Genomic DNA, 206,746 nt, shown 5'->3' with positions numbered 1-206,746 from the left:
CCCCCCCATCTTGCGCATGTCCTGCTCGTGGTGCAGCGCGATGATCACCGAGCCGGCCGCCAGGAACAGCAGCGCCTTGAAGAAGGCGTGGGTCATCAGGTGGAACAGGGCCGGGCTGTAGGCCGACACGCCCAGTGCCGCGGTCATGAAGCCGAGCTGCGAGAGCGTCGAATAGGCGATCACGCGCTTGATGTCGTGCTGGACGATACCCAGCAGGCCCATGAAGATCGCGGTCACGGCACCGATCACCAGGATGAACGACAGCGCGGCGTCGGACAGCTCGAACAGCGGCGAGAAGCGCGCCACCATGAAGATACCCGCGGTCACCATGGTCGCTGCGTGGATCAGCGCCGAGATCGGCGTCGGGCCTTCCATGGAGTCCGGCAGCCACACATGCAGCGGCACCTGCGCCGATTTGCCCATCGCGCCGATGAACAGCAGGATCGCGATCACGCTGATCAGCGACCACTCGACGCCCGGCCAATACTCGACCGTGATGTCGGCCAGCTCGGGCAGCCGCTCGAACACGGTGGCGTAGTGCAGCGAGTCGGTATAGGCGAGGATCGCGGCGATACCGAGCAGAAAGCCGAAGTCCCCCACCCGGTTAACGAGGAAGGCCTTGAGGTTGGCGAAGATCGCCGACTCGCGCTTGTACCAGAAGCCGATCAGCAGATAGGAGACCAGGCCGACCGCTTCCCAGCCGAAGAACAACTGCAGCAGGTTGTTCGACATCACCAGCATCAGCATCGAGAAGGTGAACAACGAGATGTAGCTGAAGAAGCGCTGGTAGCCGGGGTCATCGTGCATGTAGCCGATGGTGTAGATGTGCACCATCAGCGAGACGGCGGTAACCACCACCATCATCATCACGGTGAGGTTGTCGACCAGGAAACCGATGTTGAACTCGAACAGGTCGGAGGCCATCCAGGTGTAGACGGTCCCGTCGAAGGTCGCCAGCCCGCCGAAGACGTGCATGTAGAAGGCGTACAGGGACGCGGCCAGCGCGATCGCCACGCCGATGATGGTGACCCAGTGCGCGCCCGACCGACCGATCTGTCGTCCGAACAGGCCCGCGATGATCGAGGCGATCAGCGGGGCAAGTACGACGGCAAGATAAACCTTTTCCATTGAATCAGCCCTTCATCTCGGTCAGGTCTTCGACGTTGATCGTGCGTCGATTGCGGAACAGCGTCACCAGGATGGCGAGACCGATCGCCGCCTCGGCGGCGGCCACGGTCAGGACGAAGAACACGAACGCCTGTCCGTCGATATCGCCGGAGAAGTGCGAGAACGCCACGAAGTTCACGTTGACCGCGAGCAGCATCAGCTCGATGGCCATCAGCAGCACGAGCACGTTCTTGCGGTTGAGGAAGATGCCGGCGACGCTGATCGAGAACAGCAGACCGCCGAAGATCAGGAACTCGGACAGGCTGATCATGACGTTTCCTTATCCTGGTTGGCTTTGGAGTCGCCCGCGACATCGCCACGGCGCGTCTTGTCGGCATCCAGCTCGGCAATGCGGACGCGATCCTCGGCACGCACGCGCACCTGCGCATCGATGTCCTGATAATGGACCCCCGGCCGACGGCGGTGCGCCAGCGCGATCGCCGCGACGATGGCGACCAGCAGGATGAACGCCGCGATCTCGAACGGGTAGACGAACTTGGTGTAAAGCACCTGCCCGATGGCGAGCGTGTTGCCCGCATCGGCCGGCGCGGGCTCCGGTGACGGGTAGAGTTCCAGGCCGAAGCTTGCCGGGCCGAGGATCAATGCCAGCTCGATAATCATCACCAGCGCGACGAACACGCCCACCGGCAGGTTCTTGATGAAGCCTTCACGCAGCGGGGCGATGTTCACGTCGAGCATCATCACCACGAACAGGAACAGCACCATGACCGCGCCGACGTAGACGAGCAGGAGGACGATGCCGAGGAACTCCGCCTCCATCAGGATCCAGATCAGCGCGGTGGAGAAGAACGTCAGCACCAGGAACAGTGCCGCGTGCACCGGGTTCTTGACCGTCACCACCCGAATCGCGGCGACGACCGCGACCGAGGCGAACACGTAAAAAAGGATCTGATAGAGCGACATGACTATCCTTCTGCTGGGAGCGGGCGCCCGCCCCTGAACCGGTTGACCGTTGTTCCGTTCGTTGTTCGAGGCCGGGGGCCCTGGCCGGTGCGCGACGTTACCACGACCACCGACCCGCGCGCCCGTTGCCTTGATGCCTTATCGGTACGCGGCGTCCGCCAGGCGGTCGGCCGCGATCTGCGATTCGAGGCGATCACCGATTTCCAGGAGCTTGTCCTTGGTCATGATGTTCTCGCCACGATTCTCGAAGTGGTACTCGTAAACCCTTGTCTCGACGATGGAATCGACCGGGCAGGCTTCTTCGCAGAAGCCGCAGTAGATGCACTTGAACAGGTCGATGTCATAGCGCGTGGTGCGGCGGGTGCCGTCCTCGCGCTGCTCGGATTCGATCGTGATCGCCAGTGCCGGGCAGACCGCCTCGCACAGCTTGCAGGCAATGCAGCGCTCCTCGCCGTTGGCGTAGCGGCGCAGCGCGTGCAGGCCACGGAAGCGCGGCGACTGGGGGGTCTTCTCCTCGGGGTACTGCACGGTGTACTTGTGACCGAAGAAGTACTTGCCGGTCACCGACATGCCAAGGAACAGTTCCCACAGGAACCACGTCTTGAAGAAATGCTTGATCGCGTTCATCGCAGGAACCTCTTAGAACCAGGGACCGACTTCGAAGTAGAAGAACGCGCCTTCCACCGCGATCCAGAGGATCGTCACCGGAATGAAGACCTTCCAGCCGAGACGCATGATCTGGTCGTAGCGGAAACGCGGGAACGTCGCGCGGAACCAGATGAAGACGAACAGCAGGAACGAAATCTTGAGCAGGAACCAGACGATACCCGGCACGAAGGCGAACACCGGCTCGAGGAACGTGCCCTGGAAGGGTGACAGCCAGCCGCCCAGGAACATGACCGCGGTCAGCGCCGAGATCAGGATCATGCTGGCGTACTCGGCGAGCATGAACAGCGCGAAGGCGATGCCCGAATACTCGACGTGGAAGCCGGCGACGATCTCGGATTCCCCCTCGGAGATATCGAACGGCGCGCGGTTGGTCTCGGCCACGCCGGAGACGAAGTAGACCACGAACATCGGCAGCAACGGCAGCCAGTACCAGTGCAGGATGCTGCCCTCCTGGCCACGCACGATCTCGGACAGGTTGAGGCTGCCGGAAACCATCAGCACGCCGACCAGGGCAAAGCCCATCGCCAGTTCGTAGGCGACCTTGTGAGCCGCCGAGCGCATGCCGCCGAGCAGCGCGTACTTGGAGTTGGATGCCCAGCCGGCCAGGATCACGCCGTAAACGCCGGCCGCCCCGATCGCCAGCACGTAGAGCAGACCCGCGTTGATGTCGGCCAGTACCCAGCCGTCATCGAACGGGATGACCGCCCAGGCGACCAGCGCGGCGACCAGGATCAGGACCGGCGCGAGGTAGAAGATGAACTTGTTGGCGACCGTCGGGGTGATCACCTCCTTGAACATCAGCTTGAACACGTCCGCGAACGGCTGGAACAGCCCGCGCGGGCCGACGCGGTTCGGGCCGATGCGCACGTGCATGTAACCGATGACCTTACGCTCGGCGAGCGTCAGGTAGGCAACCGCCACCACGATCGGCATCACGATCACCAGCGTCAGCAGCACGTGCACCACGAAGTACTGCCACGACGGAGACATCCAGCCGATGACCGGGGAAAGCCATTCGGTGATCATGCGGCGACCTCCACCTGAATTGCGACCGAACCGGCGCGCGGCGCCAGTTCCCCGGCGTGCATGCCGCTGAACACGATCACGCTACCCGGCGTGACGCGCGGGTCGACGCGAATCGGCAGCTCGACGCGCACGCCGTCCTGCTCGATCGCCGCGGTCATGTCGTCTTCCCAGCCCTCGCGTTCGGCGTCGGTCGGATTGACCAGCACGTGACGCTGCAGCTCGGCCTTCTCGGTGCCTTGCAACGGCGTGGCACGACGGATGACCGGGTCGATGCCGTACATGGCGACCGGCGCGATGCGCTGGTAGGCGCCCGGCTCGGCCTTGGCGGGCAGCTCGAAGCGTGCCTCGGCAAGCGCGGCGGTCTTGTTCTCGAGCGCGACCTCCTGGCAGTGCGTCTGCACCTCGCGGCGCACCTCGGTGACGGCCATGTAGTCAAAGCCGTTGAGGTCCAGGAGGTTGCCCAGTACGCGCAGGATCTTCCAGGCCGGACGCGACTCGCCCAGCGAGCGCACGGCACCGTTGACCGACTGCCAACGACCCTCGCCATTGACCCAGGTCCCGGCCGTCTCGACGGCCGTGCCCATCGGCAGCAGCACGTCGGCGTAGCGCTTCATCGCCGGGGTGACGAAACTTGTGATCGCGACCACGCAGCCGGCGCGCTCGAGGCGCTCGATGGCCGCCTCGCCGGCCGCGGAATCGTGCTCGGGCTCGACCCCCTGCAGGATCATCGCCTCGCAGGGCTCGGCCAGCATGTCGGCGGCGTGACGGCCCAGTCCGACGGCATCGGCCCCACCGGCGGCCCGGTGCGGTACGGCACCGGCCAGCCACGCACCGGCGGCGTTGCCGCCCTGGGCGACGATGCCGAGTTGCGTGCCGGTCAGGCGGGCCAGTTCGGCGGCCACCGCACGAATCGCGGCGAAGTCCGGCGCATTCTGCGCCACCGCACCGAGGAAGATCGCGCCGTTCTCGGCGGTCTTCAGCTCCTCGACGATGGTGGCGGCGTCATCGACCGTCGCTACCGGGTGGTCGGCCAGACTCGCCGGGATCTCGCCGCCGGCGGCCTTGAGCAGTGCCAGCAAACTGCCGAGCTCTCCCCCTTCGGCCACGCGGCTCGGGGCCTGGCGCGCCGGGAAGGTGAGATCCTGTTGGTACGGGTGGATCAGCGTGATCCGTGCCTGGTTGTTCAGGGCCGTCTGGCGCAGGCGGTGGCCGAACAGCGGCACCTCCTCGCGCACCGCCATGCCGACGGTCAGGGCGGCGTTGAGTTCGGCGATCGCCGGGATGTCCATGCCCAGCCACGGCATGACCGGGTCGTCGGCGTCACCGGAGAAGTCGGTCTGCCGCAGGCGGTGGTCGATGTTGTTCGAGCCCATGCCGCGGACGATGCGCGCGGTGAGGTACTGCTCCTCGAGGCTCGCGTTCGGCGAGACCAGCGCGCCCAGCGCGGTCGGGCCCTGCTCGTTGACGATCCGCTGGATTCCCTGGGCCGCGGCCTCCAGGGCCTCCTCCCAGCTGGTGGTTACCCACTCGCCGTCGCGCTTGACCATCGGACGGGTCAGGCGATCGTCGGTGAACAGGCCGGTGTAGGCGTAGCGGTCGCGGTCGGCAATCCAGGTCTCGTTGACCGCGTCGTTGTCGCGCGGAACGGTCCGCATCACCCGCCCTTCGCGGGTGTGGATGTAGAGGTTCGAGCCGAACGCGTCATGCGTGGAGAGGTGCTTGTGCTGGACCAGCTCCCACGGACGGTGCGTGTAGCGCGACGGCTTGGCGGTCAGTGCGCCAACCGGGCACAGGTCGATGACGTTGCCCGAGAGCTCGGAGGTCACGCTCTTGGAGATGTAGGTGCCGATCTCCATCTGGTCGGATCGACCGGTGGCGCCCAGCTCCTTGAGGCCGGCGATTTCCTCGCCGAAGCGCACGCAGCGGGTGCAGTGGATGCAGCGCGTCATGTCGGTCGCGATCAGCGGGCCGATGTCCTTGTCCTTGACCACGCGCTTGGCCTCGGAGTACTGGCCCACGCCCTCGCCGTAGCCCATGGCCACGTCCTGGAGCTCGCACTCGCCGCCCTGGTCGCAGATCGGGCAGTCGAGCGGGTGGTTGATCAGCAGGAACTCCATGGTCGAGCGCTGGGCGGAAATCGCCTTGGGGCTGCGCGTGGAGACCTTCATGCCCTCGGAAATGGGGGTCGAACAGGCCGGCAGCGGCTTGGGCGCACGCTCGACTTCCACCAGGCACATGCGGCAGTTGGCCGCGATCGACAGCTTGCGGTGATAACAGAAGCGCGGGATGTTGATCCCCGCCTTGTCCGTCACCTCGATCAGCATGTCCCCCGGGTTGCCCTGGAGGGTCATGCCGTCGACTTCAAAGGTAATCTGCTCGTCACTCATACCTGGAAACCTGATTGCACGGCCGGCCTTAGGCCGCCTGGGATGCGCGGTCGACCATGCTGTGGCCGTGCTTGATGTAGTACTCGAATTCCGGACGGAAGTGCTTGATGAAGCTCCGTACCGGCGTGGCCGCCGCGTCGCCGAAGGCGCAAATGGTGCGGCCCTCGATCTTGCTGGCGACATCGTCGAGGCGGTCGAGATCCTCGAGCGTGCCCTTGCCGTCGATGATGCGATTGAGCATGCGATACAGCCAGCCGGTACCTTCGCGGCACGGCGTGCACTGCCCGCAGGATTCCTTGTAGTAGAACTGAGCGACACGCCGCAGGGCCTTGACCATGCAGGTGTCCTCGTCCATGACGATCAGCCCGCCCGAGCCGAGGAACGTGCCCGACTTGGCGATCGAGTCGTAGTCCATGTTGGTCTCGAGCATGATCTCGCCCGGGATCACCGGGGAGGACGTGCCGCCCGGGATCACGGCCTTGCACTTCTTGCCGCCGCGCATGCCGCCGGCCATTTCGAGCAGATCGGCGAACGGCGTCCCCATCGGGATCTCGAACACGCCCGGCTTGTTGACGTGGCCGGAGACCGACCAGATCTTCACGCCACCGCTGTTGGGCACGCCCAGATCGGCGAACCACTGGCCGCCGTTGCGCATGATCGCCGGCACGGAGGACAGCGTCTCAGTGTTGTTGACCGTGGTCGGCCGACCGTACAGGCCGAAGTTGGCCGGGAACGGCGGCTTGAAGCGCGGCTGGCCCTTCTTGCCCTCGAGCGATTCGAGCAGCGCGGTTTCCTCGCCGCAGATGTAGGCCCCGGCACCGAGCGAACCGTAGAGGTCGAAGTCGATGCCCGAACCCTGGATGTTCTCGCCGAGCACGCCGTACTCGTAGGCCTCGCGCACGGCCTGCTCGAAGCGCTGGAACACCAGGTCCGAGAACTCGCCGCGCATGTAGTTGTAGCCCTTGGTCGCGCCGATCGCGTAGCCGGCGATCGCCATGCCCTCGACCAGGGCGTGCGGGTTGTTCATCAGGATCTGGCGATCCTTGAACGTGCCCGGCTCGGACTCGTCCGAGTTGCAGACGATGTATTTCTGCCCCGGGGCGTTACGCGGCATGAACGACCACTTGAGCCCCGTCGGGAAGCCGGCGCCGCCACGGCCGCGCAGGTTCGAGGTCTTGACCTCCTCGATGATCAGCGCCGGGTCGGTCTTCTCCTCGAGGATCTTTTTCCAGGCCTGGTAGCCGCCGGAGGCGAGGTAGGCCTCGAGCGACCAGGGCTGCTCGTGTTCGAGCGTGGCAAAGCAGACCGCGGTGGAGCTGACGTAGTTGAAACTCATGGCGTCAATCCAGCTTGTCGAGAATCTCGTCGACCTTTTCAGGCGTCAGATTCTCGTAGTAGACGTGATCGACCTGCATCATCGGACCGCCGCCGCAGGCCGCGAGGCACTCTTCTTCCTTCTTGAGCAGGATCCGGCCGTCGGGCGTCGACTCGCCGGTCTTGATCCCGAGCTTCTTCTCGCAGTGCTCGACGATCTCGTCCGAGCCCATCAGCGAACAGGCGATGTTGGTGCAGACCGAAACGTGATGACGGCCGCAGGGCTTGGTCTCGATCATCGAGTAGAACGAGGCCACCTCGTAGACCGAGATCGGCTCCATCTCGAGGTACTCGGCGATCGCGTCCATCAGATCGACCGTCACGTGACCGTCGTTCTGGTGCTGGACGATCCGCAACGCGGCCAACGAGGCCGACTGCTTCTGGTCCTCGGGGTAGCGCGCCAGCCAGCCGTCGATTTCCTCGCGGCTGTGGTCGGTCAGCAGGTGGAGTTTGCTCTCGGTCATCAGCGGTCGACCTCTCCGAATACGATGTCCTGGGTGCCGATGATCGCCACGACGTCGGCCAACATGTGGCCGCGCGACATCTCGTCGAGCCCCGACAGGTGGGCAAAGCCCGGCGCACGGATCTTCAGGCGGTACGGCTTGTTGGCCCCGTCGGAGACCAGGTAGATACCGAACTCGCCCTTGGGGTGTTCCACGGCCGCGTAGGCCTCGCCCTTGGGCAGGGTGTAGCCCTCGGTGAACAGCTTGAAGTGGTGGATCAGCGACTCCATGTCCGCCTTCACCTCTTCGCGGCGCGGCGGCGCGACCTTGTGGTCGTCGACCATCACCGGCCCGGGATTCTTGCGCAGCCAGTCGATGCACTGGCGGATGATGCGGTTCGACTGGCGCATCTCCTCGACGCGCACCAGGTACCGGTCATAGCAGTCGCCGTTCTTGCCCACCGGGATGTCGAAGTCGAGCTGGTCGTAGACCGCGTACGGCTGGTGCTTGCGCAGGTCCCATTCGACGCCGGAGCCCCGCAGCATCGGGCCGGTAAAGCCCATCTGCAGCGCTCGCTCCTTGGAGACGACGCCGATGTCGACGGTGCGCTGCTTCCAGATGCGGTTGTCGGTCAGCAGGGTCTCGTACTCGTCGACGTACTTCGGGAAGCGGTCGGTGAAGTCTTCGAGGAAGTCGAGCAGCGAACCCTGGCGCGCCTCGTTCATGCGATTGACTTCGCGCTCGCTGTGCCACTTCGAGGCCTGGTACTTGGGCATCGAGTCCGGCAGGTCGCGCGCCACACCGCCCGGGCGGTAGTAGGTCGCGTGCAGGCGGGCACCCGACACCGCCTCGTAGCAGTCCATCAGGTCCTCGCGCTCGCGGAAGGCGTACAGGAACACCGCCATGGCGCCGATGTCGAGCGCGTGCGCACCGAGCCACAGCAGGTGGTTCAGGATCCGGGTGATCTCGTCGAACATCACCCGGATGTACTGGGCGCGCTCGGGGATCTCGAGATCCAGCAGCTGTTCGATGGCACGCACGTAGGCGTGCTCGTTGCACATCATCGAGACGTAGTCGAGGCGGTCCATGTAACCGATCGACTGGTTGTAGGGCTTGCTCTCGGCGAGCTTCTCGGTCGCGCGGTGCAGCAGGCCGATGTGCGGATCGGCACGCACGACGGTCTCGCCGTCCATCTCGAGCACCAGGCGCAGTACGCCGTGGGCCGACGGGTGCTGGGGACCGAAATTCAGGGTGTAGTTGGCGATTTCCGGCATCTATCAGCCCTCGTCGAGGTCAATGTAGCGGCTGTCGTCACGGTGCACCTTCGGCACCAGCACGCGCGGCTCGATCGAGACCGGCTCGTAGACCACGCGCTGCTTCTCGTCGTCGTAGCGCACCTCGACGTGGCCGATCAACGGGAAGTCCTTGCGGAACGGATGACCGACGAAACCGTAGTCGGTCAGGATACGACGCAGGTCCGGATGATCGTCGAACAGGATGCCGAACAGGTCGAATGCCTCGCGCTCGAACCAGTTCACGCCGGCCCAGACGGACACGACCGACGGCACGACCGGGGCCTGGTCGTCCGGGCAGTAGACCCGGACGCGCAGGCGCCAGTTGTGGGTGTAGGACAGCAAATGGGCGATCACGGCGAAACGCGGACGCCCCAGGTCGCCGACGTCCGGCTCGTCGCCGAACTTGAGCCAGCCGCTGGTGTTGGGCTCGACGCCACGACTGTAACCGGTGTAGGAAACCGTCTCTTCGCCGGCCCACTCGTCGCGGCCGTACTCGAGGTAATCGATGCCACAGATATCGACGCACTGCTCGAAACGCGTGGCCTCGCTCGACTCGAGTCGCTGGGCGACCTCGCGCCAGTGCTTGGCCTCGACCTCGATGGTCAGCTCACCGCGATCGAAGGTCTGATCGACGATGTAATCGCCGATGGTTTCCTTGAGGGCCGTTTGCAGGTTCATGTGATCAGGCTACCCCTGTGCTTGCCGGTACCCGTCAGGCACGCGCGATGGTGTTGGTGCGACGGATCTTGTTCTGCAACTGGATGATCCCGTACAAGAGCGCTTCCGCCGTCGGCGGGCACCCGGGCACGTAGATGTCGACCGGCACGATCCGGTCGCAGCCGCGCACCACCGAGTAGGAATAGTGATAGTAGCCGCCGCCGTTGGCGCAGGAACCCATCGAGATCACCCAGCGCGGCTCGGCCATCTGGTCGTAGACCTTGCGCAGCGCCGGCGCCATCTTGTTGACCAGGGTGCCGGCCACGATCATCACGTCGGATTGACGCGGACTGGGGCGGAACACCACGCCGAAACGGTCGAGGTCGTAACGGGCCGCACCGGCGTGCATCATCTCGACGGCGCAACAGGCCAGGCCGAAGGTCATCGGCCAGAGCGAGCCGGTGCGCGCCCAGTTGATCAGCTTGTCGGCCGAGGTGGTGACAAAGCCCTTCTCCAGAACGCCTTCTACTCCCATTCCAGCGCCCCCTTCTTCCACTCGTAAATGAAGCCGATCACGAGCACGCCCAGAAAGATGGCCATGGCCGCGAGCCCGAAGCCGCCGATGTCCTCGAGCGCGACGGCCCAGGGGAACAGGAAGGCGATCTCCAGGTCGAAGATGATGAACAGGATGGCGACCAGGTAGTAGCGGATGTCGAACTTCATGCGCGCGTCTTCAAAAGGCGCGAAACCGCACTCGTACGCATCCAGCTTGGCCGCATCCGGCCGATTGGGTGCCAGCACCTGGCCGACGACCAGGAGACCCAGGGAGAACAGGGTGGCCACACCGAAGAAGATCAGGATGGGAATGTAGCCTTCAAGCATCTGACACCCTCTTGCTCGAAACCCGGCCGGTCGATCCCGACCGGTTTTTTCTGCGCGTTCGACTGCCTTGCGCGCGCCGGGAGAAATCACCACGGCAACGTACAAGAATAACGAATCGAACCGGAAAAGTGTGTTTGGTGCGGACGGTGGGACTCGAACCCACACGGCTTTCGCCACTACCCCCTCAAGATAGCGTGTCTACCAGTTCCACCACGTCCGCTTTGGTTGTCACCGGATCATCGCTTGATCCGGCCGCAACGGCGATTGCTCGCCGTTACTGTCCGGGCACGTCCGACGGCGATTGGGTGCTGCCGTCTTCCTGCCCAGAGGGTGCCGCCGAGTTCGAGGATGGGACGTCGGTCGGCGTGCCTGCCGGCTTGTCGGACGGGGTGCGTCCGTCTTGCTCTGGCGCGTTCCCGCTCTCGGAAACGGGTGCAGAATCTACCACGCTCGAGGGCTCCTGGGAAGTGTTAATCACGTAGGCAAGCAACAAACTCGTGCCGAAAAAGGCCACGACCATCCAGCCGGTGACCTTCTGCAGGGTGTTTGCCGGCCCACGGGCCCCGTGAACGGTGCCAGACGCGCCCGAACCGAAGGCGGCGCCGGCATCCGCGCCCTTGCCATGCTGGATGAGCACCAGCCCGATCAGGGCCAGCCCCAGCAGCACGTGGATGATGATTACGAATGTGGTCATTAGTTACCTACCGTGTCCGCCGCGGCGCGGCAGATTCCCAGAAAATCCTCGGCCTTGAGCGATGCCCCGCCGATCAGGCCGCCGTCGATGTCCGGCTGCGCGAGCAGGTCCGCGGCGTTGCCGGGCTTCATCGATCCGCCGTACTGAATACGTACCGATTGGGCGATGCCCGCGTCGTGATCGGCCAACTGACCGCGGATGAACGCGTGCACGGCCTGGGCCTGCTCCGGGGAGGCCGTCCGGCCCGTGCCGATTGCCCAGACCGGCTCGTAGGCGATCACGATGCGATCGAAGGCCTGGATACCGTTGCCGCTGATCACGGCCGCCAGCTGACGACGCACCACCGCTTCGGTCTCGTCGGCCTCGCGCTCCTCGAGCGTCTCGCCGACGCACAGGATCGGGGTGAGTCCCGCGGCGAGTGCGGCCTTGACCTTCTCGCTGACGATCTCGTCGGTCTCGCCATACATGGCACGACGCTCGGAGTGACCCAAGATCACGTAGCGGGCACCGACGTCGGCGAGCATCGGCGCGGCCACCTCGCCGGTGAACGCCCCATTCTCGTGCTCGGAACAGTTCTGTGCGCCGACGTCCAGCGCGGTCGATTCCGCGAGCCGGGCGACCTGCGGCAGATAGACGAACGGGGGGCAGACGGCCACGTCGATGCCCTCGAGCGCCGGCATGCCGTCGAGCACGCCCAGCACCAGCGATTCGTTGTCGGCCAATGCGCCGTTGAGCTTCCAGTTTCCTGCGACGATCGGTTTACGCATCCGATGGTTCCACTTGAAATGTTCGAGAGCTAGATTCGAGAGTTCGGTTATCGAAATCGTATCGATATCGATTGCCCCGGGACACAGCGACGCGAGTTGCGTACCCCGCCCCCGGAAACGGGCGACAAGCCTACTTGGCCGCCCCCCATAAATCAATCCGCCTACGGGTGGCGAGCGAGCATCGCGACCGCCTCGGCGGCGATGCCCTCGCCCCGCCCGGTAAAGCCGAGTTTCTCTGAGGTGGTCGCCTTGACGTTGACCTGAGCGACCGTCCAGCCGGCCGCCGCCGCGATGGTCTCGCGCATCGGTTCGATCCAGGGTGCGAGCGTCGGTGCCTGGGCGATCACGGTGGCATCCACGTTGACGAGCTGCCACCCCTGCTCACCGAGCAACCCGACCACGCGCCGCAGCAAATCGCGACTGTCCGCCCCCTCCCATGTCGGATCGGTATCGGGGAAGTGCCGGCCGATGTCGCCCAGCGCCGCGGCGCCCAGCAGGGCATCGCAGATCGCGTGCAGCAGCACGTCGCCGTCCGAGTGCGCGCGAAAGCCACGATCGAACGGGATCCGGCGGCCACCGATCCAGAGGTGATCCCCCGGCTCGAAGGCGTGCACGTCGAAGCCGTGCCCAATCCGCAACGCAAACGGGTCAGTCATCCAGCACTCCCTGTCGCCGGAGGATCGAGCGCGCGATGCCGAGATCCTCCGGGTGCGTAATCTTGAGATTGTCGGTGGCACTGTCCACGACCCTTGGGGCCAGGCCCAGCCGTTCGACCGCGGATGCCTCGTCGGTGATCTCCGCCCCCGCGACCAGCCCCTGCTCGATCGCCTCGAGCAGCACCCCGACCGGGAACATCTGCGGCGTGAGCGCGTGGCGCAGGATACGACGATCGACCGTTCCGGTGACCCGCCCGTCGGCATCGACACGCTTGATGGTGTCGCGCACCGGCGCGGTCAGCAGGGCGCCCTCCGGGTAACGTGCGGCGTCGAGCAGTCGCTCGAGATCGCCGGGCGCCACGCAGGGCCGCGCGGCGTCGTGCACCATCACCCACTCGCCCAGACCATCGGTCAGGCCGTCGCCCTGCCCCGGCGACAGGCCTGCCCAGCGATCACGGAAGACGGCCAAGCCGTTGCGTACGCTCAACGCCCGGCTCGCCCCCCCCGTCGACACGGTGGATGGGCACGCCGACCACGTCGGACGACGGCATCAGGTCCTCGGGCAGCGATTCACTGGTGACCAATACCACGCCGGCCAGCCCCGGCAGCCCGGCAAATCGTGACAGGGTGATCTCGAGCACCGGTCGCCCGCCCAGTCTCAGGTACTGCTTGGGCGTCTCTCCCCCCATGCGGCGACCAAAACCGGCGGCCGGCACCAGCAGCCACCAGCGCCCTGCCTCGCTCGGGCTGACCGCCGCCGGCGGCAGCGGCGCGGCCGCAGCGCTCATCGCGCCCCCGTGCCGGGCATCTTGACGGCGGCTGAGGAGAGTGCGAAAAGCAACGGGCTCATGCGGGCAACGGGTACGCGAGAATCACACATGACTCAGTCGGCGATGGCCGGATGGGTCACGCGTGCCGGATCGACCGCAGGCGGCGTGATGGTATCGGGGCGCACGGCCTCGACCACCTGATAGAAGTGCTCGTTCTCTCGGACCAGGCCGAGGGTCAACCGGGCCTGCGCTTCGACCGCGTCGACCCCTTCGCGCAGGCTGTCGACCTCGGCCACCAGGGTCTCGTTGCGCCGCTCGAGACGCGTCTGCTCGGCCTGCAAGACGGCAAGACGCTCCTGCTTGGCATTCACCTCACCCACGGACGCCTCGCTGAACCAGACCCGCCATTGCAGGCCGGCCACCATCAACACGAGGATGACGGTCAGCAGGCGCACAGGACGCTCGGCGAGTCCGTCGACGGCACCGCATACACCACAATCCGGCAGGATTCGCGTTGTGGCATCGATGATGTCAGGAGCATGGAGTCAGTGCGTCCCGAAGGCCTGGACCGAGACCTTACTGGCCAAAGGCCGCGCGGCCCGGGAAGCGGGCCTTGTCGCCCAGACGCTCCTCGATGCGCAGCAACTGGTTGTACTTGGCGATCCGATCGGAACGCGACAGCGAACCGGTCTTGATCTGGCCGGCGTTGGTCGCCACGGCCAGATCGGCGATGGTGGTGTCCTCGGTCTCGCCCGAACGGTGGGAGACGACGTTGGTGTAGCCGTTCTCCTGCGCCAGGCGCATGGCGGACAGGGTCTCGGTCAGGGTGCCGATCTGGTTGACCTTGACCAGCATCGAGTTGGCGATCTTGCGCTCGATGCCTTCGCGCAGGATCTTCTCGTTGGTGACGAACAGGTCGTCACCGACCAGCTGGCACTTGTCGCCCAATCGCTCGGTCAGCAGCGCCCAACCATCCCAGTCGTCCTCGGCCATGCCGTCCTCGATCGAGAGGATCGGGTACTTCTCGACCCACTCGGCCAGGAGATCGACCATGCCGGCGGCATCCAGGGTCCGGTTCTCGCCGGTCAGGACGTACTTGCCGTCCTTGACGTACTCGGAGCTCGCCGCGTCCAGGCCCAGGAACACGTCCTTGCCCGGGGTGTAACCGGCCTTCTCGATCGCTTCCATGATCGCCTCGATCGCCGCCTCGTTGGACGGCAGGTCGGGGGCGAAGCCGCCCTCGTCGCCGACGGCGGTGGACAGGCCGCGTGCGGCCAGCACCTGCTTCAACGCGTGGAAGACCTCGACGCCGTAGCGCAGTGCCTCGGAGAAGCTCGGCGCGCCGGCCGGGATGATCATGAACTCCTGCATGTCGATGGAGTTGTCGGCGTGCTCGCCGCCGTTGATGATGTTCATCATCGGTACCGGCAGGGTCACGGCCGCGTCGCCGCCGAGGTAGGAGAACAGCGGCTCGCCGCGCTCGAGCGCGCCGGCCTGGGCGGCGGCCAACGAGACGGCGAGAATGGCGTTCGCGCCCAGGCGCGACTTGTTCTCGGTGCCGTCGAGCTCGATCATCGTGTTGTCGATGTCGGCCAGCGAGTGGACGTTCATGCCCTTGACGGCGTCATTGATCTCGCCGTTGACGTTGGCCACCGCACGGGTCACGCCCTTGCCGAGAAAGCGGTTCTTGTCGCCGTCACGCAGCTCGATCGCCTCGCGGGCGCCGGTGGAGGCGCCGGAGGGCACGATCGCCCGGCCCACGATGCCGCCGGCCAGGTGGACCTCGGCCTCGACGGTGGGGTTGCCGCGTGAATCGATCACTTCGCGTGCGTGCACTCGCTCGATGGCTGCCATGCAGTGTTCTCCTGATCTTGATGTTCGGTTGAAATGGGGTGGCGAGCCGGCACCTGGCCGGCCCGCTCAACAATTATCTTGTGGCAACGGCCGGTTCAGTCCGGCAGGCCCAGCCGCGCGTTCTCCGGGAAGCCCGAGGCCTTGACCGTGCGATCGAGCGTGGTCAGCGTCAGCAGCAGGTCGGCCATCTCGTCGAGCGGCCAGGCGTTGGGCCCGTCGGACAGCGCCTTGTCCGGATCCGGGTGGGTCTCCATGAACAGCCCGGACACGCCGGCCGCGACCGCGGCGCGCGCCAGCACCGGCACGAACTCGCGCTGACCGCCCGAGGCCTTGCCCTGCCCGCCCGGCTGCTGGACCGAGTGGGTGGCATCGAAGACCACCGGCGCACCGGTCTGGCGCATGATCGCCAGGCCGCGCATGTCGGAGACCAGCGTGTTGTAGCCGAAGGACACGCCGCGCTCGCAGACCATCACCTGGTCATTGCCGACCGCGCGGGCCTTTTCGACCACGTTGGCCATGTCCCAGGGCGCGAGGAACTGGCCCTTCTTGATATTGACCGGCTTGCCCTGACGGGCGACGTTCTGGATGAAGTTGGTCTGGCGGCAGAGGAAGGCCGGCGTCTGCAGCACGTCGACCACCGAGGCGACCTCCTCGAGCGGCGTGTCCTCGTGAACGTCCGTGAGCACGGGCAGGTCGAACTCGCGCTTGACGTCCTCGAGGATCGCCAGCCCCTTCTCCAGACCCGGGCCGCGGAAGCTTTCCGTGGACGACCGGTTCGCCTTGTCGAAGGAACTCTTGTAGATCAGCCGAATACCGGCGGTTTCTGCCATTTCCTTCAAACGGCCAGCCGTTTCCTGCGCGAGACCCGCCGACTCGATCACGCAGGGACCGGCGATCAAAAACAGCGGCCGGTCCAGTCCGACCTCGAAATCCAGGAGCTTCATCGTCATGCGTCGTCCAGGGCCTCGGCCTTGCCCACTCGCTGGGCATGGGCCGCGTTGACAAAGGCGACGAACAGCGGATGGCCGTCGCGCGGCGTGGAACGGAATTCCGGGTGGAACTGGCAAGCGAAGAAGAACGGGTGACCCGGCAATTCGACCGTCTCGACCAGCTCGTTCTCCGACGACCAGCCGGCGAACACCAGCCCGGCCTCGGAGAGCGCCTTCTGATAGCCGTTGTTGAACTCGTAGCGGTGACGGTGACGTTCGCTGATCTCGTCCTGGTCGTAGATGCGGTGCGCCAGCGTGCCCGGCTCGATGCGGCAGCGTTGCGCGCCCAGGCGCATGGTGCCGCCCATGTCGACGTCCTCGCTGCGCTCGATCAGGTTGCCCTCCTCGTCGCGCCACTCGGTGATCAGCGCGATCACCGGGTGTTCCGTCTCACGGTCGAACTCGGTCGAGTGCGCCCCCTCGAGGCCGGCGACGTGACGGGCGTACTCGATCACGGCCACCTGCATGCCCAGGCAGATACCCAGGTAGGGCTTGCCGGACTCGCGCGCATACTTCACGGCCGCGATCTTGCCCTCGACCCCGCGCGAGCCGAAGCCGCCCGGGACCAGGATCGCGTCCATGCCCTCGAGCCGGGCAATGCCGTCATGCTCGAAGGACTCGGAGTCGAAGTAATGGATATTGACCCGCGTGCGGGTCTGGATGCCCGCGTGCAGCAGCGCCTCGTTGACCGACTTGTAGGCATCGACGAGATCGACGTACTTGCCCACCATCGCGATGTCGACGATCCGGTCGGGCTTGGTCTGCGCCTCGACCACGCGGTCCCACTCGGACAGATCGGCCGGGCCGGCGCTCAAGTGCAGCTTTCTCAGCACGGTCTCGTCGAGCTTCTGCGCGTGCAGCAGGCGCGGGATGCGGTAAATGGTGTCCGCGTCGATCGAGGAAATGACCGCGTCGTGCTCGACGTTGGTGAACAGCGCGATCTTGCGGCGCTCTTCCTCCGGCAACGGCACCTCGGCGCGACAGACCAGCACGTCCGGCTGGATCCCGATCGAACGCAACTCCTTGACCGAGTGCTGGGTCGGCTTGGTCTTGACCTCGCCGGCCGCCTTGATGAACGGCACCAGGGTCAGGTGCATGAAGATGGCGCGATCGCGCCCCATCTCCACGCCCAGCTGGCGAATCGCCTCGAGGAACGGCAGGGACTCGATGTCACCCACCGTGCCGCCGATCTCGATCAGGGCCACGTCATAGCCCTTCGATCCCTCGACCACACGGCGCTTGATCTCGTCGGTCACGTGCGGAATGACCTGAACGGTACCGCCGAGATAGTCCCCGCGACGTTCGCGGCGAATGACTGTCTCGTAGACCCGACCGGTGGTGAAATTGTTGCGTCGGCCGACCGGCGAGCGCACGAATCGCTCGTAGTGACCGAGGTCCAGGTCCGTCTCCGCGCCGTCGTCGGTCACGAACACCTCGCCATGCTGGAAGGGGCTCATCGTGCCGGGGTCGACGTTGATGTAGGGATCGAGCTTCATCAGCGTCACGCGCAGCCCACGCGATTCGAGCAGCGCCCCCAGCGAGGCGGCGGCGATTCCCTTGCCCAGTGACGAGACGACCCCACCGGTAACGAAGACGAACTTGGTCATTAACGAACCATTTCCAGACGAAGTAAGAGGCGGGCCGACGGGCCCCGTTTCAAGGGCCGGATGGTACCGCAAACGCCCTGGGCCGGCAATTGGCGCCACCGTGTCATGGCCGCCCCACCCCATCCGCCGAACCCGCCCCCAAGCCGGGTGCGCCCGACGGCTTTTTTCTCAGCCCCGCGCCCGCCGGGATGGCGAAATCGGCCGAGTAATGCGACCATACGGATGTTTGATTCCCATGACAGCCGGCACCAGTCCATGACCCAATCTTCCGACCCGGTCCAGCAACGCGAAGACGAAATCACCCGCCTGGTTTTCGACGTCTCCAGGCTGTGGCGCGTGCAGGTCAATGAAACCCTGAGCGAGTTCGACCTGACCGCCTCGGCCTGGGCCGTGTTGCGCATCCTGCGCGACGAGGGCGAGGGACGCACGCAGAAGGAACTGGCCGGTGAGCTGGCCATCGAAGGCCCTACCCTGGTCAAGCTGCTCGACGGGCTGGAAAAGGGCAACTGGATCGAGCGGCGCATCTCGGAGGTCGATCGGCGCGCCAAGACCATTTGGCTCCGGCCCGAGGCGCACGCGCGCATCGAGGCCGCCGACAAGGCGCTCGCCCGTTTCCGCCACAAGGTGCTCGGCGAGCTGACCGACGAGGAAAAGCGCGATTACATGACCTTGAGCCGCAAGGTCCGCGACCTGCTCAAGAGCCTGTAATCCGGATTATCCAGGCCGTGGCCGACGGGCGAGGATGGCGGCGAAACCCGGCTAACGCCGGAATCACCGCCCCGCCCGCGCCACCGGCAAGCCGACGTTTGACGAGGCCCGAATGCCACGCAAGTTCTTTCGTCGCCTGACACCCAGCCGCCACCGGATCGTCAACCAGCCGTTCCTGCGGCCGGTGGCCCAGTTCCTCGGCGACCCCAACCTCTGGCACCTCAACCGCCGCTCGGTCTCCGGCGGGGTCGCCCTCGGCCTGTTCCTCGCCTTCATCCCCCTGCCCGGCCAAATGCTGATCGCCGCGGTCGGCGCCATCGCCATGCGCGTCAACATCGCGTTGGCCGTGGCCCTGGTCTGGACGACCAATCCCCTGACCATCCCGCCCCTGCTCTGGCTCGCCTACCAGGTGGGCGCGTTGCTGACTGGCGCCTCGCTCGATCCGCCCACCGGCGAACAGGGGGCCATGAGCATCGGCTACGCGATGAGCCAGCTGCCCGTGATCTGGCTGCCGCTCGGCGTAGGGCTGGTCACCCTGTCCTTCGTCAGCGCCCTGATCGGCTTTGCCACCATTCGCCTGCTGTGGCGACTGAATATCGCCGCCCACAAGCGCCGCCGGCAGGCCCAGCGTCGTCAACGGCTGCGACAGGCCCGCTCGAACCAGCGCCACTGACTCCCCGCATTGGCCTCGGGCCCCGCCCCCGCCTGCCCGAATGGCGTTATACTGCGGCGCTTTAAACGCCACTCACCCATCGTCCGGCGCCCGGCCTTAGTCGGCCCGCCGGACGGTCCAGGACGCCGCGTCGCCCATGACTTCGATCGACCGAGACCATCCCGTTTTCGACCAGCTTCGTGACCTGATGCGCCAGCGCATCCTGGTGCTCGACGGCGCCATGGGCACGATGATCCAGAATGCCAGGCTCGAGGAGGCCGACTTCCGCGGCGAGCGCTTCGCCGACTGGCCGGTGGACCTCAAAGGCAACAACGACCTGCTGGTGCTGACTCGCCCCGACGTGATCGAGGACATCCACCGCCAGTACCTGGGTGCCGGCGCGGACATCATCGAGGCCAACACCTTCTCGGCCACGCGCATCGCGATGGCCGACTACCAGATGGAGGAGCTCTCGCGGGAGATTAACGTCGTCGCCGCGCAGATCGCCCGCAAGGCCGCCGACGCCAAGACCGCCGAGACCCCGGACAAGCCGCGCTTCGTCGCCGGCATCCTCGGGCCGACTAACCGCACCGCCTCGATCTCGCCGGACGTCAACGATCCCGGTTACCGAAACACCAGCTTCGACGAGCTGGTCGAGGCGTACCGGGAGTCGGCCGAGGCCCTGATCGAGGGCGGCGTCGACATCTTCCTGATCGAGACCATCTTCGACACGCTCAACGCCAAGGCGGCGGTGTTCGCCCTCGAGGAGCTGTTCGTCGCGCACGGCCAGCGCTGGCCGGTGATGATCTCCGGCACCATTACCGACGCCTCAGGCCGCACCCTGTCGGGGCAGACCACCGAGGCCTTCTACAACAGCCTGCGTCACGCCCGGCCGCTGTCGATCGGTCTCAACTGCGCGCTGGGCCCGGATCTCTTGCGCCAGTACGTCGCCGAACTCTCACGGGTCAGCGAGTACTTCGTCTCCGCCCACCCCAACGCCGGGCTGCCCAACGAGCTGGGCGAATACGATCTGGAGGCCGACCCGATGGCCGCCTCGATCGGCGAGTGGGCCGAGGCGGGGTTGCTGAACATCATCGGCGGCTGCTGCGGCACCACCCCGGCGCACACCGCCGAGATGGCCCGGCGCGTCGAGGGCGTCGCCCCGCGCAAACCCGTCAAGCCGGAGGTCGCCTGCCGCCTGTCGGGCCTCGAGCCGTTCAACATCACCCCCGACTCGCTGTTCGTGAACATCGGCGAGCGCACCAACGTCACCGGCTCGGCGCGCTTCCGCCGCCTGATCAAGGAAGGCGACTACGACACCGCACTGGACGTGGCGCGCCAGCAGGTCGAGAACGGCGCGCAGATGATCGACGTCAACATGGACGAGGGCCTGATCGACGGCGTCGAGGCGATGCAGCGCTTCCTCAACCTGGTCGCCGCCGAACCGGACATCTCGCGGGTGCCGATCATGATCGACTCCTCGAAGTTCGAGGTGATCGAGGCGGGCCTGAAGTGCGTCCAGGGCAAGGCCGTGGTCAACTCGATCTCGCTCAAGGAGGGTGAGGAGTCCTTCCTCGAGCAGGCGCGCACGGTGCAGCGCTACGGCGCGGCCGCGGTGGTGATGGGCTTTGACGAGGACGGCCAGGCCGACAGCCTCGAGCGGCGCCGCGAGATCGCCCAGCGGGCCTACGATCTCCTGACCGGCATCGGCTTCCCGCCCGAGGACATCATCTTCGACCCGAACATCTTCGCGATCGCCACCGGTATCGAGGAGCACAACAACTACGCGGTCGACTTCATCGAGGGCACCCGCTGGATCAAGGAACACCTGCCGCACGCGCTGGTCTCCGGCGGCGTCTCGAACGTCTCGTTCTCCTTCCGCGGCAACGAGCCGGTCCGCGAGGCGATCCACAGCGTGTTCCTCTACCACGCCACCCGCGCGGGCATGGACATGGGCATCGTCAACGCCGGCCAGCTCACCGTGGTCGACGAGATCCCCGACGAACTCCGCGAGGCGGTCGAGGACATCGTCCTCAATCGGCGAGACGACGCCACCGACCGCATGCTGGAGATCGCCGACCGTTACCGTGACTCCGGCGGGGAGAAATCCTCCGGCCCGGATCTCGCCTGGCGCGACTGGCCGGTGGAAAAGCGCCTCGAACACTCCCTGGTCAAGGGGATCGACGAGTACGTGGTCGAGGACACCGAGGAGGCCCGCTTGCGCGCCGAGCGCCCCCTGCACGTGATCGAGGGCCCGCTGATGGACGGCATGAACGTCGTCGGCGACCTGTTCGGCGCCGGCAAGATGTTCCTGCCGCAGGTGGTCAAGTCCGCGCGGGTGATGAAGAAGGCCGTCGCCCACCTGCTGCCGTTCATGGAGGAGGAGTCCTGCGAGGTCCAGTCGGCCGGCAAGGTGGTCATGGCCACGGTCAAAGGCGACGTCCACGACATCGGCAAGAACATCGTCGGCGTGGTCCTGCAGTGCAACGGCTTCGAGATCATCGATCTCGGCGTGATGGTCCCCGCGCAGAAGATCCTCGACACCGCCCGCGAGGAGAACGCCGACCTGATCGGCCTGTCCGGCCTGATCACCCCGTCGCTCGAGGAGATGACCAACGTCGCCAGCGAAATGCAGCGCCAGGGCTTCGACATCCCGCTGATGATCGGGGGGGCAACCACCTCCAAGCTCCACACCGCGCTGAAGATCAACCCGGTCTACGACCACCCGGTCATCCACGTGCTCGATGCCTCGCGCGCCGTGGGCGTGGCATCCAAGCTCCTGGGCAAGAACAAGCAGGCCTTCGTCGACGAGGTCGAGGGCGAGTACCACAAGGTGGTCGCCCGTCGCCAGGCGAACCAGAAGGAGGCCAAGCGCGTCTCCATCCAGCAGGCACGCGACAACCGCCAGAAGGTCGACTTCGAGGACTACACCCCGATCGCGCCGCGCGAGCCCGGCGTGCACATCCTGGAGGACTACCCGCTCGAGGAGATCGTAGAGCGCATCGACTGGACGCCGTTCTTCCAGAGCTGGCAGCTGTTCGGCAAGTTCCCGGCGATCCTCGAGGACGAGAAAGTGGGCACCGAGGCCCGCAAGCTCTACGAGGACGGCCAGGCCATGCTCAAGCAGATCGTCGAGGAGAAGTGGCTCACCGCCAACGCCGTCTACGGCTTCTGGCCGGCCGCCTCGATCGACGACGACATCCGCGTATTCACCGACGAGTCGCGCCAGGGCGTGAAGACGACCCTGCACCACATTCGCCAGCAGATGCCACGTTCCGGCGGCAAGCCCAACCAGTGCCTGGCCGACTTCGTCGCGCCGACCGGCAGCAAGGTCAAGGACTGGATCGGCGGGTTCGCCGTGACCACGGGGCTGGGCATCGAGCCGCACGTCAAGCGCTTCGAAGAGGCGAACGACGACTACCACGCGATCCTGCTGCAATCGCTGGCCGACCGGCTGGCCGAGGCCTTCGCGGAACGATTGCACGAGCGGGTGCGCAAGGAATTCTGGGGGTATGCCGCCGACGAGGACCTCTCCAACGACGAGCTGATCGCGGAGAAATACCAGGGCATCCGCCCCGCCCCGGGGTATCCCGCCTGCCCGGATCACACCGAAAAGGGCCTGCTCTGGGAACTCCTGACGCCCGAGCGAATCGGAATGGAATTGACCGACTCGTACGCCATGCATCCGGGTGCCGCCGTCTCCGGCTGGTATCTCGCCCATCCGGAAGCACGCTACTTCGGCGTGGGCCGCATCGGCCCGGACCAGGTGGACGACTACGCCAAGCGCAAGGGCTGGTCGCGCTCGGAGGCCGAGAAGTGGCTGGCGCCGATCCTGGGGTACGAGCCGGACTGACCGTCTCGCAGGCGGCCACGGGCCGCGAACGCTCGCGGGAGTTGAGTTATCCCGCAAGCAGGCCGAGAATGGCAAGGGAAACTTTGCACGAATGGCATACCGCTCTGCGCGCCTTGAGCCGGGCAGATGCAAGGCGGCCGTCCGACGCGGAAGGGTGATTCCCTTTCCGAGGACGGCAACACAGCAGATGTCCGGCTCAAGGCGCGCCCTGCGGGGCCTGTCGAGCCGCCCGTGCTCGGCGTTGCGCCGTCTTGGCGTGGCCACCGGCACGCCGGCGACGACGTGCCTTGATCACGAACGGCTCGACAGGCCAGAGCGGCATGGCATTCGTGCAAAGTTTCCCTAACGCGAGACGGCCGACACACCCTCGACCCGCATCGGCATCCAATGGATCGGAACGCACCTCTGAAAATCTACGAGCAACCGCTGAACGAACGGATCCGGGCCTGCCTGAGGCTCGACCACCTGTTCGCGCGCATCGACCATCACCTGACGAGCAACTCGCGAGACGACACGCTCTGCACGGTGCTCCTGCTGCTCGAGGCGGCCGATGTGCTCTCGCGCATCGACATCAAGCGCGAACTGATCAAGGAACTCGAGCGCCAGCAGGCCCGGCTGATGAACGTGCCGGACTCGCCCGGCGTCGACCGCGACAAGCTCAACGCCCTGCTTGACCAGCAGAACGGCCTGATCAAGGCCCTGCACGGCTACCACGCCCAGCCCGGCGCGCACCTGAAGAACCACGAGCTGCTCAACGCCGTGCGTCAGCGCGCCTCGATCCCCGGCGCGCTGTGCGAGTTCGACATCCCCGGCCTGCACTACTGGCTGGGCCTGCCGGAACACGAGCGCCGCGAGGACATCGACACCTGGCTCGAGCCCTTCGCCGACATACGCCAGGCCAACGAGCTGGTGATCAGCCTGATCCGCAACAGCGTCGACACCATGTCCGTGGTCGCCGACGAGGGATTCCTGCAGCAGAGCATCGAGAGCGCGACGCCCTACCAGCTGCTGCGCGTGATGATCGACGAGGACACCGATTCGTACCCCGAAATCAGCGCCGGCAAGCACCGCTTCACCGTGCGCTTCATGACGCTGGACCGGGAGAACGGCCACCCCCGACAGGTCCACGAGGACATCGAATTCCGACTGGCCCTCTGCCGCCTGTGACGGGGCGAGGACCGGTTAGCCAACCACCGTCAGGACGAGAACGACACCCTTCATGACCGCCACTACCCGCAAGGCCGCCAGGACGGGCGCCCCCGCCCTCGACATCGACCAGCGCTCGCTGACGCTCACCCACGTTCACCTGTATGAAACGCACCTGCTCAAGCTCACCCGCAGCCTGAGCGAACGCTTCGGCAACCCGGGCGTCGGCGACGAGCGCGAGCCCTGCGTGATCGATCTCGCGGCCATCGCCGACAGCGGCAAGTGGATCGACTTCCCGGCGCTGGTCAGCCTGCTGCGCAACTACCGCCTCGAACCGGTGGGCGTGGTCCACGGCAACGACCAGCAAAAGACCCAGGCGCGCGGCGCCGACCTGCCGGTCTTCGACGACCAGGCCGCGGCCGCCTCGCCGGCGACTCCAAAGGCGCCCCCGGCCGAGCCGGCCTCGCCGCCGGAACCCGAGCCAGTGGCCGACCCCACACCGGAGCCTGCTCCGGAACCGGCGGCCCCGAACGCCGAGGCTGCCCCGGCCGGCCCGGTCGCGCCGATGATCCTGCGCCACCCGGTACGCTCAGGGACCGAACTCTACGCCCAGGGCCAGGACATGGTGGTGATGAACACGGTCGGGGCCGGCGCGCGCGTGGTGGCCGACGGCTCGATCTACATCCACGGCGCGCTCAAGGGCACGGCCGCGGCCGGTGCCGGCAACCAGACGCAGGCGCGCATCTTCTGCGAGTCGTTCGAGCCGGAGATCATCGCCATCTGCGGCACCTTCCTCGACGGCGAGCAGTTGGCAAGGCACCCGGCCTGGGGCAAGCGCGTGGTGGTGGAACTGGTCGATGGCCAACTGGTGGTCCATCCGTTCGACTGAGTGCCACGCACTTTGGTGCGTAGGGAAGAATTTCGCGGTCGTTGGGAAAGGGCTCGCCTTTGTGGCACAGTCCGCCCCACCTGACGACCCCGCCCCTCGGGGCAGTATGACGTCAACAATCTTTCGCGATTAGGGAGACAATCCGTGTCCAAAGTCCTGGTGGTAACCTCCGGCAAGGGCGGCGTTGGTAAAACGACGACCAGCGCCGCCATTTCGAGCGGCCTGGCCATGGCCGGCAAGAAGACCGTGGTGATCGACTTCGACGTCGGCCTGCGCAACCTCGATCTGATCATGGGCGTCGAGCGCCGCGTGGTCTACGACATCGTCAACGTCATCCAGGGCGAGGCAGGCCTCAACCAGGCACTGATCCGCCACAAGGAGGTCGATAACCTCTACGTCCTGCCTGCCTCGCAGACCAAGGACAAGGACGCCCTGACCGAGGAAGGCGTCGGCAAGGTCCTCGACGACCTGCGCGCCGAGGGCTTCGACTACATCGTCTGCGACTCGCCCGCCGGCATCGAGCGCGGTGCGCAGCTGGCGATGTACTACGCCGACGAGGCCATCGTGGTCTCCAACCCCGAGATCTCCTCGGTGCGCGACTCCGACCGCATGCTGGGCATCCTGGCCAGCAAGTCGCGCCGGGCGAAGGATGGCGAGACGGCGATCAAGGAACACCTGTTGATCACCCGCTACGCCCCGGACCGCGTCGGCACCGGCGAGATGCTCTCGGTCGAGGACATGCTCGAGATCCTGGCCGTGCCGCTGCTGGGCGTGATCCCGGAATCCAACGCCGTACTGCAGGCCTCCAACGCCGGTCGCCCGGTGATTCTCGACGAGAACACCGACGCCGGCCAGGCCTACCAGGACGCCGTCGCCCGTCTGCTGGGCGAGGAACGCCCGATGCGATTCATCGAGACCGAGAAGAAGGGCTTTCTCGGTCGCCTGTTCGGTCGGAGTTAAGCCATGGGATTGCTGGATATCTTTCGTAACCGTTCCCAGGAGCCGTCGGCCAAGATGGCCAAGGAGCGCCTGCAGATCCTGATCGCGCACGAGCGCGGCCAGGGCCAGGAACGCACACCGCACTACCTGCCCGAAATGCAGAAGGAGATCCTCGAGGTGATCCGCAAGTACGTCCACGTCGAGGACGATGCGGTGAAATTCGAGGTCGAGCACAACGAGCAGTTCGAGCTGTTCGAGCTCAACATCACCCTGCCCGAAAAAGGCGAGGCCAGCGATCGCCCGGACTGACCGTCCCGACCGATCTTCCTGATGGATCGTCCCGGCTGACCGGACTCGATGCGAGCCCGACCCGACTGATTCACCCCCGGTTCACCGGGGGTGTTTGTCGTTATGGGCCGGTAAAAAACATCTGTTGGCGCGGATGGGCAAGGATCGCTACCGTAACGGGCTTTCTCAGACCACAAGCCAAGCCCCTGTCGCCAATGGAAATCGCAACCGTTATCGAGGCCCTCTTCTCGCCGCTATGGACGCCGGTGCTGGTCGGGGCGCTGATCGCCCTGCTCGCCTTCGCGCAACGCTGGCTGGCCGACCAGCCGCTCTCCTGCTCGACCGGCTTTGCCAACCTCGCCTCCTTTCTCCGCCCCGGCGTCAAACGCGACCGGGAGGCCGACTGGCGCATCGTGTTCCTGCTCGGGATCGTGCTCGGCGGCCTGCTTGCCGCGCTGACCGACGGCGCGCCCGGCTGGCAGGGCACGGCCGCGGAATTCGGCGTGTTCTACACCGCGCTGGTGCCGGAATCGAGCCTGGGTTCGGCCCTCTGGTGGCTGATCGGCGGACTGTTGATTGGCCTGGGCGCGCGACTGGCCGGGGGCTGCACCTCGGGCCACACGATTGCCGGCGTGGCGATGGGCGCACCGGCCAGCCTGGTCGCCTCGGCGGTGTTCTTCGCCGTCGCCGTGGGCAGCGCCCAGCTGGCCGCCTGGATGCTGGGGGTCTGAGCCGTGCTGAGTCGACGCAACCTGCTTTTCCTTGCCTTCGGTATCGGCTTTGGCTTTCTCCTGAGCCGCGCCGGGGCGACCAGCCCGGCGATCATCAGCGATCTGTTGCTGTTCGAGGACCTGCGCCTGCTGTGGGTGATCGCCACGGCGGTCGCCCTGGGCGGGGTGCTGACCTGGATGGCCGCGCGCTGGGGTTGGCGGGCGCGCAACACCGGGGAGCCGATCACGATCCAGCACAAGCCGTTCAAGCGCGGGCTGATCGTGGGCGCGGTGCTGTTCGGTCTGGGCTGGGCCGGAACCGGGGTCTGCCCGGGCACGGCACTGGCGATGATCGGCGAGGGCAAGGGGTTCGCCCTGTGGGTCGGGGCCGGCATCGTGCTGGGCGCCGGTGCCGGCAGCGCGATCAACCGCCGCCTCGAGCGAGGCTGAACGTCACGCCCAGTCGGATAGAGTTAGTCCGCGAGATACTGCTGCGCGTACCAGCCGTTCTGCTTTTTCAGCATCATCGGGAACAGGTCGTCGAAGCCCTCGGGCAGCGAGTCGCGGATCACCGGCTCGTCGGCCAGTCGTTCGCCCCAGCGCATCACCGTCGGGATCGCGTTCCAGTCGAGCAGGGATTCCGGCAGGGCGAACAGGCGCTGGAACAGCGGCGCGAACAAGGTGTCCACCAGCGACAGCGTCTTGCCGGCAAAGAACGGGGCCGGCGGCTGCTTGGCCAGGTGCTTTTCCAGGTGTCCGAACAGCTTGGCCAGCTCGGCGCGCTTGGCGGCACTGGCGGATTCCTCCGCGGCAGTGATCGCGCCGAACATCGCCATGATGCCCGCCGAGCCCAGCTCGATCCACGCCCGCTGCTGGGCGCGCTCGAGGGTATTGGCGGAGAGCATCCGCTCGCCGAAGGATTCGTCGAGGAATTCGTTGATCACCGCCGACTCGAACAGCACCTCGCCGTCGACCTTCAGCACCGGCACCTTGCCCAGTGGAGAGACCTCGTCGAACCAGGCCGGCGGGTCGTTGAGCTGGATGAAGGTGGTATCGAACGGCACGCCCTTGTGCTTGAGGGTGATCACCGAGCGCTGGACGAAGGGACAGAGCTTGAAGCTGATCAGTTCGAGTTGCATGATGCCTCCACATCGAAAAAACCGCGGACGACACGCGCACGTCGTCCGAAACAGACCCGAATCGTAGCCTACCGGCCGACGCTATTGCCGCAGTTACCGTGAAAAAATCCGCCAAGACAGGTCAATCCGCGTCCGCATCGACCGCCCAGGACAGCCAACGGCTCGATACCTGGCTGTGGGCCGCCCGTTTCTTCAAGACCCGCCAGCTCGCCTCGGCGGCGATCGACGGCGGCAAGATCGAGCTCAACGGCCAAGCCGTGACCAAGCGCGGCAAATCGGTGAAGCCCGGCGACCGGCTCACCATCGGCAAGGCGGGCATGCGGTTCGTCGTGGATGTCGAGGCACTCAATCCCAAACGCGGACCGGCCAGCGAGGCGGCGCTGCTCTACCGGGAGACACCGGAGAGCATCGAGAAGCGCCGGCTGGTCGCCGAGCAGCAGCGTGCCGAACGCGAACTCAACCCACACCACAAGCCAGCCAAACAGGCGCGTGCCCTGCTGCGCGCCTTGCGCGGCAAGTCATTCTGAACCGAACGCCCCCGCGCAAGCCCTCCGGCGAACCGCCGACTCGATGCCTATACTCCCGTACCCGAATCCACCGCACGAGGAGACTGCATGCGAGTCAGCGAGGCGATTGCAACCCGACGCGCCATCAAGCAATTCGACCCGGAACACCAATTATCCGAGGCCGACCAGGACCGGCTGATCGAACTGGCGATGCAGTCGCCCACCGCGTTCAACCTGCAGCACTGGCGGTTTGTCGTGGTCCGGGATCCTGCCCGTCGCCAGGCGATCCGGGAGGTGGCCTGGGATCAGGCCCAGGTGACCGACGCCTCGATGCTGGTGATCCTCACGGGCCGTCGTGACGTCTGGCAAAACGAGGCCGAACGCGTCTGGCGGGATGCCCCGGCCGAGGTGCGCGAAATGATGGCCGGGGCGATCGATGCCTATTACCGTGACAAGCCGCAGGTCGAGCGCGACGAGGTCATGCGCAGCTGCGGCATCGCCGGACAGAGCCTGATGCTGGCCGCCCGGGAAATGGGGCTCGATTCCTGCCCCATGGACGGCTTCGATTTCGAGGCCGTCGGTCGCCTGATCAACCTGCCCGACGATCACCTGATCTCGTTCATGGTCGCGATCGGCAAGAAGGCCGGCGATGTCTGGCCGCGTCCGGGTCAGCTTTCGATTGACGAGGTGCGCCGAGTCGACGGATTCTGAACTTGTCGACACGGAGCGCCTCAAAGGGGCCGGCAACCGAAACTGCCATTTGAATTTCCGAGTCCGACACTCATTTGCCGGCACCGACCGGCACGACATGGAGAGCAAACGATGAACGCACGCAATGCACTGATCGCGCTGATGATGGCACTGGGCCTTACCGTGGCCGGCTGCGCCGAGGAGCAAGGCCCGGCCGAAGAGGCCGGCGAGCAGATCGACCAGACCATGGAAGAGGCTGGTGACGAGGTCGAGGAAGCCACCGACGAGATGGGTGGCGAGGCCGAAGAGGCCGGCGACAAGATGGAAGAAGAGACCGACTACTGATTCCCGCCGTCTCGCGGACACCACCAGCCCCGGCAGCGCCCGGGGCTTTTTCGTGTCGGTACTCTCGCGCCGGTCTGTCCTTTTGGCCACTGTTCGACGGTGGAGCAACTCGCTACACTGCCCGCTTTATTAGTCGGCTAAGGAATACAGCTCACTCCTCTCCACAGGACACCGGATCCTCATGGCCATCACGATTGCGACCTTCATCTACCTGCTCTCGATCCCGCTCTGGCTGCTGGTCTGGTACAGCGCCACCGGCTTCAAGCTGATGCGTCACAACCCGCTGCTGATGATCCCGTTCTTCCTGAGCCTCGCGTATCTGGCCGGCAACGCCATCCTGCTCGAGGTATTCACCGAGACCAGCGGGGCCACCTACGAGGAATCGCGCATCAAGGCGATCACCGACCGGGCGATGATCGCCGCGCAGGCCATGGCCAGCGTACTGATCGTCGCCACCATCGTTTACGGCCTGTCGATCAAGCGGGTGCCGCTGCATTTCATCCGCTTCATGGTCTATTCGTTCATCGCCCTGCTCGGCGTGATGGCGCCCATCCTGTGGATCCCCGCCGAACAGGCCGGCCTGTTCTTCGTGCTGCGGCACTTCCAGGCCACGGCGCTGAACTTCGGCCTGTTTCTCTGCGTTGCCGGGATCATCATGCTGCTGCGCGACCTGATCACGCACGGCGATGCCCAGATCAGCCTCACCCCGGTCGACCCGATGATGCGTTGCCACGAGGAAAACCAGGCGGCCGATCGCCGTGCCGGTACCACATCACGTGAACCGGCAGCCGATCGCTGAGCGCCCCTTCCCCGCGGGTCAATCGGCCAGCGCCTGGCCGATCACGTCGCGGTAGTTGCGTATGCGCCGCACGTAGTGCACCGACTCGTAGCCGCGGGCGTAACCGTACTTGGTCTGCGGGTAGTAGCGCTTGTCGGCCTTGAGCGGCAGCACCTCGCGCATGTCGGCCCAGGAGTCCGGGTCGCGCCCCAGCTCGCGGGCGAGCCGGCGAGCGTCGAGCACATGGGCCCGACCGAGGTTGTAGCTCGCCAGGGCGAGATAGGTGCGATCGGGTTCGGGGATGTCCTCGGGCAGGCGGGCCCGTCGGTCGGCCAGGTAGCGGGCCCCGCCGAGGATGGACTGGCGAGGATCGAGCCGATCGTCCACGCCCAGGGACTCGGCCGTCGGCCGGGTGAGCATCATGATGCCGCGCACCCCGGTCGGCGAGGTCGCCTGCGGGTCCCAGTGCGACTCCTGGTAGGCCATCGCGGCCAGCAGGTCGACGGCCAGCCCGGTTTCCTCCGAGGCCTGGCGAAACTCGTCGAGGTAGCGCGGCAGCCGCTCGTCGAGCCGACGGTTGAGCGCCCGGAGGTCGACGAAATCGAACTCACCGATGTGGGCGTAATAGCGTTCGCGCATGGCGGCCACCGCCGCCTCACCGAGTTCGTCCTGTCGCCAGTGACGCGTGGCCTCGGCCAGCTCCGGTCGCGAACCGGCGGCGTACCAGCCGACCGACTCGGCCTCATCGAGGTTCATTGCCACCTCCAGGTGCGGCCAGTAACGGCGCACCAGGCGAACGATCGACGAATCGGCGACCGTGCATTCCACCTCCCGGGTCGCCACCTGGGTGAGGAGCACCTCGCTGCTGCGCGAGTCATCCGCGACGAACGCCAACCCCGGCACCGTCCGGGCCAGTGACTCGAGCCGGGCGACGTAGCTCGACTCGTCGGTGACCTGCAGGTCCACCCCGGCCAGTGCCTCGGGCGTGTCAGGCAACGGTCGGTCATCACGATGGCAGACCACCTGCTGGACCACCTCGCCGTGCACCAGGCCCGGCTCGAAATGCTCGTTGCGGGACGGCAGGTGCGTCAGCCCGGCCGCCGCCAGGTGGACCTGCCCGGTCTCCAGCGCATCGAGCACCCCCGCGGTCGACTCGAACTCCCGCCACTCCACCGTCCAGTCGCGGCTGTCGGCAAACGCCGTGACCAGGTCGTGTTCCGGACCGGTCGCCGCCCCGTCACGCCCCTGGTAACGGGCCGTCGGGCCGTTGCGCGTCGCCACGACCAGATGCTCGGTGTCGAAGGGCGAGGCCAGGGCGCCGGGCGCGCCACGATCGCCGCATCCGGACAGCAACAGGGCCGCGACGGAAAGGAATAGCAGGAAGGCTCGCATGCAGAGGGATTCCTCATCGGGGTCGTGTGTCGTGGGTTCGAACCCGCGACCAGCGTACCGCACCGGGCGCATCGACTCGTCTGCGGCCGCCCCCGACGCTTACACTTCGAGGCATGACGCACGAGAAGAACACCAGGGACGGCGAACCCCCCCAACCGGCGGGCCTCCCCGCCCCTCGACAACCCGTGCTCCAGCGTGAGCTCGGCCCAATACTGCTGACACTCTACGGGCTGGGCACCATCCTCGGGGCCGGCATCTACGTGGTGATCGGCGAGGTCGCCGGCGCGGCGGGGCTGCTCACGCCGTTCGCCTTTGTCATCGCCGCGCTGGTCGCCTCGCTCACGGCGCTCTCATTCAGCGAACTCACCGCGCGCATCCCGGAGGCCGGCGGGCCGATCGACTACGCCCGCCAGGCATTCGGTCGCCGCCGGCTGTGCATCGCGATCGGCTGGGGACTGGTAGCCACGGGCGTCGTCTCGGGGGCGACCATCCTGACCGGCTTCGAGCGCTACGCCTCACTGTTCATCGACCTGCCGCGCGCCGGGACGCTGATCCTCGTCACCCTGGCACTGGGCGGGATCGCCATCGCGGGCATGCGCGAGAGCGCCTGGTTCATGGCCGCCACCACCCTGCTCGGCATGGGCGGGCTGGCCTACGTGGTCTGGGTGGCCGCCCCGGCGATGGGGGATGCGCCGCTGCGACTGGCCGAATCGCTAGGCGGGCTCGAGTTCGGCATGGTCACGGGGCTGTTCCTGGGCGCCTTCCTCGCCTTCTACTCGTTCATCGGGTTCGAGGACATGTCGAACCTCGCCGAGGAGGTCCGTGACGTCAAGCGCACCATGCCGCGCGCGATCGTCGCCGCCGTGATTATCTCGCTCACCGTCTACGCGCTGGTGGCCATCGCGGCGACCAGCGTGCTCGCCCCGGCGGACCTGGCCGGCGCCCACGCCCCGCTGGTGGCGGTGGTCGAGGCCATGGGGCATCCCGGTGTACCGCTGGGCCTGATCAGCCTGTTCATCATCGTCAATGGCGCGCTGGGCCAGATCATCATGGCCACCCGCCTGCTGATGGACATGGGCCGCGACCGTTCCGGCGCTCCGATGATCCTCGGGCGCGTGCACCCACGCACGCACACCCCGGTGATCGCGACCCTGGCCGTGACCGCCACCACCCTCGTGCTGGCGCTGTTCCTGCCGCTGGCCACGCTCGCGAACCTCACCAGCGCGATCATGCTGGCCGTTTTCGTGACGGTAAACGCCTCGCTGATCGTGCTCAAGCGCCGTGGCCAACCCGAGGACGTGCCCGACGTGCCACGCTGGATCCCGTGGCTTGGCATGATCCTGAGCACCGCGGCGCTGCTCGCGCAGGCCGCCCTGCTGGCGATCGGTTGATGGATTGCCAGGGCATCACCGTGACGGGGCGACGGATGGGTCGGCTGCTCACGGTGATGCTATGCGCCACGCTGCTCAGCGCCTGCGCGAACACGACGCGCTTCGAGGCCGGACCCATCACGGCCTTCGGCGGCGAAATCGAGGCGACCGACGCCGAGCGCTTCTACCTGCTGCGCATCGACACCCGCGAGGTGGCCGCCGACGATCTGCCCGCGCTCGCCCTGCCCCTGCCAGGGGCCGAACGACCCGTGGCACTCGAGGCACTGACACCCGTCGAGGCAGCCCGCTACCTGCCGCGCTTCGAGCCACCACCGCAATGGCCGGAGACCTGGAAGGCGCGTGCCCGCGCCTACCCCAGCTTCGAGGGCGATGGCTACTTCATCGGTTTTGGCGAGATCGGGCTCGAATCTGTCAGCCTCTGCTCGCACTGCGCCGGACAACGTCAATCACCGTCGCTGTGCACGGCGGATGGCCGTGTCTGCCACCGGTTCCCGCTGACCCGCGACCAGCTCGTGGCGTTGGTCGGGCCACCCGGTCGGGAATACAAGGTGATCGAGGTGAGGTACTGAGCCGCCGGCCGCGGCCGGCCATGACGTTACGGGTCGGCCAGTGCCAGGCCATGAAAGTGGATCACCCGCTCGAGTTCGACGTCACCGAGCACCAGCTCGTGCTCGTCGCGCAGCCGGGCCAGGGCCTCGGCCCGCGTGATCGGTGCCGGGTCCATGTCACGCAGGAACTGACCGACGTCCTCGACCACCGCCCAGGGGTAGAGGATCCAGCGCCACTCCCGGATCGACTCGGCGACGAAGTCCGCCCGGCAGGCCGTCACCGCCTTCTCGTGCAGCACCGCCGGGCGCACCGCCGCCGGCTCGAGCTCGGCAAGGTAGTCGTGCAGGGCCTGCAAGGTTTCGCCGCTGTCGTTGACGTCGTCGATCACCAGGACCCGCTCGCCCTCGATGGGACCACCCAGCGGCACGGTCACGCGCGCCTCGGCCCCGGCGTGCGCACCGGCGGCGTAGTGCTGCACCTTGACGCTCATCAACCGCGAGACGCCAAGAAAGTCGCAGACAAACCGCGCCGGCATGAAGCCGCCACGCGCCACGGCGATCACGGTATCCGGCTGATAGCCGCTATCGCGCAGCATCCGGGCCAGACGATCGGCGCCCGCGACCACCTCGTCGAGCGAGATGGCGCGCACGGGCAGCGATTCACGTCGGGTCATGGGTTCCTCCCTAGGGCAACTCTGCTTCCTGCTGGCCAGTCGCCAGTCGATAACCAGACGTCGAACCGATCAGGCCTTCTTGACGAACTCGGACTTCAATTTCATCGGGCCGAAGCCCTCGATCTTGCAGTCGATGTCGTGGTCACCCTCGACGAGCCGGATATTCTTGACCTTGGTGCCCACCTTGACCACCCCGGAGCCGCCCTTGAGCTTGAGGTCCTTGATCACGGTCACCGTGTCGCCATCGGCCAGCGGGTTGCCGTGCGCATCGCGCGCCGCCGGCTCCTCCGCGGTCTCCGATTCTGCCGCGCCCGACCATTCATGGCCACACTCCGGGCAGACGAACAGCGTGCCGTCGTGGTAGGTGAAGGCCGAGCCGCACTCGGGGCAAGGGGGCATGTCACTCATGTCAGACTCCAACGCGCAAAGGACCGACAGGATACCCTGCCTCCCCCCGCATGGGCGCGACGCGCCGGATGCCCGAGCGGACGTCACGGCATCAATTCCACGCCGACATAGCGAGCCACGAAGGTAAACAGCCAGAACGACACGACCGTGATCGCGGCGCTTGCCAGCATGGTGGGCCAGAACCCGATCCGGCCCAGCAGGAAGGGAAAGGTCAGGAACATCGGCAGCGTCGGCACCACGTACCAGAAGGTGTACCAGGCGTGGTTGCTCACCTTCTCCGGCGAACCGGTCTCGATATGAAGCCAGATCAGCGCGAGGATCGTGACCAGCGGCAACGCGGCAATCAGCGCACCGAGCTTGTCGCTTCGCTTGGCCACCTCGGACACCAGCACCACGATTCCGGCCGTCGTCAGATACTTGAAAATCAACCAGGCCACGAAACCTCCTGTGGTTGCCACAACCGACCCGCCCTAAATACGGCGGGTTTCCAGGAACCGATAATGCCATGTCTATGGCCGTCCCACTCCAATCGACCAAGTGGAGGCATGCAAACCCACTCAACCTTGTTGAGGAGCATGCGAGCGAACACAAGGCCTCGGCGTTATTGCGGCCGGTCACGTATTGCCTTACAGTCTCAGCCGCTACGCTTGGCCAGATTGGCCGAACTCGACAGCTTCAGGACTGCCCTTGATCCATCGACTGCGACAACGTATTGCCCAAGCCCGGCTTCCCGTCGGGCTGCTGTGCGTGGCCGTCATGCTGCAAGGGCTTGTCTTCGGTGCCTGGCATATCCACGCCTCCGGTGACCACGCCACTCTCGCCACGCCGGCGCACATGGAACACGCCGAAGCCCATCAGTCCACCCATGCCGACGCGGTGGAGATCGAGTCGTTCGCGCTGCTGAAGTTCTTCGGCAGTGGCCTTGGCCTGTTGGTCCTGGTGGCATTGCTGCTCGTCCTGCCGCGCGCCCAAGCCATCCGCCCACCACTGGCCACCTCCGCGCCTGGCTCATCGCTACTCAGGCTGCGCCCACCGGAACGCGCCCCTCCCCTCGCCTGACAACTCCGCACCCTGATCGCACCACGCCGACCGTCGAGTGAATCGACGCGTGGTTTTCCGCCCCGTAGCGGGCATTGATCCAGAGGAGTTCGTCATGCCGTTGACGCCTCACCCGAGGTGGGTTCGCCGTACCCATCGCCCCTTGCTCGTGGGCAGCCTGTTCTTGCTGCTCCCGATGACGCTGCCGGCCGCCGACTGGACGCTCGAGCGCAGTGTCGAACGCGTGCTGAGCATCGCCCCCGAGCTTGACGCCGCCCGCGCCGAGCGCAATCGCCGTGCCGGCCTGGCCGACGAAGCCGGCCGCTGGCCCAACCCCACCCTCGAACTCGGCTTTTCCGACGAGCTCGGCATCGAAGACGGCTCGGGCGGCTGGTCGGTAAAGGAGTACGCGATAAGCCAGGCCCTGCCGATCGACGGACGCATCGGTTATCGCGCTGACGCCGCCGACAAGCGCATTGCGGCGGCCGAAGCCGAGCAGCGCCAGCGCGCACTGACCATGGAGCATCGTGCCGCGCTGGCCTTTCATCGCCTGCAATGGGCCGAGGCTCGCATCGAGCAAGCCCGGGAACAGCAGGAATGGACCCAGCGCTTTGCGCACATCGGTGACCGCCGCACCCGTGCCGGCGACCTGTCCGAGCGCGAACGCCTGCGATTGAACCTGCTCAATGCCGAGGCCCGGGCCGAACTCGACGAGGCGCAGCGGGAGCGCAAGGCGGCGCTGGCCAATTATCGTGGGTTGCTTGGCATCGATACGCAGGCTTCCGTGTCCGTACCCGAGCTGGAACGGCCGCCCATCCCGCCGACACTGGCCACCCTCCGCCAGCAGCTCGATCGTCATCCCCTGCTTCAGTCGGCCGCTCAGGAAGTGGCCGCCGCACAAGCCGAGGTGAAACAGGCCCGGGCCGAACGACTGCCGGACCTGGCCGTCCGCGTGGCTCGCGAACGTGCCTACATCAACGGCCGAGACGAAACCACCAACCACATCGGCCTCCAGGTCGAATTGCCGTTGTGGTCTCAGGGACGTGGCCGCGTCGATGCCAAGCAAAGCCAGGCCATCCGAGAGGATGCCGAGCGCCAGGTGACCATGCGTGACCTCGGCATCCGGCTGGAGCGCTCTCACACGCGCCTGACCGGCGCACTCGAGCGTATCGACGAACACCGCTCGGCCGTACTGGTGCCGGCCGATCAGGTCCTCGAGCAGACCCGCCGGGGATTCGAGCAGGGCGAGCTGAGCCTGACCGAACTGATCGATGCCGCCCAGGCCAATATCCGCGCGACGCGGCGGTATATCGACCTGCTGCTCGAGGCGCGAGAACTCGAATCCGATCTGCGTCTGGCCACCGGCCGGATGCTCACGACCGATTACCCGGAGCACGACCGATGAACCCGATTACCCTACCCCGCCGGCGCCTGTGGCTCGCGCTGGCGGCTGCCTTGAGCGTGCCGCTGTCCGGCTGTCTCGACGAGCTCGGCCACGAACACGACGAGCAGGGCGAGCATGTCGAGGCGAGTGCCGCCGACGCCACCCACGACGAGCCGCCGATGCGCGCGGTCACCACCTGGTCGCGTGAATTCGAGTTGTTCATGGAGTTTCCCGCGCCGACCGCGGGCGTGCCGGGCAAATACATCACGCACCTCACGCATCTCGAGGACTTCTCGCCGGTCATGTCCGGCCCGCTCCGGTATCGATTCGAGCGCGAGGACGGTCACGTCGAGGAACACGTCGCCGAGACGATCGCGCGCGACGGCATCTTCCTGCCCGAAATCCGTGTCGAGAAACCGGGGCACTACCAGCTCGACCTGATCCTCGGCACGGGCGACGGTGCGCTGACAATCGGCGCCGGGCACGTCACCGTCACGGCCCCGGGCGAGGCGCGTGCCAGTGACGACGATCACGGTCACGACCATGGTGACGAGGCTCACGAAGACAGTCATGGCGACGAGGCCGGCGATATCGCGTTCCTCAAGGAACAACAGTGGCGCATGGACTTCGCCGTCCAGCAGGCCTTCCAGGACTTCATCAGCGAGCGCCTGTCGGTGCCCGCACGCATCGAGCCGCGACCGGGCCAGAGCGCCGAGGCCGCCGCACCGGCCGGCGGTCGGCTGGTGCCGCCCGAAAGCGGCGAGTGGAAACGCCCCGGTGACCGCGTCGAGGCCGGTGACGTGCTGGCGCGCGTCCTGCCGCTCAGTGGCGCCGATGACGTCAGCCTGCTCGACCTCGACATGACCGAGGCACGCGAACGCGTCTCGCTGGCCCGCGCCGAGCGCGATCGCGTACAGGGCCTCTTTGACGATGGCGTGGTGTCGGAAAAACGACTCGACCAGGCGCAGTCCGAGTACCGCGTCGCGCAGCAGGCGCTGGTGCGGGCTTCTACCCGCCTCGAGCAGCTCGATGGCGAGCGCGACCAGGCGGGTGGTGCCATCACACTTCGCGCCCCGATCAGCGGGGTAATCACCGCCAGCCAACACGCGCCGGGCGAAATGGTCGCGGCCAACAAGACTGTGTTCTCCCTGCTCGACGACGGTCGCGTCTGGCTCAAGGCCATGGCCTACCCCGGCGACATGGCGCGGATCGAACGCCCCGACAACGTTCTCGCACGCCAGGCCGGCAGCCAGTGGCAGACGCTCGCCGGTGCGGAACTCGCCTACGTCGGCACCCAGACCGAGGAAAACGGCACCGTGCCGGTGGTCTTCGACGTCCCCAATCCCGACGGCGAGCTGATCCCGGGCACGGCCTGGTCGGCCGCCTTTTCGATCGGCGCCGGGCAGATGGCCGTGGTGGTACCGAAATCCGCGATTCTCGACGACGACGGCATCGCGGTGGTCATCGTCCAGCACGGCGGCGAGCGCTTCGAGCGCCGCCAGGTCGAGACCGGCATCCGCAGCGGCGAGCGCGTGGCGATCACCGCCGGGCTGCAACCGGGCGAGCGCGTGGTCACGCAAGGCGCCTACACCGTCCTGCTCGCCTCGCGCGGGGAACAGGACATCGGCCACGGCCACGCCCACTAAGGAGGCAATCCCATGCTGGACCGACTGATTGACTGGTCGCTGCAGAACCGCCTGCTGGTGGTGGCCGCCTCCGCCCTGCTGCTGGTGCTGGGCGTGGTGACGGCTCGCGACGCGCCCGTGGACGTGTTCCCCGACCTGACCGCCCCCACGGTGACGGTGATGACCGAGGCACCGGGCCTGGCCACCGAGGAGGTGGAGCAACAGGTCAGCTACCCCATCGAGATGGCCATGAACGGGGCGCAGGACGTGCGCCGCTTGCGTTCGCAGTCCGTGCCGGGGTTTTCCATCGTCTGGGTGGAATTCGAATGGGGCACGGACATCCTCGAATCGCGCCAGATCGTCACCGAGCGCCTCGACCAGGCGAGAGACGACCTGCCGCGAGCCGCCGGCGTGCCGCAGCTCGGCCCGATCACCTCGATCATGGGCGAGATCGAGTTCCTCGGCGTCAAGCCCAGCGGCGAGTCGAGCCTGATGCTCGCCCGCGAGGTCGCGGACTGGACGCTGGCCCCGCGACTGCTCTCCATCCCCGGGGTGGCCAACGTCACCGCGCTGGGCGGCGACATCCGCGAGTACCAGGTGCTGGTCTCGCCAGATCGACTCCAGGAGATGCAGATCGGGCTGGACCAGGTTCGTGACGCCGCCTCGCGGGCGAACCGCAACGCCGGTGGCGGCTGGATCAGCGAGGGTGGCCAGGACTACGTGCTGCGCTACCTCGGCCGCACGACCGATCCGGCCGATATCGCCGATGCGGTGATCACGGTGCGCGACGACGCCCCCGTGCGCATCCGCCACGTCGCCGAGGTGGTCGAGGGGCCCGGCATCCCGATCGGCGATGCCGGCATCAACGGCGACCCCGGCGTGATCATGGCCGTCTCCAAGCAGCCCGGTGCCGACACGCTCGAGCTCGACCAGCGCATCCAGGCGGCACTGGACGAGGTGCGCCCGGGGCTGCCGGCCGGCATCGAGGTCGTGCCGGGGCTGTTCCGCCAGGCCGACTTCATCAACCGGGCGGTCGACAACGTCGCCGTGGCCCTGCGTGACGGGGCGATCTTCGTCGTGGTGGTGCTGTTCGCCTTCCTGTTCAGCTTCCGCACCACCCTGATCTCGGTGCTCGCGATCCCGTTGTCGCTGGTGGTCGCGCTGATCGGGCTCACGTGGATGGGCATCGGCATCAACACCATGACCCTGGGTGGCATGACCATCGCCATCGGCGCGCTGGTGGACGATGCGATCATCTTCGTCGAGAACATCTATCGCCGGCTGCGCGAGAATCGTCACGCCGACCAGCCCGCCCCGGCCGCGCGCGTGGTGTATCGCGCCTGCGCGGAGGTGCGCCAGTCGGTGGTGTTCTCCACCGCGATCATCATGCTGGTGTTCGCCCCGCTGTTCTTTCTCGACGGGGTCGAGGGCCGCCTGCTCGAACCCCTGGGCCTGGCCTACCTGATCGCCATCGCCGCCTCCCTGCTGGTGGCGCTGACCCTGACCCCGGTGCTCAGCCTGGGGCTTCTGGCCAGCGATCGCGCCATGGGCGAGGAACGGGACCCGCCGGTCATCCGCTTTGCCAAGTGGCTGTATCGACCGATCCTGAATGCCAGCCTGCGCTTCGCCCCGGTGGTGCTGGGACTCTCGGTGGTGGCGGTGATCGTCACCCTGCTGGCGATCGGGCAATTCGGTCGCTCGTTCCTGCCGGAATTCAACGAGGGCAGTCTCACGATCAAGCTGACCGCGCCGCCGGGCACCTCGCTGGAAACCTCCGCGGGCATCGGCAGACAGGTCGAGGAGATCCTGCTCGATTTTGATGAGGTCGAGAGTGTCGCGCGCAAGACCGGGCGCGCGGCCCTGGATGCCCACACACAGGGCCCGAACGCCTCCGAGCTGGAGGTAATGCTGGGCGAGCTGCCGCAGGGCAAGGCGACCTTCCTGGCCGATCTCCGCGAGGAGCTTGGCTCGGTGAGCGGGGTGAACATCAATATCGGCCAACCGCTCTCGCATCGCATCGATCACATGCTCTCGGGCACGCGCGCGGCCATCGCCGTGAAAATCTTTGGCCCGTCGCTGGGCGAGCTTCGGAATCTGGGTTCCGAGCTGGAAACCACCATGAAGGGGGTCGACGGCCTGGTCGACGTGGCCATGGAGCCCCTGCAGGCCGTGCCGGAGCTGCGCCTGCGCGCCGATCGCGACGCCATCGCCCGGTACGGGATGACGGTGGCCGAGGTGGCCGACCTGGTGGAAACCGCCTACCGGGGACGGGTGGTCTCCGAGGTGTTCGAGGGCAATCGCCGCTTCGACCTGGTGGTGCGCTTTCCCGACGAGGCGCGGGACGATCGCTTCGCCGTGGGCGACACCCTGATCCAGACACCCATCGGCGACCTGGTGCCGTTGCGCGCCGTGGCCACCCCGTCGTTCGAACAGGGACCGGGCACCATCCTGCGCGAGGACACCGAGCGCCGGCTCGTGGTCAGTGCCAACGTCGCCGGACGGGACCTGCGCGGGGCCGTCGAGGCCATCCAGGCGCGCGTCGCCGAGCAAATGCGCCTGCCCGAGGGCTACCGGATCGAGTACGGCGGCCAGTTCGAGGCCGAGGCCGAGGCGACCCGCACTATCGGCTGGGTCTCGCTCGCGGTGCTCGCCGGCATCCTGCTGTTGCTGCAGATGGCGTTCCGCTCGCTGCGACTGGCCCTGCTGGTGATGGTGAATATCCCGCTGGCGCTGGTGGGTGGCGTGGCCGCGGTCTGGGCGATGGGAGGCGTGATCACGGTCGCGGCCCTGGTGGGCTTTATCACCCTGTTCGGCATCGCGATCCGCAACGGCATCCTGCTGATCAGCCGTTTCCAGGCCCTGGCGCGGGACGGCATGGCCGTCGATGAGGCCGTGGTGACCGGGTCGATGGAACGACTCGCCCCGATCCTGATGACCGCCCTGACCGCGGGCCTCGCCCTGATTCCGCTGGCGATGGGCCTGGGTCAGCCGGGCACCGAGATCCAGGCGCCGATGGCCGTGGTGATCCTCGGCGGGCTGGCCACCTCGACCCTGCTCAACATGGTGGTCCTGCCCGCGCTCTACCGGCTGGTGGCTAGCCGCGCCAACGCGGGCTGATCCAGCGGCCTGCCTCGGATTGACGGCGTCCCTTGTGCCGCCGGGGGTGATCCGGTGCGTTGCCACCCCCGGCACCGTCATGGTCCCTTCATGGAACCCCGGCACACTTCCGACCCCAATCGAGCCGGGTCAGAAGCCGGCCTGACGAGATTCCGGACAGCCGACGCCCATGCAAAACGAGCCCCCCTGCCAGCACTGTCACGACATCGCCGAGTCGGCCTGCCGAAAGATCGATGCCTTGACGCACGAGGCCAACGAGCTGCGCCGCCTCTTCCGCGAGCAGGACCTGACGACGCTGTTCCAGCCGGTGGTGGCCTGCGACAGTGGCCGGGTCGTGGGCTGGGAAGCCTTGCTACGTGGCCCGGAAGGCCCGTTGCATCGGCCACTGGACCTCTTTCATGCAGCCGAGCGACACGGGTGTCTGGTCGAGCTGGACGTCTTGTCGCATCGGCTGGCCATCCGCCGTTTCGCCAAGTCGGTCCCCGGCCCGGACAGCCGGCTGTTTCTCAATGTGATGATCGAGTCGGTCCAGTCAGGTGCCCACCTCAAAAGCCTGACCGGCAAGTGCGTGGAACGGCTCGGACTCGAGAGTCGTCGCATCGTGATGGAAATCAGCGAACTGCACCCGACCACGGATACCGACTCCCTTGCCCGTGCGGTCACCCACTTTCAGCGCGAGGGTTTCCAGGTCGCACTGGACGACGTGGGCGCCGGTTACAACGGCTTGCGCGTGTGGGCCGAGACCCGTCCGGACCTGATCAAGGTTGACCGGTACTTCGTCGACGGCATTCACGCCTCCGACGAGAAACGCCGTTTTCTCGAGACCATCGTGCGCCTGGCCCACTCGCTGGGCAGCCAGGTCGTCGGTGAAGGACTGGAGCACCCGGCCGACCTGGAGGTGCTCAACACCCTCAACGTGGAGATGGCCCAGGGCTACCTCTACGCCCACCCAGCGATCGAACCGCCCCTCATCGAGCGGGCGTCCACGCGGGAGGACAGCTTCGCTCGACAGGGCGGACCGACCGGCCAGACCGCCCGCAGCCTGGCCGCACCCCACGAGGCCCTGCTTCCGACCCGCCCGGTCGCCGACGTGGCCGACCTGTTCCTGCGCGTGCCGGAGATCGATTTCTACCCCGTGGTGGACGCCACCGGCCAGGTGCTCGGGATGGTATGGCGCCGCGAGTTCATGAACCGCCTGCTCTATCGCTTCGGCTACGACCTGTACCAGCGCAAGCCGATCAAACGGCTGATGGATCGCCATCCCGTCGTCGTGGACGTGCGTACGCCTCTCGAGACCGTCTCCCGACTGGTGACCGACTCCGAGTACGGTCACCGCAAGGAAGCGGTCATCGTGGTCGACAATGGCCGTTACGCGGGGGTGGGTTCGTTCACGAAGCTATTGCGCCTGATCACCGACATCAAGGTGCAGAGCGCGCACTACGCCAATCCGTTGTCGGGGTTGCCCGGCAATATCCCGATCCGCGCCGAACTCCAACGACTGATCGATGAGCGACGCGACTTCACGGCGCTCTATGTCGATCTCGATCACTTCAAGCCATACAACGACCATTACAGCTACGAAGACGGCGACAAGATCATCCGGCATGTCAGCCATCTTCTGCAGCGCGTCAGTGGCGGGGACTTCGTCGGCCACATCGGCGGGGACGATTTTGTCCTCGTCACCCACCTGGCCTCGCGCGGCGAGGCGATCGCGGCCAAGCTGGTGGCGGAATTTGCCTCGAGCATCGGCCGCTTCTACCGGGCGGCCGACCGAGCGGCCGGGGGCATCGAGGGGCGGGACCGGCAGGGCAATCGGCGACTGTTTCCGTTGATGACGCTGTCCATCGGGGCCGTGCGCGTGCCGGCGGAGAGCAGCACGCATCAACAGCATCTGTCGTCGTTGATGACGCAGGCAAAGAAGGCGGCCAAGGCGGCCGGCGGAAACACCTGGCGAACCCTGGAGGCGGGTGTCGCCACCGCCCGCCCCCAAGCTGACGACAGCGAGTCGGAAATCAGCGTCGTGAACGCGACTTGAGGGCCAGGGCGGCCTGGTTGCGCAGGGTGCGCAGGGTGCGCAGGCTGTTGAGGTTGCCTTCGGTGAAGGCCGCGGCCGGGCCTTCGAGATAGAAAAGCCCGAACGGGGCGCGGTTGACGTGCAACGGGTAGACCATCGCCACGTCGCCGTTCGCCCGGAACTGCCAGTCAAAGATGTCGTCGCTGGGCATCCGCGGGCGGTGGATGCTGCGATCCTCGCCCGACTGGAACACCTGCGCCAATCGGCTGGTCTCCGAAAGCGGCACGGTCATGCGCGGCTTGAACTCGGCGAACGAGGCGCCCTGGCCCAAGCGGGGCACCAGCTTCCAGGCCTTCCGTTCGAGCATGTAGAGCACGGCCAGGTCCAGGCCCAGTCCCGCGTGCATGGCCTCGAGCATGCGCGCGAAGATCTGACCGAGCGGTTCTTCCTCGGTCAACGCCTGGGTGGTCTGCTCGATGCAGGCAATCAGGCGCTCCGAGCGCTCCTCGGGTTGCGGGGCACTCGTAACGCTCTCCTCCACCGGCATCGGGGTGTCGTGGTCGGCCTCCATGCGCTGCAGGAAGGCCGGGCGTTCCGCCGAAGACAGGAGCTCCTCGTACTCGAGCATGTGGTCCCGGGCCGCGGCGCTCGCCTCTTCGAAGACGGACGTCTCCACCTCGCAGCGGTGGGCAAGGTCCAGGGTGTCGCGCCGGATCGCCTCGACCGATTCGCCACGCGCGATCACCTCGGCCGACGCCCGTGCCAGTTGCGCCAGTCGCAGCGCGCGTGCCTCCGGGGTCAGTCGGGTGATCTTGCCCGAGGCCCGCGCCGTGGTCAGGAACCGCCGCGCCGATTCCGGCAGGCCCCACTGGCGACAGACGTCACGCGCCAGGGCGACCGGCAGCACGCCGACCACCTTCTGGATCGCCGTGTCTTCGTCGAGCCCGTCCTCGCGGCGGGCCCGCTCGATCTCGGCCAAGTGCTCGGGGGCGTGACGGTAGACCAGCAACGCGCCGAAATCCTGGAACAGCGCGCAGAGGAACATCTCCTCGGTGGACAGACCGCCCAGCTCGCGGGCCAGCCCCTGGGCGAGGAAGGCCTGGTAGATCGCCTGCATGAAGCGGCTTTGCAGCAGTCGGCTATGCGCCTTGCTGTCGATCTGCTCGAACAGCGACAGCGCCAGCGCGGCGAGTCGCACTTCCTCGAAGCCCAGCACCGTCACCGCGCGGGTGACCGTGTTGATCTGTCCGCCCAGGTGGCGGTAATGCGCGGCATTGGCCAGGCGCAGGATGCGGTGGGTCAGCGCGGGGTCGCGCAGGATCAATGCGGAGAGATCGTTGGCCGAGGCCAGTTCGTCATCGGTGAGGCGATAGGCTTCCTGCACCGTGCGCGCGAACGCCGGAAAGTCCGGATTCTGCGCAATCCGTTTGATCAAGGTGGGGCGGAAGCTCTGTTTCACGTCTGGGGCAGAATCCCGGTGCTTGCCGAGTGGTTGGGATAAGGCGGCGAGACTTTACCACGACGACCGGGCCGACTGGTGGCGGCCGGCCACGTTTCGTCTTGTCCTTTTTCGGCGCCGCTCAGCCAATCTTGAGGTAATCGCCGCCGTGTTCCTTGAGAAAGGCCAGGAACTCGCGGGCGATGACCGACAGGGCCTTGCCGCGCGGGTAAACGATGTTCCAGTAGCGCTCCAGCGGGAAACCCTCGACGTCGAGCTTGACCAGCGGCCCGGCCTCGCTCTCCAGGTTCAGCGCGTGCTCGGAGACCACCGAGACGCCCAGTTGCCCGACCACGGCGTGCTTGATCGACTCGTTGCCCTCCAACACCAGCCGTTGGCGGAGCTTGAGCCCGTGCTGGGCGAAGTGCTCTTCGACCTTGTGCCGGATGCCTGAGCCCGGCTCGCGCATGATGAACGGCTCCTCGGCAATGCGCTCGATCGGGATGTTGCGCTCGCGGGCCAGCGGGTGGTCGCGGTGGGCGATCACCACCAGCGGGTTGGGCGCGAAGGGAATCAGCTCCAGGTCCAGCCCACTGTCGGGCACGTGGCCGATGATGTAGAGGTCCGAGAGATTGTCTTCGATGCGCTTGAGGAGCGTGTCGCGGTTGGAGACCTTGAGCTCCATGTCGATATCGGGGAACTGCTTGGCGAAATCCCCCATCGCCAGCGGCGCGAAGTACTTGGCCGTGGTGATCACCGACAGGCGCAGTCGCCCCTTCTTCAGCCCCTTCAGGTCATTGAGCGACATCTCGAGATTCGACAGCGCGTCGATCACGTCACGACAGCCGCGGGCGACCAGGTTGCCGGCATCGGTGAGAAAGATCTTGCGACCGATCTGCTCGAACAGGGGCATGCCGACGGTCTCGGACAGGCTCTTGACCTGGGCCGAGACCGTCGGCTGGGTCAGAAACAGCTCCTCGGCCGCCCGCGTGAAGCTACCCAGCCGGGCGACCGCCTCGACGATCTCGATCTGCCGCAGGGTGGCGTGCCGAAGGAGATACCGCGCCTCCGATTGCCGGGTGTCGTCAGCCATCATGCCTCTCCTTCACCTGTTCGTTTCGTTGCATAGAACCGATTCTATGCAACAGCGGGCCGAAGATCGATCCAGGGCCCGTATCTCGCGCCCGGCCGGGTCGATGGAGGCGCCGCACGAAGGCACCTCACACCATCGTTTCCATTGGAATTATTCATCGACCTCATTGACCGAAATCTATCCATAGAGTCACACCGGCAGAACCATTGCCCAGCGTCTATTAATAGAGCAAAGGCCGTCATGGCGGGCCTAGCGGCACATTTCGAGGCCCCGACACACGATTCATTGCCCCGAAGGCCATGCGGAAATCCGCGCATAGATCACGATCAATAGATCACTTCGGGAATTCGTATTGGTGATCGATCGCGCCCATCTCTACCTTTCGTCCTGCCGGCGGGACCGTCTGGACTCCTCCAGCGGACCCGAACCACCAGCCCGACCGGAGGGACACCATGAACACACTGACCAACTGGCCGCTTGCCGGCACCCTGCTCGCCCTGATGCCGCTGCTCCTGCTGATCGCGGCGATCCCCGCCACGGCCGCGGGCGTGGCGGCCGCGTCGCGCTATCGTCGCCGTGTCCGCTGGGCGGCCATTGGCGCGTTGACGCTGGCGATCGCCGCGACCATCCTGTTCCTCGCCGGTAACCGGGCACCGCTGACCATCGCCGCCCTGCCCCTACCGGGTGACATCGGCGCGCTGGCGCTGTCGATCCAGGTCGACCAGCTGACCATGGCGCTGGCCGTGCTGGTCGCGCTCGTGGTCACCCTGATCGCCCGCTACAGCGAGAAGTACCTCGACGGCGACCCGCAGCAGGCCCGCTTCTTCCGCCTGCTCGCCCTGACCGCCGGCTTCTTCCTGCTGGTCGTGATCTCGGCCAACCTCGCGCTGTTCACGCTGGCGATCATCCTGACCGGCTTCTCGCTGCACAAGCTGCTGCTGTTCTACCCGGATCGCCCGCGCGCGGTCATGGCCACGCACAAGAAATCCCTGTTCAGCCGCAGCGCGGACGCCTGCCTGGTCGGCGCCACCCTGCTGATCGGCCACCAGGTCGGCAGCCTGCAATTCGACGCGATCGCCGAGTGGGCCCATGCCCAGAACGGCATGCCGATGGGGATGCACGCCGCGGCCTTCCTGATCGTGCTCGCCGCGATCCTCAAGAGCGCCCAGTTCCCATTCCACGGTTGGCTCCTGCAGGTGATGGAGGCGCCCACCCCGGTCTCGGCGCTGATGCACGCGGGCATCGTCTACAGCGGCGCGATCATCGTGCTGCGCACCAGCGAGTTCCTCGCCGCCCAGGGCAGCGCACTATTCCTGCTCGCGATCATGGGCCTGCTCACCCTGGTGATCGCCTCCCTGGTCATGCTCACGCAGACGGCCGTGAAGTCCTCGCTGGCCTGGTCGACCACCGGCCAACTCGGCTTCATGCTGCTCGAGCTGGGCCTGGGCCTGTTCGCGCTGGCCCTGCTGCACCTGGTCGGCCATTCGCTCTACAAGGCGCATGCCTTCCTCGCCGCCGGCAGCATCCCCGACCAGTTGCGCCAGCCGAAACCGGCCGCGCGCCGCCGGGTGGGCTTCGGCACCTGGGCGGTCACGATCGTCGCCAGCCTCGCCTTGACCGCGGCACTGGCCGCCGTGCTGGGCCTCTCGGTGAGCCACGAGCCGGCCCTGATCGCCCTGATCGCGATCGTCGCCCTGGCGGTGGCCCAGCTGGTGCTCAAGGCGATCATCGTCGCCCCGGGTGCGGCCGGCATCGCGCGGGCCGCGGGGCTGGCCGCGATCATGGCGGCGGTCTACTTCGCGCTGCACGAGGCATTCGTGACCCTGTTCGGGCCGACGGTCGCCGCGATCCCCGACACCCTGACGCCGGCCTACGGCCTGATGCTGGCGCTGACCACCATCAGCTTCCTGTTCCTCGCCTGGCTGCAGGGACCGGGGCGCGAGCACTTCAACGGCTCGGGCCGCAAGGGGCTGTTCGTCCACCTCTACAACGGGCTGTACGTCGACTTGTTGGTCGAGCGCGCCGCGCATCGCCTCTGGCCGCACAAGGTCGGTCAGCACCGCTCGCGCCATGACGCGCTCAAGGCGCAAACGCCCGTCACTACCACCCAATACTGATTCGCCGGATATCTACCGGGAGGACACGGCCATGACACTGGCAACGCAGACCCAACAGCACAACGCCCAGACGTCTCGCACGACCGGGCGGCTCGCCCTCGACCACGTCCGCGAGCTGGCCGACGCGGCCGGGCGCAAGATCGCCCCGCTCTGGCCGCTGGACTCGTTCGTCGCGGTCAATCCCTACCTGGGCCTGATCGACCAGCCGTTCAGCGAGGCGGCCGGCTACCTCGGCGCGATCGCCGGCGAGCGCACGGTCATGGACCACGAGTGGTACGCCCAGCGCTGGCGCGACGGGCGACTGGCCCGCACGCACATCGAGCGTGCCGTCGAGCACCTGGGCCACCCGGTCGGCGTCGAGACGGTCATCAAGGCACTCGAGGCCCCCCACCGGAGCAGCACGCCGATCCCGATGCTGGTCGAGATGCTCGACCGCCCGGGTGCGGCGCCGATCTCGATCTTCGTGGTCGACCAGATCAGCCACTTCCTCGCCGCCCACTTCGACCGCGGCCAGGCGATCTGGAGCGCCCCGGACGAGAGCGAGTCGCTGTTCACCGCCTGGCGCGAGTACACCCTGATCGATCGCAGCGCCCGTGCCGCCGGGCTGGGCGAGGCGCGCCGCCACCTGAAGGCGGTGCCCAGCGAGCCAATCGAGGCGATCGCCTGGGCGATCGAGATCCTGCAATTGCCGGAGTCCGTGCATGCCGACTACCTGTTCGCGGCACTCAAATCGGTCAACGGCTGGGCGGCCTACTGCCGCTACCGCCTGTGGGGCGCCGAGCTGACCGGTGGCAGCAACGAGGATCTCACCGACCTGCTCGCCGTGCGGCTGGTCTGGGAGGCGCTCGCGCTCAAGGCCACCGACAGCGCCGCGATTCGTCGCGACTGGCAGCGGGAGATCGAACGCCATCACGAGGCGATCGCCGCCGCCGAGAACGAGGCGGTGATCGACGAGGTCATGCTCACGGCCACCGAGGTCGCCTTCCGCGATCCGGTCATCCGGCATTTCCGTCAGGCAAGCCCTGCCGCGCGGACCGACACGGCACGCCCGCCGGTACAGGCCGCGTTCTGCATCGACGTACGCTCGGAGGTCTTCCGCCGTCACCTGGAAACCAGCTTCCCGGGCGCGCGGACCATCGGCTTTGCCGGTTTCTTCGGCGTGCCGCTGGCCTACCAGCGCCTGGGCGAGTCGCAGTGCCGCACCCACACCCCGGTGCTCTTGAACCCGGGCGTGTCGGTCGCGGATCGCGCCGAGGGCGGCGACCAGGCGGGCCAGGAACTGGCCGCGCGTCGTGAACAGCGCATCGGCAATGGCCTGTCGTGGAAGCAGTTCAAGCTCTCGGCGGCCTCCTGCTTCACCTTTGTCGAGTCGGCCGGCCTGACCTACATCCCGAAGCTGATCGGCGACACGCTCGGCTGGCACACCCCGGCCCCGCCGCCGGACCAGGCCGGGCTGACCGACGAGGAGCGCGCCCGGATTCACCCGTCGCTCGCCTCCGAGGCCGACCTCGAGGCCCGCGTGGGCATGGCCGAGGGCATCCTGCGTGGCCTGGGCCTGACCGAGTCGATCGCGCCGATCGTGCTGCTGGCCGGCCACGGCAGCACCACGACCAACAACCCACACCGCGCGGGTCTGGATTGTGGTGCCTGCGCCGGGCAGACCGGCGAGGTCAGCGCCCGGGTGGCCGCCGACCTGTTGAACGACCCGGCGATCCGGGACGGCCTGGTCGAGCGTGGCATCGAGATCCCCGCCGACACGCGCTTCGTTGCCGCGCTGCACGACACCACCACCGACGAGGTCGACCTGCTCGACCTCGACGAGGAGGCGGTCGATCGGACAAAGCTCGATGAGCTGCGCCAGGCACTGGTGCAGGCCGGTGACCTCACCCGCCTGGAGCGGCTGGTGACATTGCGCGAGAACCTGTCCGACAGCCCGGCGGACCGGGAGGCCGCGCGCAAGGCCGTGGCCCACCGGGGGCGCGACTGGTCCGAGGTGCGCCCGGAATGGGGCCTGGCCGGCAACGCCGCCTTCATCGCCGCGCCGCGCGAGCGCACCCGCGACCTGGACCTGGCCGGCCGATCGTTCCTGCACGACTACGACTGGCGCCGTGACGAGGGCTTCGGCGTGCTCGAGCTGATCCTGACCGCCCCGCTGGTGGTGGCGAGCTGGATCAACCTGCAGTACTACGGCTCGACGGTCGACAACGAGCGCCAGGGATCGGGCAACAAGGTGTTGCACAACGTCGTCGGCGGCCTGGTCGGCGTACTCGAGGGCAACGGCGGCGACCTGCGGGTGGGCCTGTCGATGCAGTCGCTGCACGACGGCGAGAACTGGCGCCACGAACCGCTGCGCCTGTCGGCCTTCGTCGAGGCACCCGCCGAGGCGATCGACAACATCATCGCCGGCAACGAGACGCTGCAGCACCTGGTCGGCAATCGCTGGCTCACCCTGCTGCGCATCACCGATGAGGGCGACGTAGAGCGCCGCCGCGGCCCGGGGGACTGGGTCAGCGAAGCGGCGTAAGCCAGATGCAAAACGACAAACGGCGCGGAATTATCCGCGCCGTTTTTTGTTCAAATCCCGGGCCTCGATGACTCAGTCCGCCACGCTGCCCCGTACCGGCGCCGATACGAACCGTCGCCATACCAGCCGCCAGGTCAACGGCTCGCGGCGATTCCACGGCAGCAGCGAGACCAGCCGGGCCATGGTGCAGTAGCCCACCAGCACCTGCGCCCAGGTGCCGATCATGGGGATCCAGAACAGCCAGCGCATCGCCTCGGGCAACGCGAGCAGCAGCAACAGCAGGTAGAAGAACCGCACCTGCACCGGAAAGGCGGTCAGGCGATCGGCGCGCAGGGAAAAATGGGCCAGGTTGATAACGGTCAGCCCCACGGCCAGCCACAGCCCCACCGGGTCGATCAACAGCCCGACACTCAGCAGCATGGCCGTCACCAACCAGTACCACCACCCGAGATCCTTCACGTCCAGCATCAGCATCGTCACTCTCCTTGTCATGGGTTCGAGGCACGGCACGAGCGTAGCGAGCTTTTTATTAGCCGTCTACTCACTTGCCCTCACCCGCTCTCCCGCAGGGAACTATTAGCCTTGCTACCTAGTCGCACCTGAGCGGTCATCCGCCAATCAACAACAAACAAGGAGTCCCACATGCGAATTACCCCCACAACCGTTGCCGTGCTGGTCGCCACGTTCGGCCTGCCCCATCACGCCATGGCAGCAGACGCCACTCACTGGAGCTACGAGGGCGATGCCGGCCCGGACCAGTGGGCCTCGCTCGACCCGGCCTACTCGAGCTGTGGTGACGGCGTAAACCAGTCACCCATCGATGTAACTGCATCCTTGTCGGCGGATCAGTCACCCCCGGCATTCGACTACAGCGACGGCGGCACCCACCTCGTCAATAATGGTCACGCCATTCAGGTCGACTACCAGAAAGGCAGCACCCTTACGCTTGACGGCCGGGACTTCCAGCTCAAACAGTTCCATTTCCATGCCCCGAGCGAGCACACCATTGATGGGGAACCTTTCCCGCTGGAAGTGCATTTCGTCCATGCCGACCCGGACGGCAATCTGGCCGTCGTGGCTGCGCTGTTCGAGAAAGGGGAAGCCAACGACGCGCTCGAGCCGCTCGTGAAGAAGCTCCCCGGCTCGGCAGGCGAAGAGGTTGAGCTGGATGCCGCGTTCAACGCGGCCGAACTGCTGCCTGACGGCGCCGAACATTATCGTTACAACGGTTCGCTGACCACGCCGCCCTGCAGCGAGGGTGTCCGCTGGGTGATCATGCAACAGCACCCCACCCTCTCCACCGAGCAGATCACGTCGTTCGAGAAGGCGATCGGCACGGAGAACAACCGGCCGGTTCAACCGATTAACGCCCGGGTCCTGATCGACTGATCGCGTCGGCGAAGCCGATCCCGGTGGACGGATCGCCACCCGCCGGTCATGTAAAAAGGGCGCGTCTCGGACGCGCCCTTTTTACGTTCGGCTCGCGGTTCCGCCGCGAGCGGCCTACCAGGATTTGTAGGGCAGGAACTTGCCGTTCATGGTGATCACGACGCGATCGCCGGCGGGGTTGACCTCGCGGTCGACGTCGAGCGAGAAGTCGATGGCACTCATGATGCCGTCGCCGAATTCCTCGTGGATCAGCTCCTTCATGGTCGAACCATAGACGCCCACGACCTCGTAGAGGCGATAGATGAGCGGGTCGGTCGGCACGGTCTGTTCCCAGGTCTTCATGGGGCAAGCCTCGATCGCGGCCTTGGCCTCGGCGGGCAGTTCGAGGATCGCGATCAGCTTGTCGGCGAACTCGGGCTTGAGGCTGTTCATGCCCAGACAGGCCGAGGTGACGAACGTCGGGGACAGGTCTACGCCACTGGCGATATCGGCCCAGGACAGGCCGAGCGCGGTCTTCTTTTCCAGGATCAGGTCGGTCAGTGCTTGCTTGGTCATCATGAGGGCATCTCCGTCAAGGGATATCGGGTTTGTAGTCGTGACCGCCAAGGCCACTGTCCCCTGTCGTTACAAGAAGCCTGCCAAGCAGCACTTATCCTTTTGTATCCGACACTTACGCATTCCATCAGCGCACTAACACGCCGCCAGCCCGACATTGTCCGCCCCACGCCGGCGAAAGCCCCGACATTGTCCGACAATGCCTGCCCCACCCTGGGGCAGCGCCATGCACCAGCCCTTCCAAACGGCGCCACAACGCCATTTCCGGTTCTTGGCACAGCCTCTGCAATGCAGTAGGCGACGGCGGGACTCGTCGAGCGAGATCCCGGCCCACGTCCAAGCCAATCCAGAACCGGAGTGAATACTCATGAGCACAGCAACCGCCCAACCCGTCGCCCCGTCCTGCATCCGCCAGGCGATCAAGGAAATCGATGCCGACGGCCTCAATGCCCTGAGCGAGAAAGGCAAGGCCAACCCGGACGCGGTGGTCACGCTCAAGGCGAAGACCGTCTGTGAAGGCCGTTTCCGCAACCTGACCTACATCCGTGATCTCGACCCGGTGGTGGTCGACGAGCCGCCGCACCTGCTGGGCGACGACACCGCCCCGAACCCGTCCGAGGCCTCCCTGGCCGCGCTGGGCGCCTGCCTGGCCGTCGGCGTGCACGCCAATGCCACCGCGCGCCAGATCAAGATCAGCAAGCTCGAGCTGAACATGGAAGCGGACATCAACGTCACCGCCGTCTGGGGCACGGGTGACCTCGACGAATCCAAGCCGCTGGGCTTCACCGCCATCCGCGTCTACTTCGACGTCGAGACGGTCGACCCGATCAGCCAGGAAGACCTGCAGGATCTGCTGGACACCGCCGAGAAGTGGTCTCCGGTGGCCAACACCATGACCCGTCCGGTCGACCTCTCCTGCCATCTCGCCTGATCGCCGAGACGTCGTCCAATCGGCCCGGTCCGCCGGGCCTTCTACCGGAGGTGATCCCATGAATCTCGCCACCCACGACACCGTGGCGGCCCGTCCCACCGTGGCCCCGCCCGACGTACCGGCGTTCCTGAAAACCGACGCGGCGCCCGACCTCGACACAGTGATTCGCCGCGCCCTCAAGCCCAAGGTGATCGCGATCGATCACGGCGAATACCCCGCCGACCTGTTGCACGAAATCGGTGCGGCCGGAGCCTATCGCCACCACCTCGCCTCACAGAACCCGGCCGGCATGGATATCGCCGCGGCCATCGACGACATGGACCGCATCTCGGCCGAATGCATGTCCACCGGCTTCATGACCTGGTGTCAGGACGCCGTGGCCTGGTACGTCGAGAACTCCGACAACCAGCACTTGAAGGACACCGTCCTGCCGAAGCTCGCCAGCGGCGAACTGCTCGGTGGCACCGCCCTGTCCAACCCGATGAAGTACTTCGCCGGCATCGAGGACATCCTGCTGCACGCCGAGGAGACCGCCGACGGCTTTATCGTCAACGGCAACCTGCCGTGGATCTCGAACCTGGGCGAGCACCATGTTTTCGGATCGATCTTCCGCGTCGAAGGCGACAACCCGCGCGACGTGATGGCGCTGGTACACACCGACACGGCCGGGCTTTCCATCAAGCAACTGGTCGAGTTCTGCGGCATGGAGGGCACCGGCACCTACGCCCTGTTCTTCGAGGATGTCTTCATCCCCAAGAACGAGATCATTGCCGACCCGGTCGGCCCGTTCCTGCAACGCATCAAGGCGGGCTTCGTCCTGCTTCAGGCGGGCATGGCCACCGGCGTGATCGAGGGATGCATTCGCCTGTGCGAAGACGTCGAGCCGCGCCTGGGGCACATCAACGCCTACCTCGACGACCGCCCCGACGAACTGCGCGAGGCCCTGGAAGACACCCGCGCCCTGGTGCGCGAACTCGCCACCGACGTGCACAACCCCGACCCGGCCTATTTCCGCCAGGTACTGGAACTGCGACTGGCCGGCTCCGAGCTCGCGCTGCGCGCGGCCAACAGCGCGATGCTGCACACCGGCGCGAACGGCTACCTCGTCGATGCCCCGGCCCAGCGCAAGCTGCGCGAGGCCTATTTCGTCGCGATCGTGACCCCGGCGATCAAGCACCTGCGAAAGGAAATCGAGGCGTTGATCGACTGATCCCATGTGCCGCTACCCGGTCATTGCCATGCCTACCCCACGGATGCGCGCCGTCTTGCCGCTCATGTTCACCGGCAGCCTGCTCGCCTGGCTCGGTATCGCCGCGATCGACGTGACCCGGCCCAAGGCCGAGCCGCGTCCCCCAACGACCGTCTACGAACTGAACGAAACCAAGGTGACCCGCCATGAACACGCCTGACGACGACATCCGCTGGATCTGCACCGTCTGCGGCTGGATCTACGACGAGGACGAGGGCGACCCGGACAGCGGCATCGCACCGGGGACCCGCTTCGAGGACATCCCCGACGACTGGTACTGCCCGCTGTGCGGGGTGACCAAGGCCGATTTCATGCCCCTGCACGAGTACGCCGCCCAGCGCGCCGCGCAGAACGGTGCCCCGCGGCCGCGCGCGGCACAGGGCGGCGTGGGCGGTCCGGACTCGGTGGTCATCGTCGGCGCCGGCATCGCCGGCTGGACGGTCGCCGAAGAGCTTCGGGCCCGCGACCCGACCGCCCCATCACCCTGATCAGCAATGACGAGGCGGCCGCCTACACCAAGCCGGGCCTGTCGATGGCGATCAGCCAGGGCCGCGCCCCGGAGGACCTCGTCGAGCAGAGCGGGCCGGCCAAGGCCGCCGAACTGGGCATCACCCTGCAACCGAACACCTCGGTGCTCGCGCTGAACACCGACGGCAAGCGGCTGCTGACCACCCGCGGCCCGGTCCACTACGGGGAGCTGGTGCTCGCCCTCGGTGCCCGCCAGCGCTTTCGCGCCTTCGACGGCGATGCCGCCCCTCGCATCACGCGACTCAACCATCTCGCCGCCTACCAGCGTCTGCGTGCCCGTCTCGAAGGCGAAACGCGCCACGTCACCATCATCGGTGCCGGCCTGATCGGCGTGGAACTGGCCGAGGACCTGACCGCCGGAGGGCATCGCGTCACCGTGCTCGATCTCGGTGAGCGCCCACTCGACCGGCTCGCCCCCGCCCCGTTGGGCGACGAGCTGGGGCGACACCTGGCAGCCAAGGGCGTCGACTTTCGCCCTGGGATCAGCCTCGCCCGCGTCGACCCGGCCGACGGGCGCCTGAAGGTCACGCTGACCAACGGCTGCGAGATCCGCACCGACGAGGTGATCTCGGCGATGGGGCTCGTGCCCAACACCGATCTGGCCAACCGCGCCGGGCTGGTCACCAACCGCGGCATCCTCGCCTCGGCGCAGACCATGCAGACCAGCGACCCGCACGTCTATGCCGTCGGCGACTGCGCCGAGATCAAGGGGCGCAGCTATTTCTTCATCGAGCCGATCCGCCGCATGGCCACGACAGCAGCCGCGGCCCTGAATGGCGACTGTGAGCCATTCGAGCACCGTCCGGCCGCGATTCGCGTCAAGACCCCCAGTCTGCCGATCATGCTCTGCCCGCCCGACCGCCGGCTTGCCGACCTGGGCCGCTGGACCCCGCACACCGTGGCCGAGGGCCAACGCAACGACTTCGTCAGCCGCGGCCAACTCGCCGGCTACGCCCTGGCCGGCAAGGCGGTCAGTGAACACGAATCCCTTTACCGGCGCGTCACGGGACGCGTCAGTTGAGGTGGTCCCACCCATCGACCACCGCCTAGCCACCCACCGGGCCAGAAGCCCCAGGAGCACCCCATGAGCAACCCCCTGATCGAACCGCAGGATCTCAAGTCACTCGATCCCGGTGCCATCGTGCCGATCGACACGCGCAGCCCCGAGGCCTACGCCGCCGGGCATCTGCCGGGGGCGATCAACATGCCGGAAATCTTCACCTTCCTGGCCACTTCAACCCCGGAAGGGCTGGCCGAACTCGAACAACGGTTCAGCGACAAGTTCGGTGCAGCCGGGCTGGATGGCAACAAGGTGGCCGTGCTCTACGAGGACGCCATGGACACGGGCTTTGGCCAGTCCTGTCGCGGCCTGTTCCTGCTCGAACACCTCGGCTACCCCAAGGACAAAATCAGCATCCTGCACGGCGGCTTTCAGGGTTGGGTGGCAGCCGGCCTGCCGGTCAGCACCGACTCACCGGCCCCGGTGGCCGCCGCCTTTCCGCTCGACAGCAGCGCCAGCGACGTCATGCTGGACAAGGACGACGTGCTCGCGGCCCTGGAGCGCGATGACGTGGTCCTGCTCGACGTGCGCGACGTCGACGAGTGGATCGCCGAGAGCTCCTCGCCCTACGGCAAGGATTTCTGTCCGCGCAAGGGGCGTCTGCCTGATGCCAAGTGGATCGAGTGGTATCGCTTCATGAAGCCCGGCGACGTCGCACGCTTCAAGTCACCGGCCGAGATCCGTGCCGAGTGCGACAGCGTCGGCATCTCGCCGGATTCCGAGGTGTTCCTGTACTGTTTCAAGGGCGCGCGGGCGTCGAACACGCTGGTCGCCCTGCGCGCGGCGGGCATCGAGAACGTGCGCCTGTACTTCGGCTCCTGGAACGAGTGGTCGCGTGACCCGAGCCTGCCGATCGAGGAAGGCCTGCCCTTCGTGGCCTGAACCTGACGCGCCCCTGCGGCGCCAAGGCATTTCAGTGGGGCCCGGCATGCCGGGCCTTTCTTCTGCGGGCCGAACGGACGTCCGCCCCGACCCACTCCCGGAGACACCGCCGTGAGTTCGATTACGCTCTACGACTTCCCCCTGTCCGGCAACTGCCACAAGGTGCGACTGCTGCTCTCGATGCTCGATTTGGAGTATGAGCGCGCGCCCATCGACGTCGTCGCCAAACAACCCGCCTCGCCCGAATTCAAACGCATCGACCCGCGCGGCCAGGTGCCGTTCCTGGTCGACGGCGAGGTGCGCATCTGGGACTCGATGGCGATACTGATCTATCTCGCACGTCGCTACGGCACCCGCCGATGGCTCCCCGACGAACCGGCCGCCGAGGCGGCCGTGATGCAGTGGCTGGCCGTAGCCGGTGACGAACTCCTCTACGGCTTGGCCCGTGCCCGCGCCGTCTGGCGGCTCGGTGCCCCATTCAACCGCGAACAGTGCCAGCAGGAGGGACGCGCCGGGTTGGCGTTGATGGAGCAACGCCTCGAACAGGCCGACTGGCTCGCCGCCGACCATCCCACCATCGCCGATCTGGCCTGCTACCCGTACGTGGCACTGGCCGACGAGGCCGGCGTGTCGCTGGCCCCCTACCCGGCCATCGGCCAGTGGATCGCACGGGTCGAGGCCCTGCCCGGCTACCTGCCCTTGATCGAACAGAAAGACGGAAACGCAGGAAAAGCGTCACCGCCACCAGCTTCTTCCTGACCGCGACCACTTCCGGGAAACACCCCCGCTCACCCCCCTTGCAAACCCAGCTTGTCCAGGCGGTAACGGAACTGCCGGGTGGTCATGCCCAGCCGAGAGGCGGCCTGGGTCTTGTTGCCTCCGGTCGCTTCCAGGGCCGCCAGCAGGGCATCGGCCTCGTCTTCGCGCACCCAGCGGTAGGCGCGCCCGGGCGGCTGCCCATGTGGTGACCCGGGCGATGACCCTGGCGATGACGACGGCGCGTGGTCAGGGCCCGTGTTCCCCGCTCCCATGCCCGCGGGGTCCCCCGGCCCCGGCGTCGATGCCGACGGCTCCGGGCGACCACCGGCCTCAAGGTGATCGGTGACGTGCGACTCGTGGGTCAGGATCAGCTCGATATCGGCCACGGTGATCCAGCCGTTCTGGGCCACCAGTACCGCGCGCTTGATCACGTTCTCCAGTTGCCGGATGTTGCCCGGCCAGTTGTAGGCGGCCAGTCGATCGAGCACGCCGGCCTCGAACGTGGCGTTGCGGTCGAACTCCTGGCTGGCGACCTGCAGGAAATGCCGCGCGAGCAGCTTCACGTCGCCGTCGCGCTCGCGCAGCGCCGGCAGGTGGATGGGAAAGACGTTCAGCCGGTAGAACAGGTCGATGCGAAAGCGTCCCTGGTTGACCGCCTCCTGCAGGTTCTTGTGGGTGGCGGCAATGATGCGCACATCCACCGGCACGTCCTTGGTGCCACCCACCCGGTGGATGGTCTGTTTTTCCAGCACGTGCAACAACTTGGACTGCAAATCGAAGGCCAGATCGCCGATCTCGTCGAGGAACAGCGTGCCGCCGGAGGCCAGTTCCACGCTGCCCTTCTTGGCCGACACCGCCCCGGTGAACGCGCCCTTCTCGTGACCGAACAATTCCGATTCCAGCAGCGCATCGGGGATGGCCGCGCAGTTAATGGCGATGAACGGCCCGTCGCAGCGGGGGCTGGTCAGGTGCACCATGCGCGCGAAACGCTCCTTGCCGGTGCCCGACTCGCCGTTGAGCAACACGGTCGCCTGGGTCGGCGAGACATGCAGGGTCTGGCGAAAGGCCTGACGCAAGGCCGGGCTCTCGCCGAGGATGCCGTGACGCGCCTCCTGGTTGCTCGACAGGGCCTCACGCAGGGATTCGTTCTCCTCGGCCAGCGCGGCGGTCTGCTCGCGGATCAGGTCGTCGACTTTGAGCACGCGCGCAATCAGGGCGGCCATGATGCGCAGCAGCGTGATGTCGCGGTGCAACGGGCGGTGGCGCTCGCGGATGCGGTGGGCACCCAGCACGCCCATGGGCTGGTCCTCGTTGAGGATCGGCACGGCCAGGAAGGCGACCGTCTCGGGCGGCAGGGTGTCGCGCTCGACCGCGCGGGTGAGGTAGACCGGCTCCTCGTCGATGTCCTGGACCACGGCCACCTGCCCGGTACGCATCACCCGCCCGGTCACGCCCTCGCCTACCCGGTAACGGCCGCGGTCGCGCTCGTCGGACGAGAGCCCGTAGGCGTAGCGGATCTCCATGAACTCGCCGCTGGCATCGGGGAGTACCACGCGCCCACGGTTGAGGCCGGTGATCTGCGAGAGCAGCCGCAGCATCCGGCCGATCACGGTATCCGGGTCGTTCAGGTGCGAGAGCCATTGCGTGGCCTCGTGAACGACCAGCAGTTCGGCATCGGCACTGTCGGCGCGTGCCGACGACTGGAGGGCTTGGGCGTCGCTCATGGGGGCTCCGGGTCTGAAGGAATGACATTCCCGGAAGTGCAAGAAGCGGACCTAAGACTTTGTCCGCCATTGGCGGGCATTGCGCGGCGATACGGCCCTCACCGACGCACCAAGAACGGGATCGATCCCCCGCCACCGCTCCCTCCTGGTGCGAAAATGCGTCATTTTCGGCCAATTCGCGTTGATCTGGCGCAAACGAGCGGTGTGGCACGGCATCTGCAATCTCGAGGTCGTCACTCACCGACCCGAGAGCGAAACCATGTCCACATTCGATAACCCGTTCGATCCCGACCAGTCACTGCACCGCGGCTGCACCTGCGGCAAGCACGCCAGCCAGGCGGACCACAATGCCGCCATCGGCGCCAGCCCGAACCCGACCGACGAAGAGGCCGCCCTCAACCGCGCCGTGGAATCCTCGGTCATGCGCTCGCTGTTCCCGGAAGATCGGACCCGTCGCAACTTCATCAAGGCCGTGGGCGTGAGCACGGCGATGGCCGCCGTCTCGACCTTCTTCCCGATGGCTGCCGCCAAGGCCATTGCCGCCGATCCGGCCGGGCCGCTGGAGAAGAAGAAGCTCAAGGTCGGTTTCATCCCGATCACCTGCGCCACGCCGATCATCATGGCCCACCCGATGGGCTTCTACGAGCGCGAAGGCCTCGACGTCGAGGTGGTCAAGACCGCCGGCTGGGCACTGATTCGAGACAACGTCGCCAATGGCCAGCTCGACGCCTCGCACATGCTCTCGCCGATGCCGATCTCCGCCTCGCTCGGGGTCGGCGCGCGTCAGCAGGACACCTACGTCGCCACCATCCAGAACATCAATGGCCAGGCGATCACGATGCACAACAAGCACAAGGAGAATCGTGATCCGAGCAACTGGAAGGGCATGACCTTCGGCATCCCCTACGACCACTCGATGCACAACCTGCTGCTGCGCTACTACCTCGCCGAGCACGGCGTCGACCCGGACCAGGATGTCCAGCTCAAGGTCATCGCCCCGCCGGAGATGGTCGCCAACCTCAAGGCCGGCAATATCGACGGCTTCCTCGGCCCCGAGCCGTTCAACCAGCGCGCGGTCTACGAGGGCGCCGGCTTCATCCACGTGCTGTCCAAGGATCTCTGGGACGGCCATCCCTGCTGCGCCTTCGGTGCAACCAGGAGCTTCGTCGAGGAAAACCCCAACACCTTCTCCGCGCTGTTCCGCGCCATTGCCAGCGCCACGGTCTACGCGCACAAGAAGGAAAACCGCCCGGAGATCATCGAGGCGATCGCCCCGGCCAACTACCTCAACCAGCCGAAGATCGTGCTCGACCAGGTGATGACCGGCCGCTACGCCGACGGGTTGGGCAACATCATCGAGGAGCCCGAGCGTGCCGACTTCGACCCGTTCCCGTGGGAATCGATGGGCGTGTGGATCCTCACGCAGATGAAGCGCTGGGGCTACATCGAAGAAGAGATCGACTACGCCGACATCGCCGAGGAGATCTTCCGCGCGACCGACGCGCGCCAGCGCCTGGCCGAGATGGGCCTGCCGGCACCCGAGATCAACAGCAAAAAGCACATGATCATGGGCAAGGAATTCGACCCGGCACGCCCGCAGGCATACCTCGAATCGTTCGAGATCGGGAGGGCCTAAACCATGAGCCAGTCACTGCGCTTACGCGCCGGCATCGTCTCGATTCTCCTGCTGCTCGCCTTCGTCGGCGCGTGGTGGGGGGCGACCCTGCCCACCCAGGTCGATCTCGGCGACATGGACCCCGAGTACGCCGCGATGATGGGGCTGGATACCGTCCAGGAATCCGACATCCCCACCCCGGGGGATATTGGTTCGGCAATCTGGACGCACCTGTCCGATCCGTTCTACGTCTCGGGCTCCAACGACATGGGCATCGGCATCCAGCTGGCCCATTCGCTCTGGCGGGTGCTGGCCGGCTTCGCGCTCGCCGCGCTGGTCGCCGTGCCGTTGGGCTTCCTGATCGGCATGTCGCCGTTGATGCACAAGGCGCTGGACCCCTACATCCAGATACTGAAACCCATCTCGCCGCTCGCCTGGATGCCGCTGGCGCTCTACATCATCCAGGACGCCTCGATCTCGTCGATCTTCGTGATCTTCATCTGCTCGATCTGGCCGATGATGGTGAACACCGCCTACGGGGTTGCCTCGGTCCGCGACGACTGGCTCGCCGTGGCCAAGACCCTCGAGGTCGGCCCGATCAAGAAGGCGTTCCAGGTGATCCTGCCGGCCGCCGCCCCGACGATTCTCACCGGCATGCGCATCTCGATGGGCATCGCCTGGCTGGTCATCGTCGCCGCGGAAATGCTCGTCGGTGGTACCGGTATCGGCTACTTCATCTGGAACGAGTGGAACAACCTCGATCTCGCCAACGTGATCTTCGCCATCCTGCTGATCGGCGTGGTCGGCATGATCCTCGACATGATCTTCGGCTTGCTTGGCAAGGCCGTCAGTTATAAGGAGGTCTGACCATGACTACCCCCGCATTCATCCAGGTCGACGGCCTGGAGAAGACCTTCCCCGCGCCGATGGGCCAGGAACCGGTCACCGTGTTCCAGAACCTCGACTTCGAGATCGAAAAGGGCGAATTCGTCTGCCTGATCGGCCACTCCGGCTGCGGCAAGTCGACCATCCTCAACATCCTCGCCGGGCTGGACGCCGCGACCGACGGCTACGTCTTCATGGAGAACCGGCAAGTCACCGGACCGGGCCTCGACCGCGGCGTGGTCTTCCAGGGCCACGCCCTGATGCCCTGGCTGACGGTGCGCGAGAACGTCGCCTTCGCGGTGAAATCCCGCTTCAAGCACCACTCCAAGGATGAAGTGAACGCGCAGGTGGAGAAGTACGTCGACATGGTCGGCCTGACCCCGGCGATCGACAAGAAGCCCCACCAGCTCTCCGGCGGGATGCGCCAACGCGTCGGCATCGCCCGGGCCTTCGCCATCGAGCCGAAGATGCTGCTGATGGACGAGCCGTTCGGTGCGCTGGATGCGCTGACCCGCGGGGTGATCCAGGACGAGTTGCTGGCGATCTGCCAGGCCACCAACCAGACGGTGTTCATGATCACCCACGACGTCGACGAGGCGATCCTGCTGGCCGACAAGATCCTGTTGATGACCAACGGGCCGTTCGCCGAGGTGGCCGAGTGCGCCTACAACCCGTTGACCAAGCCGCGTTCCCGCCAGGAGATGCATCACGACGACCACTACTACCCGTTCCGCAATCACCTGATGGACTTCCTGGTCAACGGGCCGAGCACGCCCTACGCGGACAAGAAGGCGTCCGACGGTGCTCCACCGGCGATGGAGGAGGCGCCGCGCAGTGGGCCCCGGCGGGTAGTCAACGCCTGATCCACGAGGACCCTTCGACCATCAACCATCCGGCCCCGGGAGCACAACCGGGGCCGGATTTTTCGTGGTCACCTTGGTCTTTCAGACGCCACGAACCGCGCGAGCGACGTCCTCGACCACCTGCCGATCCGCCTCGCGATAGACGATCAACCGCAGGTCGGTCAGCGTGGCGGGCTCGTAGCGGTCGATCTCCTCGAGGATCAAACGCACCCCGGTTGCCAGGTCGAAGCCGGCCACGCCGCAGCCCAGCGGCGGGATCACCATTGAGCGACACCCCAGCTCGTCGGCCTTGGCCAAGGTGTTGCGAACCGCTGCACGGATACTATGCTCCGTGGCGCGCCCATCGCCGTAATGCGGCATGGCCGCCGCGTGGATTACCCAGCGGGCGGGCAGATCGAAGCCTTGCGTGACGGCCACACCGCCCAGCGGGACCGGCCCCTGGGCCATCGCCGCCTCGTTGATCGGCCCGTTGGCCGCCTCACGCAGCGCACCGGCCACACCACTGCCCATTGCGAGTGATGTCCCAGCGGCATTGACCAGGCAATCGGCCGATTGCGTCGCGATATTGCCCTGTATGATCGAGAAATCCATGCAAGCACCTCCCGCGGCCGTCTTTCGGAACCCGAGCCTTGAGTCTGGACCCGGCGGCGGGAGTTTGAAACCGCCGCCCGCGGCAACGGTCACACCGATTCCGACCATGCCCACATGGCGCCCCATTCGTTAACTCCCTGGTAGACCAAACGCATGCAGACCCGACGTTATCTCGCCGCCCTGCTCCCCGTCGTGCTCTCCTCGCTTGCGCTGATCGCCGCCCCGATGGCGGCCGCGGGCAAGACGAGCGCCGCGGTCCACGAAACCACGCTCGACAACGGCCTCAAGGTCCTCGTCCTGCCCGACGAGCGCGCCCCGGTGGTCACCCACCAGATCTGGTACAAGGTCGGCTCGGTCGACGAGCCGGGCGGGATCACCGGGATTGCCCACATGTTCGAGCACATGATGTTCAAGGGCACGGAAAACCTGGGCCCCGGCGAGTTCTCGGACATCATCGCGCGTCTCGGTGGCGAGGAAAACGCGTTTACCGGCCGCGATTTCACCGGGTACTACCAGACCCTGTCGGCCGATGAGCTGGAGACGGTGATGCGCTGGGAGGCCGATCGCATGGCCAACCTCGAGATCGACCCCGAAGAGTTCGCCCGCGAGAAGGAGGTGGTCAAGGAGGAATGGCGCTCGCGGGTGCGCGACAACCCCAATGCCCGCCTGAACCAGCTGCTCTACGCCACGGCGTTTACCAGCAGCGGCTATCACCACCCGGTTATCGGCTGGAAGACCGATATCGATGCCTACACCGTTGAGGACCTGCAGCGCTGGTACCGCGAGCATTACGCGCCCAACAACGCCACCCTGATCGTGGTCGGCGACGTGGAACCCGAGGCGGTGGTCGAACTGGCCGAGCGTCACTACGGGACGATCGAACGGCGCGACCTGCCGCCGGCCAAGCCGCGCGAGGAGATGGAGCAACATGGCCTCAAGCGCGCCCACCTGTCCATTCCGGCGAAGTTGCCGCACGTCACGATGGGCTACAAGGTGCCGTCGCTGGTCACCGCCGAGGAGTCGCGCACCGCCTACGCGCTCGCCGTCGTCTCCGGCATCCTCGCCGGCGATTCCGGGGCGCGCCTGAACAACGACCTGGTGCGCGCCGGCAAGCTCTCGGCGCCTCGGCAGGGTACAACCTCAACGCGCGGGAAACGACCCTGTTCACCGTCGATGCCACCCCGCGTGACGGGCAATCCCTCGACGAAGTCGAGCGGCTCTTGCGCGACCAGATCGAGCGGTTGAAGAGCGAACCGGTCGGGACCGACGAACTCGAGCGCATCAAGGCGCAGGTGGTCGCCTCGGACGTCTATGAACGTGATTCGTTGTTCTACCAGGGCATGAAGCTGGGCATGTACGAGACCGTGGGTCTGGATTACCGACTGGCCGACCGGTTCGTCGAGGGCGTGCGTGCGGTCACCATCGAGGACGTGCAGGCAGTCGCCCGAGAGTATTTCCAGGACGACGGCCTGACCATTGCCACCCTCCAGCCGACGTCGTCCGACGAATCAACCGACTTGCCAAGCCCGACCGGAGGTATCGAACGTGTCCACTGATGCCCGCAGCCGCTTTTGGCCGGCGATCCTCGCGCTCGGCGCCCTGCTGATCTCGGCCACGGCGCGTGCCGAACCGGTCCTGCCGGTCGAGACCTGGCAGACCGACAACGGCGCCGAGGTGCTGTTCTATCCCACCGACAGCCTGCCGATGGTCGACGCCCGGGTGATCTTCGATGCCGGCAGTGCGCGCGACCCCGCGGGTAAAGGCGGCACGGCCAGCCTGACCGCCTCGTTGCTCGAGGAGGGCACCACCGAGCGGGACGCCAAGGCGATTGCCGACGGCTTCGCCCGCGTCGGGGCCGAGTTTTCCGCCAGCGCCAACCTCGAGTCCAGCGCCGTGCGTCTGCGCAGCCTGACCGAGGAGGATTGGCTCTGGCCGGCGGTCGAGCTGATGGCCGAGGTCATCGCCAAGCCGGCCTTCAAGGACGACGACATCCAGCGCGAGCGCGAGCGGCAACTGCGCGGCATCCAGTCCCGCCAGCAATCCCCGCAGGCGGTCGCGAGCGACGCCCTGCGCAAGGCGGCCTTCGGCGATCACCCCTACGCCCACCCCACCGACGGCACCCGCGAGTCGGTCGAGTCCATTGCCCCCGACGATGTGCGGGACTTCCATCAGCAGCGTTACGTGGCCGCCAATGCCACCGTGGTGATCGTCGGCGATATGGAGGCAGAGCAGGCGCGCCGCCTGGCCGATACGCTCACCGACGGCCTGCCCACGGGTGAACCCGCTCCGCCCCTGCCCGAGGTGCCGCCGCTGGAGGAATCCGAGACGCTGCGCATCAACTTCCCCTCGGAACAGTCGACCGTACTGGTTGCCCTCGACGGCATCCCGCGCAAGCACGAGGACTACCTGCCGCTGTACGTGGGCAACCACATGCTGGGCGGCAGCGGCTTTGCCTCGCGACTGATGTCCGAGCTGCGCGAGAAGCGCGGGCTGGCCTACAGCACCTACAGCTATCTCATGCCCCTGCGTGCCGGCGGCCGACTGGTGATGGGCATCCAGACGCGCAACGACCAGGTCGAGACCGCCCTGTCGCTGATGGACGAGGAACTGTCACGTTTCATCGACGAGGGGCCGAGCGACGAGGAACTGGCCGACAGCCAGGCCAATATCGTCGGTGGCTTTCCCATGCGCCTGAACAGCAACGGCAAGATCGTCGAGCAGATCGGTGCGCTGGCCTTCCTCGACCTGCCACTCGACTACTTCGACGACTACACCGAGCGCGTCGAGGCGGTCACGGCCGCCGAGATCCGCCAGGCCTTCGACCGGCACGTCGAGCCGCAGAAACGTGTCGTCGTGATCGTCGGCCCCACCGCCGAGGAGGCGGACGGCGAAACCGACTGACCTCTCGAGGCGGTCTGCGCAATGAGCTTCGCGTGGATAGTCCCTTGGGATCGTCGATGGGGAACTTGCGATAAGCCTGCCTATCAAACCGGTCATCGGTTGAACATCACGGGCCCGGTACGGCCGGTTGGCCCGTGAAACCACTCACAGGAGCAAGACCATGACCCACCGCATCCAAACCCTGGGCTTTCGCACGCTGCTCGCTGCCCTGATCCTGCCGACCACCGCCGCGTTCGGCGGCGAACTGCACCGTGACGCCGCCATTGGCGGGGCAATCGGTGGCGCACTCGGTGGCGTCGTCGGCGCCGAGGTCGGTGGTCGCGAAGGGGCGATTGTCGGTTCGGGCATCGGCGCGGCCGTTGGCACCGGCGTGACCACTCGCAACAGCCGCGATGATCGGTATTACCGTGACGACGGCCACCACGAGCGCCATCGCTACCGCGAGACCCACGGTCACGGCCATGGGCATTTCTGCCCGCCGGGACAGGCAAAGAAAGGCCGTTGCTGATCCCCTTCCCCTGACGACAAGAAGGCCACCTGGGGAAACTCTGCACGATTCGATGACGTCTCTGCGGGACCTCCAAGGGCCCAGATGCAAGGCGCAGTCCGCCGTGAAGGGCCGTCGCCCTTTACAAGGGCTGCAACGCCGCAGATGGGCCCTTGGAGGTCCGCCCGAAAAGGGGCTCGCGGGTTTGCTCGCACTCGTCGTTGCCGTCCCTCGACGGGCAACGAGCCCGTCTTCGGTCCGGCGCCTTGATTGCGAGCAAACCCGCGAGCCAGAGATGCCATCGAATCGTACAGAGTTTCCCTAGTGATCGGTGGCCTTCTTTCGTTTCTAGGCTGACGCGTGACGCGTCAGACGATGGCTGCGGCCCGTCAACGACGAGCCAAACTAGCGCTCCTCATCGCGCGTGTCCCGAACCGAGATGCGTTCGTCCGCCTCGTCACGATGCCCGTTGAGCACCTGCTTTGCCGGTGACAGCAGCCGCAGGCTGGCGAAGGTGACGATCGAGAGCAGCAGGGCGATCTCGAAATGATTCCAGGCCACCGCCACGCCGATCGCCCCGGTGGTCCAGAGGCTGGCCGCCGTGGCCGTGCCCGTGGTGCGATTCTGGCTCTTGAGAATCGCACCACCGCCAATGAAGCCCATGCCGGTGATGATCCCCTCGAATACCCGCGCCTCGGCGCCGCTGGATTCGAGCACGTTGATGCCGAGCAGCATGTAGGCGCAACTGGCGACCGCCACGAGCGGAAACGTGCGCAGACCGGCCGAGCGCGAGTGCGTCTCGCGTTCCAGCGCCACCGGCAGGGCCAGCACGTAGGCCGCCGCCAAGTAGGTGAGGTTCCAATAGACCGAGGACCAGTCGATATCAAACGGCATCCACGAACTCCCTGCCAGCGTATTGGGCCGGACGGCCACTCACCGACCACCCGACTTCCCCGAGGCATACGGCACCGGCGAAGTCGCGCGCGACGTCCCAACAACGGGGACGCCAGCGTATCAGAGCGATTCGGCGACCTCTTTTGAATAGTGCTCGAGCAGTTCGTCGGCCCTGTGCTTCTCGTCCTCGTCACGAGCGTGGACCACCACCGTCCATTCGCCGTGCTTGCTGGCGCCTTGGGTCTCGGCGATCACCGGCTCGTGGTCGGGACGAATCGAGACCAGTCCCGCGCCCAGCATGCCGATGGCACCACCGACCACCGCGAACACGCCATACACCCAGCCCGGGCTCGTCGTGGCCCAATCGAAACCGGCGCCGACAAACACCCCGGCCAGGATGAGACCGGCGACGGCACCAACCACCGCCAACACGGCATGCGAGCGCAGGATCGTCGAGAAGATCGCGCCGGAGTCTTTCTCGACCTTGTGAGCCAGCTGCGGGTCGTGGGGATCGACCAAGTCGATCTGGTCCGAGGAAAAACCGGCCTTGGCGGCCAGGGCGTTGGCCGCATCGCGGGCGCGGGAACCATTGTGGAACACGGCACTGACCTTGTGGGGAAACCGTTCGCTGATGATCTCTGCCTGAGTCATGAACCACCTCCTAATCCAGTTAACGGCCGAATTTCAACCAAAAATCCGTTACCTGTTCATCGGAGTTTTGACGGAGATAATAGTTCATAGAACGCGCACTAAAGCGCAATCGACAGATCACTGATCATCCGACGGCCGTCGAACGGCGTGGCTATTCGCGCAGGAGCTGCCTGAACCGGGAATGCGAAAAGGGATTGGTGTCAGTGCCGCTTGAAGCGAGTCACCCACTGGTGAAGCTCACATGCAGTCGTGGTGCGCCTCAAGCCACCACTGATCTCTAGCGTGCAGAGCACTGAACGCCATATGCCCGACGATCTGAACTACATTCTCCTGTGGGGATCTCATTGACAGGACTCGGGTATTTTTCCGATCCCGTTACGGATCGCCACAGAGGAGGGTATGTTATGGACCCTGCAGAAATCATTTCCGAACGTTTCCCGCACGTGGTCGACGCCGTATTCCATGACGAGCGCCGCGCCCGTGAAGCCGCAAGCGCCCTGGCCGCCAAGGTCGGGCTATCCAACGAACATATCCACGTGGTCGAGCCGGACGACCCCCAGCGGGCGGAGCAGTTGGATCCGGAGCCGTCCGAGATTTCCCGGACCCTACTTCGTTCCAATGCCGCGCTCGGCGTGATCGGTGCCGTCGTCGGCCTGATAGTCGCCGGCATCCTGATCGGCGCCGGTTTCGATTGGGCCACGGCGAGCCCGGGCTGGGTCTATGGAATTCTCGCCGTGGTCGGCGGCCTGTTCGGCATGCTGAGTGCCGGTATCGTGTCCGTTCGACTGGATCATGAGCGTGTGCTCGCGGACACCCGCGACGCATCAACGCACGGCGAGTGGACGGTCGTCGCCCATGCCCATAACGAGGACGAGAAGCACCGCGTTAGCGAGCTCCTCAAGGAGTACTCCGGGACAGTCACCCAATCAAGGCCGGCCGAGCCAAGCAACCCCAGCACCCCGAGCACATCCTGACTAGGCGGCTGGAAACGACGCGCCCGATAGCCTCGCTGATAGATACGCCGATAGAGCCGGTCGGCCCGCCGCACATCCTCGTGTGACGGGCAGGCTCGGACCGCCTCCTAACCGAACACCTTGCCGTGTTCGGTCATCGGCGTGTCATGCGCATCGACCCAGCCATAGCCTCCGTGCTTCCTCCGGCTCTTCACCGGACCCATTCAGGGAACGTCCTATGGCTGCCGGACGGATGACAAGTCGCGCAGGGGCTACCTGAACCGAGAAGGCGGAAAGGGACGGGTTGTCAGTGGCGCTTGAAGCGGGTGACCAGCTCGTGAAGCTCGGCGGCAATGCGCTCGAGATCGTGAATCTTGTCCTCGGCCGCGGCCGACTGGTCGAGGCTGGAATTGGCGAGATCGGAGATGTTGTGCACCTGGCGATCGATCTCGTCGGAGACGGTGGCCTGCTCCTCGACCGCAGCGGCCATCGAGGTGGCCATGTCGCGTATCTGCGCCACCGCCTCGGCCACGCCATTGAGCATTTCCTCGGATTCGCGCACGCGATCAACCCCGGCGGTGGCCGCCTCGCGACCGCGGCGGGCGACGGCCACGGATTCCTCGGCCTGTTGCGTCAGGGTGGCGATGATCTCGTGGATATCGCGCGTTGACTCCTGCGTGCGGCGGGCCAGATCCCGTACCTCCTCGGCCACCACGGAAAAGCCGCGGCCGTGTTCGCCGGCGCGCGCCGCCTCGATGGCCGCGTTCAAGGCCAGCAGGTTGGTCTGCTGGGCGATCTGGTCGATGATGCCGGCGGCACTGGCGATCGCGCCGGTCTGGTTCGAGACCCCTTCCACCGACTCGCCGATGGCGTTGACCGTCTCCTGCAGGTCGACGATCGACTCGCGCGTGCGGGTGGACAGCCCCCGCCCTTCCTCGACCAGTTCCTGCGAGCGATTGGCCTCGTCGGCGGTGCGCTGGACGTGCTCGGAGACGTCGTTGATGGTGGTCGACATCTCGTGCATGGCCGCCGCGACCTGCTCGGTCTCTGCCTGCTGGCGCGCGATCTCCTCCTTGGCCTGGGTCGAGAGATCGAGGCTCACCGACGATTGGCGGCTGACCTGGTCCGAGGCATCCTCGATCCGGGTGAGCACGGTGATCATCCGCGCCTGCTCGCTCTTGATCGAGGCCTTCAGTCGCCCCAACAGCCCCACGTCGCCGGTGTAGGACTCCACTGCCAGCGGGTGGCTGAAGGCATTGGGCATCTGCTCGTTCAGCGCCGAGATCAGGCGCCGCTCGCGCAGGCGCCCCATCAGCCCGAATGCGAGCCCCGTGCCCGCCAGGGCAAGCAACGCCGCCGCGCCAAGACCGCCCAGCCACAGGCCGGCCGCGGCGCACAGCCCCGTCGCACCGACGACGTCCTGGGCATGCAGGCGAAAACGCCGCACCCGATACCCGCGCTGGTTGATGCGACGGTACAGGCGCTCGGCACGCTGAACGTCCTCGCGTGACGGACAGGAGCGTACCGACTCGTAGCCGACCACCTCGCCGTGCTCGGTGATCGGCGTGACGTAGGCATCCACCCAGTAGAAATCGCCGTTCTTCGAGCGGTTCTTCACCAGCCCCATCCACGGTTGGCCCGCCTTGAGATGGCTCCACATCACCTCGTAGGCCAGCGGCGGCATGTCAGGATGGCGCACGATGTTGTGGGGCTGCCCGATCAGCTCGTCGCGAGAAAAGCCGCTGATCGCCACGAAGGCGTCGTTGCAATGCGTGATGCGCCCCTTGAGATCGGTGGTCGAAACCAGACGCTCGCCGGGGGCGAAGGTGCGTTCGGTGTCGGTGACGGGGAGGTTCTTGCGCATGGGTGAGGCTTTTCTCGGTACGGCGGTAGTGAGGATCGGGACAGCGGGAGCAGCGGCACACGACCGACCAACATCTGCCTGGTCGCATGTTGGGTATCGAACCGCCTGGCGAAAACTTTAGTGTTTTCCACGGACTTATCCCGACAAGGCACGCTCGACTATCAATAACGGTCAGCTATCAATAAGCAGGCGATGGATTGTCGCGAGGGGCGCGATTGTGCCAGCCGATCGCGTCCGATGCACCCTTTTGGCGCATCATGGGGAACCCCGAACGGGCCCGTGCCTCCAACGGAGGGCAAGGCCAACAGGCAACCGCCTGACGCCGGGTGGACATTCCCGGGTGGGTAATAATGGAATGATCGACGGGCACAAGCCGCGGTCGAACGGGGAGGATTCTCCATTGACGAGGCCATTGAGCGCGCGACCGATCTGCCGGTGGGGCAAGGAATGGGCGCAACGACGGGCCGCGCTCGCCGCCCTGCTCGCCCTGCTGCTCGCCGGCTGCGCCCTGCCGCCGCTGGAGGGTCGGCACGTCAGCACGGCCATCCAGCCGGCCGAGGCGCGTGCCACGCCCCTGGGCGATGCGCTGGCCCCGCCGAAGGCCGCCCACCCCGGACAGACCGGCGTCTACCTGCTCTCGGACCCGGCGATGACCTTCGCCGCCTGGACCCATCTCGCGCGCACCGCCCAGCGCAGCCTCGATCTGCAGTACTACATCTGGTACGCCGACCGCTCCGGCACCCTCTTGCTGCGCGAACTGCTGGATGCCGCCAACCGGGGCGTGCGCGTGCGGTTGCTGCTCGACGATCAGGGCACCCGCCAGCTCGACACCCAGCTTGCCGCCCTGCACGCCCACCCCAACATCGCCGTGCGGCTGTTCAACCCGTTCATGGCGCGCGACGCGCGCTGGCTCGGCTTTCTCACCGACTTCGATCGCGCCAATCGCCGCATGCACAACAAGGTGATCATCGCCGACAACCAGGCCCTGATCAGCGGCGGGCGCAACATCGGCGACAGCTACTTCGGCGCCACCGAGGGCTTCCTGTTCTCGGACCTCGACATCCTCGCGGTGGGGTCGGTGGTCGACGAGGTCTCGCTCGGGTTCGACCGTTACTGGCAAAGCGACTCGGCCTATCCGGTGCATCGCATCCTGCCCGTGCCGGACGAGCCAACCGTGAACCGGGTGCGCGAGACCCTGGACTTCGAGGCCGATGCCATCGCCCTCGACCCACACGCCGGCGAGCTCATGGTGGCGGTGCGCGAAAACTACGTCATCGGCCAGTTGCTCAACGGGGAGCTGAGCCTCGAATGGGCGCCCACCCGGCTGGTGATCGACCCGCCGACCAAGGGCCTGGGCGAACACGACCCCAACGACCTGCTCACGCTCTCGCTGCGCGATCAGCTGCGCCCGCCGCTCCACTCGATCGACATCATCTCCTCGTTCTTTGTCCCCACCCCGACGCTGACCGAGGACCTGGCCACGCTGGCCCGTCGTGGCGTGCGCGTGCGCGTGCTGACCAACTCCCTGGATGCCACCGACATGGCCCCGGCGCACACCGGCTACGCGCGCTATCGCAAACCGCTGCTCGAGGCGGGAGTGGAGCTCTACGAGATGCGTCGGGTGGCCGAGGAAGACCCGCGTCCCGAGGGCGCCGGCCCGTTCGGCAGCCCGGCGACCACCCTGCACGCCAAGGCGGTGGTGATCGACGACCGACAGGTCTTCATCGGCTCCTACAACGTCGACCCCCGTTCGGTGCTGCTCAACACCGAACTGGGTTTCGTCATCGACAGCCCCGACCTCGCCCGCGCCATTAGCCACACCTTCGAGATGCACGTGCCCACCAGCGCCTATCGGCTGGTGCTGGAAGACGGCGAGATCCGCTGGATCGAACGGACCGACGACGGGCTCACCCGGCACACGCGGGAGCCTGGCGCCGGCGCAATCAAGCGCGGCATGACCTGGTTCTTCTCGCTGATGCCGATCGAGTGGCTGCTGTAAGCCCCACCGCAAACGCGTCTAGCGCGAACGGGCAAGTAGGTGGTAGGGGCCGGGATGGCCGTCACGCCCGGATTCGACCAGCGCGATGGTCTCGGCGAACCAGTGGATGGGCGGCTCGATGGTCGCGCCGCCGGGCGCATGGGCGAAGCGCCGCAGGGTGACGTGCGGGACGAACGGACGGTCGTCCGTCTCCACCCCGCAGGCGAGACACAGGCCGCGCGCCTCGGCGGCCAGGCGGGCCAAGGCCGGCGGGACGCGGGACGGCCCCAGCCAGGCCACCCGTGGCCCGGCGAAATGCCCCAGGCGATCGAGCAGGATCGGGATGGGGTCGGCGGGCAGGCTGGCGAGTCGCTCGGCCAGGCAGTCGGCCTGCCAGGCCTCGATGGTGCCGGGGAACGCCAGGGTCAGGTGCAAGTGGGCCCGCGGCACCGGGCGGCCACCGCCGTCGAGACCTCGACCGAGGTGATGCAGTGCCGCGCGGGTGGCGTCATCCGGCCACAGGGCGAGAAACACCCGCCTTTGCGCGGTCACGACACCTCGGTCCTCGCGGCAATGCGGTTACGCACGCCGGCCAGCAGCTCGTAGGAGCGGCGGCGCGCGGCGTGGTCGAAGCTCGAGTTGGTGACGATCAACTCGTCGGCCCCGGTGCGTTTGAGAAACGCCTCGATCTCGCGCTCGACCGTCTCGGGCGAGCCGATCGCCGAGCAGGCCATGGTCTGCTCGACCACCGCCCGCTCGAACCGGGAGGCCGACTCGCGATAGCCGGCCACCGGCGGCGGGATCGGCCCGGGCCGGCCGTTACGCAGGGCGACGAAGGCCTGCTCCATGGAGCTGGCGTGAAAGCGCGCCTCCTCGTCGGTGTCCGCCACGTAGGCATTGAAACCGACCATGGCGTGGGGCCGATCGAGAAAGCGCGACGGGCGAAAGCCCTCGCGGTAGTCGGCCAGCGCGGCCATCAGCTCGCCGGGGGCGAAGTGCGAGGCGAAGGCGTAGGGCAGGCCCAGTGCGGCCGCCAGCTGGGCGCCGAAGCGGCTCGAGCCGAGGATCCACACCGGCACCCGCGTGCCCGCCCCGGGGATCGCGCGCACGGCCTGACCCGGCTCGGGGTCATCGAGCAGGGCCAGCACCTCGGCAACGTCGTCCGGGAAACGCCTGGGGTCACTGCCCTCGCGACGCAGGGCGCGCGCGGTGGTCTGGTCGGTGCCCGGCGCGCGGCCCAGCCCCAGGTCGATCCGCCCCGGGAACAGGGTCTCGAGTGTGCCGAACTGCTCGGCCACCACCAGCGGCGAGTGGTTGGGCAGCATGATGCCGCCGGCACCGACGCGGATGCGCTGCGTGGCGGCCGCCACCTGGCCGATCACCACCGCCGTGGCCGCGCTGGCGATCCCGGGCATGTTGTGATGCTCGGCCAGCCAGTAGCGTCGATAGCCGAGGTCCTCGGCGTGCCGGGCCAGGTCCACGCTGTTGGCAAGCGCCGTGCGGGCATCCGATCCCTCGGTGATCGGGGCGAGATCAAGAACGGAAAAGGGAATCATGGGCGGGAGTGTAGCGGACGGGACGGGGCGCGGCGCGAAACCGAGCGCGATTCGATCGCGCCCCGGATCCGGACCAAGATCCCGACCAGCATCGCGACTCACGTTGCGACCAACGGGGCATCACGAGTCGGGCGCGGATTTGCCATACTCCATCCAGCCGGGCCCGGTCCGAACCAGGGCCGCCGGCCCTCACACCAGGTTCAACAAGGAAGCGCCGCCTCGATGTCCACGCACTCCTCGCCGACAAACGGTCGAGACCCCGCGGGTAACCGCGCCGACACGCCATCCAACCAGTGGCCGGAGACACCGTCCTACTGGCAGTTCGTGCCCGTCGGTGACTACCAGGTGCCGGCCCTGCCGGCGCGCGGGGCGATGAGCGAGGCCTGGACACAGTTCAAGCGGGCCCTGCGACGGATCGACGAAGAATCGCTGCAGCCGGCCCGCAAGGAGGCCCAGTTGCGCGCGCTGTCCGAGGTCCGGCTGTCGCACCTGGTGCCGCCGGTCGACCCCAACGACCCGGCCGATGCCCTGGACGGCGCACTCTACGACTGGATGACCGGTCACGATGAACGCCCGGTTCGATTCGTCGTCGGCCAGCCGCATGGCTGCTACCCGCAGCTGCTGCCGTTCTGGGCGCGACGACACGGCGCCCGACTCATCGACCCGCCCGCCCCGGAAACCGTGCTCGAGGGCGACCTGGGCGTACTGGACCGATTCGAGGTCGACCGCCCCGGCACGCGTGCCGGCAACGGCGGCCTGTGGGTAATCCCGGATCTCGCGCATTGGTACCTGCGCCATCCCGAGGGGCTGCGGCTGGTCCGCGCGCTGCTCGCCCGGGCGGAGACCGGCGAACTCGGGCGCGGCGTCATCGGCTGCGACAGCTGGGCCTGGGCCTACCTGGGGCACCTCTGGCCCATGCCGCACCACGATGCCCTGACCGCGCAGGGGTTCGACGGCACCCGGCTGACCCGGCTGCTGTTTCACCAGATCGAGCGCCAGCCGCATCGGCGGGTGCACTTTCGCAACGCCGCCAACGGCCAGGACATCCTCGCCGTGCCCTCGAACGGCAACGGCAATGGCGTGACGGCGCACCCGGAGCTCCAGCGACTGGCCGCCCACTGCCGGGGCAACCCGGGCACGGCCCTGACCTACTGGCGTGAATCGCTGCGCACCGAGCCGGACGACGGCGGGGTCACGGCGGTCGAGGGCGAGCAGCGCAACGACGACATCTTCGACGAGGAGGATGTCTGGGTCACCAACCAACTGCACGAACCCATCCTGCCCAATGAGACGGGCGAGGACGTCGCGCTGGTACTGCACGCCCTGTTGCTGCACAACGGGCTGGCGACCCGCTGGCTGGCCGAGCTCCTGCCGCTGGCGCGCGACGTCAGCCTCGCCATCCTGCTGCGCCTGACGCGCGCGGGGCTCGTCACCCGGCGCGGTGACCGGCACATCGTCACCGCGCTGGGCTACCAGAGCGTGCGCAGCCTGTTACAGCGCCGCGACTACCTGACCGACTCCTTCTGAGGCCCGCGATGGACGAATCAATCCCCTCTTCGCAGATATTCCGCGAGATCGACGCCTTCACCGTCGTCGAGATCGTCGCCATCGTGCTGGCCACCGTGGCCCTGATCGTGCTGATGCAACGGGCACTGAACTGGCTGGGACGGCGCCTGCACGGCAAGCGACGCCACCTCACCCTGGCGATGGTGCCGCTGTTGCGCCTATTGATCGGCGTGGCGGCGATCGTGCTGATCGTGCCGCTGATCATCGAGCCGTCGCTGCAGAACATGATCGCCCTGCTTGGCGCGCTCGGCATCGCGATCGGCTTTGCCTTGAAGGATTACGTCAGCAGCCTGATCGCCGGCATCGTGGCCATCGGGGAAAAGCCGTACCGCAACGGCGACTGGGTGCGGATCGGCGAGCACTACGGCGAGGTCACCCACGTCGGCATGCGCACCATCGACATGATGACCACCGACGACGACCGGATCACCATTCCGCACAGCCGGATCTGGACCGACTCGATCGTCAACGCCAACAACGGCGAGCCGCGCCTGCAGTGCATCGCCGATTTCTACCTGCACCCCGACCACGACGCCGCCCGGGCAAGCGAGATCCTGCGCGACATCGCCCTGACCAGCCCCTACACCCACCTCGACTCACCCATCCGCGTGACGGTGCGGGAAAAGCCCTGGGGCACGCACTACAAGCTGCGCGCCTACCCGGTCGACGGGGCGCAGCAGTTCCGCTTCATCACCGACCTGACCGTGCGCGGCAAGGCCCAGTTGCAGCGGGCCGGGTTCCAGTTCGCGGCGACCGCCACGATCGCCGACACGGGCATGGCATAGCCCGAAACGGTTTAGTACTAGCGCAACTGGCTGTCCTTCGAACCACGCCGGTTGTAGGGCGAGGCCGTCTCCTGGGCCTCGTCGAACTCGGCCTGGCAGGCCACGCACAGCCGCACGCCCGGCACGGCCCGACGGCGTGCCTCGGGAATCGGCTCGCCGCACTCCTCGCACTCCGCCAGGCTCTCGCCGGTCGGGATCTCGCTGCGCACCCGTTGCAGGGCATCCTCGACCGTGTCGTCGATCTGCGCCTGCTCGGCACCGTCTTTCGCCCAACCACCTGCCATCGTTCACCTCCCGGCGTCACTGTTGCGGGTTCCGGCCGCCTTCGGCTTGCCGCGTGTCCGGCCCCGTCTCCGACCGGCCCTGCCCCGGATTTATTCATCTGCCCGCGTTTTTCAATACTAGACTTCCGGGGTGCCCCGACTCGGCGGCGTGCATCGCATCGGGTAGCCACGCCATCCGACCGGCCTTTGCATACGAAAAACCCCATGTAGAATCGGGTCATTCGTCGGCCAACGGCCGACCCGTCTCGTCACGGCCGGCGCGTCAAGGCCGCGGGCGATCGGCAACCCGCTCACGCACAAGCAACCACCCGCCCATGACCCAGCCGGTTTCCACAGACCGCCGCGACGTCCCCGCCGGCCAGCGCCACTCCATCCTGGGTTGGCCGCAACTGCTCGGGCTCGGGCTGGTGCTGCTCGTCCTGCACGAGATCGCCCGCGAGAATTTCCTGCTCTTTCACGTCCTGAGCGAACTGCTGCGGATCGTGATCCTCGGCGGCGTGTTCGTCCTCGCCTGGCACACCCGCGCCTGGACGCACAACGGTTTCCTGTTGACCGTGGGCATGGCCGCGTTCTGGATCGCCGGCCTGGAGTTGCTGCATACCCTGACCTACAAGGGCATGGGACTGACCGCCCTGGGCGGGGTGCTCGACGACCCCGACCTACCCACCCAGCTGTGGGTGGGTTTCCGCCTGCTCGAGGCCGTCGCCTTCCTGCTCGCGGCCCTGCTGGCGAGATCGACCGTGCAACCGCTGCTCCTGTTCGGCGGGTTCGGGCTCGCCACCGCGGCACTGTTGGGCTCGATCCTCATTGGCGTCTTCCCGACCAGCTTTGTCGAGGGCGACGGCCTGACGCGCTTCAAGGTAGTGGCCGAGTACACGACGATCGGCCTGTTCGCACTGGCCATCGTCCTGCTCCTGCGACAGCGCGCGCATTTCGACCCGGGCGTGCACATCGCCCTGGTGGCCTCGCTGCTGTTCGCCATCCTTACCAGCCTCGCCTTCACGCGCTACGGGTCGGTGTTCGACATGGCCAACGAGGTCGGCCACTACCTGCTGCTGATCTCGGCCTACCTGGTCTACCGGGCGTTGCTGGCCACCGGCCTCGTCGCGCCGTTCGCCCTGCTGTTTCACACGCAGAAACAGCACGAGGCCGAGCTCGAGGCCCTGGTCGAGGAACGCACGGCGCGCCTGGTCGAAAGCCAGTCGCTCAACCACACCTTCATCGAACACTCCCCGGCCGTGATCTTCCTCACCGACCTCGAGGGGCGCTACACGCTGGTCAACCCGGCCTTCGAGACGCTCATCGGCCGGTCGCGCGAGGCCATCATCGGCCAGACCGTCTTCGACCTGATGCCCACGGAGACCGCCGCGGAATTCGATCGCAACAACCGCGCCGCGCGGCGCTCCGGTAAGCCCACGATCCACAGTGAGACACTGGACCTCGACGATGCCTTTCACCTGTTCGAGACCGTGCATTTCCCGTTGTTCGACAACGACGGCCAACTGGTCGGTTCGGGCGGCATCGCCACCGAGGTGACCGAGCACCGCAAGAGCGAGGCGCGCTACGAGCTGATGATCCGCACCTCGATGGACGCGGTGGTGCTGATCGGCGACGACGGGCAGCTCATCGAGGTCAACGAGGCGGCCTGCGAGCTGACCGGTTATGACTGCGACGAATTGCTCGGGATGGACGTCTCCGCCCTGGACACCGCCGGCCGCACGGAAATCGCGCGGCAGATGGAGCACATCCGCGGCATGGGTGCCGCACGCTTCGAACGGCAATGGCGGCGCAAGGACGGCACGGTCCGGGACATCGAGGTGAGCGTCAACGTCTTGAGCGAGGGACGTCGGGGCAACGTCTACTTCTCGTTCATCCGCGACATCACCGAGCGCAAGGCGACCATGGAGCGGATCGAGCACATGGCGCACTACGATGCCCTGACCGAGCTGCCCAACCGGGCCCTGTTCGAGCAGCTCGCCCCGACCGCCCTCGGCCGCACGCGGGTCCGCGGCCGGGCCCGGTTGCTGTTCTATCTCGACCTGGACAACTTCAAGGACATCAACGACTCGCTTGGCCATCTCGCCGGCGACGAGCTGCTGCGCGAGATGGCCCGCCGGCTGTGGGAATTCCCGGCAGACGACCGCGTCATCTGTCGCTTCGGCGGCGACGAGTTCCTGATGCTGGTCGAGGTCAACCACGATCTCGACATCGCCAGCTACGCCCACCGGCTGCGCAACGCGCTCGGCCAACCGCTGGTGGTCGAGGAGCACCAGATCGTGGCGACCGCCTCGATCGGCGTCACAAGCTTCCCCGCCGACGGCGAGGACCTGCCCGCCCTGCTCCGCAACGCCGACATGGCCCTCCACGCCGCCAAGGACGATGGACGCAACACGCATCGCGTCTTCACCCCGGCCATGCGCGAGCACGCCACCGAGCGGATCATGCTGATCAGCAAGCTGCGCTCGGCGCTGGCCAACGACGAATTCGAGCTCAACTTCCAGCCGCAGATCGACCTGGCCAGCGGCCGGATCGTGGGGGCCGAAGCCCTGCTGCGCTGGAACCAGCCCGAGCTGGGCCGGGTCCCGCCGGGGCGGTTCATCCCGCTGGCCGAGGAAAGCGGGCTGATCATCGACATCGGCGCCTGGGTGATCGAGCAGGCCATCGCCACCGCCGCGGCGTGGCGATCACGCGGCCTGGGCGATATCGTGATGGCGATCAACATCTCGGCGCTGCAATTCCGTCACGGCAACCTGGCCCGGGACATCACCAACGCCCTGACACGCGCCAGGCTGCCGGGGGCAAACCTCGAGGTGGAACTGACCGAGTCGACCCTGATCGACGACACCGACCGCCTCGAGGAGACCATCGCCCTGCTCAAGCGCCGTGACGTCAAGCTGGCCATCGACGACTTCGGCACCGGCTACTCGGGGCTCACCTACCTGCGGCGTTTTGCCGTCGACCGGCTCAAGGTCGACCAGTCCTTCGTCCGCGACATCGGCCAGGGCGACAGCGCCGCCCTGGTCACCGCCGTGATCCAGATGGCGCACAGCCTGGGCCTGACCGTGATCGCCGAGGGCGTCGAAACCCAGACACAGTCCGATCAACTGCTGGGACTGCGCTGCGATCAGGCGCAGGGCTATCGCTTCGGCCGCCCGATGACAGCCGCGGCGTTCGAATCGCTGTTGATCGACCAGGCCAACGCTCCCCCGACGACTCACCAGTCGCCAACGGTACTGTCCGCGCCGGGCGCACCCGCCTCCCCGTCCGATTAAAACGACACGCCATTCGAAAACGGGAAACCTTCACCCTTACGGTTGCATATGACAATCGTTCTCATGTAGATTCGCCCCAGCGACTCGCATCGCGGTCCGTTTCCAATCACCAATCCTTACCCATTGCATGAGAACGCTTTCCATGACTCAACGCCAACGCGTCCAGCGCACGCCCGTCAACCGCGCCGTCCGCCACTGCCTGGCACTCTCCCTGCCCTGCCTCGCCCTCGGCTTCGCCGACGTCCACGCCGCGGACGATTCCGGCGACGCCGTCGTGCTCGACCAGGTGGTCGTCGAGGGGGGTGGGTTCTTCCAGCCCACCGAGCAGACCGGGCAGTACCGCGCCCCGGCTTCCTCCTCGGCGACCGGGCTGACGCTCACGCCGCGCGAGACCCCGCAATCGCTGTCCGTGATTACCAGCCAGCAGCTCGAGGATTTCCAGCTCGATGACGTCAACAGCGCGCTGGAGTCCACACCCGGCGTCACCGTCGAGCAGCCGGAAACCGATCGCACCTACTACACCTCGCGCGGCTTCACCATCCAGCGCTTCCAGATCGACGGCGTCGGCGCCCCCCTGCCCTACGACAACGTCCAGGGCGATATCGACACCGCCGTCTACGACCGCATCGAGGTGGTGCGCGGTGCCAACGGCCTGATGTCCGGCAGCGGCACGCCGTCGGCGACCGTCAACTTCATCCGCAAGCGCCCCACCGCCGAAACGCAGGCCTCCGCCAGCGTTTCCGCCGGGTCGTGGGATCGTCGCCGCATCGAAGGCGACGTCTCGGGTTCCCTGTTCGGCAGTGACCGGGTGCGCGGTCGCCTGGTGGTGGCCGCCGAAGAGGGCGATTCCTACCTCGACCGCCACGGACGCGAGCGCCAGGTCGCCTACGGCGTGATCGAGGCTGATCTCACCGACTCCACCCTGTTGACCGCCGGTCACACTTGGCAGAACAACGACAGCGACAGCCCGCTCTGGGGCGCGTTGCCGATGTACTACGGCGATGGCTCGCCCACCAACTACGATCGTTCGGCCAGCTCCTCGCCCGAGTGGAGCTACTGGGACAACGAGGACCACCGCAGCTTCGTCGAAGTGCAGCAGTTCCTGCCCGGCGGCTGGGAGGCGACCCTGACGGGCAGCTACCTCACCTCCGATTCCGACAGCGAGATCTTCTACCTCTACGACCCGGCCCAGCAGCTGCGTCCGGGCACCACGGAAGACCTGTCGATCATCATGGACAACTACCGTTACGAGAACGAGCAATGGGTCGCCGACGCCCAGGCCAAGGGCCCGTTCGATCTGTTCGGTCGCGAGCACGAGGCCATGGTCGGCGTGAACTGGAGCAAATCGGAGGTCACCGATTACTCCGCCCGCCTCTACGAAACCAGCGACATCGACGTACCGCTGGACCAGTGGGACGGCAACTACCCGCGCCCGACCTTCGGCCCCTCCGACGGCGGCAGTGACTTCACCCAGGAGGAAAGCTCCATCTACGGCGCGACCCGCCTGAGCCTGACCGACCGGACAACCGCCATCTTCGGCGCGCGCGCCACCTGGCTGGAGAACAGCGGCGTGAGCTACACCGTGGCCCGCGAAAGCGAGTACGACGCCGAGATCGTCCCCTACGCCGGCCTGGTCTACGACCTCACGGACACGCTCTCGGCCTACGCGAGCTACACCGAGATCTTCGAGCCGCAGAACGAGGTGACGCAGAACTACCAGCCGCTGCCGCCGATCGAGGGACGCAGCTACGAGGTCGGACTCAAGGCCGCCCTGTTCGACGAGCGCGTGGATGCCACCGCCGCCGTGTTCCGCACCGAGCAGAACAACACGGCCACTCTCGCCGGCACATTCAACAACCCGCGCCCCGGGTACTTCAACTACTACGAGGCGAGCGGCGACCTGACCAGCGAAGGCATCGAACTCACGCTGGCCGGCGAGATCCTGCCGGGCTGGCGCGCCAGCGGTGGCTACACCTACCTCGAGATCGAGGACAGCGACGGCGAACGTGCCCGCACCTTCATCCCGGAGCAGATGCTGCGCGCGCAGACCACCTACCAGCTGCCGTTCTGGCCGCAGATGACCGTCGGCGGCCAGATCCGCTGGCAGAGCGAAACCTTCCGCGACCAGCAGTACAACACCGGGCAGACCCGTCAGGACGACTACCTGGTCACCGACCTGATGGCGCGCTACGAGTTCTCGGACAACCTGAGCGCCTCGCTCAACGTCAACAACGTCGGCAACGAGAAGTATCTCAACAGTGTCGAGTACGACCAGGCGTTCTACGGCGAGCCGCGCAACGTCATGCTGACGCTCGACTGGAAGTACTGAGTCGGCAACACGTCCTCATGACCCCCAAGGCCCCGCCCCGTGCGGGGCCTTTTTTTTGCGCTGCGTGCGGGTTCCCGAACCGATCTGCATGGCCAACCGTGACGGCGACACGCCGATTGCCGCGGCGGATTACGGCGACGGGGGCCGTGACGGAGGGGAAAGCGTCATGCTTGGGAAAGTGGGGCGTTGAGTCGCGCCGCGATGCTCGACGGCGACCAACCCGTGGCCGACAGCCGATGGCACCTAGAAGCGACGCAACGCCCAGAGGAAATAGGTCCCGCCGATCAGCGAGGCGACCAGGCCGGCGGGGATTTCGTGGGGGAACAGGATCTGCCGGCCGATCCAGTCGGCGAGGACCATCAGCCCCATGCCGATCAGGGCCGCGCCCAGCAGGTGGTCGCGAGCGCGGGACAGGCCCAACAGACGGGCCATGTGGGGGGCGAGCAGCCCGATGAACGAGAGCGGGCCGATCACCAACGTCGCCGCGGCGGTCATCACGGCGGCAAGCACCAGCACCGCCAGTCGCCCGCCGGTCACCCGCACCCCGACCGCCCGACTGACCGCGGCGCCCAGCGGGAAGATCTCCAGCCAGCGCGACAGCAGCAGCGCGACCACCAATGCCACGCCGGCCAGCGCGACGATCAGCAGCGCCTGCTCGAGACCGACGTAGTAGGTCGAGCCCGACAGCCAGGCCACGATCTGCTGGCCGCGCGGGTCACTACCGGCCAGCACCAGCGCCCGGACCGCCTCGGCCAGCGCCATGATGGCCACCCCGGTCAACAGCAACCGCTCGGGCAGAAATCCGCTTCGCCGGTTGAGCACGATCAACAGGGCCAGGGCCGCCAAGGCCCCCCCCACACCCAGCGCGGCAAGCATCGACGTGCTGGCCGCGGGCATCCAGACAATGCCGAGCAACAGGAAGATCGACACCCCGCCACTGATGCCAAGCACCTCGGGGCTGGCCATCGGGTTGCCGCTCAGGCGCTGCAGCAGGGTGCCGGCCACGGCAAGCAGCAGACCCGCACCGGCGGCCGCCAGCAGGCGCGGCAGGCGCCACTCCCAGACCGTCCAGGCACCGCTGACCCACGACCAGCCGTCGGCGAGATGGCCACTGAGCAGCGAGACCGCCACCACCAACGGCATCAGCAGCGCCATGACGAGCAAGCGGCGAGCCGGCCGCTCCGCCCGCGGCCAGCCCGAGGTCATGGTTTCCGGCGGGGTCCGGCTGGACAGGCGCAACCGAGGGATCAACCAGAGCAGCAACGGGGCCCCCAGGGCGGCGGTCATCGCCCCAGTCGGGATCATGGTGGGCAACCAGGCAGCCAGGTGTTGGAGGGAGAGATCGGTCACCGCGAGCAGCAACGCCCCGATCAGCATCGACCAGACCACTCGGGATGCCAGTCGGTGCGCGCCCAACAGCCGGGCGATATTCGGCGCGGCCAGGCCGATGAAGCCGATCAGGCCCACGACGCTGACGGTCACCGCCGTGAGGAATACCGCCAACCCGAGCGCGGCCAGCCGCAGAAAGGCCAGGTTCACCCCCAGCGCACGCCCGCTGGCATCGTCCAGTTCGAGCAGTCGCAGCGGGCGGAGCAGCAACCAGGCAATCACCAGCGCGATCGCCAAGCGTGGCAGCAGAAACGCGGCGTCGTGCCAACCGTCCTGCGCCAGCGACCCCGCCCCCCAGATCAGCAGACCCTGAAGGGTCTCCTGGTTGAACAGCAGAAGCGCCATGGCCAATGCGCCGAGATAGAGGTTGACCACCAGCCCGGCGAGCACGACCACCAGCGGCGCCAGCCCGCGTCGCCAGGAGAGCAGGAACACCAGCCCCATGGCCAGCCCGCCGCCGGCCAAGGCCACCCACTCGGCCCCCCACCCCATCAGCGCCGGGGCGAACAGCGTCGCCGCCATCAGGGCGAGATTCGCCCCGCCGGCGACGCCCAGGGTCGTCGGCGAGGCAAGCGGGTTGCGCAACACCTGCTGCATCAGCACGCCCGCCAGCGCGAGCCCGGCACCGGCGATCAGGGCGGTGATCAGACGCGGCCACCAACCGAGCGCCAACGCCAAGTCGGCGGCGGACACCGACGCGCCGCCAAGATCCGGCCACCAGCTCGACCACGCAAACCCGCCGGTCTGCTGCTGCAGTTGCCAGACGGCCAACCCCACCAGGACGGCGAACAGCCCCGCGGTCACGCCGAGGGGCGCGGCAACCGACCGGGCCGGGACCTCAGTCCGCATTGAACGCCCCCAGCAGTTGCTCGGCAAACCGGCCGGCCGACGGCAGGCCACCAAAGCTCCAGACCGGCTCGAGCTCCAGTGGATCGCGATTCGCACCGTGGGTCAGCCGCTGCCAGAACGCGCTTTTCGACAAGGCCCGCTCCACCCCCACGGGATAGGGCTTGACCACCACGATGCGCCCGTCGAGTCCGGCCAGCGCCTCGAGCCCCACCAGGGCAAAGCCCCAGCGATTGGTGGCGCCGGTCCAGCCATTGTCGATGCCGAGTCGCTCCAGCACCGCGTGATACAGGCCGTTCTTGCCGAAGACCCGCACGTGGCGTTCGTCCATGAACTGGACCACGATCACCGCCGGCGGCTTGTCGGGCAGGCGATCGGCGATCTCCTCGAGACGGTCCTCCGTGCGCCGAATGAGGGCCTCGGCCTGCCCTTGGCGATGGGCGTATTCCCCCAGCTCGCGGGTGACACGCCGCAAGGCCGGCCAGGTGTCGACCCCGGGCCCGTAAAGCTCGAACACCTCGACCGGCGCGACGGTCGACAGACGGCCTTCGAGGTTGGCGAACAGGGGCGAGAGGGCGATCCGGTCGGGGGCGATCGCGGCCAGCTGCTCGAGATTCGGTTGAGCCCGCAGGCCCAGGTCACGCACGGCGCCCGGCACGGCCGGCCGGGCGACCCAGGACGCGTAGCCGTCGAGTTGTGCGAGGCCCACCAGGCGGGCATCGATGGCGATCAAGGTCTCGGCAACCGTCCAGTCGAGGGTGGCGATGCGCGGGGCCGTGTCGGCAGCCCGTACGGACAACGCCGCCATCAGCAGTGGCAGCAACCACACGGCCAGCGGCCAGCGCCACCGTCGGCGGCCGGTTGGTGAGGACCGCATCACGGTTCAATCGACGATGGCGACGGGACGGGACTGTCCCGGTGGGGTGAGCACCTGCATGGACACGCCATAGATGCTGCGCAGCGTGGCCGAGTCCATCAGCTGCCCCGGCGTGCCGCGCACCAGCAGTCCGCCGCCGTGCATCGCCACCAGCTGGTCGCAAAAGCGCGCGGCCATGTTGATGTCGTGCAGGACGATCACCACGCTCAGCCCCAACTCGTGCGACAGGCGACGAATCAGCTCGAGCACCTCGACCTGGTGGGCGATGTCGAGCGCCGAGAGCGGCTCATCGAGCAGCAGGAAATCGCTTTCCTGCGCCAGCAGCATGGCAAGCCACACCCGCTGGCGCTCGCCCCCGGAAAGCGTGTCCACGGCGCGGTCGGCAAAGGCCTCGGTATCGGTCATGCGCAAGGCGGTGTCGACGCGACGACGGTCGTCGGCGGTGAACCGTCCCAGCAGGCCGTGCCAGGGATACCGACCGAACCCCACCAGCTCGCGGGCCGTGAGGTGCCCAGTCGCCGGCGGGTGCTGCGGCAGGTAGGCAACGCGCCGCGCGAAGGCTCGCGCCCCCCAATCGGCGACCGGCACTCCCTCGAAACGTACCGTTCCCGACGAGGGCGCCTGCTGGCCGGCCAGCAGCTTGAGCAGGGTCGACTTGCCCGAGCCGTTATGGCCGATCAGCCCGACCACTTCGCCCGGCGCAAAGGCGGCATCCACCGGGCCGAGCACCCGGGTGCCGCCGGCAATGAAAGTGGCCGCGTCGACCTCGAACATCAGCCTTCCCCCCGGTTGTCCAAGTTACCCAAGTCGCCCCGGGCCGACCGACAGGTCAGCGGGCAGTTTTCGCAGTAATCGTGTTCGGCGAGTCGATAGCGGATACAGCAGGCACGACGCAGGCGTTGCGGCTCGCTTGCCTCGTCGGTCAGCCGGTAACTCACCGGGCGGTACAAGCGATTGCGCTGGCCATCGATCCGCGCGGTGTCGAGAAACGCCTGCGCGGCGGCGAGCCGATCGGGCGGGACGGCGGGGTGGTCGACCAGCCGCGTGACGACGTGCTCGACCAGGTTGCCGGCGTTGCTCCAGAAGACGTTGACCGAGGCGCCCGAATGACGCGCCAGGACGGCGATCATCTCGGCGAGCGGCCCCAAGGTGAGGGACTCGAGAAACGCGCCGCGGGCGGGATGAGCGACGACATCGCGTGTCGTCGCCAACCACAACCGCTCGGCCTGGCCGTCCGGGCTGAAGCGAATGCCCCAGTCCGACGGCGCTCGCTGAAGTGAATCGCCCTGGATAAGCCAGGTCGCAATCAGGGGCGATAGCCAGGCGTGGAACAACCACTTCGACCACTGCGAGGCAATCGCGCGCCGATCCCCGCCGGGATAGCGGGCGGAAAAGCGGTCCAGCAGGGAGTCCAGCGCCGCCCCCTCGAGCAGCGCCGCGGCGGTGACGCCGTTGCGTCCCAACCGATGGCTCGGGGGCTCGATCCCCTCGGGGAGTCGGTAGTCGCGCTGGAGCGTCCAGGGCGCCATGGCCCGAGGATCGGCCGGCGACGCGCCAGCCAGCGGTTGCACCGCGGTTGCCTGCATGTTGATCTCCCCGTATCGGCCCCACAGAGACGTCATCGAATCGTGCAGGGTCTCGCTAGGGAAGGTCTGCACGAATCGATGACGTCTCTGCGGGATCTCCAAGGGCCCAGATGCAAGGCGCAGCCCGCCGTGAAGGGCCGTCGCCCTTTACAAGGGCTGCAACGCCGCAGATGGGCCCTTGGAGGCCCGCCCGGTCGGGGCCCGCGGGTTTGCCCGCACTCGTCGTTGCCGTCCCTCGATGGGCAATGAGCCCGCCTTCGGTCCGGCGCCTTGATTGCGAACAAACCCGCGAGCCAGAGATGCCATCGATTCGTGCAAACCTTCCCTAAAGCGCTGATCGTATCGGATCACCTATCTACATGCAAACCATTCGCATTTCGTTTATCCATCGTGTGCCACGCAGCAGAAATGCCGCCGCTCGCCCCGGACGGCGGCGCGACGAACGCCGAGGAACCGTGGTCGAGGTGACGAATCCCGATTCCTCGGCCATGATCTGCCAAGGAAACGTTGCACGAATGCCATGCCCCAACCCCGCTTTCTCTGCGATGAAATGCTCCAGCGTCTGGGCCGCTGGCTGCGGGCAGCCGGCTACGACACGGCCATTGCCACGAGCGGCAGCGACGATCGCGCCCTGGTCGAGCAGGCCCGCGACCAATCGCGCTGGCTGATCACACGAGACCGGCATCTGGCCCGCTTTCGAAACGGCGACGGCCGCGTCGTCTTGCTCGGCGCCAACGACACGCCGCAGCTGGCCGCCGAGCTGAGCGAACGCTTCGCCATCGACTGGCTGCACCGCCCGTTCTCGCGTTGCCTGGACTGCAACACGTCCCTGGTCCCGGCCACGCTCGACCAACTCGAGCAGGTTCCTCCCGAGGCCCTGTCGATCGAGAGGGCGGGCTGGTACTGCCCCACCTGCGACAAGGTGCTCTGGCGAGGCAGCCACGTCCGGCGGATGCGTCACACGCTGGAGAATTTCGCCAGGGGTGACTGGCGCATCGCCACCGACTGACCTCGCCCGTTCACGGCGACACCCGTGACACCAGACCGACGACCACCCGTCATTCAGCCTGAATTCAGACGCGGCTGGTTCAATGCGACGCATACCTTACCCGGAGATGGTCATGCGACGCCTTCAATCTGCCCTGCAATCCGGCCTGGTCCTGTTCGCCCTTTCAGGGGTGGTGCCATTCGCACACGCCATGGAAACCTTGGCCGTCGATGCAGACCTGAGCCTGGCCGAGGTGACAGCGGCCACCCTGGCTCATAGCCCCGAAAACGAACGGTTCGAGGCTCAGCGTGCGTACGCCGATGCGCTCGGCCAGCGCGCTGGAAACCCGCTCGACGGGCCACCGTCGGTGGGCTTCTCCCATCAGAGCGACGCGCTGGGCACCGACACCGGTATGCGCGAATGGCAAGGCTCGATCGAGCTCCCGCTGCGCCGCCCCGGCCTGCAGGCGGCCGCCGAGCGCCAGGCCGAGGGACGGCTTTCGGCCACCGAGCAGCAATCCACTGCCTGGCGACTGCAGATCGCCGGCCAGGTCCGCCAACTGCTCGCCCGCCTGGCCGAAGCCGACGCGCAGGTGACACTGGCAGAACGGGCCTTCGCGACCGCCAAGGAACTGCAATCGCAGATCAAAAAACGCCTCGATTACGGCGATGTGCCGCGCACCCACCTGATCCTGGCCCGGGAGGAAACGCTCCAGCGGCAGGCTGACCTGCGCCAGGCGGAACTCGGCCGGGCCCAGGTTGCCGAGGAATACCGCCGCGTCACCGGCCTGAGCGTCCGCCCCGCCGACTGGACCGAGTCACCGGCCGATGCCATTCCCTTCCAGCAACACCCCGCCCTCCTCGCCGCGCAGGCCGAAGTGCGTGCGGCCGAGGCCGACCGCGCGGTGGTGCGTGAACGTGGCCGATCGCAACCAACCGTGGGCATGAACATCCGCCGGGAGGAAAATGGCCGCGATGCCGTTGACAGCGTGGGCATCTCCCTTTCCCTGCCCATCCAGCTGCAGTCTCTGCGCGCACCCGAGCAGGGTCGGGCCAATGTAAATCTCGCTGAGGCCCGTTCGACTGCTCACCTGACGGAACGTCAGATCCGCCTCGCGGTTGCCCAAGCCGAAGAGGCACTCGCCGCAGCACGGGTGGAACTCGAACAGGCCCGCGCCCACCGGGATCTTGCTGACGAAAGCCTCGCCCTGGCCCGCCGGGGCTACTCGCTGGGCGAATTCGGGCTTACCGATCTACTCCGCGTCCAGACGCGTCAACTTACCGCACAACGTCGCGCCGCGATGAGCCGGGTCCGGCTGCAGCGCAGCATTGCCGAATACAACCAGGCCAAGGGAGTCATGCCGTGAATCACCAGATGAAGAAAATGCTCGTTGGCGCCCTCGCAACCGCTCTCATCTCCAGTGCGAGCGTGCAGGCGGCGGATATCAACATGAGCGCGTCCCAGGTTCAGGCACTGGGTATTCAAACCGCGGCGGCCGAGCCGGCCAGCAATGTTGCCGGACAGGCCTACCCCGCCGAGGTCCGGGTGCCACCGGCCAACGAGACCGTGCTCGCCGCGCCGGTCGACGGAATGATCCAACAGGTCCGGGTGGCCGAGGGCGAGACCGTCACGCAAGGCCAGCCCGTCGCCAGCCTGCTGAGCTCGGGTCTGGTCACGCTGCAAAGCGACTACCTCGAGACACTCGCGACCCATCGCGTGGCGGCACAGGCCCTGGAACGCGACCGGTCCCTGGCGGCCGAAGGCATCATCGCCGAGCGCCGCCTCAACGAGACCCGTGGTGCGTACAACCAGTCCGATGCCCGCCTGTCCGCCCTGCGCCAGAGCCTGTCACTGGCCGGCATGAGCGACGCCGCGCTGGACAAACTCGACCAGACCCGACGTATCGACCCGGTGCTTGATCTCGTCGCCCCCCAAGACGGCACCGTGATGGAACAGATGATCACCGCTGGCGAGCGAGTCAACGCCGCCTCTGCACTGATGCGCATCAGTGCGTTGGATACGCTCTGGCTTGAGGTGCGGCTCCCGGTCGAGCGACTCGCCGACGTGCAACCGGGTGACCGGGTGATCGTCATGGACAACGGGATACAGGCTGAGGTCATCCTGACCGGCAGCCGCATCGATCCGGATGATCAGACCGTCATGATCCGCGCCCGGGTAGAGGCTGTCGACGGCCGGTTGCGCCCAGGGCAATTCCTGCGTGTACGTCTCGAGGGCGCCGATCAGGCAAACCTGCTGCGCGTGCCAGGCGACGCGGTCATCCGCCAAGGGGGGAATTCATTCGTCTTCGTCGCGACCGACGGCGGCTTCGATGCCTACCCCGTCGAGCGACTGGGCGAATCCGATGGCCTGCTGACCGTTCGGGTGAGCGACACGGGTGACCGCCCCCCACTGTCGGCCGGCGATCAGGTGGCCGTTGACGGCGTGGCCACCATCAAGGGTGCCTGGCAAGGCATGGGGGGCGGTGAGTGATGTTAGCCGCACTGATCCGGTTCTCGCTTACCCAGCGCCTGTTCATCCTGTTGCTGGTCGCCCTGACGGCGGGGCTGGGCACCCGCGCCTTCCTCAATCTGCCGATCGATGCCTTCCCGGACGTATCGAACACCCAGGTCAAGATCATCATCAAGGCACCGGGCATGACGCCCGAGGAGATCGAGCAGCGCATCACCGCACCGGTGGAAGTCGAGATGCTCGGCATTCCCGACCAGAGCATGCTCCGTTCCGTGGCCAAGTACGGCCTGACGGCAATCACCATCGACTTTGCCGAAGGCACCGACATCTACTGGGCCCGCCAGCAGGTGTCCGAACGTCTCGCCGCCGTCTGGGAGGATCTGCCGCCTGACGCGACCGGCGGCATGGGACCGATCACCACCCCGCTGGGCGAGATGTTCATGTTCACCATCGATGGGGGCAACCTGTCGCTGGCCGAACGCCGGTCGCTGCTCGACTGGGTGATCCGTCCGGCCCTGAGGACGGTGCCGGGGGTGGCCGACGTCAATGCCCTGGGCGGACACGTCCGTACCTTCGAGGTCGAACCCGACACGGCAAGGATGAGCGCCCGCGGTGTCACGCTCGGGCAACTGCGTGATGCCCTGTCACGCAACAACAAGAACGACGGCGCGGGCCGGGTCGAGGACGGCGAGGAGGCGCTTTTGGTGCGCGTCCAGGGCGCCGTCACGCAACTGGACGATCTGCGTGAAACCGTGGTGGCGATGACGCCGGGCGGCGCGCCGATCCACGTCGCCGACGTCGCCGATGTCCAGATCGGCAGCCTCACCCGCTACGGCGCGGTGACCAAGAACGGCGACCGCGAGGCCGTCCAGGGCCTGGTGCTGGGCCTACGGGGAGCGAATGCCCGCGAGGTCGTCGCCGGCGTGCAGGACAAGCTCGACGAGCTCGCCCCCACCTTGCCGGAAGGCGTGAGCATCGACGTCTTCTACAACCGCGGGACGCTGGTCGACCAGGCCGTGCACACCGTGACCAAGGCCCTCGAGGAGGCTATCGTCCTGGTGCTGATCCTCCTAGTGATCTTCCTGGGCAACCTGAGGGCGGCGGTGACCGTGGCCCTGATCCTGCCGCTGTCTGCCCTACTGACCTTCATTCTCATGGATCAGGTGGGAATGTCCGCCAACCTGATGAGCCTGGGCGGGCTGGCCATCGCGATCGGCATGCTGGTCGACGCCGCCGTCGTGGTGGTCGAGAACATCGTCGCCCACCTGGGGCGGGAAAAGGAGGCCAAGTGCCTGCCCCGGTTGCACGTGATCTATCGGGCCGTGCGCGAAGTGGCCGCGCCGGTGACCGCCGGCACCCTGATCATCGTGATCGTCTTCTTGCCGCTGCTCACACTGCAGGGGCTGGAAGGCAAGCTATTCAAGCCGGTGGCGCTGACCATCGTCTTCGCCCTGGGTAGTTCACTGCTGCTCTCGCTGACGGCGATCCCGGTGATCAGCACGTTCCTGCTGCGCAATGTGCCGCACGACGAGCCGTGGCTGGTGCGCCAATTGCACAAGGCCTACACCCCGGCCCTGGCCTGGTCGCTGACCCACCCGAAAACCATCGGCGCAGCCGCCCTGCTGGCCCTGGGGGCAACGGCCGGGGCCTACACCCAGATCGGCAAGATATTCATGCCGACGATGAACGAGGGCGACGTGATCGTCCAGTTGGAGAAGCTGCCGTCGATCTCGCTCGGGCAGTCGGTCCGCATCGACAAGCGCTTCCAGCAGGCGTTGATCGAGCGCGTCCCCGAAGTCACCGGCGTGATCGCCCGCACGGGGTCCGACGAATTGGGCATGGACCCGATGGGTCTCAACGATACCGACAACTTCCTGGTGCTGAAACCGCGCGAGGAATGGCGCTTCGAGACCAAGGAGGAACTGATCGATGCCATCCGCGAGGTCCTGGCCGACTTCCCGGGCGTGGCCCATGCCTTCACCCAACCTATCGAGATGCGCGTCTCCGAGATGCTGACTGGGGTGCGCGGGGATCTGGCGATCAAGTTGTACGGCCCCGACCTTGACGTGCTCAACGAGAAGGCCCAGGCGATCGCCGAGACCGTGCGCGGTATCGATGGTGCCTCGGATGTCTTCTATACCAGCAACGAGGGCGTGCAGTACCTGAAAATCACCGCCGACCGGCAGGCCGCCGGGCGCTATGGGCTGGCCATTGAAGAGCTACAGACCGTCTTGCGCGCGCAACTCGAGGGCAAACGCGTCGGCACGGTCTACGAGGGCATACGGCGCACACCGCTGATGATCCGCGGCAGCCGCGAGATCGCCAGTTCACCGGAAGCGATGCGCGAACTGTTGGTCAGCCTGCCCGGTGGTCAACGATTGCCCCTGTCGGCTCTGGCATCGATCGAGCGCGTCGAGGGCCCGGTTCAGGTCGAGCGCGAGCTGGGCGAGCGTTTCGTCGTGGTGGCCGCGAGCGTCGCCGGCCGCGATCTGGTCGGTTTTGTCGAGGATGCCCGCAAGGCGGTGGGCGACCAGGTATCGCTCGATACGGGTTATCGCCTCGCGTGGGGCGGCGAGTTCGAGAACCAGCAACGTGCGGCCAAGCGACTGGGGATGGTGGTGCCGGTCTCGATCGGCCTGATCTTCCTCCTGCTGTTCACCACCTTCGGCTCGATCCGCCAGGCCATTCTGGTGCTACTGAACATCCCCTTTGCCTTGATCGGTGGCGTGTTCGGCCTGTGGATATCCGGCGAATACATGTCGGTACCGGCCTCGGTGGGCTTCATCGCCCTGCTGGGCATCGCGGTGCTCAACGGCGTGGTGCTGGTGAGCTATTTCAACCAGTTGCGAGGGCTGGGGCTGTCGTTGCATGACACCGTGATCGAGGGGGCCAAGCGGCGCTTGCGTCCGGTGTTGATGACGGCCGCCACCGCCGCCTTCGGCCTGATCCCGCTGCTGTTCGCGACCGGGCCGGGCTCGGAGATCCAGCGGCCGCTCGCGGCGGTGGTCATCGGCGGGCTGGTGACCTCCACCCTGCTGACCCTGGTGCTGCTGCCCATCCTCTACCGCCGCTTCGGTGAAGCGGCACCCCAAGCCGACCGCCAGGGAGCCGAAGCATGAATGACGTGTTGCTGACATTGATCGCCCGCCCGGACGTCGAGGAAGTCGTGGTCGACTGGCTGCTAGTTCGCGACGAACTGTCCGGCTTTACCGGCGAGGCCGCCTGGGGCCACAGCCGGGAGCACGGCCGGTTCAACCTAGTCGAACAGGTCACGGGACGCCAGCGCCGCGCGGTGTTTCACCTGGAAATCGAGTCGGATCAGGCCCAGTCGTTGATCCAGGCCATGCGGGATGAACTCGCCGGCCTGGGTCTGCGATACTGGCTTGTGCCCGTGCACGACAGCGGAGAGATCCCATGAACCATACTGATAACCGGGGCGGCGAACCGATCCGCAAGGTCGTCTCGTGGCTTCGGACCGGCTTGGTCGCGGTGGCAATGCTGGCCGTTCTGGCGATCGTGTCGTCGGCCCAGGCGGATCACAACCAGGTCTTCAAGCCGCATCAACGCGGCGAGCTCCTCTCCCTGGCCGAACTCCTTGGTCGACCCCAGGCCTTCCACCCAGGACAGATGGTGGAGGCCAAGCTCGACGAGGAGGCGCTGATATACGAGATTACCGTCTACGGCAAGGACGACCAGTACCACGAAATGCGCTTCGATGCGCGTGATGGCCGACTTCTCTCCGAACACAAGGAAACCGGGGAATTCTTTGGGAGCGGCCACCACGATGACGACTGACTGATGAGACTGCTCTTGGCCGAAGACGACGACACCCTGGGCGCCGATCTGCAGGCGCGCCTGCGCGAGCGAGGCTACGCGGTCGACTGGGTGCGCCACGGCGACGAAGCCGCCTGGCTGGGAAGGGAACACGTGCACGATCTGGTCGTGCTCGACATCGGTCTCCCCGGAAAGGACGGTCTAGCGGTACTGCACGAATGGCGTGAGAAGGGTCTGGACTTACCGGTACTGCTGCTCACGGCCCGCGATACCTGGTTCGAGAAGGTCGAGGGGTTCGAGGCCGGGGCCGACGACTACCTCGCCAAGCCGTTCCATCTCGAGGAACTGGTCGCGCGCCTGCGGGCCCTCTCACGGCGCGTCAACAAACACCCTGCCGACCTGATAATGCAGTCGGACCACGGCCTCGTGCTCAACGAGGACCGTCAGCAGGCGTTGGTCGAAGGCAGACCGGTGGAACTGACCGGCACCGAGTTCCGCATGCTGCGCTACTTCGTCCATCACACGGGGCACGTACTGTCGAAAAGCCGGCTGGCCGATCATCTCTACGAATTCGACGACGACCGGGATCCCAACGTGATCGAGGCCTACGTCACGCGTCTGCGCCGCAAGCTGGGTCGCGAACGGATCGAGACGCGTCGCGGTCAGGGATATGTCTTCCATCGTGATCCGCGAGAACGCTCGTGAGTAGGTTCAAGCCCCGCCATATCCAGACCCGCCTGACATTCTGGCTGCTGACCAGCGTCCTGGTGCTGGTGGCCCTGTTCTGGCTGGTCGCCGCTCGCGCGCCCGTGGTGCTCACCAAAAATTACATCGCCGACCTCCTCGCGCATGACGCCGAAGTGCTCGTCCTTGGCGTGGAGCAGACCGGCGACGCGCCGCGACTCGACCCGGCCTACGCCACCCCCCTCTACGAGCGCCCTTACTCGGGGTATTATTACCAGCTCGATGTGGCCGGCACCGAGCTGCGCTCTCGATCGCTATGGGATTTCGAGTTACAGTCCCGGAAACTCGAATCGTTCCCCGGCACCTACCACGCCACCGGCCCGGCGGAACAGCACTTGCTCGTCTATGCCGACCGGATTCAGAAAGACGACACCTGGATCGAGGTACACGTGGCCGCGGATCTCTCAGCACTGGAAGAGCGGATCGAGACCTTCCGCTGGCGTTTCGCCGTCCTCACGCTGATCATGCTCGGCATGATGCTCGTCGGACAACGGCTGATCGTCCGGGCAAGCCTATGTCCGCTCGATCGAGTGCGGCAGGACTGCCGCCGCCTGCAGGAGGGCGAAATCGACCGGCTGGACGAGGCCGTCCCGCCGGAACTCCGGCCCATGGTCGAGGAGATCAACCACCTGCAGGACACGATGCAACGCCGCCTGTCCCGCTCGCGCAAGGCGCTCGGCAACCTTGCCCATGCCCTGAAGACCCCGATCACCCTGATCGACCAGGTGCTGCAACGATCCCGGGACACCCTCCCCGCCGAAACCGCCGAGCGCCTCGCCGAGGGCGTCTCCCGCATGCGCCGCATCACCGACCGCGAGCTCCGCCAGGCACGCATGGCGGGCGAGGCACGCGGCAGTCAGCGTTTCGAGGTGGCACGCGAACTCCCGCGACTGCTCGGCATGTTCCGCCATCTCCACCCCGAAAAGACCTTCACCCACCGGGTCGACTGCCCCGCTGGTGCCTTGCTACGCGCCGATCGCGAGGACATGTACGAACTGGTCGGCAACCTGCTGGACAACGCGGCCAAGTGGGCGGCCAGCCACATCGATGTGGCAGTGAGCCAGGAGGACGATGGTTGGCACCTCACCATCGCGGACGACGGGCCGGGCGTACCAACCGACTCCCTGCAGGCATTGGCGCAGCGGGGCACGCGCCTGGACGAATCCCGCGACGGCCACGGGCTGGGACTGGCGATCGTGCGTGAAATCGTCGAGCTTTATGCCGGCGAGCTGACGTTCGCGCGTTCGGCGGCGCTCGGGGGCCTGGAAGTCAGGGTGCGCCTCCCCTGAGCCCCAGGCGACAAACCCGAGGCATGGCACGACCAGGATCACCGGGAATCGCCCAACGGATACCGCGAATCGAGCGATGACTCCGGCAACAGACAGACACGGGAGAGGGAACCATGCCCATCAGACCATCCATCACACTGACAGCCCTCATCGCTCCACTGCTCCTCACCGCCTGCTCGACCACGGCATCGAACGGCTCGACCAACCCATACGGCACACTGGACGGCGTACTCGCCGCCGGGGCGCCGGTGCTGTTCGTCGCGGTGGGTACGGACGAACAAGGCTGCACGCAGTACACCAAGAAACCGCTGCGCGAGGACACCTTGGGAAGGTCTGCACGAATGTCATACCGCTCTGCGCGTCTTGAGCCGGGCAGATGCAAGGCGTTCGTCCGCCGCGGAAGGGTGATTCCCTTTCCAAGGACGACAACGCAGCAGATGCCCGGCTCAAGGCGCGCCCTGCGGGGCTAGGCGAGTCGCCCGTGCTCCGCGTTGCGATGTCTTGACGTGGCCACCGGCACGCCGGCGACACCGCGCCTTGATCACGAGCGACTCGCCAAGCCAGAGTGGCATGGCATTCGTGCAGACCTTCCCTTGGTCGACACCGGCATCTGGTATCGCACGGCCGACGATCGATTCGTGCTCGATGCGAGTCGTTGCGTGCCGGAGCGGGCATCGCCATGACGCCATCCCGGTTTGCCACAATGAGACAAACAGCGCGGCGATTCGGGATGGCATCACGATGACGTACACACGGTTGCAAGCAGGCGAGGTCCGGCTCCTTGACGGGGCGACCGGCACGGAGCTGGAAAAGCGCGGCGTGCCCATGAGCACGAACGCGTGGAGCGGCTCGGCCTCCCTCGATCACCTCGACACACTCGAACGGATCCACCGGGACTACATCGACGCCGGCGCCGACATCATCACGGCGAACACCTACGCCACGTCGCGCGCGTTGCTCGAGCTGGATGGACTGGTCGACCAGTTCGAGGCCATCAACCGGGCGGCGGTCCGCGCCGCGCGTCAGGCCAGGGATCGCAGCGGTCGCCCCGAGGTCCTGATCGCCGGCTCCCTCTCCCACCGCGGCCCCATCGCCACCGGCTCGGCGCGGCCGGACAGCGGCGCCATCGGGCTCGACACGATGGCCGAGGCGCTCCGCGAGCAGGCGCAGTTACTGCGCGACGAAGGCTGCGACCTGCTCCTGCTTGAGATGATGTACGACCCGGCCCGTATGCCGCTCGTCTTCGAGGCGGCCGCCCGGACCGGCCTGCCCGTCTGGGCGGGGTTCTCCGCCCGGCGCGGCGAGGATGGCTCGCTCCTCGGGTTCGGCCCCGGGGACGACATCCCGTTCGCGCAACTGGTCTCGATCCTCCACGACTGGGACGTCGATGCCGCCGGCATCATGCACACGCCGGCGAACCTGGTCAGTGAGGCCCTGGACAGCCTGCGCGCGACGTTCGACGGCCCGCTGATGGCCTACCCGGACTCGGGGTATTTCAAGTCCCCGCATTGGCAGTTCGAGGACGTGATCGCGCCGCGTGAGCTTCGCCGCTACGCCGAGGGATGGATCGAGCAAGGCGCGCAGGTCCTGGGTGGCTGTTGCGGACTGTCCCCCGAGCACATCGCGGCCCTCTCGCCACTAAAACGTGACCGCCGATCCGGAACCAGTTAAGGAAACCCTGCACGAATGCCTTGCCGGTCTGCGGGGCCTGACGAGTCGTGCCGGCCTTCCTTGAAGGCAAGCCCCATGTGGGGCCGCGTTCTCCGATCGGGAGCGCCGCCACCGAAGACCGACGCGAGCCCGTGTCGTCAGCGTGGCAGGTCGGCCGACACGACGGGAAAGCGGTTATTTCTCGAGATACTCGAGCTTGCCCGTGACGCCATCCCAGTCCTCGGCATCGGCCGGTGGGTCCTTCATCTGGGAGATCGTCGGCCATTGCCCAGACAGTTCCCAGTTCAGCTCGATGAATGACGTCTGCCCCTCGGGCACGTCGTTCTCGTCGTAGATCGCTCCCGCCGGGCACTCGGGTACGCACACGTCGCAGTCGATGCATACCTCGGGATCGATGACCAGCATATTGGGCCCCTCGCAAAAGGCGTCCACGGGACACACGGAGACGCAATCGGTGTACTTGCACTTGATGCAGTTCTCGGTCACGACATAGGTCACGGGATCCTCCTCGACTTCGCTCTGCTCGCACGTGAAATCCCTGCCCCGATGCGACTTTGCCGCCCGGGATCTCTGTGGAACAATATCCGACCATACTAGTACAGTATTCGCCCCGCAGAGCGATCGGCCCGGCTTGAGTTCCGGTCGGTCGTCGCAACCGTTCGGCAACGCCCTGGCCGTCGAGCGCTGTCGTGACGCCGACATTGCCGTCGGCCCGACGCCGTCTTTCTCGCCGCCGACTCCGCCGCACCCTGACGGTCGTCTGCCAATGCCCGGTTTCCGGCCGGCTTTTCCCGAGGATGATCCCAATCGATGCAAAACATCAACGCCAACGAGTTAGCCGGGTGGCTCGACGACGAAAGTCGCGTCAGCCCGTTGTTGCTCGATGTCCGAGAGCCGTGGGAATACCAGCTCTGTCATATCGAGGGCTCACGGACGATGCCGATGAACACCGTCCCGGCAAACGTCGAACAATTGGAGAAAGACACGCCGATCGTGTGCATTTGCCACCACGGCATGCGCAGCATGCAGGTTGCCCGGTTCCTGGAACAGCAGGGTTTCACCGACGTGATCAACCTCACCGGCGGCGTCGATGCCTGGGCCGCGCAAGTCGACCGCGACATGCCCACGTATTGACGGGTGCCTGACAGCCGCCCCAGCGCGACGGGCAAACCCGACCCGCTTCCCGTCCACGCCCATTCTTGGCCCGACCTCGTCACTCGGCACGGCAACACGCGACCGGTAACCAGAACGCCCATGAGCAACGACCCGACCCAACAAGAGCACCACGGCTACACGCCCGAAAAGCCCCCGGCCATCTCAAGCCTGGAGGCGCTCGCCCACGTCGTCGACTACTCCCTGATGAGTACGCTCAACCGCGATCCCGAGGCGACGAGCGACGGTAACGACCACGACCCCAGACAGGTCTTCTCCGGGCACTACGTGCCCGTCAGGCCGACCCCGCTCGAGAACCCGGAGTACGTCGCCCACGGTCGAGCGCTTTTCCGCGAGCTGGGTTTCGACGAGCGTCTCGCCCGGTCCGACGCGTTCATCCGGCTGTTTTCCGGCGATCTTTCCGTCGTACCCGAGACGATGAGCCGTGTCGGCTGGGCCTGTGGCTACGCCCTGTCCATTTACGGCACGGAATTCGACCGCCAGTGCCCGTTTCAGACCGGCAATGGCTACGGCGACGGCCGGGCCATTTCCGTGCTCGAGGTCGTGACACGGGGAAAACGATGGGAGATGCAACTGAAAGGCGCCGGTCGCACGCCCTACTGCCGGGGCGCGGATGGCCGGGCAGTCCTGCGCTCCAGCGTTCGCGAATTCCTCGCTCAGGAGCACATGCACGCCCTCGGCGTACCGACATCGCGGTCGTTGAGCCTGTATGTATCGAAAACCGAAACCGTCGATCGGCCCTGGTACTCGGAGGGCAGCGAGGCCATGAACCCCGACATCCTGGTTCGGGAACCGGTCGCCATCTCCACCCGGGTGGCGCCCTCGTTCATCCGGGTCGGCCAGCTCGAACTCTTCAGCCGCCGCGCCCGCAAACAGGCTCACCCGGGCGCGAAGGAAGAACTCGAAGCGCTCGTCTTGCACCTAATTGAGCGGGAATACGCCGAGGACGTCGATCGAGACGCGGGGCTTGGCGAACAGATCCTCGCGCTGGCGCACGCGTTCCGAGACCGGCTCACCTCGCTGGTAGCCGACTGGATCCGGGTGGGCTACTGCCAGGGCAACTTCAACAGCGACAACTGCGCCGCTGGGGGCTTTACGCTCGACTACGGCCCGTTCGGGTTTTGCGAGGTCTTCGACCTCTACTTTCAACCCTGGACCGGCGGTGGGCGTCATTTCTGCTTTTCCAACCAGCCCGCCGCCGCGGAACGCAATTTCCGCACGTTCTGCACGACCCTACGCCCCCTGGTGGACGACGCCCCGGAAGCCATCGCGCAACTGGACGCGATTGAAGGCGACTTCGCCAAGATCATGGGCGAGAAACTGGAACGGATGTGGGCCCGCAAACTGGGCCTGGCGTCGGTCAACGCCGAGTTGTTCGTCGAACTGCAAACGCTGATGACCACCACCCCGGTGGATTACACCCTCTTCTTCCGTGAGCTTTCGGCGGTTCCCGACAGCATCGAGCCGCTCACGAAGAGCTTCTATGCCGATCTCGGGGCCTCAAACACTCCGGCGTCGGAAGACACCCAAGCGACCGAAGAGCGCTGGTCCGAGTGGCTGACCAAGTGGAGAGGGCTCATCGGCGTCGATGATGACACCCAGTCGGCAACCGAGTTGGCTAGAAGGCGGGACGAGATCTCCAAGGCCATGAAAAGGGTCAACCCGAAATACACCTTGAGAGAGTGGTTTCTCGTGCCCGCCTACCAACAAGCAGCGGCCGGCGACTATTCGGCAATCAGGGAACTCCAGGAGGTAATGACGCAGCCATACGCCGAGCAATCAAAAGCGATAGAAGAAAAATACTACCGACTCAAGCCCTCATCCCTGTTCCATGTCGGCGGCGTTTCCCATTACAGCTGCTCATCCTGACGTGGCCGTCTGCAAAAAGTGGGCGGGCGCTATTTCAACGGGCTCGCGAATGCCTCACAAACCAGGGGCAATTCACACCGATCAGTGACTCCAGCTACTCGACAGGACCTCTGCCTGCTTCAGAACCAGATCAACGGCCTCTGACGCCTTGTCTGGTGGGTACTTGTAGCGCTGAAGGGTACGACGCACCAGAATCCGCAACTTGGCGCGCACGCTCTCGCGCACCTGCCAGTCAACGGTCGTCGATCGGCGCAACTTTTCCGTGATCTCGACGGCGATCTTCTTCAGAATCTCGTCGCCCAGCTCACGTACCGCGCTCTCGTTGTTGGCCAGCGCATCGTAGAAGGCCACTTCATCGGGATTCAGGCCCAACGCCTCGTCGCGTTCCAGTTCCTCCTGGAACTGCTTGGCCATGGCGATTAGCTCCTCGATCACCTGCGCCGTCTCGATGCCACGGTTGTTGTACTTGCGCAGCGTCTCCTGCAGACGGTCGCCGTATTTCTTTTCCTGGACCACGTTGTTGCGCGTGCGCGCCTTGATGTCGTCTTTAAGCAGCTTCTCCAGCAGCTCGACGGCCAGGTTCTTGTACGGCATCTGCCGCACGTCCTCGAGAAACTCGTTGGAGAGCAGCCCGATATTGGGCTTGTCCAACCCGCACAGGGCAAACACGTCGGTCACGCCTTGGGCGACCAGCGCGTTGTCGAGGATCTGCTTTAAGGCCGAGTTCTTCTCGTCCTGCGTCAGCTTGCGGTCCACGCTGGTGAACTTGGTGATCGCGGTCTTGACCTGTGAGAGGAACGCCACCTCTTTCTGCAACCCGCGCGCCTCGTCCAGCGTGCTGCACAGGGAGAACGCCTTGTTCATCGCCAGCACGGTATCGAGAAACCGTTTCTTGCCGTCTTCCAGACTCAAGATGTAGTTGGCCGTCGGCGGGATCAGCTCGTTGGGCCGGGTCTCGAAACCGCTATAATCGAAGCCCTCGCCGTGCGGTCCGGGCGCGAACATACCGCGAATGATGTCCAGCTTCTCCAGCAGGATGGCGAAGGCCTCCTCCGCACTATGCGTCGGTTCGCCCTTGCCCTTGGCGTCGGTGTAGGTCTTGAGCGCCTGCTTGAGCTCGTTCGCAATGCCGATGTAGTCCACCACCAGCCCACCGGGCTTGTCCTTGAACACGCGGTTCACCCGGGCGATCGCCTGCATGAGATTGTGCCCCTTCATGGGCTTGTCCACGTACATGGTGTGGCAGACGGGCGCATCGAATCCGGTCAGCCACATGTCGCGCACAATCACCAGCTTGAGCGGGTCATTCTCGTCCTTGAAGCGCTTTTCCAAGCGCTTCTTCACCTTCTTGTTATAGATGTGCGGTTGCAGCAGCGGCTTGTCGGCAGCCGACCCGGTCATCACCACCTTGATCGCGCCCTTTTCCGGGTCCGGGTCGTGCCACTCCGGGCGCAGCGCGACGATCGCATCGTAAAGACGCACGCAGACCTCGCGACTCATCGCCACGATCATCGCCTTGCCCTCGATGGTGCGGTTGCGCTCCTCGAAGTGCGCCACCAGATCGGCGGCCACCTCCTCGATGCGCGGCCCGGCGCCCACCAGCTTTTCCAGCCGGCTCCATTCGCCCTTGGTCTTCTCCCTGCTTCCGACGTCTTCCTCGTCCTCGACTACCTCGTCGACCTGCTCGGACAAGGCCTCGATCTCGTCGCGGTTGATGTCCAGCTTCGCCAGGCGTGACTCGTAATAGATCGGCACGGTGGCGCCATCGTCGACCGCGTCCTGGATGTCGTAGATGGAGACGTAGTCACCGAACACCGCGCGGGTGTCCTTGTCCTCGCTCGCCACCGGCGTGCCGGTAAAGCCGATGAACGAGGCATTGGGCAGCGCATCGCGCATGTGGCGCGCATAGCCGTACTTGTATTGCCCGTCCTGTTTCAGCGTCGCCTTCAGTCCGTACTGGCTGCGGTGTGCCTCGTCCGAGATCACCACGATGTTGTGCCGGTCGTTGAGGATCGGATGGCCGCGCTCGTCCTCCAGCAGCGCGAACTTCTGCACCGTGGTGAAGATGATCCCGCCGGATTCGCGCTCGGCCAGCAGTCGGCGCAGCGTCTCGCGATCGTCCGCCTGCACCGGCTCCTGCTTCAGGAGCTCCTGTGCCGCGTTGAACGTCGCGAACAGTTGGCCGTCGAGGTCGTTGCGGTCGGTCACCACCACCAGCGTCGGGTTGTTCATCTCCGGCTGCTGCAACAGCTTGCCCGCATAGCAGCACATCGAGATGCTCTTGCCGGACCCCTGCGTGTGCCAGACCACCCCGGCCTTCTTGCTGCCGGCCTCCACCTCGTCGCCATAGGTCGCCCGCTTTTCGCGCACCCCAGGTTCATCCACCGCCTGCGCGGCGATCACCGTGGCGCGCACCGCATCGCGTACCGCGTGGAACTGGTGATAGCCGGCGATCTTCTTCACCAGCCGGTCGGAATCCGACTCGAACAGCACGAAATGGCGGACGTAATCGAGAAACAGCTCGCGATCGAAAAAACCGCGCACCATGGTCTCGAGTTGCCAGTGAAGCAGCGGCTTGTCGTCCTCGTGGCGCAGCGTGCGCCAAGGCATGAACCGTTCCGGGTTGGCGGTCAGCGACCCCACCCGGGCGGTATACCCGTCGCTGATGACGGAGGCCTCGTTGGTGACGAACAGATCCGGTACCTCGTCCTTGTACGTCTGGATCTGGTTGAAGGCATCCCAGACCGTCGCGTTCTCGGCGTTGGGGCTTTTCAGCTCCAGCATCGCCAGCGGCAGACCGTTGATAAAGCAGACCACGTCGGGGCGGCGCAACTGCTTGCTGCCATCGATGGTGAACTGGTTGATCACCCGGAAGCGGTTGGCCGCCAACTCGCCAAAGTCGACCAGGAAGGCGTGATCGTGCACCCGCTCGTCGCCGCGCTTGTAGATCACCGGCACCCCGTCGAGCAGCAGACGGTGAAAAGCCCGGTTGGCGAACACCACATCCGGGCTCTCCGGCGTGCGCACCGCGGCTACCGCCTGCTCGACCGCCGACTCGGGCAAATGCGGATTGATCCGCCGCACCGCCGCTTCCAGGTCCGCCAGCAAGAACACCTGGCGATAATCCGCCCGCTCCGGTGACAGGCCATCCGGAGCCAGATCCGGGCCATGAGCGGTCTCCCAACCGCCCTCAGCAAACCAGTGCAGGCATTGTCGTTCGAGTTCGTCTTCCGTCATCTATCCGTCCTTCGACGTGTCCCTATCTCGCATTCCCACGGTGGCGCAGCGGTGGCCGAGCCTGTTGGCCGAGCACACCAAACAATACCTGCCCCGCCATCTGAGCCGAATACAATCCCTATTCGGCTCAGTGCTCCTGTCGGCTTGCCAGGAGCCGACTCACTGGTGCCATGTGTCGTCCCCGCCCTGCCCGCCCAGGGCATAGCGGGTGCTTCGACCACCACCGGGCAACTTCCGCAGACAGCCTTTTTCCACCAGATCGGCGAGATCTCGCGTGGCGGTGGCCTTGCTCACTTTCGCCAGCGACTGGTACTTGCGGGCGTTGATGCCGTGCTCGAACTCCTCGCCCGCCGTATCCAGCAGCCGGTTGAGCACCTTGATCTGCCGCTCGCTGAGCACGGTGGTGGCATGCTGTTGCCAGAAGCGGGCCTTGGCCAGCACCCGATCCAGCCGCTCCAGCGCCTGGCGCAACGCCGCTTCCAGGGTATCGAGAAACCACGCCAGCCAGGGCGTGATGTCCAAATCGCCGCGCTGGGCCCGTTCCAACTGGTCGTAGTAGGCATTCCGCCGGGCCATGATCGCGGCACTCAGCGAATAGAACCGCGCCGATTGGCGCTCCGCTTGTGCCAGCGCCCGATCCGTCACGGCCCGGGTGACCCGCCCGTTTCCGTCGTCAAACGGGTGCAGGGTAATCAGCCACAAGTGCGCGATGCCCGCCCGCAACAGACCGTCCAGCCCGCCCGGCGGACGATTGAACCAGTCCACAAACGCGTCCAGTTCCGCCTCCAGCCGATCCCGAGGCGGGGCCTCGAAGTGCACCGTGGGGCGATCCAGCCGGCCCGAAACCACCTGCATCGGCTGCTCGCCGCGCAGCTCGCCGACGTGCACCTTCTCAAGCCATCCCGGCCCCTCGGGAAACAGCAACGACTGCCAATGACACAACCCGTCGCGAGAGAGCGGCTCGTCCGGCTCACGCGTGGCGTGCAGCAGCAACGCCACCAGCGATTCGGATTCCGGCGTGGTCCTGGCCGGTACGCCGGCCTGTTCCACCCCCAATTGGCGGGCAACGGAAGAACGCACCGAGCCCACATCCAGGTGCTCACCCTCGATTTCCGAGGTGCGGATCGCGTTCTGGATCAACGCGTCCATTTCGAATGCCAGGTCGTCCTGCTCGGGCGCGGCATCGGCACGGCCCAGCAATCGCCCTTGCAGCAAGCGCACCGCATCCAGCCGCGGACGCAGTGCCGCGTCGTCCCAGCGAAATCGCGGCCAGTCAGCCTGTTCCCAGATATACATGAGCCGAATCACCCACCCAATCGAATCAGATAGTGAGCCGATTGTGGCCTATATTCGGCTCAAAGGCCAACTACGCCCCAGCGACCTCCTCGCTACCGAACGACACCTGCTTAAGTTGCTGGTTGACCTGCTTGAGCGGGTCGTGAAGGGCCGTCTCCAGCCGGGTCATGTGCTCGACCAGCCACTCGATCATCGCCGGCCAGTTCGCCTTGTCGTAACCGTCTACGGCCTTGGCATACTGAATCCGGCAGGCCTTCTTGTTCGGCAGGGGTAACCAAGTCAGCTCGGCACCGAAGGCATCCTCGATCTCGGTCTTGCGCTCTTCCAGTCGCTCGAAGACAAACCGGTTCGCGGCCGCCTCACTGTTCTGCATGCTCAGCCCCACCCGGATCTCGTTCTTGCCGAAGATCAGCTGGTACGGCATGCCGGTCACCCCGGAGCCCGCACTCAGCCAGTGGTCCTTTGCCGGGCTGATGTTGTTGTACAGGGAGCAGCTGCTCTTGCCGAAGGCGTCCAGCGCCTGCTCCCAGAACGCCAGCCGCAGCGTGTGCCGGTGCTTCTGCTCGCTGTCGGCGCTTTTCTCCTCGGCTTCCTTCGCCACCATGCCGATCATGAATTCGCTGGACTCCGGCGTGGGGATGATCTGCTCGACATTCAGGAACAGCTCCTCGCCGGCCTGGTACGGCGTGACTTTGAAGCACTGGCAGGCAATGCCGAACTGGCTAAGCCAGAGCACGGTGTTGGTCACTTCCTTGCGGTAGTGCGCGGCAACCAGAATCAGGCGCTGCGTCTTGATGCGGTTGATCTGCGCCGCCTCCAGGCCATCCACCTCCAGGAACTCGACCAGGTTCTCCTCGGCACTGCCCGGCTCCGTGCCGTCTTCCTGGGCCTTCTGGTTGAGGTAGCGCTGGTAGATGTCCACCACCTGCGACTTGCTCAGGTTGGCGCAGTAGCCCGCGTACTTGAGCGCCTGCCAGACCACATCCCGTCCGGTGTCATCGAGCTTGTTCTCGATAATGACCAGGTTGCCGTCCTTGTCGATGGCCAGCAGGTCCAGCCGCTCTCGGGTGTCGTCGAAGCCGTCGAACTCCTTCTGGATAATCAGCAGCTCCTCGCCTTCCCCCTGTGCCAGCGCCTGCGGGGTGTTCTCCAGCCACTCCTGCAGGTGCTTGCGCTCGGTAAACCCGAGTTCGGCAAAGCGTTTCACTTCCAGCGGACTGATGCGATTGGCGGTCGGGTCGATCTTAAACATGCGCCGTCTCCGTGGCTTCGTCTAGCTGGCTATCGACTTCCGGCACGGTGATCTCGCCGGAGAGAAGTTTGGGTAAGAGTGTGTCTCGCAACTTCGCTAACGTTTGCGACTGGGAAATATTCCTCGCGGTGCTAGCCATCAGGGGATCAGCCAACTTTGAGTAAGCTGCGATCAACGCGGTCGGGGGCGTCACCACATCCATGACCGCCACTTGTTTGGGCTGCGCCCGTTGCCGACTGCCGGTAGAACCGGTCACACGCATCATTATCCCGCTTTGAAACGGCGCGGAAGTGACCATCCCGGCCACGAAGGGCCTATGGGATTCTTCCAATGGTACGAACGGCATAAACTCAGTTGAACAAATCGCCGCCGTTTCGTCCTCCACAAGGGGAATCCACGTTCTCGGGAAGTGCGGGTTCAGCTTGGAAGCCAGTACGGCGGATCGATGGACCTTGTACTTGTTGCTCTTGATATCGGCTCCGAACTCATGCGCTGGCGTTTGACCATCATCAAACGCCGGGATGCTGTAATGCTCCCATTCTTTTTCAGGCTGCTGAGCCGGTTTAACAGACGTCGTATCCAATCGAGCAAGGTCGGAAAAAGGAGCGACCCTCCAGCCTTCCGGGATTTCCCCCAACTCACTCTCTTGCATGGCCGCGGGGAACAGGTCGGCGGTGGCGCGGAGTTCGGCGTAGTGCTCCGGGTGTTCGGTCTGTAAGCGGGCCAGCTGCGCTTCTGTCTTGCCGGAAATGGCCTGCATGGCAGCGAGCGCCATGCGGGTCTCGAGTTCTGGATCTACAGATTCCGGCTCCAGCTCCGCGGCGTAGCAGACCGGCGATGCCGGTTGTTGGGCCGATTGGTGGGCTTGCCAACGCTCGCGGGCAGCAATCTTGGCCTTGACCGGCTCGAAATCGACAAACCAGCTCTTGAAGATGGCCTGGGCCATCTGTTCGAGGGTTTGGTTTATTTGTTGATTTAAGAGAACTTTGTGATCGATACCACCAAGAATATCTGCGATTTTTTTCTGTTCTCTAATTGGCGGCAGGAATACTTCGAATTTGGTGATATCAGCACATTTCAGGCTGTCAAAAACAGCGCCAACATTCAGATATTTCCCAACTTGAGACCACCAATGCGGGCCTTGAGTTACCCACCTCAAGAATGGGGGATATACCCACACCCCGTCAGATCGCAACAAAACCAAATTCTGTCCTAAAGCGATCTCCAGTCCGCTGGGGACGTAGGCGGACTCACCGGGGTTGCAACGACGCGAAAGAATCACGTCGTCATCAATGGGCTTAGCTTTGCGGCGCCACTGATTGAAATCTTCTTCCGAGATCAGACGTGCGCCATCGAGAACAATCCGGCCATCTTTTAGCTGAGGTATTCCAACGTAGGGATATCCCTCTTCCCGAGCCTTCGGCGTCTTGTGATCACAGTCAATAAGGCGCACGCCCGCCTCTTCCAACGTTAGCAAGGGCCATTCAGAGCTCATACCCCAGCCCCCTAAGATTCCGCTTGATCTCCGCCTCCAGCCGGTCGCTCTCGGCAAACTGCTCCCGCAGCTTTCCGGTCAGGCGCGCCATCTTCTCGGCAAAGGGCTCGCCGTCGTCTTCCTGTTCCGGCACGCCCACGTAACGGCCTGGGGTGAGCACGAAGTCGTGCCTCTCGATCTCATCGAGACTCGCGGCCGCCTTGCAGAAGCCGGGCACGTCCTCGTAGCCCTCGCCGCGCTGCCAGGCGTGAAAGGTGTCGGCGATTCGGGAGATGTCTTCGTTGCTGAAGTCACGGAGAACGCGGTCCTTCATGTGGCCACAGTTCCGCGCATCGATGAACAGCAGCTCACCACGGCGGTCGCGCTTTTTCTCATCAAAGACGACGCCGTTGGCCTTGTCCTTGGTCAGGAACCAGATGCAGGCGGGGATCTGGGTGTTGGTGAACAACTGGCCCGGCAGGGCGACCATGCATTCGACCAAGTCTTCCTCCACCAGCCGGCGGCGGATGTCGCCTTCCCCGCTGGTGTTGGAGCTCATCGAACCGTTGGCCAGCAGCAGGGCCATGCTGCCCGTGGGCGCCAGATGGTGGAGCATGTGCTGCAGCCAGGCGAAATTGGCGTTGCCCTTCGGCGGGGTGCCGTATTGCCAGCGGGCATCGTCGGCGAGTGATTCGCTCCACCAGTCCTTCATGTTGAACGGCGGGTTGGCCATGACAAAGTCGGCGCGCAGGTCGGGGTGCTGGTCGTCGAGAAAGCTGTCGGCGTTCTTCTTGCCGAAGTTGAAGTCGATGCCGCGGATGGCCATGTTCATGGCGGCCAGCCGCCAGGTGGTGGGGTTGGATTCCTGGCCGTAGACGGAGATGTGCTTGCGCTGCTCGGCGGGGTCGTAGTGCTGCTCCTTGGCATGCTCCTCGATGAAACGATCCGAGGAGACGAAGAATCCGCCGGAGCCCATGGCCGGGTCAAACACGCGGCCCGAGTAGGGTTCGAGCATTTCGGTGATCAGGGTGACGATGCTCTTGGGGGTGTAGTACTGCCCGCCCTGCTTGCCTTCGGCCAGGGCGAACTGGCCGAGGAAGTACTCGTAGACGTGACCGAGGATGTCCTTGCTGTGCAGGTTCAGTTCCTCGCCGTCCTGGACCGGGCGGGTGAAGGAGGTATCCGAGAAGGTGTTGATCAGGCCGAGCAGCTTGTCGTTTTCCAGCTGGTACTGGCTGATGCGGTTGAGGATACCCTTGAGCTTGGCGTTGCTCTTCTCGATCTCTTCCAGCGCGTTGTCGATCAGCCAGGAGACCGAGCGCAGCTTGACGTCGTTGCCCTGCTCGTCCTGCCATAGCACGCTGCCGACCGGCAGCACGGCCTTTTCTTTCAAGGTGCGCCAGCGGGCAGCTTTGGGCACCCAGAAGACGTTGGCCTCGCGGTAGTAGTCCAGCACCTCCAGTTCCTCTTCCAGCGCCTCCTGGTAGTCGGCGTCGGAATCGAAGTCATCGCGCGGGAGGTAGTAGATGTTGTCCTCGCGGTCGAACTGGAACAGGGCGCGCAATTGACGCTGGCGCTCCTCGAAGGCATCGGAGACGTACTTGAGGAAGATCAGCCCCAGCACGACGTGCTTGTAGTTGGCCGCATCCAGGTTGGCGCGCAGTTTGTCGGCGGCCGACCAGAGCTTGTCGTCCAGCTCCTTCAGAAATTTCTGTTCGGCTTTATTCATTCTCTTGTGCACCGTTCCTTTGCCTTGTCATCGCCTAGAAGGCGATGAGGTTACAGGATTGAAGGCACCTCGTCAGACCGGGTCTGGCGGGCTTTCCCGGCCATGGAACCATTGTCGGGGTGCGAGCGATTGACAAGCACGCTCATCCTGAACCGGTAGTCACCGGCCAGAGGACCCATCCGGTCATTTCGACGTCGAGCTCATATGGTGTGGCCGATGTTGATAAGCTTTGTTGCCGCCGAGCCAAGGATGCCGGCAACCGCGCCTTATCGGCTCGATGATTTCGATTTCATCCACTGGTAGATCAAGGAGGATTAGCCTGATGCTTGCTATTTCCCGCCGAACCCCTTGCACTCAAGTTGCTTATCACTACTCACGCCGCGCCGGTCTCGCCTTGATGGCGACAGCTACGTTGGTAGGGCTGGTCGGCTGCACCAATGACGAAGAACTGGCCACAACGGCCATCGCTGAATGGGTGGAAACCAACCCGCAGGTGGTTAACGGGTCAGTACCCATGGAAGCCCCGCCATTCACCCGGCTACGCGCACCGGATCTCGGGCCGGTGCTCGGTTTCCACCTCGAGGGGCAAGATGAAAACGAACGGCTCGAGACCATGCGAACGCTGGTCGGTGATGCGCTCGCCGAACGAACCGTGGACGTCTACCCCGTGGAGAAAAACTCGTTCCTGTCTACCGGAGAGATGCTCTATCTGCCAGCGATCGACCCGGCACGACTCCAGGATGCTGATGCCCGCGAACTGCTCGAAACACTGAATGCAGACCACCCAGGCAACATCTACCTGCCCTTCACGACGAGCCGTGGCATCGCGTATTTGCCGTCGCACGACTCCTTCCGGGAGCTCGATGGGGTCGAGCCGGACCCAACCTTTGTGGCCTTCGCAAATCTTCAGGACCATCGAGACGATGATCGAGAAGCGTTTCTTGACGCACTCGTCGATGAGGGGCTTCTTCGCAGCGAGGACCGACGTGTTCTGACAAGCAACAACGACGTCATCCTCGGTGAGTGGACCGGAAGCCGCGGGTTTTCGGGATATCCCAAGGTGGCACGGCTCTACTTCGCGACCGAAAAGTCCCGGGGACGGATCGAGTTCACCGAAGGTAAGTTCCCCAAGCGGGTCTATCCACGTCTCAAGCTCGCGAGCGCCACAAGCGAGGAACTGCTGGATATTCAGCCCGCTCGGGCAACGCGCCACGAGGGCGTTCAGGTGACTTTCACTCAAAGGAAGATCAAATCACAGCTCCGGGAGATCCCGGCCGTGCGCGAGTATCTCGATGGAATTTCCCCATACAACCGGATGTACCAGGACGCCAAAACGGTACTCGCCGGCGACACGAAAACCACGGGCGTATACCAAGTGAATATCACCGCTCACGGTGTCGGGGGATACAAACCATCACCGATGGCCGATATCTTGCTGGAGGGCCCGACGACGCTTCATGTCTTCGAAGTCGTCAATCCGGATGCTCCGCTGGGAGAGGCAACGACGCTCTCGACCGGACTGGGCGGGTCGAGTGTTCGCACAAGAATTGGCCAGTGGAAATTCGATCGGATGGAGAGGATCTTCGAGCGAGAGACCGAACTTGGCGTGCAACGAATCGGTGAGGCAACGCTACGGTTCGATTATGCACCCTCCACTTCCGCGCAAATGGATAGCCTCACCAAATTAGGGCTTGCTAGCGAGGGCTTGCCCGCGGATGGCGCTACCAAGACCATCGAGTGCAAACTCTTCCGCGAGGGTGAGGTCTTCAGAGCCGAGCAGTGCCGAGAGATCAAGGCCTAAACGCTGCCGCTCTGTCATCGAATGCAGGACATCAGGGCCAACAAGTCTTGGTCAGAGAAATATGTCCTGCACGGCCTCGGCGCATCTGGATTATTCTCTCGAACAAGACAGAGAAGTGAGTCTGAGCGGCGTCTTCGCATCGTCGCTCGCGCTGATCAAAAATTGCAGTTGACACCCCACGACGACCCGGTAGAATGCGCATCCGTTCGACGACAGGCGCGTAGCTCAGTTGGTTAGAGCACCACCTTGACATGGTGGGGGTCGTTGGTTCGAATCCAATCGCGCCTACCAACACAAAAGCCCGGCAGACTGCGGTTTGCCGGGCTTTTTCGTGGGCGGTCGAGAAGGCCGGTTCCAAAAAAGTTCCAAAATTCTTCCAAAATCCCGGCGCTCTACGGCGCCGATCCGGCCTCTCCAGTCCAGCCTGAGCGACCTGGTCGATCGAGCCCCACCTCCCCTATGCGCGCCCCTAATGACGCGTATCTGTGCGCGCACGGTCATTTCCCATAGAGGGGGAGAACTGAAAACCCGTGGTTTACGGCCCCTTTCTCGGTCAACCTGTTGTTTTCAGAGCAAACACGCGCCGCAGTGCCCCGTCGTTTTGCCACGGAATGCCTGCAATTTGCCACGGTTTGGGCCGTTTTTGCCACTTCGCGCTTTTCGTTCATCCCCCTATCTCTATCTCTCTATCTCTTTGAAAAAAAGGAAGGAAGGAAGGAATAGAGGCCCTGCCAGGCAGGAAGATCGGTGCCACGGATTCGCCACGGGCGTCTGGAGGGGTGCCACAGATTGGAGGCTGTGCCACGGGCTATTCTGTGGCACCGGAGGTGTGCGCAAATCGTTGTTTTTACGATGTTTTGCTATACTGAAAGGGCCGTGCCACGGTGCCACGGGTTTTTCTCCCCCTCCCCTCCGGGAATGCGATGACTGACGACGAACTGATCCAGGGCTGGCTGGACTGGCTCGAACACAACCAGGGCCGGTCGGTTCGCACGCTCGAAAAGTACCGCCTGACGCTGGTCCGGTTCGCTGGGTATCTGGCTGCCCGTGATTCGTCTCTCCCTGGTGCGTCCGATGTCAGTGTCGAGGAGTTCGCTGGGCTGGAGTCGCACCGAAACGGGATCAGCCCTCGAGCCCGTCGCCCGATCGTGGCGGCTCTCCGTGGTTTTTACCGATGGCTTCGGCGTAGCGGTGTCCGCCAGGACAACCCGGCGCGGGATCTCCCTTACCCCAAGTCCGGCTCTCCGCTACCGCGTGCCATGGAGCTCAAGCACGCCGAGTCCCTGATGATGGCGCCGGACCTCGACACGTTCCTGGGCGTGCGAGACGCGGCGATGATCTCGGTACTGGTTGGCTGTGGCGTTCGGGTGTCTGGCCTGGTCTCCATGAACGAGAGCGACCTGCAGTTCGTCCTGGACGACGATGGCCGAGAGTGGCTGGTGATCCGCGTTCGGGAGAAGGGCCGCAAGGAGCGTCTGATCCCGGCCCCTCACGAGACCAAGCTGATGATCCGCGCCTATCTCGGGCATCCGGACCTCGAGGCGATCGACCGAACGCTGCCGAATGGTGACCGGGTGCTGTTCGTTTCGACGGCCAACCGGATGGTGAAAGCCCACGAGTACCATGGCGAGGCCCGCCGCCTGCACCGTTCCGCCGTCAACGACATGCTGTGCCGGTATGGCGACGAAGCCGGCGTGCCTCGCGCCCAGCTCCACCCGCACGCCCTGCGCCACCTGTACGGCACGGAGCTGGCCGAGGGCGGCGAGGATCTGCGCAAGATCCAGACGCTGATGGGCCACGCCGACGTGCGCACCACCACGATCTACACCCAGCTGGCCATGCGCACCCTCTCCAAGTCGGTGGCCAAGTCCAGCCCGTTCTCCCGGATTCAGACCCCCGTCACCGATCTCGCCCGTCAGCTCTGACCTGCTCAATTCCCGCCCTATCTGAGCAGGTCCACCTGGTGGGGATCAGATCCCGGCCTTTCTGAGCACGACCCCGCCACGGTATCCACCATGACCCGAGGCACGCCTTCCCCTCTCTCTTAGGGGGACAGAACCCCTATAGGGGTGGGCGCTCTTATCCCCCAACCCCGCTCTACTCCGATGTCCGCGTATGGGTGTGGGTGCTCTGGAAACTGGCCTCTGAAACGGGGGTATCAAACTGCGCCTTTTGTCATTACCCGCAGTTCAGCCGGTGGGTGGTGGCTTGCTGGTGCGGTTGGTGTGGGTGCCTGATCTCACTTACCCGCAGTTCAATCTCTGGAATCCCGGGTGCCTGGGTATGGGTGGGGGGTCGGCATAGTGGCCCGCTACCCCCAGGTGGGGAGGTGGGTACCTGGCTATCTGCACGGGTTTGACGTTCGGCGCGCGGCGCGTGCGCGGTTTCGGGCATTGATGCCCGTTTTCGGTTACAATCGGCCGATATATCAACCGGTTGGATTCGCCACGTGTCTGACAATCCCGACCAGCTCGAACAGATCCGTTTCCGGTGCCGTAAGTGCGGTCATCAGTGGGAAGGCGCGCCAGCCCGGGTGGTCGAGCAGCCGGCCACGCCATGGCATCCGTGGGATTACTTTTCCCCCTGTCCTGAATGCGGCGAGGAAGCCGCCCAGGCGGCGTGGGAGCGCAATCTACTGAAGGCCCACGCCCACGCCACCGGCCCGAAGACCGACGACGGCCGCGCTCGCTCCCTGGAAAACCTCGAATCCGGCCGCCAGTCGCAGGTTTCCCGCTTCAACGCCATGAAGCACGGCCTTTTCGCCCGCACAGCCAGCTATTTCCCCGCCCGACCCGGCAAGTACCCGGCCTGCGACGGTTGCGAGTACCTCAACAACGGCTGTGGCACCGAATACAAGGCGTGCATGAAGCGCGCCGAGCTGGTGATGCAGCACCAGATTGCCGCAGACACCGGCGACGTCTCACTGCTCAAGCAGCTGCAGAGCGGCAACCAGGCAGCGCTGCAGGGGCTGATTAACGACATGGTGCTGTCGATCGCCCAGGACGGTGGCCCGCGCCAGATCACCCCGGTCTGGACCAAGGACAACGAAACTGGTCGCATCCAGCTGGTCGAGTTCGTCGACAGCACCACCGGCGAAGTCCGGCAGCTCAACGAGATCAAGGCCCACCCGCTCCTTCGGCCACTGATCGACTTCATCCAGAAGAACAACATGACGCTCGAGGACATGGGCATGACGGCCAAGCAGCAGGGCGAGGAAGCCACGCTGCGCGGTCACCTGGCAGACCAGCATGCCGCCCGGGACTCGGTCCTCGAGTACCAGGAACGCACCGCCAAGTCCGTGGAAGGCCTCAAGGATCTGATCGGCCGCAGCCACAAGAGCCACGAGCCGCGCGTGATCGAAGGGAACAACGACGATGGCTGAGCGCGTCTCTCATGGACAGCGCATCGAGCTGCAGAACGTCGCCGAGGCGGAGATCCAGCGTTACGCCGGCGACCACGCGACGTGGTTCAAGCACGTGGTGGACGTGGAGCTCGACCCGATCCAGATCCTCAAGTGCGAGGAAATGGACCAGCACTCCAACACCCTCGACTTTTCCTCGCGCCGAACCGGCAAGACGGCGATAAAAGAGCTCTACCAGCTAAAACAGAACGCCAGCCACGCCGACCAGGAACTCGGGATCGTCGCCCCGCGCGAGGCACAGAGCCAGGTGAACCTTTCCTATCACCTCGAGCTGATCCGCAACTCCGAGATCCTCTCGGCCTACGTGCGCACCAAGGGCGGCCGGCGGCAGATCGCCGACACCTACTACCAATTCGCAAACCGCTCGATGGCCCGCTGCTACGGGATCATGGCGCAGGTCGACGGCGGGGACCTCACCGCCGCCTCCCTCGAGGAGGTCGACGACATGCCCGCCGACCGGCTCCATTCCCGCTTCCTGCTGATGATGGGTTCCACCCGCCGCCTGGGCGCGGCCAAGGACTCATTGAATGAACCGCAGATCCGCATCACCGGCGTCTACAAAGGGGGCGACACCCTCACCGACCTGATCGACTCCGGTGCGTACCACGTGATCGGCGCATTCCACGGCCAGCGAGCCCGCGACGAGGTGGCGCACCTGATCGCCCGCGGTTACCTCGAGCCCAACCAGGTGGACGCCGAGGGCTACAGCTATCCGGTGCCGATCGGCAATGCGGTCAACGCCATGGAGCTAGGTCTGCTGAACAAGCAGTTCATCGAGGACATGCGCGGCCAACTCTCCCCGGACGAGTTCGCCCGGCAACTACTGTGCGTAAACACAGCATCCCGCAACCTCATCTGGGAAAAGTGGCTGCGCTGGGCCATCCAGCTGGGCGTGCGCGCCCGTCTCGAACCGCAACCGCCGGTCCCCGGCGAGACCTACCGCAAGCGCGGCCTGATCTCCTTCGGCTACGACGCATCCGGTCATGGCGAATCCGCGAACGCCTCCCGGCACGCCCTCGTCGTCGGCGAGGACATGGGCGGGTTCTTCGTGCCGATCTGGGCGCGCACCTGGCCGGCCGGTACCGACGACGGCGTGGTGAAGAACGACCTGAAGAGCTATTGGCGCTACTACCAGCCCGACCACGCCATCGGCGACGCCTACGCCGTGGGCATGCTCACCCAGCTCAACGACGAGCTGTTCACCGAAGGCCTGACCCAGACCGACCGGCGCACCATCGCCGACGGCGACTCCACCGCCTCGGCGTGGGGAGACTGGGCCTTCGCCCCCTTGCGCTTCGAGGGGATGGTCAAGCACAGCATGGCCACCGGCCTGCAGGCGGCGTTCTACAACCGGCGCTGCGCCCTGCCCTACGTCGACCACATCGATGACGACGATCCGGACGCCGCCGGCCTCAAGGATCTGCAGAAACAACTCATCAACATCCGCGCCGAAGAAACCGGCAAGAGCTACTCCAGCTACAAGATGGTCCGCAAGCAGGTCGGGGACGACCTGTTCGATGCCGCCATGGCCTCCTGCTGGGGCCTGCTCACGCGCGGCGCCGGCCAAGTCCCAACCGTCGTGCAGGTCCAGCGAAAGACCCGCGACCAACTCATCGGGAGCGAAGCATGAAACTCATCGGCCGAATCTTCGGGAACCGGAAGTCGCAGACACCGGCGGAAGAGCCAACCCCAAACACCAGCGAAGCCGGAGTGCGCACCACCGAGGAGCGCCGGCTCGAGGCGCTCTATCAGACCATGTACGCAGACCCCGAGCTGCGCATGGCCATCTACGACATCCGCCAGATGCACGCCCGTGACGGGCGGGTGAAGAAGATCCACGTTCGCACTGCCCGGGCGATGACCAAGGGCGGTCTGCGGCTCGAAGGGGCCTCCGGGAAAAAGCGCATCCACCGATTGTTCGCCGACTACGTCGAGCGCCTGGGCCTGAACAACCGCGCCAAGCTCGAGAGCGATGCCCGCGGCTGCATGATGGAAGGCAACCTGCCGATGCAGTGGGTGGTCGACCAGGCCGGCCGGGTGATCCGCGGCGTGCGCATGCCGACCGAGACCATCCGGCCGAACGTGGGCGAGAACGGCCAGTTCGCCGACCCGCGCGTCGCCTATGAGCAGTGGGACTACCTCAAGGGCAAGGCCATCGCCGGCTTTGCTCTCTGGCAGATGACGCTCGGCCGCCTCTCCCCGGGCAACATCGACGACATGGGCAGCATGGGCCGCCCCTACCTCGACGCCTCCCGCGAGGTATGGCGGCAGCTGCACATGACCGAGCAGGATCTCGTCATCCGCCGCCGCGAGCGTGCGCCCATGCGCACCGCCCACTTCCTCGAGGGCGCCACCCCTGACGAACTGGAGGAGTACCGGCAACAGATCGAGGCCGACCAGACCCAGATCACCACCAACTTCTACTCCAACCGCAAGGGCAGCGTTCAAGCCGTCCAGGGCGATGCCAACCTCGACCAGATCGCCGACGTGGCCCACCTGCTGGACACCTTCTTTTCCGGCGCCCCGGCACCGAAAGGGCTTTTCGGCTACGTCTCCGACCTGAACCGAGACATCCTCGACGACCTGAAACAGGACTTCTTCGACGAACTCGACGCCCTGCAGGACACCGTCGCCTGGGTGTACGAACAGGGGTTCCGCCTCGACCTGCTCCTGCGCGGCATCAACCCGGACTCCTACGACTTCCGCGTGATCTTCGCCGAGCGCCTGACCGAGACCCTCAACCAGCGCGCCGACCGCGGCCTCAAGCTCCAGGCGCTGGGCGCCTCCCGCCGCACCACCTGGGAGACCGCCGGCCTCAACCCCGAGGAAGAACTCGAGCGCCTCGAGGACGAGGCCAGCGCGGACTCGCCCTACCCGTCAGAGCACGAGATCGGCAGCGCCGGCGCACCGACCCAGCCGCGCGTCTCCATCACCCCCGGCAACCGCCGCAAGGGGGAATCCGGCACCAGCGTGAGCAACTGAGGTTTGAAATGATCGAGTGGGCAACCTTCACCGTCTCAATCCCTTACCCATCGGCCGATGTCGTCTGGCAGGTGTTCCTCTGGTGGTCGCTGGCCGCAGTCATCCAGCTCATCCACTTCCAGGCTTACCTGCTCCTGTGGCGTAAAGGTGGACCGGCGAAAGCGACGGCCCTGGGCGTGCTTGTTGTGGCAGCTCTTGCCCCTGTGCTGATGGTTTCTCAGTTCGTGCTGCCGTTTTTGATGCGTAGAGAGCGCCTACAGCGCGAGCGAGAAATGCAGCGTCTGGATAAGAAACTCGGCGGCAAGTGGGCGGATGCGTGACTGATGCGTGGTTCCAAGGCATGCCGAACGCGATCGACGCCCGCCGCCGACGTGATGCCGAGTGGATCGCGCGGCTGGACGACAGAGAGGAGCGCCGGGACCGGCTCAGGGACATCCCGCTGCACGACCGGCCGCACGTCAAGCAGATGGTGATCGAGATTTTCGAGGAGAGACGGACGCGATGAGCACGGTGAAGCTGGCCCAGAACGACCGCACCGCCACCAAAGCCGCGATCAAGCGCGCCACCAAACAGGCGCAGACGCGCATGCGCTCGATGGATGCCGAGGCGCTCGCCGCGCTCGAATCGACCTATCGGCGTGCCGCCGACCAGATCCGGGCGGACATCGATGCGGTGGCCGGCGGTGACACCGTGCGGCTTTCCTCGTTGCAGGCGTTGCTCCGGCAGGTGCGCGCCCGTCTCGGGGATCTCAAGGCCGGGCGTGACGAGCTGCTGACCAACTCGCTCGGCGAGGCGGCCAACGTCGGTGCCGGCGTCTGGGCGGCGGCCGGTGCAGCGATCGCCACCCCGCTTGGCCAGGTGGCCGGGGATGCGGTCAACTTCGTGCGCAACTTCGTCGCCGAGGACGGGCTGCAACTGTCCGACCGGATCTGGCGTCTGGACCGGCACGCCGACCGGGCAGTGACCGATGCGATCGAACAGGCCGTCATCCAGGGCGATTCGGCCAGCCGCGCCGCGCAGGACTTCCTCGGCCGTGGTCAGGCGGTACCGGCAGACATCGCCAGCAAGATGGACATGGCCCAGGGCAGCCGCGTGCAGAAGCGCGCCGGCGAGGCCCTGATGAAAGGGGACGGCAACCCCTACGACAACGCCCGCCGGCTGTTCCGCACCGAGATCAACCGCGCCCACGGGGAGGCCTACAAGGCCGCGGCCTTCGAGCACCCGGACGTGATCGGCACCCGATTCCTGCTCTCCCCGAACCACCCGAAACCCGACGTGTGCGACATGCATGCCAGCGTCGACCGCTACGGGCTGGGCCCGGGCGTCTACCCCAAGGGCAAAAGCCCGTGGCCGGCGCACCCCAACACGATGTCATTCGAGGAGGCGGTCTTTTCCGATGAAGTCGGAAATGCCGACGCCACCGACCGGATCGCCTGGCTGAAGGATCAGCCGTCCGACGTGCAGGAATCCGTGCTGGGCAAGGGAAAGGCGCAACTGCTGCGAGCTGGCACGCTCAACGAGAACGAAATCAACACACCCTGGAAGGTCCTGAAAAAGCGCTATGCAATCGACGACTGAACGCCAAGCCATCCCCTCCATCCGTCCGGAAGTCCGCTGCCCGCAGTGCAACCAGGTGCTGTTCGACGGGATCGTGGTCAAGAGCCGGGTGCTCCGCGTGTTGCCGCGCGGGGCCGAAGCGAAGTGCCGATGCAAGACGTGGGTGCGCGTGCCGCTCACCTACAGCGACAACGGGAGATAACCCGTTGACTCGCCAGCACAATGCACTAAACTGAGTACCGATAACCAAATTCAGGCATAACGCCACACGGCGAGAAGCCCGCCACCCCATACCGGGGTGCGCGGGCTTTTTGCGTTTCTGGAGACTGACATGCTCGGAAACCGCCGCATCCAGCTTTCCGCCCCCGGCCACCGTGGACGCGGTACCGGGTCGGACACTCCCCGCTTTATCTCGGACCGCGTGGACGCGCGGCAACTCGCCGAGGGCAAGCGGATCACCGCGACCATCATCCGCGCCGGAATTTTCACCGATCCCCGCTACGGCACCTTCGAGGTATCCCGCGAGCTGCTCGAGACGTTCATCAAGAACTTCGATGCCGGCACCTACGGGCAGGAGATCGCGCTGGACATCGCCCATGAGCCCAACGAAGGCGCCGCCGGCTACTTCCGCCGCCTGTTCCTGGACGGGAACAAGCTCAGAGGCGAGATCGAGCTGACCGACTACGGCATCGAGGCCATCAAGCGGCGCGGATTCCGGTACCTCTCCGCGGATTACGTGGAGAACTTCGTCGACAACGAGACCGGCGAAACCCACGGGCCGCTGCTGCGAGGCGCTGGCCTCGTGGTTCGCCCGGCCATCAAGCGGCTGGACCCGATCCAGCTGGCCGAAACCGACCCCGACACCCCGACCATCCTGTGCGGCCGAGCGGCCCGCATCCTGACTGAAGAGGCTGAGACAGTCATGAAAGAACATCTGAAGAAACTGCGCGCCAAGCTCGTGGCCAAGAAGCTCTCCGAGGGCGTGATCGAGCAGATCCTCGCGTCTGCCGAGGCGAACATGAAGCAGCTGGGCGAGGACGACAAGGCACTCGCCGATGCCGCCGCCCGGTTCGAGGATCTCGGCAAGCAGCTCGCCGAGGAGATCGGCGACAAGCCGGCCACCCTCAACATCCAGCTGGGCGAGTCCGGTGAAGGCGGCAAGCAGCTGACCGAGGACGACGTCGAGCGCATCCTCGCCGACCGTCAGGCGCAGGCGGAGAAGGAATCCAAGCAGCTGACCGAGACCAAGGCCGCCCGGGTCAAGACGTTCAACGAGGCGATCGACAACGCCGAGGGCATCGACGAGGACACCAAGAAGGTCCTGCGTGAGGCCGAGGACCTGATCACCCCGGAAATGTCCGAGGCGCAGGTCAAGAAGCTGGCCGACCGGCAGATCGCCCTGGGCAACCGCATGTCCACCTCCAGCCAGCTGGCCGGCATGGGTTACCACGTTGCCGGCAGCCCCTCGGTGAACACCGACGAGATCAACGGCGTCAAGCGCCTGCAGGAGTCGATCGACAACGGCCTGCGCGGTTCAGTTTCCGGAGCCAACGGCCGCCTGCGACTGCCGAATGAGGATTCCCCCTTCGTCCAGCGCCTGCTGGCCGAGTTCGACCGCATCAACCACCGCGCCCTGGTGCTGGAAGAGCGCACGCTGGCTGGCGGCGAGACCAATATCGGGGATACCAACTTCCCCGCATCGTTCACTCGAACCGTTATCCGCGAGGCGCTCTCGGATCTCAACATCCTGCAGCTGGTACAGACCCTGACCGACCCGAGTCAGCAGGCAACGACCCAGATCCCCTACGAGGAGCGGGACACGTCCTCCGTCAACAACGATGGCGTGGTTTTCGAGGGTCAAGGTATCGCCGCGGCTTCGATCGCGCAGAAGATGGACCTGGCCTACATCCTGCCGCGCAAGCTGGCGATGAAGATCTCCAACGAGGTGATGCACTTCGCCCGCGCCAGCCGCATCAACTGGGACGCCTACGGCCGCAACGTCGAGTCCAACGCCCGCGTGATGCGTGAGCTGGTCCACCGCGTGATCGCCAACGAGATGCAGCGCGCCTCGGATAGCTATCTGGCCCAGGACGTATCCAACGAGGACGTGAGTGCCCGCCTCGATGGCAGCAACAGCATCATCAAGACGGCCGAGTTCCCGATCGTCCGCCCGCATCAGCAGTACGACATGCAGGGCAACGCGGTCGGCAACGAGGAAAACCCGATCACGCTCTCCATCGACGGCTCCGGCGTCAGCCGTTACGACGGCACGGGCAACCAGTCGGCCGGCACCTACTACCGGGTGATCAATTACAACCTCGGCTATATCCAGCTGGTCGACGAGAGTGGTGCGCAGGTCACGCCGAGCGCAACGTCTGCGAGCCTTTCCTACAGCCGCGCAACCAACATCGCCAAGTTCGACCTGGACAACGGGACCACGGCTGTTGGCGTTCACCTGAACGGCCTGCTGCGCACCATCGGTGCCCGCAAGGCTGTCATGCGTGGCGAGGACCGCATGGTTACGCCGGACTTCCTCCTGATGAGCCCGGTCCTCAACGACACCGTAACCAACGCCGATCAGTTCGCCGCCGAGCGAAAGCGGGATGGCACGGACACGAACAACGACGGCGACCTGGAGATGGTCAAGTCCCTGCCGTCCTTCGGCACCAACGCCCCGGGCATCGATCTGGGCGACGAGCGGATCATCATGGGCGCGCGTGGCACCACCTCCTACTCCGTCGCCAAGCCGTTCACCACCGGCCAACCGTTCGAGGCGGTCAACGCCTCCGGGCAACCGACCGGCCAGAAAGTGGCCTACGGCGAGGAGTACAGCGCCATCCACACGCCGAAGCCGATTCGTAACCGGCTCACCTCGGTGATCGCGTACTCGGGAGACGCCCGAGCTAACGCCTGATCGATCGGGGCGGCCTGATGGCCGCCCTATCGCTTTACCTAGGAGGAATTATCCATGGCGCTTATCCCGTATCACAACGACGGCAAAAGCACGGTGCACGTCGGCACCAAGTCGATTCCACCCGGCGAGACCCGCGAGGTGGACGAGACCCTGCTCAACCGCCCGCGCAAGCCGGTGGACTTCAACGACCTCGACGCAGATCTGACGGAGGCCACCGGTCTCGGTGCACTGCTCGAGAAGTCGGTGAAGGACATCACCGCCGAGCTGGACAGCCTCAACGACGAGCAACTGGCCGAGCTGGAGCAACTCGAGAAGGACGGCAAGAAGCGCTCCAGCCTCGTCTCAGCGATTCAGCAGACGATGATGACCCGCGCGGCCAACCAGCTGAACGGCGAGGACGGCGACGAGTCGTCGGATGCCGACCAGCCGGCCGGCGACGACGAGGCCCAGACGGACGGCGAGAAGCCGGCCAACAAGGAGGCAGGCGGCGATGAGTGAAGTGCTCTTCACCTCGACCCTGTTCACGCTGGTGATGGCCCTCGCGGCCGTCATCGGCGCTGTTTTCACGCTCCGGTGGCTTGATCGCCGCGCGGGGCACTCTTTCCGCGAAGCGATTGAGGTGCTGCGCCATGACCCGCTGGGCCTTGCCCTTTATCACGGTCTGCGTTTTCTGGGCGTCTGCCTGCTGGTCGGACTCCTCTTTTCCTGACCGGTACGACCCGACGATCCAGCAGGCGGCCGAGCAGTACCTGCCCGGCTACGACTGGCGGCTGTGGAAAGCGCAGCTGTTCCAGGAAAGCCGGCTGGACCCGTCGGCCGTCTCCCCGGTCGGGGCGCAGGGCGTTGCCCAGTTCATGCCGGGCACCTGGCAGGACGTGGCGCGCGAGCTCGATCTGGGGCACGTCTCCCCGCTGATGGCCCGCCCGGCGATCCTCGCCGGCGCGTACTACCAGGGCAAGCAGATCGCCTTCTGGAGCGCACCCCGCCCGGCCGCCGACCGCTACAGCCTGGCGGCAGCCAGCTACAACGCCGGCGCTGGCAACATCCTGCAGGCCCAGCGCCGCTGTGACGGGGCCAACCGGTACCGGCTGGTCATCAAGTGCCTGCCGTCTGTCACCGGCCGCCACGCCAAGGAGACCACCACCTACGTGCGGCGGATCTGGGGCTACTGGACGCAGATGGTGGTGGGCCCGTGAAGCGCGCTCTGCTCGGCGTTGGCATCCTCGCGGCGATGGTCGTCCTGCTCTGGGCGGCCTACAGCCTCGGGCAGTCGGCCGGAGAGAACGCCACCCGCGCCGACTGGAGCGAGGAGCGGGCCCGGCTGGCCCAGCAGCACGTCGACGGGCTCAAGCGGGCACTCGACCAGCAGGCCGAGTGGCAGGCAGAGAACCAGGCCATTGCCATCGCCTGGGCGAAACAGCAGCAACAGATCGAGGACGACTATGGGGATCTCCAAGAACGTGCCGCCGCCGAGGCTCCGGATCGTGCTGAGTGCCGCCCTACTCGCGGTGCTGTCCGGCTGCTCAACGATGCCGCCCGAGCCGGCCCCGGTGGTGATGAACTGCCCCGAGCCCCCCGGCTCACTCCTGACGAGGCCCGAGCCCCTGCCGACCTTGCCGAACCGGCCGTCTGGGGGCACTGCATCGGCTGGGCCGCGCGATACGCCACCCTCGCCGCACGCTTCAACCGACTGATCGACTGGCACGAGGCAACCGATGAGCAGCAGTGAAGACGGCATTGTCCGCGCCCTCGAGGAGCGAGTGGAGAGCGTCCGCAACGAGGTCGCCGGCATTCGCGCAGACGTGAAGGACCTGGTTAGCGCTTTCCGCGACCTGGTGCGCGTGGACACCGACATGAAGGCGATCCGATCTGGCCAGGGCCGCATGGGCGAGGAGCTGGACGACCACGAGCGCCGCATCCGTTCCCTCGAGCAGTTCCACCAGAGCCATGCCGCCGCCGACGCCCTGCGCTGGGGCATCTCCCGCTGGGCCGTTGTCGCCGTGATCGGCGGGGTAATGAGCATCGCGAGCAGCACGCTCGTGGGCGTTTCCGTCTGGATGCTGACGACATGAGCGACATGACCCGCACCAGCCTGACCGCTGACCTGACCGCCTCCCTGCAGGACGCGGCCAACGTCTTCGACCCGGCCGACTTCGACCGCTTCGTCGACGTTGCCGCCGAGGCGCTCACGGCCGTGCGGCCCCGGCTGGCTCGCACCTCCCTGACCGTCGAGGCCGGCACGGACCGTTATGCCGCCCCGGCGGATCTCGTCCGCGTTCACTCGTCGAGCTGGGCCACCCCGGACACCAAGCCGTGGGACCCGGCCTATACCGGCCGCCGCCCGCGCCTGACCGCCGAGCACGACGGCAGCCAGCCGTGGGTGGTCTTCCGCCCGGCGCCGACCGTCGCCCAGGTCACCCGTTACGGGGGCGCCTGCCAGGTCACCTACGTGGCGCAGCACGTGATCGCCGCCACGGCGACGGACACCACCGTCCGCGCCGCCGACCGTGGCCTGCTGATGCTTCGCGCCCAGGCCGAGGCCATGAAGGAAATGAGCCTGCGCAACATCGGCAAGCCGGTGCAGATGCGCGACGGCGTCACCCAGGGGCCGAAGAACGGCACCCCGGCGGCGCTCTACCAGCAACTGATGGACGAGTTCGGGAGGCGCGCATGACGATGCGGCTCAACTTCGAGATCCGTGACCGGCAGGTTCGGCGTGCGCTGAAAAAGGCACCCAAGGTTGTGATGCGTCATGCCAGCAACGGGCTGCGTCGTGGGGCGCAGGACATCACGGACCAGGCACGGAAGACCGCGCCGGTAGCCAGCCATGATCTGCGGGATCGGACGTTGATGCGTTTCATCGACCCGTTGACCGTGGTCATCGGATCGAATGTTAACTACGCGCAGTTTGTCGAGCACGGGCGGCCGCCTGGAGGGCGCGCGCCGGACATTCGCCCGGAGAATGGATCGCCCTCGTCGCTTGTTCAGTGGATCAGGGACAAACGCATTTCCCCTTATGACCAATCCATGTCCGAGCGGCAACTTGCATTCGTGATCGCCCGGAGCATCCGGGAGAAAGGCATCGAGCCGCAGCCCTACCTTCGCCCAGCGCTGGACGACAACTTCGACAACCTGACCCGGCTGATCCGTGAAGGCATCGCCGCTGGCATCAAGGAGGTCGGCCTGTGAGCACCATCGGCGTCTTCCTGAAGATCCTCGCGGACACCATGGCCGCCCAGGTACCGGGCCGGGTAGTGACGCGCTCCTACCAGGAGTTCGCCCGGCGCAAGCATTCCGACCTAGAGGCCGGCGTCTGGACGCTGCTCTGCGAGGGGCAGGCCCAGATCGAGCGCTACGCGGAGCACTTCGGCGCCGTGCTCGTCGGGCAGATCCAGCTGGGCGAGAAGGCCACCGGCGAGGAGATCGAGGAGGCCGAGCTCGCGATGATCGACGAGATGCGCGACTTCTGCGAGCGGGTAAAGGGCGTGCAGGTTCGCCCCGTGCGCTGGAAGCAGAGCATGCAGATCGATCACCCGTATGGCTGGGTGGCCGTGGATCTCGATTTCGGCCCCGTCGAGCTCACGCCCGACAGCCTCAAGGTGCTGGCCGACCTCAACCTGGTGCACGTGGACATGGACATCCCGCCGTTCACGCCGGAGCACCACCAGACGTGGGCAGTCGACGAGGACTACACCAACCCGCCGGACGCCCAGGACGACATCCAGACATAGGAGACGCCGCATGCAGACCATCAAGCTCAAGCCCCGCAAGGGCATCCGGGTACTCGACCCGGCCACCCGCAAGCCACTGCCCGAGCGCGGCGAGAAAGTCACGCTCACCACCTACTGGCGGCGCCGCCTGCGCGACGGCGACGTCGAGCCGCCCCAGCCGCCCCGCAAGCAGGAGAAATAAGCCATGCCGGACAACGTCAGCTTCAACCAGATCCCGGTCGACATCCGCACACCGGGCCAGTACATCGAGATCGACAACAGCCTCGCCGTTCAGGGCCTGCCCGGCATGCCGCGCAAGGTGCTGGTGCTCGGCCAGCGACTCACCGGCGGCTCGGTCGAGGCCGAAACCCCGGTGCAGGTACTCGACGGCGAACAGGGCGAGGGCTTCTTCGGCCGTGGCTCGCAGATCGCCGGCATGCTCAAGGCCCTGCGCGCGGTCAACCGCACCTCCGAGGTGTGGGCCGTCGCCCTGGATGACGACGCCGCTGCCGCCGCCGCGACCGGCAAGATCACCGTGACCGGCACGGCCACCGCCTCCGGCACGCTGGCGCTCTACATCGCCGGCCACCGGGTGCGCGTTGGCGTTACCGCCGCCGACACGCAGGTCGTGATCACGCAGGCCATCGTCGACGCGATCAACGCGAAGACCGACCTGCCGGTCACCGCCGCCGTCAACGCCACCAACACCAACGAGGTGGACGTCACCGCGCGCAATGCCGGCGAGGCGGGCAACGACATCGACATCCGCGCCAACTACTACCAGGGCGAATCCCTGCCGGGCGGCGTGACCCTGGCCATCACCGACATGGCCAGCGGCACCGCCAACCCGGACATTTCCCTGGCACTGGCCGCGATCGGCGATACCCAGTACTACACCATCGTCAGCGGCTGGACCGACGACGCCAACATGACCGCGCTGGAGACCGAGCTGCAGGACCGCTGGGGGCCGCTGGAGCAGAAGACCGGCCACGTCTTCACCGGTCTCGCCGGCACGCATGCCGAGCTGGGCACCTGGAGCGACGGGCGCAACAGCCCGCACGTCACCACCATGGGCGCGGCGGATGCCCCCAACCCGCCGTGGATCTGGGCGGCGGCGCTCGCCGGCGTGGTCGAGTACCACGGCGCGATCGACCCGGCCCGCCCGTTCCAGACGCTGGCGATCGACGGCCTGCTGCCCCCGCCGCCTGCCTCCCGGTTTACCCGCGAGGAACGCGACCTGCTGCTTCATGACGGCATCGCCACCTTCACCGTCGATGACGGCGGCCGGGTGCTGGTCGAGCGGGTGATCACCAACTACCAGACCAACGCCGCCGGCATCGAGGACATCAGCTACCTCGACCTGAACACCAAGTGGACGGTGGACTACGTGCGCTACGCCACCCGGGCGCGCATCGCCATGCGCTACCCGCGCCACAAGCTGGCCGACGACGGCACCGCCTTCGCGCCGGGTCAGGCCGTGGTCACGCCCAACGTGATCCGCGCCGAACTGCTGGGCCTGTTCCGGGACCTCGAACAAGCCGGCCTGGTCGAGAACTTCGACCAGTTCAAGGAAGACCTGCTGGTCGTGCGTAGCAGCTCCGATCCGAACCGGATCAACACGGTGATGCCGCCGGACCTGATCAACCAGTTCCGCGTCTTCGCCGCCGCCGTTCAATTCCGCCTGTAACCGAGGAGACTGACCCATGGGACAAGTAACCGGCCGCGCCTTCATCAAGGTCAACGGCACCGACATGCGCTCCAAGGAGGGCGCAACCCTCAACCCCGGCGGCGTCTCCCGGGAAGCCGCCATGTCCGACCGCGGCGTGGATGGCTACTCGGAAAGCCCGGTGGCGCCGACCATCCAGTGCAGTATCAACCACACCGCCGACATCTCCCTGACCGACCTGGGGCAGATCACGGATGCCTCCATCGTCTTCGAGACCGACACCGGCAAGACGTACCTGCTGCGCAACGCGTGGATCGACGGCCCGGCCGAGCTCAACGGTAACGAGGTCAGCCTCAACTTCACCGGCATGACCTGTGAGGAGGTCTCCTGATGGCGAAGACCGAAGTGGAACTGGTCGACGGTCTCAAGCTCGACGGCGAGCCGCAGCGCCACGCCGTCTTGCGCGAGCCCACCGCCGGCGACGTGATCGAGGCCAACGCCGAGGCCGAAAAAATGGTGCCTACCCCGGACGGCTACCAGCTTTTGGTCAGCCCGACCATGGTGGGGGCCATCGTGCTGGGCAAGCAGGTGGTATCCATCGGCGAGATCCCCGGCCCCCTCTCGCTCCGGCAGGTAAAGATGCTTTCCCCCACCGACTACCAGCGCCTGCAATTCAAGGCCCAGGCACTGGAGTCCGCGTCCGCCGAGGTGGCGCAGCGGGGGCGAGATGATGCGGGCGGCGCCCCTGCTGAGTAAGGTCGTCGCCCGGCTCGGCGCGCAGATGCACTGGTCACGCACCGAGCTGCTTTCCCTGACCGAGCGCGAGCTCGTCCAAACGCTGAGGACAATCCATGAGTGACGCAGAAGCCAGCATCGTCATTTCCATGTCCGGGGACCTGCAACGGCAGGCCCGCAAGTACACGCAGGACATGCAGCGGTTCTCCAGTCGAAGCAGCCGCTACCTGGGCAAACTACAAGGGGCCACCGCCGCGCTCGGGCGCAGCATGGAAGCCATGGGCGGCAAGTACGCCGCCATGGCCACCGGCGGGGTAGCCGCCTACAAGAGCATTCAGGCCGTCGTCGACTCCGGCCAGACCGACAAGGCCCTCATCCGCGTCCAGCAGATGGCCGGCGCCACCCAGGAAATGGCCGCCAACCTGCGCAAGGAACTGCACGGCATGGCCGAGGAAACCGGCCAGAGCTTCGACTCCCTGCTGGGCGGTTTCGGCAACCTGGTGCAGGCCGGCATGAGCTGGGAGGAAGCGATGTCCAGCATCAGCGCCATCAACCCGGCCATGGCGGTAACGGGCGCCCGGGCGGAAACCCTCTCGTCCGCCCTGACGGTGGCGGCTAAGTCGTTCGAGTTCGATCTCTCCAATCCGGAGAAGGTCGTCGAAATCCTCGACCAAATGGTGGTCGCTGGTGACGCTGGCAAGGCCGAACTAGAAGACCTGTCCGGCATCTTCTCCCGCGTGGGTGTCAACGCGAAGACGGCAGGCCTGTCATTCGAGGACACGCTTGGCTTTATCGAGCAACTCTCTCAGGACGTCGAGAACCCAGAGCGACTCACCACGCTAGTTGATTCCACGCTGCGCCTATTCACCAACCAGAAATATCTAAATCGGGCCAGCAAGGCGACGGGCGTCAGCTTCTACAACGCCGAGGGCGATCGCCGCGCTGCCTTCGACGTGATTGAAGATATCTCGGAGCAGTACCAGAAGCTCGAGACCGACCAGCAACGGTCCTCGTTTATCGAGAATGCCTTTGGCGCGGCGGACCTCGACACCATTCGCGGCCTGCGCATCCTGCTAGCCGAAGGGAATATTCCGGCTGCCAGGGAAATTAGCAGTCAGATCGGCGATGCCGCCGGCGATATCGAGAAGCGTCTGCCCGGGGCGATCAACAACGCCGTCGACCAGGCCAACCGCCTCAAGGCCACACTTCGTGAAGCGGCCGACGGGTTCGCCCAGCCGATCAACGACACCCTTGTCAAGGCGGCAAAGTACCTGCTCGACGAGCAGAAGCTTTCCGGCGGCGAGCTCATGACCGGCGGCGTCGTCGCCGGCATTGCCGGCCTGGCCGGGATGCGCTACGGCGGCAAGGGGCTGCAAAAGCTGGCCGGCAAGATGGGCGGGCTGGGCAGCGGCCTTGCCGTGGGCAAGGCGCTGGAAGAGACCACAGGCGTGCAATCCGTCTACGTGGTCAACATGCCCAGCGGCGGGATGATGGGCGGCGGTGGCCCCGGCGGCAAGCCGCGCCCCCGGCGCAATCTCCGCTTGCCCAGTCGCCGGCAGATGCTTCTCGGCGGCGGGGCCGTGACGGCCGCCGGCGGCGTCGGCTACGCCGTGGGGACGAACATCTACAAGGGCGCCCTGTCGCAAGACAACGCGATGGGCTGGGAAGGCGGCGCCAAGCTGGGCGATGCGATCGGCGAGGGCGTTGCCCGCACGCTGGCCTTCTTCGGCAACGAGGATGCCAAGCGCGCCGTTGAAATCAACGAGCGCGAGGAAAAGCGCATGAAGGGTGATCTCCGCATCAAGATCGACCAGGAAGGCCGGGCGAAGGTGCAGAGCGTCAGCGCCGAGAACCTCGACATCGACATCGACTCGGGCATGACGCTCGCGCCGTGATGGCGCGGGTGGGAAGCGTTCGTACACGATGTACGAATGCTTCCGGAGGCGGTTAGTCGAGCTCGACCAATTGCAGACCCTTGCCCGGCTCTGACCAGAGCATGCGGTTACTCCCGGCGAGCACCCGATCCAGATTGCCGGCCTCGATATCCTTGAACACCTCCCAGCCAATCGAACCCTCTTCGACCTTGATCACTTTTTGGCCTTGGTAGGTGCTGCCCTGGTACTGATTCGCCTTCATGTGCTTGCAGGGTATCTCGCAGGCGAAGACAACAGCCGCGTCGTCGGCGGTGAGTACAACCTTGTGCACACCACCCCTTTCGCCCAGGTACCGGACCATGGTCAGCTCACTGCTACCCAACGCCCCGTAGCCATACTTGTGGCCCTCGTGGAACTCGTAATAGTGGTCCACCGAGGCGGCGACAGAAGTACCGGCAAATGCCATGGCGAGGGTGAAGGCGGCGGTTGCAATGCGAGCGTCCATGAGGTTTTTCTCCATATCGTGGTTGGCAGACAGAGCCTAGCCGAAATCCTGCTCGGCTCCGAAGCCGGGACATCGGTGAAAAATCCGACCGATCTCCCCGTGTGTGGGGATTAAAACAGGGGCGATCGATGTTCAGATCAACCGATGTCCCCCATGTTCTGTCTGTTTGGCCGCCTAGATGGGGCGACATTCGTACATTGTGTACGAGATAAAAAGTGACTCACAGTGGATCACTTACGAACCACCGCCCTCCTCATCTTTTTCCCGCTCGATCTCCAAGAGGCGAACGCCCTTCTCGAATGACTTGAGCGTTGCCTCCATCACCTTTGTGCCTGCGCGCATCATGGAAAGGGGGTCATCACGACTTACCCCCTCGAACACCTCATCTGTCTCGAAGCTCAACTTGAGTCTCGCCACGATCTCCGAGTTCATGGAGCGGTCGTTCTGCTCAGCGGCCGCCTTTATCTGCGCGCGCATCCCCTCTGGGAGCCGGAGCATGAATTTGTCGAGTTTGTCGCTGGGGAAGTCGTATGCCATGCGCGAAACATAGCGGCGATTCGATAGCATCTCTATAGTGTCGATTTGACACCTAGTGAAATCAGCTCTACTCTACGTATGTCGAATCGACTCCATTCGACTAGATCCACTTGGAACCCAGGAGAACAAGATGCCGGGACAACCCTACGCTTACCCGTTCCGCATGAGCGACGAGCTCCGTGAGCGAGTAGTCGCAAAGGCGAACCAAGAAGACCGGTCAATCAATTACATGTTGAACAAACTTGTAGAGCAGGCCTTGAACCAAGAAGCCAGCAAAGAGGAGAAACATCATGGCGAGCATGCTTGATCTGGAAATTGCCGTACTCAACCAGGATCACGACAAGATCCAGAGCCTGATCGGCGACCTGGACCGAAAGACGGAGCTGGAGATGTTCCGCAAGGCGGCAGATCACTTCGGCTTCAATCTGCTGGAGCATCGGGGTCGTGGCTACGCGATGCGTTCTGAATTGGCGAGAGTGTTTGGGTATGGGAATGAATCTGGCCTGCGGCGTCTTTGCGAGCGGCATGACACAGAATCGATCCCTGTGGGAGCGCTTGGAGAAGACGCCAAGAGCCTCGCTGTGAAGGCACTTGGCATTAAGCGGAACGATGGGAAGACAACGTTGGTTGCTTGGGACACGTTCCTGATCGCCGGCATGGAATCCCAGACGGACGCCTCCAAGACGGTCAAGGCCTACCTGCTCCAGATGGAACGCGCCGGGCGCGTGGCCGGCGGGGCGCTGGACATAGCCAAGAGCCGGGAGCTGCGGCTCAAGGAGGCGGATCGCGTCTCGATGATCGCCGCCCGGCTGGATCGGATGAAGGACAACACCCTGCGGCGCAAGGTGTCGGCCTACCTGGACGAGGTTCTGGACGGGGCGCTGGACATCGACAAGCAGCGTGACCTGTTCGCCCTCCCCGAAGCGAAGGATGCCGAAACGGCATAACGAAAAAGGGCCTCAGGTGCGGTAACACCGGAGGCCCAATCACCGCATTGACAAGCGAGGTGACCCATGGATTGTAACAAGACACTGCTGACCTTTCACTTCCGCAGCACGCCGGTGCTGGTGGAACCCCACCTGCAAGGCGAGCCATGGTTCTGCGCCGCCGATCTGGCCGCCGCGCTCGGCATCCAGAAGACGTTCGGCAAAGTGCTGGCCGCGCTGGACGACGACATGAAGAAGCTGCGCCCCGTGCCGACGCCTGCCGGCGAGCGGCAGGCGATCTTCCTCAACCTTGGCGGGGCCTACGGCCTGTGCTTTACCGGCGGGTCGGAAGACGGTGATGCCGTCGCCGGCTGGATTTGCAACGAGGTCGGCCCACAGGCGCGCACCAGCCCGATCTTCGCCAAGAGCGTGACCAAGCGACTTATCCAGCAGGCGCAGGGGGTGCAGTGATGCAAGCAATCAAGCCGAAGACCTTCGAGTTCGAGGGCTGCAAAGTGCGCGTGCTCACTGCGCCGGATGGCAAACCGTGGTTTTTCATTCAGGACGTGGCACGGGCGCTGCAATTCTCCGCTGACGTGTTCTTCGCCACCCACCCTCCGCTTTGGGCCCGCTGCCGCAGCTACGACGGGCAGATGATGGACGAGTCGACCGTGAGCAGTTTCGTTCATTGGCCCAAAACACCGCGGTCGTATCGCTTTATGGTCTGGTTGAACAGCATGGTCTTGCCTGAAATGAACAAGGAGGTGCCGATCAAAGGGATAGGCCGCATCCCATACAAAAGCTGGGCGCAGAGACTGCAAAAAGCCCTCGACAATAGAGCGCAAAGAAAAACCATGGTGAGGTTGCGGTAATGGCTGTCGTTGAAATGAAAAAGCCGGGGCAGGCAGAGGCCACCCAGGCCGAAGACCCGATGCAACTGGCGCTGCAACAGGGTGTGTACCTGGAGGCGCTCCGCCACTTGGCTGACGCCGCCGGGGATGGGACGATCGAAGGGATGACAGGGGACCACCTGAACGCCCTTATTCGGCCGGTCGATCAAGCCAACCACGCCATTCTTTGCGCGATCAGCTAGGGTGCTATACTCCGCGATAACAACGATTTAGGCGTAACGCACCAGCGAAAAGCCGCCACCCTGCCCCGACTCCGGGCGCCAGGGTGGCGGCTTTTTTGCGTTTGGAGGGGTGGATGAGCTGGCGAGAGCAGCTGCAACAGGCGTCGTTCGCGGGCGTGCCGTTCGCCACCCGGTCGGTTTCCGGGAGTGGCGGCCGTCGGGTGGCGCTGCACGAGTACCCGAACCGGGACGAACCCTACGCCGAGGATCTGGGCCGCAAGGCGCGGCGCTTCTCGGTGGAGGCGTTCGTCCTGGGGGCGGACTACATGGCGGCGCGCGACCGGCTGATCGACGCGCTCGAGGCGGGTGCCGGCACGCTGATCCACCCGTATCGCGGCCAGGTGCGCTGCACGGGGCGCGACTACCAGGTGCGCGAAACCACCCGCGAGGGTGGCATGGCCACCTTCACCATCGAGTTCATCGAGGCGGGCCAGGCGGAGTACCCCGGCGAGAGCCCGGCCACCGGCGAGCAGGTGAACGCCCGCGCCGATGCGCTGGCCGAGGCGGCCACGCAGGATTTCGCCCGGACGTTCTCCGTGGATGGCCAGCCGCAGTATTTCGTGCAAGCCGTGCAGACGGAGACCAGCCGGGTGTTGAGCGAGATCACCCAGCACGCCACCGCGATCGCCGGGCTGGTCGATGACCCGGCCGCCATGGCCGCCTACCTGCTCGACGAGGTGCTGGGCTACCCGTCGGCCACCACTGCGCTGAATGCCGTGCGCCAGTTCCAGCGCCTGTTCTCCGCCGGTGACGATGCGCCCAGCGTGCCCACGACCACCACCAACCGCCGCCGGCAGGCGCGCAACGTGGCGGCGGTGCATACCCTGACGCGCCGGGCGGCGCTGGTGGGGGCGGCGAAGCAGGCCGCCCAGGCGGACTATGCCTCCCGCGCGGATGCCACCCGCACCGCCACCACCATCCTCGACGAGATCGACGATCAGCAGGAAGCGACTGACCCGGTCAACGGCGATCCGATAGACGACACGGTCTACCAGTCGCTGGCGACCCTGCGCGCCACCGTGGCCGAGGATCTGCGCGTGCGCGGTGCCCGGGTGCCGAGATTGAAGCGCGTCCAGCCGCGCAGCACCACCCCGGCGCTGGCGTTGGCGCACCAGATCTACGGCGATGCCACCCGCGAGACGGAGATCGTGGCGCGCAACGGCATTCACCACCCCGGCTTTATCGTCGGTGGCCAGCCGCTGGAGGTGCTCGATGCCTGACGAGATCCGCCTGCAGGTCGACGGCCGCCGCTACGGCGGCTGGAAGACGGTGACGGTGACCCGCTCGCTGGAGACCGTGGCGCATACGTTCGAGGTCTCGCTCACGGAGAAGTGGCCGGGCTCGGAGACGCGCCGCCCGATCCGCGCCGGGGCACCGTGCCGCGTGCTGCTCAACGAGCAGGCCATCATCACCGGCTACATCGACGACGTGGAACCCAGCTACGACGGCAGCAGCCACGGCGTGACCATCAGCGGCCGGAGCAAGGCCGGCGACCTGGTCGACTGCTCGCTGGTGGGAGAAGGCGGCAAGGGCCTGGAATGGACCGGACAGACGCTGTTGCAGATCGCGCGGGATCTCGCCGGGCGCTTCGGCATTTCGGTGACGGGCGCCACGGACGTGGGCGGTCCGTTCCGCAAGGAGCGCCTCGAGCCGGAACAGACGATCTGGGAATTCCTCGAACGCCTCGCCCGCATCCGCGCGGTGCGCTTTGTCTCCGATGCCGACGGCAACCTGGTGATCATCCGCGCCGGTGGTGCGCGCGTTGGCCCGGCGCTGGTGCTCGGGGAGACCATCCGCGCGGCGGCCGGCAAGGCCAGCATGCGCGACCGCTTCTCCCGCTACACCGTGCTCGCCCAGGGCAACGGCAGCGACACCTTCAACGGGGACGCCGCGGCACATGCCCGCGGCGAGGCAACGGACGACCGCGTCGCCCGCTTCCGCCCTACCTCGATGATCGCCGACGGCCCGGCCGACACGGCCGACTGCCAACGGCGCGCCCAGTGGCAGCGCAACGTGGCCTGGGGGCGATCGCAGCAGGCCACCTACACCGTCACCGGGTGGCAAAACGATTCCGGGCCGTGGTCGCCCAATGCGCTGGTGCCGGTGCGCGACGAGTGGCTGGGCATCAATGCCGACCGGCTGATCTCGTCGGTGACGTTCAAACAGGACGAGCAGGGCCAGCGAAGCAAGCTGGCCGTGATGCCGGCGGAGGCCTTCGACCTCGTGCCGCTGCCGGAAGACGACGAGGGCGAGAGCGAGGACACCATGATCTGGACGCAGGGGGCCGACTCGTGAGCGTGCGCGGCACCAACCGGCTCATGGCCCCGCTGCGCCGGCGGCTGCGCGTGCTGTTCACCCGTGGCGTGGTGCGGCTGATCGACCCGGGCACGCTGATGCAGTCGTTGCAGGTCGAGGGGCTGGCCGGCGAGCTGATGAGCGGCGTGGAGCACTTCGAGGCCTACGGCCTGACCGCGCACCCGCACCCCGGCGCCGAGGCGCTGCTGGCCGCGTTGGGCGGCGACCGCTCCCACACCGTGGCCGTGACCGTCGCCGATCGGCGCTACCGCCTGACGAATCTCGCGCCGGGCGAGGTGGCCCTCTACGACGACCGGGGCAACAAGGTCCACCTGATGCGCGACAAGGTGAAGGTGACCGCCGTTGACCACCTCGAGGCTACCGCCCCGACGACGCTCATCACCAGCGAGGTGACCATCGACGGCAATCTCAAGGTGAAAGGCGACATTACCGACCGCTACGCCACCACCGGCACCACGCTCAACCACGTGCGCGAGGTCTACAACGGCCACGACCACGACGAGAACGACGGCGGCTCCACCAGTAGCCCGAACCAGAGCATGTAGCGATGACCGACCTGGCACTCACATTCGGCAGCGAAGGGCGCGACTTCGACGTGATCCAGCAGGACGCGGATCTCGCGACCGAGGACGGCCTGCGCAGCGCGGTGCTGGTGAGCCTGTTCACCGACCGCCGGGCGGCCGAGGACGACGCCCTGCCCGACGGCACCGACGATCGGCGCGGCTCCTGGCAGGACAGCTACCTCGACCGGCAAAACGACCGGCAGGGCTCGCGCCTGTGGCTGCTCAAGCGGGCCAAGCAGACCGCCGAGAACGCCACCCGCGCCCGCGAATACGCCGAAGAAGCGCTGGCGTGGCTGGTCGAAGACGGCGTGGCCACCGCCGTACGCGCCCAGGCCGAGTGGGTCCGCCGTGGCGTGCTGCAACTGACCGTCCGCATCACCCTGCCCGACGGCAGCCCGTTTGATGACGTCTTCACCTACTCCACGGAGACCACCTGATGCCCTTCGCCCGCCCCTCTCTCCCCACCCTGATCGAGCGGAACCGAGCGGACGTCGAATCCCGTCTGCCGGGAACCGAACCCCGTCTGCGGCGATCGGTACTCGGTGCACTCGGCCGCTCCGTCGCCGGCGAGATGCACGGCCTGTACGGCTACCTCGACTGGCTGAGCCGACAGATCGTCCCGAGCACCGCCGAGGCCGAGATCCTCGAGCGCCATGCCAGCTGGTGGGGCATTGATCGCAACCCGGCCGCCGCGGCCACCGGCAACGTGGAGTTCAGCGGCAGCGACGGCGCGATCATCCCGGCCGGCACCACCCTGCAACGCAGCGATGGCATCGAGTACGCCACCGACGCCGAAGCCACCATCAGCGGCGGCACGGCCACGGCGGCCGTCACCGCGAGCGCCGGCGGACAGGACACCAGCGCCGTCGCCGGCGTCTCGCTGCAACTGACCTCCCCGATCAGCGGCGTGCAGTCCAGCGCCACGGTGGCCAGCGGCGGGCTGACCGGCGGGGCCGACGAGGAGAGCGACGACGACCTGCGCGATCGCCTGAGAAAGCGCGTGCAACAACCGCCGCAGGGCGGCGCGGTGTCCGACTACGAACAGTGGGCCCTCGAGGTCGAAGGCGTGACACGGGTCTGGGTGATGCCGCGGTGGAACGGCATTGGCACGGTCGGGGTGTATTTCACCCGCGATGACGATGCCGCGATCATCCCGGACGCCGCCGAGGTGCAGGCCGTGCAGGACTACCTCGACGATCTCCGCCCCGTCACCGCGGACGTGACCGCCTACGCGCCCACCGAGGCCGCGCAGGACATGACCATCCAGCTCGCACCCAACGACAGCGCCACCCAGGCGGCCGTCGAGGCGGAGCTCGCCGACCTGTTCCGCCGCGAGGCGAACGTGGAGGACGGCAACGGCGCGGGCACCATCCTGATCAGCCACATCCGCGAGGCCATCAGCACCGCCACCGGCGAGACGGACCACGTCCTGGTCAGCCCGACCAGTGACATCACCCTCAACCCCGGTGAGCTGGCCACGCTGGGCGCCATCACCTGGCAGGCGATCCCGTAATGCGTAGCGCCGCCGACTACCACGCCCAGCTGCTCGCCCTGCTCCCGCGCGGGGCGCTGTGGGATGCCCTGCGTGAGCCGGGCACCACCGCCGAGCAGCTGCTCGCCGCCATCGCCCAGGAGCCCGCGCGCCTCGACGGGCGGGCCATCGCCCTGCTCGACGAACTCGACCCGCGCACGGTGGTGGAAATGCTCGAGGACTGGGAGCGCTGGGCCGGCATGCCGGACAGCTGCTCCGGTCTGGGCGCGACGATCACCCAGCGACGCGAGGATCTGCTCGCCCGCCTGACCAACACCGGCGGCCAGAGCCGCCGCTACTTCATCGGTGTGGCCGGGCGGCTGGGCTTCCCCGACGCCGAGATCCTCGAGTACGACCCGCACACCGTCGAGGCGACCGTCGACGCGCCGATCTACGGCGAAGACTGGGCCCACGCCTGGACGATCCGCGCACCCACCCCACCGATCGACCAGTTCAACGCCGACTCGTCGGTCGACGAATCACTCGGCGAGGCCGCACCGACCACCCGGATCGAGTGCGTCATCAACCGACTCAAGCCAGCGCACACCGTCGCGCTGTTCGAATACACCTAAGCGGAGGATCTCTCATGGAGACGCGCAACTACCTGGCAAACGCCGCCGGCTCGCCGCCACCAAAACCTAGCAGCCCGAGCAACGGCTACCCCCAATCCGCCACGCCGGGCGTCAACGAGGCCACCACCCCGGGGCCGTTCTGGTTCTACAAGGTCGGCGAGGAGTTGCGGAAGGTCATCACCGAGGCCGGGCTTACGCCGAGCGACAACGACCTCGGCCAACTTCTCGAGGCACTCAATCTGCGCGGGGTAGAGCTGTCGCCGGCTGGCTCGGTAATGGGTTTCACCGCGAGCACCGCGCCGACCGGGTGGATTAAGGCGAATGGTGCGGAAATAAGCCGGACGTCTTATGCAGCGTTGTGGTCCTTTGCTCAATCCAGCGGGAACTTGGCCGCTTCCGAAGGGGTGAAAGAAGCAGGTCAGTTCGGTCCCGGCGATGGATCGACCACGTTCACGTTGCCCGACCTGAGGGGTGAGTTCGTACGCGGCTGGGATGACGGTAAAGGAATTGATTCTGGGAGGGGGTTCGGCACCCAGCAGGGGGCATATGCCGGCTCAATCACCTTCGCGAATAGCGTTTACGAGGTGCAGTTGCAAACCGGCACACCTGTCACGAACACACTCACAATAAATGGGAAAACGATTGATGACGGAAACACTGAAACAACAGACGTAACTCCAAACGATAACCGCCCACGCAACATCGCACTCCTCTACTGCATCAAATACTAACGAGGCCAACCATGGATATTTTTCACCTGCACCCGAAAACCGGTGAACTCGTCGGCCAAGGCACGGCCGACCCGGACCCGATGAACGAGGGCAGCTATCTCATTCCGGCGCACGCGACGGACCAATCGCCACCGACAGCAGGCACGAACGAGGCGGCGGTCTACTCCAACGGGGAATGGTCACTGGTGCCCGACTACCGCGGCACGGAATATTGGCTGGCCGACGGCTCGCGCCACGAGATCAGCGAGCTCGGCATCGAGCCGCCCACCGAGGCGCTGGATTCACCACCGCCTAAGCCGATCACCGATCTGGCGGCGGACAAGATCGACACAATCGAACAGGCCCTGCAGGCCGAACTCACCGGCGGGATGACCCACACCATGCCGAACGGCACGTCCGACGTCGTGCAGACCCGCCCGGGCGACGAGCCCAACCTGCTTGGCCTGGCCATCGAGGCGCGGGATCTGCGGGATGCCGGCGAGACGGGGGCGGTGTTGCAGCTGCGGGCGCAGTCGAACGTGGTCTATTCCCTCACGCCCCAGCAGATGATCGACCTGACCGACGCGGCCAAGGCCTTCAAGAAGCAGTGGCTGGCGCACAGCTGGAGCAAGAAGGACGCGGTGCGCACCGCCCTGGCCAACGACGACCGGGCCGGCATCGAGGCGGTGACGTGGTGACCGTGGCCATCGTGGCGATCGCCGGGCAGTACCTGCTGGGAGCGTAGCGGCAGGCTGCCGGCAGCCGGGTCGCCAACTTCACCAACGCCGAGACGTGAGAAAGGCCGCACACCGCATGGTGGCGGCCTTTTCTGTGGGCGTGGAAAAACCACCAGAGGCATGGTGCACGTGCCTCGGGGAATCATGGCGAGACTGATTCGGACGCAACCGATGGAGCCAAGCCATGACGACCACCCGCATTCACGCCCACCTCTGGAAACGCCCGGGAGAGACCGGGGCCGCTCTGACGATCAACTCCATGCGCGACAGGACGGCCCGGAACCAGCCGCAAAGCCAGTGGCTCCGGGTCACTCAGCGCTTAAGTAACCCGCCGGCGCGTGACGAAGGCCAGATCCCGGGTGATCCTCGAGGTGAACACACGTCACGGGAGAGCCCGATGCGCCTGGATTTCCGATTCTCGGTCGAACTTACCCGGCCGGACTGGCTGGTCACCGCCCTGCTCGCTATTCGCGAGGCGCTCTGCCGGCGGCTGGATGATGACGACTCGACCCCGCCGGACGACGAGGACGAGGAGTGAGGTCAGGAGGAAGGGATGCGCCCCGGCTCGGCGCGCACGCGCTGCACCGTCTCCGTGGCCGGATCGTAGGTGCACGAGTACCGCTGTCGCACCCACGCGCCCTGCGCGTTCTGGAACTGCACCCGGTCGCCGAAGTACATCACCGTCCCGGCCGCCTCGTCGGCCCACTTGAACTTGCTGAACTCGTCGAGCAGGAACTCGTCGTCCCAGCGCACATCGATCGGCGCGAGATCCTCGATCTCCGGGCGACAGGCGCGCTCGGCCTTGGCCTGGTATTCCTCGGCCCAGCAGCGCAGATCCTGCCGGCAGGCCGGATCGTCGCTCTCGCCCTTGGAGGTGGCGTTGATCACGGCGGCCAGAATCGCGCCGCCGATCAGCATGGCAATGAAGCCACCACCGATCGCGACGACCCAGCTATCGGTCCACCGGCGGATGACCCACCCGGCCACAGCCCACACGGCGAGGAACTCCAGCAGCAGGATGATGACGTGCATGCCCTATGCCCCGACGCGGCGCGTTACTGGTGGTAACCCAGGTAGGTCATGGCGCTATCGAGCCCCTGGAAGAGATTCCTGGCCTTCTCCGGCGAGAGAATCGACTCGGCAGTGTTTCCGTCTGGATCGGTGTGGCGCAGGTAGATCTCGTGCGCCCCGGAAAACCGCGAGACGAACACCTCCACGGTGTTCTTCGCACCGTCTCCGCGCTTCACGTGGGTATCCACGTTCGGCAGGTCTTCCTCGAAATAGAAGGTGGTGCCCATTGGTTCGACTCCTTTCGTTGGTGGGACTAGATCCCGATCTGGTTCTTGATGATATGGGTGGCCAGCGACGAGACGACGTTGAGCGCCATGCCGCCGCCCTTCTCCATGATCGTCTGGCGGGTTTGTCTCCACACCGAATCGTCACGGATCTGGTCGAGCAGCTCGTGGCCGTCCCACGTCAGCCGTCGAACAAAAAACGGAGTTGTCCTCGTCGTCCTGAGTGACGGGGCCGAGTTGGATAACACCAGCCCAGCCTCCTCGAGCAGCGTCACGTGATAGGAAATTTCCGGCTGCCGCTCCTCCTCGAAGTCCTCGAGGGTGAGCGGCTTTGTTCCGTCCAGACCTTCCACGGCCAGCAGAATCTCCCGGATCGTGTCCCAATCCCGCCTCATTTCCCGCTCCGTTCGTCACCGGTGACTGAATCCACCGCGTCGGTTATGCCCTCGACGTAGGCCTTGACCCGCTCCTGCAGCTCCGGGGAGAGCACGCGCATCATGTCGGCGACGTCCTGCACGGTGAGCGGGTCGTCGGCCGTGGAGTAAGCGCTGCGCAGCTCGGCGACATGGCCTGGGTCGGTTTTCTTCAGGATCGGATTGGGCCGCTCGAGGAGCTGCCACGTCCCGACCTGCCCCGAGATCACGTCGGCGAGTTCCGTGCGCGTGAGCGTGTTCGGGTGGCACTGCCCGTTCGTTTCCAGGCACCAGGCCTTCACGGCCTCCATGGTGCGGTCGCCGACCGGGCCGGCCGCCACCTCGATCGCGGTAAACGGCGTGCCTTTCTTGTCGCTCAGCTGGACATAGCCGGGCTGGACCATCACCACCGCCCGCAAACCACGGGCGTCCGATAACGGGTAGATCTGCTCCCAGTTCTCGTCGAGGTGAGCCTCGATATACCCGGCGAGCGACTCGTCGTCGTCGAATCTCGCGACCATGTAAGGCACTCCCTTGCCTTCAAGAAGCCACGACAGGCTGACGTTCTCCGCCCGGCAGATCACCGTCAGGTGCTCTGGCCCCGGGATCTTGTTCTTCCGCATCCGAGCGACAGTCGCCGACGACAACCCCATCTCCATCAGCCAGGGGTAGAGCTTCCGCCCGTCGGCAACGCGGGTAAGCCGATCGATGAATGTCATTTGCTCAGACATGCGCACTCCGCGCTTGACATGCTCAGATGCGTGCATATACTCGGAACCGTGCACACAAACGAACATCTTTGGTGATATATGAACACAACCACGAAGAATAGCACGCAGACGGAGTCCAGCTCGCACTTCTCCGTGCGCATGCCAGTCGGTCTTCGGAAACAGATTGAGGAAGAGGCACGGCGGGAACACCGCAGCCGGAACCAGCACATTCTGATGCTGATCGAGAAGGGACGAGCGGCGTCGCAGGGGGTTCGCGACACCGCTTGAAGTAACAGGTGAACCCGAGGGGATGGGGGTCCCCAAGGGTTCGGATGAGGTTGTTGGCTTGGTCACCTTTTTACCTCGCGGCGAATCCTAACGATTCGTGGCAAGGATAGCCAGCGGCCTCCGTGACGTCTCCGTGAGGAGATACAGGAGGTTCACGCATGCCCAATTTCGCGTACCCAGAAGTCGACAGGGCCAAGTGGCTAGTGGTCCACGAGTACCGCAACGGCGACCGCCGCGGTGCCCGGGCACTCGCCGAGGACATTGGCGAAGGACCTGGCGCCACCGTCTGGTGCAACAAGGTCAACCCGGCTCTCGACAGCCATCATCTGGCCGTCAACGAGTCCATCCGGGCTCAACTGCAGGCACAGGACTTTCGCATTCTCAAGGCAGAGGCGCGCGTCCTCGGTCATGTCTGCATCCCGATCCCGTCGACCCTGCCCTGCTCGGACATCGAGATCCTCAACGCCTACGCCGACTGGACCGCCGACATCGGCGAGACGGCCCAGGCAATCAAGGCCGCCCTGGATGCCCCGCGCGTCGTTCGCCAACGACTGGTCGACATCCGCCGCGAGATCGACGAGGACTTCCAGCGCGCCGCCGTGCTCTACAGCCTGCTCGAGCAGATCGAGGACGACCCGCACACCGCGCCGGTCGTGGGGGGCTGACCCATGCAAGCCATCCGCCCGATCGACCCCGAACTGGCCCGCTGCCACTGGCCGCATATCGACCTGTGGATTCAGCCGGGGCGGGCCGTGACTCTCGGCCGCCACGTCCTGATGACGCTGTTCTGCGATCGGCTGGACAACGGCACCCGCGAGTACCACCTGAGCATCGAGCGTTGCACCGGCACCGAGCAGGTCGCCCTGCTGCCCGGCGTGCCCGTCTCCCTGCTCGACATCGACACCGCGATCTGCCGCATGGGCACCGACCCCAAATGCGGGGCCGTCCGGCTGCGGTTCTTCGAAGCGCGCCACGCCGCGCTGCACCTGCACTGACCAAGGCATAAGCCCGGAGGCACAAGCCATGCAAACCACCGTTTTCGACAAGTACCTGACCCGCGGCGAAGAGAAGCGCCTGATGGGCGCGATCGGCCGGGTCGACTGCCCGTTCGCCCGCCGCGACTACCACCTGTTCCGCCTGATGCTGGCCACCGGCATCCGCGTGGGCGCGGCCTGCGGCCTGACCGTCAACGACGCCCGCCAGGCACTGGCCACCGGCCGCCTGACGCTGCGCCCCGAGATCCAGAAGCGCCGGCTGGAGCACAGCGTGCCGCTCAACCGCCGGGCGCACGAGGCACTGCGAGGGCTGCTCAGCGTCCGCCATGCCGCCAGACAGCCGAACGATCCGGACGCCCCGCTGCTGTTCGGCCGCAAGGGCCCGGGCCTCTCCGTGCGCTCCGTCGAGGCTCGCATCAAGCAGTGGGCCCGCGAGGCAGAGATCGACTGCGCCAAGGACATCACCCCGCACTGGCTGCGCCACACGCTGGCCAAGCGCGTGATGGAACAGAGCACCTCGGCCAACCCGCTCGGCATCGTCGGCAGCGTGCTGGGCCATCGATCGGCCAACAGCACCGCCATTTACGTGCAACCGGACAAGGAACAGATCGCCGGCGAACTCGCCGCGCTGCACTGAGGAGAGCCCCGATGACCAAGCAACCACACGACGCCTACAAGGAGCGCGAACCGGGCAAGCCGGTGCGCTTCAACGTCGACCCCGACCAGCTACACGCCGCCATGGAGAAAGCCGGCGACGACCGCGCCGCCTGCGTGCTCCTCGAGGACGGCATGCCCGTCGCCGCCGTGGTCGTCCTGCGCGGCCAGCTGACAACCGACTACCTGCAAGCACTCGACGACGAGGCCGAGTGCCTCAAAGCGGACTGAGGGAGGCCCCATGCAGACCATCACCGAGAGACAGGACCAGATCCTCCGGCACGCGCTCGGCGTGACCGACGGCCGAGAGGGATACCGCAATCACTACGTCACCGACCGGGGCAGCGACAGCTTCGCCGACTGCGAGGCGCTGGTGGAGATGGGGTTGATGTCCCGCCACAAGCGCAGCTGGGTCGGCGGCTACATCTACGCCGTCACCCCGATGGGACGCGACGCCATCAACCTCCGCCGGTTGCAGATCTCCATCAACGGCATCGACTGGGACGACCTGATGCGTTTCCCGGCTGGGCAGGAGGCGGAAATTCGCCAGCTGGTTGATCAGATCAACGCGGCATCACAGCTGCGCATCGTCGACCAGGCCGGCAATCCGGCCGCCACCTGGAATCTTCTGGACGGCTGGATCGAGACCAAGGAGGAAAGCCATGCGTAACGCCACGCACCTGCGCGCCACCTACCGCCCCAGCGACGACCTCGAGCGCGAGGCGCAGCTGGTGGAGAAGAACAACCGCCGACTGGCCGCCTTCTACCAACGCCGGCCGGGCACGACGGTGCCGCGACAGCACCGCCACCTGGTCTACCGGCCGCCCGGCAACAACCAGCCCACCGCCTGACGGGCTTCCCTTTTTCGACATCGATTCGAGGCCCCGCGCCGGGGCCAGGAGGACGAGATGCATCCCCAACGAACCGCCGGGCAGGACTACCGCAGCCCGTATTTGCCGGACCACTACACGGTCGAGACGGCCGCCGCGATGCTCGGCATCGGCAAGCTCGAACTGTTCCGCGAGCTGCGACGCCTCGGCCTGATCGAGAAGCGCGGCACCAAACCGAAAAAGCCGTACATCGAGCAGGGGCTGATGTCCGTGCGCAACAGTTCTTTCAATCATCCGGGCACGGGCAAACGCGGCTACTACCAGCGCCCGATGATCACGCCCGCCGGCGTGGTCTGGCTGCACGACCAGGGGGTGGGCAATGCGTCCTGATTTCCGCAACGCCCTGGTGATGAACGCCATGCCCGCCTTCCCCAACGGCGCGACCAAGGACGAGCTGGACGACTACCTGGCCCCGGACCTCACCGCCGGGCAGCTGGCCAGCGCCCTGGCCGACCTGCGCCGCAAGGGAAAGCTGATCGGCGCCGGCCAGCCCATGCGCTACCGCCTGCCGGCCAGACGCCGCCGCGCCACCACAACCACCAAACGAGGAACCACCCATGCTTGAACTGAGCATTGATCTGGAGGCGCTCAGCGTCTCCCGCGACCAGCTGCCGGCCATGATCGAGATCGGCGTCGTCGCCTTCGATCGCAGCCGCCCCGCCGATGACTGCGTGGTGGCCAGCTTCCAGCGCGCCATCCCCTTCGCCACGGCCACCAACTGCGGGTCGGTCGACTCCGACACGCTGGCCTTCTGGGAAGAGCGCGGCATCAAGGGCGGCAACGACTGCCTGCCCGGCGAGAAGTCCGGCCCGCTGATCTCCCTGGTGCAGCTCTCCGGCTTCCTCGAGCTAACGCTCGGGCGGCCCATGCCCGAGCTGCTCAACGACAAGTCCATCCGCTGGTGGGCCTGGGGCGCGGAGTACGACCTGCGCATCATCCAGGGCCTGTCCGAACGCGTCGGCCTGCCCATGCCCATCCCCTACCGCGGCGTGCGCGATGCCCGCACCTACTGCACCGAACTGGCCGACCAATTCGGCATCGTCCTGCCCAAGCAGGACCCCGCCACCAAGCACAGCGCCCTCGACGATGCCCGCCACTGCGCGCGGCTGGTCACCGGCGTGACCCAAAGCATGGAGGTGATCCGCGAGATGGCAGAGAGCCGGGAGGTGGTGGCATGAAAGAGCGTCCGAACGAGCGAATCGACAGCAGCACGGTGAACACCGAAGACATGGGTATCAACGCGATCGCCAGCAGCCAGCACGACTGGGTCGAGCGCATGGGGTGGCACAACAAGACCGCGCTTGAGGCGCTTGCCCTGATCGGATCAGAGGTTGGCGAGGCAGTGAACGAGTGTCGGGGCGAAGCTCCTTCTGCCGAATTCGGTAGCGAGCTGGAAGACATCGTTCTGCGGGTTGCTGATCTGGCCAAGTCGGAGGGCGTCAATCTTGCCGAGGAGATCCGCTCCAAGATGGCGATCAACGAGAAGCGCGGGACTAGGGGGCGTTTGGTATGACCAACGGACACCACGTGCAAGTCGAGACGATCGACGGCGGCGACAGCCGCGAGGCGGTGATGGTCGAGGTCTACTCGATCAAGACGGGCAAGCGGGTCGGCAAGGCCTACGGCTATCCGCATGACAACAACGTCGTCTACTGGATGGCCAAGCGAATCGAGGAACTCAACGCCCTGTGCTCGGCGCAGCAGCGGGAGATTGATGCGATGGAGGTAGAGCATGACGACTGAACACGACACTCAAATGCCGCCGCGCTTGTGGCTCACTCACGACTGGGCCGTCGGCGCACGGCCGACGATTAGCCGCGGTCCGGAGGCAGTCGAATATGTCCGCGCCGACTGCACCGACATCCCGCAGCTCTACGCCCTGGCCAATATCCGCGCGGCGATCGGCGACCCGCACGGCAGGCTGACGCTCGATCAGGTGTGCGAGCGGGTGGAGGACTACGCCGCTCGCGCCGCCGAAGGGAGGGCATGCGACTGGCATCTCAAGTACTCGAATCGACGCCGATCGGCCGCGATCGCGGCGATGGAGTACGCCAGCGCTCCCCTGACCGACGAGCCGGACTCGTTTCTCCGCTGCTGGCTGCTCGGCGAGTTCGATGTGATCCGCAAGGAGTGGCCGGATGCGCCCGCGGCCGTGTTCCAGGGCGCCGAAATCACCGGAGGTGATGCATGAAAACGAAATGGGTAGAGATCTCCGTGACCTGCACCAAGGCAGTGGCCATGGAAGTCCCCGAGGGGGAAACCGAGGACAAGATCCTCGCCAGGCGAGGCGTCGATGGTGGCTGCCCGGTCGACTGGGACACCAACGCCAGCGTCCGCCACACCGCCCGCACCCCGGCCGAGGCCGAGATCATGCGCCGCCACGCGGACGAGGTTTTCCCGATGAGTGACGGGGTGACGGCATGAGCAAGATGCCCCCTAACCTCGACCTGTTCGGCCACGAGCTGGTCGTCGACAACTTCGCCGGCGGCGGTGGCGCGAGCGAGGGCATCGAGCAAGCGCTCGGTCGCCCGGTGGATCTCGCCATCAACCACGACGAAGCGGCGATCTCCGTGCACACCGAGAACCACGCCAGCAGCGAGCATGCCGTCGCCGACGTGTGGGACATCGACCCCGAGCAGGCCACCCACGGCATGCCGGTCGGCCTCGCCTGGTTCTCGCCGGACTGCCGTCACCACAGCAAGGCCAAGGGCGGCCGTCCGGTCTCCAAGAGCGTGCGCGGTCTCGCCTGGGTAGCCGCTCGCTGGGCCGCCAAGGTCAAGCCGCGGATGATCGCGCTCGAAAACGTCGAGGAGTTTCTCGACTGGGGCCCGTTGATCAAGCGGGACGGCAAGGTCATGCCGGATCCGGAGCGCAAGGGGCAGACGTTCCGGTCCTTCGTCCGCACGCTCAAGCGCCACGGCTACCAAGTCGACTGGCGCATCCTGCGGGCGAGCGACTACGGCACCCCGACGATCCGCCGGCGCCTGTTCCTGGTCGCCCGGCGCGACGGCCTGCCGATCGTCTGGCCCAAGCCGACCCACGGCGCTCCGGACTCGAAGCCCGTGCGCGCCGGCCGGATGAAGCCGCACCGCACCGCCGCCGAGTGCATCGACTGGTCGATCCCCTGCCCGTCCATCTTCGACCGGCCGCGGGAACTGGCCGACAACACCCTGCGCCGGATTGCCAAGGGCGTGATGCGCTACGTCATCGAGAGCGGCGACCCGTTCATCGTGCCGATCGCCAACTACGGCAACGGCGGCGACAGCGTCCACCCGGTAGACGAACCGCTGCGCACGGTCACTGCCTGGCCGAAGGGCGGCAGCTTTACGGTGGTCGCGCCGCACATCACCAAGTTCCGGAGCGGAGCCGTCGGCCACCGCGTTGACGAGCCGATGCACACCATCACGGCGAACGCCAACGTCACCCGGCCCGGCGTGAACCCGGGCGGCTGTGCGCCGATCGGCGTCGTCTCAGCCTTCCTCGCCAAGCACTACACCGGCGTGGTCGGCGACGACCTGCGCAAGCCGCTGCCGACCATCACGGCCACGGACCACAACGCACCGGTGGCGGCAAAGCTGTCGCCGGCCGGCGGCGACATTGGCCGGGCCGACAAGGTCGCCGCGTTCCTCGCGCCCTACTACGGGAGCGGATCCGGCGAGACCGGCCGCGACCTGCGCACACCGGCACCGACCATCACGACAAAGGACAGGCTCCAACTGGTCACGGTGAAGATCGACGGCGAGCAGTACGTCATCACCGACATCGGCATGCGCATGCTCCAGCCGCACGAACTGGCGATGGCGCAGGGCTTCCCGGCCTCCTACCGGTTCGACCGCGCCAACGGAAAGCCGGTCCCGAAATACGTCCAGGTGCGGCTGATCGGCAACAGCGTCTGCCCACCGCTGGCCCGCGCCATCGTCGAGGCCAATTTCCTGCACGAGAAACGCCAGCCGATCACCGAAAGCCGGCGGGTCACCGAGGCAGCGTGACCCAGAGATAGCCGGCGATTTACACCCGAACCACCGACCTACACGACAAGAAGGCTTGCCATGGCAACCGCAGAACAGATCAAGGACCGCGTCGACCTCCACGAACTGGCCACCCGTCTGGGGCTGGAGCGCCCCAAGGGCCAGGGGAACTACAAGTCCCCGGCGCACAAGGACAAGCACCCGAGCCTGTCGGTGTTCCGGCGCGATGGCGTGATGCTGTTCAAGGACCACTCCACCGACGAGGCGGGCGATGCGATCAAGCTGGTGCAGTACGTCCGCCAGGTGGATTTCCACCAGGCCATGAACTGGCTGCACGACGAGTACGGGCTGGAGCGCGACCCGATCCCGCGCGGCAATGGCCCGGCCAAGCCGAAGACGAAGGAGGAGTGGATCGCGGACCGCTGCAAGGGCGGGCGCGAGCATATCGTGCGGTACCTGGGCGGCCGGGGCATCGAGGAGCCGGCGATCGACCGCGCCCTGCGCGCCGGGACGATCGGCTGGAACGACTGGCATTCGGATTCCCGACCCGTGGGCCAGGTGGGCCACGGCGGGCCGGGGGTGGCGTTCTTCGTGCGCTGCCCGTCGACCAACCAGGTGTTGTCGGTGGATACCCGCTACGAGGACCCGGATCTCAACGGCGGGGTGAAGACGAATACCCAGGGGCCGAAGGATGCGCCGTGGTGCATCGACTGGCGGGCGTTCCGGCAGGCGCGTGACGTGGTGATCGTGGAGTCGTCGATCAATGCGATGACGGTGGAGACCTGCGGGATGCCGTACACGTCGGCGGTGGCGCTGCGGGGCACGGCCAACGCCAAGACGCTGGACGTGCGGCCGTTCATCGGCAAGCGGGTGACGATCTGCATGGACAACGACGAGCCGTTCCCGGTGGGTCACCGGCTGGCCGGGCAGCGCCCGGGGGCCAATGCTGCCTGGACGCTCTACGAACGGCTGACGGCCGCCAACATCGCCGCCCTGCTGGTGAACTGGGAGAAGTGGGAGCCGGGCGAGGATCTCAACGACATCCTGCAGCGGGGCGACACCAACAAGGTGAAGGTGGCGCTGCGCAACCTAGAACCGTGGGCCATTCCGGGCTTTCCCGCCGATCACAACTACCCGGAGCACGGGAAGGCCCGGGTGCACCTGCCGAGTCATGACTTCGCTCAATACTGGCGTTTCCGCGTGGTGACCGAGGACTTCACGCGGTGGGTCTCGAAACGAGAAGAAGATGACGACACAGGAGAATCGAAAATGGATTACGAGGACCTCTGCGGGTTCCGCATCGCCGGCATCAACCGGGTGACCATCGCCAGCGCCCAGAGCGCACTGGGCGGTGATGCCGACTCGCAGCCGGAGACGATCTTTTCGGTGAGCGTGCAGGCACCACGCCACGGGGCGAAGCTGCAACGCAAGGTGTTCAAGGACGAGCACCTGCACAACATCGACCAATGGCGGAAGTTCGGGCCGATCTTCCGCCCGGCGCAGTTCGCGCGGCTGGTGACCATCCTCGAGCGCTCGGCGCACCTCGGCGAGCGCCATGCGGTGAACTTCGTGGGGCTGGCGTGGCGGGATGGGCGGCCGATCGTCAACGAGGGGCCGGATTGCTACTTCACGGAGCCGGAGAAGCAGTGCCCCTATCACTCGCTGGTGCTGCCGTCAGGCACGCCGGGACAGGCACGCCAGGTGATCGATGCGTACCAGAGCACCTTCAAGGAGAACGCGGCGCTGATTCCGCTGGTCTGGGCGCTGGGCGGCCACCTCAAGGCGTTCCTTGGCTTCTGGCCGCACATGATCATGCAGGCGCAGAAGGCATCGGGGAAGTCGGTGCTGAGCAAGCGCCTCGAGCGGACCATCGCCATGCAGATGCTCTCCGGCCAGTCGCTCAATACCGAGTTCCGGCTGCTGACGTCGATCTCTCACACCTCGCACCCGATCGGCTGGGAGGAGCTGTCCGCCCGCCGGCAGGACGTGATCGACAAGGCGGTCGCCATGCTGCAGGAGGCCTATCAGTTCACGGTGACGCGCCGTGGCTCCGAAATGACAGAGTTTGTCGCCTCTGCCCCAGTACTGCTCGCCGGTGAGGACGTGCCGGTCAAGAGCCTGCTGGGCAAGGTGGTCCGCACGGATCTATCCGGCAAGAAGGGGCCGATGATGCGCGAGGATCTGCCGCAGTTCCCGGTGGCCGAGTGGCTGAAATTCCTCACCAAGCTGACGAGGGAGCAGGTTCAGTCGACCTTTCAGCAGATGAACGCAAGGCTGCTTGAAAAGTGCCGGGCGCCCGAATCCGACGCCGGCGCGGTGCGCATGGCCGGCAACTACGCCGCAATACTGACGGCGTGGAAGCTGCTTTCCGAGTTCGCCGGCGTGGAGTGGACCCAGGGCGACTTCGTGCGTGACGTGGTGGCGGAAATGAACAGCCACATCAGCGAGACGAAGGCCGATCGCGAGCCGTGGGTGTGGATCTTGGAGATGCTGTTCTCGGAGATCGACGCCCACCGGTTCGTCCACCCGTACAAGTTCGAAACCATCATGGACCCCGTCCATGGCGAGCGGCGCGCGCTGCTGGTGCGTACCGGGCACGTGATGGATCACATCGCGCACAGCAACCACCTCAAGGAGAAGTTCCACGCGCTGCCGGTGAAGTCCCATTCCATCCTCAAGCGCCAGCTGGTCCAGGCGGGGGTGCTGATCGAGCCGGAGAAGGGCCACGAGCGGCGCATCGATTACAAGCGGGTCGCGCACATGGTGGCGCTGGATCTCGACATCCTGGAGACCTACGGCCTGCACGTCTCCGAGCGTGTCGAGGGCTACGGCGGCCCGTCGGATTCGTGAGCGCCTGAACCTCGCGCACGTTGCCAACGCCCCACGCTCCCATGAAACTGGCGGACCTTTCCGAGTTCCGACGGGTGGTATTCACTCCGGGATCGGCCCCGGACCCGCGCACGCTGCGCAAGTGGTTCGATGAGGGCCGGATCGAGGGTGCCCGGCGAATCGGGGATAACCGGTTCGTGGATCTGGATGAGTTCACCGCGTTGACCGGCGATTCGCTGGTCGACGGTGTGTTGCGGGATACCAACGTGGGCAGGCGACGTCTCGGTAAGAATGCCGACCTCGAGGACAACCTCTATTTCAACGGCCGGGCGTACCAGTACCGCAACCCGCAAACCGGCCGCTGGAAATCCCTTGGCCAGGAGAAGGCGCGGGCCAATGCCGCCGCGCGCAAGCTAAACCGCATCCTGGACAAGGAGGCGGATCTCGTCGCCCGCGTGCTGGAGACCGGCGAGAAGACCGTGGGCGAGGTGGTCGCCGAGTTCATCACCGACTATCTGCCCAACCAGGCGCTGAGCCAGCGCACGCTCTCCAACTACCTGGGCTACTACCGCCGCTATCAGCGCGAGTTCGGCCAGCGGATGATCCGCGGGCTCACGCGCACGGAGATAGGCGACTGGCTGGCCAAGCTGCCCAGCGCGGATTCCTACAACAAACACAGGACGAGATTGATCGACCTGTGGCGCTTCGCGATCGCCCGCGGCTACGTCGACGACAACGAGCCCGAGGCCACCCTGCCCCGCAACCAGTCCAAGCGGATCGAGGCCAACCGACGCAAGCGCCATCGCCTTGAGATCGATCAGTTCTGGGCTATCCACCAGCTCGCGCCGGCGTGGTTCCAGATCGCCATGGAACTCGCCCTGGTGACGCTGCAGGGGCGCAACGAGATCGCCCACGTGCGGTTCGACGACCAGCGCGGCGATCACCTCTACTTCATCCGCGAGAAGACCGAAGAGATCTCGGAAATGGCGTTCATCCGGATCCGCATGACCGACCAGCTGGGCGAGATCATCGGCCGGGCTCGAGCGTCGGGCATCGCCTCGCCGTTCATCGTCCATTACCGCCCGGCGAAGATGAAGCGCGACCAGATGGCCGCGAAGAAGCACTGGAGCCAGGTCACGCCCAACCACCTCACGCGCACCTTCAAACGCCTGCGCGAGGAAACGGGCCTGTTCGACGACCTCCCGGCCAATGAGCAGCCGTCCTTCCACGAGATCCGCAGCCTGGGCGCGCGGATCTACGAGCAGCAGGGCTACGCCAAGGACTACATCCAATCCCTGATGACCCACAGCGACAAGAAGACCACCGAGATCTACCTCGAGTCCGGCCGCCAGGCCCTCACCGACGACCACTACATCCCAGTCCGCGCCGACCTCGCCCTCGACACGCTGCGCTAGGCGTTCCAAAAAACGCGTGCATCCATTTGATTCTCAATGCCTCACTGTGCGCCCACAGTGAGGCATCTAATACCCCGTCATCCCTTTCGCATCATCCACTTAGACGCCACTGGGCATGACTTTGACATGGTGGGGGTCGTTGGTTCGAATCCAATCGCGCCTACCAACACTGAAAGCCCGGCAGCATCATGCTTGCCGGGCTTTTTCGTGTTCGGGATCGGCAAACACTCCACACCTGCCCAGCACGGTCTAGGCTTGCATGGCGTTGTTCGAACGTCGCGAGGAGCCGCCATGGCAAAAAGCCTTGAACAGACCGTTGCCCTTCACGCCCGGCTGGCCGGTTACGCCGGGCTGATTCCCTTCGTCCTCCCGCTCCTGGTGTTGTGGTGGCACCCGGACTGGGCCGCGCAGGCCGTTGCGGTACAGCACGCCTACGCGGCGTTGATCCTGAGTTTTCTCGGCGGGATTTACTGGGGGGTCGCGCTCAATCGTCAGAGTGCCGTCGGCATCTGGTTGAGCGTCTTGCCGTCGCTGTGGGCCTGGCCGGCCTTGCTGATGCCACCGGTCGCGGCGACGTGGATGCTGGCGACGGGGTTTGCCCTGATGTTCCTGCTTGATCGTACCGCCCGGCAACGCGGCTGGATTCGCCAGTGGTTCTTTCGCCTGCGGCTCACGCTCGGGCTGGTGGCGATCGCCTCGTTGCTGCTGGGGCTGACCAGCTAACGGAATGGCGATCGCCTTACCCGCCGACCGTGTGCATCTGCACCCGGTTGCGACCCGCCTCCTTGGCCCGATACAGCGCCCGATCGGCGCGGGCGAGGATCTGGGATAGCGGTTCGGTGCCCTCGGCGCAGTAACCGCCCACGCTGATCGTGACCGGCTGACCGCCGACGGAAACCCGGCTGGCCACGCGCTCGCGCAGGCGTTCGGCGACGCTCGCCATCCGTTCCTCGGTGGAGGGATAGAGCATCACCAGGAACTCGTCGCCGCCCCAGCGGCCGGCCACGTCGTAACCGCGCAATTCCTCTTGCAAGCAGGAGGCGACCTGGCGCAGGGCGACGTCGCCGGTGTCGTGGCCACGGTCGTCGTTGATCTGCTTGAACTCGTCGACGTCGATCCATAGCAGGCTCAGGCGCCTACCCTCCCGTTCGGCGCGCTCGCGGGCCTGGTCGAGGGCCTCCTGCATGCCGCGCCGATTGGGCAGTTCGGTGAGCGAATCGACCCGGGCGAGGCGATTGAGTTCGGCGGTGCGGGCCTCGACCCGATCCTCGAGTTCGCGGGTGTGCGCCTGGATGGTGTTGGCCATGTCGCTGAAGTGCCGCACCAGGCGGGCCATCTCGCCGCTCGCCGCCGGCAGGTCGCCGCGCACGTAGCGGCCGTTCTTCAGCGCCTGCATGGCCGCTTCCAGCGCACTGATGGGCTGCAACAGCAGGCGCCGGACGGCGACGTGCAGCAGCAGGATACTGATCACCAACGCGATCAGGACGATGATCAGCAGCGGCACGAACCGCGATACCGGCATGATCACGTCGAGGTCCAGCAGGGTCACCTCGTACCAGCCGATGCGCGGCAGCCACGCCACGCCCATCAAGTGGCGCTGGCCGTCGACCGTGACGAAGGCGGTGTGCACGTTGCCCGCACTCGCCTGGGCCTGATCGAGCAACTGACCGACACGCTCGCGGCTCTCGGCATCGCTGACCAGTCGCTTCAGGTGGCTCTTCTGCCCCTCGGGCTTGACCAGGCTGGCGTAGTCGATCAGGTCGCGGTCGCGGTACAGCTGGATGGCGCCGCTGTGGTCGACGAAGATCGTGGTGATGCCGGGCTGGTCGACGGCGACCGTCTCGGCGAGCATGGTCTCCAGTTCCATCCCCGTGCCGACGATGCCGAGGATCTCGTTGCTGGCCGGGTCGCGCATCAGCACGTCGATCCAGAGCTTGATCACGCCGAGCTCGCTGTCGGGATTCACGTTCAGGTGGAAATCGCGGCCCTGCTCGACCAGCCGGTAGAACCAGGCATCGTCCGGGTCCTCGGGGGACAGGTGGTAGCGCAGGGGTTGCTCGCCGAACTCGTCCTCGGCGTCGTTGAAGTAGTAGGCGCCGTTGTCCAGCAGCGCGACGAAGTAGTTGTTCGCCCCGAAGTTGCGCCGGAAGCGCTCCATCTCCGCCTTGGCCGCGGCATCGAGGGCCTCGTCGTCCGGGGCGCGGGCCAGATCCTGAATGACCGGCGAATCGGCCATCTGGTGCGCCAGGGCGATCTCGCGTTCCAGCGGCTGGAGCAGACGGGCGCTGTCGTAGCGCACCTGCACCTCGGCCACCCGGGTGCCCCACTGCTCCACCACCCCGGTGGCCACCCGGTCGAACACCTGCCAGATGGCAAACGCCGTCCCCAGCACCAGGCCGATGGCGATCCAGATAAAACGCGTGCCGAGACTCATTCGCTTTCCATCCGGCGCACGCGGGGCTCGTCGACATTCACCTCATTAGCCATCCCTGCCCGCTCCCTCATCCTTGAACCCACGCCTCGCCATCGAGATATTACGATCGGAGCATATTACGGTGCCATCGAGAGCACGTCACGGCACCCCGTCTATTCGCGGGACGTGAAGGTCACCGCGAGGCGCCCACCCGTCACGGCGACGGCGGGCCGATTGCCGGCAATCGCTGGACCGTAAACACGGTTCGCCGTATAACGGGCGCAAGCTCACACCTCTCTTTCAAGCGACAGGGATGCCTTTCATGCGCGTGGCCCGATCGGTCCGACACGTCATCACGCTCTGCCTGCTGCTGTGCGCCCACGCGCTCGCACTGCCCGGGGCCACGTCCCACGCCGCCGAACTGCCCATCGACACCCACGGCCCGCACGCGCTGGAAGGCCCCTGGGAATTCCACTGGCAGACCTTCCTCTCGCCCGCCGAGCCACGCAGCCCGCCGCCGGACGCACGCCTCACCCTGCCGAGCAGCTGGACGCAGGTCGAACTCGATGGACGCGCCTTGCCGCCCGAGGGACACGCCAGCTACCGCCTGACACTCGACCTGGGCGAGAACCGCCCGGAGAGCCTGCTGCTGCGCGTGCCGCTGGTCTATTCGTCCTACCGGCTCTACGTGGACGGCACGGAGGTGGCGCGCGTGGGCGAGCCGGCCGCGTCGGCCGACGCGGCGCAGCCCGACTACGGCGAGCGCAAGGTGTGGATCGACCGCCCCGGGCAGACCATCGACATCCTGCTGCATGTCAGCAACTACAGCTCGCGGGTCGCGGGCATCCCACGGGCGATCGAGATCGGCACGCCCGAGGCGGTCCAGGGGCTGTGGGCGATCGAGTTGATCAGCACCAGCGCCCTGGCCGGCGGCCTGATGCTGATCGGCCTGTCGCAGCTGATCCTGTTCCTGATTCGACGCCGCGAGCGCGCCTACCTGTTCTTCGGCCTGACGGTGATGTTCTGGTCACTGCAGACGACCCTGTCGGCCCAGCTGCTCGAGGCGATGGGCCTGCACATCCCGATCGCGCTGGCCCGCCCGCTGGACGGCTTTTCGGCGCTGGCCGCCGGCACCAGTTACCTGTGGTTCCTGTCCGCGCTGTTCCCGCGCGAATTGCCGCCGCGACTGACGCGCTGGGTCGCCGTGCCGGTGATCGTCTACGTGCTGATCGCCGTCATCGACCCGGGCCTGACGCGCAGCGTGGCCATCGGCTGGCTGCTGTACCTGGTCGTCGCCCTGCTGGCCCTGGCCCTGCTCGCGTTGGTGCAGGCCGTGCGGCGCAACCGGCCGGACGCCGGACTGATCCTGCTGGGCAGCGGCATCGTGGCGTTGACTGCCGCCCTGCAGATCTACTGGTTCAACGAGGCCGGCGTGCGCGATGCGGTCGCCAGCGTTGGCGTGCTCGCGGCGATGGGCCTGCACAGCCTGGCGCTCGCCCGGCGCAACGCGCGGGCCTTCGAGCGCAGCCAGCGCCTGGAAACGGCCCTTCGACGCGCCAACCGCCTCAAGGACGAGTTCCTCGCCAACACCTCGCACGAGCTGCGCACCCCGCTGCACGCGATGATCGGGCTGGCCGAATCGCTGCCGCGCGAGGATTCCAAGACCCGGCAGGGCCTGGATCTGATCATCCAGAGCGGGCGACGGCTGGCCCGGCTGGTCGACGACACCATCTCGTTCACCCAGCTCAAGCACGGCGAATTGCCCATCCGGCGTCAGCCGACCGCGGTCGCGCCCCTGGTCGAGCGGGTGATGGCCACCTGCCAGCCGCTGCTCGGCTCGCGTTCCGTGGTGCTCGAATCTAGGCTCGACGAGCCCCTGCCGCCGATCCTCGCCGACGCCGACCGGCTCTACCAGGTGCTGTTCAACCTGATCGGCAACGCGATCAAGTTCACCGACAAGGGGCGCATCCTGGTCTCCGCCCGGCGCGAGGGCGACCGCGTGTGCTTTGCCGTCGAGGACACCGGCATCGGCATCGCCGCCGAGGAGCTCGATCGCATGCAGCGCCCCTACGAGCAGGGCCACGACTCGAGCCTCGACGGGCGCGGCGGCTTCGGCCTGGGCCTGGCCATCAGCCGCGCCCTGCTCGAACGCCACCAGAGCGAACTCGAACTCCACAGCCAGACCGGCGTGGGCACCACCATTCGCTTCCGCCTGCCCATATGCGACCGGGACGAGGCGGCCGCGCCGACGCCGATCCTCCAGACGACCGGCCCGGGGCCCGTCGCGGCCTCCGAAGGCGATGCCATCGAGACCGCGCCCCGCCACGGTGACGTGACCACCATCCTGATCGTCGACGACGACGCCACCGCCGCGATCGTCCTGGAGGAACAACTGCACCAGGCCGGTTATCGCACCCTGGTCGCGCACTCGGGCACCGAGGCGCTCGAGCTGGTGAGCCGTCACCGCGTCGAGCTGGTCTTGCTGGACGTGATGATGCCGGACATGAGCGGGCTGACCGTTTGCCGTCGCCTGCGCGAAGAGTTCGACGCCAACACGCTGCCGATCATCCTGGTAACCGCGCGCACCCGGCCCGAGGACGTCATCGAGGGGCTGGAGGCCGGCGCCAACGATCACCTCTCCAAGCCGTTCTGGCGCCGGGAGATGCTCGCCCGCGTCGAGGCGCACCTGCGGGTGCATGAAAACGAGCAGATGCGCTGGGCGCTGCAGGAGAAGGGCGTGGTCCCGGCGGACAACGAATCCGACGACCCACGCGTGCTGCTGGTCAAGCTGCTCGAATGCGCCGTTACCCTCTGGCAGGCGCAGACCGGTACCGGGCGGGCCGAACTGGCGGAAAAGAGCCGGCTGTGGACCGTGACGCTCGACGGCTCGGCCAGGAAGACGCGTACGCTCGACCGGTATCTCAACCCCGAGACCCTGCCCAAGCGCCCGCGCTGGGGCGTGGTGGTGCGCACCGCCCGATTCGTCTTCGATCACCTCGAATCCGAGACCGACCGCGATACCCTGCGCCGCCGGATCGAATGCTTCGAGCGCATGCTGCCGCGCTGAATCCATCCCGGTCACACACCGGCGACGTAACCGCCGGCAAGCGCATCCGGGCCGGCATGTCGCCACCTTGTACCTTTGGCCAATAGACGCCCCTGCCCGCGCGTCCGAGACTCTGGGTACGAATCCAGAGATCGACGCTCGATGCCCCGCTCGCGGTCGGATCGAGCCAACACGGAGACAGGGTCATGGCTGAAGTAATCGCAATCGTTCAGGAAGTGGAAGGCGACGTATGGGCGCGCTCGGCGGACGGCGAGATGCGTCTGCTCCGGGCGGGTGACTCGGTCTACGCGGGCGAGACGGTCGTCACCGCTCAGGACGCGCGGGTGAACCTCGATCTCGACAACGGCGAGACCGTCCAGTTGGCCGGCGGCCAGTCGCTTTTCCTGTCGACCGAGATGCTCGCCGATGCCGAGCCGAGCAGCGATGAGCAGGCGGTGACCGACCCGGGCGTCGAAGAGGTACTGGCGCTGCTCGAGGGCGACGGCGACATCCTCGAGGAACTGGAAGACCCGGCCGCCGGCACGACCGGTGGCAGCGACGGCGGTGGCCGGACCATCGTCGAGGTCACCCGCATCGTCGAGCAGATCGACCCGCTGGCCTTCGACTTCGCCGGCCCGACGCGTGAGCCCAACGAGCCGACGCCGGGCGTCACCGGCCTGGCCGAGGCACAAGCGGCCGACGAGCCGGCCGCACCGGCAGCGCCGGACGATCCCAGCACACCGGAGGAACCCGGCACGCCGGAGGAAACCACCCCGTCCATCAGCGTCAATCTCGATGACCAGAACGGCCAGTCCGTCTTCGAGAGCCTGATCTCCGGCACCACGACCAATGTCGAGCCAGGCCAGACGGTCGCCATCGAGGTGACCGACGGCGAGAACACCGTCACCACCAGCGCGATCGTCCAGTCCGATGGCAGCTACCAGGTGGTCGAGGACCTGAGCTCCCTGTCCGATGGCGAACTCACTGCGACCGCCACCGTCAGCAACCAGGCCGGCAACCAGGCGACCGACACCGACACGGCCATCCTCGATACCGAGGCCAGCGCCACCATCACGATCGATACCATCGCCGGCGACGACGTCATCAACGAGGAAGAATCCGGCGAGACCATCACCATCACCGGGTCGGTCGGCGGTGATGCCAGCGAAGGCGACACCGTCACGCTGACCATCTGGGGGCAGGAATTCACCGGCACCGTCGATGGAGACAACAACTACGCCATCGACGTCCCGGGCAGCCTGCTGGCCAGCGGCGGATTGATCGACATCCTGCCCGACGTGCAGAACCGGGACTTTGGCAACGGCGACTACCTGTTGCCGGAAGGCGGCCTGGTACTGGCCTCGGTTTCCGGCAGCGACGAGGCCGGCAATCCGTACTCTGCTGACACCAGTCGCCCCTACACCGTCGACACCTGGGCGGGAGCGGAAATCAGCATCGACACCATCGCCGGTGACGACGTGATCAACGAGGAGGAATCCGGCGAGACCATCACCATTACCGGCTCGGTATACGGTGATGCCACCGAGGGCGACACGGTCACCTTGACCGTCGGCGGCGAGACGTTCGAGGGCACCGTCGATGGCGACAACAACTACGCCATCGACGTCCCGGGCAGTCTGCTGGCCGATAACAGCCAGGTGGACGCCAACGTCGTCGGCAGCGATGACGCAGGCAACCCGTTCTCCGCCGACACCACCCGCGAATACGGCGTGGACACCGAGGCATCCGCCACCATCACCATCGATACCATCGCCGGTGACGACGTGATCAACGAAGAGGAATCCGGCGAGACCATCACCATTACCGGCTCGGTATACGGTGATGCCACCGAGGGCGACACCGTCACCTTGACCGTCGGCGACGAGACGTTCGAGGGCACCGTCGACGGCGACAACAACTACGCCATCGACGTCCCGGGCAGTCTGCTGGCCGACAACAGCCAGGTGGACGCCAACGTCGTCGGCAGCGATGACGCAGGCAACCCGTTCTCCGCCGACACCACCCGCGAATACGGCGTGGACACCGAGGCATCCGCCACCATCACCATCGATACCATCGCCGGTGATGACGTCATCAACGAGGAAGAATCCGGTCAGACCATCACGGTCACCGGCTCGGTCGGTGGCGATGCCCGTGAAGGCGACACCGTCACCCTGACCGTTGGTGACCAGACCTACACCGGCGAGGTGGATGCCGACAACGGCTACGCCATCGACGTGCCGGGCAGCGTGCTGGCCGACAACAGCCAGGTCGACGCCAGCGTGTCAGGCAACGATGAGGCCGGGAACAGCTATTCCGCCGATACGAGCCGGAACTACACCGTCGACACCGAGGCATCCGCCACCATCACCATCGATACCATCGCCGGTGATGACGTCATCAACGAGGAAGAATCCGGTCAGACCATCACGGTCACCGGCTCGGTCGGCGGCGGTGCCCGTGAAGGCGACACCGTCACCCTGACCGTCGGTGACCAGACCTACACCGGCGAGGTGGATGCCGATAACGGCTACGCCATCGACGTGCCGGGCAGTGTGCTGGCCGACAACAGCTCGGTTCAGGCGGAGGTCACCGGCAGCGACGAGGCCGGTAACGACTACGCCGCCGATGCCACCCGCGACTACACCGTCGATACCGAGGCCGACGCGTCCATCACCATCGACGAGATCACCGGCGACGACGTACTCGACGGCGAGGAGATCGAGGGCCCGATCACCATTACCGGCATCGTCGGCGGCGACGCCACCGAGGGCGACACCGTCACCCTGACCGTTGGTGAGCAGACCTATACCGGCGAGGTCGATGCGGACAACGAATACGCCATCGACGTACCGGGCAGCGTGCTCGCCGAAAACAGCGAGGTCCAGGCGGAGGTCAGCGGCAGCGACGCGGCCGGCAACGAGTACTCCGCCGAAACCACCCGGGATTACACGATCGCCCCCACCATCACGGGCCTGTCACCCGAGGGTGACGAAGCGGACGTCACCGTCGATGAGGCGTTCCTCGAGAACGGAACCCGCGCCGGCGAACAACCGGCGTCCGGCGAGCCCGGCACGACGGCTACGGGTCAATTCACCCTCACCGCACCAGCCGGCCTGGGTGCCCTGTCGATTGCCGCTGCCGGTCTGACCAGCGGGGATGCGAGCTTTGCCGACGGACAGGTGACCCTCGACGCCGATGCGCTCGAGAACCTCGACGACCAGCCCGTCGTCATCGAGACGCCCGAAGGCAATACCTTGAGTCTGACCGGCTTCGATCCCGACTCGGGCGTGGTCGACTACCGGTTCGAGCTCAACGGCCCCGTCACCAATGTCGACGGCGAGCCGCTGGACAAGGCACCGATCGAGCTGTCCCTGACCGACTCGAAGGGCACCTCGGCACAGGCCACCCTGAACGTCGCCATCCTCGATGACGGCGTCGAGACCGTCGATGACCCGCTCGGTGACCTCACCGGTGGCGAAACGGTCTCGGGCAACGTGCTCGACAATGACACCGGCGCCGACGTCGACCTGGAAGTCACCTCGGTACGCTTTGGAGAAAACGATCCCGTCGACGTCCCCGAAAACGGCGAGCCGGTCACCATCCAGGGTGATAACGGCACACTCACCATCGAGCGCGACGGCAGCTACAGCTACACCGCCAACGCAGCCGAGCCGGTGACGATTGGCGGCGGGCTGGAGGACTGGCAGGCAGAGACCGGCGGGCTATGGGGCTTTGATGGCGCGGCGCCCATGCTGGACGGGTCACTAGATGTCGCAGCGTTGGGTGACGGTAACGACAACGTCGGTTACGCCAGCGGCCAGAACAAGTCCGGCCTGGGCGTGGTGGTCAACCAATCGAACAAGATCGACACCGACGACACCCTGCTGATCCAGCTCGGCGACAGCACGAACGACGTCACCGTCGATATCGCGCAATTCAACGCGAACCAGGCCGAAATCGGCCGCTGGACGGCCTACAACGAAGCCGGTGAGGAAGTCGGTACCGGCACCTTTACGCCTCAGACCAACAACGGCTTCCCATTCCCGGTAGACATCAACACGGACGAGGCATTCAGCTATCTCGCATTCAGTCTCGACACGGCTGCCCAGAATGCCAACGCCGGGTACGTAATCAACGAACTGACCTACACGCCGAGTGACGATTCCCTGCAGGATGCGTTCACCTACACCGTGGAGGACCAGGACGGCTCAACGGCTGATGGCGTGCTCTCGGCCCAGGCCACCGCCACTACCGATCCGGTACCGACGGTCGAACTGGTGGTCGAGCCGGTCGTCGGCTTCGAGACCGTGATCAAGGATGACGTTGACGATCTGGGTGTCGGCGGGTCGGGCGACGGGATCATCAACGACCCGCGCCCGCCGGCCGACACCTCGGACCCGCTCGTTTTCGATTTCGGCCTCGATAACGCCGGCGAGCAGATCACCCTGTCCTGGACGCAGCACGCCAAAGGCGGTTGGGAAGATGGCGGGCAAGGCCGTGGCGGAACCCGTGACACCTTCGACGTGCTGGTCAATGGCGATAGCGAATACAGCACGAGCTGGTACGACCCGCGCAACGCCGACGACACCGTGTTCGATCCGGAGGACGAAGAGCTCACGCTGACCCTGGACGAAAACGGCCAGGCAACCGTTGAGTTCGAAGTGCGCTCGACGCATCCGGACGAAGTGGTCGACGTGAGCGACATTCAGGCAAAACTCGACAAGCAAGGGGTCAACTACGAAGTCGACCTCAGCGGCGCGGTCGCGAGTGGTGAGGTCGATCACTACCTGGTCGAGGTCGATGGTGGTCAATTGCTGCTCGACGGTAATCCGCTCAGCGAAACCGACGGACTCTACGAACTGCAGCCGGATCAACTCGAGGGCCTGAGCGTCCGGCCAGACGCGGGCCGTGAGAGCTTCGAGGTCACCGCCGCGGTGGTCAGCGATCGTGGCGTCAATAGCCAGCCGGTCACGAGCACGCAGTGGGTCGACCCGGTGATGGCCGTCGACGACCTGGCGACAGCCATCGTTACCGAAGAAGTGGTGGCTGCCGATGAGACCGAAGGCGAGACGTCGGTGTCAGGATTGGAGTTCGAGACCGACACGACACGCGAAACCACACGAACTGAAACGATCAGCTTCGAAGTGGCGGACGGGAGCTCCGGCACATTCTGCTTTAATACATCGCTAAATGAGCCTTCTTTCGCAATCTGGGACTCCTCTGCGACTCTCGAATGGCAGCTTGAAACGTTTGACGGCAATGGGAACTGGGTACCTGTCTCCGGTTACAGCGGTAGTGGTGCCAATGGCGACCAGTTCGAAAATCTTGACAGTGGAAGCTACCGAGTCGAGTTCACTTCGACACTCGAGGGTGGATTTGGCCCCTTTGGCCTGTATCCCAGTGCTTCCATTAGCGAAGTGAACCTCGCTATTGCCACACCGGCAACAACGGAAACGACGGCAAATCCCATTTCGGGCAACGTCATCACCGATCCGAACGATGAAGGCGATCTGGACAACCGCCCTGACGGCGCCGAGTTGCAGGTCCTTGACGGTGATACCTTTGAGCCGATTGCCGAGGGCGAATCGATAATCGTCGACGGCCGCTTCGGCACGCTGGAAATTGCCGGCGACGGTGATTACACCTACACGCCTGACGCCAACCTGGACAACGTCGGCGGAGTGGAACGCTTCACCTACCAGTTGGTCGGTGACAACGGCGAGACCGCCCAGGCCGATCTGACGGTCCGGATCGACGATCCGGATGCCAATGTCCAGTTCGGCACTGACGGCAGCGACACCCTCGAGGCAAGCGCCGGAGGCGACATCCTGGTCGGCGGGCTCGGCGATGACACGCTGATCGGCGGTGCCGGCGACGACGTCTTCAAGTGGAACCTGGCCGATCGGGGCGAACCGGACGCCCCGGCGAACGACGTGGTCACGGACTTCGGTGCCGGCGACGACGTGCTCGACCTGCGCGACCTCCTCGTCGACGAAAACGAGGGCAAGCCACTGAGCGATTTCCTGTCGGTCACCGAAGACGGCGGCGACCTGGTCTTCCAGGTCACGCATGACGGCGGTTCGGACGGGGCGACGCAGACGATCACGTTGCAGGGCAAGTCGTTCGCCGACTTCGGGGGCGCCACGGACGCGGGCGAGCTGATCCAGAACATGCTCGACAGCGGCCAGCTGAAGATCGACACCTGATCGGCATCGGCGCCCGACGGTGTCGAACGCGGCGAGCTGGGGTACGATTGGGCAAGGATGCGATCGTGGCGATGTAGTCATCGACGCGCCGCATCCCGCCCGTCACGCAATCGACGGGCCTGTCGGTGCCCGACGGACGATCCGCCATGGACGCCACCGTGGGCACCCTGCACCCACGGTCACCCGCAACGTTACCCGGGGTGCACCTGAACTTGACCTCACGGGACGGTGCGGATGCCGGCATCTGGGACAACCCGACTGCTCGTCGCCACGATGGCGCTCGGTCTTGCCGTCCTGATCCACGGCTTCGGCCACGCCGAGGTGCGGATCGATTTCGACACCCTCAGGGCCGAGCTTGAGCAGCGCTTCGACGCCGACCGTGCCGCGGTCATCGATGAACTCGAGGTGCTGCTCGACCAGATCAGCGCTGTTGAACCACGTGAGCGCGCCGAGCGCGTCAATGCCTTCTTCAATCGCCGTATTCGCTACGTCGAAGACGACCAGCTCTGGGGGCAGTCCGATTACTGGGCCTCGCCGGTGGAGACCATCGGCCACGGCGCGGGCGACTGCGAGGACTTCGCGATCGCCAAGTACCTGGTGTTGCGCGAGGCCGGCATCGACAACCGCCAGCTGCGCCTGATCTACGTCCGGGCCCGAATGGGCGGGGCCAGCCGCGCGCACATGGTTCTGGGCTACTACCCCGATCCCGAATCCGAACCGCTGATCCTCGACAGCCTGGTGCGCCTGGTCGCCCCGGCCGGGCAGCGCCCGGATCTTACCCCCGTGTTCAGTTTCAACAGCGAAGGCCTGTGGGTCGGCGGGCAAAGCCGCCCGGCCGACCGGGCCACCGATCGTCTCTCCCGCTGGCGCGACGTGCTCAACCGCACGCAGGCCGAAGGCATCCGCCTGTCCGCGCCCCCGGATTCCAGCGACACCTCGACACGGCAGAGTGAGTGAGTCCCGCCATGGCATTGAATCGACAACTCTGGATCGCGATCGCCTCGGTGATGGTCATCGCGTTCGTCAGCAGCCTCGCGATCAGCTTCCAGAGCGCGCGGGCCTACTTCGAGGAGCAACTGCACCTCAAGAACATCGACAACGCCAACACCCTGGCCCTAACGCTCTCGCAGGTGGAAAAGGACCCGGTGCTGATCGAGCTGATGATCGCCGCGCAGTTCGACACCGGCCATTACCAGCGACTGGAATTGCTCGACCCCTCCGGTGAGCCCATCGCCTCGCGGACCCGCGCCACGGACGCGGTAGGCGACGTGCCCGGCTGGTTCGCCGAGCTGGCCGAACTGCGCGTCGACCCGGGCATCGCCCAGGTGCCGGACGGCTGGCAGCAATACGGCACCCTCTACGTCGAGAGCTTGAGCGGCTTTGCCCTCGAGGCGCTCTGGGACACCACCGTGGAGCTGTTTCTCTGGTTCTTCGGCATCGCCGCCGTGCTCGGATTGCTGGGCTCGATGGTCCTGAAATCGCTCACCCGGCCGCTCGACGACGTGGTCGACCAGGCGGAGTCCATCGGCAACCAGCGCTTTATCGCCACCCCGGAGCCCAGGACGCTGGAATTCCGTCGGGTGGTCCGGTCGATGAACATCCTCTCCGCCCGCGTGCGCGACATGCTGGGCGAGGAACGCTCGCGGCTGGAAGAGATGCGCCAGCGATTGCAGCGTGACGCCCTCACCGGGGTGGGCAACCGCGGCCGTTTCGATGACGTGCTGGGCGCCCTGCTTGCCGACGACGACCCCAACCGCCAGCACGGCCTGTTCCTGGTGCGGCTGGTGGATCTCGCGGAGATCAACCGCCAGCTCGGCCACCAGAAGACCGATGCCCTGATAAAGGAACTCGCCACGCGTCTCGGGACGGTCGCCGGCGAGCATCGCGACTCGTTCAGCGACGACCACCTCGCCCGGCTCAACGGCAGCGACTTCGCGCTGATCCTCACCGACCTGCTGGATGCCAAGCCGCTCGCCGAACGACTGACGGAGGCGATGCAAGAACTGGCCGCGCGCCACGCGGAAGCCACCTCACTGCAGCTCGCCCTGTCCGCCGGCCGCTTCGGGCCCGGGGACGAACGCTCGAGCATCCTGATCCGGCTCGACGATGCGCTCGCCCGTGCCGAGCACCGCGAGACCACCTGCCTGGAATGGGCCACCCAGGGCGAGGACGTGGATCGACTGCATGGCAGCGACGAGTGGCGAGCCATCCTGCATGACGCCATCGAGCAACAGCGCATTCATGCCGCCCATTTCGCCACGCGCCGGATCGACGGTCGCCTGATCCATCGCGAGGCGATGCTGCGACTCGAGGATGCCCGCCAGACCCTCACGGCCGGCCAGTTCCTGCCCTGGGCGCGGCGGCTGGGCCTGTTGCCGCAACTGGACCTGGCGGTGGCGGAAAGCGAACTGGAGCGCCTGGCCCGCACGCCCGATCCGGACGGCGAGCCGATCGCGCTGAATCTCTCGATCGACACCCTGCTCGACGAATCGACCCGAGGACGATTGCTGGGACTGCTGGCCTCGCACACGGCGCGTGCTGCCATGGTCTCGATCGAGCTTGCCGAGCGCGCGGCAATCGACCATCCGGCCGCCTTCCGCGAGTTCTGTGCCGTCGCCGTCCCGCTGGGTTATCGCGTCGGCATCGAGAAGGCGGGGCTGGCCGTCACCGAGATCGACGTTCTGCACGAGCTGGGATTGAGCTATCTCAAGCTCGACCGCTCGCTGACCACCGATCTTGCCACCAGCGAGTCGAACCGCAGCTACCTGCGCGGTATCACCGGCATGGCGCACGCCATCGGCCTGACCGTAATCGCCGACGGGGTGCGCTCGGCCGAGGAATTGACCCAGCTGGGCGAACTGGGGGTCGACGGGGCGAGCGGCCCCGGCGTGCCGGAGTGAAGGAGGGAAGGTCTTCGGAAGCGAGCGTTCGGCTCGGGCGATTCAGGGCATGAAGCGATCGTCGCCGTTGTCGTCCGAGCCGGCGATCAGGTCGAGCGCCTTGCGGTCGCGACGCAACTGGCGGCGATCGAGCAGCTTTCGCTGTGCGGCCGTGGGCAGTTCGGTGAACTTGATCACGCCCTTCTCGATCAGGAGGTTGGTCAGGTCCTCGACCACCCGGACGAGTTCGGCATCCGAGCGCTGCAGGGCCTCGGCAACCGCTTCGGGTTCCGCGCCGCGGGACGGATCGAGGAACCGCTGGACGGCCGGGTCGTCGATGGCAACCGCCTCGGCCATGCCGGGCTCGGCCTCCCGGCCGATGGCGACGATGTCACCGCTCGAGTCCCGCTTTACGTAGACGCTATCCATTCGCCCCCCGGTATCGGTTAGGGAAGGTCTGCACGAATGCCATGCCACTCTGGCTTGGCGAGTCGTTCGTGATCAAGGCGCGATGTCGCTGGCGTGCCGGTGGCCACGTCAAGACATCGCAACGCGGGGCACGGGCGACTCGCCAAGCCCCGCAGGGCGCGCCTTGAGCCGGGCATCTGCGGCGTTGTCGTCCTTGGCAAGAGAATAACTCTTCCGCGGCGGACGAGCGCCTTGCATCTGCCCGGCTCAAGGCACGCAGAGCGGTATGGCATTCGTGCAGACCTTCCCTAGCCGACGTCACGATTCGGCTCGGCTGCCATGCGCAGCCGCACCACCAACTGCATTCGATCACGAACGCCAAGCTTGCGGAAGGCCGAGCTCAGGTGCGCCTTGACCGTGCGCTCGGTAATGTCGAGCCGGCGAGCGACCTCCTTGTTGCTCAACCCGGCGGCCACCGCCTCGGCGACCGCGCGCTCGCGCTCGGTCAGGCTTCCCAGGAGGGCATCGACCGCTCGGGTGACGTTGCGGGGCCCGTCCAGCGTGGTCGAGAGCACCCGCACCACCGCGTTGACCACCTCGGCGGGTAGCCACATGCCGCCGGTCTCCACGGCATCGGCGGCCTGATGCAGCAGCGCTGGCGGTGCGACGGCGTGGACGTAGCCGCGCGCGCCATGACCCAGCGCGGTGCGCAATTCATCCATGCCCGGCTGTCGCGACATGGCGATCACGCGGGCGCCCCGGTCGGCCAGGTCCTCGATCAGGCGCTCCCAGCGGTCGGTCCCGGTCAGTACCCAGGCGACGGTCGGCCGCTCGGGAACATCCAGGCCGAGCCCGTCGACCAGCGCCGCGGACTCGACCACGGCCGCCTCCGGGAAGGCGCGTTGCCAGCGGGAGGTATGAAACCCGGGTTCGGTGACGAAAAGATGCGTCGAGATAGTCATCGTTCGGACATCGATTGCGAAAAGGCGCGCAGCACGGGCTTGAGGAGGTATTCGAGCACCGTCTTCTTGCCGGTGAGGATGTCCACCTCGGCCATCATCCCCGGCAGAATCGGCTGGTCGGGCGAGAAGCCGGTCGCGCTGGTTTCCAGGCGCACGAGATAAAAGGTGTTGTCATCGTCGTCGGTGATGGTGTCGGAACTGATGTGCGTCACCGTCGCCTCCAACCCGCCGTACTGAGTGAAATCGTAGGCGCTGAACTTCACCTTGGCGGGCAACCCCGGTCGCAGGAAGGCGATGTCCTTCGGGTTGATGCGCGCCTCGATCAGCAACTTGTCGTTGGCCGGGGTGATTTCGAGGATCTCCCGCCCGGGGCCGACCACCCCGCCGGTGGTATTGATGAACAGTCGCTGCACGGTACCGGCCATGGGGGCACGCACCCGGGTCTGCTCCACCTTGTCGGCCAGCCCCACCTGCGCCTCGCCGAGGGCATCGAGCTTGGCACTGGCCTCGGCCAGTTCCGAACGCCAGCGGTTGAAGGCATTCAGTCGCACCTCCTCGATGCGCACGGTTGCCTCCTCGATCGCGGATTTTGCCCGCGTGATCGCCGCCTCGGCCCGCGACATCTCGCCCAGGCTGTTCGCCTCGTCGCGTTCGAGCCGGATGATGTCGATGTCGGAAACGGCACCGGAGTTGAGCAATGGGCGGGTGACGTTCAACTCGCGCCGGATCAGGTTGAGCGCCCGGGCGTGCTGAGTGCGAGCGGCCTCCGACTCGCGCAGGTCCTGGCGGCGCTGTTCGAGCTTCTCCCGGTGGATCGAGAGCTGCTCTTCGAGCTCGCGCCGACTGGATTCGAACAGCCGACGCTCCTGGGCGATCAGTTCGGGCGCCTCTCGCTCGAGATCCTCGGGAAAGCGCAACGGCTCCTCGCCGGTCAGTGCCTCGAGCCGAGCCACCTCGGCGCGCAACGCCTGACGCTGGACGACGTTCTCGCGCAGGCTCGACATCGAGCGGGTCGGGTCGATGGTCACCAGCAGGTCGCCCTGCTCGACCGCATCCCCCTCGTCGACCAGGATCTCGCTCACCGTACCGCCGTCCAGCGACTGGACGAGCTGGGTCTTCTGCGACGGAATCACCTTGCCCTGGCCACGCGTCACCTCGTCGAGTTCGGCAAGGCCGGCCCAGACGATCAACGCGATCAACACCAGGAACAGGGTGTAGAGCAGCGCGCGTGCCCGGATCGGGCGTTGCTGGATCTGGGCCCAGCCGGCCTGGGCGGCCCAGCTGCCGCGTCGCTCCTCGCCCAGCGCCGTCGCCGAGCCGGCACCGCCGCCACGACGGGTGGCGGTCAGGCGCCCTACCCCCTCGAAACCGCGCTCCTCGATGGTCTTGCGCCGCGTGTCGCTCATCGCTCCGCCCCCGAAATCCGGCCCTGGCGCAATGCCTCGATGACCTCGTCCTTGGGCCCGTCGGCGACCAGCCGACCGGCATCGATCACCAGGATCCGGTCGACCAACTCGAGCATCGAGCTGCGATGGGTGTTGACCAGCAATGTCTTGTGCTTGGCGACTTGCTGCAGGTTGCGCTTGATCAGCGCCTCGGTGGAGTGATCCAGCGCCCCGGTGGGCTCGTCGAGCACCAGCATCGGCGGGTCATGCAGCAACGCCCGGGCGATGGCGATCGACTGGCGCTGCCCGCCGGAGACGAACTGGCCGCGTTCGCCCATGGGCATGTCGAAGCCCTCGGGGTGACGGTTGATCATCGGCGCCAGCCCGCTGAGCTTGGCCACCTCGAGGATGCGCGCGTCATCGACGTCGGCCGCGCCCAGGGTGAGGTTCTCCTGCAGCGAGCCATGGAACAGCGAGATATCCTGCGGCACGTAACCGATCGCGCGGCGCAGCTCGGCCGGATCGATCTGGCGGGCATCGACCCCGTCGACCAGCACCGCCCCGGCGTCCGGCTCGTAGAGCCCAAGGATCAGCTTCTCGATGGTGCTCTTGCCCGAGCCGTTGCGCCCCAGCACGGCGACGTGCTCGCCGGCGCGAATGCGGAAACTCACGTCGTCGAGCACCACCCCGCCGGTCTGCGGGTAGGAAAAGCTCACGTGGCGGAACTCGATCTCGCCGGTCAGGCCGGGCCGGCTGATCCAGGATTTGCCCGGTGGGCGTTCGACCGGTTGCTCCATCACCTCGTCAAGTGCGTCGAGGGCCGCGGCCGACTGGTGGTACTGCATCACCAACCCGGCCGCCTGGCCGATCGGCGCCATGGCACGCGAGGACAAGAGATAGGCGGCGATCATGCCGCCGAGGCTGAGATTGCCCTCCATGATCAGGTAGACACCGACCACGATGATCGCGATGCCCACCGCGTGCTGGGCCCACTGCGCGCCGCTGACCACGGAGGCGGAGATCAAGCGCATGCGCGCGGCGTTCTGGGCCAGGAACACCGAGGTCCGTTCCCAGTCGGCCTGGATGCGGCTTTCCACGCCGAAGGCCTTGACTGTCTCGATGTCGGTCAAGCCCTCCACCAGGGTCGCGTTGCGCATCGCGCCGGCCCGCATCGCGTCCTCGGACAGGCGCTGCAGACGCCGCTGGGCACCCAGTGCGTAGAGCAGCACCAGCAGCGCCCCGATGACGATCGGCACGACCAGTTGCCAGCCGATCAGCGCGACGATGCCGGCGAATAGCAGCACGAACGGCAGGTCGACCAGGGCGACCACGCTCATCGAGCCGATAAAGCCGCGTACCGACTCGAAGGCGTGCACCGTGTTGGCGAACGAGCCCGTGGAGGTGGGACGGTTGGCCATCCGCATCCCGAGTACCCGTTCCATGATCGACGAGGAAAGCTTGACGTCCGCGCGGCTTGCGGCCAGGTCGACGAACCGGCTGCGCGTGACGCGCAGGGCGAGATCGGCGCTGATCGCGAGGAAGACCCCTGCCCCGAGTACCCAGAGGGTGTCGGTCGCCGCGTTGGGCACCACCCGGTCGTAGACGTTCATGATGAACAACGGCATCGCCACCGCGAACAGGTTGATCATCACGGCGGCCACGAGCACGTCGCGGTAGAGCCCGCGATTTTCGCGGATCACACCCCAGAACCAGTGCTGGTCGGCACGCGGGGAAAGGCCGCCGGCGCGCTCGTCGAAGTGGAATCGGGGCAGGACGTAGATCAGCCAGCCGGCGGACTCGGTCTCCAGCGTATCGAGCGCCACCTCGACCTCGGCGTCGTTGAGTTCCGGGTAGATCACCGCCGCGACACCCGCCTTGCGGTCGATCGCCGTGATCACGCAGGCGCTGTCGTCCTCGCGCAGGAGGATGGCCGGCAGCAGGGCCGGATTCACCGAGCGGGCCTTGCCGGCGACGATGCGGCTCGACAGTCCGCCCCGACGCGCCGCGCGATCGAATTCCGGCGGCGCCAGCCGACCCTGCTCCAGTGGCAACCCGGCGATCAGGGACTCGCGCGACATCGGCGTGCCGTGATAGCGGCACAGGAACATCAGGCAATCGGTCAGCGCTCCACCACGGGGTTCAACCGGTTCGCGCGTCATGCCACCCCCTGCTCATCGCCCGCCAGCGTCTCGGTCCCGACTCGCCGGTGACCCTCGAACGGCAGTCCGGCACTCATCGCTCCCGCGGCACCTCGGGCAGGTTCATCGCGATGTCGACGCTCGGGCAGGCCGTCTCGGGATCGACCGCCAGGCGATCGGCGCCGAGATCGGCCAGGCTCGGCAAGCCGTCGCGACGCACCTCGAGCGACTCGAGCAGGCGGCCGCTCTCGGCCAGCACGCGGGCGATCGCGACACGACGGTCGGCCTGGGCGTTGACGTAGGAGCGGCTTGCCTGGAAGTACTCGTTCTCGGAATCAAGCACGTCCAGCAGGGTGCGCTGCCCGATCTGGAACTGGTTGCGGTAGGCGACCCGCACCCGGTCGGCGGCCAGGCGATAGTTGTTGAGCGTCTCGACCTGTTCGGAGAGCTTGCGTACGTCGTGGTAGGCGATCTGCAGGTTCTGACGCATGTCGACACAGGCCTTGTCGCGCAGGCTCTTGGAGACGTTGAGCTGCTCGGCAGCGCTCTTGACCGCGGCCCGGTCGCTGCCGCCGTTGTAGAGATTGAAGCGCAATTCCAGGCCGATGCGGGCGTCGCGCTGGTTCTCGCGCACGCCGAAGTCGTCGCGGTTGTCCACCCCGTAGCTGGCGTTGAGGTTCAGGCGCGGGTGATAGGCGGCGCGCCGGCTTTCCACGGCCGCGCGAGAGGATTCGATATCGCGCAGCGCGGCACGGAACGAGGGGTTGCCCTCGTAGGCCAGTTGCAGGGCCTCGGCCACGTCGGCCGGCAGGGCCGAGTCGTCCAGGGCGATCGGCTCGAGCCGGTCGGCCGGCGATTGACCGACGATGCGCAGGTAGCGGGCCGAGACGTCGTGGAGGTTGGAGATCTCGTTGACCAGGTTGGACTCGGACAGCGCCACGCGGGCGTTGATCTGCTCGAGATCGGCGCCGCGCGCCACGCCGGCGCGCGAGCTTTCCTCCACCTGGGCCTTGACGTCGAGGTGCTCGCGGTAGATCTCGTCGGCCAGTTCGACCAGTTCGCGCTGACGGCGCACGTCCTGGTAGGCGGTCAGCGTTTCCAGCGCGATGTCCTCGGCGCTGCCGAGCAGCTCGTAGTACCGCACCAGCTGGGCGTTATCGAGGCGATCCACCTCCGAGCGGGTGAAGAAGCCGTCGTAGAGCATCTGCGTGAGCGAGATTTCCGCCGCGGCGATCGAGTAGTCCTCGTTGACGCCGTAGTTCCGCGACTCCTGGCCGACACTCGCGACCGCATCGACGGTCGGCAGGTAGCCACCGCGCGCCACGTCGATGTCGTGACCCGAGGAAACGAAGGCATGCCAGCTCGACTGGACCTCCGGGTTGGATTCGATCGCCTGCTGGACGACCGTCGCCAGGTCGGCGGGTTGATTCGATTGCGCCGTCGCGGTCGCCGACGCCCCGATGATGCCGGCAGCGACCAGCGCCGCCAATGCGTTCTGTTTATTCGTTTTCATCGCCTTGTTCCCTTGCCATTCGTCAGTCGGTTGCCGATTGGCCAGAAAAGTGATCGAACGCCGGCACGCGCTGGTCCCTCCGCGGCCGGTATCCGATTGATTGCCTGCCGACCCCGAGTCGTCTGCCCCGCCCCTCGTCGGCGCAAGGCCTGGTGGCGGGCGTGTGGGTCTCGTCCTGATCGGAGTCGGCAGTTCCCCCTGAGCACTTGCCGGGCTGGCGATGTCGCAACGGGTCAGGCCGTTATCGACACCCATGCCGTCACCATGTTGGGCGTCGCGGCGGCCCGCTGATCACCCGGCTCATGGCCCGACAAGCGCATCAAACCTCGTTTGCAGAGTATCGGCGCGACCAACCACCGGAACAGGAACAAAACGGAACAGAAAATACCCGCGTTTAATCAGGGGCTTGCAGCACGCCGGAACAGGCGTCATGACACACGTTCCGCGTTGTGCCGTGCTGGACGTGACCGAACGACGACCGGCGCGCCAGAAGGGCCTGCGCACCACGACGCGATCCGAACAGGGATTGGGGGGATGCCCGATGACGATCGGCCACGAGAGATCGTTCGATCCGATTTGCCTCGGCCGACACGGCGGACTGCACCGGATCAGGCGGCTTTGGTATCATCCGCCGACTTCTCACCATGGCGGGTGCGCCACGGCGGTTCCGGCTGTCCGCACCCTTCGACCCACGCGGATGCAAACGCGGGCTTTGGTAGGGCCCGCCACTGGCATCCCAAGTGCTTCTCAGGAGGGCACATGCCGACTATCACACTACCCGACGGCAGTCAGCGCACGTTCGACCACCCGGTCTCGCTCATGGAGATCGCCGCCGACATCGGTCCGGGCCTGGCCAAGGCGGCCGTTGCCGGCAAGATCGACGGCAAGCTGGTCGACCTGTCGCGCACGGTCGAGGACGATGCCGAGATCGCCATCGTCACGGCGAAGGACCAGGAGGGCGTCGAGATCATCCGCCACTCCACGGCGCACCTGATGGCGCAGGCGGTCAAGCAGCTCTACCCCGAGGCACAGGTCACCATCGGCCCGGTCATCGACCAGGGCTTCTACTACGACTTCGCCTTCGACCGGCCCTTCAACGACGAGGACCTGGAGAAGATCGAGACCCGCATGCGCGAGCTGGCCGCCGAGGGCGACGAGCTCGAGCGCCGCGTGATCGAGCGCGACGACGCCGTGCGCTTCTTCAAGGACCTCGGCGAGGACTACAAGGTCGAGATCATCAAGGACATCCCGGGCGAGGAACAGCTCACGCTCTACACCCAGGGCGATTTCACCGATCTCTGCCGCGGCCCGCACGTACCGCACACCAACAAGCTCAAGGCCTTCAAGCTGCTGAAGGTCGCCGGTGCCTACTGGCGCGGCGATTCGGACAACGAGATGCTCACCCGCGTCTACGGCACGGCCTTCGCCAGCGAAAAGGAATTGAAGCGCTACCTGAAGCAGCGCGAAGAGGCCGAGAAGCGCGACCACCGCCGCCTGGGCAAGCAGCTGGACCTGTTCCACTTCCAGGACGAGGCGCCGGGCCTGGTGTTCTGGCATCCGCGCGGCTGGGCGATCTGGCAGGTGATCGAGTCCTACATGCGCGATGTCTACAAGCGCTCGGGCTACGCGGAGATCAAGTGCCCGCAGATCCTGGACGTGTCCCTGTGGAAGAAGTCGGGCCACTGGGACAACTACCAGGAAAACATGTTCTTCACCGAGTCGGAGAAGCGCACCTACGCGGTCAAGCCGATGAACTGTCCGGGCCACGTCCAGGTGTTCAATCACGGCCTGCACTCCTACCGTGACCTGCCGATCCGTTACGGCGAGTTCGGCTCCTGCCACCGCAACGAGCCCTCGGGCGCGCTGCACGGCATCCTGCGCGTACGCGGCTTTACCCAGGACGACGGCCACATCTTCTGCACCGAAAAGCAGATCGAGCCGGAAGTGCGCGCCTTCCACGGCCAGGCACTGGAGGTCTACGACACCTTCGGTTTCTCGGACGTGCAGGTGAAGATCGCCACCCGCCCGGAAAAGCGCATGGGCGCCGACGAGGTCTGGGACGAGGCGGAAGAAGCCCTGCGTTCGGCCCTGCGTGCCGCCAACGTGGAGTGGGAAGAACTGCCGGGCGAAGGCGCCTTCTACGGGCCGAAGATCGAATATCACCTGTCGGATGCCATCGGTCGGACCTGGCAGCTGGGCACCATCCAGGTGGATTTCATGATGCCCGAGCGCCTGGGCGCGACCTACGTCGACGAGCACAGCGAGCGCAAGCATCCGGTCATGCTGCACCGGGCGATCGTCGGCTCGATGGAGCGCTTTATCGGCATCCTGATCGAGCACCACGCCGGCCAGATGCCGACGTGGCTCGCCCCGGTGCAGGCCGTGACCATGGGCATCACCGACAAGCACGCCGAATACGTCGATGCCGTCGCCGAGCGCCTCAAGGCCGCGGGCCTGCGCGCGCAAGCGGATCTCCGCAACGAGAAGGTCGGCTTCAAGATCCGCGAGCACACCCTTGAGCGCGTGCCGTACCTGCTGGTCGCCGGCGACCGCGAGATCGACGCCGACTCAGTGTCCGTGCGCACCCGCTCGGGCGAGGATCTCGGCTCGATCAAGGTCGACGAGCTGATCGACCGACTCAAGGGCGAGGTCGCCGAGCACAAGTAAGCGCGAAAAATGGCGGGCCGCGGTTGGCAACGACTGCGACTTGTGTGCTAATTTTTCGCCAAACCTCCCGGAGCGCCCCGCTCTGGGGTACTATTTCCGTTCAAACCTGATTGGAGGGTACGAACATCGCTCAACAACGCGGAAAGGGTCCAGCCAAAAGCGACGACCCGAGGATCAATGACCAGATCACTATTCGGGAAGTCCGACTCGTCGACGAGAACGGTGAACAGGTTGGTGTCGTCGACACGGACGAGGCAAAGGAACGCGCTGCCGCGGCCGGGATGGACCTGGTAGAGGTCTCCCCCACCGCCAAGCCGCCGGTCTGCAAGATCATGGACTTCGGCAAGTTCAAGTATCAGCAGAGCAAGAAGGCGGCCGAGGCGCGCAAGAAGCAGAAGCAGATCGAGGTCAAGGAAGTGAAGTTCCGTCCCGGCACGGAAGATCACGACTACCAGGTCAAGCTGCGCAACGCGACCCGCTTCTTGGAATCCGGCGACAAGGTCAAGGTCACCCTGCGCTTCCGCGGTCGAGAGATGGCCCACCGGGACCTCGGTGCCGAGTTGCTCTCCCGCATCGAGGAAGACCTGTCGGATCTGGCCACCGTCGAGCAAAAGCCGCGCATGGAAGGCCGCCAGGCCACCATGGTGATGGCCCCGCGAGCGAACAAGTAGTGCCGGCCTGATCGCGCCTTAGCGACCGGCCCGAATCGACCCCGCCCTTTCTGGCGGGGTTTTTTTACATCACCCCCCGCTTTTTCGCGGGCGGCATCCGTTGGGGAACGACCGACATGGACAAGCCACGCATCGTCATCACCGAACTCGATCTGGAACGTCTGGAAAAGCTGCTCGACCAGACCCCGGCCGACGCCTTCCCGGGCAAGGCGGATCTCGCCCGGGAGCTCGATCGCGCCGACGTGGTCGACCCGCACGAGATCCCGCCCGACACGGTCACCATGAACTCCACGGTGCGCTTTCGCGTGACCTCCTCGGACGAAGAGTTCCGCCTCACGCTGGTCTACCCGCGCGACGTCGCCCCGGAAGGCGGCACCATCTCGATCCTCGCCCCGATCGGCAGTGCCCTGATCGGCTTGTCGGAAGGCGACGAGATGGAATGGCCGCGCCCGGGCGGCGGCACGTTGCAGGTACGCATCGAGGAAGTACTGTTCCAGCCCGAGCGCGCCGGCGAGTATCACCGGTAGTTCCCGGTACGCAGGGCGGCTTGTCCGCCCCATGGCCTTGCCAAGCACGCGGCAAAAGGAGTATGATTCGGCGCTCTTTTTTGGCCCCGGGCTGCTCTGGCTTCCGGGGGGCCGGAAAATGAGCCAAGTCGTCCGCGCACGTTAACCACTCCGACGTGGCCGGATATCCAAAAACAAATCGGAACTGGAGTTGATCATGCCCAAGATCAAGACTAATCGCGGGGCTGCGAAGCGGTTCAAGATCACCGCGGGCGGCGTCAAGCGTCGTCAGTCGCACCTGCGTCACATCCTCACGAAGAAATCGTCGAAGCGGAAGCGTCAGCTCGGTTCGCCGGCCTACGTCCACGAGGCCGACGTCCAGCTCGTCGAGCGCATGATGCCCTACGGCAAGAAGTGAGGAGATAGACCATGGCACGAGTCAAGCGTGGCGTAACCGCCCATGCCAAGCACAAGAAGGTCCTGAACAAGGCCAAGGGCTACTACGGTGCCCGTTCGCGTACCTACCGCTCCGCCAAGCAGGCGGTCATCAAGGCGGGTCAGTACGCCTATCGTGACCGTCGCGCGAAGAAGCGCGTGTTCCGCGGCCTGTGGATTGCCCGTATCAACGCCGAGGCGCGCAACAACGGCCTGTCCTACAGCCGGATGATCGATGGCCTGAACAAGGCCAACGTCGAGGTCGACCGCAAGGTCCTCGCCGACATCGCGGTGCACGACAAGCCGGGCTTTGCCGCCCTGGCCGAGAAGGCGAAGGCCGCCCTGGCCGGCTGATTTCGATCAGTCTCGGAAGCGGGCGGCCATTCGCCGCCCCATCCCGTTCTTCTCGAAGGCGCCCCGTGGCGCCTTTTTTCGTTGAAGGCATTGATTTTACTGGGCTTTAGGCCACAATAACGCCCTTTGCCAGACGCCGGTTCGCGCGGCCTCTGGCAAAGGGTGGCAAAGCAACTGGAAGGAGCGTTTTCGCAGTGAGCAACTCCCTGGACACCTTGGAGAAAGACGCACTGGCGCGCATCGAGTCGGCCGACAGCCTCGACGCGCTCGAGGCCCTGCGGGTGGAATACACCGGCAAGAAGGGCTCGATCACGGCCCAGATGAAGACCCTGGGCCAGCTCGACCCCGAGGAGCGCAAGACCCAGGGCGCAGCCATCAACGCGGTCAAGGATCGCGTCATCGGCGCACTCAAGGGCCGCCGCGAGACACTGCAGGCCGAGGCGCTCAAGGCCAAGCTCGCTGCCGAGACCATCGACGTCACCCTGCCCGGCCGGCGCCGCCCGCCCGGTGCCAAGCACCCGGTCACCCAGATCACCGAGCGCGTCTCCGCCATCTTCCAGGCGATGGGCTTTCGCGTCGCCGAGGGCCCGGAGATCGAAGACGACTGGCACAACTTCACCGCCCTGAACATCCCCGAGAGCCACCCGGCCCGGGCGATGCACGACACCTTCTACTTCGACGCCAACCACCTGCTGCGTACCCACACCTCGCCGGTGCAGATCCGCGCCATGCAGGAGACCAAGCCGCCGCTGAAGGTGATCGCCCCCGGGCGCGTCTACCGCTGCGACTCGGACATGACGCACTCGCCGATGTTCCACCAGATCGAGGTGCTCTACCTCGACGAGAACGTGCGCTTCACCGACCTGCGCGCCACGCTGGAGACCTTCCTCGCCGCCCTGTTCGAGCGCGAGGACTTGGCCGTCCGCCTGCGCCCGTCGTTCTTCCCGTTCACCGAACCGTCCGCGGAAGTCGACATCCAGTGCGTCCACTGCGGTGGCGAGGGCTGTCGCGTGTGCAAGAAGACCGGCTGGATCGAGGTGCTGGGTGCCGGCATGGTCCACCCCAATGTGCTGCGTTCGGTAGGTCTCGACCCGGCCGAGGTAAGCGGCTTTGCCATCGGCATGGGCGTCGAGCGCCTGGCGATGCTCCGCTACGGGGTCGACGACCTGCGCGCGTTCTTCGAGAACGACCTGCGCTTCTTGCGCCAATTCCAGTAAACCCGATTCCCGTCGCGCCGGCGTGACCGGCCGACCCACCGATTTGTGCCCGGCCCCGCATCGTCGCGGCGGCCGACCGGACCAAGGCCCGAGGACCTGACACCCGATGCTTTTTTCCGAGAACTGGCTGAGAACCTGGATTGACCCGCAGGTCGACACCGACGAGCTCGCCCACCGTCTGACCATGGCCGGGCTCGAGGTCGACGCCATCGAACCGGCCGCCCCGGCCTTCGACAACGTCGTCGTCGCCGAGGTCAAGAGCGTGCGCCCGCACCCGGACGCCGACAAGCTGCGCGTCACCGAGGTGTTCGACGGCGAGACCACCTGGCAGGTCGTCTGCGGCGCGCCCAATGTCCGCGAAGGCCTCAAGGCCCCGCTGGCCCGGGTGGGCGCCACCCTGCCCAACGGCATGAAGATCAAGAAGGCGAAGCTGCGCGGCGAGCCGTCCCACGGCATGCTCTGTGGCGCCGACGAGCTGGGGCTTTCCAGCGCCCGCGACGGCTTGCTGGAGCTGCCGGACGACGCCCCGGTGGGCCGTGACCTGCGCGAATGGCTGGATCTCGACGATGCCGTGATCGAGCTCGGCATCACCCCCAACCGCGGTGACGTGCTGTCGATCGCCGGCCTGGCCCAGGAATGCAGCGCCCTGTTCGACGCCAAGCTCGCCTCCCCCGAGACCCGCGCCCCGGCGGCGAGCGTCACATCGACCCGCGCGGCAGGCATCGAGGCGGCCGATGCCTGCCCGGTCTACCTCACCCAGGTGATCGAGGCCATCCCGGCCCGCGGCGAGACCGACATGATGATTGCCGAGCGCCTGCGCCGCGCCGGCGTCTCGACCGTCGAGCCGATCGTCGATCTCCTGAACTACGTCATGCTCGAGACCGGCCAGCCGATGCACGCCTTCGATGCCGACCGGCTCGACGGCGATATCCGCGTGCGCTGGGCCAAGGCCGGCGAGAAAATGGTGGGCCTCAACGAGCAGGAGCTGACCCTCGAGGACGACTGCCTGGTGGTGGCCGATGCCGCCAACCCGATCGCGCTGGCCGGCATCATCGGCAGCCAGCCCTCGGGCGTGTCCGGCGAGACCCGGCGCATCGTGCTCGAGTCGGCCCACTTCACCCCCGAGGCGGTCGCCGGCCGCGCCCGGCGCTTCGGTCTGTCCACCGATGCGGCCTTCCGCTTCGAGCGCGGCGTCGACCCGAGCCTGCCGCGCCAGGCGATCGACCGCGCCGCCCAGCTGATCACCGAACTGCTCGGCGGCCAGGCCGGGCCGGTGGTCGAGGCGACCGGCGGCCGCGAGCTGTCCGCCCCGGCGGCCATCACCCTGGACATGGACTGGGCCGAGCGCCGCCTGGGTCTGCCGGTGGCGACCGACCGCGCTGCCGATCTCCTGACCCGGCTGGGCTGCGAGGTGACCACTGACGGCAACGTGCTCAGCGTGGTGCCGCCGACCCGCCGCTTCGATCTCGCCATTCCCGAGGACCTGCTCGAGGAGCTGGCGCGCCTGATCGGCTACGACGAGTTCCGCGCGCCGATCACCCGCATGACCCCGGAGATCGGGCTGCCGGCGGCCACTGACAACACCACCACGCGCATCGGCGACCTGATGGCCGACCGCGGCTACTTCGAGGCGATCACCTACAGCTTCGTCGACCGCGAACTGGATGCGGTGATCACCCCCGACAGCCCGCCGATCGAGCTGGCCAACCCGATCGCCTCGCAGATGGCGGCAATGCGCCAGAGCCTGTGGCCGGGCCTGCTGGAGGCCGTGGCCCACAACCAGAAGCGCCAGCAGCCGGCCATTCGCCTGTTCGAGACCGGCCACCGCTTCGCCGGCTCGACCGCCGCGACCGCGCGCGAAACCGGCGAGCTGGCCTTCGTCGCCGCCGGCCACGCCGCCCCCGAGCAGTGGGGCCAGGCGACCCGCACGGTCGACTTCTACGACATCAAGGGCGATCTCGAGGACCTGCTCGAGGGCCTGGGCCTGGCCGAGGCGCTGGCCTTCCGAGCCTGCGAACACCCGGCGCTGCATCCCGGCCAGTCCGCGGAAATCCTCGTCGACGGTCACGCCGTGGGCGAGATCGGTGCGCTGCACCCCGAGACGCTCAAGGCCTTCGACCTCAAGGGCTCGGTCTTCGTCGCCCGTCTGTCGCTCGCCGGCATCGACGCCCGGCCGTTGCCGCAGAGCGCGCCGCTGTCGAAGTTCCCGCGCATCCGCCGGGACCTCGCGCTGGTCACGCCAACCTCGCTCGCGTTCCGCGACCTGTCGGCCGCGATCCGCGCGGCCGGTGGCGAGTTCCTGCGCGACGTGGAGCCGTTCGACCGCTATGTCGGCGAAGGCGTGGCCGAGGGCAAGCAGTCGCTCGCGGTGAAGCTCGTGTTCCAGAATGACGAGCGCACCCTCACCGACGACGAAATTACCGATACAATCAACCACATACTCGAACACCTCCGCCAGCACGACGTCGAGCTGCGCGGTTGACTTGAACCCGGGAACCGATTTACATGGCTCTTACGAAAGCGGATCTGGTAGAAACGCTGCACAACGAACTTGGCCTCAACAAGCGTGAGGCCAAGGACTTCGTCGATCTCTTCTTCGAGGAGATGCGACAGGTGCTGGAATCGGGCGAGGACATCAAGCTCTCCGGCTTCGGCAATTTCCAGCTGCGGGACAAGAACGAACGCCCCGGGCGCAACCCGCGCACCGGGGAGATGATTCCCGTCACCGCCCGCCGGGTGGTGACCTTCCGCGCCGGCCAGAAACTCAAGTCGCTGGTGGAAGCCTATGACGGCCCAGAGCAAGACTGAATTCACCTTCCCGCCGATCCCGAGCAAGCGGTACTTCACCATCGGGGAAGTCGGCCAGCTGTGCGACGTCAAGTCGCACGTGCTGCGTTACTGGGAGCAGGAATTCGAACCGCTCAAGCCGATCAAGCGCCGCGGAAACCGCCGCTACTACCAACGCCACGACATCGAGCTGATCCGCCTGATCCGCACCCTGCTCTACGACCAGGGCTTCACCATTGCCGGCGCCCGCCAGCAACTCGCCGCCCTGCCCAAGGCCTCCTCGCGCGAGTCCTCGAGTGCGCTGGAAGCCGTGCGCGACATGCGCGAGCGCATCAGCCAGAGCGGCGGCAACCTGCTGGCGCTCGACCCGCAGGGCGAGGCCGGGAACGACACCGTGCCGTCCGCGCCCCCCGCGGAAGCCCCCCTCCCCGCCGGTCGCCAGCTGGACCTGCGCGAGATCCGTCTCGGCCTCGAGGCACTGGTCGACGAACTCGCCCCCTACTGCAACGAACGCCAGCCCGAGGACTGACCGTCAGGCTGCGATGTGCGTCCCGGCCGATCGCGGCTCGGGCGCCCGACGTCGCTCGACGAAGTGGCGCAGATAGCGCGACTGCAGGTCCGCACTCTCCAGCAGGATGAACAGGTCGGCGCAACCGAACGCCGGGTCCCAGCACGGCTCGCCACCGACCGTCGCACCCAGTCGCATGTAGGCCTTCAACAGGGGCGGCAGTCGCGTTGATGTCGTGTTCGAGGCGGGGCTTGCGGCCGGCAAGGGGCGACGCGGCCGGACCCGTCGGTCCGCGGGCGCCAGGTGGCGGGCGATCAGGCTGTCCGTGATCGCACGGGCCGTCGCCCCACCATCATCCATCGGGATCGACGCGCAGCCGATCAGATAGGCAAACCGGTTGTCCGCCATGAAGCGGGCCAGCCCCGCCCAGAGCGCGGCGATGGTGCCGCCCCGCCGCCACTCCGGATCGACACAGGTCCGCCCGATCTCCATGACCCGGCCGGGCAGTTTGCGAATCCCGCCCAGATCGAACTCCTGCTCGGAGTAGAACCCGCCGGTCAGGCAGGCCTGGGTATCGGTCAGCACCCGGGTGCAGGCAACGATCTCGCCCTCGGCATTACGCACCGCCAAGTGGTGGCAGTGCGGATCGAAGGCATCGCGCTCCAGGCCGCCGTGTCCGGTCGGGATCGCCGCGCCCATCTCCTCGACGAACACCCGGTAGCGCAATCGGTAACAGGCCTCGCGCTCGGCGGTCGTGGTCGCGAAGGCCACCGAGAGCCCCGCCGACTGATTCAACCGGCCACGCCGGTTTGCCTGGTCTCGCTGCATGGTTGGTCTCCCCTGACGGTATCGACTCCACCAAGGGTGGGCAGGGGAGTTGGCAACATCGTGACGGGACGATGTCGATCCGATGACGGGATGACACTCGGGAGACGAACGGCGCCGCCGCCTGCGGGGTTAGCGAAACTGCCGGAGCAGGCCTTCGGGGTCGGACTCCGGCGGCAGACAGGCGGTGCCGCGACACACGTAGGCCAGCCCCGAGCCGGTCTCCGGCAGCGGCTTGTCGGCCAGCACCTCGTCGCTGCCGGTGGCGATCACCGCCACGCCACGGGCGCGCAGTTCACCGATCGCCTGCTGCCAGGCGGCCATGTCCTGGGCCTTGATCACCACCGCCGTGCCCGGCTGGTGGAAGCGCCGCAGGGCGGCGAGCAGGCGGGTATGCACCTGGGGGGCCCGCTCGATCGAGCCGGCCGCCGCCCGGAAGATGCCCTCGGCCCGCTCCAGCCAATCGGTCCGCCCCAGGACATATCCAAGCCGGGTGAGCGCGTCGGCGAACACCGCGTTTCCGGCCGGCTGGGCATCGTCCGTGAACACCACCAGCCCCGCCACCAGTGCGCCGTGGCCCGGGTGACTGAGCCGGAAGGCGCCGCTGGGATCGGCGAAACGCTCGGTGATGGTGTCGATGATCTCCTCGATGCGGGCCAGCCGGTCGACGTCGGGCACGCGGAAGAAGGCCTCGGTCTCGGCCTCGAGCAGCAAGGCGAGATCGTCGAGAAAGGCGGGCACCGACGGGCGACCGTCGAGATGCCCGGTCGGCAGGTCCGCCACGACCGTAACCGTCGGCACCAGTCGATCAAGGAGATCAAGTCCACGGGTGGCCCAATCGTCCCGTCCGAGTCGATTGCCGGCCCGTATCAACCCGGTGGCCAGCAGGGCGTTTAACCCCAACAGGGACTTGTCGTCACGCCTGGGCTGGGGACGGGTGTCGCGGCGTGCCAGCAAGGGACCACGAATCGCCTCGGCCAGCGGACGCACCGCCCCAACGCGTTTGGCACGACGTACGGCCGCCAGATGCCACTTGCCCTCGAAATTCGCCGGGTGCTCGAGCCCGTACTCGTCCAGGAAGCCCTCGATGGCGGCGCGATCGACTCCGGCCGATTCCAGCACCTCGCGCGCCTCGTCGGGCGTCCACAGGTAGGTGGCACCCTCCTCACCCCCAGTCTCGCCCGGGGTGTCGGCATCCAGGCTCGCGGCGAATGTGCCGTCGGCCAGGCGCAGGCGGTCGAGGAAATGATCGATGCCGCGTTCGAGCAGCGATTCGATCACGGTCCGGCGTTCGGTGTCATCCGGCGCCAGCAGGGCAAAGCGCGACAGGGTGTCGGGCAATTGCGCATTATCCACCAGCATTTTCTCGAAGTGCGGGATGCTCCAGTCGACATCGACGCAGTAGCGGAAAATGCCACCGTCGAGGTGGTCGAAGAGCCCGCCGTCCAACAGGGCGGCCACGGCGTGCTCCAGTCGCCCGTTTCCGTCCGCACCCCGGGCGGCGGCCTCGTCGATGAGAAAATCGAGCATCGGCAATTGCGGGAATTTCGGCGCGCCGCCCAGGCCGCCGTGCTCCTCGTCCAGCGCCTCCTCGAGGCGGGCACGGGCGGCATCGGCGATCGCGACCGGCGGCAGCTGGTCACTGCCCGGCGGGGTGGCGCTCAAGGCTCGATGCACCGCCACGCCCTGCTCGCGCGTCTGCTCGCGCTTTTCCCGGTAGACACGGCGCACCCGCTCGAGCAGGTCGGCAAAGCCGGGCATGCCGAAGCGCGGCTCGGCCGGGAAATAGGTACCGATAAAGAACGGGGTCAGGTCGTCCGGGTTGAGAAACGCGGTCAGCGGCCAGCCGCCACCGCGCTGATTCAGGAGCGCGTGGGCCGTCTGGAAGGTCTTGTCGAGATCGGGACGTTCCTCGCGATCGACCTTGATGTTGACGAAATGCCGGTTCATCACCGCCGCGATCTCGGGGTTCGAGAAGCTCTCGCGCGCCATCACGTGACACCAGTGACAGGCGGCATAACCGATCGACAGCAGGATCGGACGATCCTCGTCGCGGGCACGGGCGAGCGCCTCGTCGGTCCAGGCATACCACTCGACCGGGTTGTCGGCATGGGCCTGGAGGTACGGACTCGTCGATTCGAGCATGCGGGGATTGGTCATCCGGTGCCCCTGATCGTGAGGTGGGTGGTTAAGGAAGGTCTGCACGAAAGCCATGCCCCTGAAGGCTTGGCGAGTCGTTCGTGATCAAGGCGCGATGTCGCGGGCGTGCCGGTGGCCACGTCAAGACATCGCAACGCCGAGCACGGGCGACTCGCCAGGCCCCGCCGGGCGTGTCTTGAGCGGCATGGCTTTCGTGCAGACCTTCCCACGGATACTGGTAGACTCCCAGCGGATTCACAACCGCGGAACCGCGTTGCCCATGGATTACCCCGCCATCGACCCCATCGCCCTGCAGATCGGCCCGCTGGCCATCCACTGGTACGGGCTGATGTACCTGTTCGGCTTCGCCGGCGCCTGGGCGCTGGCCCGCCTGCGCGCCCGTCGCCCCGACTGGCCGGTCAGCCCGGTGCAGGTCGACGACCTCCTCTTCTACGGGGCGCTGGGCGTGATCGTCGGCGGACGCGTCGGCTACATGCTCTTCTACCAGCCGGGCATGCTGATCGACTCGCCGTTGAGCCTGTTCGCGCTCTGGGACGGCGGCATGAGCTTTCATGGCGGGCTACTGGGCGTGCTGGTGGCCATGGGCCTCTACGCACGCCGGCAGGGCCTGGCGTTCTTCACGGTCACCGACTTCATCGCCCCGCTGGTGCCCATCGGCCTGTTCTTCGGCCGGATCGGCAACTTCATCAACGCCGAGCTGTGGGGCAGCCCCACCAGCCTGCCGTGGGGCATGGTCTTCCCGGGAGCCGGCCCCGAGCCGCGCCACCCGTCGATGCTCTACGAGGCCTTCCTCGAGGGGCTGGTGCTGTTCGTCCTGCTGTGGGTGTTCTCGATGAAGCCACGGCCGCGCATGGCGGTCTCCGGGCTGTTCCTGCTCGGCTACGGCGTGTTCCGCTTCGCGGTGGAGTTCGTGCGCGAGCCGGATGCGCACATCGGCTACCTTGCCGGCGGCTGGCTGACCATGGGCCACCTGCTTTCCGCCCCCATGATCGTCGCCGGGATCGCCCTGCTGGCTTGGGCCTATCGCCGCGGTATCATGGACCGCCCCGCTCACACCCAACCGACCACGAGTTCCGAATGAAGGCCTATCTCGACCTGATGCAGCGCGTCCTCGATAACGGCGTGGACCGCGACGACCGCACCGGCACCGGCACGCGCAGCGTCTTCGGCCACCAGATGCGCTTCGACCTCTCGGCAGGCTTCCCGGCACTGACCACCAAGAAGCTGCACCTGCGCTCAATCATCCACGAGCTGCTGTGGTTCATCAGTGGCGATACCAACGTGCGCTACCTGCAGGACAACGGGGTGCGCATCTGGAACGAGTGGGCCGACGAGAACGGCGACCTGGGCCCGGTCTACGGCGCGCAGTGGCGCTCCTGGCCTGACCGCGACGGCGGCACCATCGACCAGCTCGGCCAGGTGATCGAGCAGATCAAGAGCAATCCGGACTCGCGCCGGCTGATCGTCACGGCCTGGAACCCGGCCGACGTGCCCGAGATGGCCCTGCCGCCCTGCCATCTCCTGTTCCAGTTCTACGTGGCCAACGGCAGGCTCTCCTGCCAGCTCTATCAGCGCAGCGCGGACATCTTCCTTGGCGTGCCGTTCAATATCGCAAGCTACGCCCTGCTGACCATGATGGTCGCGCAGGTCTGTGATCTCGAGCCGGGCGAGTTCGTCCACACGCTGGGCGATGCCCACCTCTACCACAACCATCTCGACCAGGCACGCGAGCAGCTCACCCGTGAGCCGCGATCACTGCCGACCATGCGCATCAACCCGACGCGGCGCACCATCGACGACTTCGTCTTCGAGGACTTCGAACTGGTCGATTACGACCCGCACCCGCACATCAAGGCCAAGGTCGCCGTCTAACGACGGTTGACCTGCTAACGACGACGGCGGCGCGTCAAGACGAGCGCATTGACGTGAACCACCCCCGCGTTTGGGCTAGACTGCTGGGTTGATCCCGTTCAACCACCATGCCGCAAGGCAGGAAACCGCATGCGCGTCAGTCTCATCGCCGCGATGGCCCGCAACCAGGTCATCGGTCGCAACAACCAGCTTCCCTGGCGGCTGCCGGCCGATCTCAAGCACTTCAAGCAGTTGACCATGGGCAAGCCCCTGATCATGGGGCGCAAGACCTTCGAGTCGATCGGCAAGCCGCTGCCCGGCCGCACCAACATCGTGGTCACCCGCGACGAGGACTTCGCCGCCGACGGCGTGATCGTGGTGCACACGCTCAACGCCGCGCTCGCCGAGGCGGAGAAACACCTCGACGAGAGCGAGGAAGCCATGGTGATGGGCGGGGCGAACATCTACTACCAGTACCTGCCCCGCGCCGACCGGATGTATCTCACGCTGGTCGAGGTGGAAGTCGCGGGCGACGCGCACTTCCCGGTCTACGTCCCCGACGAGTGGGAACTGACCGAGGCCACGCGTCACGACCCGGACGACAAGAACCCCTACGCCTACCAGTTCCTGGTGTTCGACCGCGTACCGACCTGAACCCCGGCCGGCCTTGCCGGTCTGACCTGACCCACGACATCAACTATCATCCGGTGAAGGGATTCCCGATCACGGCGGCGGTGCCTGGCACCCCGCCGGAACCGCCAACCCCGGAGTCCGCATGACCCAGCCGTCCCTCGACCTGCGCGACGAATTCGACTACCAGCCCGAGCTGATCGCCCGGCTGGTGGACGTCTACGAGATCGCCCTCAAGCATCGCTGGATCTACGCCAGCGTGATCGCGCTCACCGGCGCGTTCTTCATGCTGCAATGGTCGCTTCTGGCCGACACGGCCCAGTACGGCCACCCCTGGGTGGGCGTGCCGCTGATCGCGATGGCCGTCTGGCTGGCCCTCGCCCCGGCAGCGACCATCGCTAAGTGGGTGTCCCTGCCCGCCCACTTCAGCGGCGACTACCTCTCCTACCGCGACATCCACTGGATGCAGCAGATGACCGAGCGCCACCCGGTGCTGGTCACCACCGCCGAGCCCTTCCTCAACGCGCGCGAGCCGGTGCCGGTCGGCGCCCTGCGTCTGTTCTGGGCACCCCTGGTCCGCGAGGAAGAACGTCACCAGCGCTAGCTCAAGCCCGGGGTGAACCGATAACAAAGGCCCGCCATTCGGCGGGCCTTCCTGTATGCGGCCGAAACAGCGAGGATCAGATACGGATGTAGGTCCAGCCACGCTGCATCCGACGCACCACCTCGCTTACGGCCGTGTCGACCACTTCCACGTTCGGCAGTACCGCGACGTCCTCCCCCTCACGCTGTAGGCGCGCGAGACTCTGGCCGCAAGCGGTGAATTCCAGGTTGGGGTGATCCCTCAACATGGCGGCGATCCGCTGGGCATGCGGTGTCACATTCTGCCGCACGAGGTTCACCCCACCCGAGTTGGCCAACACCTGCAAGTGAAAATTGGGGTTATTGTCGGCGTTGGCAAGCAGACTTTCCGCTGTATCGAGAGCCTGGTCGAAGGTCTGACGGTCGGACGATCCGACATGCAGGATGATGCGCGTGTCCTGCTTCGCCGTCTCTTCGTTCAGCGCCGCCGTCGCTTCCGCCACGGTGCCGGGGCCGGTGGATGGAGTCGGCAACCCGGAACTGGCCAGCCAGCCGATCATCACCCCAGCCCCCACGAGCAGACTCGCGGCCACAGCCCGACGCCAACCGCCAGGTCGAGAACGGCCGGCGTAACGATCCGGCACCATCGGCGGCGCGGCATAGGCCTGCTGCACCCAATCCTTCATCTGATCGAGATCGCAGACCTCCTGGGCCAGTTCCGGGTGGCGACGGATGGCCCGACGCACGCGCCGACGGGACTCCGCGTCAAGCTGGTTGTCGACGAAGGCGTTCAGATCCTCCTCCGACACGTGCTCCCGATCGTCTTCATGCAAGTCAGATGTACTCATACCACCCTCCGCAGGTGCCGACGGGGCTTGTCGCCCGAATCAACCACGCCCAGCTCGCTCTCGGCCAGATCGGCCAACAACTGCTTCAACTGCCGCCGTCCCCGACAAAGGCGGCTCATGACGGTGCCGATCGGCAGATCGAGCAGCTCAGCGACCGTCTGGTAAGAAAACCCTTCGAGATCGACCAGGGTCAGAACGGTACGCTGGCCGACCGGCAACGAGGACACCGCGTTGCGGACTTTCTGCACCAGTTCCCAACTGCTGTGCATCCGATCGGGGGCATTGGCCGGATCATCGACCACCTCGTCGAGTTCCGCATCCGGGTACTTTTTCCGCAACAGGTCACACCAGAAACCGTGCAGGATGCGCACCAGCCAGGCTTCCAATGCCTCCATGTCCCGCAACTGGTGACGTTTCTGCAGGGCCCGATACAGGACATCCTGGGTCAGGTCGTCCGCAAGCTCCGGATGCCGGGTCCAGGCATACGCGATGCGATACAGCCGGGGCCGCGCCCGTTCCAGACGGTGACCGAAGGTCAAGACGCGGCAGGCAGACTTGATCAACTCCATTTGCCCTCACTCTCCCACCCCTCGAATCGGGGCAGTCCCTTTTTTGTTTGATTGTTCGCCTAGGGGGTAGACGGATCTGCGCGGCAGTTTATTCCACCTTCGATGCCATTTGCCCGTTCCGGGAAAAACTTTCAATCACGGGGGAATAAACCCACCCCCACCCTCGTCTCCCCCCTAAGACCCGGCCGATCGAAATCGCCCGTATGTCACGACGTGCGATGACCGGGGCTTTCAACCTCAATCCATGACCAGACGAGGAGAGAATCCTTCATGAAACAGGCCCATGCTGCCCGGAAAGCACTGCGTAACGCACTGCTTGCGCCCGTGCTCCTAGCCGCTCTGGCGATCGGAGGGACCGTCCAGGCGAACGATCCGGCCGACCCGGTCGACCAGGTCCTCAAGGAAAAACCGTTCGCCGATGCCCGGGTGGTCCTACAGATCAGCGACCCCGACCCCTTCAAGCAGACGTTGGTGCTGAACGTCGCCCAGAACTTGCTCAAGTTCTATGGCCCGGATCGGGTCGACATCGAGGTGGTCGCCTTTGGCCCCGGTCTTCGCCTGCTATTCGCGGACAACGCTCAGGCCGGCCGCATCGCCACCCTTGCAGACCAAGGTGTCCGCTTCAGTGCTTGCAAGAACACCATTACCAACATGGGCAAGAAACTCGGCCGCGAGCCGGCGCTTAACCCCACTGCGCGCATCGTGCCGGCCGGCATCGTCCGCCTGATCAAGCTCAATCAGGCCGGCTACTTCGTCGCCAAGCCGTAAGCGACACCCCGGTCATCGATAACGAGAAGACGGCAATTACAAGAACCGAACCACCACGGCAAAAGCAGCGACAGACCTGATCGACAGGCTGCGCCGAAACAAGGAGAAAAGAGCCATGAAGAGCACGCATCAACGACTCACCGCCACTGCACTCGGCATCTGCCTCGGACTGGGGGCCGCCGGCTCGGCCCAGGCGGCCAACTGGCTGATGCTGCAGGGCACCGAGAAGGCCGACAACGCCCCGCGCGCCAAGGTCTGGGGCTTCATCCAGCCCGAGTACCAGCAGGACTTCAGTGACGCGCACCCGACCGACACCTACATTCCGCCCAAGCTGATCGGGCCGGGGCTCGACGACCAGTCGGCCTTCAACATCAGGCGCGCGCGCATCGGGGTCCGCGGCACCGGTTTCCCGCTCGACGGCAAGGTTAACTACTTCCTGCTGGCCGAGTTTGGTAACAACGCCATCACCAACGGTGGCCGCTACGGCGACTACACCCCCGCTCTGACCGACGCGAGCGTCACGCTCAACTACATCCCGGGCGCACGCATCCGGGCCGGCCTGTTCAAGACACCAGGCGCCGAGGAGGCCCTCCAGGGCATCATCGCCCTGCCCTACATCAACTACACCAGCGTCACCAACCAGCTCTTGCTCGAGCGCTTCCCGGATGACGGCGACAGCAATATCCCACCGCAGACCACGCCCAGCGCGGACATGAACGGTTTTTCCCAGTCGGCCGGCGCGTACCGCGACACCGGTATCCAGATCTTCGACTCCTTCGATACCGGCAAGTGGGAACATAGCTATGCGGCCATGCTGGGTAACGGCAACGGCGTACAAATACTGGACGACGACAGCAACAAGGACGTTTACCTGTACTGGTCATCGGCCTATCTCTTCGACGGCAAGGCTGGTGGCCCGTGGCGCTCGACCATGAAACTGTTCGGCTGGTATCAGGACGGCAAGCGCACCAATGCCTACGACAAGAATCAGGAGCAAGACCGCACCCGTTATGGCATCGGGGCCTTTTATCTCAAACGCCCATTCCGCGTTAGCGCCGAGTACATCAAGGGCGAGGGGATGATTTTCCAGGGGCAACACACCCCGCAAGCAATGTTCAATGACTTCAAGGCCGAAGGTGGCTACGTTGAAGGCGCCTACTTCGTCCCGAACACGCCGTTCGAGCTGCAATTGCGCTACGACACCTACAACCGCAACGTCGACCAGCCGAACAAGGCGACCTTCGACACCTGGACGGCCGGCGTGCAGTACCACATCAACAAAAAGACCCGCGCGACGCTGAACTATGCCTTCCGCGACTTCAGCTCAGACGCGGCCGGCCCCAACTCCCATCTCGAGGGAGTTGGCGACCGAGTGTCCGTTCAATTGACGGCGGTCTTCTGAACGCACGCCGTTTACTTAATCGACTCCATTGCCAATGCTTGCTCGCCCCATGGGGCGAGCTTTTTCGGTAGTAATGACCCCGGAAACCGGAGGACGCTCATGCCCATACGCACGTCACCTCAGGTCGCGATTCGCACAGCCACGCTGCTGCTAGCAGTCCTAATCTGGCTTGGCACCGCCGGCCACGCGCTGGCGGAAAAGCCTGCCACGACGCTCGCCGGTGACACGAGCATCACCTCTCTCTTCGGGTCGACCGGCGCTTGGCTAACGACCTTGCTGCTGGCCCTAGGTGCGGGCTGGTTTGCCGGTCGCCGGCGAAAAACGGCCCTGGAGCCGGAGATGGCTCGCCTTCAGCATTGTTTCGAGGACAACAGCTCGATACTCATGCTGACCAACAGCGAGACCGGTCGCATCGTCAACGCCAACCAAGCAGCTGCCGAGTTCTACGGTTGGCCGCGGGAAAGCCTAATCGATCGACCTCTGCACGAGTTGTGGACCGAGCCATGCAAGCACTGGTCTCGGAGCTCGCGCCCCGAATTACCTGCACCCGCCTGCCACCTGCACACCCACAAACGACGCAACGGCGAAAAACGGCGGGTCGAAGTTCATGCCACCCCGTTTCGGGACCAAGACGGCACTGCTCATGTATTTTCCATCCTGCACGACGTCACCGAACGCGAGCGCGCCGCGGAGGCCCTGGAACGCGAACGGAGCCGTCTCGCCAACGTGATCGAGAGCAGCCAAGCGGGCACATGGGAATGGGAGATCGATTCCGGGAAAATGACCTGCAACAAGCGTTGGGTGGAGATGCTCGGTTACGGCTTGGACGAACTCGCACCGATCACGATCGAAACCTGGCAGGGGCTCGTGCACGACGATGATCGCGCACTGGTCTCTAGCAAGCTCGCCGCATGCCGGCAGGGCGGACAGGATGCTTGCGAAATTGAAGCACGCATGCGCTGCCGAAACGGCGGCACCATGTGGACCCTGGCACAGGGACGCATCCTCGAATGGGCACCGGGCGGCGAACCACTAAAAATGTGGGGCACCCTCCACGACGTCTCTCACCGAAAACGGATGGAACAGGACCTGTGGCTGGCGGCCAGCGTGTTTTCACAGGCGAACGAGGCAATCATGATCACGGATCTCGACGCGCGCATCATCGATGTCAACCAAGCCTTCACTCACATGACCGGCTGGGAGCGGGAAGAAGTGGTCGGTCACACCCCCAAGCTTTTCCAATCGGGATTGCACGGTCCGGATTTCTACCGGGAAATGCGCAACCGGCTTAAGCGAACGGGGCATTGGTCCGGGGAGGTATGGAACTGCAACAAGGCCGGCGAGCTGTATGCCGAACGCCTGACTATCAGCGTGGTTCGCGACGCGCAGGACCGCCCCTGCAACTACATTGCCCTGGCTTCGGACATCACCGATCTCAAGAACTATCAAAAGGAGCTTGAGCACCGCGCTTCCCACGATGAACTGACCGGGCTTCCCAATCGGGTGCTTATGGCTGATCGTCTTCGACAGAGCATGGCGACCAGTCGCCGCAGTGGGAAATTTCTGGCCGTCGCGTTTCTCGATCTGGATGGGTTCAAATCCGTAAACGATCGCCATGGACACGACATCGGCGACCGATTGCTCAAAAGCATGAGCGAGGATCTGAACGACGAATTGCGTGCCACCGACACCCTATCTCGTATCAGTGGTGACGAGTTCGTGATCTTGCTGACTGACTTGGAACAAGTCGCACAGGCCTACCCGGTGCTTGATCGGCTCGTAAGTACGGCTGCCGCCAACCGGGTAGTCAACGGACGAGATATCCACTTATCGGCAAGCGTCGGCGTCACGTTTTACCCACAGCCTCAAGAGGTCGATGACGAGACGTTGCTTCGCCAGGCAGACGCCGCGATGTATCGAGCGAAACGCGCCGGTCGCGGCAGGCTGGTCCCTTACGAGCCAAGCGCTGCAGAGGACTCCTGCTAGATAGGGGCCTTGAAACAAACTCACCCTTCGGACGGCAGGCGCACCTGCCGCTCGGCTTGCTCGAGCACGTGGTCGTGGAAACTGCGCATCACCGGGGTGTCGCGCTTGCCCTGGCGTTGCACCATGTACCAGTGCCGGATGATCGGTAACCCGTCGACGTCCAGTATCACCAGCCGACCGGTCTCCAGCTCCAGTTCCAGGGTGTGCTGCGAGACGATCCCCACGCCGAGGCCCGCCTCGATCGCCTGCTTGATCGCCTCGTTCGAGCGCATCTCCAGCCCCGGCTTTACCGCAAGCCCGTGTTCCTCGAAGAACCGCTCGATCGCCGCGCGCGTGCCCGAGGCCGATTCGCGCTGCACGAAGCGGTGCTGCGCCAGCTCCTCGAGCGCGATCGACTTGCGCCCGGCCAGCGGGTGATCGGCCGCCGCGATGGCGACCAGCGGGTTTTCCAGGAACGCCTCGGAGTGCAGGTCGGCATCCGTGGGCGGCTCGCCCATGATCACGATGTCGGCCTCGTTGTCGGCCAGCTGGCGCAGCAGCCGTTGCCGGTTGGTGACGTCCAGGCTGATCGACACGCCCGGGTAGCGCTTGGAGAAATCGGCCAGCAGGCGGGCAACGAAGTAGTTCGCCGTACTGGCGACGCTCACCCGCAGGTGACCGCGATGCACCCCCTTCATCCCCTCGATCACCTCCTCGGCCTCGGTGATCACCTCGAGGATCCGCTGGGCGTAGCCGTACAGCTCCCGTCCCGCATCCGTCAGGTAGAGTTGCCGACCGGTCTGCTCGAACAGGGGCAGGTCGACATTGTCCTCCAGCTGACGGATCTGCATTGACACCGCGGGTTGGGTAAGATGCAGCTTCTCGGCTGCCTTGGTGTAGTTGAGGAGCTCGGCCGCGGCGCTGAAGACGCGGAGCTGGTGCAATGTGAATCGAATCATCGGCTAACCCATAAGGCTTTCTTTATGGTGAACATCACTTATTTTGAATTGCTTTGATGGTCGGTGGACGTATAGTATCGGCCGAGACGAAAGAGGGGCCTTCCCCTAGGTCGATCCCAAACCCAATGCCAACCTTACCCTTCCGGAGGATCGCTATGGCGACTAAAAGTTACAGCGCGGGCGTAAAAGATTACCGCGAAACCTACTGGATGCCGGAGTACACGCCGCTCGACACCGATCTGCTGGCGTGCTTCAAGATCACCCCGCAGCCGGGCATCGATCGCGAGGAAGCCGCTGCCGCCGTTGCAGCCGAGTCCTCCACCGGTACCTGGACCACGGTGTGGACCGACCTGCTGACCGACATGGACTTCTACAAGGGTCGTGCGTACCGCATCGAGGACGTGCCCGGTGACGACTCCGCCTTCTACGCGTTCATCGCGTACCCGATCGACCTGTTCGAGGAAGGCTCTGTCGTCAACGTGTTCACCTCGCTGGTCGGCAACGTATTCGGCTTCAAGGCCATCCGTGGCCTGCGCCTGGAAGACGTTCGCTTCCCGATCGCCTACATCAAGACCTGTGGTGGTCCCCCGCACGGTATCCAAGTCGAGCGTGACAAGCTGTCCAAGTACGGCCGTCCGATGCTGGGCTGCACCATCAAGCCGAAGCTGGGCCTGTCGGCCAAGAACTACGGCCGTGCGGTCTACGAGTGCCTCCGTGGTGGTCTCGACTTCACCAAGGACGACGAGAACATCAACTCTCAGCCGTTCATGCGCTGGCGTGACCGCTTCCTGTTCGTCCAGGAAGCCACCCAGACTGCCGAGAACCAGACCGGCGAGCGCAAGGGTCACTACCTGAACGTCACCGCGCCGACCCCGGAAGAGATGTATAAGCGTGCCGAGTTCGCCAAGGAGATTGGCGCACCGATCATCATGCACGACTACATCACCGGCGGCTTCACCGCGAACACCGGTCTGGCCAAGTGGTGTCAGGAAAACGGCGTCCTGCTGCACATCCACCGCGCGATGCACGCAGTAATCGACCGTAGCCCGACCCACGGCATCCACTTCCGCGTACTGACCAAGATCCTGCGTCTGTCCGGCGGCGACCACCTGCACACCGGTACCGTCGTGGGCAAGCTGGAAGGCGACCGCGCCTCCACGCTGGGCTGGATCGACCTGCTGCGTGAATCCTTCATCCCGGAAGACCGCTCGCGCGGCATCTTCTTCGACCAGGACTGGGGCTCCATGCCGGGCGTCTTCGCCGTCGCATCCGGTGGTATCCACGTCTGGCACATGCCGGCACTGGTCAACATCTTTGGCGACGACTCCGTCCTGCAGTTCGGCGGTGGCACCCTGGGTCACCCGTGGGGCAACGCCGCTGGCGCCGCGGCCAACCGCGTCGCTCTGGAAGCCTGTGTCGAGGCCCGCAACCAGGGTCGCGACGTAGAGCGTGAAGGCAAGGAGATCCTGACCCAGGCTGCCCAGCACAGCCCGGAACTGAAGATCGCCATGGAAACCTGGAAAGAGATCAAGTTCGAGTTCGACACCGTCGACAAGCTCGACACTCAGAACCGCTAATCCAGGCCTTCTTAACCAGAATCTGACTCATAGGTAAGAAACCATGAACCAAATGCAGGACTACAAGACGACGGTCAAGTTCGAGACTTTCTCCTACCTGCCGCCGATGACCCCGGACCAGATCCGCGCTCAGATCGAGTACGCGCTGTCGCAGGGCTGGGCCCCGAGCATCGAGCACGTCGAGCCGGAAAACATGATGAACCACTACTGGTACATGTGGAAGCTGCCGTTCTTCGGTGAAGACAACGTCGAGAACGTTCTCTCCGAGATCGAAGAGTGCCACCGCAAGTACCCGGGCCATCACGTTCGCCTGGTTGCGTATGACAACTTCACCCAGAGCCAGGGTACGGCCTTCGTGGTTTACCGCGCCGGCTGATAAAGCGATGTGGCTGCCCGCCCTCGGGCGAGCAGCCTAACCATCAACACGAGGTACAACAGGCATGCCTGTACAATCTGGAAACAACGCAGCCAGAAATCGTGCAGCAGCTCGCGCCCGACGTGAGGAGCTTTCCCGTGGTGGCAGCACCGCGGCCGCTTCTCAGGGTGGCGGCAGCCTCGCCGGTCTGACCGGCAAGGACCTGGCCCGCGCCCGTCGTGCGCAGTTGTCTGCACACGGCAAGAACGCCAGCACCTCGACCTGGAAAACGGCCGCGTCGGCCGCTCGTCAGAACCCCGCGGCATCGCGGGCTCCGGCGAGCAATGGCGCTGCCGCCTCACAATCCCACGCATCCTCGTCCACCGACGAATCCGTTGACCAGATGTGCTCGCTCGCCGAGTCCGATCCGGGTCAGTTCGGTTCCGAGGCGGACCTGGTGCGGTCCGTCTGCCGTTCGCGTCGCCAGGCCATGGCGAAGTACGGCAAGAGCGCACTCCCGCCGAAGCCCGCCTCCCAGGGCGGCCCGGGTCGCAAGCAGATGCCCTTCGCTGACGAGGTTCGCTCGCAGTCGAAGCCGGCACCGGCTAGCAACGACACCCAGGCCGACCAGGAGACCGAGGCGTCGTTCGAGTCGCTCTGCTCGGTCGCCAAGAAGCGTCCGGCTCGTCTCGGCAAGCAGGCCACCAGCGTGCGCCAGATCTGCCAGGCTCGCCGCGAGGCGATGGCGAACAAGGGCAAGCGTGCGCTGCCGGCCAAGCCGGCCTCGCAGGGCGGCCCGGGACGTGTGGGTTACCAGGTTCCTGGTTATCTGGATACCAGCGCCAGCGGACGCGAAGCGGCCATGCGCCATCGCGAGATGCTGTGCCATTACGGTCGGGGCAGCGCCCCGTCCTGCCGTCCTACCGGACGTCGCAAGACCGAATCCTCCAGCGAGGCGTCCACGCCAAAAAAGGTGGAGACCGGTCACACGATTTCCGGCCGTGAGGTAAAGGGCACCCAGGTGGAGCGCTCCAATCGCGTTTCGGGTAACGAGTCCGGCAGCTGCCGGGTGATTTCCGGCACCGAGTACATCGGTTCCGAGCAGTACGAATCGTTCTGCTCCACCCGCCCGCAGCCGAACGCGCCGAAGGTTCGCACGACCACGACCGCTCGCGGTCATGGCGTCAGCGGCACCGCGGTAGGTCGAGCCGCCCAGGTTACCGGTGACGAGCGCGGGACTTGCGAGTCCGTGACCGGCACCGAGTATCTGAGCAGCGAAGACCTGCAGGCCTTCTGCGGCACCAAGGCCCGCCCGAGCCACGCCGACAAGGTGGTGGAAGGTCGGACCGAGAAGCAGATGCGTGTGACCGGTAGCGACGAGTTCCGCCCGGCCCGGGCCACCGGTTGGGAAGCTGGCGCGAGCCGGCCGATCACCGGCTCCGAGTACGCCGATTCCGGCGTGGCACGGATGACCATCAACGGTGCGCCGAAGAAGGTTGCGGAGACGCACACCTACACGGGTCGTACCGTGTCGGGCACCGCCGTGGGTCGTTCCAGCCACGTCACGGGTGACGAGCCGGGCTCCTGCCGCAACGTCTCCGGTACCCAGTACCTGAGCTTTGAGCAGTACGAGTCGTTCTGCAACACGCAGCCGGAGCCGGGCTACGACAAGGTCGGTATCGACCAGTCGCGCCACGGCCAGCGAATCACGGGCAACCTCGTGGATCGCAGCGAGCGTGTTACGGGCAACGAGCCGGGTTCCTGCTCCCGTGTCACGGGTTCTCAGTACGGCGAACCGCGTCTTTGCGGTGGCGGCGTCGACAAGGTCCAGTCCATGCACACCCTCGGGGGTCGTGGACTGACCGGTCAGCGCGTCGACCATCACCCAAAGATGTCCGGTGACGAGCAAGGGGGGTGCATGCCCGTCACCGGTACCGAGTACTACGGCACTGAACACTACGGTGCCTACTGCTCGGGTTCGCCCGCACCCCGTGCTGAGAAGGTCGAGGAGTCGCTGACCTGTGACGGCCAGACCGTCGGCGGTACGCCGATGGACCGGACCGATCACGTGACCGGTAACGAGTACGGTTACGACCACTACGTCAGCGGCACGCCCTACGCCAACGCGATGCACACCGGTTGTGCCGCGCCGACCAGCTACCCGCTGGCCGCGCCGACCCAGCCGAGTGCACGGTACGTGCCCCAGCAGGCTCACGCCCCGGTCCAGGAGCCGATCACGGCCCCGCAGGACTTCAGCGTGGACACGCCGGCACGCGCCGCTCGCGGACGCGTCACGGGCAGCTCCTTTGACCAAGGTGGCCGTATCACCGGCCCCGGCAACATGGCCATGGGACTGATCACCGGTACGCCGGAGTTCCGTCACCCTGAGCCGAGCGCCGCGCATCCGCGGATGGGTTCGGTCATGCCGACGCCTACGCCTGCCCCGCAGGCGGTGGCCCCGGCACCCGCTCCCGCCCCGGTCCAGCCGGCGCCGACTCAGAACGCACCGGCCCAGCCGGTCGAGGCCGCCGAGCCGCAGCCTGCACCGGCTGTCGCTCCGGCCCAGGCCGAGCTGCAATGCGCCCCGGAGCCGCAGGTTTCCGAGCGCATCACCGGCGAAGGCGGCGATCGCTGCCGCATCACCGGTGACGACTGGTCGCGTAATGGTTCCGTTACCGGTACCGAAGGTCAGTGGGCCCAGTCCCGCAACCCGTCCCTCCGGGGGCAGGCTCGCGGTGCTGTGCGCAACGCCTGGGTCAACCGTGAAGTGCCGCGTCCGGATGTTCCGGCATCCAAGATCACCGGCAGCAGCGGTAACGACATGAACGGGTCGACGATCACCTACTCCGGCGGTGCTCGGGGCTAAGTGGCAGGAATGAACGGTCAGATGACACAACAGCGGTTCCGTCGCAGCAGTCTGGGTGCGCCCCGACTGGGTCAGCGTCGGGCGCCGTTCGGACTGGGCGCACCCAGCGGGTCTCGCAGCCCCCTGGGCACGCCCCAGCCGATCGCGCACCCGGCCTGCCCCTCGCTGCCGGAGCGCGGTTGTCATCACCCGCTCACCGACCACGAGGCCAACCGGCAACTGGCGTACTGCGAAGACTCCGTCAAGGAGCGGTTCGATCGCATCGTGCCGTTTCTCAAGGAAGTGGCCGCCCTGCCCCGTGACGGGCAACTGGGCGACCGCATCCAGGAGCTGGCCACCGACCGGCTGGGCCACGGCTTTGACGAGGCCCTGGTCAACGACAGCTGGATCGAGGGTCCGGACCTGAAGGGGTTCTTCGCGCGTGCCACCTTTGACGCGCTCAACGCTGCCACCCAGCAGTTCGGGCGCAAACTGGAAGACCAAAAGGACGACGCACTGTCCACGAGCAGTTTCTTCCTCGACTGCGGCTTTCACGCGGTCGACATCAGTCCCTGCTCGGACGGACGGTTAAAGGGCCTGATGCCGTTTATCTTTCGGCTCCCGCCCTGGTCGTTCACTTATCGCAAGGCGTATGCCGGCGCACTGTTCGACGTCGAGGAAGATCTTCGACTCTGGAGCGAGGTCGAACTCCGCCGGTTTCGCGAGGGCGTACCGAACCGGGCTGACGAGGGTAGCCGCTATCTCAAGATCGCGGTCTACCACGGCAGCTCCTCGGACCCTCACCATGAAGGCTGCGCCGCGCATGGCAGCGACGAGCGCAAGGCAGCCGAGGCCGCACTGGACCGGCTGTATGCCTTCCGCCAGGCAGTGGAGAACACCTACTGCTGTGGCGCGAGCACGGACATCCTGCTGGTGGGTGTCGACACGGACACGGACGCGATTCGCGTCCATGTCCCCGACGCCAACGGCGATGTCAGCGTGCACCGATACATCGACAACGCCTACCTGTACCAGGAGACGTTGAACCTGGAGCGCGATGCGGCCCATCTGGCCATCTACGATGCCATCCGCTCGGTCAACGAAACCGACGACTGGGGGCGTTCGACCGGGGGCGAACCGCACGACGGCATGCGACGGTTCGTTGCCAACCTGCTGATCAACAACCTGTCACAGATCGATTACGTGACGGAGCGTTACCAGGGGCGCTACCCGGCCGAGATCATCGGCCACGCCGAGCGCTACATCAGCGTCGGCGATGGCTTCGAGGAGGTGCAGATGCGCAATCTGGCGTATTTTGCGCACCTCCACACGGTGGAAGAGAACACAAACGACCTGGACGTCGGGATCAAGATTTTCCGCAAGCTCAACGTGAGCCACGGACTGCCGATTCCGATCGCCATCCACTTCCGTTACGACGGTCGTGTTCCGGGTGCGCGCGACCGGGCCGAGGCCCGGGCACAGCGGGTCTGCAACGCGATCCGCGAGCGTCACTCGGAGCTGGATGAGCAGGGCATGCTGTATTTCCAGCTGACCGTTCAGGACCGCCCGTCGGGCAGCGACATTGAAGAGGTTTCTCAGGCATGAAGATCATGCGGGTCGAAAAGACCTTGGTCTCGACCAACCGGATCGGCGAGCTGGGCCACCGCCCGCTCCTGGTCGTGACCGACAAGCCGGGCGGCACACCGCAGGTCGCGGTGGACGCGATCGGCTGCATCCCGGGTGACTGGGTGATCTGCGTCGGTTCCTCGGCGGCTCGGGAAGCCGCGGGTAGCAAGTCCTACCCGTCCGACCTGACCATCGTCGGGATCATCGACCAGTGGTCCGCTGAGTGACATGGAGATCATGCAGGTACGTTCCGACCTGGTGGCCACGCGGCGTGTGCCCGGGTTGAAACACGTTTCCTTGAGGGTGCTGGTCGACCAGTCCGGCAAACTCAACGTCGCGGCCGATCCGGTCGGGGCACCAGAGGGTAAATGGGTCGTCACCGTCAGCGGTTCCGCCGCCCGGTTGGCGCTCCCGGATCCCACGATCCAGACGGATCTGACAATTGTCGGCATCATCGATCACTGGGATCCTTGCTGACATTAGGTTTTCGTTTTAACAAGTCGTTCGAGAGGAGAGACAAGATGGCTGATGTATCCGGTATCGCACTGGGAATGATTGAAACGCGCGGTCTCGTGCCGGCAATCGAGGCGGCTGACGCCATGACCAAGGCGGCCGAGGTTCGCCTGGTTGGTCGTCAGTTCGTTGGTGGCGGTTACGTGACCGTACTGGTCCGTGGCGAGACCGGCGCGGTCAACGCTGCCGTTCGCGCTGGCGCCGACGCCTGTGAGCGTGTTGGTGACGGTCTGGTTGCTGCGCACATCATCGCGCGTGTCCATTCCGAAGTAGAAAACATCCTGCCGAAAGCCCCGGAAGCCTAAGGCGGATTTACGTAATGTCGGCGGCCTGACGTCGCCGACTGATTCAACTACAGCTTGGGAGTAACTCAAATGGCTGATGTATCCGGTATCGCACTGGGAATGATTGAAACGCGCGGCCTGGTGCCGGCAATCGAAGCGGCTGACGCCATGACCAAGGCTGCCGAGGTTCGCCTGGTTGGTCGTCAGTTCGTTGGTGGCGGTTACGTGACCGTTCTGGTCCGTGGTGAGACCGGCGCGGTCAACGCTGCCGTTCGCGCTGGCGCCGACGCCTGTGAGCGTGTCGGTGACGGCCTGGTCGCTGCGCACATCATCGCGCGTGTCCACTCCGAGGTAGAGAACATTCTGCCGAAAGCGCCGGACGCCTAAGTCCGCGCAATTTGAGCAGGCTCCTGTGGTCGTGTCCCCGTGGCACGACCCTGTCTGCCAACCAGATTCTTTTTCAGGAGCCGTTCAGACATGAGTGCTGACGGCTCTTGTTGGATTGACCGACCTGAGGGTTCATTACATGGCTAATTCCGGTATTGCACTGGGCATGATCGAAACGCGTGGCCTCGTCCCTGCCATCGAGGCGGCGGACGCAATGACCAAGGCCGCCGAAGTGCGGCTGGTCGGCCGCTCGTTCGTCGGTGGCGGTTACGTCACCGTTCTCGTGCGCGGCGAGACCGGGGCCGTGAACGCTGCCGTACGTGCCGGCGCCGATGCCTGCGAGCGCGTCGGCGACGGCCTGGTGGCCGCCCACATCATTGCCCGCGTGCATGGTGAGGTCGAGACGATCCTTCCGGAGGATGCCGCCCACTGCGAATCCTCCTGGTGCGTCCCGTCTATCGCGTGACGCATCGCTGCTTGATGGCTGATACCTGACACGAGGGATTGGCGATGAGCATGCGGAACAATTCGCGTGTGATCGGGCTGCTCGGACGCGCCCTGGAACTGGAAATGGAAGCCGCCCAGCAGCATGCCACCCGTGCCACGTTGGCATCGCTCTGGGGCCAGCAGTCGCTGGCCGAACAATTGACGCGCCTGTCGGATGAGGAAATGGGGCACGCCGACCTCGTCACCCGACAGATGTTGCTGTTGGGGTTCGCCCCGCCGGCGCTCTCCCTCGCCCCGGTCCGGCCCGGCCGCGACCCGGAGGAACTCCTGGCCCTCGCCCGGACCAAGGAGTGGGAGACCGTGCGGTTCTACGAGGACGCCGCCAACTGGTTCCGGCGATTCCAGCCGGACGAGACCGGCGCCCTCTTTGCCCATCTGTTCAACGAAGAGCTGGGCCACGTCCGTCAGATTGGCGGTTAGGTAAGGTCTGCGCGAAGGACATACCGCTCTGCGGGGCTTGGCAGTCGCGCAGACCTTCCCAAGACAACACGAGTTCTCAGGGAGAACGCACATGGCTGAGACGACCGACATCCAGGTGGACGGCTGGCAGACCCAGAAGCGCCCCCCC

General features: G+C 66.0%; 201 protein-coding genes, 2 tRNA genes and 2 pseudogenes. 139 read left to right on the top strand and 66 right to left on the bottom strand.

The window, feature by feature from the left end:
- The 22 genes from nuoL to FAZ79_RS00965 form a co-directional block, all read right to left on the bottom strand.
- Positions 1-1,128: NADH-quinone oxidoreductase subunit L (nuoL, locus tag FAZ79_RS01065; protein ID WP_136866080.1), on the bottom strand; the 1,128-nt coding region annotated here is incomplete at its 3' end.
- Between the two features lie 4 nt (positions 1,129-1,132).
- Entirely contained in the window at positions 1,133-1,438 is a 306-nt protein-coding gene (gene nuoK / locus FAZ79_RS01060) for an NADH-quinone oxidoreductase subunit NuoK (RefSeq protein ID WP_058575727.1), read from the bottom strand.
- Positions 1,435-2,091, bottom strand: coding sequence for an NADH-quinone oxidoreductase subunit J (locus FAZ79_RS01055; protein ID WP_136866060.1), 657 nt, complete (start codon positions 2,089-2,091; stop codon positions 1,435-1,437). The genes nuoK and FAZ79_RS01055 overlap by 4 nt, the downstream gene beginning before the upstream one ends.
- Positions 2,092-2,229: 138 nt before the next feature.
- The gene (gene nuoI / locus FAZ79_RS01050) at positions 2,230-2,718 is read right to left on the bottom strand and encodes an NADH-quinone oxidoreductase subunit NuoI (RefSeq protein ID WP_136866059.1); all 489 of its coding nucleotides are present in this window, start codon (positions 2,716-2,718) and stop codon (positions 2,230-2,232) included.
- Positions 2,719-2,730: 12 nt separating this feature from the next.
- Positions 2,731-3,750 (bottom strand): NADH-quinone oxidoreductase subunit NuoH, encoded by a 1,020-nt coding sequence (gene nuoH / locus FAZ79_RS01045; protein ID WP_136866079.1) that lies wholly within the window; start codon positions 3,748-3,750, stop codon positions 2,731-2,733.
- Between the two features lie 32 nt (positions 3,751-3,782).
- Complete coding sequence (gene nuoG, locus FAZ79_RS01040) at positions 3,783-6,173, bottom strand: NADH-quinone oxidoreductase subunit NuoG (RefSeq protein ID WP_136866058.1); 2,391 nt, start codon at positions 6,171-6,173, stop codon at positions 3,783-3,785.
- 28 nt (positions 6,174-6,201) lie between these two features.
- Positions 6,202-7,509: an NADH-quinone oxidoreductase subunit NuoF gene (nuoF, locus tag FAZ79_RS01035; RefSeq protein WP_136866057.1), complete on the bottom strand. Its 1,308-nt coding sequence runs from the start codon at positions 7,507-7,509 to the stop codon at positions 6,202-6,204.
- A gap of 4 nt (positions 7,510-7,513) precedes the next feature.
- The gene (locus FAZ79_RS01030; protein ID WP_136866056.1) at positions 7,514-8,011 is read right to left on the bottom strand and encodes an NAD(P)H-dependent oxidoreductase subunit E; all 498 of its coding nucleotides are present in this window, start codon (positions 8,009-8,011) and stop codon (positions 7,514-7,516) included.
- Positions 8,011-9,264 (bottom strand): NADH-quinone oxidoreductase subunit D, encoded by a 1,254-nt coding sequence (locus tag FAZ79_RS01025; protein ID WP_136866055.1) that lies wholly within the window; start codon positions 9,262-9,264, stop codon positions 8,011-8,013. Before FAZ79_RS01025 ends, FAZ79_RS01030 begins: the two co-directional genes overlap by 1 nt.
- A 3-nt stretch (positions 9,265-9,267) precedes the next feature.
- Positions 9,268-9,963 carry an NADH-quinone oxidoreductase subunit C gene (locus FAZ79_RS01020; RefSeq protein ID WP_136866054.1) on the bottom strand — a complete coding sequence of 232 codons (696 nt, stop codon included), beginning with the start codon at positions 9,961-9,963 and terminating at the stop codon, positions 9,268-9,270.
- A 34-nt stretch (positions 9,964-9,997) separates the two neighbouring features.
- Positions 9,998-10,477, bottom strand: a complete 480-nt coding sequence (locus tag FAZ79_RS01015) for an NADH-quinone oxidoreductase subunit B (protein ID WP_058575719.1) — start codon at positions 10,475-10,477, stop codon at positions 9,998-10,000.
- Positions 10,468-10,824, bottom strand: a complete 357-nt coding sequence (locus FAZ79_RS01010) for an NADH-quinone oxidoreductase subunit A (protein ID WP_136866053.1) — start codon at positions 10,822-10,824, stop codon at positions 10,468-10,470. Before FAZ79_RS01010 ends, FAZ79_RS01015 begins: the two co-directional genes overlap by 10 nt.
- A 135-nt stretch (positions 10,825-10,959) precedes the next feature.
- Positions 10,960-11,044: transfer RNA gene (locus tag FAZ79_RS01005), tRNA-Leu, on the bottom strand.
- Positions 11,045-11,098: 54 nt separating this feature from the next.
- The gene (secG, locus tag FAZ79_RS01000) at positions 11,099-11,518 is read right to left on the bottom strand and encodes a preprotein translocase subunit SecG (RefSeq protein WP_136866052.1); all 420 of its coding nucleotides are present in this window, start codon (positions 11,516-11,518) and stop codon (positions 11,099-11,101) included.
- Positions 11,518-12,285 carry a triose-phosphate isomerase gene (gene tpiA, locus FAZ79_RS00995; RefSeq protein WP_136866051.1) on the bottom strand — a complete coding sequence of 256 codons (768 nt, stop codon included), beginning with the start codon at positions 12,283-12,285 and terminating at the stop codon, positions 11,518-11,520. Before tpiA ends, secG begins: the two co-directional genes overlap by 1 nt.
- Positions 12,286-12,446: 161 nt before the next feature.
- Positions 12,447-12,941 carry a 2-C-methyl-D-erythritol 2,4-cyclodiphosphate synthase gene (gene ispF, locus FAZ79_RS00990; RefSeq protein WP_211238765.1) on the bottom strand — a complete coding sequence of 165 codons (495 nt, stop codon included), beginning with the start codon at positions 12,939-12,941 and terminating at the stop codon, positions 12,447-12,449.
- Positions 12,934-13,428, bottom strand: coding sequence for a 2-C-methyl-D-erythritol 4-phosphate cytidylyltransferase (locus tag FAZ79_RS00985; protein WP_282097217.1), 495 nt, complete (start codon positions 13,426-13,428; stop codon positions 12,934-12,936). The genes ispF and FAZ79_RS00985 overlap by 8 nt, the downstream gene beginning before the upstream one ends.
- On the bottom strand, positions 13,394-13,729 hold the full coding sequence (locus FAZ79_RS11790; RefSeq protein ID WP_282097216.1) for a 2-C-methyl-D-erythritol 4-phosphate cytidylyltransferase: 336 nt from the start codon (positions 13,727-13,729) through the stop codon (positions 13,394-13,396). The genes FAZ79_RS00985 and FAZ79_RS11790 overlap by 35 nt, the downstream gene beginning before the upstream one ends.
- A 95-nt stretch (positions 13,730-13,824) precedes the next feature.
- The gene (locus FAZ79_RS00980) at positions 13,825-14,166 is read right to left on the bottom strand and encodes a septum formation initiator family protein (protein ID WP_136866050.1); all 342 of its coding nucleotides are present in this window, start codon (positions 14,164-14,166) and stop codon (positions 13,825-13,827) included.
- A 121-nt stretch (positions 14,167-14,287) separates the two neighbouring features.
- Positions 14,288-15,565, bottom strand: coding sequence for a phosphopyruvate hydratase (gene eno, locus FAZ79_RS00975; RefSeq protein ID WP_136866049.1), 1,278 nt, complete (start codon positions 15,563-15,565; stop codon positions 14,288-14,290).
- Between the two features lie 95 nt (positions 15,566-15,660).
- Positions 15,661-16,509, bottom strand: a complete 849-nt coding sequence (kdsA, locus tag FAZ79_RS00970; protein ID WP_136866077.1) for a 3-deoxy-8-phosphooctulonate synthase — start codon at positions 16,507-16,509, stop codon at positions 15,661-15,663.
- 2 nt (positions 16,510-16,511) lie between these two features.
- Entirely contained in the window at positions 16,512-18,161 is a 1,650-nt protein-coding gene (locus FAZ79_RS00965; RefSeq protein WP_136866048.1) for a CTP synthase, read from the bottom strand.
- 255 nt (positions 18,162-18,416) lie between these two features.
- On the opposite strand from FAZ79_RS00965, the gene FAZ79_RS00960 reads away from it, so the two are divergent.
- The 9 genes from FAZ79_RS00960 to FAZ79_RS00920 all read left to right on the top strand — a co-directional run bounded on the left by FAZ79_RS00960 (position 18,417) and on the right by FAZ79_RS00920 (position 27,796).
- Complete coding sequence (locus tag FAZ79_RS00960) at positions 18,417-18,869, top strand: MarR family transcriptional regulator (protein WP_169303507.1); 453 nt, start codon at positions 18,417-18,419, stop codon at positions 18,867-18,869.
- A gap of 112 nt (positions 18,870-18,981) precedes the next feature.
- Positions 18,982-19,542 carry a DUF2062 domain-containing protein gene (locus tag FAZ79_RS00955; protein WP_136866046.1) on the top strand — a complete coding sequence of 187 codons (561 nt, stop codon included), beginning with the start codon at positions 18,982-18,984 and terminating at the stop codon, positions 19,540-19,542.
- Between the two features lie 136 nt (positions 19,543-19,678).
- A complete protein-coding gene (metH, locus tag FAZ79_RS00950; RefSeq protein WP_136866045.1) occupies positions 19,679-23,374 on the top strand; it encodes a methionine synthase in 3,696 nt (1,231 codons plus the stop codon).
- Between the two features lie 387 nt (positions 23,375-23,761).
- The gene (zapD, locus tag FAZ79_RS00945; RefSeq protein ID WP_136866044.1) at positions 23,762-24,541 is read left to right on the top strand and encodes a cell division protein ZapD; all 780 of its coding nucleotides are present in this window, start codon (positions 23,762-23,764) and stop codon (positions 24,539-24,541) included.
- Positions 24,542-24,593: 52 nt separating this feature from the next.
- Positions 24,594-25,409 carry a septum site-determining protein MinC gene (gene minC, locus FAZ79_RS00940; protein WP_136866043.1) on the top strand — a complete coding sequence of 272 codons (816 nt, stop codon included), beginning with the start codon at positions 24,594-24,596 and terminating at the stop codon, positions 25,407-25,409.
- A 144-nt stretch (positions 25,410-25,553) separates the two neighbouring features.
- Positions 25,554-26,369, top strand: coding sequence for a septum site-determining protein MinD (minD, locus tag FAZ79_RS00935; RefSeq protein ID WP_136866042.1), 816 nt, complete (start codon positions 25,554-25,556; stop codon positions 26,367-26,369).
- A gap of 3 nt (positions 26,370-26,372) precedes the next feature.
- Entirely contained in the window at positions 26,373-26,657 is a 285-nt protein-coding gene (minE, locus tag FAZ79_RS00930) for a cell division topological specificity factor MinE (protein WP_136866041.1), read from the top strand.
- The gene (locus FAZ79_RS00925) at positions 26,567-27,367 is read left to right on the top strand and encodes a YeeE/YedE thiosulfate transporter family protein (RefSeq protein WP_348769780.1); all 801 of its coding nucleotides are present in this window, start codon (positions 26,567-26,569) and stop codon (positions 27,365-27,367) included. The genes minE and FAZ79_RS00925 overlap by 91 nt, the downstream gene beginning before the upstream one ends.
- A 3-nt stretch (positions 27,368-27,370) precedes the next feature.
- Positions 27,371-27,796, top strand: coding sequence for a DUF6691 family protein (locus tag FAZ79_RS00920; RefSeq protein WP_136866039.1), 426 nt, complete (start codon positions 27,371-27,373; stop codon positions 27,794-27,796).
- Positions 27,797-27,819: 23 nt separating this feature from the next.
- Here the strand turns inward: FAZ79_RS00920 and FAZ79_RS00915 are convergent, their stop codons facing one another.
- Positions 27,820-28,485 (bottom strand): glutathione S-transferase family protein, encoded by a 666-nt coding sequence (locus FAZ79_RS00915; protein WP_136866038.1) that lies wholly within the window; start codon positions 28,483-28,485, stop codon positions 27,820-27,822.
- Between the two features lie 98 nt (positions 28,486-28,583).
- Between FAZ79_RS00915 and FAZ79_RS00910 the strand changes: the two genes are divergently transcribed.
- The 4 genes from FAZ79_RS00910 to FAZ79_RS00895 all read left to right on the top strand — a co-directional run bounded on the left by FAZ79_RS00910 (position 28,584) and on the right by FAZ79_RS00895 (position 30,825).
- Positions 28,584-29,012 carry an RNA-binding S4 domain-containing protein gene (locus FAZ79_RS00910; RefSeq protein ID WP_136866037.1) on the top strand — a complete coding sequence of 143 codons (429 nt, stop codon included), beginning with the start codon at positions 28,584-28,586 and terminating at the stop codon, positions 29,010-29,012.
- Between the two features lie 87 nt (positions 29,013-29,099).
- Positions 29,100-29,702: a nitroreductase family protein gene (locus tag FAZ79_RS00905; protein ID WP_136866036.1), complete on the top strand. Its 603-nt coding sequence runs from the start codon at positions 29,100-29,102 to the stop codon at positions 29,700-29,702.
- Positions 29,703-29,813: 111 nt separating this feature from the next.
- Positions 29,814-30,026 (top strand): hypothetical protein, encoded by a 213-nt coding sequence (locus tag FAZ79_RS00900; RefSeq protein ID WP_136866035.1) that lies wholly within the window; start codon positions 29,814-29,816, stop codon positions 30,024-30,026.
- Positions 30,027-30,207: 181 nt separating this feature from the next.
- Positions 30,208-30,825 (top strand): hypothetical protein, encoded by a 618-nt coding sequence (locus FAZ79_RS00895; protein WP_247709452.1) that lies wholly within the window; start codon positions 30,208-30,210, stop codon positions 30,823-30,825.
- A gap of 18 nt (positions 30,826-30,843) precedes the next feature.
- Here the strand turns inward: FAZ79_RS00895 and mltF are convergent, their stop codons facing one another.
- Positions 30,844-32,196 carry a membrane-bound lytic murein transglycosylase MltF gene (mltF, locus tag FAZ79_RS00890; protein ID WP_136866034.1) on the bottom strand — a complete coding sequence of 451 codons (1,353 nt, stop codon included), beginning with the start codon at positions 32,194-32,196 and terminating at the stop codon, positions 30,844-30,846.
- A gap of 185 nt (positions 32,197-32,381) precedes the next feature.
- Here mltF and FAZ79_RS00885 point away from each other — a divergent pair, with 185 nt between their 5' ends.
- Both FAZ79_RS00885 and FAZ79_RS00880 read left to right on the top strand, forming a co-directional pair.
- A complete protein-coding gene (locus FAZ79_RS00885) occupies positions 32,382-33,587 on the top strand; it encodes an APC family permease (RefSeq protein ID WP_211238764.1) in 1,206 nt (401 codons plus the stop codon).
- A complete protein-coding gene (locus FAZ79_RS00880) occupies positions 33,587-34,156 on the top strand; it encodes a hypothetical protein (protein ID WP_136866032.1) in 570 nt (189 codons plus the stop codon). The genes FAZ79_RS00885 and FAZ79_RS00880 overlap by 1 nt, the downstream gene beginning before the upstream one ends.
- Positions 34,157-34,182: 26 nt before the next feature.
- On the opposite strand, the gene FAZ79_RS00875 is transcribed toward FAZ79_RS00880, so the two are convergent.
- From FAZ79_RS00875 to FAZ79_RS00865, 3 genes are all read right to left on the bottom strand, one after another.
- Positions 34,183-34,809 carry a phosphoribosyltransferase gene (locus FAZ79_RS00875; protein ID WP_136866031.1) on the bottom strand — a complete coding sequence of 209 codons (627 nt, stop codon included), beginning with the start codon at positions 34,807-34,809 and terminating at the stop codon, positions 34,183-34,185.
- 69 nt (positions 34,810-34,878) lie between these two features.
- Positions 34,879-35,217 carry a zinc ribbon domain-containing protein YjdM gene (locus FAZ79_RS00870; RefSeq protein WP_136866030.1) on the bottom strand — a complete coding sequence of 113 codons (339 nt, stop codon included), beginning with the start codon at positions 35,215-35,217 and terminating at the stop codon, positions 34,879-34,881.
- 83 nt (positions 35,218-35,300) lie between these two features.
- Positions 35,301-35,654 carry a DUF3147 family protein gene (locus FAZ79_RS00865; protein ID WP_136866029.1) on the bottom strand — a complete coding sequence of 118 codons (354 nt, stop codon included), beginning with the start codon at positions 35,652-35,654 and terminating at the stop codon, positions 35,301-35,303.
- Positions 35,655-35,904: 250 nt separating this feature from the next.
- On the opposite strand from FAZ79_RS00865, the gene FAZ79_RS00860 reads away from it, so the two are divergent.
- From FAZ79_RS00860 to FAZ79_RS00840, 5 genes are all read left to right on the top strand, one after another.
- Positions 35,905-36,276, top strand: coding sequence for a hypothetical protein (locus FAZ79_RS00860; RefSeq protein ID WP_169303506.1), 372 nt, complete (start codon positions 35,905-35,907; stop codon positions 36,274-36,276).
- Between the two features lie 94 nt (positions 36,277-36,370).
- Positions 36,371-37,660 carry a TolC family protein gene (locus FAZ79_RS00855; RefSeq protein ID WP_136866027.1) on the top strand — a complete coding sequence of 430 codons (1,290 nt, stop codon included), beginning with the start codon at positions 36,371-36,373 and terminating at the stop codon, positions 37,658-37,660.
- The gene (locus FAZ79_RS00850) at positions 37,657-39,285 is read left to right on the top strand and encodes an efflux RND transporter periplasmic adaptor subunit (protein WP_136866026.1); all 1,629 of its coding nucleotides are present in this window, start codon (positions 37,657-37,659) and stop codon (positions 39,283-39,285) included. Before FAZ79_RS00855 ends, FAZ79_RS00850 begins: the two co-directional genes overlap by 4 nt.
- A gap of 12 nt (positions 39,286-39,297) precedes the next feature.
- On the top strand, positions 39,298-42,381 hold the full coding sequence (locus FAZ79_RS00845) for an efflux RND transporter permease subunit (protein ID WP_136866025.1): 3,084 nt from the start codon (positions 39,298-39,300) through the stop codon (positions 42,379-42,381).
- Positions 42,382-42,550: 169 nt separating this feature from the next.
- Positions 42,551-44,416 (top strand): bifunctional diguanylate cyclase/phosphodiesterase, encoded by a 1,866-nt coding sequence (locus tag FAZ79_RS00840; protein ID WP_136866024.1) that lies wholly within the window; start codon positions 42,551-42,553, stop codon positions 44,414-44,416.
- On the opposite strand, the gene FAZ79_RS00835 is transcribed toward FAZ79_RS00840, so the two are convergent.
- Positions 44,394-45,854 (bottom strand): HDOD domain-containing protein, encoded by a 1,461-nt coding sequence (locus tag FAZ79_RS00835; protein WP_136866023.1) that lies wholly within the window; start codon positions 45,852-45,854, stop codon positions 44,394-44,396. The two genes, FAZ79_RS00840 and FAZ79_RS00835, sit on opposite strands and share 23 nt — an antisense overlap.
- A gap of 121 nt (positions 45,855-45,975) precedes the next feature.
- Complete coding sequence (locus tag FAZ79_RS00830) at positions 45,976-46,926, bottom strand: LysR family transcriptional regulator (protein ID WP_136866022.1); 951 nt, start codon at positions 46,924-46,926, stop codon at positions 45,976-45,978.
- A gap of 452 nt (positions 46,927-47,378) precedes the next feature.
- Between FAZ79_RS00830 and FAZ79_RS00825 the strand changes: the two genes are divergently transcribed.
- Together FAZ79_RS00825 and FAZ79_RS00820 are read left to right on the top strand one after the other, a co-directional pair.
- A complete protein-coding gene (locus FAZ79_RS00825) occupies positions 47,379-49,043 on the top strand; it encodes an NADH-quinone oxidoreductase subunit L (protein ID WP_136866021.1) in 1,665 nt (554 codons plus the stop codon).
- Positions 49,044-49,074: 31 nt separating this feature from the next.
- Complete coding sequence (locus FAZ79_RS00820) at positions 49,075-51,567, top strand: DUF2309 domain-containing protein (RefSeq protein WP_136866020.1); 2,493 nt, start codon at positions 49,075-49,077, stop codon at positions 51,565-51,567.
- Between the two features lie 72 nt (positions 51,568-51,639).
- Here FAZ79_RS00820 and FAZ79_RS00815 read toward each other — a convergent pair whose 3' ends face one another.
- A complete protein-coding gene (locus FAZ79_RS00815; protein WP_136866019.1) occupies positions 51,640-52,041 on the bottom strand; it encodes a hypothetical protein in 402 nt (133 codons plus the stop codon).
- 168 nt (positions 52,042-52,209) lie between these two features.
- Here FAZ79_RS00815 and FAZ79_RS00810 point away from each other — a divergent pair, with 168 nt between their 5' ends.
- Complete coding sequence (locus tag FAZ79_RS00810) at positions 52,210-52,956, top strand: carbonic anhydrase family protein (protein WP_136866018.1); 747 nt, start codon at positions 52,210-52,212, stop codon at positions 52,954-52,956.
- Between the two features lie 114 nt (positions 52,957-53,070).
- Here FAZ79_RS00810 and cynS read toward each other — a convergent pair whose 3' ends face one another.
- On the bottom strand, positions 53,071-53,514 hold the full coding sequence (gene cynS / locus FAZ79_RS00805) for a cyanase (protein WP_125198672.1): 444 nt from the start codon (positions 53,512-53,514) through the stop codon (positions 53,071-53,073).
- Between the two features lie 364 nt (positions 53,515-53,878).
- Between cynS and FAZ79_RS00800 the strand changes: the two genes are divergently transcribed.
- The 7 genes from FAZ79_RS00800 to FAZ79_RS00780 all read left to right on the top strand — a co-directional run bounded on the left by FAZ79_RS00800 (position 53,879) and on the right by FAZ79_RS00780 (position 58,920).
- A complete protein-coding gene (locus FAZ79_RS00800) occupies positions 53,879-54,442 on the top strand; it encodes an OsmC family protein (RefSeq protein WP_136866017.1) in 564 nt (187 codons plus the stop codon).
- A 58-nt stretch (positions 54,443-54,500) separates the two neighbouring features.
- Positions 54,501-55,652: an acyl-CoA dehydrogenase family protein gene (locus FAZ79_RS00795; protein ID WP_211238763.1), complete on the top strand. Its 1,152-nt coding sequence runs from the start codon at positions 54,501-54,503 to the stop codon at positions 55,650-55,652.
- Between the two features lie 28 nt (positions 55,653-55,680).
- A complete protein-coding gene (locus tag FAZ79_RS11415; RefSeq protein ID WP_156573527.1) occupies positions 55,681-55,851 on the top strand; it encodes a hypothetical protein in 171 nt (56 codons plus the stop codon).
- A complete protein-coding gene (gene rd / locus FAZ79_RS11785) occupies positions 55,838-56,179 on the top strand; it encodes a rubredoxin (protein ID WP_282097215.1) in 342 nt (113 codons plus the stop codon). The genes FAZ79_RS11415 and rd overlap by 14 nt, the downstream gene beginning before the upstream one ends.
- Positions 56,180-56,223: 44 nt before the next feature.
- Positions 56,224-57,240 (top strand): FAD-dependent oxidoreductase, encoded by a 1,017-nt coding sequence (locus tag FAZ79_RS00790; RefSeq protein WP_247709451.1) that lies wholly within the window; start codon positions 56,224-56,226, stop codon positions 57,238-57,240.
- A 63-nt stretch (positions 57,241-57,303) separates the two neighbouring features.
- Positions 57,304-58,161 carry a sulfurtransferase gene (locus FAZ79_RS00785; protein WP_136866015.1) on the top strand — a complete coding sequence of 286 codons (858 nt, stop codon included), beginning with the start codon at positions 57,304-57,306 and terminating at the stop codon, positions 58,159-58,161.
- A gap of 111 nt (positions 58,162-58,272) precedes the next feature.
- Positions 58,273-58,920 carry a glutathione S-transferase family protein gene (locus FAZ79_RS00780; RefSeq protein ID WP_136866014.1) on the top strand — a complete coding sequence of 216 codons (648 nt, stop codon included), beginning with the start codon at positions 58,273-58,275 and terminating at the stop codon, positions 58,918-58,920.
- A gap of 29 nt (positions 58,921-58,949) precedes the next feature.
- On the opposite strand, the gene FAZ79_RS00775 is transcribed toward FAZ79_RS00780, so the two are convergent.
- Positions 58,950-60,644, bottom strand: a complete 1,695-nt coding sequence (locus FAZ79_RS00775) for a sigma 54-interacting transcriptional regulator (protein ID WP_136866013.1) — start codon at positions 60,642-60,644, stop codon at positions 58,950-58,952.
- A 259-nt stretch (positions 60,645-60,903) separates the two neighbouring features.
- On the opposite strand from FAZ79_RS00775, the gene FAZ79_RS00770 reads away from it, so the two are divergent.
- Genes FAZ79_RS00770 through FAZ79_RS00760 form a run of 3 tightly spaced genes read left to right on the top strand, consistent with a single transcriptional unit; the run spans position 60,904 to position 64,007 of the window.
- Positions 60,904-62,280 (top strand): ABC transporter substrate-binding protein, encoded by a 1,377-nt coding sequence (locus FAZ79_RS00770; protein WP_136866012.1) that lies wholly within the window; start codon positions 60,904-60,906, stop codon positions 62,278-62,280.
- A gap of 3 nt (positions 62,281-62,283) precedes the next feature.
- A complete protein-coding gene (ntrB, locus tag FAZ79_RS00765) occupies positions 62,284-63,126 on the top strand; it encodes a nitrate ABC transporter permease (RefSeq protein ID WP_136866011.1) in 843 nt (280 codons plus the stop codon).
- Between the two features lie 2 nt (positions 63,127-63,128).
- On the top strand, positions 63,129-64,007 hold the full coding sequence (locus FAZ79_RS00760) for an ABC transporter ATP-binding protein (protein ID WP_136866010.1): 879 nt from the start codon (positions 63,129-63,131) through the stop codon (positions 64,005-64,007).
- A gap of 81 nt (positions 64,008-64,088) precedes the next feature.
- Here FAZ79_RS00760 and FAZ79_RS00755 read toward each other — a convergent pair whose 3' ends face one another.
- Complete coding sequence (locus FAZ79_RS00755) at positions 64,089-64,598, bottom strand: macro domain-containing protein (protein WP_136866009.1); 510 nt, start codon at positions 64,596-64,598, stop codon at positions 64,089-64,091.
- Positions 64,599-64,751: 153 nt separating this feature from the next.
- On the opposite strand from FAZ79_RS00755, the gene FAZ79_RS00750 reads away from it, so the two are divergent.
- The 4 genes from FAZ79_RS00750 (at position 64,752) to FAZ79_RS00740 (ending at position 68,007) form a co-directional block, all read left to right on the top strand.
- Positions 64,752-65,843, top strand: a complete 1,092-nt coding sequence (locus tag FAZ79_RS00750; protein WP_282097214.1) for a pitrilysin family protein — start codon at positions 64,752-64,754, stop codon at positions 65,841-65,843.
- Positions 65,759-66,154 carry a hypothetical protein gene (locus FAZ79_RS11780; protein ID WP_282097219.1) on the top strand — a complete coding sequence of 132 codons (396 nt, stop codon included), beginning with the start codon at positions 65,759-65,761 and terminating at the stop codon, positions 66,152-66,154. The genes FAZ79_RS00750 and FAZ79_RS11780 overlap by 85 nt, the downstream gene beginning before the upstream one ends.
- Complete coding sequence (locus tag FAZ79_RS00745) at positions 66,144-67,499, top strand: pitrilysin family protein (RefSeq protein WP_136866008.1); 1,356 nt, start codon at positions 66,144-66,146, stop codon at positions 67,497-67,499. The genes FAZ79_RS11780 and FAZ79_RS00745 overlap by 11 nt, the downstream gene beginning before the upstream one ends.
- A 160-nt stretch (positions 67,500-67,659) precedes the next feature.
- A complete protein-coding gene (locus tag FAZ79_RS00740) occupies positions 67,660-68,007 on the top strand; it encodes a glycine zipper domain-containing protein (protein WP_197039239.1) in 348 nt (115 codons plus the stop codon).
- Between the two features lie 384 nt (positions 68,008-68,391).
- Here the strand turns inward: FAZ79_RS00740 and FAZ79_RS00735 are convergent, their stop codons facing one another.
- Both FAZ79_RS00735 and FAZ79_RS00730 read right to left on the bottom strand, forming a co-directional pair.
- Positions 68,392-68,880: an MgtC/SapB family protein gene (locus FAZ79_RS00735; RefSeq protein WP_136866007.1), complete on the bottom strand. Its 489-nt coding sequence runs from the start codon at positions 68,878-68,880 to the stop codon at positions 68,392-68,394.
- A 120-nt stretch (positions 68,881-69,000) separates the two neighbouring features.
- Positions 69,001-69,531, bottom strand: a complete 531-nt coding sequence (locus FAZ79_RS00730; protein ID WP_136866006.1) for a hypothetical protein — start codon at positions 69,529-69,531, stop codon at positions 69,001-69,003.
- 404 nt (positions 69,532-69,935) lie between these two features.
- Here FAZ79_RS00730 and FAZ79_RS00725 point away from each other — a divergent pair, with 404 nt between their 5' ends.
- Positions 69,936-70,505: a hypothetical protein gene (locus tag FAZ79_RS00725; RefSeq protein WP_136866005.1), complete on the top strand. Its 570-nt coding sequence runs from the start codon at positions 69,936-69,938 to the stop codon at positions 70,503-70,505.
- Between the two features lie 286 nt (positions 70,506-70,791).
- On the opposite strand, the gene FAZ79_RS00720 is transcribed toward FAZ79_RS00725, so the two are convergent.
- Positions 70,792-72,348, bottom strand: coding sequence for a PAS domain-containing methyl-accepting chemotaxis protein (locus FAZ79_RS00720; protein WP_136866004.1), 1,557 nt, complete (start codon positions 72,346-72,348; stop codon positions 70,792-70,794).
- A 412-nt stretch (positions 72,349-72,760) separates the two neighbouring features.
- Here FAZ79_RS00720 and FAZ79_RS00715 point away from each other — a divergent pair, with 412 nt between their 5' ends.
- A complete protein-coding gene (locus tag FAZ79_RS00715) occupies positions 72,761-74,347 on the top strand; it encodes a phospholipase D family protein (protein ID WP_211238762.1) in 1,587 nt (528 codons plus the stop codon).
- An 18-nt stretch (positions 74,348-74,365) separates the two neighbouring features.
- Here the strand turns inward: FAZ79_RS00715 and thpR are convergent, their stop codons facing one another.
- Both thpR and FAZ79_RS00705 read right to left on the bottom strand, forming a co-directional pair.
- A complete protein-coding gene (gene thpR, locus FAZ79_RS00710) occupies positions 74,366-74,878 on the bottom strand; it encodes an RNA 2',3'-cyclic phosphodiesterase (protein WP_136866002.1) in 513 nt (170 codons plus the stop codon).
- Positions 74,875-75,882, bottom strand: a complete 1,008-nt coding sequence (locus FAZ79_RS00705; protein WP_136866001.1) for an LLM class flavin-dependent oxidoreductase — start codon at positions 75,880-75,882, stop codon at positions 74,875-74,877. Before FAZ79_RS00705 ends, thpR begins: the two co-directional genes overlap by 4 nt.
- A 222-nt stretch (positions 75,883-76,104) precedes the next feature.
- Here FAZ79_RS00705 and FAZ79_RS00700 point away from each other — a divergent pair, with 222 nt between their 5' ends.
- Together FAZ79_RS00700 and FAZ79_RS00695 are read left to right on the top strand one after the other, a co-directional pair.
- A complete protein-coding gene (locus FAZ79_RS00700) occupies positions 76,105-77,409 on the top strand; it encodes a hypothetical protein (protein ID WP_136866000.1) in 1,305 nt (434 codons plus the stop codon).
- A gap of 8 nt (positions 77,410-77,417) precedes the next feature.
- Positions 77,418-78,233 (top strand): mechanosensitive ion channel domain-containing protein, encoded by an 816-nt coding sequence (locus FAZ79_RS00695; protein WP_136865999.1) that lies wholly within the window; start codon positions 77,418-77,420, stop codon positions 78,231-78,233.
- A 17-nt stretch (positions 78,234-78,250) separates the two neighbouring features.
- Here FAZ79_RS00695 and FAZ79_RS00690 read toward each other — a convergent pair whose 3' ends face one another.
- A complete protein-coding gene (locus tag FAZ79_RS00690; protein WP_136865998.1) occupies positions 78,251-78,517 on the bottom strand; it encodes a DksA/TraR family C4-type zinc finger protein in 267 nt (88 codons plus the stop codon).
- A 314-nt stretch (positions 78,518-78,831) separates the two neighbouring features.
- Between FAZ79_RS00690 and FAZ79_RS00685 the strand changes: the two genes are divergently transcribed.
- Together FAZ79_RS00685 and FAZ79_RS00680 are read left to right on the top strand one after the other, a co-directional pair.
- Positions 78,832-81,789: an EAL domain-containing protein gene (locus FAZ79_RS00685; RefSeq protein WP_136865997.1), complete on the top strand. Its 2,958-nt coding sequence runs from the start codon at positions 78,832-78,834 to the stop codon at positions 81,787-81,789.
- A gap of 142 nt (positions 81,790-81,931) precedes the next feature.
- On the top strand, positions 81,932-84,118 hold the full coding sequence (locus FAZ79_RS00680; RefSeq protein ID WP_169303504.1) for a TonB-dependent siderophore receptor: 2,187 nt from the start codon (positions 81,932-81,934) through the stop codon (positions 84,116-84,118).
- A gap of 243 nt (positions 84,119-84,361) precedes the next feature.
- On the opposite strand, the gene fhuB is transcribed toward FAZ79_RS00680, so the two are convergent.
- Genes fhuB through fhuF form a run of 4 tightly spaced genes read right to left on the bottom strand, consistent with a single transcriptional unit; the run spans position 84,362 to position 88,816 of the window.
- Positions 84,362-86,356, bottom strand: a complete 1,995-nt coding sequence (gene fhuB / locus FAZ79_RS00675; protein ID WP_136865995.1) for a Fe(3+)-hydroxamate ABC transporter permease FhuB — start codon at positions 86,354-86,356, stop codon at positions 84,362-84,364.
- Complete coding sequence (locus tag FAZ79_RS00670) at positions 86,346-87,230, bottom strand: iron-siderophore ABC transporter substrate-binding protein (protein ID WP_136865994.1); 885 nt, start codon at positions 87,228-87,230, stop codon at positions 86,346-86,348. Before FAZ79_RS00670 ends, fhuB begins: the two co-directional genes overlap by 11 nt.
- A gap of 6 nt (positions 87,231-87,236) precedes the next feature.
- Complete coding sequence (locus FAZ79_RS00665; protein WP_136865993.1) at positions 87,237-88,004, bottom strand: ATP-binding cassette domain-containing protein; 768 nt, start codon at positions 88,002-88,004, stop codon at positions 87,237-87,239.
- Entirely contained in the window at positions 88,004-88,816 is an 813-nt protein-coding gene (gene fhuF / locus FAZ79_RS00660; RefSeq protein WP_169303503.1) for a siderophore-iron reductase FhuF, read from the bottom strand. The genes FAZ79_RS00665 and fhuF overlap by 1 nt, the downstream gene beginning before the upstream one ends.
- 520 nt (positions 88,817-89,336) lie before the next feature.
- Between fhuF and FAZ79_RS00655 the strand changes: the two genes are divergently transcribed.
- The 9 genes from FAZ79_RS00655 to FAZ79_RS00615 all read left to right on the top strand — a co-directional run bounded on the left by FAZ79_RS00655 (position 89,337) and on the right by FAZ79_RS00615 (position 99,751).
- Positions 89,337-89,825: a DUF5615 family PIN-like protein gene (locus FAZ79_RS00655; protein ID WP_136865991.1), complete on the top strand. Its 489-nt coding sequence runs from the start codon at positions 89,337-89,339 to the stop codon at positions 89,823-89,825.
- A 112-nt stretch (positions 89,826-89,937) separates the two neighbouring features.
- Complete coding sequence (locus FAZ79_RS00650; protein WP_169303502.1) at positions 89,938-91,170, top strand: TolC family protein; 1,233 nt, start codon at positions 89,938-89,940, stop codon at positions 91,168-91,170.
- A gap of 83 nt (positions 91,171-91,253) precedes the next feature.
- A complete protein-coding gene (locus FAZ79_RS00645; RefSeq protein ID WP_169303501.1) occupies positions 91,254-92,294 on the top strand; it encodes an efflux RND transporter periplasmic adaptor subunit in 1,041 nt (346 codons plus the stop codon).
- Positions 92,294-95,392 (top strand): CusA/CzcA family heavy metal efflux RND transporter, encoded by a 3,099-nt coding sequence (locus FAZ79_RS00640; RefSeq protein ID WP_136865988.1) that lies wholly within the window; start codon positions 92,294-92,296, stop codon positions 95,390-95,392. The genes FAZ79_RS00645 and FAZ79_RS00640 overlap by 1 nt, the downstream gene beginning before the upstream one ends.
- Positions 95,389-95,691 (top strand): DUF3240 family protein, encoded by a 303-nt coding sequence (locus FAZ79_RS00635; RefSeq protein ID WP_136865987.1) that lies wholly within the window; start codon positions 95,389-95,391, stop codon positions 95,689-95,691. The genes FAZ79_RS00640 and FAZ79_RS00635 overlap by 4 nt, the downstream gene beginning before the upstream one ends.
- The gene (locus FAZ79_RS00630; RefSeq protein WP_125198634.1) at positions 95,688-96,068 is read left to right on the top strand and encodes a PepSY domain-containing protein; all 381 of its coding nucleotides are present in this window, start codon (positions 95,688-95,690) and stop codon (positions 96,066-96,068) included. The genes FAZ79_RS00635 and FAZ79_RS00630 overlap by 4 nt, the downstream gene beginning before the upstream one ends.
- A gap of 3 nt (positions 96,069-96,071) precedes the next feature.
- Complete coding sequence (locus FAZ79_RS00625) at positions 96,072-96,752, top strand: response regulator transcription factor (RefSeq protein ID WP_125198633.1); 681 nt, start codon at positions 96,072-96,074, stop codon at positions 96,750-96,752.
- Positions 96,749-98,080 (top strand): sensor histidine kinase, encoded by a 1,332-nt coding sequence (locus FAZ79_RS00620; protein ID WP_136865986.1) that lies wholly within the window; start codon positions 96,749-96,751, stop codon positions 98,078-98,080. Before FAZ79_RS00625 ends, FAZ79_RS00620 begins: the two co-directional genes overlap by 4 nt.
- A gap of 741 nt (positions 98,081-98,821) precedes the next feature.
- The gene (locus FAZ79_RS00615) at positions 98,822-99,751 is read left to right on the top strand and encodes a homocysteine S-methyltransferase family protein (RefSeq protein ID WP_169303500.1); all 930 of its coding nucleotides are present in this window, start codon (positions 98,822-98,824) and stop codon (positions 99,749-99,751) included.
- A 174-nt stretch (positions 99,752-99,925) separates the two neighbouring features.
- On the opposite strand, the gene fdxA is transcribed toward FAZ79_RS00615, so the two are convergent.
- Positions 99,926-100,249, bottom strand: a complete 324-nt coding sequence (gene fdxA, locus FAZ79_RS00610; protein WP_136865984.1) for a ferredoxin FdxA — start codon at positions 100,247-100,249, stop codon at positions 99,926-99,928.
- Between the two features lie 312 nt (positions 100,250-100,561).
- On the opposite strand from fdxA, the gene FAZ79_RS00605 reads away from it, so the two are divergent.
- Both FAZ79_RS00605 and FAZ79_RS00600 read left to right on the top strand, forming a co-directional pair.
- Positions 100,562-100,885: a rhodanese-like domain-containing protein gene (locus FAZ79_RS00605; RefSeq protein ID WP_136865983.1), complete on the top strand. Its 324-nt coding sequence runs from the start codon at positions 100,562-100,564 to the stop codon at positions 100,883-100,885.
- 120 nt (positions 100,886-101,005) lie between these two features.
- Entirely contained in the window at positions 101,006-102,793 is a 1,788-nt protein-coding gene (locus FAZ79_RS00600; RefSeq protein WP_136865982.1) for a protein adenylyltransferase SelO family protein, read from the top strand.
- Positions 102,794-102,874: 81 nt separating this feature from the next.
- Here FAZ79_RS00600 and FAZ79_RS00595 read toward each other — a convergent pair whose 3' ends face one another.
- The 5 genes from FAZ79_RS00595 to FAZ79_RS00575 all read right to left on the bottom strand — a co-directional run bounded on the left by FAZ79_RS00595 (position 102,875) and on the right by FAZ79_RS00575 (position 111,781).
- Positions 102,875-106,030, bottom strand: a complete 3,156-nt coding sequence (locus FAZ79_RS00595) for a type I restriction endonuclease subunit R (protein ID WP_136865981.1) — start codon at positions 106,028-106,030, stop codon at positions 102,875-102,877.
- Positions 106,031-106,189: 159 nt separating this feature from the next.
- On the bottom strand, positions 106,190-107,326 hold the full coding sequence (locus tag FAZ79_RS00590; RefSeq protein WP_136865980.1) for a Fic family protein: 1,137 nt from the start codon (positions 107,324-107,326) through the stop codon (positions 106,190-106,192).
- Positions 107,327-107,396: 70 nt separating this feature from the next.
- Positions 107,397-108,578 (bottom strand): DUF4268 domain-containing protein, encoded by a 1,182-nt coding sequence (locus tag FAZ79_RS00585; protein ID WP_136865979.1) that lies wholly within the window; start codon positions 108,576-108,578, stop codon positions 107,397-107,399.
- Positions 108,571-110,073 carry a restriction endonuclease subunit S gene (locus FAZ79_RS00580; protein ID WP_136865978.1) on the bottom strand — a complete coding sequence of 501 codons (1,503 nt, stop codon included), beginning with the start codon at positions 110,071-110,073 and terminating at the stop codon, positions 108,571-108,573. Before FAZ79_RS00580 ends, FAZ79_RS00585 begins: the two co-directional genes overlap by 8 nt.
- Positions 110,063-111,781: a class I SAM-dependent DNA methyltransferase gene (locus FAZ79_RS00575; protein WP_136865977.1), complete on the bottom strand. Its 1,719-nt coding sequence runs from the start codon at positions 111,779-111,781 to the stop codon at positions 110,063-110,065. Before FAZ79_RS00575 ends, FAZ79_RS00580 begins: the two co-directional genes overlap by 11 nt.
- 322 nt (positions 111,782-112,103) lie before the next feature.
- Between FAZ79_RS00575 and FAZ79_RS00570 the strand changes: the two genes are divergently transcribed.
- The 24 genes from FAZ79_RS00570 (at position 112,104) to FAZ79_RS00465 (ending at position 132,462) form a co-directional block, all read left to right on the top strand.
- Complete coding sequence (locus FAZ79_RS00570; protein WP_136865976.1) at positions 112,104-113,582, top strand: hypothetical protein; 1,479 nt, start codon at positions 112,104-112,106, stop codon at positions 113,580-113,582.
- Between the two features lie 214 nt (positions 113,583-113,796).
- Positions 113,797-113,873, top strand: a tRNA-Val gene (locus tag FAZ79_RS00565).
- Between the two features lie 632 nt (positions 113,874-114,505).
- Entirely contained in the window at positions 114,506-115,507 is a 1,002-nt protein-coding gene (locus FAZ79_RS00560; protein WP_136865975.1) for a tyrosine-type recombinase/integrase, read from the top strand.
- A gap of 524 nt (positions 115,508-116,031) precedes the next feature.
- Entirely contained in the window at positions 116,032-116,964 is a 933-nt protein-coding gene (locus tag FAZ79_RS00555; protein ID WP_136865974.1) for a hypothetical protein, read from the top strand.
- Entirely contained in the window at positions 116,957-118,633 is a 1,677-nt protein-coding gene (locus FAZ79_RS00550; RefSeq protein WP_136865973.1) for a hypothetical protein, read from the top strand. Before FAZ79_RS00555 ends, FAZ79_RS00550 begins: the two co-directional genes overlap by 8 nt.
- 80 nt (positions 118,634-118,713) lie before the next feature.
- On the top strand, positions 118,714-119,985 hold the full coding sequence (locus FAZ79_RS00545; protein WP_136865972.1) for a hypothetical protein: 1,272 nt from the start codon (positions 118,714-118,716) through the stop codon (positions 119,983-119,985).
- 8 nt (positions 119,986-119,993) lie between these two features.
- Positions 119,994-120,305, top strand: a complete 312-nt coding sequence (locus FAZ79_RS00540) for a hypothetical protein (RefSeq protein WP_136865971.1) — start codon at positions 119,994-119,996, stop codon at positions 120,303-120,305.
- A gap of 20 nt (positions 120,306-120,325) precedes the next feature.
- Positions 120,326-120,490, top strand: coding sequence for a hypothetical protein (locus tag FAZ79_RS11410; RefSeq protein ID WP_169303499.1), 165 nt, complete (start codon positions 120,326-120,328; stop codon positions 120,488-120,490).
- Positions 120,487-121,563, top strand: a complete 1,077-nt coding sequence (locus FAZ79_RS00535; protein ID WP_136865970.1) for a hypothetical protein — start codon at positions 120,487-120,489, stop codon at positions 121,561-121,563. The genes FAZ79_RS11410 and FAZ79_RS00535 overlap by 4 nt, the downstream gene beginning before the upstream one ends.
- Positions 121,547-121,744, top strand: a complete 198-nt coding sequence (locus FAZ79_RS00530; RefSeq protein ID WP_136865969.1) for a hypothetical protein — start codon at positions 121,547-121,549, stop codon at positions 121,742-121,744. Before FAZ79_RS00535 ends, FAZ79_RS00530 begins: the two co-directional genes overlap by 17 nt.
- Positions 121,745-121,873: 129 nt before the next feature.
- Positions 121,874-124,456 (top strand): hypothetical protein, encoded by a 2,583-nt coding sequence (locus FAZ79_RS00525; protein ID WP_136865968.1) that lies wholly within the window; start codon positions 121,874-121,876, stop codon positions 124,454-124,456.
- Between the two features lie 54 nt (positions 124,457-124,510).
- Complete coding sequence (locus FAZ79_RS00520; RefSeq protein WP_136865967.1) at positions 124,511-124,954, top strand: hypothetical protein; 444 nt, start codon at positions 124,511-124,513, stop codon at positions 124,952-124,954.
- The gene (locus tag FAZ79_RS00515) at positions 124,947-125,165 is read left to right on the top strand and encodes a hypothetical protein (protein ID WP_136865966.1); all 219 of its coding nucleotides are present in this window, start codon (positions 124,947-124,949) and stop codon (positions 125,163-125,165) included. Before FAZ79_RS00520 ends, FAZ79_RS00515 begins: the two co-directional genes overlap by 8 nt.
- Positions 125,086-125,652 (top strand): transglycosylase SLT domain-containing protein, encoded by a 567-nt coding sequence (locus tag FAZ79_RS00510; RefSeq protein WP_136865965.1) that lies wholly within the window; start codon positions 125,086-125,088, stop codon positions 125,650-125,652. The genes FAZ79_RS00515 and FAZ79_RS00510 overlap by 80 nt, the downstream gene beginning before the upstream one ends.
- Positions 125,649-126,185, top strand: a complete 537-nt coding sequence (locus FAZ79_RS00505; RefSeq protein WP_136865964.1) for a hypothetical protein — start codon at positions 125,649-125,651, stop codon at positions 126,183-126,185. The genes FAZ79_RS00510 and FAZ79_RS00505 overlap by 4 nt, the downstream gene beginning before the upstream one ends.
- On the top strand, positions 126,172-126,528 hold the full coding sequence (locus FAZ79_RS00500) for a hypothetical protein (protein WP_136865963.1): 357 nt from the start codon (positions 126,172-126,174) through the stop codon (positions 126,526-126,528). The genes FAZ79_RS00505 and FAZ79_RS00500 overlap by 14 nt, the downstream gene beginning before the upstream one ends.
- Positions 126,525-127,130, top strand: coding sequence for a hypothetical protein (locus FAZ79_RS11405; RefSeq protein ID WP_169303498.1), 606 nt, complete (start codon positions 126,525-126,527; stop codon positions 127,128-127,130). Before FAZ79_RS00500 ends, FAZ79_RS11405 begins: the two co-directional genes overlap by 4 nt.
- Positions 127,127-127,645, top strand: a complete 519-nt coding sequence (locus tag FAZ79_RS11400; protein WP_169303497.1) for an HK97 gp10 family phage protein — start codon at positions 127,127-127,129, stop codon at positions 127,643-127,645. Before FAZ79_RS11405 ends, FAZ79_RS11400 begins: the two co-directional genes overlap by 4 nt.
- Positions 127,642-128,187: a hypothetical protein gene (locus FAZ79_RS00490; RefSeq protein ID WP_136865961.1), complete on the top strand. Its 546-nt coding sequence runs from the start codon at positions 127,642-127,644 to the stop codon at positions 128,185-128,187. The genes FAZ79_RS11400 and FAZ79_RS00490 overlap by 4 nt, the downstream gene beginning before the upstream one ends.
- 10 nt (positions 128,188-128,197) lie before the next feature.
- Positions 128,198-128,368: a DUF2635 domain-containing protein gene (locus FAZ79_RS00485; RefSeq protein WP_136865960.1), complete on the top strand. Its 171-nt coding sequence runs from the start codon at positions 128,198-128,200 to the stop codon at positions 128,366-128,368.
- Positions 128,369-128,371: 3 nt separating this feature from the next.
- Positions 128,372-129,853, top strand: coding sequence for a phage tail sheath subtilisin-like domain-containing protein (locus FAZ79_RS00480; protein WP_136865959.1), 1,482 nt, complete (start codon positions 128,372-128,374; stop codon positions 129,851-129,853).
- Between the two features lie 16 nt (positions 129,854-129,869).
- A complete protein-coding gene (locus FAZ79_RS00475) occupies positions 129,870-130,223 on the top strand; it encodes a phage tail tube protein (RefSeq protein WP_136865958.1) in 354 nt (117 codons plus the stop codon).
- Positions 130,223-130,588 carry a phage tail assembly protein gene (locus FAZ79_RS00470; RefSeq protein ID WP_136865957.1) on the top strand — a complete coding sequence of 122 codons (366 nt, stop codon included), beginning with the start codon at positions 130,223-130,225 and terminating at the stop codon, positions 130,586-130,588. Before FAZ79_RS00475 ends, FAZ79_RS00470 begins: the two co-directional genes overlap by 1 nt.
- Positions 130,589-130,683: 95 nt before the next feature.
- A complete protein-coding gene (locus FAZ79_RS00465; RefSeq protein WP_136865956.1) occupies positions 130,684-132,462 on the top strand; it encodes a phage tail tape measure protein in 1,779 nt (592 codons plus the stop codon).
- Positions 132,463-132,514: 52 nt separating this feature from the next.
- Here the strand turns inward: FAZ79_RS00465 and FAZ79_RS00460 are convergent, their stop codons facing one another.
- A complete protein-coding gene (locus tag FAZ79_RS00460) occupies positions 132,515-132,946 on the bottom strand; it encodes a hypothetical protein (protein WP_136865955.1) in 432 nt (143 codons plus the stop codon).
- Between the two features lie 234 nt (positions 132,947-133,180).
- The gene (locus FAZ79_RS11775; protein ID WP_136865954.1) at positions 133,181-133,483 is read right to left on the bottom strand and encodes an Arc family DNA-binding protein; all 303 of its coding nucleotides are present in this window, start codon (positions 133,481-133,483) and stop codon (positions 133,181-133,183) included.
- A 130-nt stretch (positions 133,484-133,613) separates the two neighbouring features.
- Between FAZ79_RS11775 and FAZ79_RS00450 the strand changes: the two genes are divergently transcribed.
- From FAZ79_RS00450 to FAZ79_RS00385, 14 genes are all read left to right on the top strand, one after another.
- Positions 133,614-133,790, top strand: coding sequence for an Arc family DNA-binding protein (locus FAZ79_RS00450; RefSeq protein ID WP_136865953.1), 177 nt, complete (start codon positions 133,614-133,616; stop codon positions 133,788-133,790).
- Positions 133,774-134,430, top strand: a complete 657-nt coding sequence (locus tag FAZ79_RS00445; RefSeq protein ID WP_136865952.1) for a hypothetical protein — start codon at positions 133,774-133,776, stop codon at positions 134,428-134,430. The genes FAZ79_RS00450 and FAZ79_RS00445 overlap by 17 nt, the downstream gene beginning before the upstream one ends.
- A 66-nt stretch (positions 134,431-134,496) precedes the next feature.
- Entirely contained in the window at positions 134,497-134,880 is a 384-nt protein-coding gene (locus FAZ79_RS00440) for a BRO family protein (protein ID WP_136865951.1), read from the top strand.
- Positions 134,880-135,281: a hypothetical protein gene (locus tag FAZ79_RS00435; protein WP_136865950.1), complete on the top strand. Its 402-nt coding sequence runs from the start codon at positions 134,880-134,882 to the stop codon at positions 135,279-135,281. The genes FAZ79_RS00440 and FAZ79_RS00435 overlap by 1 nt, the downstream gene beginning before the upstream one ends.
- Complete coding sequence (locus FAZ79_RS00430; RefSeq protein WP_136865949.1) at positions 135,281-135,502, top strand: hypothetical protein; 222 nt, start codon at positions 135,281-135,283, stop codon at positions 135,500-135,502. The genes FAZ79_RS00435 and FAZ79_RS00430 overlap by 1 nt, the downstream gene beginning before the upstream one ends.
- A 113-nt stretch (positions 135,503-135,615) precedes the next feature.
- Positions 135,616-136,761 (top strand): DNA circularization N-terminal domain-containing protein, encoded by a 1,146-nt coding sequence (locus tag FAZ79_RS00425; protein WP_136865948.1) that lies wholly within the window; start codon positions 135,616-135,618, stop codon positions 136,759-136,761.
- Entirely contained in the window at positions 136,754-137,836 is a 1,083-nt protein-coding gene (locus tag FAZ79_RS00420) for a phage baseplate assembly protein (protein ID WP_136865947.1), read from the top strand. The genes FAZ79_RS00425 and FAZ79_RS00420 overlap by 8 nt, the downstream gene beginning before the upstream one ends.
- Positions 137,833-138,402 carry a phage baseplate assembly protein V gene (locus FAZ79_RS00415; RefSeq protein WP_211238761.1) on the top strand — a complete coding sequence of 190 codons (570 nt, stop codon included), beginning with the start codon at positions 137,833-137,835 and terminating at the stop codon, positions 138,400-138,402. Before FAZ79_RS00420 ends, FAZ79_RS00415 begins: the two co-directional genes overlap by 4 nt.
- A gap of 2 nt (positions 138,403-138,404) precedes the next feature.
- Positions 138,405-138,857 (top strand): phage GP46 family protein, encoded by a 453-nt coding sequence (locus tag FAZ79_RS00410; RefSeq protein WP_136865946.1) that lies wholly within the window; start codon positions 138,405-138,407, stop codon positions 138,855-138,857.
- Positions 138,857-139,933 carry a baseplate J/gp47 family protein gene (locus FAZ79_RS00405; protein WP_136865945.1) on the top strand — a complete coding sequence of 359 codons (1,077 nt, stop codon included), beginning with the start codon at positions 138,857-138,859 and terminating at the stop codon, positions 139,931-139,933. Before FAZ79_RS00410 ends, FAZ79_RS00405 begins: the two co-directional genes overlap by 1 nt.
- Complete coding sequence (locus FAZ79_RS00400; RefSeq protein WP_136865944.1) at positions 139,933-140,523, top strand: putative phage tail protein; 591 nt, start codon at positions 139,933-139,935, stop codon at positions 140,521-140,523. The genes FAZ79_RS00405 and FAZ79_RS00400 overlap by 1 nt, the downstream gene beginning before the upstream one ends.
- A gap of 14 nt (positions 140,524-140,537) precedes the next feature.
- Positions 140,538-141,254, top strand: coding sequence for a phage tail protein (locus FAZ79_RS00395; RefSeq protein WP_136865943.1), 717 nt, complete (start codon positions 140,538-140,540; stop codon positions 141,252-141,254).
- Between the two features lie 11 nt (positions 141,255-141,265).
- Complete coding sequence (locus FAZ79_RS00390) at positions 141,266-141,931, top strand: DUF4376 domain-containing protein (RefSeq protein ID WP_136865942.1); 666 nt, start codon at positions 141,266-141,268, stop codon at positions 141,929-141,931.
- A gap of 223 nt (positions 141,932-142,154) precedes the next feature.
- On the top strand, positions 142,155-142,508 hold the full coding sequence (locus FAZ79_RS00385; RefSeq protein ID WP_136865941.1) for a hypothetical protein: 354 nt from the start codon (positions 142,155-142,157) through the stop codon (positions 142,506-142,508).
- 2 nt (positions 142,509-142,510) lie between these two features.
- On the opposite strand, the gene FAZ79_RS00380 is transcribed toward FAZ79_RS00385, so the two are convergent.
- The 4 genes from FAZ79_RS00380 to FAZ79_RS00365 are packed head-to-tail and all read right to left on the bottom strand — an operon-like array spanning position 142,511 to position 144,409.
- Positions 142,511-143,002 carry a hypothetical protein gene (locus tag FAZ79_RS00380; RefSeq protein ID WP_136865940.1) on the bottom strand — a complete coding sequence of 164 codons (492 nt, stop codon included), beginning with the start codon at positions 143,000-143,002 and terminating at the stop codon, positions 142,511-142,513.
- Positions 143,003-143,025: 23 nt separating this feature from the next.
- Positions 143,026-143,268: a hypothetical protein gene (locus FAZ79_RS00375; protein ID WP_136865939.1), complete on the bottom strand. Its 243-nt coding sequence runs from the start codon at positions 143,266-143,268 to the stop codon at positions 143,026-143,028.
- A gap of 26 nt (positions 143,269-143,294) precedes the next feature.
- Positions 143,295-143,660 (bottom strand): DUF2513 domain-containing protein, encoded by a 366-nt coding sequence (locus tag FAZ79_RS00370; RefSeq protein ID WP_136865938.1) that lies wholly within the window; start codon positions 143,658-143,660, stop codon positions 143,295-143,297.
- Positions 143,657-144,409, bottom strand: a complete 753-nt coding sequence (locus FAZ79_RS00365; RefSeq protein ID WP_136865937.1) for a hypothetical protein — start codon at positions 144,407-144,409, stop codon at positions 143,657-143,659. The genes FAZ79_RS00370 and FAZ79_RS00365 overlap by 4 nt, the downstream gene beginning before the upstream one ends.
- A 425-nt stretch (positions 144,410-144,834) precedes the next feature.
- On the opposite strand from FAZ79_RS00365, the gene FAZ79_RS00355 reads away from it, so the two are divergent.
- The 17 genes from FAZ79_RS00355 to FAZ79_RS11395 all read left to right on the top strand — a co-directional run bounded on the left by FAZ79_RS00355 (position 144,835) and on the right by FAZ79_RS11395 (position 156,150).
- Positions 144,835-145,341 carry a phage regulatory CII family protein gene (locus FAZ79_RS00355; protein ID WP_136865935.1) on the top strand — a complete coding sequence of 169 codons (507 nt, stop codon included), beginning with the start codon at positions 144,835-144,837 and terminating at the stop codon, positions 145,339-145,341.
- A 3-nt stretch (positions 145,342-145,344) separates the two neighbouring features.
- A complete protein-coding gene (locus FAZ79_RS00350) occupies positions 145,345-145,671 on the top strand; it encodes a hypothetical protein (protein WP_136865934.1) in 327 nt (108 codons plus the stop codon).
- 28 nt (positions 145,672-145,699) lie between these two features.
- Positions 145,700-146,308 (top strand): tyrosine-type recombinase/integrase, encoded by a 609-nt coding sequence (locus tag FAZ79_RS00345; protein ID WP_136865933.1) that lies wholly within the window; start codon positions 145,700-145,702, stop codon positions 146,306-146,308.
- A gap of 11 nt (positions 146,309-146,319) precedes the next feature.
- A complete protein-coding gene (locus FAZ79_RS00340; RefSeq protein WP_136865932.1) occupies positions 146,320-146,556 on the top strand; it encodes a hypothetical protein in 237 nt (78 codons plus the stop codon).
- A 10-nt stretch (positions 146,557-146,566) separates the two neighbouring features.
- Positions 146,567-146,995: a hypothetical protein gene (locus FAZ79_RS00335; protein WP_136865931.1), complete on the top strand. Its 429-nt coding sequence runs from the start codon at positions 146,567-146,569 to the stop codon at positions 146,993-146,995.
- Positions 146,988-147,176, top strand: a complete 189-nt coding sequence (locus FAZ79_RS00330; protein WP_136865930.1) for a hypothetical protein — start codon at positions 146,988-146,990, stop codon at positions 147,174-147,176. Before FAZ79_RS00335 ends, FAZ79_RS00330 begins: the two co-directional genes overlap by 8 nt.
- 57 nt (positions 147,177-147,233) lie before the next feature.
- Entirely contained in the window at positions 147,234-147,545 is a 312-nt protein-coding gene (locus tag FAZ79_RS00325; protein WP_136865929.1) for a phage antirepressor KilAC domain-containing protein, read from the top strand.
- A complete protein-coding gene (locus FAZ79_RS00320) occupies positions 147,535-147,780 on the top strand; it encodes a hypothetical protein (protein WP_136865928.1) in 246 nt (81 codons plus the stop codon). Before FAZ79_RS00325 ends, FAZ79_RS00320 begins: the two co-directional genes overlap by 11 nt.
- Positions 147,773-148,393: a 3'-5' exonuclease gene (locus tag FAZ79_RS00315; RefSeq protein WP_136865927.1), complete on the top strand. Its 621-nt coding sequence runs from the start codon at positions 147,773-147,775 to the stop codon at positions 148,391-148,393. The genes FAZ79_RS00320 and FAZ79_RS00315 overlap by 8 nt, the downstream gene beginning before the upstream one ends.
- Positions 148,390-148,728, top strand: a complete 339-nt coding sequence (locus tag FAZ79_RS00310) for a hypothetical protein (protein ID WP_136865926.1) — start codon at positions 148,390-148,392, stop codon at positions 148,726-148,728. Before FAZ79_RS00315 ends, FAZ79_RS00310 begins: the two co-directional genes overlap by 4 nt.
- Positions 148,725-148,958: a hypothetical protein gene (locus tag FAZ79_RS00305; protein WP_136865925.1), complete on the top strand. Its 234-nt coding sequence runs from the start codon at positions 148,725-148,727 to the stop codon at positions 148,956-148,958. The genes FAZ79_RS00310 and FAZ79_RS00305 overlap by 4 nt, the downstream gene beginning before the upstream one ends.
- Positions 148,948-149,406, top strand: coding sequence for a hypothetical protein (locus FAZ79_RS00300; protein WP_136865924.1), 459 nt, complete (start codon positions 148,948-148,950; stop codon positions 149,404-149,406). Before FAZ79_RS00305 ends, FAZ79_RS00300 begins: the two co-directional genes overlap by 11 nt.
- Positions 149,403-149,639: a hypothetical protein gene (locus tag FAZ79_RS00295; RefSeq protein WP_136865923.1), complete on the top strand. Its 237-nt coding sequence runs from the start codon at positions 149,403-149,405 to the stop codon at positions 149,637-149,639. Before FAZ79_RS00300 ends, FAZ79_RS00295 begins: the two co-directional genes overlap by 4 nt.
- Positions 149,636-151,204, top strand: a complete 1,569-nt coding sequence (locus FAZ79_RS00290; protein ID WP_211238760.1) for a DNA cytosine methyltransferase — start codon at positions 149,636-149,638, stop codon at positions 151,202-151,204. The genes FAZ79_RS00295 and FAZ79_RS00290 overlap by 4 nt, the downstream gene beginning before the upstream one ends.
- A gap of 60 nt (positions 151,205-151,264) precedes the next feature.
- A complete protein-coding gene (locus FAZ79_RS00285; RefSeq protein WP_136865922.1) occupies positions 151,265-154,033 on the top strand; it encodes a toprim domain-containing protein in 2,769 nt (922 codons plus the stop codon).
- A 41-nt stretch (positions 154,034-154,074) separates the two neighbouring features.
- Positions 154,075-155,427, top strand: coding sequence for a tyrosine-type recombinase/integrase (locus FAZ79_RS00280; RefSeq protein WP_136865921.1), 1,353 nt, complete (start codon positions 154,075-154,077; stop codon positions 155,425-155,427).
- 291 nt (positions 155,428-155,718) lie between these two features.
- Entirely contained in the window at positions 155,719-156,150 is a 432-nt protein-coding gene (locus tag FAZ79_RS11395) for a DUF3429 domain-containing protein (RefSeq protein WP_169303496.1), read from the top strand.
- A gap of 16 nt (positions 156,151-156,166) precedes the next feature.
- On the opposite strand, the gene FAZ79_RS00270 is transcribed toward FAZ79_RS11395, so the two are convergent.
- Positions 156,167-157,861 carry a diguanylate cyclase gene (locus tag FAZ79_RS00270; RefSeq protein WP_136865919.1) on the bottom strand — a complete coding sequence of 565 codons (1,695 nt, stop codon included), beginning with the start codon at positions 157,859-157,861 and terminating at the stop codon, positions 156,167-156,169.
- A gap of 301 nt (positions 157,862-158,162) precedes the next feature.
- Here FAZ79_RS00270 and FAZ79_RS00265 point away from each other — a divergent pair, with 301 nt between their 5' ends.
- The 4 genes from FAZ79_RS00265 to FAZ79_RS00250 all read left to right on the top strand — a co-directional run bounded on the left by FAZ79_RS00265 (position 158,163) and on the right by FAZ79_RS00250 (position 169,995).
- Positions 158,163-160,907: a response regulator gene (locus tag FAZ79_RS00265; protein WP_169303495.1), complete on the top strand. Its 2,745-nt coding sequence runs from the start codon at positions 158,163-158,165 to the stop codon at positions 160,905-160,907.
- Between the two features lie 185 nt (positions 160,908-161,092).
- Positions 161,093-167,095, top strand: a complete 6,003-nt coding sequence (locus FAZ79_RS00260; RefSeq protein ID WP_136865917.1) for a retention module-containing protein — start codon at positions 161,093-161,095, stop codon at positions 167,093-167,095.
- Positions 167,096-167,329: 234 nt separating this feature from the next.
- Entirely contained in the window at positions 167,330-168,052 is a 723-nt protein-coding gene (locus tag FAZ79_RS00255; protein WP_211238759.1) for a transglutaminase-like cysteine peptidase, read from the top strand.
- Positions 168,053-168,060: 8 nt separating this feature from the next.
- The gene (locus FAZ79_RS00250) at positions 168,061-169,995 is read left to right on the top strand and encodes a LapD/MoxY N-terminal periplasmic domain-containing protein (protein WP_136865916.1); all 1,935 of its coding nucleotides are present in this window, start codon (positions 168,061-168,063) and stop codon (positions 169,993-169,995) included.
- A gap of 42 nt (positions 169,996-170,037) precedes the next feature.
- Here the strand turns inward: FAZ79_RS00250 and FAZ79_RS00245 are convergent, their stop codons facing one another.
- From FAZ79_RS00245 to FAZ79_RS00225, 5 genes are all read right to left on the bottom strand, one after another.
- Positions 170,038-170,403 carry a tryptophan synthase subunit beta like protein gene (locus FAZ79_RS00245; RefSeq protein WP_136865915.1) on the bottom strand — a complete coding sequence of 122 codons (366 nt, stop codon included), beginning with the start codon at positions 170,401-170,403 and terminating at the stop codon, positions 170,038-170,040.
- A gap of 287 nt (positions 170,404-170,690) precedes the next feature.
- A complete protein-coding gene (locus FAZ79_RS00240) occupies positions 170,691-171,344 on the bottom strand; it encodes a response regulator transcription factor (RefSeq protein ID WP_211238758.1) in 654 nt (217 codons plus the stop codon).
- Entirely contained in the window at positions 171,341-172,750 is a 1,410-nt protein-coding gene (locus tag FAZ79_RS00235; protein WP_136865914.1) for an HlyD family type I secretion periplasmic adaptor subunit, read from the bottom strand. The genes FAZ79_RS00240 and FAZ79_RS00235 overlap by 4 nt, the downstream gene beginning before the upstream one ends.
- Positions 172,747-174,888, bottom strand: coding sequence for a type I secretion system permease/ATPase (locus FAZ79_RS00230; protein ID WP_136865913.1), 2,142 nt, complete (start codon positions 174,886-174,888; stop codon positions 172,747-172,749). The genes FAZ79_RS00235 and FAZ79_RS00230 overlap by 4 nt, the downstream gene beginning before the upstream one ends.
- Before the next feature lie 73 nt (positions 174,889-174,961).
- The gene (locus tag FAZ79_RS00225; RefSeq protein ID WP_136865912.1) at positions 174,962-176,380 is read right to left on the bottom strand and encodes a TolC family outer membrane protein; all 1,419 of its coding nucleotides are present in this window, start codon (positions 176,378-176,380) and stop codon (positions 174,962-174,964) included.
- 759 nt (positions 176,381-177,139) lie between these two features.
- Between FAZ79_RS00225 and thrS the strand changes: the two genes are divergently transcribed.
- The 9 genes and pseudogenes from thrS to FAZ79_RS11545 all read left to right on the top strand — a co-directional run.
- Positions 177,140-179,047 carry a threonine--tRNA ligase gene (thrS, locus tag FAZ79_RS00220; protein WP_136865911.1) on the top strand — a complete coding sequence of 636 codons (1,908 nt, stop codon included), beginning with the start codon at positions 177,140-177,142 and terminating at the stop codon, positions 179,045-179,047.
- A 125-nt stretch (positions 179,048-179,172) separates the two neighbouring features.
- Complete coding sequence (gene infC, locus FAZ79_RS00215; RefSeq protein WP_136866070.1) at positions 179,173-179,718, top strand: translation initiation factor IF-3; 546 nt, start codon at positions 179,173-179,175, stop codon at positions 179,716-179,718.
- Between the two features lie 116 nt (positions 179,719-179,834).
- The gene (gene rnk, locus FAZ79_RS00210) at positions 179,835-180,245 is read left to right on the top strand and encodes a nucleoside diphosphate kinase regulator (protein ID WP_136865910.1); all 411 of its coding nucleotides are present in this window, start codon (positions 179,835-179,837) and stop codon (positions 180,243-180,245) included.
- A 196-nt stretch (positions 180,246-180,441) separates the two neighbouring features.
- The gene (gene rpmI / locus FAZ79_RS00205) at positions 180,442-180,642 is read left to right on the top strand and encodes a 50S ribosomal protein L35 (protein WP_125198480.1); all 201 of its coding nucleotides are present in this window, start codon (positions 180,442-180,444) and stop codon (positions 180,640-180,642) included.
- 11 nt (positions 180,643-180,653) lie between these two features.
- Positions 180,654-181,013 carry a 50S ribosomal protein L20 gene (gene rplT, locus FAZ79_RS00200; protein ID WP_058575633.1) on the top strand — a complete coding sequence of 120 codons (360 nt, stop codon included), beginning with the start codon at positions 180,654-180,656 and terminating at the stop codon, positions 181,011-181,013.
- 194 nt (positions 181,014-181,207) lie between these two features.
- Positions 181,208-182,230, top strand: coding sequence for a phenylalanine--tRNA ligase subunit alpha (gene pheS / locus FAZ79_RS00195; RefSeq protein ID WP_169303494.1), 1,023 nt, complete (start codon positions 181,208-181,210; stop codon positions 182,228-182,230).
- A 106-nt stretch (positions 182,231-182,336) separates the two neighbouring features.
- Positions 182,337-184,712: a phenylalanine--tRNA ligase subunit beta gene (gene pheT / locus FAZ79_RS00190; protein ID WP_136865909.1), complete on the top strand. Its 2,376-nt coding sequence runs from the start codon at positions 182,337-182,339 to the stop codon at positions 184,710-184,712.
- Between the two features lie 23 nt (positions 184,713-184,735).
- Complete coding sequence (locus FAZ79_RS00185; protein ID WP_125198477.1) at positions 184,736-185,038, top strand: integration host factor subunit alpha; 303 nt, start codon at positions 184,736-184,738, stop codon at positions 185,036-185,038.
- Positions 185,016-185,279 (top strand): annotated as a pseudogene (locus FAZ79_RS11545) (MerR family transcriptional regulator); the annotation flags it as partial. The gene FAZ79_RS00185 and the pseudogene FAZ79_RS11545, both read left to right, overlap by 23 nt.
- 270 nt (positions 185,280-185,549) lie before the next feature.
- Here the strand turns inward: FAZ79_RS11545 and FAZ79_RS00175 are convergent.
- On the bottom strand, positions 185,550-186,353 hold the full coding sequence (locus FAZ79_RS00175) for a GNAT family N-acyltransferase (protein ID WP_136865907.1): 804 nt from the start codon (positions 186,351-186,353) through the stop codon (positions 185,550-185,552).
- 129 nt (positions 186,354-186,482) lie between these two features.
- The gene (locus FAZ79_RS00170; protein WP_169303493.1) at positions 186,483-188,510 is read right to left on the bottom strand and encodes a thioredoxin domain-containing protein; all 2,028 of its coding nucleotides are present in this window, start codon (positions 188,508-188,510) and stop codon (positions 186,483-186,485) included.
- 259 nt (positions 188,511-188,769) lie between these two features.
- On the opposite strand from FAZ79_RS00170, the gene lgt reads away from it, so the two are divergent.
- The 4 genes from lgt (at position 188,770) to FAZ79_RS00150 (ending at position 191,595) form a co-directional block, all read left to right on the top strand.
- The gene (gene lgt, locus FAZ79_RS00165) at positions 188,770-189,591 is read left to right on the top strand and encodes a prolipoprotein diacylglyceryl transferase (protein ID WP_136865905.1); all 822 of its coding nucleotides are present in this window, start codon (positions 188,770-188,772) and stop codon (positions 189,589-189,591) included.
- The gene (locus tag FAZ79_RS00160) at positions 189,588-190,382 is read left to right on the top strand and encodes a thymidylate synthase (RefSeq protein WP_136865904.1); all 795 of its coding nucleotides are present in this window, start codon (positions 189,588-189,590) and stop codon (positions 190,380-190,382) included. Before lgt ends, FAZ79_RS00160 begins: the two co-directional genes overlap by 4 nt.
- A 129-nt stretch (positions 190,383-190,511) precedes the next feature.
- On the top strand, positions 190,512-191,015 hold the full coding sequence (folA, locus tag FAZ79_RS00155; RefSeq protein WP_136865903.1) for a type 3 dihydrofolate reductase: 504 nt from the start codon (positions 190,512-190,514) through the stop codon (positions 191,013-191,015).
- Positions 191,016-191,136: 121 nt separating this feature from the next.
- Positions 191,137-191,595, top strand: coding sequence for a hypothetical protein (locus FAZ79_RS00150; RefSeq protein WP_136865902.1), 459 nt, complete (start codon positions 191,137-191,139; stop codon positions 191,593-191,595).
- Between the two features lie 76 nt (positions 191,596-191,671).
- Here the strand turns inward: FAZ79_RS00150 and FAZ79_RS00145 are convergent, their stop codons facing one another.
- Positions 191,672-192,421, bottom strand: coding sequence for a hypothetical protein (locus tag FAZ79_RS00145; protein ID WP_136865901.1), 750 nt, complete (start codon positions 192,419-192,421; stop codon positions 191,672-191,674).
- Complete coding sequence (locus tag FAZ79_RS00140) at positions 192,418-192,990, bottom strand: RNA polymerase sigma factor (RefSeq protein ID WP_136865900.1); 573 nt, start codon at positions 192,988-192,990, stop codon at positions 192,418-192,420. Before FAZ79_RS00140 ends, FAZ79_RS00145 begins: the two co-directional genes overlap by 4 nt.
- 270 nt (positions 192,991-193,260) lie before the next feature.
- Here FAZ79_RS00140 and FAZ79_RS00135 point away from each other — a divergent pair, with 270 nt between their 5' ends.
- From FAZ79_RS00135 to FAZ79_RS00125, 3 genes are all read left to right on the top strand, one after another.
- Complete coding sequence (locus tag FAZ79_RS00135) at positions 193,261-193,758, top strand: hypothetical protein (RefSeq protein WP_136865899.1); 498 nt, start codon at positions 193,261-193,263, stop codon at positions 193,756-193,758.
- A gap of 115 nt (positions 193,759-193,873) precedes the next feature.
- Positions 193,874-195,160 (top strand): porin, encoded by a 1,287-nt coding sequence (locus FAZ79_RS00130; protein WP_136865898.1) that lies wholly within the window; start codon positions 193,874-193,876, stop codon positions 195,158-195,160.
- 99 nt (positions 195,161-195,259) lie between these two features.
- Positions 195,260-197,146: a sensor domain-containing diguanylate cyclase gene (locus FAZ79_RS00125; protein WP_136865897.1), complete on the top strand. Its 1,887-nt coding sequence runs from the start codon at positions 195,260-195,262 to the stop codon at positions 197,144-197,146.
- A gap of 20 nt (positions 197,147-197,166) precedes the next feature.
- Here the strand turns inward: FAZ79_RS00125 and FAZ79_RS00120 are convergent, their stop codons facing one another.
- Positions 197,167-198,084: a LysR family transcriptional regulator gene (locus tag FAZ79_RS00120; RefSeq protein ID WP_136865896.1), complete on the bottom strand. Its 918-nt coding sequence runs from the start codon at positions 198,082-198,084 to the stop codon at positions 197,167-197,169.
- Between the two features lie 155 nt (positions 198,085-198,239).
- Between FAZ79_RS00120 and FAZ79_RS00115 the strand changes: the two genes are divergently transcribed.
- The 10 genes and pseudogenes from FAZ79_RS00115 to FAZ79_RS00070 all read left to right on the top strand — a co-directional run bounded on the left by FAZ79_RS00115 (position 198,240) and on the right by FAZ79_RS00070 (position 206,598).
- Complete coding sequence (locus FAZ79_RS00115) at positions 198,240-199,661, top strand: form I ribulose bisphosphate carboxylase large subunit (RefSeq protein WP_136865895.1); 1,422 nt, start codon at positions 198,240-198,242, stop codon at positions 199,659-199,661.
- Between the two features lie 43 nt (positions 199,662-199,704).
- Complete coding sequence (locus tag FAZ79_RS00110; RefSeq protein WP_136865894.1) at positions 199,705-200,037, top strand: ribulose bisphosphate carboxylase small subunit; 333 nt, start codon at positions 199,705-199,707, stop codon at positions 200,035-200,037.
- Positions 200,038-200,101: 64 nt separating this feature from the next.
- Positions 200,102-202,882, top strand: a complete 2,781-nt coding sequence (locus tag FAZ79_RS00105) for a CsoS2 family carboxysome shell protein (protein ID WP_136865893.1) — start codon at positions 200,102-200,104, stop codon at positions 202,880-202,882.
- Between the two features lie 21 nt (positions 202,883-202,903).
- Positions 202,904-204,466 carry a carboxysome shell carbonic anhydrase gene (locus tag FAZ79_RS00100; RefSeq protein WP_136865892.1) on the top strand — a complete coding sequence of 521 codons (1,563 nt, stop codon included), beginning with the start codon at positions 202,904-202,906 and terminating at the stop codon, positions 204,464-204,466.
- Positions 204,463-204,714 (top strand): carboxysome peptide A, encoded by a 252-nt coding sequence (locus FAZ79_RS00095; RefSeq protein ID WP_058575620.1) that lies wholly within the window; start codon positions 204,463-204,465, stop codon positions 204,712-204,714. The genes FAZ79_RS00100 and FAZ79_RS00095 overlap by 4 nt, the downstream gene beginning before the upstream one ends.
- Before the next feature lies 1 nt (position 204,715).
- A pseudogene (locus tag FAZ79_RS00090) lies at positions 204,716-204,955 on the top strand (carboxysome peptide B); the annotation flags it as partial.
- 53 nt (positions 204,956-205,008) lie between these two features.
- Complete coding sequence (locus FAZ79_RS00085; RefSeq protein ID WP_058575618.1) at positions 205,009-205,305, top strand: BMC domain-containing protein; 297 nt, start codon at positions 205,009-205,011, stop codon at positions 205,303-205,305.
- A 69-nt stretch (positions 205,306-205,374) separates the two neighbouring features.
- Entirely contained in the window at positions 205,375-205,671 is a 297-nt protein-coding gene (locus FAZ79_RS00080) for a BMC domain-containing protein (protein WP_136865891.1), read from the top strand.
- Positions 205,672-205,810: 139 nt separating this feature from the next.
- On the top strand, positions 205,811-206,137 hold the full coding sequence (locus tag FAZ79_RS00075) for a BMC domain-containing protein (protein WP_136866068.1): 327 nt from the start codon (positions 205,811-205,813) through the stop codon (positions 206,135-206,137).
- A 44-nt stretch (positions 206,138-206,181) separates the two neighbouring features.
- Positions 206,182-206,598, top strand: coding sequence for a ferritin-like domain-containing protein (locus FAZ79_RS00070; protein ID WP_136865890.1), 417 nt, complete (start codon positions 206,182-206,184; stop codon positions 206,596-206,598).
- The last annotated feature ends 148 nt before the right edge of the window (positions 206,599-206,746 follow it).

It is taken from the genome of Guyparkeria sp. SB14A (assembly GCF_005096345.1).
In the GTDB taxonomy this organism is placed as follows: domain Bacteria; phylum Pseudomonadota; class Gammaproteobacteria; order Halothiobacillales; family Halothiobacillaceae; genus Guyparkeria; species Guyparkeria hydrothermalis.
Note: the sequence above shows the minus strand (reverse complement) of the source record. Positions and strands in the feature narration are given on the sequence as shown.

What these genes read in the sequence shown, in the direction of transcription:
- nuoK (WP_058575727.1), bottom strand. Translation starts at nt 1,438, where the DNA reads ATGATCAGCCTGTCCGAGTTCCTGATCTTCGGCGGTCTGCTGTTCTCG.
- FAZ79_RS01055 (WP_136866060.1), bottom strand. Translation starts at nt 2,091, where the DNA reads ATGTCGCTCTATCAGATCCTTTTTTACGTGTTCGCCTCGGTCGCGGTC.
- nuoI (WP_136866059.1), bottom strand. Translation starts at nt 2,718, where the DNA reads ATGAACGCGATCAAGCATTTCTTCAAGACGTGGTTCCTGTGGGAACTG.
- nuoH (WP_136866079.1), bottom strand. Translation starts at nt 3,750, where the DNA reads ATGTCTCCGTCGTGGCAGTACTTCGTGGTGCACGTGCTGCTGACGCTG.
- nuoG (WP_136866058.1), bottom strand. Translation starts at nt 6,173, where the DNA reads ATGAGTGACGAGCAGATTACCTTTGAAGTCGACGGCATGACCCTCCAG.
- nuoF (WP_136866057.1), bottom strand. Translation starts at nt 7,509, where the DNA reads ATGAGTTTCAACTACGTCAGCTCCACCGCGGTCTGCTTTGCCACGCTC.
- FAZ79_RS01030 (WP_136866056.1), bottom strand. Translation starts at nt 8,011, where the DNA reads ATGACCGAGAGCAAACTCCACCTGCTGACCGACCACAGCCGCGAGGAA.
- FAZ79_RS01025 (WP_136866055.1), bottom strand. Translation starts at nt 9,264, where the DNA reads ATGCCGGAAATCGCCAACTACACCCTGAATTTCGGTCCCCAGCACCCG.
- FAZ79_RS01020 (WP_136866054.1), bottom strand. Translation starts at nt 9,963, where the DNA reads ATGAACCTGCAAACGGCCCTCAAGGAAACCATCGGCGATTACATCGTC.
- FAZ79_RS01015 (WP_058575719.1), bottom strand. Translation starts at nt 10,477, where the DNA reads ATGGGAGTAGAAGGCGTTCTGGAGAAGGGCTTTGTCACCACCTCGGCC.
- FAZ79_RS01010 (WP_136866053.1), bottom strand. Translation starts at nt 10,824, where the DNA reads ATGCTTGAAGGCTACATTCCCATCCTGATCTTCTTCGGTGTGGCCACC.
- secG (WP_136866052.1), bottom strand. Translation starts at nt 11,518, where the DNA reads ATGACCACATTCGTAATCATCATCCACGTGCTGCTGGGGCTGGCCCTG.
- tpiA (WP_136866051.1), bottom strand. Translation starts at nt 12,285, where the DNA reads ATGCGTAAACCGATCGTCGCAGGAAACTGGAAGCTCAACGGCGCATTG.
- ispF (WP_211238765.1), bottom strand. Translation starts at nt 12,941, where the DNA reads ATGACTGACCCGTTTGCGTTGCGGATTGGGCACGGCTTCGACGTGCAC.
- FAZ79_RS11790 (WP_282097216.1), bottom strand. Translation starts at nt 13,729, where the DNA reads ATGAGCGCTGCGGCCGCGCCGCTGCCGCCGGCGGCGGTCAGCCCGAGC.
- eno (WP_136866049.1), bottom strand. Translation starts at nt 15,565, where the DNA reads ATGGCAGCCATCGAGCGAGTGCACGCACGCGAAGTGATCGATTCACGC.
- kdsA (WP_136866077.1), bottom strand. Translation starts at nt 16,509, where the DNA reads ATGAAGCTCCTGGATTTCGAGGTCGGACTGGACCGGCCGCTGTTTTTG.
- FAZ79_RS00965 (WP_136866048.1), bottom strand. Translation starts at nt 18,161, where the DNA reads ATGACCAAGTTCGTCTTCGTTACCGGTGGGGTCGTCTCGTCACTGGGC.
- FAZ79_RS00960 (WP_169303507.1), top strand. Translation starts at nt 18,417, where the DNA reads ATGACCCAATCTTCCGACCCGGTCCAGCAACGCGAAGACGAAATCACC.
- FAZ79_RS00955 (WP_136866046.1), top strand. Translation starts at nt 18,982, where the DNA reads ATGCCACGCAAGTTCTTTCGTCGCCTGACACCCAGCCGCCACCGGATC.
- metH (WP_136866045.1), top strand. Translation starts at nt 19,679, where the DNA reads ATGACTTCGATCGACCGAGACCATCCCGTTTTCGACCAGCTTCGTGAC.
- zapD (WP_136866044.1), top strand. Translation starts at nt 23,762, where the DNA reads ATGGATCGGAACGCACCTCTGAAAATCTACGAGCAACCGCTGAACGAA.
- minC (WP_136866043.1), top strand. Translation starts at nt 24,594, where the DNA reads ATGACCGCCACTACCCGCAAGGCCGCCAGGACGGGCGCCCCCGCCCTC.
- minE (WP_136866041.1), top strand. Translation starts at nt 26,373, where the DNA reads ATGGGATTGCTGGATATCTTTCGTAACCGTTCCCAGGAGCCGTCGGCC.
- FAZ79_RS00915 (WP_136866038.1), bottom strand. Translation starts at nt 28,485, where the DNA reads ATGCAACTCGAACTGATCAGCTTCAAGCTCTGTCCCTTCGTCCAGCGC.
- FAZ79_RS00905 (WP_136866036.1), top strand. Translation starts at nt 29,100, where the DNA reads ATGCGAGTCAGCGAGGCGATTGCAACCCGACGCGCCATCAAGCAATTC.
- FAZ79_RS00900 (WP_136866035.1), top strand. Translation starts at nt 29,814, where the DNA reads ATGAACGCACGCAATGCACTGATCGCGCTGATGATGGCACTGGGCCTT.
- FAZ79_RS00895 (WP_247709452.1), top strand. Translation starts at nt 30,208, where the DNA reads ATGGCCATCACGATTGCGACCTTCATCTACCTGCTCTCGATCCCGCTC.
- mltF (WP_136866034.1), bottom strand. Translation starts at nt 32,196, where the DNA reads ATGCGAGCCTTCCTGCTATTCCTTTCCGTCGCGGCCCTGTTGCTGTCC.
- FAZ79_RS00880 (WP_136866032.1), top strand. Translation starts at nt 33,587, where the DNA reads ATGGATTGCCAGGGCATCACCGTGACGGGGCGACGGATGGGTCGGCTG.
- FAZ79_RS00875 (WP_136866031.1), bottom strand. Translation starts at nt 34,809, where the DNA reads ATGACCCGACGTGAATCGCTGCCCGTGCGCGCCATCTCGCTCGACGAG.
- FAZ79_RS00870 (WP_136866030.1), bottom strand. Translation starts at nt 35,217, where the DNA reads ATGAGTGACATGCCCCCTTGCCCCGAGTGCGGCTCGGCCTTCACCTAC.
- FAZ79_RS00855 (WP_136866027.1), top strand. Translation starts at nt 36,371, where the DNA reads ATGCCGTTGACGCCTCACCCGAGGTGGGTTCGCCGTACCCATCGCCCC.
- FAZ79_RS00850 (WP_136866026.1), top strand. Translation starts at nt 37,657, where the DNA reads ATGAACCCGATTACCCTACCCCGCCGGCGCCTGTGGCTCGCGCTGGCG.
- FAZ79_RS00845 (WP_136866025.1), top strand. Translation starts at nt 39,298, where the DNA reads ATGCTGGACCGACTGATTGACTGGTCGCTGCAGAACCGCCTGCTGGTG.
- FAZ79_RS00840 (WP_136866024.1), top strand. Translation starts at nt 42,551, where the DNA reads ATGCAAAACGAGCCCCCCTGCCAGCACTGTCACGACATCGCCGAGTCG.
- FAZ79_RS00830 (WP_136866022.1), bottom strand. Translation starts at nt 46,926, where the DNA reads ATGGCTGACGACACCCGGCAATCGGAGGCGCGGTATCTCCTTCGGCAC.
- FAZ79_RS00825 (WP_136866021.1), top strand. Translation starts at nt 47,379, where the DNA reads ATGAACACACTGACCAACTGGCCGCTTGCCGGCACCCTGCTCGCCCTG.
- FAZ79_RS00820 (WP_136866020.1), top strand. Translation starts at nt 49,075, where the DNA reads ATGACACTGGCAACGCAGACCCAACAGCACAACGCCCAGACGTCTCGC.
- FAZ79_RS00815 (WP_136866019.1), bottom strand. Translation starts at nt 52,041, where the DNA reads ATGCTGATGCTGGACGTGAAGGATCTCGGGTGGTGGTACTGGTTGGTG.
- FAZ79_RS00810 (WP_136866018.1), top strand. Translation starts at nt 52,210, where the DNA reads ATGCGAATTACCCCCACAACCGTTGCCGTGCTGGTCGCCACGTTCGGC.
- cynS (WP_125198672.1), bottom strand. Translation starts at nt 53,514, where the DNA reads ATGATGACCAAGCAAGCACTGACCGACCTGATCCTGGAAAAGAAGACC.
- FAZ79_RS00800 (WP_136866017.1), top strand. Translation starts at nt 53,879, where the DNA reads ATGAGCACAGCAACCGCCCAACCCGTCGCCCCGTCCTGCATCCGCCAG.
- FAZ79_RS00795 (WP_211238763.1), top strand. Translation starts at nt 54,501, where the DNA reads ATGAATCTCGCCACCCACGACACCGTGGCGGCCCGTCCCACCGTGGCC.
- FAZ79_RS11415 (WP_156573527.1), top strand. Translation starts at nt 55,681, where the DNA reads ATGCCTACCCCACGGATGCGCGCCGTCTTGCCGCTCATGTTCACCGGC.
- rd (WP_282097215.1), top strand. Translation starts at nt 55,838, where the DNA reads ATGAACACGCCTGACGACGACATCCGCTGGATCTGCACCGTCTGCGGC.
- FAZ79_RS00790 (WP_247709451.1), top strand. Translation starts at nt 56,224, where the DNA reads ATGGCGATCAGCCAGGGCCGCGCCCCGGAGGACCTCGTCGAGCAGAGC.
- FAZ79_RS00785 (WP_136866015.1), top strand. Translation starts at nt 57,304, where the DNA reads ATGAGCAACCCCCTGATCGAACCGCAGGATCTCAAGTCACTCGATCCC.
- FAZ79_RS00775 (WP_136866013.1), bottom strand. Translation starts at nt 60,644, where the DNA reads ATGAGCGACGCCCAAGCCCTCCAGTCGTCGGCACGCGCCGACAGTGCC.
- FAZ79_RS00770 (WP_136866012.1), top strand. Translation starts at nt 60,904, where the DNA reads ATGTCCACATTCGATAACCCGTTCGATCCCGACCAGTCACTGCACCGC.
- ntrB (WP_136866011.1), top strand. Translation starts at nt 62,284, where the DNA reads ATGAGCCAGTCACTGCGCTTACGCGCCGGCATCGTCTCGATTCTCCTG.
- FAZ79_RS00760 (WP_136866010.1), top strand. Translation starts at nt 63,129, where the DNA reads ATGACTACCCCCGCATTCATCCAGGTCGACGGCCTGGAGAAGACCTTC.
- FAZ79_RS00755 (WP_136866009.1), bottom strand. Translation starts at nt 64,598, where the DNA reads ATGGATTTCTCGATCATACAGGGCAATATCGCGACGCAATCGGCCGAT.
- FAZ79_RS00750 (WP_282097214.1), top strand. Translation starts at nt 64,752, where the DNA reads ATGCAGACCCGACGTTATCTCGCCGCCCTGCTCCCCGTCGTGCTCTCC.
- FAZ79_RS00740 (WP_197039239.1), top strand. Translation starts at nt 67,660, where the DNA reads ATGACCCACCGCATCCAAACCCTGGGCTTTCGCACGCTGCTCGCTGCC.
- FAZ79_RS00735 (WP_136866007.1), bottom strand. Translation starts at nt 68,880, where the DNA reads ATGCCGTTTGATATCGACTGGTCCTCGGTCTATTGGAACCTCACCTAC.
- FAZ79_RS00730 (WP_136866006.1), bottom strand. Translation starts at nt 69,531, where the DNA reads ATGACTCAGGCAGAGATCATCAGCGAACGGTTTCCCCACAAGGTCAGT.
- FAZ79_RS00725 (WP_136866005.1), top strand. Translation starts at nt 69,936, where the DNA reads ATGGACCCTGCAGAAATCATTTCCGAACGTTTCCCGCACGTGGTCGAC.
- FAZ79_RS00720 (WP_136866004.1), bottom strand. Translation starts at nt 72,348, where the DNA reads ATGCGCAAGAACCTCCCCGTCACCGACACCGAACGCACCTTCGCCCCC.
- FAZ79_RS00705 (WP_136866001.1), bottom strand. Translation starts at nt 75,882, where the DNA reads ATGATTCCCTTTTCCGTTCTTGATCTCGCCCCGATCACCGAGGGATCG.
- FAZ79_RS00700 (WP_136866000.1), top strand. Translation starts at nt 76,105, where the DNA reads ATGTCCACGCACTCCTCGCCGACAAACGGTCGAGACCCCGCGGGTAAC.
- FAZ79_RS00695 (WP_136865999.1), top strand. Translation starts at nt 77,418, where the DNA reads ATGGACGAATCAATCCCCTCTTCGCAGATATTCCGCGAGATCGACGCC.
- FAZ79_RS00690 (WP_136865998.1), bottom strand. Translation starts at nt 78,517, where the DNA reads ATGGCAGGTGGTTGGGCGAAAGACGGTGCCGAGCAGGCGCAGATCGAC.
- FAZ79_RS00685 (WP_136865997.1), top strand. Translation starts at nt 78,832, where the DNA reads ATGACCCAGCCGGTTTCCACAGACCGCCGCGACGTCCCCGCCGGCCAG.
- FAZ79_RS00680 (WP_169303504.1), top strand. Translation starts at nt 81,932, where the DNA reads ATGACTCAACGCCAACGCGTCCAGCGCACGCCCGTCAACCGCGCCGTC.
- fhuB (WP_136865995.1), bottom strand. Translation starts at nt 86,356, where the DNA reads ATGCGGACTGAGGTCCCGGCCCGGTCGGTTGCCGCGCCCCTCGGCGTG.
- FAZ79_RS00670 (WP_136865994.1), bottom strand. Translation starts at nt 87,230, where the DNA reads ATGCGGTCCTCACCAACCGGCCGCCGACGGTGGCGCTGGCCGCTGGCC.
- FAZ79_RS00665 (WP_136865993.1), bottom strand. Translation starts at nt 88,004, where the DNA reads ATGTTCGAGGTCGACGCGGCCACTTTCATTGCCGGCGGCACCCGGGTG.
- fhuF (WP_169303503.1), bottom strand. Translation starts at nt 88,816, where the DNA reads ATGCAGGCAACCGCGGTGCAACCGCTGGCTGGCGCGTCGCCGGCCGAT.
- FAZ79_RS00655 (WP_136865991.1), top strand. Translation starts at nt 89,337, where the DNA reads ATGCCCCAACCCCGCTTTCTCTGCGATGAAATGCTCCAGCGTCTGGGC.
- FAZ79_RS00650 (WP_169303502.1), top strand. Translation starts at nt 89,938, where the DNA reads ATGCGACGCCTTCAATCTGCCCTGCAATCCGGCCTGGTCCTGTTCGCC.
- FAZ79_RS00645 (WP_169303501.1), top strand. Translation starts at nt 91,254, where the DNA reads ATGAGCGCGTCCCAGGTTCAGGCACTGGGTATTCAAACCGCGGCGGCC.
- FAZ79_RS00640 (WP_136865988.1), top strand. Translation starts at nt 92,294, where the DNA reads ATGTTAGCCGCACTGATCCGGTTCTCGCTTACCCAGCGCCTGTTCATC.
- FAZ79_RS00635 (WP_136865987.1), top strand. Translation starts at nt 95,389, where the DNA reads ATGAATGACGTGTTGCTGACATTGATCGCCCGCCCGGACGTCGAGGAA.
- FAZ79_RS00630 (WP_125198634.1), top strand. Translation starts at nt 95,688, where the DNA reads ATGAACCATACTGATAACCGGGGCGGCGAACCGATCCGCAAGGTCGTC.
- FAZ79_RS00625 (WP_125198633.1), top strand. Translation starts at nt 96,072, where the DNA reads ATGAGACTGCTCTTGGCCGAAGACGACGACACCCTGGGCGCCGATCTG.
- FAZ79_RS00615 (WP_169303500.1), top strand. Translation starts at nt 98,822, where the DNA reads ATGACGTACACACGGTTGCAAGCAGGCGAGGTCCGGCTCCTTGACGGG.
- FAZ79_RS00605 (WP_136865983.1), top strand. Translation starts at nt 100,562, where the DNA reads ATGCAAAACATCAACGCCAACGAGTTAGCCGGGTGGCTCGACGACGAA.
- FAZ79_RS00600 (WP_136865982.1), top strand. Translation starts at nt 101,006, where the DNA reads ATGAGCAACGACCCGACCCAACAAGAGCACCACGGCTACACGCCCGAA.
- FAZ79_RS00595 (WP_136865981.1), bottom strand. Translation starts at nt 106,030, where the DNA reads ATGACGGAAGACGAACTCGAACGACAATGCCTGCACTGGTTTGCTGAG.
- FAZ79_RS00590 (WP_136865980.1), bottom strand. Translation starts at nt 107,326, where the DNA reads ATGTATATCTGGGAACAGGCTGACTGGCCGCGATTTCGCTGGGACGAC.
- FAZ79_RS00585 (WP_136865979.1), bottom strand. Translation starts at nt 108,578, where the DNA reads ATGTTTAAGATCGACCCGACCGCCAATCGCATCAGTCCGCTGGAAGTG.
- FAZ79_RS00580 (WP_136865978.1), bottom strand. Translation starts at nt 110,073, where the DNA reads ATGAGCTCTGAATGGCCCTTGCTAACGTTGGAAGAGGCGGGCGTGCGC.
- FAZ79_RS00575 (WP_136865977.1), bottom strand. Translation starts at nt 111,781, where the DNA reads ATGAATAAAGCCGAACAGAAATTTCTGAAGGAGCTGGACGACAAGCTC.
- FAZ79_RS00570 (WP_136865976.1), top strand. Translation starts at nt 112,104, where the DNA reads ATGCTTGCTATTTCCCGCCGAACCCCTTGCACTCAAGTTGCTTATCAC.
- FAZ79_RS00560 (WP_136865975.1), top strand. Translation starts at nt 114,506, where the DNA reads ATGACTGACGACGAACTGATCCAGGGCTGGCTGGACTGGCTCGAACAC.
- FAZ79_RS00550 (WP_136865973.1), top strand. Translation starts at nt 116,957, where the DNA reads ATGGCTGAGCGCGTCTCTCATGGACAGCGCATCGAGCTGCAGAACGTC.
- FAZ79_RS00540 (WP_136865971.1), top strand. Translation starts at nt 119,994, where the DNA reads ATGATCGAGTGGGCAACCTTCACCGTCTCAATCCCTTACCCATCGGCC.
- FAZ79_RS11410 (WP_169303499.1), top strand. Translation starts at nt 120,326, where the DNA reads ATGCCGAACGCGATCGACGCCCGCCGCCGACGTGATGCCGAGTGGATC.
- FAZ79_RS00535 (WP_136865970.1), top strand. Translation starts at nt 120,487, where the DNA reads ATGAGCACGGTGAAGCTGGCCCAGAACGACCGCACCGCCACCAAAGCC.
- FAZ79_RS00530 (WP_136865969.1), top strand. Translation starts at nt 121,547, where the DNA reads ATGCAATCGACGACTGAACGCCAAGCCATCCCCTCCATCCGTCCGGAA.
- FAZ79_RS00525 (WP_136865968.1), top strand. Translation starts at nt 121,874, where the DNA reads ATGCTCGGAAACCGCCGCATCCAGCTTTCCGCCCCCGGCCACCGTGGA.
- FAZ79_RS00520 (WP_136865967.1), top strand. Translation starts at nt 124,511, where the DNA reads ATGGCGCTTATCCCGTATCACAACGACGGCAAAAGCACGGTGCACGTC.
- FAZ79_RS00515 (WP_136865966.1), top strand. Translation starts at nt 124,947, where the DNA reads ATGAGTGAAGTGCTCTTCACCTCGACCCTGTTCACGCTGGTGATGGCC.
- FAZ79_RS00510 (WP_136865965.1), top strand. Translation starts at nt 125,086, where the DNA reads ATGACCCGCTGGGCCTTGCCCTTTATCACGGTCTGCGTTTTCTGGGCG.
- FAZ79_RS00500 (WP_136865963.1), top strand. Translation starts at nt 126,172, where the DNA reads ATGAGCAGCAGTGAAGACGGCATTGTCCGCGCCCTCGAGGAGCGAGTG.
- FAZ79_RS11405 (WP_169303498.1), top strand. Translation starts at nt 126,525, where the DNA reads ATGAGCGACATGACCCGCACCAGCCTGACCGCTGACCTGACCGCCTCC.
- FAZ79_RS11400 (WP_169303497.1), top strand. Translation starts at nt 127,127, where the DNA reads ATGACGATGCGGCTCAACTTCGAGATCCGTGACCGGCAGGTTCGGCGT.
- FAZ79_RS00485 (WP_136865960.1), top strand. Translation starts at nt 128,198, where the DNA reads ATGCAGACCATCAAGCTCAAGCCCCGCAAGGGCATCCGGGTACTCGAC.
- FAZ79_RS00480 (WP_136865959.1), top strand. Translation starts at nt 128,372, where the DNA reads ATGCCGGACAACGTCAGCTTCAACCAGATCCCGGTCGACATCCGCACA.
- FAZ79_RS00475 (WP_136865958.1), top strand. Translation starts at nt 129,870, where the DNA reads ATGGGACAAGTAACCGGCCGCGCCTTCATCAAGGTCAACGGCACCGAC.
- FAZ79_RS00470 (WP_136865957.1), top strand. Translation starts at nt 130,223, where the DNA reads ATGGCGAAGACCGAAGTGGAACTGGTCGACGGTCTCAAGCTCGACGGC.
- FAZ79_RS00465 (WP_136865956.1), top strand. Translation starts at nt 130,684, where the DNA reads ATGAGTGACGCAGAAGCCAGCATCGTCATTTCCATGTCCGGGGACCTG.
- FAZ79_RS00460 (WP_136865955.1), bottom strand. Translation starts at nt 132,946, where the DNA reads ATGGACGCTCGCATTGCAACCGCCGCCTTCACCCTCGCCATGGCATTT.
- FAZ79_RS11775 (WP_136865954.1), bottom strand. Translation starts at nt 133,483, where the DNA reads ATGGCATACGACTTCCCCAGCGACAAACTCGACAAATTCATGCTCCGG.
- FAZ79_RS00450 (WP_136865953.1), top strand. Translation starts at nt 133,614, where the DNA reads ATGCCGGGACAACCCTACGCTTACCCGTTCCGCATGAGCGACGAGCTC.
- FAZ79_RS00445 (WP_136865952.1), top strand. Translation starts at nt 133,774, where the DNA reads ATGGCGAGCATGCTTGATCTGGAAATTGCCGTACTCAACCAGGATCAC.
- FAZ79_RS00440 (WP_136865951.1), top strand. Translation starts at nt 134,497, where the DNA reads ATGGATTGTAACAAGACACTGCTGACCTTTCACTTCCGCAGCACGCCG.
- FAZ79_RS00435 (WP_136865950.1), top strand. Translation starts at nt 134,880, where the DNA reads ATGCAAGCAATCAAGCCGAAGACCTTCGAGTTCGAGGGCTGCAAAGTG.
- FAZ79_RS00430 (WP_136865949.1), top strand. Translation starts at nt 135,281, where the DNA reads ATGGCTGTCGTTGAAATGAAAAAGCCGGGGCAGGCAGAGGCCACCCAG.
- FAZ79_RS00425 (WP_136865948.1), top strand. Translation starts at nt 135,616, where the DNA reads ATGAGCTGGCGAGAGCAGCTGCAACAGGCGTCGTTCGCGGGCGTGCCG.
- FAZ79_RS00420 (WP_136865947.1), top strand. Translation starts at nt 136,754, where the DNA reads ATGCCTGACGAGATCCGCCTGCAGGTCGACGGCCGCCGCTACGGCGGC.
- FAZ79_RS00410 (WP_136865946.1), top strand. Translation starts at nt 138,405, where the DNA reads ATGACCGACCTGGCACTCACATTCGGCAGCGAAGGGCGCGACTTCGAC.
- FAZ79_RS00405 (WP_136865945.1), top strand. Translation starts at nt 138,857, where the DNA reads ATGCCCTTCGCCCGCCCCTCTCTCCCCACCCTGATCGAGCGGAACCGA.
- FAZ79_RS00400 (WP_136865944.1), top strand. Translation starts at nt 139,933, where the DNA reads ATGCGTAGCGCCGCCGACTACCACGCCCAGCTGCTCGCCCTGCTCCCG.
- FAZ79_RS00395 (WP_136865943.1), top strand. Translation starts at nt 140,538, where the DNA reads ATGGAGACGCGCAACTACCTGGCAAACGCCGCCGGCTCGCCGCCACCA.
- FAZ79_RS00390 (WP_136865942.1), top strand. Translation starts at nt 141,266, where the DNA reads ATGGATATTTTTCACCTGCACCCGAAAACCGGTGAACTCGTCGGCCAA.
- FAZ79_RS00385 (WP_136865941.1), top strand. Translation starts at nt 142,155, where the DNA reads ATGACGACCACCCGCATTCACGCCCACCTCTGGAAACGCCCGGGAGAG.
- FAZ79_RS00380 (WP_136865940.1), bottom strand. Translation starts at nt 143,002, where the DNA reads ATGCACGTCATCATCCTGCTGCTGGAGTTCCTCGCCGTGTGGGCTGTG.
- FAZ79_RS00375 (WP_136865939.1), bottom strand. Translation starts at nt 143,268, where the DNA reads ATGGGCACCACCTTCTATTTCGAGGAAGACCTGCCGAACGTGGATACC.
- FAZ79_RS00370 (WP_136865938.1), bottom strand. Translation starts at nt 143,660, where the DNA reads ATGAGGCGGGATTGGGACACGATCCGGGAGATTCTGCTGGCCGTGGAA.
- FAZ79_RS00365 (WP_136865937.1), bottom strand. Translation starts at nt 144,409, where the DNA reads ATGTCTGAGCAAATGACATTCATCGATCGGCTTACCCGCGTTGCCGAC.
- FAZ79_RS00355 (WP_136865935.1), top strand. Translation starts at nt 144,835, where the DNA reads ATGCCCAATTTCGCGTACCCAGAAGTCGACAGGGCCAAGTGGCTAGTG.
- FAZ79_RS00350 (WP_136865934.1), top strand. Translation starts at nt 145,345, where the DNA reads ATGCAAGCCATCCGCCCGATCGACCCCGAACTGGCCCGCTGCCACTGG.
- FAZ79_RS00345 (WP_136865933.1), top strand. Translation starts at nt 145,700, where the DNA reads ATGCAAACCACCGTTTTCGACAAGTACCTGACCCGCGGCGAAGAGAAG.
- FAZ79_RS00340 (WP_136865932.1), top strand. Translation starts at nt 146,320, where the DNA reads ATGACCAAGCAACCACACGACGCCTACAAGGAGCGCGAACCGGGCAAG.
- FAZ79_RS00335 (WP_136865931.1), top strand. Translation starts at nt 146,567, where the DNA reads ATGCAGACCATCACCGAGAGACAGGACCAGATCCTCCGGCACGCGCTC.
- FAZ79_RS00330 (WP_136865930.1), top strand. Translation starts at nt 146,988, where the DNA reads ATGCGTAACGCCACGCACCTGCGCGCCACCTACCGCCCCAGCGACGAC.
- FAZ79_RS00325 (WP_136865929.1), top strand. Translation starts at nt 147,234, where the DNA reads ATGCATCCCCAACGAACCGCCGGGCAGGACTACCGCAGCCCGTATTTG.
- FAZ79_RS00320 (WP_136865928.1), top strand. Translation starts at nt 147,535, where the DNA reads ATGCGTCCTGATTTCCGCAACGCCCTGGTGATGAACGCCATGCCCGCC.
- FAZ79_RS00315 (WP_136865927.1), top strand. Translation starts at nt 147,773, where the DNA reads ATGCTTGAACTGAGCATTGATCTGGAGGCGCTCAGCGTCTCCCGCGAC.
- FAZ79_RS00310 (WP_136865926.1), top strand. Translation starts at nt 148,390, where the DNA reads ATGAAAGAGCGTCCGAACGAGCGAATCGACAGCAGCACGGTGAACACC.
- FAZ79_RS00305 (WP_136865925.1), top strand. Translation starts at nt 148,725, where the DNA reads ATGACCAACGGACACCACGTGCAAGTCGAGACGATCGACGGCGGCGAC.
- FAZ79_RS00300 (WP_136865924.1), top strand. Translation starts at nt 148,948, where the DNA reads ATGACGACTGAACACGACACTCAAATGCCGCCGCGCTTGTGGCTCACT.
- FAZ79_RS00295 (WP_136865923.1), top strand. Translation starts at nt 149,403, where the DNA reads ATGAAAACGAAATGGGTAGAGATCTCCGTGACCTGCACCAAGGCAGTG.
- FAZ79_RS00290 (WP_211238760.1), top strand. Translation starts at nt 149,636, where the DNA reads ATGAGCAAGATGCCCCCTAACCTCGACCTGTTCGGCCACGAGCTGGTC.
- FAZ79_RS00285 (WP_136865922.1), top strand. Translation starts at nt 151,265, where the DNA reads ATGGCAACCGCAGAACAGATCAAGGACCGCGTCGACCTCCACGAACTG.
- FAZ79_RS00280 (WP_136865921.1), top strand. Translation starts at nt 154,075, where the DNA reads ATGAAACTGGCGGACCTTTCCGAGTTCCGACGGGTGGTATTCACTCCG.
- FAZ79_RS11395 (WP_169303496.1), top strand. Translation starts at nt 155,719, where the DNA reads ATGGCAAAAAGCCTTGAACAGACCGTTGCCCTTCACGCCCGGCTGGCC.
- FAZ79_RS00270 (WP_136865919.1), bottom strand. Translation starts at nt 157,861, where the DNA reads ATGAGTCTCGGCACGCGTTTTATCTGGATCGCCATCGGCCTGGTGCTG.
- FAZ79_RS00265 (WP_169303495.1), top strand. Translation starts at nt 158,163, where the DNA reads ATGCGCGTGGCCCGATCGGTCCGACACGTCATCACGCTCTGCCTGCTG.
- FAZ79_RS00260 (WP_136865917.1), top strand. Translation starts at nt 161,093, where the DNA reads ATGGCTGAAGTAATCGCAATCGTTCAGGAAGTGGAAGGCGACGTATGG.
- FAZ79_RS00255 (WP_211238759.1), top strand. Translation starts at nt 167,330, where the DNA reads ATGCCGGCATCTGGGACAACCCGACTGCTCGTCGCCACGATGGCGCTC.
- FAZ79_RS00250 (WP_136865916.1), top strand. Translation starts at nt 168,061, where the DNA reads ATGGCATTGAATCGACAACTCTGGATCGCGATCGCCTCGGTGATGGTC.
- FAZ79_RS00245 (WP_136865915.1), bottom strand. Translation starts at nt 170,403, where the DNA reads ATGGATAGCGTCTACGTAAAGCGGGACTCGAGCGGTGACATCGTCGCC.
- FAZ79_RS00240 (WP_211238758.1), bottom strand. Translation starts at nt 171,344, where the DNA reads ATGACTATCTCGACGCATCTTTTCGTCACCGAACCCGGGTTTCATACC.
- FAZ79_RS00235 (WP_136865914.1), bottom strand. Translation starts at nt 172,750, where the DNA reads ATGAGCGACACGCGGCGCAAGACCATCGAGGAGCGCGGTTTCGAGGGG.
- FAZ79_RS00230 (WP_136865913.1), bottom strand. Translation starts at nt 174,888, where the DNA reads ATGACGCGCGAACCGGTTGAACCCCGTGGTGGAGCGCTGACCGATTGC.
- FAZ79_RS00225 (WP_136865912.1), bottom strand. Translation starts at nt 176,380, where the DNA reads ATGAAAACGAATAAACAGAACGCATTGGCGGCGCTGGTCGCTGCCGGC.
- thrS (WP_136865911.1), top strand. Translation starts at nt 177,140, where the DNA reads ATGCCGACTATCACACTACCCGACGGCAGTCAGCGCACGTTCGACCAC.
- rnk (WP_136865910.1), top strand. Translation starts at nt 179,835, where the DNA reads ATGGACAAGCCACGCATCGTCATCACCGAACTCGATCTGGAACGTCTG.
- rpmI (WP_125198480.1), top strand. Translation starts at nt 180,442, where the DNA reads ATGCCCAAGATCAAGACTAATCGCGGGGCTGCGAAGCGGTTCAAGATC.
- rplT (WP_058575633.1), top strand. Translation starts at nt 180,654, where the DNA reads ATGGCACGAGTCAAGCGTGGCGTAACCGCCCATGCCAAGCACAAGAAG.
- pheT (WP_136865909.1), top strand. Translation starts at nt 182,337, where the DNA reads ATGCTTTTTTCCGAGAACTGGCTGAGAACCTGGATTGACCCGCAGGTC.
- FAZ79_RS00185 (WP_125198477.1), top strand. Translation starts at nt 184,736, where the DNA reads ATGGCTCTTACGAAAGCGGATCTGGTAGAAACGCTGCACAACGAACTT.
- FAZ79_RS00175 (WP_136865907.1), bottom strand. Translation starts at nt 186,353, where the DNA reads ATGCAGCGAGACCAGGCAAACCGGCGTGGCCGGTTGAATCAGTCGGCG.
- FAZ79_RS00170 (WP_169303493.1), bottom strand. Translation starts at nt 188,510, where the DNA reads ATGACCAATCCCCGCATGCTCGAATCGACGAGTCCGTACCTCCAGGCC.
- lgt (WP_136865905.1), top strand. Translation starts at nt 188,770, where the DNA reads ATGGATTACCCCGCCATCGACCCCATCGCCCTGCAGATCGGCCCGCTG.
- FAZ79_RS00160 (WP_136865904.1), top strand. Translation starts at nt 189,588, where the DNA reads ATGAAGGCCTATCTCGACCTGATGCAGCGCGTCCTCGATAACGGCGTG.
- folA (WP_136865903.1), top strand. Translation starts at nt 190,512, where the DNA reads ATGCGCGTCAGTCTCATCGCCGCGATGGCCCGCAACCAGGTCATCGGT.
- FAZ79_RS00150 (WP_136865902.1), top strand. Translation starts at nt 191,137, where the DNA reads ATGACCCAGCCGTCCCTCGACCTGCGCGACGAATTCGACTACCAGCCC.
- FAZ79_RS00145 (WP_136865901.1), bottom strand. Translation starts at nt 192,421, where the DNA reads ATGAGTACATCTGACTTGCATGAAGACGATCGGGAGCACGTGTCGGAG.
- FAZ79_RS00140 (WP_136865900.1), bottom strand. Translation starts at nt 192,990, where the DNA reads ATGGAGTTGATCAAGTCTGCCTGCCGCGTCTTGACCTTCGGTCACCGT.
- FAZ79_RS00135 (WP_136865899.1), top strand. Translation starts at nt 193,261, where the DNA reads ATGAAACAGGCCCATGCTGCCCGGAAAGCACTGCGTAACGCACTGCTT.
- FAZ79_RS00130 (WP_136865898.1), top strand. Translation starts at nt 193,874, where the DNA reads ATGAAGAGCACGCATCAACGACTCACCGCCACTGCACTCGGCATCTGC.
- FAZ79_RS00125 (WP_136865897.1), top strand. Translation starts at nt 195,260, where the DNA reads ATGCCCATACGCACGTCACCTCAGGTCGCGATTCGCACAGCCACGCTG.
- FAZ79_RS00120 (WP_136865896.1), bottom strand. Translation starts at nt 198,084, where the DNA reads ATGATTCGATTCACATTGCACCAGCTCCGCGTCTTCAGCGCCGCGGCC.
- FAZ79_RS00115 (WP_136865895.1), top strand. Translation starts at nt 198,240, where the DNA reads ATGGCGACTAAAAGTTACAGCGCGGGCGTAAAAGATTACCGCGAAACC.
- FAZ79_RS00110 (WP_136865894.1), top strand. Translation starts at nt 199,705, where the DNA reads ATGAACCAAATGCAGGACTACAAGACGACGGTCAAGTTCGAGACTTTC.
- FAZ79_RS00105 (WP_136865893.1), top strand. Translation starts at nt 200,102, where the DNA reads ATGCCTGTACAATCTGGAAACAACGCAGCCAGAAATCGTGCAGCAGCT.
- FAZ79_RS00100 (WP_136865892.1), top strand. Translation starts at nt 202,904, where the DNA reads ATGACACAACAGCGGTTCCGTCGCAGCAGTCTGGGTGCGCCCCGACTG.
- FAZ79_RS00095 (WP_058575620.1), top strand. Translation starts at nt 204,463, where the DNA reads ATGAAGATCATGCGGGTCGAAAAGACCTTGGTCTCGACCAACCGGATC.
- FAZ79_RS00085 (WP_058575618.1), top strand. Translation starts at nt 205,009, where the DNA reads ATGGCTGATGTATCCGGTATCGCACTGGGAATGATTGAAACGCGCGGT.
- FAZ79_RS00080 (WP_136865891.1), top strand. Translation starts at nt 205,375, where the DNA reads ATGGCTGATGTATCCGGTATCGCACTGGGAATGATTGAAACGCGCGGC.
- FAZ79_RS00075 (WP_136866068.1), top strand. Translation starts at nt 205,811, where the DNA reads ATGGCTAATTCCGGTATTGCACTGGGCATGATCGAAACGCGTGGCCTC.
- FAZ79_RS00070 (WP_136865890.1), top strand. Translation starts at nt 206,182, where the DNA reads ATGAGCATGCGGAACAATTCGCGTGTGATCGGGCTGCTCGGACGCGCC.